Consider the following 226,435-nt stretch of genomic DNA (forward strand, 5'->3'; position numbering starts at 1 on the left):
GAGTCATTGAGCGGGAAAATACCAATGCTTGGGATCTGTCTCGGCCATCAATGCATCGGCGAGGTTTTCGGTGGCCAAGTCGTTCGCGCGAAAGAGCCCATGCATGGCCGCTCATCGGCCATTGATCACGACGGCAGCGGGGTCTTCAAAGGTCTGCCGAGCCCGTTTCGGGCCGGGCGATATCATTCTTTGATTGTTGAATCGATCGAAGATAACAGCGATTTGAGGATAACCGCGCGCTCCGAAATTGGTGAAGTCATGGGCCTGGTACATGCGAGCCATCCAACCTATGGCGTACAGTTCCATCCGGAATCCGTTCTGACGGAGTATGGTCATGCGATGCTGGGGAATTTCCTTCGCCTGTCCCGGCAGTTCAACAGCCGCTGAAGTGTAATCCGCCACACTCCACGCCGCTATTTTCGCCTCTTTGTTCGATATTCCTGTTGGTTGTGCCGGTCATGATCGGTTACACCAACTGGTGAAAATGTGCTGCGCCAGCCCGCGCTCAAATCAGATGACATCCGCAAATCAACAAGCAGGAGACTGACCATGCTTCGCAAAACCGATTTCTATATCAACGGCAAGTGGATAGCTCCTGCGGTGGCAAAAGAGCTCGAAGTGATCAATCCAGCCGACGAGCAGGCATTTGCCGTGATCTCGCTTGGTTCGGCGGCCGATGTGGACAAGGCCGTTTCGGCTGCACGCAAGGCTTTCATCTCGTGGAGCATTACGAGCCGCGAAGAGCGATTGGCCTGGCTCGAGCGTCTGCTGGCCGTTTACGAAACGCGCATCGCCGATATGGCCACGGCAATCTCGTCGGAGATGGGTGCTCCAATCAAGATGGCGCTGGATGAGCAGGCGGCGTCGGGGACTGCGCATATCAAAGCATTCATTCGGACCCTCAAGAATTTCAAGTTCGAGCGCCCGCTGGACGAGCGCAACAAAACGACACGTATTGCCTATGAGCCGATCGGTGTCTGCGGGCTGATCACGCCATGGAACTGGCCGATGAACCAGGTGGTTTTGAAAGTCGTTCCGGCGATTGCGGCGGGCTGCACTGTCATTCTAAAGCCGTCAGAAATTGCGCCGATCTCTTCCGTCATCTTTGCTGAAATGGTCGATGCGTCCGGTCTGCCCGCCGGCGTTTTCAATCTGGTCAATGGCGATGGTCCGTCGGTCGGCGAGGCAATGTCGCGCCACCCCGGTATCGACATGATGTCTTTCACAGGCTCGACACGTGCCGGTGTTGCTGTCACCAAGGCGGCTGCTGAAACGGTCAAGCGCGTTTCGCTCGAGCTTGGCGGCAAGTCACCGAACATCGTGTTTGCGGACGCTGATTTGGAGGCCGCGATCACACGCGGCGTCTCGCATGTTTTCAATAACACCGGTCAGTCCTGCAACGCTCCGACACGCATGCTCGTCGAACGCTCGGTATACGACAAGGCAACGGAAATTGCTGCTGCGGCGGCAAAGGCCACGAAGGTGGGCGATCCATCGCAGGATGGCGATCATATGGGGCCGCTCGTCTCGGAAATGCAGTTCAACAAGGTGCAGGGCCTGATCGAGCAGGGCATCAAGGAAGGCGCTCGGCTGATCGCCGGCGGGGCGGGACGCCCGGAAGGCTTCAACCGCGGCTATTACGTCCGTCCCACGGTCTTCGCAGATGTCAACAATGACATGACGATCGCACGCGAAGAGATTTTTGGACCCGTCCTCGCGATGATCCCGTTTGATACGGAAGAGGAAGCTGTCGAGATCGCCAATGACACGCCTTATGGCCTTGCAGCCTATATCCAGTCCGGTGACAGCGAGCGAATCAGGCGCGTGTCAAAACAGCTGCGCGCTGGCATGGTCCGGATCAATGGTGCGTCGCATGCGGCCGATGCTCCGTTTGGTGGCTACAAGCAATCTGGGATTGGCCGGGAGGGCGGTCATTGGGGGTTGGAGGACTTCCTTGAAGTGAAAGCCATCAGCGGTTGGGAAGACAGCGCTGCCTGAACTGCCTAAAAACGAAAGCAAAGGATGTCGCTGGTTCCATTTCGTCATCCTTTGCTCTAACTGACAATACGTAACGGTTTGTCAGGAAGGCGGGTGCGGACAGAATGGACGAGACAGAAAGGTTACAGGAATCCGCGTCTGACGAGCAGGATGCCGACATCTATGGTGAAGACGGGGCCGTCCGGACATCTTATCTAGCACGCGTCGGCGCTGCCATTGCGGATCGAGATGTTCTCTATCTGCGATCCCATGTCGGCAAGCTGCATCAGTCGGAGCTTGGTCACGTTCTTGAGGCGCTGCATTCCGACCAGCGCGCCGCACTCGTAGAACTCCTGGGCGACGAATTCGATTTTGCCTCGCTGACTGAGGTTGACGAGGCCGTTCGCCTCGAAATCGTTGACGCAATGCCCAACGAGCAAATCGCGGAGGCAGTGCAGGAACTCGATTCCGACGACGCGGTCTATATTCTTGAAGATCTCGACCAGGAAGACCGCGACGAAATCCTGGCGCAGCTACCCTTTACCGAACGCGTTCGGTTGCGTCGGTCCCTGGGCTACCCAGAAGAGACCGCCGGACGCCGCATGCAGACGGAATTCGTGGCGGTTCCGCCATTCTGGACTGTCGGGCAAACGATCGATTACATGCGTGACAACGACGATCTGCCGGAGTCGTTCTCTCAGATTTTTGTCATAGACCCGATGTTTCGGCTCCTGGGAGCTATCGATCTTGATCGCATCCTTCGCACAAGGCGGGATAAGAAGATCGAGGAGATCATGCATGAGACTCGTCATGCGATCCCAGCCACCATGGACCAGGAAGAAGCAGCGCAGATCTTTGAACAGTATGACCTGCTGTCGGCGGCCGTCGTCGACGAGAATGAACGTCTCGTTGGTGTCCTCACCATTGAAAACATCGTCGACGTCATCCAGGAAGAGGCCGAGGAAGACATCATGCGTCTCGGCGGTGTTGGTGATGAAGAACTCTCGGATTCAGTTCTGTCCACGTCGCGCTCGCGTACACCTTGGCTCGTCATAAACCTGTTCACGGCATTCCTGTCCGCGTCCGTGATCGGAATTTTCGACGGAACCATTCAGCAGATGGTCGCCTTGGCCGTGTTGATGCCCATCGTTGCTTCCATGGGTGGTAACGCGGGAACGCAAACGATGACGGTTACCGTGCGAGCGCTCGCCACGCGGGACATGGATATCTACAATGCGGGTCGCATCATCCGGCGCGAAGCATCGGTTGGCCTGATCAATGGCGTAATCTTTGCGATCATGATTGGCACGGTTGCTGGCCTATGGTTTGAGAACAGCAACATTGGCGGGATTATAGCCGCCGCCATGATCATCAACATGCTCGCGGCCGCACTGGGCGGAATACTGATTCCCTTATTGCTGCACCGTTTTGGTGCGGATCCTGCCATAGCGTCAGCGGTATTCGTAACAACAGTGACGGACGTTGTCGGATTTTCGTCGTTTCTGGGGCTCGCAACCTGGTGGTTTGGCTTTAAGTAACAACATCTTATTGAAGCGGTGAACTGAAGTTCACAACCCCATACAATCGTGCAATTGACTTTTACGTAATTGCGTGGGCAAAACATTCAATCGATATAATGTGGGATTTAAAGCAGTGTCTGTTATGCGCGAATATTATTCAATCACCGAACTGACGCGGGAGTTTGGCGTATCGACGCGCACATTGCGGTTCTACGAGGATGAGGGTCTGATCCACCCTGTGCGCCGGGGCCGCACGCGCCTGTTCCGGCCCTCTGACCGCCATTTGTTGAAGCAGATCCTGCGCGGCAAACGTCTCGGTTTCTCAATCGCCGAAATCCATGAAATCGTCCAGATGTACAACGAACCGCCGGGTGAAATGGGGCAACTGCATCTGCTGATGAAGCGCGTCGAAGAGAAGCGTGCGGATTTGCGCCAGAAACGCAGGGACATCGAAGAAACCTTGACAGAACTTGATCAGGTGGAGGAAGCCTGCATCGAACGTCTGGCTGAGCTCGGCGTCAACACATAGACCCTATTGCGGCATATTTTCCTGCGTGCAGATACCAGCGATTTCCTGCATTTGGGGATCATTCTGGTCGCGTTGTCCTGCGAAGACCTCGTCGAAAATGCCCAGAGCTTCGGTCTGACCGATCACGCAGTCGCAGAATTTTTGGCAAAACGCCCTGTCGTTGTCATTCTGGCAACTCTGGACGCAGGCCTGGCCAAAGACCTCACGGGGCGTTGCAACCGCGGGCGGAAAAAGCTGTGAAATCAGGAAGACACAGCTGATCAGAACCGGTTGGTGAACAAGGTAAAAGGCGAGGCTGTGTCGTCCGATAAATCGCAACGATCGATCGAGCCACGCGGGCACAATGTTACCGGCGAGCAGCCTCAGTATATCGTACTGCTGCATGATCTTGGCGATTGTCATGCCAGCCAGCACGGCACCAAACCATGGGAAGATGGGCACATAATCGTTTGATCGGACGATGATTTCCGACAGCCCGAGCGGCCAGAAGATTGGCGCGTCGAATGTCGACGAGATCAGGAAGTGCGGTGCGGCGATCACTGCAGCAGCGACAATGGCGGTAACCCATGCCGGCAGTCTCAGGAACAGCAAACCCAAGACGCTTGCCACGGCGATTTCGTGAAGAATGCCAAAAAAGACAAAGCTTTCTGGCGTGAAATACCAAGTTGCAAGGGTGATCGCGAGTGCCGCAGCCACGATCTGTGCAAGTCGAATGCCAAACGGTCGCCAGCGGATGTGGCGCCCGTGCGCCAAGACGAGGCTGAAGCCGACCAGGGCCAGAAAAGTCGACGCGATGATGCGAGCGTAGATTCTCCAGCCACCGTGCCCCGTGGTTCCCGATTCCAGATAGCCGAAGAACTCGAAATCCCAGCCCGTGTGATAGGTCGCCATCGCGATGAGCGCGATCCCACGCAGCACATCCAGTTTGCCAAGGCGGGTTTTTGGAGGAGGGTTCAAAATCTCGGCTTGGCTCATGGGCAGAATCTCGATCGCTGCGGGTGTGGCGGCAGGCTAGGAGAGTTGACCTCTAAAATCCATGCGCTGCGAGGAAGATTTCGTCCATGTTTCAAGGGTTTCTATGAAACAGACATATTATGTCGCTTGATTGACTGCTATCGATGACTCCGCGTCTGAAACTCTCCGTGACGCTCGAATCATGCCCCCGAAGTCAATCAAGTGATCAATCAGGTACGCCATCCTATCTGGATTACCACGGCCAAGCGTCCGACTGCTCGGGTGTTTGCAATCCTGTTTGGCATCGAATCGATGGCGCGTGCGATCATCACGAGTGTCGTGCCGATCCAGACCTATGATCTTCTGCAGAGCGAACGTAGTGTCAGTATTCTCTACACGTGCATGTCCATGCTCGGGTTGATCTCCACGCTGTCGATCCCGCTCCTGATCGTCCGCATCCCGCGCAGGTGGGTGTATACGGCGGGCGTCGCGTCGTTGATATTTGGTTGTTGCGCCTTTGCGCTGGATACACTTCCCGGCCAGGCCGCAGGGTTGTTCCTGCGGACTTTTGGTGCAGGGACGCTGTCGATTACGCTCAGCCTCTACATCATGGATCACATTAAGAAGGGTGAATTGGTCCGCGCTGAATCCGTACGGATGGCCACAGCCACCCTTGCATGGACAGGCGGGCCATTTCTTGGGGTTTTCCTTTATACGCGCGTCGGAATGATCGCGCCGTTTCTGCTGTCCATCGGCTTCTCACTCCTGCTGCTGACACTGTTCTGGTATTTTCGGCTCAGCGACAATCCAGCACTGCAGAAGGGACCGAGCCGGCCAGCCAACCCGATTGCCAATGTGCGTCGTTTCGTTGTGCAGCCCAGGCTTCGGTTGGCGTGGCTGATCGCGTTTTCGCGCTCCTGTTACTGGAGCACGTTCTTTGTGTACGGTCCGATCCTGATGGTGGCGACAGGGCAGGGAACTCTTGCAGGCGGCCTTCTGGTGTCACTCGGCAATCTGTTCCTCCTGGGCTCCATACTTTGGGGTAAAGTGGGCATGGCCAAGGGGTTGACGCGCACGATATCCGGCGTATTCGTGCTGCTTGCCGCGGCTCTGATCGGCGCAGGCCTCGCTGGTGAAGCATTTCCAATGCTTGCAGCGGTAATGCTGTTGTTTGGTGCTTTCTTCTGCGTCGCAATCGACACGCTCGGATCGGCAACATTCATACGTGCCGTTCACCCACACGAACGGGCACAAATGACCGCCGTATACAGAACTTACCTCGATTTCTCCGAAATATTGCCGGCCTTCTTCTATTCGATCATTCTGACGTTTTTCCAGCTCGGCGCGATCTTCATCGCACTCGCAAGCTTGATGGTCTTTACCGCGGTCGTCGTGTGGCGGTATTTGCCTCGCGGTCTATAGGTCGGCGTTCACGCTGTTCTGCATCAGCACATCGCGAGCCGTGGAGAAGAATTGCCGGCGCAACAGAACGATCGCAACCAGAGTGGTTGTAATCATGAACACTACCGGGTGCAGGAACCAGCCGAGATAACCAATGGAAAAGAAAATACCGCGCAGGCCGCTGTTGAAATGCTGGCCAGCCTGAATGTTGATGCCAGCCGCCCGATTGATGCTGGCCCTGACCAAGGGATCTTCCGGACCTCTGTCGCGCGCCATGGGCACGCCGCCAATGAGAATCGAGCAATAGTTGAACAGCCGGTACGACCACGCGAATTTGAAGAAGGCATAGGCAAAGAGCACGAGCAGTCCGAGGATTTTGGTTTCGAACAATTGTTGAGTAGTCTCACCGAGCAATGGCAGATCGTGAAAAAGCGTGAGAACGCGGCCAGACGAATTCAGCAGACCAAAGCATCCACCAATCGCCAGAATCGATGTCGACGCAAAAAAGCCGGTGCCCTGCTGTAGGCCGATCATGATGCTGGTGTCGATCATCCGAAGTTCGCGAGTAGACATCGTCGCCATCCACTGGCGCCGGGCCTCATTCATCTCGTAGGTGAGTGATTTTCTACCGGCAAAGCCGTTCGCTGTGGTGTGGGAATAGAGCATCCAGATGATGAAGAAATAAGCGAGAGCCAACGCGTCGAGCCAATAGGATGAGGTTGGGACAGGTTCCATTTCTTCTCTCAATCAGACGCCAATTTCGATTATGAATGTACGTGAATTCGTACGGTTCGCAAATCACGTCAACGGCCATTGAAACACGTTTTCTTTTGACTTTTGTTCTAGCAGTCCTATGTCGTAGAAACGCAAGGCTAAGTCGGTGTCGGGCTGCGGCGATTGCCAGCGACGGGCCATTATAGATGCAAATTCGCCCAATTGAGGTAATCGGATGTTCCTGTCGGTTTTCGATCTTTATAAAATCGGCATTGGTCCTTCGAGTTCTCACACGATGGGCCCAATGACCGCAGGCGGCCAGTTCCTTGATGAACTCAAGAACGGCCAGTGGCCACGGCCCAGCGGCGTGAAGGTCGACAGGCTGCGTGTGCATCTGCACGGCTCGCTTGCTTTCACGGGCATTGGCCATGCAACGGACCGCGCTGTTATCCTTGGCCTCTGTGGCCTACTACCGGCGACCGTCGATCCAAACGAGATGGATGCATTGCTGGAGGCTGTCACGAAGAACAAGCGTCTTTCGCCTGAAGGTCATCCTTCCTACCGCTTCGATCCTGCAACTGATCTCATTATGGATAGGAGAACACCATTGCCTGGCCATGCCAATGGCATGGCGTTCGAAGCCTATGATGTCGACGATCGGCTGCTGTTGCGGCGCATTTTCTATTCCATCGGTGGCGGCTTCGTCGTGACGGAGGAGGAGCTGGAATCTGCGAAGACCCGCACGGCACCCAAGGCAGAAGCACCTGTGCCGTTTCCCTTCACCAATGCCGCCCAAATGCTGAACATGGCCAAGGCGAGCGGCCTCTCGATCGCCGAGATGAAGCGGCGCAATGAAGAAATGTTCGTGAGCCGCGATGAACTGAACACCGGGCTTGATCGTATCTGGTCCGCGATGCGTTCGTGTATCGATCGCGGCCTGGAACAGGAAGGGATCATGCCGGGCGGGCTCAAGGTCAAACGCCGGGCTCGGTACCTGCATGATCGGCTTCAGGAAGAGTGGCGGCAGAACCGCATCAACCCGTTGCTCGCCAATGATTGGTTATCGGTCTATGCCATGGCGGTCAACGAGGAGAACGCCGCCGGCGGGCGAGTCGTAACTGCACCTACCAATGGCGCAGCGGGCGTCGTCCCGGCAGTGTTGCGCTACTATCTGCATTTCCATGACGATGCGGATCAGGATGGCATTCGTGATTTTCTGCTGACGTCTGCGGCGATTGGTGGCGTCATCAAGCACAACGCTTCGATTTCCGGCGCGGAAGTCGGGTGCCAGGGCGAAGTCGGCTCCGCGTCGGCGATGGCCGCCGCGGGTCTTGCGGCGGTTCTCGGCGGAACACCCGAGCAGATCGAAAATGCCGCCGAAATCGCGCTTGAACACCATCTCGGCATGACGTGCGATCCGGTTGCGGGCTTGGTGCAGGTACCTTGTATCGAACGCAATGCGCTTGGCGCCGTGAAGGCAGTGACGGCCGCATCGCTGGCGGTCAAAGGTGATGGCACGCATTTCGTACCGCTTGATGCATGTATTGAAACCATGCGGCAAACGGGTGTCGACATGAACGAGCGCTACAAGGAAACCAGTCTTGGTGGTTTGGCGGTCAACGTGGTCGAGTGCTGAAAGCATTCGATATTTCTGCGCAAATACCGGCACGTAGACGAAAACAGTTTCAAGAAATCAAATACAGTCAAAGCCAAAAAAGCTGCCATAGTTTCGGTCCTGCCTGATCAGCAAAATCTGGTTGGGCTGCATAAAGGTATTGGGAGGACACTACCTTGGCATCTAATTCAATTGGGAATTCATCACAGCCACGACCAGAAGACAAAAATCTAGGCCTTGGAGCCAACCTGGCCTACGGCCTGCAGCATGTTCTGACGATGTATGGCGGGATTATCGCTGTCCCGCTCATTCTTGGCCAAGCCGCAGGCCTGTCGTCCAATGACATCGGCCTGTTGATTACCGCATCTCTCTTTGCTGGCGGTCTGGCCACAATACTCCAGACCGTGGGCCTGCCTTTCTTTGGCTGTCGCCTGCCTCTGGTTCAGGGTGTATCATTTTCCGGCGTCGCGACAATGGTTGCGATCGTTGGCAATGGAGGGATGGAGGCCGTATTGGGCGCCGTTATGGCTGCTTCGCTAATCGGCCTTTTGATCACACCGCTTTTCTCCAGAATTACCAAATTCTTCCCGCCCCTGGTTACCGGCATCGTGATCACCACCATCGGGCTTACCCTGATGCCTGTTGCAGCGCGTTGGGCGATGGGCGGAAACAGCAATGCCCCGGAATTTGGTAGCATGGCCAACATTGAGCTTGCGGCTCTGACGCTTGTTATCGTTTTGTTGTTGAGCAAAGTCGGGAGTGCATCGATCTCAAGGCTTTCAATTCTGCTGGCGATGATCATCGGAACCGCTATCGCTTACTGTCTCGGAATGACCGATTTTTCCAAAGTTAGTGAAGGCCCGTTTCTGGCATTTCCGACTGTGTTCCATTTTGGCTATCCGACGTTTCAGATCGCAGCCATCATTTCGATGTTCATCGTCATAATGGTCACTCTGGTGGAAACGTCAGCTGACATTCTTGCCGTGGGCGAGATTATCGAGACCAAGGTTGATTCAAGACGCCTTGGCGACGGGCTTCGTGCCGACATGCTTTCAAGTCTGATCGCACCGGTATTTGGCTCATTCACGCAAAGTGCCTTTGCACAGAACGTTGGCCTGGTCGCAGTAACGGGTGTCAAAAGCCGTTATGTCGTCGCAACCGGCGGTCTGTTTCTGGTGACGCTCGGATTGCTGCCTGTCATGGGAAGGGTGGTCGCTGCGGTTCCTGCATCGGTCCTGGGTGGCGCTGGCATCGTTCTGTTCGGAACGGTTGCGGCAAGTGGCATCCGCACGCTGTCGAAGGTGGATTATCGCAACAACATGAACCTGATCATCGTTGCTACCTCTATCGGTTTCGGCATGATCCCGATTGCGTCTCCCACCTTTTACGACCACTTCCCTACCTGGTTTGCCACCATTTTCCACTCCGGCATCAGTTCGGCTGCGATCATGGCAATTGCACTGAACCTTGTGTTCAACCACCTGACAGCGGGCAACTCTGATCAACAATCTGTCTTCGTGGCAGGTACTGAACGTACGTTGCGCTATCAGGACATCGCCTTGCTGCACGATGGGGATTATTTCCTCAATGGCAAACTATACGACAAGAATGGCATCGAGGTGCCGGTCGTTGCACCGGAATTGCATACCTCCACGGCACCGGTTCAGTCGAGAGCATCCGGGATTGCGGTCGCCGCCAGCCATCCCGGCTGAGGGGCTTCAAGGGATAACGCCGACTGTGGAGAATTGGCGGGTTGTGGTTGACGCCACAACCCGAAGGCGTAAATGGTTAAGCCATGGCTCTCCATCTGATAAAATTGTGCGTTGGCTGTGCGGCGATCGAGGATCTTGCCGCATGGATCGATTTCCGGCTCGAAGAGCGCCGAAGCGCTGGATTATCTCCTGAACAGTTCCATACGACCCGAATGGTGCCGAAACGGATCGAGGAACTGCTTGATGGCGGATCTCTTTACTGGGTTATCAAGGGCAATATCCAGTGCCGCCAGCGACTTACGGACATCAGGACCTTTACCGACGATCAGGGTATTTCGCGCTGTCACCTGGTTTTGGAGCCACGGATCATTCCGACTGAATGGCAGCCACGGCGGGCATTTCAGGGCTGGCGCTATTTGACCAGCGACGACGCGCCGATCGACGAGGGGCAGGGCAAGGCTGGTCGAGCCAAACTGCCACCGGAGTTGCGCAACGAATTGGCTTCGTTGGGGTTGCTCTAGATCCTCAGGAGATCCGTAGCCTGATCGCTCTCACCCCATTGCGGCTGTCAGATCTGATCCGCAAGCGAACGGGTGGCATGGCTGCGCGGCGCGTTCTTGCGGCCTGGCAGAGCAGGACATTCACAAGATCCATCGTCTTGAACGCAGCATTTCCATGGCGGAGATCAGCAAGCCGCAACGCGGCCTGCTGCAAAGCCTGAATGCCTCCAAAGATTGTCCTGGTTTCCTTGCCGGTCAGGCCGACAGGGTGATGTATTTCCGTAGTGATCGACATTCGCAAAACCCTCTACACTATACAATCTGGGTCTTTCGGATCATGTGCATTACGATTGCGGTGCAATCGCAAAGCAGTTGAAGTTCTGACGCTTGAGCGCAACGCATGCGTTGTTTGCTGCCTTGGCGGAAGCGATGCCTGCGAAACGGGCGCGATGATAGGTGGTCGAACCTTTCTGGAATTTTTCCGTATAGGGTGACAGCGAAGTGATGGGCCCCCCAACCTGGGCAGCAGCTTTGGACAACATTGCCTTGGCTTCTTCGGGACTGCCGACAGAGGCAATTTGCACCATCCAGCCGCCGGGCGGCGCTGATGCAGTTGTCACAGGATCGACTTCGGCCTCAGCCGTATCACCCTCGGCGACGTCGAATTTTGGCGAGGGTGTAGGAACTGCCAGAACCTGCGCTGCCGGTGAAGGCGCCGGTGCGGGTTCAGCGTATGCAGTGACAACGTCAGCTGTTTGCGGCACCACAGCCTCGCGTTGAACTGGGATGGGTGCGTCGTTGTTGTCCGGTAGTTCAAGCGCCGCCACGCTGACCTTGCTGTTCTTTCGTGACGCAATCAGATTGCCACCGTCACGCCGTGAAGCGGCCGGAAGATATTGTTCAATGAGCCTGGCCATTTGAGCGTCGCGTGCACCGCCGCTCGATCCGCCCATGACGACAGCTACCAGCTTCTTGCCATCCACACTGACCGAGCTCACGAGATTGAAACCGGAAGCACGAGTGTAACCCGTCTTGATACCGTCAACGCCGCGCACCTTGCCCAGCAGGCGGTTGTGGCCGACGATGCGACGACCGCGATAGCTGAAGCTGCGTGTCGAGAAATAATCATAGTACTGGGGGAAATGTTCGCGAAGCGCGATGCCGAGCAGCGCCAGATCACGTGCGGAGGACCGCTGCTGCGGATCCGGCAAACCGTTTGCATTGCGGAATGTCGTGTTGCGCATCCCGAGCTGGCGCGCCTTGTTGGTCATCATTACGGCAAAACGCTGTTCCGAACCGCCAAGATATTCGCCAATGGCGGTGGCGGAATCGTTGGCCGATTTGGTGATCAAGGACAAGATCGCGGCTTCAGCGCTGATCGACTGTCCAGGACGAAACCCGACCTTCGTCGGAGGCTGGCTGGCCGCATAGGCGGAGACCGGAATGGGCGTGGATTTTGAAACCTTACCCGCGGCCATGGCATCGAACAGCATGTACAGCGTCATCATTTTCGTCAGGGATGCCGGGTAACGCTGAGCGTCCGCGTTCGACGAATAGAGCGTCTTGCCGGTATTGGCATCCACCACGATCGCAGCGGCTTTTACGTTCGCCACTGCCTCGCTCGTACCCGAGAGGCTTATCCCCGAAACGATTGCCAGCGCAATGAATGCATGAGCCAATTTTTGTACGAGTTTAGAACCTTGGCGGGCTTGGTAATGCACAATCAACACCTGCTCGAATATGCGCGTAGAGTTTTTTTCTGACGTTCGTGATGCATCAGGACGAATGCAGGAACATTAGCCGCAACAGCGTTACCAAACCCTTTATGGTAACCGGAGCGTTCATGATTTCCGGGGTGTTTTGTTTAATATTTATATAATTGCTGCATTGCACAAAAAGTTTGACATTTTGTGCAGTGCACACTAAATGACGTCAACCCAAGAATTCAACCCGTGGAAGGATCCATAATGGCAACTCCATTCGAAACTCTGAATGATTCCAGCAAGGAATTCGTCAACAGTGCAATCAAGAGCGTTTCAGCCCTTTCTCAGGGATTGCAAACCATTGCGAACGAGGCTGCCGACTATTCGAAGAAGTCGTTCGAAGAGGGGACAGCCCTGATTGAAAAGCTCGCTTCGACCAAGTCACCTGAACAGGCATTCGAGACTCACAATGCGTTCTCGAAGAAGGCTTACGAGACATTTGTTGCTCAGGCCACCAAGTTTGGCGAGCTCTACGCAGACCTGGCTAAAGAGGCATATAAGCCCTATGAAGCCGTGGTAGCGAAGGTTGCCAAGTAAGGGCAACGCTTCTCTGAGTGCTTTCAAAAGTCCGGTTGCCCCCGCAACCGGACTTTTTTTATTTCGCGGTGCCAATTGTGACTGTGCAACCGCAACTTGATATTGCAAGCTTCGGGAGAGGGCTTAAAATTGGGTTGTTGCGACCTACATAGAATGCAGCGAGCGACACATAACTATCAGGATGCGGGTATCGGATGAGATGAAGCGGTTGTCACCCATCATGCAAGACGAGGACAAGGGTAACGGCAACGGTCCCGGCCGGGGAACGGCTGTCATTACCCGGACGAAACCCAAACTCAAAAAACCCAGCCTTTATCGCGTGTTGCTTCTCAATGACGATTACACTCCCATGGAATTCGTCATTCATGTTCTGGAACGGTTTTTCCAGAAGAACAGAGAAGACGCTACACGCATAATGCTTCATGTGCATAATCATGGAGTAGGAGAATGTGGTGTCTTTACCTATGAGGTCGCGGAGTCCAAGATGACACAAGTCATGGACTATGCGCGGCAAAACCAACATCCGCTGCAATGCGTGATGGAGAAAAAGTGAGGTTTCATGCCATCTTTCTCACCTAGTCTGGAGCGGGCCCTCCATCAGGCGCTGACCATCGCGAACGAGCATCATCATGAGTATGCGACGCTGGAGCATTTGCTCCTCGCACTCATCGATGATCAGGACGCGAGCAGTGTCATGCGCGCCTGCAATGTCGATCTCGCTCAGCTGACGCGCACGGTGACCGACTATGTCGATCATGAATTGGACAACCTCGTAACTGGTTACGACGAGGATTCGAAGCCGACCGCTGCTTTTCAGCGTGTCATTCAGCGTGCAGTCATTCACGTTCAATCCTCCAATCGCGAAGAAGTAACCGGCGCAAATGTCCTCGTTGCCATTTTCGCCGAGCGGGAAAGCCACGCGGCGTTCTTCCTGCAGGAGCAGCAGATGACCCGCTATGACGCGGTCAATTATATTTCTCACGGCATTTCGAAGCGCCCGGGCGCTTCGGAACCGCGTACGCCGCTTGGGACCGAGAGCAATAGCGAAGACAATCATGTTTCCGAGTCTGACGAAGGCGCCAAGAAGAAGCAGGATGCGTTGACGGCCTATTGCAACAATCTCAACGATCGTGCGAAGGCCGGGAAGATCGATCCGCTGATCGGGCGCGATCAGGAGATCAACCGTACGATTCAGATCTTGTGCCGGCGTTCCAAGAACAATCCGCTTTATGTGGGTGATCCTGGCGTCGGCAAAACGGCCATCGCCGAAGGGCTCGCCAAGCGTATTGTCGAAGGCAAAGTTCCAAATGTCCTGCACGATGCGACCGTATTCTCCCTGGATATGGGAACATTGCTCGCCGGAACGCGCTATCGTGGTGACTTCGAGGAGCGTCTGAAGCAGGTTATCAAGGAACTCGAAGAGTATCCGGGTGCGATCCTGTTCATTGATGAAATCCACACAATCATCGGCGCCGGCGCCACTTCCGGTGGGGCAATGGATGCATCCAACCTGCTGAAACCTGCTCTGTCATCAGGGTCAATTCGTTGCATTGGTTCAACGACTTACAAGGAGTTCCGTCAGTTCTTCGAGAAGGACAGGGCACTTGTACGCCGGTTCCAGAAAATCGATGTCAACGAACCGTCGATCCCCGACGCGATCGAGATCATGAAGGGGTTGCGGCCGTATTTCGAGGACTTCCACAAGGTCAAATATACCGTTGAGGCAATCAAATCGGCCGTGGAACTGTCTGCGCGCTACATCAACGACCGCAAGCTGCCGGACAAGGCAATCGATGTGATTGACGAGACAGGCGCCAGTCAGATGTTGCTGCCCGAAGGCAAGCGCAAGAAGTCGATTGGTGTGAAGGAAATCGAGGCGACGATCGCCACGATGGCCAGAATTCCGCCGAAGACCGTTTCGAAGGATGATGAAGCTGTCCTGTCCAATCTTGAAGCGGAGCTGAAGCGCGTTGTTTACGGTCAGGACCTCGCAATTGAAGCGCTTTCGTCTTCGATCAAGCTGGCGCGTGCCGGATTGCGCGAACCAGAGAAGCCGATCGGCTCTTACCTGTTCTCCGGCCCGACCGGCGTCGGCAAGACCGAGGTTGCGAAGCAATTGGCGGCGTCGCTCGGCGTGGAGCTCCTGCGTTTCGACATGTCCGAATATATGGAGCGTCATACGGTCTCGCGACTGCTCGGCGCACCTCCCGGCTATGTTGGTTTCGACCAGGGCGGTCTCCTGACTGATGGCGTTGACCAGCATCCGCATTGCGTCCTGCTACTCGACGAAATCGAGAAGGCACATCCGGATCTGTTCAACATCCTTTTGCAGGTCATGGACCATGGCAAGCTGACGGATCACAATGGCAAGCAAATCGACTTCCGTAATGTCATCCTGATCATGACGACCAATGCCGGCGCCTCTGACATGGCGAGAGCGGCAATTGGTTTCGGCTCATCCCGGCGCGAAGGCGACGATATGGAAGCGATAAACCGGCTGTTCACGCCGGAATTCCGTAACCGTCTCGACGCGATCATTCCATTCGGTGCGCTGCCGGTTCCGGTGATCCATCAGGTCGTGCAGAAGTTTGTCATCCAGCTTGAGGCACAGCTTGCCGATCGTGGCGTGACATTCGATCTGCAGCAGGATGCGATCGCCTGGCTGGCGGAGAAGGGCTATGACGACCGGATGGGCGCTCGCCCGCTGGCGCGTGTCATTCAGGAATACATCAAGAAGCCGCTCGCCGACGAAGTTCTGTTCGGCAAGCTGAAGAAGGGCGGAACGGTTCGTGTTTCTGTTGCAACGAAACCTGATGGTTCTCAGGGGCTCGTTCTCGACTACGTCGCCGATGAAGTGGTGGTGAAGCCGAAGAAGGAAATCCCCGTCGAAAAGAAACCGGTTGCGAGGAAAAAGCCAGCGCCGAAGAAGCCTATACTCGAAAAGGCTGGTGCCGACTCCGTGGTTAGCGGCCAGGCCACTCCACTATCGCGCAAGGCCTCCGTGCCAAAGGTACCACGCAAGAAATAGACAAAAGGCCGCCCTCGGGCGGCCTTTTTCTTGCTGGCCAACGCCCTTCCGTTTATCGCTGGAATTATGGCTGATTCCGAATTTCCTTTCCCCCAATCGGATGCTGAAGACCTGAGAACCAAGTTCTCGTGGTTTCTGTCTGGCGCATCGATGATCTTCAGCATCCCAGCGTTGATACTCATGACCGCGCATGTTGGGTTCGCCGGGTTTGCAAGTGAAAACGGCGTGTCGCTCCTTCAGGCAACCTTCATGGTTGCAACAATCTGGGCTCTTCCCGCCAATATCGTACTGATCGGAGCGATTTCAGGCGGATATTCCCTATTCGGGGCGGCCATTGCTGTTGCATTGTCGTCCATTCGCCTCATGCCGATGGTCGCGGCCTTTGTGCCGGAAATGCGTGGGCCAAAGACGCGGAAATTCACATTGCTGTTCTTGTCGCACTTCATCGCCGTCACGGCGTGGGTTATCGGGATGGAGCGCCTGCAACACGTTCCGCGTAATATGCGAACCACCTATTTTGCCGGATTGGGTGTTACGTTGACATCCACCAATACGCTTGTTGTTGCGATCGTTTACTATCTGTCGACGGATTTTCCGCCGATTGTCTTCGCCGCATTGTTTTTCCTCACACCAATGTACTTTCTGGCCTCGCTATGGGGCTCGGCACGGGACCGTTCAATCCATGTGGCGATGATTTCGGGATTGCTGCTTTTCCCGCTGATTCACTATCTGGCACCGGCCTACGATCTTCTCTTGACCGGACTGGCAGGCGGATTGGTGACGCTGGCATACGTGCGCTGGCAGCAGGCAAGGCAGCACCCATGACCTGGCAAAGCATAACGGAATGGTGGTGGCCCTATCTTTTCATTTTGTTGGCGGGATGGTTGCCGACCGACATCTGGCGTTTCATTGGCGTGTTGATTGGCGGCCGGGTGCGGGAGGATTCGGAGGCGCTGATCATCGTACGGGCAGTAGCGACTGCGCTTGTGGCAGGTGTCATCGCCCAGCTCATCCTTTATCCAAGCGGATCGTTGGCCGAGTCATCTGTGATCCTGCGCATCGGCGCTGCTGTGGCCGGCTTTGCGGCCTATCTCTGCCTCGGCCAGCGCGTCATCGTGGGTGTCCTGGTTGCAGAGGTCATCCTGATCAGCGGGCTCAGTCTCAACTTTTAGCTAAAGATTAAGCCAATCGCTTAACGTGATTCACATTCATGCCCGATAGGTTTCCGCTAACATACTCGGGAGCGGTCGATGAGATCCGATGTTCAGACATTCTGCAAAGTGGCCATAATCATTGGAATATTGGCGATTGACGTAACCTGGATCGCTTTGACGGACTTTCGCTTCGAGGGTCAAAGCGTATTGAAGGTCATTGCGGCCTCCGCGTTTTGTGGTCTTGTGGCTTACACCTACAGGACTTGGCGACCGATGCGAGCCTTCGAGCTGGTGTGCACGGAAACGGCCGTCCTTCTCGCCTTTACTGCTGCCGCCGCACCCTTGAGCTATCTTGTCACGTCACTCGCTCGCCCCCTGATTGACGCACAGCTGATTGGGTTCGACGCCGCCCTCGGCTTTGATTGGTCTGCTTATGTCGGCTACTTCAGCGAACGGCCACTGTTAGGCATGATATGCTCGGTCATCTATCTTACGACGCTCGCACAAGTGGCCCTAGCAGTTATCGTTCTTGGTCTTATGGGCAAGACTGAACGCACGCAGCAGTTTGTGTCCGCTGTCATGCTCGGCGCACTGGTATGTATCGTGGTGTCAGGGATATGGCCGTCAGCAGGAGCACTGGCAACGACGAGACCGCCGGATTCTTTCTGGGGAAGCCATCATCCAGTCGTGGATCTAGCCTACAAGCAGACATTCTTCGATTTAAGATCTGGCGCCGAGCGGTTCATATCCTTGGATAAAATGAAGGGGATGATCGCGTTTCCATCTTATCATGGAACGCTTTCGGCCCTCCTGATCCTCGCTTTCTTCCGGGTCGGTCACTGGTTCTGGCCCGTGCTGGTGCTGAACGCGCTTATCCTCATGGCCACGCCAGTCGAAGGTGGACATCATCTGGTAGACGTCATCGGCGGCATCGCTGTTGCTGGTGGAAGCTGGTATTTTGCCGGTTTGTTCTACAGGCCACGCATTTCAAGATCGCGGCAGCTTATCGAGATTCCGGCCTAGCCGAGCTCCGACAGGGCCTGCCTGATCTTTTCGGCATTCGCGGCCAGCACAGCCTGATCTTCCATCTGGCCGGTATGCGGCTTGATGGCGATGCCCTCAAAGCGCGGAATGATGTGGAAGTGCAGATGGAACACTGTCTGCCCGGAGGCTGGCTCATTGAACTGCATGACCGTTACGCCATCTGCATCGTAGGCTCTCTTGACGGCCCGAGCCAACTTCTGTGTCGTGGCGATCACAGCTGCAAGGTTCTCTGGCTCGGCATCGAGGATATTTCGACATGAAGATTTGGTGATGACAAGGCAGTGGCCTTTGCCTTGGGGCATCACGTCCATGAAGGCGTAGGTATCGGCATCTTCATAAAGCTTGTGAGAGGGGATTTCTCCGCGCAGAATCTTTGCGAACACATTATTGTCGTCATAGGGCTGGGTCATGTTGCACCTGTCGATTCTGGAAACTGGAGCCGATGTTTGCCGTGGCTGGCAATGCAGTCAAGCTTGCGCACGTGAAGCATTCAATGTTCTGTTTTTTTGAAGGGAGCATGGTGGTTCAGGACCTCGCTCATCAAAGCCACGTCCGTACGCTCACGCTTCAGAAAATCATTGATCGCGCGGCGCAGACCTTCATGAGCGATGTAATGGACCGAATTGGTCGTCACCGGCATATAGCCCCGTGCGAGCTTGTGCTCGCCCTGGGCGCCGGCCTCAACAATCCGCAGCTTCCTCTCGATAGCGAAGTCGATGGCCTGATGATAGCAGACTTCGAAATGCAGAAAGCGGTGATCCTCGATGCAGCCCCAGTGCCTGCCAAAGAGGCGATCCGAACCAATAAAATTGATCGCACCTGCGATGTAGTGTCCGCCACGCCGCGCCATCACCAGCATGATGTCATCAGGCATGCGTTCCCCGATCAGGCCGTAAAACTCGCGATTGAGGTACGGCCGGCCCCATTTGCGACTGCCGGTGTCCATATAGAAAGCAAAAAATTCGTCCCAGATCTTTGTCGTGATCTGATCGCCCGTCAGGCGATCGATCGTGATGTCATTGCTCAGGGCTTCCCGTCGTTCACGTCTCAGCGCTTTGCGCTTGCGCGAAGCGAGTGTCTCAAGGAAATCATCGTAGCTTTCATAGCCCTCGTTGATGAAATGAAACTGCTGATCGATCCGATGCAAAAATCCGGCATCGATGAAGGCCGGGAGATCGTCATCGTTGACGAAGGTAGAGTGTGCCGATGAAATTCCGAGTTGATTAGTCAGCTGGCGCAGTCCATTGGCAAGAGCAATTCTGGCGACGCTGCCGTTCCAGGCGCGGTTGACCAAGAGCCGCGGGCCAGTCGCTGGAGTGAACGGAATGCTGGCCTGTAGTTTTGGGTAATAACGTCCGCCTGCGCGCTCGAATGCGTCGGCCCAGCCATGATCAAAGACGTATTCGCCCTGGCTGTGGCTTTTCAGATAGCATGGGATGGCTCCGATCAACGTGTCACTATCATCTTCCAGCCGCAAAAATTGCGGAAGCCAACCCGCCTTGCGAGCGACGCAGCCAGAATCTTCGAGCGATGACAGGAAGGCATGCGACAGGAACGGATTGTAATTGGGCGCATTGCGCGTCGTTCCGCAAAGCAGCGACCATTCTTCCTGCGTGAATGCACCAACGCCATCGCAAACACGCAAGGTGAAATCGCCTCGATCAGCATTCTGCATCGTTGAAATTGACTTCCTGACTGTGGCAGCCGGATGGAGGCCGGCCGCGCAACCTAACATGTAAGCTAGGCATTCCACCTTGCGTTACAAGAGGCAGTGTGGGCCGGCCGGAAATTCAGGTAGCTCCCGGATCAAATCCTTCGAAGGTGATCTGGTCGACATGTCTGTCACTGATCAACTTGTCGTCAAAATTTCGTACAGTCCAAGAGATGACGGGCAAGCCAAGCTTGCCACGAACGAATTCGACAAAGCGGTTCTCAAGATGATGAACGTTGTAGGATACAAAATCGATCCCGTAGGCCAACATGGCGAAATGCGCTTCCAGTTCCTCGTCGCGGAGGCCCTCGGCAGTTAAACCGGCAGGTATGCCGGGCGCATCCTTGCCGAATAGGCGGATCAGGTGGTGATCGAAGGACATAATTGCGGCCAAGCCATCATAGCCGGCGAGGTCATCGGCAACGGCCTTGACCAGTCCGTCATCCCGTCCAGGCATACCCTTCAGTTCAATGACGATCGGAACGCGGCCGCCAATTAATCTCAGGGTTTCCGTTAGGGTCGGCACATGATCGTTCGTGCCACCGACCCGCAAATTTGCCGCCTGGGCCGCAGTCAACTTATCGATGCTGCCGGCTTGGCCGGTCAGGCGGTCCAGTTGGCCGTCATGAAATACCACTGCCTTGCCGTCTGCAGAGAGATGCACGTCGCATTCGATGGCGAAGCCCGCATCCGCCGCTGCGTCAAAGGCGGATAGCGTGTTCTCCCAGCGTAGCCTGTTGAGATCGTGCAAACCGCGATGGGCAATCGGAACGCTCTTCAACCAGTCGATTGACGCCATAATCAGCGCACCTCGATGATTGCTTCGATTTCGACTGGCGCGTTCAAGGGCAGGGCGGCAGTGCCAACGGCCGCGCGTGCATGGCGGCCCGTATCACCCAACACCGCAACCAGGAGATCCGAGGCACCATTGGCGACAAGATGCTGCTCTGTAAAGTCCGGTGTCGAAGCGACGAACACCGTAATTTTCACGATGCGTGCAATTTTCTCGAGGTCTCCAAGCGCGGCCTTCGCCTGGGCCAGAATATTGATCGCGCATGCTTTCGCCGCTTCCTGGCCCTGTGCGACATTCAGCTCAGCGCCCAAAAGCCCGGTATGGACGAGTTTTCCGTCTGCCAAGGGCAATTGTCCTGACGTCAAAAGCAACGACCCGGTCTGGATGAATGGCACATAATTTGCTGCCGGAGCGGCGGCCACGGGAAGCGTTATGCCGAGCTCCTGAAGACGTGTTTCAATGGTGCTGCTCATGGGGTCTGTGTCCTTATGTTTTCGGAATCGTACGCGATTGTGAAAGAAGTTGCGATTTTTGCCTCGCTTCCGCCAAGAGTTTTTTTAATATGCGCATTCGAATGTTGGAGAATCTTGTCAATGCGCGTTTTACCTGTCCTCATTTTCACGCTCGGCACCTTGGGTTTTGCCGGTTCAACAATGGCGTACGCCGCCGGAACCGCAACCCTTGTTCCGCACCGCGCGATATACGATCTGAAACTGGACAGTGCGCAGGACAGTAGCGGAATTACAGGACTCACTGGCCGCATGGTCTATGAATTCAACGGCTCAGACTGTGAAGGCTATACGACGAATTTCCGTTTCGTTACCCGCGTGGACATGGAAGAGCAGCCGCAACGCGTAACTGATCAACAGACGACAACATTCGAATCGGGCGATGGCGGCAAGTTCCGTTTCGTCAACAAGACATTCGTTGACCAGAGCTTGACGAAGGAAGTGCGCGGGGATGCGGCCTTGTCCAAGGACAAGACGGAAATATCGCTGACGAAACCGGAAGCGACCAAGGAAAACCTCGAACTGTCACAGTTCCCGACGCGTCATATGCAGCAACTGATCGAGAAAGCGCTTGCCGGTGAGGTTTTCTACCAGACGAAACTGTTCGATGGTTCGGAAGATGCCGATAAGGTGATGGCAACGACCGTTGTCATAGGCAAATCGGCAGTCGCCGATGCAGACGAAGAAATCAAGAATATGGGCCCGCTTGCCAAGGAAAGCACGTGGCCGGTTTCGATCGCTTATTTCGATGAAAGTGAAAAGGCTGAAGGTCTGCCGAGCTACCGGATCAATTTCAAAATGTATCGCAATGGCGTCACACGCGACCTGAAAATGGATTACGGCGATTTCTCCATGACGGGCAAGCTTGTCAACCTGCAGCTCTTTGACATGCCAAAATGCAAGAAATGACCGCGTCGTCGTGTGATCGACGTTCAAATTGGCGTTTTGTTGCCGACACACTTGCGTTTGTCGTGATTATCCATTAACAGCCGCAGCATTCCACACACGGGCTTTGGGTTGATATCGGGAGAAATCCGATATGGCCTCCGGTGGCGGGTTCTCCCGCCTCATGTCCGTGGAGGTTAAACCGGAAAAGGAAAATAAGAGATGGCATTGCCTGATTTCAGCATGCGTCAGCTCCTTGAAGCTGGCGTTCACTTCGGCCACCAGACACATCGCTGGAACCCGAAAATGGCACCGTACATTTACGGTGACCGCAACAACATTCACATTCTTGACCTGGCCCAGACCTATCCGCTGCTCAACACGGCTCTGAAGAAGGTTTCGGACACCGTAGCCCGTGGCGGCCGCGTTCTGTTCGTTGGCACCAAACGTCAGGCTTCGGACATCATCGCCGATGCGGCAACGCGTTCGGCCCAGTACTACGTCAATGCACGCTGGCTCGGCGGCATGATGACCAACTGGAAGACGATTTCGAACTCCATTCAGCGTCTGCGCAAGCTCGACGAACTTCTTTCCGGCGAGGCACAGGGCTTCACCAAGAAGGAACGCCTGAACCTCGATCGTGAACGCGAGAAGCTCAACCGCGCTCTCGGTGGTATCAAGAACATGGGTTCGATCCCGGACCTCATCTTCATCATTGATACCAACAAGGAAGCGATCGCCATCCAGGAAGCCAAGCGTCTTGGTATTCCGGTTGTCGCGGTTATCGATTCGAACTGCGACCCTGACCAGATCGATTTCCCGATTCCGGGCAATGACGATGCGTCCCGCGCGATTTCGCTTTATTGCGATCTGGTTGCCAAGGCAGCTCTCGACGGTATTGCACGCCAGCAGGGTTCGCTGGGCATCGATCTCGGCGCCCAGGAGGACGCTCCTGCCGAGCCAGCTCTCGAGGCTCCGGCTGAAGCTCCTGTACAGGAAGGTGAAGCCTCCGCTTGAGGCTTCATACACCCGTCTTATCGGGTGATTAAAAACACAATGATTGGCGCATAACGCGCCGCAAAGTTGGCATGCTGGTTACTCCAGTATGCCTTCGCTTTGAGAAGAGGCGATACAATGAGCATTTCTGCATCACAGGTAAAAGAACTCCGCGACCTTACCGGCGCCGGCATGATGGACTGCAAGGCAGCCCTGGCTGAAACCAATGGCGACATGGAAGCTGCCGTTGACTGGTTGCGTAAGAAGGGCATCTCCAAGGCCGACAAGAAGGCCGGTCGCACGGCTGCTGAAGGCCTCGTTGGCGTTGCTTCCAACGGCACCAAGTCCGTCGTGGTTGAAGTCAACTCCGAGACAGACTTCGTTGCCCGCAACGACGCCTTCCAGGACATTGTTCGCAATGTTGCCAATGTGGCACTGACGACCGACGGCTCGACCGCTGCCGTTGCCGCAGCAACCTATCCGTCGACCGGCAAGTCCGTTGTCGACACGATCAAGGACGCCGTTGGCACGATCGGTGAAAACCTGTCGTTCCGCCGTTCGGCTGCACTGTCGGTCAATCAGGGTGTTGTTGCAACGTATATCCACAATGGTGTTTCCGATGGGCTTGGTAAACTCGGCGTGCTGGTTGCGATCGAGACAACGGGCAATGCTGACGCCGCGCAGGCGTTTGGCCGCCAGGTCGCAATGCACGTAGCTGCGACCAATCCGCTCGCTCTGACTTCGGGCGAAGTTGATCCGGCTGCAGTCGAGCGTGAGAAGGCGATCTTCGCTGATCAGGCCCGCCAGTCTGGCAAGCCAGAGAATATCATCGAGAAAATGGTCGATGGCCGTATGCGCAAATTCTACGAGGAAGTTGTGCTTCTCTCGCAGGCGTTCGTCATCAACCCTGATCTGAGCGTCGAAGCCGCGCTCAAGGATGCAGAGAAGACGATCGGTGCTCCGGCCAAGATCACAGCATTCGTGCGGTTCGCTCTGGGCGAGGGCATCGAGAAGGAAGAAAGCGACTTTGCAGCAGAAGTTGCTGCAGCTGTGAAGAAGTAATCTTACACGACTGAAATCAAAGGGCATCGCGTGACAACGTGATGCCCTTCGTGTATCCGGAATTTGCGACGAACTTGCAACGATGATGAGGGAGGTTCCATGGCTGGTACGGCTGTTTATAAACGCGTTCTGCTCAAGGCCTCCGGTGAAGCTCTCATGGGCGATCAGGGCTTCGGTATCGATGTTGCGGTCGCGGACCGCATTGCCGCTGATATCGCAGAGGCAAGAGCGCTTGGTGTAGAAGTTGGTGTCGTCATCGGCGGAGGTAATATCTTCCGCGGCGTTGCAGTAGCCTCGAAGGGGGGCGACCGGGTCACGGGTGACCATATGGGCATGCTCGCGACAGTCATCAATTCTCTTGCACTGCGCACGTCACTTGTGAAAATCGGTATCGACACAGTCGTCCTGTCGGCTGTTGCAATGCCGGAACTATGTGAGACATTCTCGCAGCGACAGGCAACTGCCTACATGGACATGGGCAAGGTCGTAATCTTTGCGGGTGGTACCGGCAATCCGTTCTTTACCACCGACTCGGCTGCGGCCCTGCGTGCGGCCGAAATCGGTGCGGACGCGCTCTTCAAGGGAACTCAAGTGGATGGCATTTACTCCGCTGATCCCAAAAAAGACCCGAATGCAGTGAGATTCGACCACTTGAGCCACAAAGATGTGCTTGATCGCGGGCTCGCCGTGATGGATACAACTGCTGTAGCTCTTGCACGTGAGAACAATATCCCAATAATTGTCTATTCAATCCACGAAAAAGGTGGGTTTGCGGAAGTTCTGCAGGGAAAGGGACGCGCGACGGTCGTTTCTGACAGTTGAACGATCCTTACCGGTGAACCCGCCCAGAATATAGGAGCATTGAGTATGAGTGATGCACTCGATTTCAACGATCTGAAGCGTCGCATGGATGGTGCCATACAGGCCCTAAGGCATGAGCTGAATGGTCTGCGCACGGGTCGCGCTTCGGCGAGCCTGCTGGAGCCTATCACCGTGGAGGCATATGGTTCACAGATGCCGCTCAACCAGGTTGCTAATATCACTGTGCCTGAATCTCGCATGCTTGCAGTGTCTGTTTGGGACAAATCCATGGTCGGCAAAGTCGAACGCGCAATTCGGGACTCTGGGCTTGGCCTCAATCCAATCACCGACGGCAATAATCTGCGCATTCCATTGCCGGAACTGAACGAACAGCGCCGCAAGGAGCTTGTGAAAATCGCCCATCAATATGTTGAACATGCCAAGGTCGCCGCGCGTCATGTGCGCCGTGATGGCATGGACGAGTTGAAGAAGCTCGAAAAGGATGGCCAAATCAGCCAGGACGATAACCGCGTTCTGTCGGAGAAGGTGCAGAAGCTGACTGACGACACCATCGCTGAGATGGACAAGGTGGTTGCGGTCAAAGAAGCGGAAATCATGCAGGTCTAAGGGCTGACGGTTAGCCCGATTCTTTCCACTGGAGGTCCAAGCCCATGTCCAATCCGCGCCACATTGCCATCATCATGGATGGAAATGGCCGTTGGGCAAAGGCGAGGGGGTTGCCCCGTACCGCAGGTCACAAGGCGGGCGTTGAAGCATTGCGCGAAACGATCCGTGCAGCCGGCAATTTGGGTATCCCGTTTCTGACGCTGTTTGCGTTTTCGTCGGAAAATTGGTCGCGGCCGCGTTCGGAAGTCTCGGATTTGATGGGATTGCTGAAGCTTTTCATCAGGCGCGATCTTGCCGATCTGCATCGCGAGAATGTCCGGGTGCGCATCATAGGTGAGCGTGACGGTCTGGCAAAAGACATCCGGGGGCTATTGATCGAAGCAGAAACGCTTACGATGGGGAACACCGGTCTCACACTGGTAATCGCCTTCAATTACGGCTCGCGCAATGAAATCACGCGCGCGGTACAGCGCCTGATGGCCGACGTCACGTCAGGCGCGCTCACACACGACGATATTACTCCTGAGGCTATCTCGGCGCGGCTCGATACGGCGGACATTCCTGACCCGGACCTGATCATCCGCACGAGTGGCGAGATGCGGCTTTCCAATTTCCTGCTATGGCAGGCCGCCTATTCGGAGTTCATGTTCCTGGCCTGTTACTGGCCGGATTTCCGCCCCTCCCATCTGGTGGAGGCGATTGAAACGTTCCAGATGCGCGAGCGCCGGTTCGGCGGGGTAACAGCGCAGGAAATCGCTCTGTGATCTTGATCGGAACTGGTCTAACCAATCTTCACAAACGCATTCTCAGCGCGATCGTTCTCATAGCCATAGCTGTCGTCCTGACCTGGATTGGTGGTTTCGCATTCGGTATCCTGGCCTGCGCCATAGGTGTCAGCATATTGTACGAATGGCAACTCATCACAGCCGACCGGTCGACGTTAGTGACGCGCGGCATAGCGTGGGCCTGTCTCATCATCGTGTTGGCCGTTCTTCTCCTGTCGCAACACATTTTGTTGATGATCGGCATTCTCTTCGCCGGTGCGGTGCTCGTGGCCGCGCTTGGAGGCAGGGAGTTCGGCTACTGGCCAGCCTTCGGCTTGATCTATGCCGGGTTTCCTTCAATCGCATTGACGTTGTTGCGCGGCGATACCGGTGATGGTTTCGCGGCAATCCTGTTCCTTTTTGCCGTTGTCTGGGCGACAGACATTTTTGCCTATTTCAATGGGCGTGCACTTGGTGGGCCGAAACTGGCGCCGCGCTTTTCTCCAAACAAAACCTGGGCTGGGGCCCTTGGTGGTGCTGCGGCTGGAGTGGCGGCCGGCGTGACCTTTGCAGCATTTGTTGCTCCGGCCGGCGGCGTTCCCATTCCGCTTATCGCACTCTTGCTGTCAATCATTGCGCAGATTGGCGACCTTGGTGAATCGTGGGTGAAGCGCAGATTCGGTGTAAAGGATTCGAGCCAGCTCATTCCCGGTCACGGTGGCGTGATGGACCGGGTTGATGGCCTTGTAGCTGCAGCGGCATTGCTATACGTCATCGGTGCAATTCTGGTGACACCGGAAGCGCCTTACGACATTCTTTTCTAGACGGCTGAACGCGATTGGGTCGTTCGATTGTGTTTCGGGCCGGGAGGATACTTTGACGGATATGCTGCAATCCCTCTTCGGTACTCAAAGCGTGCTGATCGGTACAATCCTGCCATTTCTGATTGTTCTGACCGTCGTGGTGTTCGTTCATGAGATGGGGCACTATCTCGTCGGTCGTTGGTGCGGAATAGGCGTCAAAGCGTTCTCTGTGGGCTTTGGCCCCGAACTCATCGGCTTCAATGATCGGCATGGTACGCGCTGGAAGCTTTCAGCCATACCGCTGGGCGGCTATGTCAAGTTCGCCGGCGACGAGGGCGTGACGAGTTCGACTGCATCGCCAGCCGAATCGATGAGCGCGGAAGAACGGGCCGTCGCATTTCACACACAACCTGTTTGGAAACGCGCAGCTACCGTTTTTGCCGGCCCTGCGTTCAATATACTGCTGACGATCGCCATCTTTTCTGTGTTTTTTGCTCTCTATGGCAAGATGGTTGCCGATCCGATGGTTGCCGAAGTTCGCCCCGGTGGACCGGCTGCCGCGGCCGGCTTTCAACCCGGTGACCGCTTTCTCCGCGTAGATGGCGACAAGGTTGAAACTTTCTCCGATGTCCAACGCATCGTATCGTCGCGGGGTGGGGATCCCCTGGATTTCGTCGTGGAGCGCAACGGACAAGAAGTCAGACTGACCGCGACGCCCGAACTTACTGAGCAGCAAGACCCGCTCGGAAATACGATCAAGATCGCTGTGATTGGTGTCGTCAACAACCAGGAGATCGGCAATTTCCGCCGGATCGAATACGGGCCCATCGAATCAGTTACCCAGGCAGTGCGCGAAAGTGGCTTCATCATCGCACGCACGGGGCAGTTCTTTGGCCGCTTTTTTGCTGGCCGCGAGGACAAATGCCAGCTTGGCGGTCCAGTCAAGATCGCCACCATGGCAGGTCAGGCGGCCAGCCAGGGTGTCGACTGGCTGATTCAGCTGACCGCTATGCTGTCGATTGGCATCGGATTGCTCAACCTCTTTCCATTGCCTCCGCTTGATGGTGGCCACCTCGTCTTTTATGCCGCAGAAGCCGTCATTGGCAGGCCGGTCAAACCGGCGGTGCAGGAGATTTTCTTTCGCGCCGGATTCTTGCTGGTGCTGGGATTCATGGGCTTTGTTGTGTTTAACGACCTTTTTGCCTGCCGGTAACAACAATTAAACATTGATGAAAATTCGAGGCTTGGGCTGGCATAACGATATGATCTGTTTACTATAAGCCCTGAATGGCGTGGCATGGATGCCACGCTTTTGTGTGAAGTAAACAGATTTTAACCGTAAGCCTTGCGTGTATGTAAAAACCGGCTATGACGGTGTGCGAGTAAGTGCGAAGTCCGGGATCTCGCCCGGGGACAACGAGAAACAAAGGTTCAGAAGGCCTATGGCGGCAAGTTCAAAATTCGTTGGTGCAGCGTCGGCGCTCGCCATATCAGCGGCTCTTGTGAGTTCGGGTGCGATTGTCACGACGGTGGCCGCGGTGTCGGCCGCGCAAGCAGCAACAGTAAGCCGCATTGAAGTACGCGGAAACACGCGTGTGGATTCGCAGACAGTTCGCGATAACCTCGGCATCACACCCGGCAAGCCTTTTACCAATGCTGACATCGATGCGGCAACAAAGCGTCTGTTCAATACCGGTCTGTTTGGCGATGTACGCATCAGCCAGTCGGGTGGCACGCTGATCGTGCAGGTTTCTGAGCATCAGGTTGTCAATCAGGTCATTTTCCAGGGCAACAAGAAGATCAAGGACCCGCAACTGCAGAATACGGTGCAGCTGAAGCCGCGCGCTGCATTTGACCAGACGACTCTGGAAGCCGATACCGAAGCCGTCCGCGCTGCCTATCGCAATATCGGCCGCAGTGATGCGACTGTCACTTCGCGCACCATGGATCTGGGTGAAGGAAGAGTGAATGTTGTCTTCGATATCAATGAAGGTGACCGCACCAAGATCGCCAATATCAATTTCGTCGGTAACCAGGCCTTTGGTGATCGCCGTCTGAAGGACGTGATCTCGACCAAGCGCTCCAACCCGCTATCCTGGCTGACACGCAATGACGTCTACAGCGAGGACCGGCTGCGCGCCGATGAAGAAACGTTGCGCCGGTTCTATTACAACCGCGGTTACGCCGATTTCCGCGTGGTGTCGTCCACGGCCGACCTGGACCCGGCGACCAACGACTACACCATCACCATTACGGTTGAAGAAGGTGAAAAGTACAAGTTCGGCGGTGTGACGATCGAAAGCTCGGTTGAGGGTGTGGATACCTCGCAGCTGAACGGTCTGGTCGAGACTCGCGAAGGCGATACCTATAGCGCCAAGGAAGTCGAAGACTCGATCATCAAGGTGTCCGAGAAGGTTGCAGGTCAGGGTTATGCTTTCGCCAAGGTTGAGCCGCGTGGCGACCGCAACTTCGAGAACCATACGATTTCGGTGGTTTATGCGATCGATCAGGGGCCACGCGCCTATGTCGAGCGCATTGAGATCCGCGGTAATGAAAAGACTCGTGATTTTGTCATCCGTCGTGAATTCGACGTCAGCGAGGGCGACGCCTTCAATCAGGTGCTGATCCAGCGCGCCAAGCGCCGCCTTGAAAATCTGAACTTCTTCCAGACTGTCAATATTTCGACAGCCCCGGGTTCTCAGCCTGACCAGGTGATCCTTGTCGTTGATGTGATCGAGAAGTCGACTGGTGAATTCTCCATCGGTGGTGGTTATACGACCGGTGGCGAAACTCCGGGACCAACGGTGGAAGGTTCGATTACCGAGCGTAACTTCCTTGGTCGTGGCCAGTATGTTCGCCTTGCTGCCGGTGGTGGCCTTGATAACAACCGTTCCTATTCACTTTCGTTCACCGAGCCCTACTTCCTCGGTCAGCGTATTTCGGCCGGCTTTGATATCTACAAGCGTCAGTCGGGTGTTAGCGACAAGTATGAAACTGATTTGACAGGTGGAACGATTCGTTTCGGACTGCCGATTACCGAAGCTTTGACTGCCAGCATTGCATACAACCTCACGCAGGAAGAGTATGACATTGATGACGAAGCAAAGCTTCCGAATGGCGAACCGGATCCGACCGAGATCTCTCAAGCATATATCGATGCTTCTGAGGAAAGCCCATGGATCAAGTCGTCCATCAGTTGGGGTCTTACCTACAACACGATCGACGACACAAAGAATCCGCATGACGGTCTCTTTGGCAAGTTCTTCCAGGAATACGCCGGTATCGGTGGCGATGCCAACTTCTTGAAGACGACGTTCAAGGGCCAGTACTACAAGACGCTGTCTGAAGAAATGGACATCGTTGGTTTGATTGGCGTTGGCGCTGGCCATATCAGTGGCTTCGGCGATGAAGACCTGCGCGTATTCGATTTGTTCAAGAACAATACCGAAATGATCCGCGGCTTCAAATATGCCGGTATCGGTCCTCGAGATCTAACTGTTGAAGATAGCAAGGGTAGCTTCCTCGGCGGCACGACCTATTTCAGTGCGTCGACCGAAGCACAGTTCCCGATGCCTGTCATTCCTGAAAGCCTTGGCATTCGTGGTGCATTTTTTGCAGACGCCGCCACGCTTTACGGGAACGATCTGCCGGAAGCATCAAACACAGATATGGAGTGGCGCGCGTCGGTCGGCGCAAGTATCATGTGGGCATCACCGTTCGGGCCCCTGCGCTTCGACTATGCTCAGCCGGTCGTGAAAGAAGAAGGTGATCAGGTCCAGAATTTCAACTTCGGTATATCGAGCAAATTCTGATAGATTGCTGACCTCCCGGGGGAGCAAGTTTCCCCGGGGGAGAAAGTTAGTCGATGGCCGATCCGATCTTTTATGAGCCACTGCTGAACGTGACTATTGGTCAGATCGCCGGTCTGACCAATGGCGTTCTTGTGGACAGTTCTCTGGCAAACCGGCCGGTGTCGCGGCTGTCGGCGCTCTCCGATGCAGGGCCCGATGCGCTTGTGTTCATCGAAGGCAAGAAACACGCGCAAGACATTGGAGGGTTGAAGGCCGCGGGCGTGCTTTGCACTGACGAGATTAAAGAAAACGTCCCCAAGAATGTCGCGATTATCGTGACCCGTCACCCGCAACAGGATTTTGCTGCGATCGGCCGAGCGCTCTATCCAAATGCTGTCAACGCGCATTTGTGGAGCGGACATAGCGGCATCTCCGACCACGCGATTGTTCATCCCACGGCCGAGATTGAAGAGGGCGTGACGATTGAACCCGGCGCAATCATCGGAAGCAATGTATCGATAGGATCGGGGACCGTGATTGCCGCCAATGTCGTTATCGGCAACGGCTGCAAGATTGGCCGCGACTGCTATGTCGCTCCCAATTCTTCCGTACAATACGCATTCTTGGGAAATCGCGTCCTGTTGCATCCTGGTGTCCGGATCGGACAGGATGGTTTCGGTTATGTTCCTGGCAGAGCTGGTCTGGATAAGATGCCTCAGCTTGGCCGCGTCATTATTCAGGACAACGTGGAAATTGGGGCCAATACGACAGTCGATCGTGGTGCCTTGGCTGACACGATCATCGGCGAAGGCACAAAAATCGATAATCTCGTACAAATTGCCCACAATGTACGGATCGGGCGCCATTGCGTTATTGCTGCGCAATGTGGCATTTCGGGCAGTGTAGTTCTTGGCGATATGACGATGCTCGGGGGAAGCGTCGGCATCAAAGATCATGTCAACATCGGATCACGCGTCGAAATCGCTGCAGCGAGCGGTGTTATGAACGATATTCCGGATGGCGAAAGGTGGGCTGGTGCGCCTGCGCAGCCATTCAAGCAATGGTTCCGTGAGATCGCCAGTGTTCGTGCGATGACCCGAACCAAGAAGGAGAGTAGTGCAGATGAGTGACAATGTGCAGCCGGACAGCCTCGGCGTCGCGGACATCCAGAAAATTCTGGCGAACCTGCCACATCGCTATCCCTTCCTCCTCATCGATCGTATCGTTGACATTGATCGTGATGTCTCGGCAACCGGCATCAAGAACGTCAGCATCAATGAGCCGCATTTTGCTGGGCATTTTCCTGAATTGCCGATCATGCCAGGTGTGCTGATCATCGAAGCCATGGCGCAGACTGCCGGAGCGATTGTTCTGTTCCACAATGGTAGCGGCAAGCCCGGCAAGGTCTTTTTCATGACCATTGACAATGCTAAATTCAGGAAGCCTGTCGTGCCAGGCGATCAATTGAAGCTGCGCGTGACAAAGCTGAAACAACGCGGCAACGTTCACAAGTATAGTTGCGTAGCCGAAGTTGACGGCGTCAAGGTTGCAGAGGCCGAAGTCGCTGCGATGGTCAGCTTTCCTGACGAAGATGAGACCGGGGCCTGATGTCCGATTCCAGAATTCACCCGACATCCATCATAGAACAGGGCGCACGTATCGGGGACAGAGTAAATATTGGCCCGTTCTGCCACATTGGATCTGAAGCCGTAATTGGCGATGATGTCGAACTCATAAGTCACGTCGTCGTGATGGGCCGGACAATAGTCGGCAATGGCTCTAAAGTCTATCCTAATGCTGTTCTTGGTGGCGATCCGCAAAACACCAAGCACAAGGGTGGCCATACGACCTTGGTGATTGGCAAGAATTGCGTGATCCGCGAAGGCGTGACCATGCATCGTGGAACCGATGGCAGCCTCGGTATAACAACGGTTGGCGATAATTGCATGTTCCTTGCATATGCCCACGTGGCTCATGACTGCGTTATCGGCGATAATGTCACGTTCTCCAACAATGTGATGATTGGCGGCCACGTGTCCATCGGCAACAATGTCATTATCGGTGGTGGCGCCGGCATTCATCAGTTCGTACGTGTCGGTCATCATGCCTTCATCGGTGGGCTCGCCGCCTTGGCGAGTGATCTTGTGCCTTATGGTATGGCGATTGGTAATCACGCCTATCTGGGTGGGCTCAATATCATTGGCATGAAACGTTCTGGCATGGCGCGTCCGGAAATTCATAATCTCCGCCATGCTGTTCGCATGTTGTTTGACCGGACAAAGTCGATCAAAAGTCGTGCAGATGATGTGCGCGCGGCATTTCCGGAGTCTGCCGCCGTGGCGGACCTGATCGATTTCATTACCACTGATACCAAGCGTGCCTATTGCACGCCGCCACTCGATTCCGCAATCGAGATCAGTGACAGTGACGACAACAGCTAAGACATCGCCGAATGTGACTGCGCCCGCGACGATCGCGGGCCGCACTGCGGTTGTCGCGGGAAATGGGCTGCTGCCAGTTGCTGTGGCTGAAAGCCTGCGCAAGCAGGGCGGCGATCCGCTGATCGTCGCGATCAAGGGTGAAGCGGAGCCAGCTCTCTATGAGGGTGGGCATGCCGAAATCTCCATTGTTGAGCTCGGCGGTCTTGTCAAGATCCTCAAAGCCGAAGGCATCTCCAACGTCGTCCTCGCCGGCGGTATTCGTCACAGGCCCGAGTTCCGCGCCGCGCTAAGGCCGGGTAATGGCAATCTCGTTGCGCTCTATCGCTTTCTGCGCGCTTTCAGGCTCGGTGACGATGGCCTCTTGCGCGCTGTGATTGCAACCATCGAATCCTATGGTTTTCGCGTCCTCGGTGCTCACGAGATCGTGCCAGACATCCTCGCTCCTTCTCCAGGGACACTGACCCGCAAACGAGCCGACAAGGAAAGCGTTGCGGATATGCATGCTGCACGCGAAGCCGCGATCACGATTGGGGCGCTTGACATCGGCCAGGCCGCGATTGCGGTCGGCAGGCGCGTTGTCGCACTTGAAGGTGTCGAAGGCACCGATGCGATGTTGCAACGTGTGGCAGAGCTTCGCGTGGCCAAACGTATCAATCGCAAGGGTGGCGTCCTCGTCAAGTGCGCGAAGCCACAGCAGGAAGTGCGCGCTGACCTGCCTGCCATTGGCGTCAGTACAGTCGAGAACGCGCTTAAGGCTGGACTCAGAGGCATCGCCATTGAGGCGGGGCGTACGTTGATCCTTGGCTACGAAGAGACTGTAGCTGCCGCTAACGCGGCGGGCCTGTTCATCGAGACGTTCGAGCAGAGAGGGTCTGATGGCGACTGAGAGACCATTGCGCCTCGCGATTGTCACTGGCGAAGAGTCTGGCGATCTTCTGGGCGCCGACCTGGTTCAAGCGCTGCGGTATCGGTACCCGGGTGACGTAACTTTGACCGGTGTTGGAGGGGAGCACCTTTCTGCGCTCGGGCTCAACAGTCTGTTTGACCAGCACGAAATTGCGCTTGTCGGATTGAGCGCAATCGTGCGCAAACTGCCGCAGCTTGTTCGCCGTATTTCGCAGCTCTCAAGTGCAATCATCGCCGATAAGCCCGACTGTCTCGTGATTATCGATAGTCCTGATTTCACGCATCGCGTGGCTCGCAAGGTGAGAGCGGCTGCTCCAACCATTCCCATCATCAACTATATCAGCCCGTCCGTTTGGGCGTGGCGGCCGGAACGCGCCAAGGCCATGCGAGCTTACGTCGACCACGTCTTGGCGATCTTGCCGTTTGAAGTGCAGACGCTGAAGGACCTCGATGGCCCGCCTGCAACCTATGTCGGACACAGGCTTGTTTCGCATGCACCGCTTCTCGAAGCAGCGAAACTCAATCGCGCACGCGATGCATCCTTGGGCGAGCGGGAAGAAAAACAGCTCGTGGTTCTGCCAGGATCCCGACGATCGGAAATCACAAGCCTTTCCGGTCCATTCGGCGAGACCATTGATCTTTTGGCGAGCCGCGGCAACCGGATCAAGGTGACCTTGCCCACATTACCAAAGGTCGAACCTCTCGTCAGGCAGTTGACGGCTGGCTGGCAAGTGCAACCGCGGATTGTCGTCGGCGAAACGGAGAGATTGCGAGCCTTTGCCAATGCCGATGCCGCGCTCGCCGCGTCAGGGACCGTATCGTTGGAGCTGGCGCTTGCCCGGATACCCACAGTCCTGTCTTACAAGCCGGATTGGCTGGCTCGTACCTTTCTGGCGCAGCGCATCAAAATCTGGAGTGCAGCGCTGCCGAACATCATCGCGGACGAACCTGTCGTACCGGAGTACTTCAACCAGTTTGTGCGTGCGGGTCCGCTAGCGCGTCAGCTCGAACAGCTGCTCGTTCCTGGCCTCAGGCGCAGCGCCCAGCTGGAAAGTTTCGACAAGATTGCAAGTGTCATGCAGACCGATCGGCCCGCTGGCGAAATTGCTGCTGAAAAGGTTTTGGAACTGGCCAAAAAATAACAGCTCTTCATCAAAGAAAAAGGCGCCTGGTTGGCGCCTTTTTCGTCATCCGAGGTCCAACACGCTATTTGCGGTTCTCGACACTCACGTAATCGCGTTGCGTTGCGCCGGTATAAAGCTGACGCGGGCGGCCGATCTTCTGGTGTGGATCCTCGATCATCTCCTTCCACTGGGCAATCCAGCCGACCGTGCGGGCGACAGCGAACAGCACTGTGAACATGGTGGTGGGGAAGCCAAGGGCCTTCAAGGTGATACCGGAATAGAAGTCTACGTTTGGATAGAGCTTCTTTTCGATGAAATATTCATCTGTTAGGGCAATACGCTCAAGTTCCATGGCAACATCCAGAAGTGGATCGTCCTTGATGCCGAGTTCAGCGAGGACTTCACGCGTTGTCTGCTGCATGATCTTGGCACGCGGGTCGTAGTTCTTGTAGACGCGATGACCAAACCCCATCAGGCGGAACGGATCGTTCTTGTCCTTGGCGCGGGCAATATATTCCGGAATGCGGTCCACAGTGCCGATCTCGCCAAGCATGGTCAGCGCTGCTTCGTTTGCACCGCCGTGAGCGGGGCCCCACAGACAGGCGATACCGGCTGCGATGCAGGCAAAGGGGTTTGCTCCGGAAGAGCCTGCAAGACGAACGGTCGACGTGGAGGCATTCTGCTCGTGATCCGCATGCAAGATGAAAATACGGTCCATTGCGCGGGCGAGCACTGGATTCGGAACGTAATCCTCGCAGGGTACCGCAAAGCACATATGCAGGAAGTTGGTCGCGAAATCGAGATTGTTCTTCGGGTAAACGAATGGTTGGCCAATGTGATATTTGTAGGCCATGGCGGCAAGAGTCGGGATCTTGGCAATCATGCGGATCGAAGCGACCATGCGCTGATGCGGATCCGAAATGTCCGTCGAGTCGTGATAGAATGCTGACAGGGCACCAACCACGCCGACCATGACGGCCATCGGATGCGCGTCGCGACGGAAACCACTGAAAAAGCGCGACATTTGCTCATGCACCATGGTGTGATGCGTCACGCGATAATCGAAATCCGCTTTCTGGCTCTTGGTAGGCAGTTCGCCGTAAAGGAGCAGGTAGCAGGCCTCCAGAAAATCGCCGTGTTCGGCGAGTTGTTCGATCGGATATCCGCGGTGCAGCAAAATTCCTTCGTCGCCGTCAATGTAGGTGATCTGCGACTCGCAGGATGCCGTGGAAGTAAAACCCGGATCGTATGTGAATGCGCCGGTGTTCTTGTAGAGAGTACCAATGTCCACGACATCTGGTCCGATGGTCCCCTTCTTGATGGGTAATGCGAACTCATGACCATTCAGATCGATGTTGACGCTGTTTTCAGACATTGCCGTTCCTTTCTTGCTTCAGCTTGCGCTGATCCAGCGCAAAAGCACTTGCCTCAAGCGAGGTCGTATTCATGAATTTCTCAGGCACGACACCGTACTCGAAAGGCACGATGTTGCAATGCAAAAATGCACTCAATTTTGCCCGAGACTATCCTTTTATCCGGTCCTCTATCCGGCCCAATGATTCCTCCCTTCCAAGGACTGCCAAGACGTCGAAAACACCCGGTGACGTTGCTCTTCCAGTCAAAGCGGCACGTAGAGGTTGTGCGATTTTACCAAGCTTCAAACCTGTTTGCTCGGCATGCACACGCACCGCAGCATCAAGCGCTTCGGCGGTCCAGTCATCGACTGCAGAGAGGGCAGGCAGGACACCGGAAAGCACGCTCAGACCCTCCTCATTCAGTAGACCGGCGGCTTTTTCATCAAGCGTGAGAGGACGCTGCGCAAAGAGGTATTTGGCGCTGTCAGCGAGTTCAACGAGTGTCTTCGCGCGCTCCTTCAAACCTGGCATTGCGGCAAGCAACTGGCCTTTCGTCGTGTCGTTCAACCGCGCCATGATCTCCGCGCCGCTTTCGATCTCCGGCAGGACATCGATCATCGCTTTCACCAGATCTGCGTCGTCGGAAAAACGCATGTAATGGCCGTTGATGGCCTCGAGCTTCTGGAAGTCGAAACGCGAGGCACCGCGATTGATGTCCGAGATTTCAAACCACTCGATCATCTGTTCGTCGGACATGATCTCATCATCGCCATGGCTCCAGCCCAGACGGACGAGGTAATTGCGCAGCGCTGCCGGCAGGTAGCCCATCGCACGGTATGCTTCGACACCAAGGGCACCATGGCGCTTGGAGAGCTTTGCGCCGTCAGCGCCGTGAATGAGTGGTATATGACCCATGACTGGAACATCCCAGCCCATGGCGTTGTAGATCACCGTCTGACGAGCAGCATTGGTCAGATGGTCATCGCCACGGATGATGTGTGTAACGCCCATTTCGTGATCATCGACGACGACAGCGTGCATATAGGTGGGGTTGCCGTCTGAGCGCAGGATGATGAAATCATCCAGATCCTTGTTGGGAAACCGCACGTCGCCCTGTACCTGGTCGCGCACCAGAGTTTCACCTTCTTGCGGCGCCTTGATGCGGATGACCGGTTTGATGCCAGCAGGAGCCTCTTTCGGGTCGCGATCGCGCCAGCGACCGTCATAACGCGGCGGACGACCTTCGGCCCGGGCCTTTTCACGCATTTCCTCGAGCTCGGCCGGGGAGGCATAGCAATAATAGGCCTTGCCCTTGGCGACGAGTTCTTCTGCGACTTCACGATGACGTGGCGCGCGCTCGAATTGCGAAACTGCATCACCGTCCCAATCCAAACCGAGCCATCTCAAACCATCGAGAATGGCTGCTACCGCCGCCTCCGAAGAGCGCTCGCGGTCCGTGTCCTCGATGCGAAGCAGCATCTTGCCGCCTGTATGCTTGGCATACAGCCAGTTGAAAAGCGCGGTGCGGGCTCCGCCAATGTGCAGGTAGCCGGTCGGGGATGGGGCAAAACGGGTAACGACTGAAGATGACATGGGTACTCCGGGGGAGGCGCGGCGTATTAGCCGAACGTCCAATCGAATTGATCTGGCGTTCATGTAGCATAGCAACGCTGTGGTGCAAGGGTATTGGGGAACCTGGAGGCAAATGGAAGGTCCTGTTGCCACGACGAAGACGAGCGAGCGGCTCTTCTTCCTCCACGGAAATGCCGCCTGTGGACTCGCTCCTCACGATGGTAGCGGCGGATGCTGCAGCAATCGACGACAATCGCTTTGCCATAACAGTACCCGAGCGCGAAGGGTTTGCACGCTCGCAAATCAGTTCCATACGTCGCGCGGTCCCAACGGTTCTCAACAGCGAAATGGAGCGCGGTAAACTGTTCTTGCTTGTGCCGGTTTTTACCGGCACCGGTGCCATTTTCTATTTTGCCGCTGCCACAGAGCCGAGGCTCAGCGCAATATTGTGTGGACTGACGGCCGTTGCAGGCCTGCATGCTCTGGCGCATGCGCGCGCCATGGCGCGCCTCCTCCTTCTGCTATGTATCGCGATCATTGCCGGTATGCTCTGCGCAAAGCTCGAAACCATACGATCCAGCACCAGAATGCTTGGCTCTGAAATTACGACCCGCATTACTGGCCGTATCGTGGCTATGGCGAAGGATGCCAAGGGCGGATGGCGGGTGACAATGGACGTTATCTCGACGACGCGGCCTGCGCTTCGCTACGGACCCGATCGCGTCGTCGTTTCCGCCAGAGCACTGCCGCGCAACGTCAAGATTGGTGACGGCCTGTCCGCTCTCGTCCATCTGCGACCCCAGTCGGGCCCGGTGCGCCCGGGCAATTATGACTTCGCCTTTACAATTACTATCGGGGTATTGGAGCCAACGGCTTCCTGTTGGGAAGGGCGGACATCGTCCCGGTGACTGCCACGACACGTCCCGCGATTTTGGTCGCGATCGCAAATATCAGGCAACAGCTGACCTTGCGTATCCTGCGTAACATTAAAGGAGAGCCAGGCGATATCGCCGCATCATTGATCACGGGCCAGCGCGACGGTATCAGTGATACCACCAACAACGCGATGCGGTTGAGCGGCCTTTCGCATATCCTATCGATTTCCGGCTTTCACATGGCCCTGGTTGCTGCAACGATAATCGGTTCGCTGCGTGCCATTCTGGCACTCTTACCGGGCTTCTCGGCTCGCTATCCGGTAAAAAAGTAGGGGACAGAATAGGGGGGTATCCCGAAGAAGCTTCCCGTTGTTAGCTACGCTCCCGATGAAAGCAGCAAGACATATCGGGGCCATCGCGATGACATCACTCGTTGCCGGTAGCGTGAGTTCGATTTTCGCTGCTTACCATTTCAACAATACCGCTCCATTTGGACTTATTGGCAATGCGCTTGCACTTCCGGTGATCTCGACGCTTGTCATGCCTTTTGCTGTGCTCGGTTTGCTCGCCATGCCATTCGATTTGGATTGGCTGCCATTTGCTGTCATGGGCTACGGGATTAAGGCCGTGATAGCAGTTGCCCACATGGTTGCTTCTCACTCCCCAAGCGGCAATCTCGGTTTGATGCCGCAGGGAACCCTGATCTGCATGAGCATCGGTCTCGTACTGTCATTCGCATTTTCAACTCGTTTGCGGCTATGCGGCATCCCCCTGATGCTGGGCGCGGCTATCTGGATGATGCGAGCGCAGGAACCGGACATCGGGCAAGCTTGTCGCACTTCGAACTGAAAGCAATAGCCTGGCGGTCAATAGGTCCCACAGTAGCGCTTTTACACTGAACAACTGGCAACAGGGATATGCAGCAAATGTCGTGATGGGGCCACTGAGGGGCGAAGCAAATCCTGAAGAAACGCAGTTTACCTGTACAGGCAAGCTTTGCACCGCGCGCGAGCAAGGCGGCCTGATCATTGCCTATACGGATGATGTGGCACAAAGGGCGTCGGCCTGTGCCGAGGGTGACATCGTTATTCTGGCCTTTGCGGGCCCGGAAGCATTCTGCAGCGAGAAGGCCACGTTGGTCATCACCAAACGCGACCTCGCGTTGCATGGAAGCGCCGAAATCAGGTTGCACGCGTCTCGCCGCCAACCGTTAAATCTCTTGGGCGAGGCGGGCACCATCACCTCTACGCAACAGCTCTTTCCGCAGGCATATACTGAGCACATTGAACGGCTGGTTTCGGCGACCGTTACCTACGCGGTAGGGCCGCCTGATCGCCCGTGGAACAGCTACCGAATCTATTCTCGGGCCGCCCGAAATCTCGCAAACTACGACTCCCGTCAGACCCGGGACGCGAATTCGGAGTAGAAGATTGCAAGATCAATGACTCGTTCTAGTAGCGGCGGATCAGACCAACCAGCTTTCCTTGCACCTGTACCCGATCCGGGCCGAAGATCCGGGTTTCATAGGCCGGATTCGCAGCCTCCAAGGCGATGGAAGCACCCTTGCGCCGGAAACGCTTTAGCGTTGCTTCCTCATCATCGATCAGAGCAACCACGATCTCGCCCGGATTGGCAGTGTCGCTGCGCTTGATGACCACCGTGTCGCCATCGAAGATCCCGGCTTCGATCATCGAGTCGCCCTTGACCTCGAGCGCATAGTGTTCGCCATTGCCGATCATGTCCGGCGGCAGGCCGATCATGTGGGTCTGGTTCTGAATTGCGGAAATCGGCACACCGGCAGCGATGCGGCCCATGACGGGAATGCTGACGATGGTGGAGGCCGAGTCATCTACGGAGCGCGTCTGTGGACGGGGAGGGGTGACATTCCGCCCAAGACTGCCTTCGATAACGCTTGGCGAAAATTTCTTCTGGGCGTTGAGCCCCGGCGCAATGGAGTCCGGGAGGCGCAGCACTTCCAGCGCTCTGGCCCTGTTTGCAAGCCGGCGAATAAAGCCCCGCTCTTCCAGGGCCGTGATAAGCCGGTGGATGCCGGACTTTGAGGCAAGATCCAGAGCATCCTTCATCTCGTCGAATGATGGCGGGATGCCCGTCTCCTTCAGGCGCTCATGAATGAAGAGCAGAAGTTCATGTTGTTTACGCGTGAGCATGGGCGATCCTTTTGAACGGAATCGAAAAAACAAAACCAGAACAAACACTATCTGTTCCAGTTGTGTTCCACAAGACTTAATATGTGGTGTACGCCGCGCAAGGAGGATGTGATTTTACCAATTTGTGTGTTTGGGAGCTCATTCGTCCGTTAGCCGAAATGTTGCAAAATGCCCTAGCGCTCGCCGGGACTTACAGGAGGCCCGCTTGATTGCCGCAGAATGAGTTCGACAGGCCAGACCTCGTGGATGTCTTCGACGGGCTCGCCGTCGAGAACCCGCACGAGCATCTCCGCAATACGCGTGCCCGCGGACCGGATGGACGAGCGCGTCGTTGTCATCGACGGCACCATGTTGCTGGCATTGAGATAGGGAAACACATCGTCATGGGCGATGATGGAGACTTCCTTGCCGAGCTCATAGCCCTTTGAACGAATGGCACGGAATACACCCAGCGCGGTCATCATGGAGCCCGCAATAATCGCCGTTGGGTGCGGGGAGTAGGATAGAAGTCGTTGTGCCTCGCGGAACCCGATTTCGTCGGAAAACCGTTCGTGCACGATGAAACGCGGGTCAACCGGCACTCCACGTCCCTGCAAGGCCTCGCGATACCCAAGTTCGCGATGTTCGGAGAATGTATGCCCTCTCAGACCATCGATCATGGCGATGTGCTTGTGACCAAGATCAAGGAGGTGGGAAGCGGCCTGACGGAAGGCACCGGCATTGTCGATGTCGAGCCATGCGTGCGGTGCTTCGATGTTCGTGCGTCCATGCAGCACAAACGGGAACTTTTCCTCGATCAGCATGGTAACCCGTTCATCCATAAGGGTGGGGCCGGTGACGATGATCGCATCCACGCGTTTGCTGGAAATAAGACGTCGGTAGGCCGATATCTCATCATTGTTGGTAACTGGGCTCATCAGGAGGTCCATTTCATCCTGAGACAGGCGTTCGGCCAGCCCGGAAAAAAACTCGCTGGTGTGTGGACCAAAGCGCTCGCTCCGGTCGTTCGGCATGAGAATGCCAATGGCACCCACGCGTCCGATGGCGAGGCGGCGGGCATTGACATTGGCGCTATAGCCGAATTGCGCCGCTGCCCGGCTAACGCGCTCGCGTGTGGCTTTGTTCACTTCTGGATACCCGTTCAGGGCGCGACTGACTGTCGTCTGCGATAAGCCCAGTTGTTCAGCCAATTCCTTGAGTTTCATAGCAAGCGATCCAATGGTCCCGGTGCATTTCATCGGCCCCGAAAACGGCGGCCGTATCAGATATGACTCGAAATTACGAACATAACTATAGCACAAATTCAAAGCGCTTTGAACTTTAGTATGAATCTTACTGCTGTCAACGTTCCTGATGCCATGTGGGCGTCACTAAAGTGTGCAACAAATGATGTTATGAAAGATCATTAACGTACTGCAAAATAAACACTTTGTGCGTTAGTGCGCTGTAGGCTATCTTGGCGGTGTTCGAGTTGGGAAAAATGCGGCTTGACAGGTCGCCATGCCTTTGTCATTTTTCATTCAAAGCGCTTTGAATTTTGTCAGATTGATGCGGTTTCCAAAGCGGTTTAGGAGGAAGTTGTACACGAGAGGGGCCATCGCCGCAGAGGGTGCGGGCGCCTGAGTCCATCAGATTTTTCGGGAGGAAATCATGATAGCAAAGTCATTTGTTACGACCCTTTTGGCCACCACTTTGCTGGCTTCCGGGGCATTCGCGGCCGATCTTTCTATCGTATCGGGTGATACCGGCAATGGTCGGGAATTCCTGCGCAAGCAGCTCGATCGTTTTGAAAAGGAAACCGGCAACAAGGTCTCCATCGTTGCCATGCCGGCCAACAGTTCGGACAATTTCGGGCAGTTCCGGCTCTGGCTCGCTGCCGGCAATACGGATATTGACGTCTATCGTACCGACGTGATCTGGGCGCCGCAGCTGGCCGATCAGTTTCTCGATCTGAAGGATGCCGCGAAGGATGTGATTGATCAGCACATTCCATCGATCATCGAAAGTCAGACGGTGAATGGCAAGCTTGTTGCGATGCCTGTGTTTACCGATGCTCCAGCGCTTTACTACCGCAAGGACCTTCTCGAAAAATACAAGAAGCCCGTTCCGAAGACCTGGGATGAGATGGCTGCGACTGCCAAGGAGATCCAGGATGGTGAACGAGCCGCCGGTAACAAGAGCATTTATGGCTATGTTTTTCAGGCCAATGCTTATGAAGGACTGACTTGCAATGCTCTTGAGTGGGTGAAGTCGTCTGGGGGAGGGCAAATTGTCGAGGCTGACGGCACGATCTCCATCAACAATCCCGACGCGGCGGTGGCTATTGATCGGGCCAAGGGTTGGATAGACACGATCTCGCCGAAGGGTGTGCTTGCATACACAGAAGAAGAAGCACGTGGTATCTGGCAGACAGGAAATTCCGTCTTCATGCGCAACTGGCCGTATGCTTATGCACTTGCAGGCAGCGACGACAGCACGATTAAAGGCAAGTTCGACGTTGCTCCATTGCCTAGCGGCAAAGAGGGGCAAAACTCGGCAGCAACGCTTGGTGGTTGGAATGTGGCTGTTTCCAAATACTCGAAATCACCAGAGGAAGCCATCAAGCTGGCCTTGTTTCTGAGCTCAGCAGACGAGCAAAAGGCCCGGGCGCTTTCCCAAGCCAGCATGCCAACGATCAAGTCGCTCTACGACGACAAGGATATTGCCGCCGCACAGCCGCTGATTCCTAATTGGAAGCCGGTTTTCGAGAATTCTGTGCCGCGCCCATCTGCTCCAACCAAAGTCAAATACAACGAAGTCTCCAACATGTTTTGGAGTGCCGTCCACGACACGTTGTCGGGCAACGGCACTGCAGCCGATAATCTTGAACTTCTGGAAGCGAAGCTGACGGAACTTCAGGGGGGTAGCTGGTAGCCCCTTGCCAGCGAAGGGCACGGTGCGGGTGATTCAGAACCTCCCGGATTTAACCCGCACCGCTTGCCTGCTTGAGTACTCCCGAAACTGGTTAGACGGGCAAAATAATGACGCCTCACGCCGCACGTTCAGAGCTATTACGGCAGCGCGCCCGGTCAGCGCGGCTGTTTCTCGTTCCAATGATCTTGGCACTCGCCATTGTGGCCGGCTGGCCATTGCTTAGGACGATCTATTTTTCCTTCACCGACGCATCGCTGACCAACATGAGCGCGGCGAAATGGGTAGGGTTCAAAAACTACCTTTCCTGGGTCCAGTTGAAGAGCGGCCGCACGATTTATTCGGGCCTGCTCGTCGACCCGGCCTGGTGGAATGCCGTCTGGAATACCGTGCGTTTCAGCGTCATCTCGGTAGCGCTTGAGGCGTTCTTCGGAATGATCGTTGCCCTCGTGCTCAATGCCGAATTCAAGGGCAGGGGCATTGTCCGCGCCGCCATCTTGATACCTTGGGCGATCCCGACCATCGTGTCCGCCCGCCTGTGGGGGTGGATGCTGAACGACCAGTTCGGTATTCTGAACGATCTCTTCATGCGGCTGGGCATTATCAGCCAGCCCATCGCCTGGACCGCCAGTGCCGACACAGCCATGACAGCCGTGTTGATCGTGGATGTCTGGAAGACCACACCCTTCATGGCACTGCTGATCCTTGCCGGCTTGCAGATGGTTCCAAAGGACATTTACGAGGCGGCGCATATCGACGGCGTTCACCCGGTCCGGCAGTTCTTTCGCATAACGCTGCCTTTGATCAAACCGGCGCTGATGGTCGCGATCATCTTCCGGTTGCTGGACGCCATGCGCATTTTCGATCTGATCTATGTGCTGACACCAAACAGCTCGCAAACAAAAACCATGTCCGTGCTGGCACGCGAAAACCTGATCGAGTTCGACAAATTTGCCTATGGCTCGGCCCAGTCAACCATGTTGTTCCTCGTCATTGCTTTGATGACTATCGTGGCGATCTGGCTCGGCCGCGTGCGTATGGATGGAGGAGACCGCTGATGTTCTGGAACCTCACCAAAAATATGGGTTTCTATGCACTCGTGGTTCTGATTGTCGTTCTGGCGGTGTTTCCATTCTACTATGCGATCATCACCAGTTTCAAATCTGGCAGCGCGCTGTTCACCGTCGAATACCTTCCGACGTCGTTCTCGCTGGACAATTACACGTCGGTTATCAGCGCCGGCAGCTTCAGCCGCAATCTGCTCAATTCGGTGATTGTATCTACTCTGGTCGTCCTGCTGGCATTGCTGATAGCCGTGACTGCATCCTTTGCTCTGGCCCGCGTACGGTTTCGCGGCCGATCAATGCTGCTGCTCACGATCCTGTCGGTCTCCATGTTTCCGCAAATCGCAGTCCTGGCCGGACTATTCGAAGTGGTCCGTTTCCTGGGTCTGTACAACACCCTGTGGAGCCTGGTGTTCTCCTACACGATTTTCACGCTGCCTTTCACTGTCTGGGTCCTGACCACGTTCATGCGGGATCTGCCAATTGAAATCGAGGAGGCGGCAATCGTGGATGGTGCAACGCCCTGGGTTATCATTACCAAGGTGTTCCTGCCGCTGATGTGGCCGGCGATGGTGACGACAGGACTGCTTGCTTTCATCGCGGCGTGGAATGAATTCCTGTTTGCGCTCACCTTTACCTCGTCGACTGAAACGCGAACGGTCCCCGTCACCATCGCGCTCCTGTCCGGTGCAAGCTCGCATGAGATTCCGTGGGGCACGATCATGGCTGCCTCAGTTATCGTCACCGTACCGCTCGTTGTTCTCGTCCTGATCTTCCAACGCAAGATTATCTCCGGTCTCACCGCCGGCGGCGTCAAGGGCTAAGGAGTCCTCACATGACAGCACTTCATCTCAATAATGTCCGCAAATCCTTCGGCACATTCGACGTCATCAAGGGGGTTGATCTCGAAATCAGCCCAAGTGAGTTCATGGTTTTCGTCGGTCCTTCCGGCTGCGGAAAGTCAACATTGCTGCGTCTGATAGCCGGACTCGAAGATATCACGTCGGGCACGCTCGCCTTTGACGACAAGGTTGTCAACAGCCTGACGCCGTCGCAACGCGGCATCGCGATGGTGTTTCAATCCTATGCGCTCTATCCGCATATGACGGTCTTCGACAACATGGCCTTCGGCCTGAAACTCGCCAAAGGCGATGCTGGAGAGATCAAGCGGCGGGTGCAAGAGGCGGCGGAAATGCTGCAGATAACAGCTTATCTTGACCGCCTTCCGAAGCAGCTTTCGGGTGGACAGCGACAACGCGTTGCCATTGGTCGCGCCATTGTTCGCGATCCCAAGGTGTTTCTGTTTGACGAACCCCTTTCCAATCTCGATGCTGCCTTGCGGGTGCAAACTCGGCTTGAGATTGCCAAGCTGCACGCCAAGATGCACGAAACGACGATGATCTATGTGACGCACGATCAGGTCGAGGCGATGACGCTGGCGGACCGCATCTGTGTGTTGCGCGATGGGATTGTCGAGCAGGTCGGCACGCCGCTGGAGCTTTATGAAAAGCCACAATCGATCTTCGTTGCGGGCTTCATAGGCTCGCCGAAGATGAACTTCCTGACCGAGAAGCACGCCGATACCTATAGGACCCATATCCTCGGAGTCAGGCCGGAACATCTGCAGATCAAAGAGAAAGACGGAACCTGGGACGGTAAGCTCATTCTGTCCGAGAACCTTGGTTCGGAGACCTATCTTTACATCGACATTGGGGCGAAGGACCCGCTCGTCGTCAGGCAGGACGGCACCGCGCGTCAGCAGCCAGGCGAACGGCTCTACATTTCGCCAATCAATGACAATGTCCATCGTTTTGACCAATCCGGCAGGCCGGCAGCTTCTCATTAGCAGAAGAAATTGGGCAACGAATGCGCCGGTAATCCGTTGCCCCTTTGAAATCCTCCCAACGGCACATGGTATGAATAGGAATACGAAAATGACCATCCGAACACTCGTCTGGGGCGAAAATGTTCATGAAAAGGTGAACAAGACCGTCGCTGAGATCTACCCCGAAGGCATGCACAACCAGATCGCCAAACTCCTGGCTTCAGATGGCAATATCGCCGTCAAGACCACGACCTTGCAGGAACCGGAGCATGGTTTGTCCGACAAAGTCCTTGACGAGACTGATGTCCTGATCTGGTGGGGGCACCGTGCCCATGGCGACGTCGCCGATGAAATTGTTGAGCGTGTTGCGAAACGCGTATGGGAGGGCATGGGCCTGATTGTCCTGCACTCCGGGCACTTCTCAAAAATCTTCAAGCGGTTGATGGGTTCACCCTGTGCGCTGCACTGGCGGGAAGCTGGCGAGCGCGAACGGCTCTGGGTGGTCAATCCCGGCCATCCCATTGCGAAGGGCTTGCCAGCCTATTTCGAGCTCGAGAATGAGGAAATGTATGGGGAGCCGTTTTCCGTACCCGAACCACTCGAAACAGTCTTTGTGTCGTGGTTCCAGGGCGGAGAAGTGTTCCGTTCGGGCCTTACGTATCGAAAGGGGGCCGGCAATGTGTTCTACTTCCGCCCCGGGCATGAGACATATCCGACCTATCATGATGAGACTGTCGGCCTCGTCCTGCGCAATGCGGTGAATTGGGCATACAATCCCAATCGCTACCCGGAGATCACAACCGCGCCGAACGTACCGGTTGAAAAAGCACTGGAGCCAATCGTTGCACGCGGCGGCAGCTTGCATGAGGCTGGCGAGGAAGGTTTCCGCTAGGTAGCGGCTTACAACGGGGCGGCCGCTTTGAACCGCCCCGTTTGACCTGACATTTCGATGCCGGCGCGTTGGTAGTCGCGCGGCACTGTTCAATTAAGGACTGGACCAATGCGTCTTTTGATCTTGGGAACCGGCCATATGGCCAACACGCACGCCCGACATTTCATTGAAATCGAAGGCGTGACGCTCGCAGGTGCAGTCGATGTCGACCCAGCCCGAGCGGAAGCTTTTCGCGAGAAATACAGTATCGAACGAGCGTTTACCTCGCTCGACGACGCGCTCACCTGGGGCGAGTTCGATTCGGTGGCCAATGTAACGCCGGATAGCGCGCATCATGCAACGACGCTGAAATGCCTGACTGCTGGCAAGCATGTCTTTTGCGAAAAACCATTGGCTACAAATTATCAGGATGCGCTCGAAATGGCAGAAAAGGCGGAAGCTGCCAATCTGGTCGGCATGGTGAACCTGACCTACCGCAACGTCGCGCAGCTGCAGGCCGCCCGGAAACTGGTGACAGGCGGGGAAGTTGGCAAGATCAGGCATGTCGAGGCGTCCTACCTGCAGAGTTGGCTCGTTTCGAAGCAATGGGGAGACTGGCGTACAGAAAGTCAGTGGCTGTGGCGTCTTTCGAAGAAGCACGGCTCCAATGGTACGCTGGGCGATGTTGGCGTGCACATTCTCGATTTCGTTGTCTATGGCACCGATACGGAAATTGACGAGGTCTTTTGCCGGCTCAAGGCATTTGACAAGGCGGATGGCAACCGTATTGGCGAATACGACCTTGATGCCAATGACAGCTTCACCATGACGGTGAGTTTCACCAACGGCGCGCTCGGTGTTGTCCATTCAAGCCGCTGGGCCACAGGTCACGTCAATGAGCTGCGTCTTCGGGTTTACGGCGACAAAGGCTCGTTCGAAGTGGTGCACCGCCATGATGGTTCAAAACTGCTAGCCTGCCTTGGTGATGACATCGAAACCGCAACTTGGAAAGAGATTGAGGTCGAGCCGGTTGCGACGAACTATCAGCGATTCGTCGAGGCAGTTGGACAGGGCAAGGTTCTGGAACCCTCATTTCTGCACGCGGCCAAGTTGCAGAAGGCTCTCGATCTCGCCAATGTCACCGAAAGCGACCGCAGAGAACACCGTCTGGAAAATTGACTATCGCAGCATCAACACGTCGCATGCCGAACCAGCCTTGCTGGCGGCGGCATGCGGCTTGCGGATGATCAGCCCATCGGCATCGGCCATGAATTTCAGCATCGATGAATCCTGTACTGCAAATGGAGTGGCCGTCAGCGTACCGTCGGCTGCCATCGTCACGCGAGCCCGGACGTAGTCCTGACGCTGGTCGTTGGTTCCCATATCGCTTCCCAGAATGGCGGTCCGTAAATTCGGGGCGTGTGGCAACCCCAGCATGGCGCGGATGAGCGGGGTGAGGAAAATGTGGGAGCAGATCAGGCTTGAGACGGGGTTTCCCGGAAGACCCAGGATTTGCATCCCATCGAGCCGCCCGAACATCAACGGCTTGCCGGGGCGAAGCGCGATTTTCCAGAAATCGAGTTCCATGCCGCGCGCGGCCAGAGCGGGTTGGACGAGGTCATGATCCCCGACCGAAGCGCCGCCAAGCGTAACGAGTATGTCTGCGCTGGCATCGATGGCCCGATCGAGGGCATCGCTCAATGCCTCAAGACGATCTTCGGCTATTCCAAGATCAATGGGGACGCCGCCCGCCTCGCGAACGATTTCCGCCAGGCCATAGCTGTTAGATGCAACGATCTGGTCCGGTCGAAGGGTTTCGCCCGGGCTGACCAATTCGTCGCCTGTTGCGAGGATGGCCACGCGAGGGCGTCGCACCAAGGGCACAACTGGATGATTGGCAGCAGCGGCAAGGGCGAGGGCGGCCGGATCGAGGACCCGCCCCGCATCGAGCAGCAGATCGCCTTCCTCAAAATCCAGTCCGGCCTTTCGGATGTTCTTCCCAAAGGTGATGGTTTCGACGATCGCGACCTGTTCGCCGCTCCGAACCGTGTTTTCCTGGATCACAACGCTGTCCGCGCCTTGCGGCAATGGTGCACCGGTAAAGATGCGCACAGCTTCACCTGCGCTGACGACACCGGAAAACGCATGCCCTGCAGCAGACTGGCCGATCAGTTTCAATGTGGCCGGTATCGTTGCCACGTCCGCTACCCTTACGGCGTAGCCGTCCATGGCCGAGGCCGCAAAGGGTGGCTGCTGCCGCTTGGCACGCAAATCCTCTACAAGAACTCGTCCGCCCGCTTCGCCGAGGGGAACCATTTCGGTGTCGAGCTTTCGGGCTCCGCCAAGAATTCGCGCTAGCGCCTCAGCAACCGGAAGAAGACCTGCCATGTTAGTTCTCGCTTGCGCCTACCGACCAGTCGCCTGATTTTCCGCCGCTCTTCTGCAAGAGGCGAATGTCTTGGATGGTCATGCCTTTATCGGCAGCTTTTGCCATATCGTAGATGGTAAGGCATGCTACCGAAACGGCCGTCAGAGCTTCCATTTCCACACCCGTCTTGCCGGTCAGCTTGACCGTGGCGACCACATGCAAACCCGGTAAGGCCTCATCGGCTTCAATGTCGACCGAGATTTTGCTCAAGAGCAGCGGATGGCAGAGCGGGATGAGATCATGGGTCTTCTTGGCGGCCATGATTCCTGCAATTCGTGCCGTGCCGATAACGTCACCCTTGGCAGCGTTACCCGATTTGATAAGCGTCAACGTGGCGGATTGCATCTTCACGGAGCCTTCCGCGACGGCGACACGTACTGTTTCGGCCTTGTCGCCAACATCCACCATCCGGGCCGCACCCGTCTCGTCGAGATGGGTAAGCCTGGTGCTCATGCTGCGTCCGTCTGCGTTTCCGCCGTGCTGTGCAATAGCGCCTTGGTCGCAGCAGTTACATCCTGCTGCCGCATCAGGCTCTCTCCGACGAGAAACGTCCCGATGCCGGACTTGGCAAGACGCTGGCAATCGGCATGCGTAAAGACGCCGCTCTCGCTGACCAGGAATTTCGCCGGCGGCACCATCATCGCCAAGCGCTCCGACACTGCCAGATTAACCTCAAAGGTCCGCAGATTCCGATTGTTGATGCCGAGCAATGGTGACGACAGGCGCAGCGCGCGTTCCGTCTCCGCCTCATCATGCACCTCGACAAGCACGTCCATGCCGAGTGACATCGCCGTCTCTTCGAGGGCTTTGGCGACGTCATCAGTAACGCTTGCCATGATGATGAGAATGCAATCGGCCCCCCAGCTCCGAGCCTCAAACACCTGATAGGTGTCGAACAGGAAATCCTTGCGCAAAGCCGGAAGGCTTGTCGCCCCACGTGCGGCCTGCAGAAATTCCGGTGCGCCCTGAAACGACGGTCCGTCGGTCAGAACCGAAAGACAAGCGGCGCCGCCCAGCTCATAGGCCTTGGCTAATTCTGGAGGGTTGAAATCCGGCCGGATCAGGCCTTTCGACGGACTGGCCTTCTTGATTTCGGCAATGAGGGCAAATTGTCCGGCGGTGCGCTTCGCTTGAAGTGCATCAAGAAAGCCGCGTGGTGCCTCCTGGTCCTGCACCCGCGCCTTTAACTCTTCGACAGTTACACTTGCCTTGGCCGCCGCGATCTCATCGCGTTTATAGATTTCGATCTTTCGCAGAATATCAGCCATGCTCAGCTGGCCTCGCTATTGGATACGTGGACGAGCTTTTTTAGCACATTTCGCGCCGCACTGCTGTCGATGGAATGGGCGGCCATTTCGATGCCGGTCTTGAGGTCTGACGCAACTCCGGCAATGACCAGACCTGCGCCTGCGTTGAACAGCGTGATGTCCCGGTAAGCGCCGTGCGCTCCATCGAGGACAGAAAGCAGGGAAACGGCGTTTTCGTCCGCTGTACCGCCCTTCAAATCCTTGGGATCAACAAGCCGCAAGCCAAAGGACTCCGGATCGATCTCGAACGTTCGGATCGTTCCATTCTCAAGGGCCGCAACTTTGGTCACACCTGCTGTTGTGATTTCATCCAGTCCATCGCCATGAACGACCCACACGGATTCGGATCCGAGATTCTTCAGAACATGGGCAACCGGTACCACCCATTCGGGGGCAAATACGCCAACGAGCTGGCGTTTGACGCCTGCGGGATTGGTAAGAGGACCAAGCAAGTTGAATATTGTCCGCGTACCGAGTTCGACACGGGCGGGCCCGACGTGTTTCATCGCCGGGTGATGCATTGGCGCGAACATGAAGCCGATGCCGGCCTCTTCGATACAAGTCGCAATCAGCTCCGGACCGATTTCGATATTGATGCCAAGCGCAGCAAGCGTGTCGGCGGCGCCAGAACGCGAAGAGAGGGCCCGGTTGCCATGCTTTGCAACCGGCACACCGGCGCCTGCCACCACGAAAGCTGCACAGGTCGAGACATTGTATGAGCCCGATTGATCGCCGCCGGTCCCAACAATGTCGACCGCATTACTGGGAGCGTTTACCTTCAACATCTTTGAGCGCATGGCGTAGACAGCACCTGCGATCTCATCAATGTTTTCGCCGCGCACTCGGAGTGCCATCAACAAAGCGCCGATCTGCGCCGGTGTTGCCTGTCCTGACATCATGATGTCGAAGGCCTCAACAGCTTCCTCGCGGGAAAGGGCTTTACCCGCCGCTGCAATGCCGATGAAACGTTTCAACTCTGCCATTGCTTCTCTTCCGGTTTAACGGGCAAGCGCCTGATTGATGACGGTCTGGTTGATGGTAACTGGATAGACAGTCTGCAATTGCGCTACCAACTGGTCGAGCAGATCATCGGCGAGCCGAGACGAGAATGCTTCCCGTTCGACAGTTGTTACCGATTCCGGTCCGACATTGGCCGGTTCGATCGACTCGGCGACCTTGAAAATGAGCTTCGATCCATCGGATGCCGACTCTGTCACTCCGACAAGTCCTTGCGGACCATCAAATACCGACGCTACGCCGCCTTCTCCGAGGTCGACATCCTTGCTTCCGCGGGTGATGCCGCGCTTCGTGTCTTTCGTGAACTTGAACTCGGCCGCGATGTCGTCAAGCGAGGTTCCGTCGGCGACGCGTTTGCGAACTTCCTCGGCCTTCTCATTGAGACGTTTTTCAAGTTCGGCGGTTTTCCAGTGCTCGATGACGCGGGGTTTTACCTCATCGAGTGGCCGTTCGCGCGCGGGGGTCACACTGTCGACATCGTACCACAGATAGCTGTTCGTCCCGAGATTGAACGGTTCGTTGTCAAAGCCGACATCGGCCTGGAAGATGGCCGCAAGCTGATTATCGTCAAACGGGAGATTTGCTACTTCCTTCTCATCGGGACCGCGGCCCGTCTGATCGATGGCTTCAATCGTTACCAGCTTGAGATTTTGCTTTGCTGCGGCTTCCGACATGCTCGCGCCCTCGGCACGGGCGTTTTCGTAAGCATCGTGAACATCAGCAATATCCGAAGCTGCCTGCGTCAAGGCGATGGTCTCGCGGATATCCTGTTCGACCTCCGCAAGCGGCTTGACCACTTCAGGGGTGATTGCAGAAACACGAACGATGACAGGGCCAAAACCACCTTTCAGGACGTCGCTGACACCATTGGCCTGGAGGCCAAAAATCGGATCGGCGATTGACTGATCGGGGAGGGCAGTCTTCGGGAATGTCCCGAGACGAACGTCATCCATGGTCTTGCCTTCAGCCTTGACGATGTCCTCGAAACTTGTCCCCGCGACGATCTTGTCGTGAGCGGCTTTCGCCGCATCATCATTGGCGAAGGTCAATTGTTCGACTGTACGGGTCTCGGGCGTCGAGTAGCGGGCAATGTTCTTGTCATATTCTGTCTTGATCTCTTCAGGCGTCACGCTTGCCGGATTTGCGATATCCTTTGGTTCGAGCTTGACATAGCTGACCTTGCGGTACTGAGGCGCGCTATAGGCTTCCTTGTTTGCCTCGAAGTAGGCCTTCAAGTCATTATCGCTGGGATCGGCAATATCGGAAACAAAGCTCTTTGGCATGGAAACGTAGTCGACTGTCCGCGACTCGCCCTTATAAATAGCAACGGCTTTGAGCAATGTGTCGGGCACCTTGATCCCATCGGCGACGGCTTCTACGATCTGTTGGCGGCGGGCTACCTGCGCACGGTTATCAAGATAGTTCTGGGCACTCATACCGGCGTTACGCAACACGGCGTCAAACTGGGCAGGGTTGAAACGGCCGTCGGCTCCCTGGAAAGCCGGATCCTCTGCAGCGAGTTGCGCCAGCCGATCCTTCGAGAGCCCCAGCGACATGGTCCGTGCCTGCTCGTCGAGAACAACGCCTGCAACCAGTTGGGCCTGCACCTGATGACCAATTCCGATGGCATCAGCCTGTTCACGCGTCAGCCGCTGCCCGAAACGCTGCGAAAGCGCGGCGAGCTGACGATCATACGCCAGGCGATAATCAACCGGCGAAACTTCGGAGTTGCCGGCACGAATTGCCGCGTTTCCTCCGATGGCGCCAAGTATGGTACTGGAGACACCCCATCCGGCAAAGCTGATCACGAGAAGGCCCATGAGTACCTTGACCACCCAGGTCTGTGCAACGTTGCGGAGAGAGTCGAGCATATAAAGTCACCGTGTCAGTCAAGAGGCTTAATTGAATCCAATGGGGAATAGCGTGATGCAAGGCTTGTGTCGATTGCTTTATCGAGTGAATTTGGTAGCTAGAGCAAGTTTTGCCTGTTGAACGATCGCAGAAAATCGCCAAAACCATTAACTAAGGAAGATCCAATGACCCCTGACGTCCGCCCGCTTGTTGCTGGTAACTGGAAAATGAATGGCACGGGGGAGTCGCTCGACGAATTGCGCATGATCGTCAACCGGCCCAATTCCGCCATTGGCGAGAAAATCGATGCATTGATCTGTGTCCCGGCAACGCTCGTGTTTCGAGCAGCGCAATCCGTCGAGGGCGAGGCCTTGAGCATCGGCGGCCAGGATTGTCATTTCAAGAAGTCCGGCGCCCATACTGGCGATATTTCTGCGGAGATGCTGAAGGATGCCGGCGCATCGCATGTCATCGTTGGCCATTCGGAGCGCCGGACTGATCATGGAGAAACGGATGCTGTGGTTAATGCCAAGGCCAAGGCTGGTTGGGATGCGGGTCTCGTCGCCATTATTTGTGTTGGTGAGACGGAAGCACAGCGGAAGGCGGGATCGACGCTGGACGTCATATCCACCCAGCTCGCCGGTTCGATTCCCGACAATGCCAATGCACGCAATACAATCATTGCCTATGAACCGGTGTGGGCAATCGGAACGGGCCTAACGCCCACTGCCGATGACGTACAGCAGGTGCATGCCTCAATCCGGGCGGCGTTAGAGAAGCGTTTTGCGGCTGATGGCGGTAAAATGCGCATCCTGTATGGCGGCTCTGTCAAACCTGCCAATGCGGTCGAGCTTCTGGGCGTGGCGAACGTTGATGGAGCGTTGGTTGGCGGGGCAAGCTTGAAAGCTGCCGACTTCCTCGCCATCTGTGAGGCCTATCATTCTCTTGAGTGACGGGAAAACCACGAAAAGCGCAAGAAAACTGTCGCCTGACGGGCTTGGTTTATTAACAGATACGGTGTAAAGAGCCGCGTCCGATACCTAGAAAGCAGAAAATCGTCCATGCAAACCGTCGTTATCGTCATTCACCTTCTGATTGTGCTTGCCCTCGTTGGCGTCGTGCTTATGCAGCGCTCTGAAGGCGGTGGTCTCGGAATTGGCGGCGGCTCCGGCTTCATGACGGCACGCGGCGCCGCGAACGTATTGACGCGCGCGACTGCCATTCTTGCCACAGGTTTTTTCATCACGTCGCTGGCGCTCGGCATTATGGCACGCTACGGCGAAAGCCCTACTGATATTCTTAATCGAATTCCAACAACGACAGGTAATCAGCCCGCTGGCCAGCAGCCACCAACAAGTGGTGGTGTCCTTAATCAGCTGGGCGGCCCATCGTCGAACAATGGTGCGCCAGCATCCGATACGCCGGCTGCACCGCCAGAATCGGGCTCAGCTGCGCCTGGAACGACCGTCCCGGCAGCTCCCGAATCAACACTGCCGGCGCCAACAGCTCCGGTTACACCTGCGCCAGCGCAGCCCGCGAATCCCGTTCCGAATTCACAGTAAGAACGTTCGCGTGTAGAATACATTCCGGCGGCGCAACAATGTGTTGCGCTTCCGCAACCGTTGCCGATGAAGAATCATTGAAGCTTATTCTTCACGGCGATTTGCATTGAGAAGAATCCGGTCTTCGGATATCGCGATATCAAGTTGGCCTTGGGGGCCGGGCAAAACGCCGCGAGGGCGTTGTGCAATCTATGCGGGAAATATTGAACTATGCTGTCACGTCGCACTCTGCTAGTAGGAATGTCAGTCTTGGCGCTATCTGGCCCGGCATCCGCAGAACCGATCCTCAAGAGAATACTGAACCCGTTTGGCGGCGAGCCCTCTCAGCCGGCGGTAGTTCCGGATGCGGAGGTCAAGCCGATCGAAGTGGCCGAGGTACGCAAGCCTGCGAACCAAACCAAGGCGGCCAAGGCAAAAACCAAATACGGTATTGACCCGAAGTATATGCCGCAGGATGTTGCCTTCTCGGGTTACAAGCAGGGCACCATTGTTATCGATCCAAAGGCGAAGTTCCTTTACCTGGTTGAATCGCCATTCTCCGCACGCCGCTATGGTATCGCTGTCGGCAAGGAAGGGCTGGAATTCAAGGGCACCGCAACCATCCAGACAAAGCGCGAATGGCCGCGCTGGATTCCGACCAAAGAAATGATCGAGCGCGAACCCGCGCACTATGCCAAGTATGAAAACGGCATGGATGGCGGTCCGGGCAATCCGCTTGGCGCGCGCGCCTTGTATCTGTCTCAGGGCAACAAGGATACGCATGTCCGCATCCATGGCACGATCCAGCCTTGGACCATTGGAAGCTCGGCGTCGAACGGTTGCTTCCGCATGGTCAACGATCATGTCATCGATTTGTATAACCGCGTCAGTGTAGGCACGGAAGTGATTGTTCTGTAAGAGCAATCTCTGAATATGTTGAAACGGCCAGACCTTGCGTCTGGCCGTTTTGTTTGAATGGAAAAACATTTGGGACGGGAAAAACGGCGTTAACGCCGATTTTTTTGTGGCCAAATCACTCACAAAGGACTAACGAGATAAGCCCATGGCCCGATATGTTTTCATCACTGGCGGCGTGGTTTCTTCCCTCGGAAAAGGCATCGCTGCTGCCGCTTTGGCGGCGCTCCTGCAGGCTCGTGGATACCGTGTTCGGATTCGCAAGCTCGATCCCTATCTCAACGTCGACCCCGGTACGATGTCACCGTATCAGCACGGCGAGGTCTTTGTGACCGATGACGGGGCCGAGACTGACCTTGATCTTGGTCACTATGAGCGCTTTACCGGGCGTCCCGCCAACAAGCAGGACAATATTACCACCGGGCGCATCTATCGAAACATCATCGAAAAGGAACGGCGGGGCGATTACCTCGGCGCGACGGTTCAGGTGATTCCGCACGTCACCGACGAGATCAAGAACTTCATCGTCGAAGGCAATGAGGACTATGATTTCGTGCTGTGCGAAATCGGCGGCACAGTGGGCGATATTGAAGCGATGCCCTTCCTCGAAGCGATCCGCCAGCTTGGCAATGATCTGCCGCGGGGCAGCGCCGTCTATATCCACTTGACACTGATGCCCTATATACCGGCGGCAGGGGAACTCAAGACCAAGCCAACGCAGCACTCCGTCAAGGAACTCCGCTCGATCGGCATTGCACCGGATATCCTGCTCATCCGCGCTGATCGCGAGATTCCGGAATCGGAACGTCGCAAACTGTCGCTGTTCTGCAATGTTCGCGCATCTGCTGTCATTCAGGCGCTCGACGTCGATACAATCTACGACGTGCCGATGGCTTACCATAAGGAAGGCCTTGATTCGGAAGTGTTGGCGGCCTTCGGCATCGATCCGGCGCCAAAGCCGCGCATGGAACTTTGGGACGAGGTCAGCCACCGCATCCATAATCCCGAGGGCGAGGTCACGATTGCCATCGTCGGCAAATATACCGGCCTCAAGGATGCTTACAAATCACTGATCGAAGCGCTTCATCATGGCGGCATGGCCAACAAGGTGAAGGTTAATCTCGACTGGATTGAATCGGAAATTTTCGAACAGGAAGATCCGGCACCTTACCTCCAGAAGGTCCATGGCATTCTGGTACCGGGAGGCTTTGGCGAGCGTGGGTCGGAAGGCAAGATCTTGGCTGCCAAGTTTGCACGTGAAAAGAAGGTTCCGTATTTCGGCATCTGCTTTGGCATGCAGATGGCGGTGCTGGAGGCGGCCCGTTCGCTTGCAGGCGTTGAGAAGGCGTCTTCATCCGAATTCGGCCCGACGAGCGAACCGGTTGTCGGCCTGATGACGGAATGGCTCAAGGGCAACATGCTGGAGAAGCGTGCTCAGTCAGGCGATCTTGGCGGCACAATGCGGCTTGGTGCCTACGAGGCATTGCTGAAATCCGGCACGCGCATCGCCGATATTTATGGTTCGACCGAAATCTCGGAACGCCATCGTCATCGCTATGAAGTGAACATCGATTACAAGGACCGTCTGGAAGAGTGCGGACTGGTGTTCTCAGGCATGTCGCCAGACGGCGTCCTGCCGGAAACGATCGAATACCCGGATCATCCCTGGTTCATCGGCGTTCAGTATCATCCGGAACTGAAGTCGCGTCCGTTCGAGCCCCATCCTTTGTTTGCCTCGTTTATCCACGCGGCAATGGCGCAAAACAGGTTGGTTTGATCGCGAATTCGGGGTGTGACTTGAATTGCACTACGCATTGAGGCACATCCTTACCTATGAGTACTTCGTCACCCCGTGAGCCCCGTCCAGTCGATCATTTGGTCCTGCCGACCGGGGATCTCGATGCCGCGCAATCACGCCTGGAGCGACTCGGCTTTGTAGTCGCGCCGGTTGGCAGACATCCATTTGGCACCGAGAATGTCTGTGTCTTCCTGGGCGATGACAGCTTTCTGGAGTTTCTTGCCATTGGGCAGCGGGAAACGTGCGAGGCAGAAGCTAGAAGTGGCAACGTTTTTGTTGCGCGCGATCAGGCGTACCGCTTCCGCAACGGTAATGAAGGATTTTCCGCCCTTGTCGTTGGAACACAGGATGCAATCGGGGATCACGACGCTTTCGTGAAGGCCGGCATATCTGCCGGTGCCATGCTGAATTTCTCGCGCCCGTTCCGAACACCGGATGGCAAGGAAGACACCGCCGGCTTCCGCCTCGCCTTTGCTGCAGATTTGCGCGCGCCCGACGCATTCTTTTTTACCTGTGAGCGTGTCAACACCCCAAAAGTCGATCGCACGGCACTTCAGACGCATGAAAACGGTGCTGTGGCTCTGCGTGAGATCGTCTTGTCTGAAGTCAATCCAACGGATTTTCAGTATCCGCTGCAGGACGTCATCAACCAGCGCGATGTGAACGCCCATTCCTTCGGTATAGATTTGCGTGCAGCCAATGCCAATGTCACAGTGTTGACGCCGCAAGGGTTGCGGTCATTCTTTGGTATTGAAGCGTCGACAACCGAACGTGGTTTGCGTCTGCAAGCCTTCGTGCTTGCGGTGCGTGATGTAGCAGCCGTTGAAACCTTGCTCTCGCAGAACAATATTCCCTTCGAAAATCGTGGCTCCCGCCTGATTGTGCATAAGGCACCAGGGCAGGGCGCTGCCATCGCATTTGAGGCCCTTTGATGTCCCTGAATTCCACTGTTTTCGCCGGTAACGTCGCATTCTCGAACGCTGCGCAATTGTCGCTGATTGCCGGTCCCTGCCAGATGGAAAGCCGCCAGCATGCGTTCGACATGGCGGGCGCGCTGAAGGAACTGACGGGCAAGCTCGGCATCGGACTCGTCTACAAGTCTAGTTTCGACAAGGCAAATCGCACATCTCTGATCGGCAAGCGTGGCTTTGGCCTCGAAAACTCGCTACCGGTATTTGCCGATATCCACAAGGAACTCGGGCTTCCGACACTGACCGATGTGCATACGGAAGAGCAGTGCGCCATTCTTGGCGAGGTCGTTGATGTGCTGCAGATACCAGCCTTTCTGTGCCGCCAGACCGACCTTTTGATCGCTGCGGCCAAGACAGGCAAGGTTGTCAACGTCAAGAAGGGTCAGTTCCTGGCCCCTTGGGATATGAAGAATGTCGTTGCGAAAGTGTCGGAAAGCGGAAATCCGAATGTGATGGTTACCGAGCGTGGCGCTTCGTTCGGCTACAATACGCTGGTCTCCGATATGCGTTCGCTGCCGATCATGGCAGGCATCGGCGCGCCGGTGATCTTTGACGCCACGCACTCGGTTCAGCAGCCGGGCGGGCAGGGCGGATCGTCGGGCGGCCAGCGAGAGTTTGTCGAGACCTTGGCGCGGGCTGCAGTCGCCGTCGGCGTCGCCGGCGTCTTCATTGAAACGCATCAGGACCCAGACAACGCACCCTCCGATGGCCCGAATATGGTGCCGATCGACCAGATGCCACGATTGCTTGAAACGCTTCTTGAATTTGATCTGATTGCAAAGAGGGCCAGCCTAAGGCCAGAAAAGTTCCAGCCGAAAAAATAAAGTTTATATGCAACCCTGCACAGCCGTTGGTCATTACCCTTTCATGCAAATCAGAAAGGAGCGAGCAATATGCCAACCAAATCAGGACATACTACAGCCATTCGCGCTTCCCGCGTTATTGGTACCAACGTTTACAACGGTACCGGCGACAAGGTCGGTGAAATCGAGGATGTCATGCTGGACAAGACAGCGGACAACATCATGTTCGCGGTCGTTGGTTTTGGCGGTTTTCTCGGCGTGGGCGAGAAGTATCACGCAATCCCATGGAAGTTGCTGGATTATGACGAGAATGCCGGTGGCTATGTTGTGCCGTTTACCAAGGAGCAGCTGGAACAGGCGCCTGCCCATGGTATCACCGAACTGACGGAGAATGACGGCCGCCGCGTGCGCGATATGTCGTTCTCATACTACAAGGTCGATGCGCCGGCTCAAAACCTCTACTAATCTCCTGCAAGGCCGTCACTTTGACGGCCTTTTTTCTTTTTTGAATCACAATTCGCCTTTGTGGGGATTTTCCTTGTCATCTTCATTCGCTATTCAGTGGCAGCCCAACGCTGCGCAATGCCAGCTGCACAATGCTAATTGAAAGGGAAAATACCCCATGACTGCTATTGTCGATATTATTGGCCGTGAAATTCTGGATAGTCGTGGGAATCCGACTGTTGAGGTCGATGTCATTCTCGAAGACGGTTCCATGGGCCGTGCGGCTGTGCCCTCCGGCGCTTCGACCGGCGCGCATGAAGCAGTCGAACTTCGTGATGGCGGTGCCCGCTATCTCGGTAAAGGCGTTCAGAAGGCTGTCGACGCAGTCAATGGCGAACTGTTCGATGCCATTGGTGGTCTGGAAGCCGAAAACCAGATCCACATTGACCAGACGATGATCGATCTGGACGGTACGCCCAACAAGAGCCGCCTTGGTGCTAATGCAATTCTCGGCGTCTCGCTCGCCGTGGCAAAAGCCGCTGCTGAAGCTTCCGGCCTGCCGCTCTATCGCTATCTTGGCGGTCCAAGTGCGCATGTTCTGCCGGTGCCGATGATGAACATCATCAATGGCGGTGCCCATGCCGACAATCCTATCGATTTTCAGGAGTTCATGATCCTGCCAGTCGGCGCGTCCTCGATAGCTGAAGCTGTCCGCTATGGTTCGGAAGTTTTCCATACGCTGAAGAAGCGTTTGAAGGATGCAGGTCATAACACCAATGTCGGTGACGAGGGCGGCTTTGCGCCAAATCTCAAGACGGCACAGGCTGCATTGGACTTTATCGTGGAGTCCATCGAACAGGCAGGTTTCAAGCCGGGCGAAGAAATCGCAATTGGTCTCGACTGCGCCTCGACCGAATTCTTCAAGGATGGCAATTACGTCTATGAGGGCGAGAAGAAGTCGCGTGATCCGAAGACCCAGGCAAAATACCTTGCCAAGCTGGTCGGTGACTATCCGATCATCACGATTGAAGATGGCATGGCCGAGGATGATTGGGATGGCTGGAAATACCTGACTGATCTCGTCGGCAACAAGTGCCAGCTCGTTGGCGATGATCTGTTCGTTACGAACTCGGCGCGTCTGCGCGATGGCATCAAGATGGGCGTTGCCAATTCGATCCTGGTCAAAGTCAACCAGATCGGCACCCTTTCGGAAACGTTTGACGCGGTGGATACGGCGCATCGCGCCGGCTACACTGCGGTAATGTCGCATCGTTCGGGTGAGACCGAAGATTCAACGATTGCCGATCTGGCTGTTGCCACCAACTGCGGGCAGATCAAGACGGGCTCGCTCGCCCGTTCTGACCGGGTCGCCAAATACAACCAGCTGATCCGCATCGAGGAAGAGCTGGGACCGCAGGCTCGCTACGCTGGCCGCGGAATTTTCCGCAACGCCTGATTTCAGTTGCTGTGGCAAACATTAAAATGGCGGACCCGAGTGTCCGCCATTTTGCATTTGGGACAACGGCGGTAATCCCCTCTTAACCAAAACATAGTCTTATTGACCAATGACAGATCAGGCCACCCTGACCTGATTCCGCAACGTTCCGGGTCATTGCAATGTGGACAAAACAAAGACGTAAGACCAATCGCGGGCGGCTCATCGTTCCGCTGATGGCAACGCTGTTCTTGGCCTATTTCGGCTTTCATGCTTACCATGGCGAGTACGGGCTCTATTCGGCTATCAAGCTGCAGGAACAGACGAAGTTGCTTCAGGCCCAACTCGATGCCGTTACCGCATCGCGTACAGAGCTTGAACGCCAGGTACAACTTATGCATGATGGTACGATCGAGAAGGACATGCTAGACGAACAAGCTCGTAAAGCATTGAATGTTTCGCGTCCGGACGAAGTCACGATTATGCGTGGCTCCGGTGATCTTGCTATTAACTGAAATCTGGTTAATCGTCGTTTTTCTCTGTATTTTGAACATCTTATTGCATAGCACTTATTCGATTCTGCATATTGTAAGTTCCGCCTCTGCTGCTATTCTCGTGCGACCAAATCACAGGGAGTGAGATATGGCCACGAGGGCGAAAAAAAGCCCTGCGCGTTCCGCGCAGACCTCTGCTGCTAAAGCACCAAAACCAATCCAGTTTACCAAGGAACAAGAGCTCGAAGCGTACCGCCAGATGCTGCTGATCCGCCGTTTCGAAGAAAAGGCCGGTCAGCTCTATGGCATGGGCTTCATCGGCGGTTTCTGCCACCTCTACATCGGTCAGGAGGCCGTTGTGACGGGAATGCAGATGGCGCTGCGTGAGGGCGACCAGGTGATCACCGGCTATCGCGATCACGGCCACATGCTGGCATGCGGTATGAGTGCGCGCGGTGTCATGGCTGAGCTCACCGGGCGTCGCGGCGGCCTTTCCAAGGGGAAGGGGGGCTCGATGCACATGTTCTCAAAGGAGAAGCATTTCTACGGCGGCCACGGCATCGTGGGTGCTCAGGTGTCGCTCGGAACAGGGTTGGCATTTGCAAACCGCTACCGCGACAACGGAAATGTATCGCTGGCTTATTTCGGCGATGGTGCTGCCAATCAGGGTCAGGTCTACGAAAGCTTCAACATGGCCTCGCTGTGGAAGCTGCCGGTGATCTACATCATTGAGAACAACCGCTACGCGATGGGCACCGCAGTTTCGCGCGCCTCGGCCGAGACCGATTTCTCCAAGCGCGGTATTTCCTTCAATATCCCCGGCATTCAGGTCGATGGCATGGATGTGCGGGCTGTCAACGCCGCTGGCGAGGAAGCCGCTGCCTGGGCGCGCTCGGGTAAGGGGCCGATGATCCTTGAAATGCAGACATATCGGTATCGCGGTCACTCCATGTCGGATCCGGCGAAGTACCGGTCCAAAGATGAAGTGCAGAAGATGCGCTCCGACCACGATCCCATTGAGCAGGTGAAGAACCGGTTGATCGAAAAGGGATGGTCCACTGAGGACGACCTGAAGAAGATCGACAAGGACGTACGCGACATCGTGGCTGACGCTGCCGATTTCGCCCAGTCCGATCCGGAGCCGGATGCATCCGAGCTTTACACCGACATTCTGCTCTAAGGGAGGCGTAACATGCCTGTAGATATTTTGATGCCAGCGCTCTCGCCAACCATGGAAGAGGGCAAACTGTCGAAATGGCTGAAGAAGGAAGGCGACAAGGTCACTTCCGGTGATGTCCTTGCGGAAATCGAAACCGACAAAGCGACGATGGAAGTGGAAGCCGTCGACGAAGGTACGATCGGCAAGATCCTCGTTCCGGAAGGCACCGACAACGTAAAAGTCAATGCGGTGATTGCCGTATTGCTGGGTGAGGGCGAAAGCGCCGATGCTGTAAGTGCGCCGAAAGCTGCCGAAGCGCCTGCCAACGCTGAGGAAGCGCCAAAGCAGGAGCCTGCATCCGAGCAATCTGCTGCTTCTGTTCCGGCAGCGCCGAAAACCGAAGTTGCTGCCGATCCGGACATCCCGGCCGGCACGGAGATGGTCTCGACCACAGTTCGCGAAGCATTGCGCGATGCCATGGCGGAGGAAATGCGCCGCGACCCTGATGTTTTCATCATGGGTGAGGAAGTCGCTGAATATCAGGGTGCCTACAAGATCACCCAGGGATTGCTCGACGAGTTTGGTCCGCGCCGTGTCGTTGACACGCCAATCACGGAACACGGCTTTGCCGGCGTCGGCGTCGGAGCGGCCATGACCGGTCTGCGCCCGATCGTTGAGTTCATGACGTTCAACTTCGCGATGCAGGCGATCGACCAGATCATCAATTCGGCTGCCAAGACACTTTATATGTCCGGTGGTCAGATGGGCGCCCCGATGGTATTCCGCGGCCCGAGTGGCGCTGCCGCCCGCGTCGCCGCCCAGCACTCGCAATGCTACGCAGCCTGGTACAGCCATATTCCGGGTCTGAAGGTCGTGATGCCTTATTCGGCTGCCGATGCGAAGGGCCTGCTCAAGGCTGCGATCCGCGATCCAAATCCGGTGATCTTCCTCGAAAACGAAATCCTTTACGGCCATTCGTTTGATGTTCCGAAACTGGACGATTTCGTTCTCCCGATCGGCAAGGCCCGCATTCACAAGAAGGGTACGGACGTTACGCTCGTTTCGTTCGGTATCGGCATGAACTACACGGTCAAGGCGGAAGTCGAGCTTGCGAAGATGGGCATCGACGCGGAAATCATCGATTTGCGGACGATCCGGCCGATGGACATTCCAACAGTCATTGAATCGGTGAAGAAGACGGGACGTTGCGTAACCATCGAGGAAGGCTATCCGCAATCCTCAGTCGGTACGGAAATCGCCACTCGCGTCATGCAGCAGGCTTTCGACTATCTCGATGCGCCTGTGCTGACGGTTGCCGGCAAGGACGTGCCGATGCCTTATGCGGCAAACCTTGAAAAGCTGGCTTTGCCAAATATTCAGGAAATCATCGACGCCGTCAAAGCTGTGACCTACACCGCCTAAGGGGAGGAACCCGATATGCCGATAAATATCACCATGCCGGCGCTTTCTCCTACGATGGAAGAAGGCAATCTTGCCAAATGGCTGGTCAAGGAAGGCGATAAGGTCACGTCCGGTGATGTCATCGCTGAAATCGAGACCGACAAGGCGACGATGGAAGTCGAAGCGGTTGACGAAGGCACTGTAGCCAAGATCGTTGTTCCTGCCGGTACTGAAGGCGTGAAGGTCAATGCTCTGATCGCCATTCTGGCTGGCGAGGGCGAAGATGCTGCCGCTGCTGCCAAGGGTGCCGATGCAGCCCCTGCCAAAGTCGAAGCGCCGAAGCAGGAGGCCAAGGCCGAGTCTGCTCCCGCTGCGCCAAAGGCTGCGGAAGCCGCGCCGACGCCAACACCGGCCGTCGCACCCTCGGCGGCTCCAGCGCAGGCGGGCAATCGTACGTTCTCTTCGCCTCTGGCCCGTCGTATCGCGAAGGATGCCGGTATTGACCTTGCGGCGGTCACGGGCTCCGGTCCCCATGGCCGTGTGGTCAAAAAGGACGTTGAGGCAGCGATTGCCGGTGGCGGTGCCAAGGCTGCTCCGGCCGGGGCAACGCCGGCAGCCGCGTCTGCCGCAGCGCCCAAACCCATGTCCGACGATGCCGTGCTCAAGCTGTTTGAGGAAGGCTCCTACGACCTCGTGCCGCACGATGGCATGCGCAAGACCATTGCCAAACGTCTGCTTGAAGCCAAGTCGACAGTTCCGCATTTCTATCTGACGCTTGATTGCGAACTCGACGCATTGCTCGCGTTGCGCGCGCAGATCAATGCCGCTTCGCCAATGCGCAAGACGGAAAAGGGCGATGTTCCAGCCTACAAGCTGTCCGTCAACGACATGATCATCAAGGCCATGGCTCTTGCCTTGCGTGACGTTCCGGAAGCAAACGTTTCCTGGACCGACGCCAATATGGTCAAGCACAAGCATTCAGATGTTGGTGTTGCCGTTTCGATACCAGGCGGGCTGATCACGCCGATCATTCGCAGGGCCGAAGAGAAGACGCTTTCAGCCATTTCGAATGAAATGAAGGATCTCGCCAAGCGGGCGCGCGACCGCAAATTGAAGCCCGAGGAGTATCAGGGCGGCACGACTGCTGTGTCAAACCTTGGCATGTTCGGCGTCAAGGATTTCGCGGCCATCATCAATCCGCCGCACGCAACCATCATTGCAATCGGCGCGGGTGAGGAGCGGGCGGTTGTCAAGAAGGGTGAGGTTACAGTTGCGACCGTTATGTCCGTGACGCTCTCGACAGATCACCGCGCGGTCGACGGCGCCCTCGGGGCCGAACTCGCGCAGGCCTTCAAACGGCACATAGAAAACCCGATGGGCATGCTGGTCTGAGACGCGCGTCATGAAGACCGTCCTTTGCTATGGCGACTCGCTGACCTGGGGATACATTCCCGACGGATCGGGTCGCCATGCGCTCAAGGACCGCTGGCCGCAGGTGCTTCAAGCTGAGCTTGGGACACACGTACATGTCATTGCCGACGGCCTGAACGGGCGCACCACCGCCTATGACGATCACCTGTCCGGGTTCGAGCGCAATGCTGCCAAAACGCTCACGACAGCGCTCGGCACGCATTTTCCACTCGACCTTGTGATCATCATGCTTGGCACCAACGACATGAAGCATGTGCTTTGCGGTAATGCTCTCGGTGCCAAGCGCGGAATGCAACGGTTGATCGAGATCGTTCGCACTGCGCCCTACCAATTCGAGATCGCGCCACCCGCGGTGTTGATCATGTCGCCTCCACCTCTTGGCGAGTCCGGGGGCGAGGAGTTCAGACTGATATTTGAAGAAGGCATTGGGCAGTCACGCTTATTAGCCGGCTTCTATCGGGATGCTGCGTTGCAGTCGGATTGCGCTTTTTTCGATGCTGGTTCCGTAGCGGCAACGTCGTCCGTGGATGGCGTCCATCTAGATGCAGAGAATACCAGGGCAATCGGTAAAGCCATTGCACCAATCGTTCGAGACATACTCGAGCTCTAATCAGGAGGACCAAGGTCTTGGCCAATAATTACGACGTGATCATCATTGGTTCGGGCCCCGGCGGCTACGTTACCGCTATTCGTTCCGCTCAACTCGGCTTCAAGACGGCGATTGTCGAGCGCGAACATCTCGGTGGCATTTGCCTCAACTGGGGCTGTATTCCGACCAAAGCGCTGCTGCGTTCCGCGGAAATCCTGCATTACGGCCAGCATGCCAAGGATTATGGCTTGACGATCGAGGGTAAGATTTCCGCCGATGTCAAAGCGGTTGTCCAGCGCTCACGCGGCGTTTCTGCCCGTCTCAATGGCGGCGTTGGCTTCCTGATGAAAAAGAACAAGGTCGACGTGATCTGGGGCGAAGCGAAATTGTCGAAGCCCGGCGAAATTGTCGTCTCCAAGACTTCGAAAAAGCCCATGGAGCCGCAAAATCCTATTCCCAAGAGCGCATTGGGAGAAGGTACTTATACGGCTAAGCATATCATCGTCGCGACAGGCGCCCGCCCGCGCGCCTTGCCGGGCATCGAGCCGGACGGCAAGCTGATCTGGACCTATTTCGAGGCAATGGTTCCGCCGGAAATGCCAAAGTCCCTGGTTGTCATGGGATCTGGCGCAATCGGCATCGAGTTCGCCTCGTTCTATCACACGATGGGCGCCGAGGTGACGGTCGTCGAGCTATTGCCAACTGTGATGCCCGTTGAGGATGCGGAAATTTCGGCTTTCGCCCGCAAACAGTTTGAAAAGCAGGGCATGAAGATCATCACCGATGCCAAGGTCACGAAGGTGGAGAAGGCTGCAAACAGCATTACCGCCCACGTTGAGACCAAGGACGGCAAGGTCGAAAAGATCACTGCCGAACGCCTGATTTCCGCTGTCGGCGTTCAGGGCAACATTGAAAATCTCGGACTTGAGGCCTTGGGCGTCAAGACTGATCGCGGCTGCATCGTCACGGACGGTTACAGCAAGACCAATGTGCCGGGCATTTATGCGATCGGCGACGTGGCGGGGCCTCCCATGCTCGCGCACAAGGCCGAGCACGAAGGTGTCATCTGCGTCGAGAAGATCGCCAATGTACCGGGTGTGCATGCCTTGGAAAAGGACAAGATCCCGGGCTGCACCTATTGCAATCCCCAGGTTGCATCGGTCGGCCTCACGGAGGCGAAAGCCAAGGAAAACGGGCGCGAGATTCGCGTCGGGCGGTTCCAATTTGCGGCGAATGGCAAGGCGATTGCCTTGGGAGAAGATCAGGGTCTGATCAAGACGATCTTCGACAAAAAGACCGGCCAGCTGATCGGAGCGCATATGGTTGGAGCGGAAGTCACGGAATTGATCCAGGGGTTCGTTGTTGCCATGAACCTCGAAACGACCGAAGAAGAATTGATGCATACGGTCTTCCCGCATCCAACTTTGTCGGAAATGATGAAGGAAAGCGTGCTGGATGCCTATGGCCGCGTACTAAATGCCTGATTGAGAAGGGGCTTCAAACCCATTGGTCACCATCAAGGATAGCAGACCCTGGATCAGTCTTTCCTGGCTGATCCTCAAATGGTCGACGCTCATCGGCCTCTTGCTTGGGTTTGTGCCTGCCGCCTTGAGTATGATTTCCGGCAACACCATATCAGTGAATGGCACTTAGATTGGCGGCTGGTCTGGTGTCTGGGTTGTAACCCTTGCCTGCGGGTTGGGTGGTTTTCTTTTCGGTGCTATATGGGCTCTGGTATTGCGCGCCATAGCAATCGCGTCAGGGCGCTAGAGCAACTGCGGGAAAAGTGTGAAGCGGTTTTCCGTCCGTAGTTGCGGTAGACAAAGGTTAGGGAGAGAACATGGATCAGCCGGTTGGTATCATGGGCATGCCCGGTGTCGGTTTCTTTGGGATGCTGGTAATTGGTTTCATTGCCGGTTATATCGCCGAAAAGGCAATGAATCGTGACCATGGCCTTTTCACCAATATTCTTGTCGGTATCGCCGGATCTTTCGTCGGTGGCACGCTGGCGGGACTGTTGAATTTCAACTTCTACGGATTTCTTGGAAATCTGATCGTTGCGACGGCTGGCGCAATCCTCATTCTTTGGGTTTTCGGCAAGTCCAGGGCCACGAACTAGGACATTCTGATGGTAACGGTACTCGACACGATCGATCAAAAGCGGCGTCTTCGGCATCCGGAAAAGGCGCACCGCCCGGATTCGGAAATTCTGAAGAAACCCGACTGGATCCGGGTGAAGGCCCCCGTGTCGAAAGGCTATTCGGAAACGCGCGACATCGTGCGGTCGCACAATCTCGTCACCGTTTGCGAAGAAGCCGGTTGCCCGAATATTGGCGAGTGCTGGGACAAGAAACACGCGACCTTCATGATCATGGGCGAGATTTGCACACGCGCCTGCGCCTTCTGCAACGTCGCGACCGGTCTGCCAACGGCGCTTGATCCAAATGAGCCGGAAAATGTCGGTAAGGCCGTTCTGAAGATGGGTCTGTCGCATGTGGTGATCACATCCGTTGACCGCGACGATCTTGCCGATGGTGGCGCACAGCACTTTGCCGATGTGATTCATGCGATCCGGCGGATATCGCCCGGAACCACGATCGAAATCCTGACGCCGGACTTCCTGCGCAAGGAAGGCGCCCTTGAGATCGTTGTTGCCGCCCGTCCGGACGTGTTCAACCACAATCTGGAAACCGTGCCTTCGAACTATCTGAAAGTGCGGCCGGGTGCCCGTTACTTCCACTCCATCCGCCTGTTGCAGCGCGTGAAGGAGATCGACCCAACTATCTTCACGAAATCCGGTATCATGGTCGGGCTTGGCGAAGAGCGAAACGAAGTGCTGCAGTTGATGGATGATTTGCGGTCTGCCGACGTCGACTTCATGACCATCGGCCAATATTTGCAACCAACGCGCAAGCATCATCCCGTGCTGAATTACGTTACTCCGGATGAGTTCAAATCCTATGCGACCATCGCCAAGACCAAAGGCTTCCTGGTTGTCGCGTCGAGCCCGCTGACGCGTTCATCGCACCATGCCGGCGACGACTTTGCCAAGTTGAGGGCTGCACGCGAGGCGCTGTACGCATCGCGTAGCTAACGCATGCCGAAATTTGAAACGTCCCGTCCTGTCGTCCATCCGGCCTTGCAGATGTTTGATCTGGTCGCCGACGTCGAAAGCTATCCGCAGTTCCTTCCAATGTGCGAGAGCTTAAAGGTTCGCTCGCGCAAGGAGAGCCACGGCAAGACGCTGCTGGTCGCGGACATGACCGTCGGCTACAAACTGATCCGCGAAACCTTTACCAGCCAGGTTTTGCTGAAGCCTGAGGAAAAAGTCATCCTCACGAAGTATATTGACGGTCCATTCCGCTATCTCGACAACCGCTGGCAGTTTGTTCCAGACGCCAATCCGGAGAAATCCACGGTCAAATTCTACATCGACTACGAATTCAAGAGCCGTACGCTTGGCTTTTTGATGGGGTCGATGTTTGATATTGCATTCCGTAAATTTACTGAAGCATTCGAAAAGCGCGCTGACGCGATCTATGGCAAGGGTGAGAAATCGCCTGTGGTGTGATGGATAATCAAGCATGATACACGAAGGTTCTGATTATCAGGTCCATATCGGCACGCCCTCGATTGAAGATTATCGGCGTTTGCGCGAAATCGCGGGCTTGAGCCCGAAGAGCAAGGAGGCCGCCGAGAAGGGGCTGCCCAATACGCTCTATGCGACGACCATTCGCTATCAGGCTGGTGAAACTGTCGCGATGGGCCGTGTTATCGGTGACAATGGCTGTTTTTATCAGATTGTCGATATTGCGGTTGATCCATCCCATCAGGGCAAGGGTTTGGGAAAGATCATTGTCTCCAGCCTGATTGATTATGTGAAGGCAGAGGCGCCTGACGGTGCCTATGTCAGCTTGATCGCCGATGGTCCTGCCAAGTACCTTTATGCAAAGTTCGGTTTCGAACCGGTCACGCCGGAGTCGATCGGCATGGCTTTCCGCGTTCAGCGTACTTGATCGGCTGACAAAGCCTCTAAAATCCAGTCGAGGGCGGTATTGGTAGCGGCGCGGCGGATCGATGCCCGGCCGTGATCGAGAAAAACCCGGCGCATCGCGACGGGTCGTTTTCCCTGGAGCGCCAATCCGAACCAGACAAGCCCGACAGGTTTCGCCGTCGAACCGCCGCCTGGTCCGGCAATCCCGGTGACGGCAACAGCAATGCCCGCTCGTGAGTGGGCGAGGGCGCCTGCAGCCATCGCCATCGCCACTTCTTCCGAAACGGCCCCGTGCGCAGCTATCAGTTCCATCGGAACGCCAAGCATCTCGTGCTTGGCCTCGTTCGAATAGGTGACGAAACCACGATCGACGACATCCGATGATCCACCAATGTCAGTCAGTGATGCAACGATGAGACCACCTGTACATGACTCAGCAGTCGCGAGAAGCAAGCCTTTCCTTCGGCATGTCTCAAGCACGGCAATCGCCTTGGCTTCTGCGATCAGATCGTTCATTCCGGGAGTCCTCCAGGATAGATGACCGATGCGGTGGCGATGGCCGCAATACCTTCTTCGCGGCCAATGAATCCGAGCTTTTCGTTCGTCGTGGCCTTGATGGAAATGCGGTCAGTTGTGATGCCCAGCATTTTCGACAGGGCGGCAGTCATTGCTTCGCGGTGCGGTCCAACCTTCGGCGATTCGCAGATCAACGTGATATCGGCATTAGCAATCCGTCCACCCGCTTGTTTTACGATTTTCATCGCATGCTCGACGAATATATGCGAGGCAACACCTTTCCATTGCGGATCGGACGGTGGAAAATGCGTGCCGATATCGCCGGCGCCACGGGTCGCCAGCAACGCGTCGGTCAGCGCATGCAGCGCCACGTCGGCATCGGAATGTCCGGAAAGCTTCCGATCATGCGCAATGAACACGCCCGCGAGCATCACGCCATTGCCGGGTTCGAAAGCGTGCACATCATAGCCGTTACCAGTCCGAACATCCGGATAAGCGGCAAGCTTTTGCGACAGACGGTCGTCGGCCATATCGATATCCTTTGCCCAGGTCAGTTTCGTGTTGTCCGCAGAGCCCTCGACGATCCGCACTGGCAGGCCGTGCCATTCAGCAATAGCCGAATCGTCAGTAAAATCGGACCTTCCGGCAGCGAAAGCCGCATCATGGGCGGCGAGAATGGGCTGGAAGGGAAAAGCCTGGGGTGTCTGCGCAGCATAGAGGCCGGCGCGCGGCACCGTAGCGCTTACCATCGCATCATGCCCTGCTGACTTTAACGTGTCCGAAACGGCGAGCACCGGCAATACACCGATATGCGGTGTCAGATTGAAAATCACCCGCTCCAGAAGGTCTGCCGAAATGAACGGGCGAACGCCATCGTGAATCAAAACATGGTCTGGTGCAGCTTTCTTGAGCGCCAGCAAACCGAGCCGGGTCGACTCCTGACGTGTCGGGCCCCCGGTTACCGAAACTACATTCGATCCAAAGCCATCCGTCGCTTGGACAAACAATGCCTCGTCTTCCTTGTGTATAACAACGACGATGTCATTGATGAGCGGGCAATCCAGAAATGCACGCAACGTGTGTGCCAGAACAGCTTCTCCGCCAATCTTGCGATATTGTTTTGGCCCTTCAACGCTTTGGCCTGCGCGTTCTCCGCGCCCCGCTGCCACAATGACAGCGGCGACCCGCATTTGTTTATCGTTCCTCTTGCCCGCCAACACTTCTCTCCGTCACGTCGGATTGCGTTACCCTGTGCCAAAGTGAAAGGCTAGAGGTTTAAGTTAGAACAAGTCGAAATCTGATCACGGTGCGGCGCTCTTTGCCTTGCGAAGAGGCACGATCCTGTCTAAAGGATAGGCTATTATGAAATTGCATACGAAACAGGCAGATTGAGTGTGATCGAACTGAACCAACCACTTGACATAGGCGGAGTGCAGCTACGCAACCGCGTGTTTCTGGCGCCGATGTCGGGGGTTTCCGACCTGCCGTTCCGCCAGTTGGCCTGGCAGGCAGGCGCCGGATTGGTGGTGTCGGAAATGGTGGCGAGTGCCGAGCTCTGTACTCGCGAGCGCGGCAATCTGCTTCGCTTGAAGGGCGACGGTCTGGGTACGCATGTGGTGCAGATTGCCGGTCGTGAAGCCCGATGGATGGCCGAGGCAGCGCGTATCACGGAAGGCGAGGGTGCGCACATCATCGATATTAATATGGGTTGCCCAGCCAAAAAGGTGACGGGTGGACTCTCGGGATCGGCGCTGATGCGCGATCTCGATCACGCCTTGGCGCTGATCGAGGCAACAATTGCCGCCGTGCGCGTTCCGGTGACGCTGAAAATGCGGCTAGGTTGGGACGACGAGACCATCAATGCGCCGGAGCTTGCCGCACGCGCGCAGCAAGCTGGTGTACAAATGGTCACGGTCCATGGCCGTACACGCTGTCAGTTCTATGAGGGCAAGGCGGATTGGCATGCCATTCGTGCTGTCAAAAATGCGATCACGATCCCGCTTGTTGCGAATGGTGATGTTCTCAGCCGTGATGACGCTGTTGCGATCCTCGAAGCATCCGGCGCCGATGCTGTGATGGTCGGACGAGGTGCTTACGGTCAGCCCTGGCTTCCAGGGGCGATCGTCCATGGCATGGGGCGTGATGCCAGCGAAATGATCGCTGACTATGCCGTGGCGCATTACGAAGCGATGCTCGCGCATTATGGCGAGCCGACAGGCATCCGCCATGCGCGCAAACATCTGGGCTGGTATCTGGAGACCCATGGTGTCGACGTTGGTTCGGCCGAGCGCGGTTCAATCATGACGGAAACCAATCCCCGCCAGGTTGCGCGGCGATTGCATGCAGCCCTTTCTCGGCCGTCCGCAGAAGATATGAAGAAAGTAGCGTAATGACAGCGTCAGATCCTGTGCTGGAAGACCGTTTGGCGGGGATTGTCCTCAACTCTATCCGACATCCGGTGATCATGCTCGATGACGCCGGCCACATTTCCTATGCGAATGCGGATGCCGAGGCTTTTTTTCGCTCCAGCGCCAGCATCCTGAGCCGTAATACTCTCGATATGCTGCTGCCATTCGGCAGCCCCTTGCTCGCCCTCGTTAAACAGGTGCGGGAAAATCCGTCGCCGGTGAACGAATATCGCGTCGATGTTTCGTCGCCCCGGCTTGGCCAGGACCGCATCGTCGATCTCTATGTGACGCCAGTCAGCGAGTCCCCTGGCTCGATTGTTATCCTGTTCAAGGAACGGTCAATGGCGGAAAAACTCGACCGCCAGATGACGCATCGCGGTGCTGCTCGTTCCGTTACCGGGCTTGCCTCCATGCTGGCGCACGAAATCAAGAATCCTTTGTCTGGTATTCGTGGTGCGGCGCAGTTGCTCGAAACAGGTCTGAACGATGACGACCGGGCATTGACCCGGCTGATCACCGATGAAACAGACCGGATCGTTTCGCTCGTCGATCGCATGGAGGTTTTTTCCGATGAGCGACCGATCGAGCGCGAGGCGGTGAACATTCACGTGGTGCTCGATCACGTCAAAGCCATCGCCAAGAACGGCTTTGCCAGCCACATCAAGTTCCATGAGGATTATGATCCGTCATTGCCTTATGTGTTCGCCAATCGCGACCAACTCGTTCAGATCTTTCTCAATCTGGTCAAGAACGCCGCCGAGTCGATCGGCCAGAATGAACCCGGTGAAATCACCCTTTCAACAGCGTTCCGGCCGGGCATTCGCCTGTCCGTTCCGGGCATGCGCACCCGCGTCTCGCTGCCTCTGGAATTTACTGTTCAGGATACTGGCCCAGGTGTGGCACCCGATATCATGCCGCATCTGTTCGATCCCTTCATTACGACAAAGCCCAACGGTTCAGGACTTGGTCTTGCCCTCGTTGCCAAAATCGTTGGCGACCACGGTGGTGTCATCGAATGTGATTCCGTGCCGCGTAAGACCACGTTCAGAATCTTGATGCCTGCCTGGCAGAGCGGACCGCTCGATGATGAACACGCAGACGAAAAACCATATTCCAAGAAAGCAGGATCCTGATCATGAGTTTGGGCAGCATTCTCGTCGCAGATGACGACGCGGCTATCAGAACGGTCCTCAACCAGGCGTTGTCTCGTGCGGGCTATGATGTTCGCATTACCTCCAATGCTGCCACGCTATGGCGCTGGATATCTGCCGGTGACGGCGATCTCGTGATCACCGACGTGGTCATGCCCGATGAGAACGCATTTGATCTGCTGCCCCGGATAAAGAAATCCCGGCCCGATCTTCCGGTAATCGTCATGAGTGCACAAAACACCTTCATGACCGCCATACGAGCATCGGAAGCAGGGGCTTATGAATATTTGCCAAAGCCATTCGATCTGACGGAGCTCGTCAGCATCGTTGGCCGGGCACTTGCCGAACCCAAGAAGAAGACGGAGAAATGGGCGGCGGACGAGCAGCCGGACACGATGCCGCTCGTTGGGCGCTCACCCGCGATGCAAGACATCTACCGCGTGCTTGCCCGCATGATGCAGACTGATCTGACGGTGATGATTTCCGGCGAATCCGGTACCGGCAAGGAGCTCGTCGCGCGGGCCCTGCACGAATATGGGCGCCGCCGCAAAGGCCCATTTGTTGCCATCAACATGGCTGCGATCCCACGCGATCTGATTGAATCGGAATTGTTCGGCCACGAGCGCGGTGCGTTCACCGGCGCGCAGAACCGGTCAAGCGGACGCTTTGAGCAGGCAGATGGCGGTACGCTGTTCTTAGATGAGATTGGCGATATGCCGATGGAGGCGCAGACGCGGCTCCTGCGTGTGCTGCAGCAGGGCGAGTACATGACAGTCGGCGGCCGGACACCGATCAAGACCGATGTGCGCATCGTCGCCGCGACAAACAAGGATTTGCGGACCCTGATCAATCAGGGGCTGTTTCGCGAAGACCTCTACTATCGCCTCAACGTGGTTCCGTTGCGTTTGCCGCCACTGCGAGAGCGCGGCGAGGACATTCCGGATCTGGTCAGGCACTTTTTCAAGATGGCGGCCAAGGACGGGTTGCCCGAGAAGCGCATAACAGCCGACGGACTTGATCTCATGCGGCGCTACCCGTGGGCGGGCAATGTGCGCGAACTCGAAAATCTCGTTCGTCGCCTGGCTGCCTTGTATCCGCAGGAAGAGATCAACGCCGAGGTCATTGAAGCGGAATTGAAAGCGGATCTGCGGCCAACGGAACCTGCTTCAAGTGCTATGGCCAATGAGGAGATCACCATTGCCCAGGCCGTGGAATTGAACATGCAGCGGTACTTCCTCTCCTATGGCGACGACCTGCCGCCAACAGGCCTCTATCAGCGCGTGCTCGAGGAGCTGGAATATCCCCTGATACTCTCTTGTTTGACGGCAACGCATGGCAATCAGATCAAGGCGGCCGAACTTCTCGGACTGAACCGCAACACGCTGCGCAAGAAAATTCGCGAACTCGGTGTGAATATCTACAAGAGTAGCAAGAGCGATCGTTAGTAGCGCTCGTCGCAGGGCATTAGCGAGTTGTTAAGCAACTCTCTTGACCTTTCCCAGTTCCAGCAATAATTACAAATGATAAAATTGTAATGAGTGCAATATAGGCTTCTTAACAGGAGTATGTGCAGAGTATTCACCAGCATTCCCGTGAATTATACGCAAACGGCGAGGTGTCGTACTGCGATCAGATCATACGGAGGTGAATCGTGCTTAGTTTTGCGGAACGTTTAGTATTGTTTAACCAATACGAAATCTTGAAGAAGCTTGATCCAGAAAAAACTTCCCTGTACGAACGGCACCAGGAAGTCGTGGAAAAGGGCCTGGAAAGCCTCTACGGGGATCTGGGAATCTCGAAAACCACCGTCAGCGAGGAGACGGCTGAGGAAGTGACTAACATTCTTGAGATGTTCCAGGCCATCAAGAAGTCCAGCAAAGGCACAAGCAACAATATTGCGGACAAGACGAAGTTCGTCGGCTTTGGGCCGAACCAGCCGAGCGAGCATTTCACCTACGCCGATTTTCTCAGCAGAGTGCTCAAGTTCCCGCAGGAAATCTCAAAGAGTGCGGATAATCGCCCAGAGCTTCAGCTTGAAAAATATCGCAGGATGTTGAAGCGCTGGGATGAAATTGGACGCAAGCGAACACTTTCTACCGATCAGATCGCGCATCTGGTTGCGTGATAACTGGTTGTTGATTGACCGTGGCCGGCATTCGCTGCGCCACGGTCAGACGCCGATTAAGCTCAACTCAACGGGCCAAGATAATCGAGCTTTCCAACCTGGACTCCATTGTGACGCAGGATGTTTTGAGCGGTGGTCACGTGGAAATAGAAATTCGGCAGAACAAACTTCAGAATATACTCCACGCCGTCCAAGGTCACCTTCAGTGGCCCAGCGCTCAGAGTGACTTCTTTCGTTTCGCTACCTTCGAGCGCGGACTGATCCACGGTTTCCAGAAATGCGACGGTCTTGGCAACACGTTCGCGCAACTCGCCAAGAGTCTGTTCCTCGTCGGGAAATTTCGGAATCTCAATCGTTGTTAGTCGGCCGATTGTGGCCTTTGCGGTGTCACTTGCACGCTGAATCTGACCGGCAAATGGCAACATGTCAGGGGCGAGCCGGGCATTAACCAGAACAGCTTGATCGATTTTCTTCTCAGCTGCAAACGCCTCTGCCTTGTCGATCAACGATGAAAGCACCGCGAAGCCACGGATGAACGCCGGGACCGAAATTTTGTGCATGGACAGTGACATGGGCGTGCTCCTTTGACGCTTTGGCGGACTGGCAACCGGTGGGACCGAATGGTGACGTCCAGAACGTATTGCAACATTCCAGGCTCACTCGCAGATACGCCGCGGTTTCGCCTTTTCAAGGGTAGCGTTGCAGTTTCGTGCGATATTTGTTGAACAAGAGTTATTTCGGAAACGTGCTGCGATGGTCGGGCGCGATCTCGGCCGGAACCTCACTCAGATCTTGCGTATTAGCGGGTCGTGCAAAATGGTCAGATTGCTTTCTGCATGAACGATCCGATTGCGTCCCTGGTTCTTTGCGGCGTAGAGGCATTTGTCCGCTGCAACGAGGGCCGCTTCGAGCGATTGCCCCGGTTCATGGATCGATATGCCGACACTCACCGTCACCTCGAGATCGGCGATCTGGAGTTTCTTCGATATATCGCGAACCCCATCAAGAATTTGGCGCGATAGCCAATCTGCATTTCCGAGATCGGCATCTGTCAGGAAAATAGCGAATTCCTCACCGCCAAAACGCGCGGCGAAATCCCACTCGCCAATTGTGGAGCGAAGGAGACTTCCGATTTCCTGGAGGACGCTGTCACCGACCGCATGTCCATAGCGATCATTGATGGACTTGAAATGGTCCGCGTCGATGTAGAGCAGCGCTCCGGCGCTCTTTGCCGGGTCGCATAATGTGATTTGCCGCTGCGCCTGCAGGTAGAACTCGCTTCGGTTGCCGAGACCGGTAAGACCATCCCTGCGGGCGGCGACATCAAGCTGTATCGCTGATTGCTTCAATCGGAAATTGAGTCCGACAAGGAAGGCGCCAAGTGGGACGCTCACAATAACCACGATGAACGTTGTCACAAACAGAACGGTTACGAGGTGATCGAGCCCGACGGTCAGGAAAAAGAGTACTGCCAGTGCGTCCGACGCAACGATCGCCATGCCGACCATGATCGCGATCTGTTTCATCGGCGTAAAATCGCCAAACTTGGCCATCCAGAAATCGTAGGTCGTCATTGCGTCCGCCGAACAGGTTGATCACCGGGTACCAATACATCGGAAAGCGATGAAGAAAGCTCTGTGCGAATATCGTAAATTTTAACGGTTGTTAAGTTCACATGACTTTGATTCGTTTATCGCAACAGCTGGCGTTTTCGGCGAGTTTCAGTTCCTTTCGAGACAATCAAAGCCAATATGACCGCAATTTTCATATTTTAGGCTGCCAGTTTCTATTAATTTCCCGCGCAGGCCGGCGCGCCTGTGCGGGAGTTTCAACATCTCTGTGCATTTAGCGTCATCAACGAGGACAAAGCGTTGCATTTCCGCCACAATGTGTTGCATGAGTGCCACGTCGTTGGGATGGCATAAACAATGCTCGTATCAAACTCGGTCAATCTGTTTGGAAGTTCGGTGTCCGGCGCTGCCAGCGGCGGTGGCCAGAGATTTTATTCCCGGATCGGCATTGTCACCGTAATCCTTGCGCTGCTGACGACAGGCATCACGTTCTTCATCCTGACTGGCATGACGCCCATTCATGCCGGCAGTCGGATGACGTTGCTGCTCACGAGCATCAATGCGATCCTCATCCTGGCTTTGATTGTCCTGATTGGGCGGGAGATATATCGCATTGTCCAGGCGAGAAGCCGCGGCAAGGCAGCGTCACGCCTTCATGTTCGGCTTGTGGTTCTATTTTCGCTGGTGGCTGCTGTTCCAGCGCTCATTGTCGCGATTGTTGCCTCGATAACCCTCGATCTTGGTCTTGATCGTTGGTTCGAAATGCGCACGACAACGATCGTGAATTCGTCAATCAGCCTTGCCAACTCCTATATTCAGGAAAGCGCTCGCAATTTGCAGGGCACTTCTCTGGAGATGGTCAACGATCTCGACAGTCAACGGACGCTGTACAATCTGGATCGCAGTGGTTTTGCGCGGCTGATGACGCAGCAGACGCTCGGTAGGGGGTTGCTCAGCGCCGCTTTGGTCCGACCGAACGGTGACATCGCCCTGCGCGCCGACATCAAGACCGACATCGTTATCCCCGCAGTTTCCAAGTCGGTGCTGGATACCGCCGCCGATGGCAAGCCGGTACTGATCCCGCCGGAACAGTCCAATCTGCTCAGCGCAGTCATCAAGATGCGCGAAATACCGGGGCTGTTCCTGTATGCAGTGCGTCCGGTCGATGCGGATATTCTGAGTTCCAGTCGGGTTATGGAGGAAAGGGCCGCCAAGGAGCAACAAACGGACGGCGGCGGAATCACAACACAGATTCTTTTCGCGTTGCTCTACTTTGGTCTCACGCTGACTCTGCTGCTATCAGCGATCTGGACCGGCATCGCCGTTGCTGACCGGCTGGTGCGCCCCATCCGGCTGTTGATAGGCGCCGCAGACAATGTGGCGACTGGCAATCTCGATGTCTCTGTTCCGGTGCATCGTTCCGACGGGGATGTTGGCTCCTTGTCTCAGACCTTCAACACGATGGTGCGGCAATTGGGGAGTCAGCGACGCGAACTCGTAGCCGCCAAGGACCAGATCGATGAGCGGAGGCGGTTTTCTGAAGCTGTCCTGTCCGGGGTGACCGCCGGCGTGATCAGCGTGAACGGAGATGGTGTCATCGGCATCATCAACCGCTCTGCCGAAGCGATGTTCTCGCTGGATCCCGCAATGGCTGCGGGCAAGAACCTGACGGCGCTCGTTCCGGAAATAGGATTGGTCTTCGAGGTCGCACACGCAACCGGCCGGTCCGTCTACCGCGACCAGGTAGCGATGTCGCGGCGCGGGAGCGCCCGGACGTTCAATGTGCAGATCACCATGGAAGATGCCGGGTCGTTGGAGCATTCTTATGTCGTAACTGTCGATGACATCACCGATCTGGTTGAAGCGCAGCGTTCCTCGGCCTGGGCCGATGTAGCACGGCGTATTGCTCACGAGATCAAGAACCCGCTGACGCCCATTCAACTCTCGGCTGAGAGGCTGCGCCGGCGCTACGGCAAGGTCATCACCGAAGATCGCGAAGTCTTTGAGCAATGTACCGAGACGATCATTCGTCAGGTCGGTGACATTGGCCGGATGGTTGACGAGTTTTCTTCATTTGCGCGGATGCCGAAGCCGGACATCAAGACAGTGGATTTGCGGGAAGCCCTGCGCGAAGCGTCGTTCCTGGTTGAGGTCAGCCGCAGCGATATACGCTTTGAACGGGACTTCGGCGATTTGCCACTCCTTGGCCAGTTCGATAGCCGCCTGATGGGGCAGGCCTTCGGAAACGTCATCAAGAATGCCGCGGAATCCGTTGATTCCATTGTCAAAGAGGGACTTAACGACGGGCATATCCTGATCCGCTCACGGCGCGTTGCCGACACGCTCGTGGTCGAGATTCTGGACAATGGCAAGGGGTTGCCACGCGAACACCGTCAGCGCCTGCTTGAACCCTACATGACAACCCGGGAAAAGGGCACCGGACTCGGCCTTGCTATCGTCAAGAAGATTGTGGAGGAGCATGGCGGACAGCTTGAGTTGCATGACGCGCCGGAGGACTTCTACACGGGCCGCGGTGCAATGATCCGAATGATCTTTCCAACGACACAGACCGTTATCCAGGTCGCTGAAAATACCGAAAAACAGGTGAAAAATGGCATCTGACATTCTTGTCGTCGACGATGAAGTCGACATTCGTGAGCTTGTCGCAGGAATATTGAGCGATGAAGGTTACGAGGCACGTGTCGCATCGGACGCGGACAGTGCACTGACGGCTATTGACGATCGAATTCCGCGGCTGATCTTCCTCGACATCTGGATGCAGGGCAGCCGACTCGACGGTCTGGCCTTGCTGGACGAGATCAAGAGCCGCCACCCGGATATTCCGGTCGTCATGATTTCCGGCCATGGCAATATCGAGACGGCGGTATCGGCAATCCGCCGAGGTGCCTACGACTTTATCGAGAAGCCCTTCAAGGCAGACCGGCTGATATTGATTGCCGAGCGCGCGCTTGAGACGTCGAAGTTGCGGCGGGAAGTCTCGGATTTGCGGAAACGATCCAGCGAGAGCTTCGAGCTTCTCGGAAGCTCACTGTCCATGAATCATCTTCGCCAGACCATTGAGCGTGTCGCACCGACCAACAGCCGCATCATGATCACCGGGCCATCCGGCGCGGGCAAGGAACTGACAGCCCGCGCCATTCATGCCTTGTCGGCACGTGCGAAGGGCCCGTTCGTGAATCTGAATGCCGCAACGATCACGCCGGAGCGCATGGAAGTTGAACTGTTCGGCACCGAATCCGATGGTGGCGAGCGCAAGGTTGGTGCCCTGGAGGAGGCCCATGGAGGCATCCTCTATCTCAACGAAATTGCCGATATGCCGCGCGAAACGCAGAACAAGATCCTGCGGGTGCTGGTCGATCAGCAGTTCGAACGGGTAGGGGGCACGAAGCGGATCAAGGTAGACGTCCGGATCATTTCCTCCACCGCGCAGAACCTCGAAGCCATGATCGCCGAAGGGCGTTTTCGCGAAGACCTGTTCCACAGGCTGGCCGTCGTTCCGGTCATCGTTCCGCCATTGGCCGATCGCCGCGATGACATTCCTGCGCTTGTCGAGTTCTTCATGGCGCAAATTGCAGATCAGGCTGGTATCAAGCCGCGCAAGATTGGGCTCGACGCCATGGCCGTACTGCAATCCCACTCGTGGCCTGGAAACATTCGCCAGTTGCGCAACAATATCGAGCGCCTGATCATTCTCGCACGCAGCGACGATCCGGAAGCTGTGATCACGGCCGATCTGCTGCCCGCCGAGATTGGCGATACATTGCCCAAGCCGCCGACGGAATCGGACCAGCACATCATGGCGCTTCCGTTGCGCGAGGCACGCGAGCGGTTCGAGAAGGAATATCTGATTGCCCAGATCAATCGGTTCGGCGGCAACATTTCACGCACGGCCGAGTTCGTTGGAATGGAACGATCGGCTTTGCACCGCAAGCTGAAATCCCTCGGGGTCTAGGATCGGGGTTGGCCGTATCCGGCCCCTGATTCCAACGTCATGTTCGTCACGAATTGTGGACTGCCGTATTAGCCAATAGCGAGACCGAGACCATGAAGCTGCAACTCTTGCGCAATGCAACGCTGAAACTCGATTATGCCGGATTGACCATTCTGATCGATCCCGACTTCGCACCAAAGCACAGCCGGCCTTCTTTCACCGGTCGTTCTCCCAATCCGATGACTGATCTGCCGGTATCCACCGATGAAATACTCCGCGGCGTTGAGCTCGTCCTGGTGTCGCATCTGCACGCCGATCATTTTGACAAGGTCGCGCAGGACCTCGTTCCCAAGCACCTGCCGCTCGTTTGCCAGCCGGGCGACGAGGCAAGGATCAGATCGTTCGGATTTAGCGATGTGACGCCTCTGACCGATGAACTGACGATCGATGGCATACAGTTGACCCGCCGTGAGGGCAATCACGGCTCGGGTCCGGTGCTGGAGAAAATGGGCCAGGTCATGGGCTTCAGCATCGAGGCCGATGGTGAGCCATCCATCTATTGGGCAGGCGATACGATCCTCTATCCTCCCGTGCGCGAGACGATTGCAACAACTCAGCCTGACATTATCATCACCCATTCATGCGGCGCCAAGTGGGATGGCATCCACATCGTCATGGATGCGGAACAGACTGTCGAAGTCTGCGGCATCGCTCCCGATCATTCCAAAGTCATCGCGACCCATATGGAAGCGCTGGACCATGCAACCGTCTCGCGTCACGATCTACAGGCCTATGCGAATGCTCACGACATCGCTAAGCATAGACTCATCATCCCCGACGATGGAGAAACACTCCATCTCACAGCTCCCAATTCATGAGATGACCCATGTCAAAAACATTCGCTTTTGTCGGCAATCAGAATCGCAACGCCGTGCCCGGAGAGGGGAAAGGCATCAGCGTTTTCCAGTTCGATGACCAGACCGGTGATCTGACCCTTGTCAGCGAATATCTCGCGATCGACAATCCAGGCTATCTGGCGATCGATGAGAATCGCAAGCGCCTCTATGCCGCTGTGGAAATTCCCGCCTGGAACGAGAATATGGCGGTTGCCTTCGATATCGATCCTGCGACGGGCGACCTCTCCTACATCAACATGCAGCCGACACTGGGAAACACCACATGTCATCTTGGTTTCGACCAGACCGGCGGGTTGATCTTTGCGTCCAATTACACGGTAGCAGAGCTGGGCGCTCATCCGGGGAATGCGGTTGCTGCATTCCGGATCCGCGGCGATGGCGGGTTGGATCCCGCGTTCGCCGCGGCGATCCACGAGGGCCCACATGCCGCTCTGCCGACGAACAGGCGCCAGCATGGCCATTGCGCTGTGGTTAGCCCGGACAACCGCTATGTATTCGTCTGCGATCTAGGTCTCGACCGTATCATGGCCTACAATCTGCCAAAACAGGGCGAAGGCCTTACGCTTGCAACTGTACCGTTCACGCAATTGCCAGACGGAGCAGGTCCACGGCACATGACGTTCGACAAAAATGGTAAGATCGCTTACGTTATCAATGAGTTGAACTGCACTGTTTCAGTTCTGCATTATCACTCGGACAATGCCGGGTTCACGATTGCACAGACTCTGCCCACCCTACCGGACCGATTCAGCGATTCCAACACCTGCGCTGAAATCGCCCTGAGTGCCGATGGGCGCTTTCTGTACGGCTCCAATCGCGGCCACAACAGCATCGTCAGCTACGCCGTTTCCGAGAACGGTGAGCTTTCTTTGCTGGGCTGGACACCATCGGAGGGCCTCGGCCCGCGCAACTTCACGATTGACCCGTCAGGCAAGTTCATGCTCGTCGCAAATCAGAAGGGCGGCGGCGTCGCTGTTTTCAAGCGCGATATCGAAACAGGCGGCCTTGAGGATACCGGTAAACGCGTGGCTCTGCAGTCTCCCATGCGTATCGTGTTCGGCACGTTCGGTTAAGGAGAAGCCAATTGTCCCGCATCGCCTATGTCAACGGCCGGTACGTGCCGCACTCCGAAGCAGGAATCCACATTGAGGATCGCGGCTATCAATTCGCCGACGGCGTCTATGAGGTCTGCGAAATCGCTCGTGGCAATATAATGGACATGACCCGCCATCTCGACCGGCTGGGCCGCTCGCTTGGCGAGCTCAAAATCCTGTGGCCGATGGACCGCAAGGCACTCATAGCGGTGATCAAGGAAGTTGTCCGCCGCAACAGGGTCCATAATGGTCTCGTGTACCTGCAAGTCACGCGCGGCGTTGCTAAACGCGATCACGTCTTTCCATCGGTGGACACGCCGCCATCGATCGTCATCACCGCCAAGCGCACCGATCCGCATGCCTCAGCCGCCAGGGCAGCCAAGGGTATCAAAGTCATCACAGTGCCCGAAAACCGCTGGGAGCGGGTCGATATCAAGTCGATCGGTCTGTTGCCGAATGTGCTCGCGCGCCAGGAGGCAAAGGAGCAGGGGGCACAGGAAGCATGGTTTGTCGATCCGGATGGTACAGTCAAGGAGGGCGCTGCCACGAACGCCTGGATCGTTACCAAAGACGGCGTTCTGGTGACCCGGCCAGCCGAGAGCGGTATCTTGCGCGGCATCACGCGCACCACCATCTTCGATGTGGCAAGAAAAATGGGCCTGAAGATCGAGGAACGGGGCTTTTCAGTGGACGAAGCCAGGAAAGCCAAGGAGGTTTTCATGACAGCGGCGACAACTGTTGTGATGCCAATCGTTGCGATTGACGGCGAATCGGTAGCAAATGGGCACCCTGGAGCGACTACACTTTCCTTGCGGGAAGCGTTTTTTGACATTGCGGAAAAAACGCCATCCTGTTAACCGGAGAGTGAGGGGACTAACAGAACGCTATTTTCACCTCCTGCTGGAGCAGAGAACATTTGCTTCAGCTGTAGAATTTTGTATGAGACACGTTTGCTGATCGCATAAAAGGACAAAAACAATGGCTGAACGATCGCAGAATCTTCAAGACCTATTTCTGAATTCAGTCAGAAAACAGAAGATTTCTCTGACAATTTTCCTCATTAATGGTGTGAAACTGACTGGAATTGTCACGTCGTTCGACAATTTTTGTGTGCTTTTACGCCGTGACGGCCATTCGCAGCTCGTCTATAAACATGCTATCTCGACCATCATGCCGAGCCAGCCCGTGCAGATGTTTGAAGTAGAAGAGACCGACTGAGATCACATTTGACCAGAGAATCGACGCGTAACGCACAAAACAATGGCGGAACTGCTGAGACCGGCAGTACCGCCAGGGAAGCCACGCGCGCAGTTGTGATTGTGCCGGTCTTGCCTCAGCGCTTTGCTGACGGCGGCAAGACCGACGAGAACAATCGTTCAAAGTACCAGCATGAATTCCAGCGTAGCGACGATGCCCGGCTCGAAGAAGCGGAGGGGCTAGCGCGAGCCGTCGACCTCGACATCGTCCATTCGGATATTGTGCAGGTTTCCGCACCGCGGCCGGCCACCTTGCTTGGCACCGGCAAGGTAGAAACCATCACCGAGATCATCGAAGCATCACATGCGGAACTCGTGATTGTCGACCACTCCTTGACGCCGGTCCAGCAGCGTAATCTCGAAAAGGAATGGAACGCCAAGGTTCTTGACCGGACCGGGCTTATTCTTGAAATCTTCGGCCGCCGCGCCCAGACGAAAGAGGGTGCGCTGCAGGTCGAACTGGCGCATCTGACCTATCAGAAGGGCCGCCTGGTCCGCAGCTGGACCCACTTGGAGCGTCAGCGCGGTGGTGGCGGCTTCCTCGGTGGTCCGGGTGAAACGCAGATCGAGGCCGACAGACGCGCCCTGCAGGAAAAGATTCTGCGCATCAAGCGGGAGCTTGAGACGGTCGTTCGCACGCGTACGCTGCATCGAGCCAAACGCAAGAAGGTGCCGCATCCGGTTGTTGCCCTGGTCGGCTATACCAACGCCGGCAAATCCACGCTGTTCAATCGCCTGACCGGAGCAGGGGTCGTTGCGGAAGACATGCTCTTCGCCACGCTGGACCCGACGCTGCGGCGCATCAAGCTTGCACATGGCGAAACGATCATTCTCTCGGACACGGTTGGTTTCATTTCCAACCTGCCGACCCATCTTGTCGCCGCGTTCCGCGCGACACTGGAAGAAGTGGTCGAGGCCGATCTTATCCTGCATGTGCGCGATATTTCCGATCCGGATACCGCAGCACAGGCGGAAGATGTGCACGCGATCATGACGAGCCTCGGCATCGAGCGCGGCGATACGAAGCGCATCATCGAGGTCTGGAACAAGATCGATCTGCTCGATGATGCCGGCCGCGAGGCAGCGCAGCGCTTGAGCGCCGCGGCGATTGGTAATGAGCATCCGATCCCGGTCTCGGCGATTACGGGTGAGGGGGTGGACGCCCTGCTCAAGGAAATCGAGGATCGCATCGCCGGCAAGCTCACCAAGGTCAAGGTCACGTTGCAGCACAACCAGATGCGGCTCATGGACTGGATTTATCAGCACTCCAGCAATGTGAAGCGCAAGGATCTCGATGACGGTTCGATCGCCTTGACGATGGATATGACAGCCAACTCGCAAACAATGCTTGATGAGAAGTTGCTGAGCAGGAACAACAGGTAAGGCGCGGTACTTCGTCCTGGTATCCTGCCACAGCGCGTCCATTTCCACAACAGGCGCTCATTTCACAGTCCGCGCAACGAGGGCAGCCAGTGCCCCCGTTGCGCGGACCGCTTATTTGATGAACTGGATGGTCTTGTCAGCCACCTTTGTCGTCGGCACCAAATTGCTCGCGACGACGACAGCATCGGCAGGCTGTACCATGTCCAGCTGCCAGACACTCACAAGGCCGGCATTCATTTTATCATGGATATTCGGGATATCCTTCGTATCCGCGCGGCTTCACCGCCGGTTCAACCGGTGGCGTGAATATGTCACCCGAAGGGCCGCTGCCGCCATTGTCGCCATCGCACCCGCCCAGCATCGCCAGAAGCGGCGCCGTGGGCAATAGGCGCAGGCCTTCAAAAGCGTCCGTCGCATCGGGGAGGGCTGATCGGTATATCGCGAGCCGACTGACGGCCCGTTTCAAAAACTTCTTTCATCTATGACTCCAGAGCAAATTTGCTGAAATATTCGTCGTAGCGTTTCGTGGTTTAATCGAACCACACGCTTTCCGAGCAAGTAGCGTGCCAAGTGAACAATACTGAGCCGGAATTTTGCTTTGATCGACCGATTAACTAATTCAAGCCAAGACGGGCCAACTGGGCGCGTTAAATTCACGCCAACTAGCCAAAATAACCAAGCAACAGTTGTGATGGGGTGTAGCGAATGCCCAATGTTTGTTCGGCATTTCAATAATGCCTAACAATGATGCATGAGAAGCGCGCATTACTTCGCCGTCTTGGCTTGTTGCCACAGTGCTTCCATTTCTTCGAGCGTGGCCGCGTCGAGAGACTGTTGCTGTTCGGCCAGTTTGCGTTCGATGTAATGAAAACGTTTGCGGAATTTCTCGTTCGTGCCGCGGAGGGCGCTTTCCGGCTCCAACTTCAAATGGCGGCCGAGATTGACGAGCGCAAAGAGCAGGTCGCCATATTCTTCTTCGGTATCCTGTCGATCGCCGCTGGCGATTGCTTCCTTCAATTCGCCGATTTCCTCCTCGATCTTGTCGAGGATTGGCGCAGCTTCTGACCAGTCGAAGCCGACTTTTGCCGCTTTCTGCTGCAGTTTTAAAGCCCGCATCAGCGCTGGGAAGCCATGGGGAATATCGTCGAGAAAACCACCGGCTTCGGCCAGCCCGAGGTTGAGCGCGGCACGGCGTTCGCGGCGTTCGGCTTTTTCCTCGGCCTTGATCTTGTCCCACATGCCTTTGGCCATACCGGCGCCACGGGCAGCTTCTTCGCCGAAAACGTGCGGATGACGGCGGATCATCTTATGGGTGATGGCCTGAACCACATCGCCAAAATCGAATGCCTTGAGCTCTTCGGCCATGCGAGCGTGGAAGACAACCTGCAGCAGCAGATCGCCCAGTTCCTCACGCAGATCGTCGATATCATTGCGCTCGATGGCATCGATGACTTCGAACGCTTCCTCGAGCGTGTAGGGTGCGATGGATTTGAAATCCTGTTCGAGATCCCATAGGCAACCGGTTACCGGCGTGCGCAAGGCAGCCATGATATCGAGAAGGCGCGCAATGTCGCGTGATGGTTTCATGAGCGTAGAATAGGCCAGCTCGTCGCTCGCGAACATGTATCCATGAGTGCAAGCTGCGATTTTCCACAACATCCGATAGACTGAAGTTCTACGTGATGACCAGCAGGCAAGTGCCTCGATCAGATCCGCCGTCTTTCCGCCATCAGAAACACCGCCAGTACACAGCACAGCAGGCCAAGGGTCGATGGCAGTCCCTGATGTCCGATCAGTTGCATCGCCAGTCCTGTCGCGGGGGAGCCCACGATGCCGCCGATGCCCCATACGAACGCGAAGGCCGCGTTACCGGCGATCAAGGCTTGACCGGTGAAACGCTCGCCGAGTTGGATCAGCGCCATGGTGTATAACCCGAACGAGACGCCGCCCCAGACGAAAACGAGCGGCCAGATGAGCCACGAGTTGAAGATCGACGGCAGCAGCAGGCAGCCCGCCAGCGAAGCCAGGGCACAGAATAACATGGTCCGCGTCGAGCCAAACTGTTCGGCCACCCGCCCGAGCAAAATCTGCAGCACAGCATTGCCTGCGATGAAACCGGTGAGGACGGCAGCGATTCGCTCCTCGGCGCTGCCGAGCGCGGCGCCATAGACCGCAAACAAGGAAAGCAGCGTCTGCTCGAAGGCGGCAGCAGTGAAAACCGCGAACAATAGAAGCGGGGCCAGTGCGAAGAAGCCGCCGACCGATGTTGCCTCGCCTTCGTGCGGCATCTTCGGCAGGCGCGGCACGACCGCAAGCACGATCAGGCCGCAGAGAAGGAAGGCCACGATGCCGATCATGAAGGGTGGCCAACCCTGCGTGCCGACCATGCCGAGCGACAGCGGGCCGATGGCGAAGCCACCCGAAACGACCGATGAATAGAGGCCCATGATACGGCCCCGGCGTGGCGCGGGCGTGATCGAGATCAGCCAGGTTTCGCTGATTACGTAAAGCGGATTGGCGAAGAAGCCGAGCAGGAAGCGTAGCGGCATCCAGGCCCAAACTTCCTGCGTCCAGGCAATCGCGATCAGGGTGAGGGCGGCCAGGATCGAACACAGGATCGCAAGCCGCGCCGCGCCCACGCGCCGCGCAAGCGCCGGAATGAAGGGCGCGGATACAATGAAACCCAGCGGCGTCATCGCCGCCGACAAGCCGATCAGGCCGGGCGTCGTCCCCCGCCGCTCCAGGATGAAGCTGAGCAGCGGATAGGTCAGCCCCTGTGCCACAGCGAACACCGTGACGGTCGCCATGATGCCCGCCATCGCGGCCCACGGGATCCGACCCTCTCGCGGTGATGTCGTGCTGTGCAGGGGCAGACGAACCACTGCGGCACGCGGAAACTGGCGATCCGGTGTCATTGCCGCATTCGCCTTACACTTGCCAGAAGGGCTTGGCGATCTCTGTCTCGACCTGCCATCTGGTCAGACCGATATCGTCGATCAAATGGGGATTGTCCTTCGACATTTGCTCAAGTTCCCAGCGAAAGTGTTTCCGCTCGTCCCAGGTCGTGAAAATGCTTCGCAGGGTCACCAGGCTGTAGTGCCGACGCGACACTTCCGCTGGCCCCACTGTGGGATTATCGTTCATGGCAACCTCCATTTGGTTTGAGAGTCTAGGGGCCCTCGACCTGTAAGAGGCTGAATTCTGCAGGATACGAAGAGCGTCGTACTTAAGCTCTTCCAAAAAGTTCTCAAAAACTTCCAAACGGGCTATAGATGCGCCGTATGCAGGGATCGCGTATTGCCTTTGGTCCGTTCGTGCTTGATCCGGGTGCTGGAACGCTCCTTCGGAACGATGTGCCCGTTGCCGTTGGCTACCGAGGGGTAAAGCTGCTTGCGGGGCTCGTCGGACGGCCCGGCGAAATCCTCAGCAAGGCCGAGTTGATGGACGCCGCGTGGCCGGGCAGGGCCGTCGAGGAAGGCAACCTCACCGTCCAGATCGCGCAACTCAGGAAGCTGCTCGGTCCGGCAACCGACGGCGGTGAGTGGATCGCCACGGTTCCGCGCGTCGGCTACCGCTTCACTGGGGCCATCGAACATCTCGCTGGCGTGAAGCGAAAACTTTTGCCGCTGCCCAGCAAACCATCGATAGCCGTGCTGCCCTTCGTGAATGTCAGCAACGATCCCGAGCAGGAATCCTTCGCGGATGGATTGACCGAAGACCTGATCACCGATCTGTCCAGGATCTCCGGCCTGTTCGTCATCGCACGCAACTCGGCCTTTGCCTACAAAGGAAAGGCGACGGACGTGCGCGGGATCGCTGAAGACCTTGGCGTTCGCTACCTGCTGGAGGGGAGCGCAAGACGCGCCGCGGGGCGCGTGCGCATCAACGCCCAACTGGTCGACGCGGTGAGTGGCGATCACTTGTGGGCGGAACGTTTTGATCGCAGCCTGGAAGATATCTTTGCCGTTCAGGACGAGGTCACCGGCAAGATCGTGGAGGCGTTACTCGGCCGGCTGCGCGCGCCGCCGCCGCGCAATCGGCCCAAAAATCTCGAGGCTTACGATCTCTGCGTGCGGGCGCGCAAGCTGATGGATGATACGCCGCAGACGGCACAGGAAGCGCACCTGATGCTCACGCGCGCGATTTCGCTCGATCCGGACTATGCCGAGGCCTATCGCTGGCTGGCCATGAACCACTGGATGGGATGGGTACATTCCGGCGGACCAACCGAATCTTCCCGTAGGATTGCTTTGGAACTGGCGCGCAAAGCCGTAGCGATCGATCCCAATGATGCCGGCTGCCATTGGGTCCTGGCTTACCTGCTTGCCTATGAGCGCAGCTTCGCTGAGGCGGATGCGGAATTCGCCAAGGCGATCGAGCTCGACCCGAACGAGGCCGACACCTGGGCGACATTGTCCGACATCGCGGTCCTGGCCGGGCGGGTCGAGGAGGGCCTTGAGCACATTCGCAAGGCGTTCCGGCTGAACCCGTTTCCGGCAAGTTGGTACTATCTCACGCTCGGCCAGGCGCAATATGCTGCCGGCGAATACGAAGCCGCTGTCGAGACACTGCGCAGGGACGAGACTTACCGGACAAGCTCCCGCCGTTTCCTGGCGGCAAGCCTTGCCCAACTCGGCCGGCTCGACGAGGCGCGCGCAGAGGCCGAACTGTTTCTTGTCGGCAACCCGCATTTCACAACCCGCCACTGGGCCGCGACGGAGCCGTTCCGCGACGCTGCAACGCTTGCGCATTTCGTTGATGGCTACCGCAAGGCCGGTCTCCCGGAGTGACGTGCCGGCGCAACGGGCGAGTTGCTTGGCAGGCTGCTGCTTGACCCGGATTACAGAGAAGACCGGATCACGGACAATCTGACTGGTTTGACGAGTGGAAGGCGAAGAGCCCGCAGCCGAGACGCCTTCGCACCGTCGTGCGACCTAATCCTCAAAGCGACCGATGGCGTCGCGATCGCGGTCGTACCGCCTCTTGAGCGGAAACGGCGGCAACCAAGGCTCGCGACGGACGATCCAGCTTTCGTAGGTTGGCATCAGTTGGCCAGGGGCATCCAAGGATCCCAGGCCCACTTCGATTTCGTCTGCGCTGCGTGCAAAAATGGAGGAGCCGCAGCGGGGACAGAAAAACCGCCCGGCGTAGTCGCGAGTTTCACCTTCGATCGTCACCGCATCCTGAGGGAACACCGCGGAAGCGTGAAAAATGGCCCCATGATGCTTGCGGCAGTCGAGACAGTGACAAAGACCGACCCGGTATGGGAGTCCAGACGCCACAATTCGGACGTTGCCGCACAGGCAACCGCCGGTGAATCGGTCCATGCTGCGTCTCCTTTAAAATCAAGCGGTCGGAATAATTACGACGAACAGCACGGTCATTGCAATTGCCCGCTGCGGAGGCGCGTCGGCGTTCATCCAAGTCAATCTGCGAGTAGGTGCGTTCCATCGGCAATTCCTTGCATGTGAGTCGCACGTCATCCTTGAACCCACCCGGCTACAAACAAAGATCGCATAAGATAGATTATGGAACTGAACGCTATGCCAGAATGATCGGATCAGCTGGTAATATCCGCAATCTGCGCCTTTGCAGCTTGCGCCAAAACCTTTGGTTCGCTTGGGAAAACAAAGTTGGTGCCGCCTGCCGCCGCCCAGACAACATCGAATTGCATCAGGCTCTCATCCGCATAAGCATCGATGTCGATGATATGTCCCAATGGTGAAACGCCGCCTATGGCAAATCCGGTTTCCATACGCACATGCTTTGGATCGGCGCGATGCAGTTTCTCGCCCGTCAGCTTTGCAGCTTTCTCCAGATCGAGCTTCCGTGGACCGGAAACCAGAAACAGATAGAGCTTGTTTGTATCAGCGCCTTGAAAAATCAGAGATTTGACGATCTGCGCTACGGTCACGCCGCACTGGATCGCCGCGTCCTCGGCCGTATGCGTTGAATCGGCCATCTGGCGAATTTCGATGTTAAGTCCCGCAGCATGGGCCGCTTGGCGAACACGTTCGACACTCTTGCTCATACTTCGACCTCGAATGACATTCCATCAAAGGCTGGTTCAACATTGTCAGGCGTCTCGCGCAGCACAGTTCCATAATCCAGAGGAACATGCATATGGGTCAAGATGGCTCGACGAGGCTTTAATTTTGCTACCCAACACATTGATTCTTCAAGAGAAAAATGACTTGGATGTGGTCGGTATTGCAGAGCATCGATGACAAGTGTGTCGAGCTCGAACAATTGCGCGGCCGTGGTATCCGGAAACGCGCTCACATCGGAACAATAGGCTACGTCGGCGATCCTGAACCCCAGGGACAGGATGTCGCCATGCACCTGCGGCAGCGGCAAAAAGCGTATCGCGCCGCCAGGTCCATCAATATCGAAGGCTTGGTGATGAACGATCTCGTGCGGTCGCAGGATCGGCGGATAGCTCGAGCCTTCAGGCGTTTCGAAACAATAGCGGAAACCTTCGTAGAGGCGCTTCTGCGTCACCGCGTCCGCATAGATGTTCACCAGATCGCGACGGTCGATGACAAACGTCCGCAGATCATCCAATCCATGAATGTGGTCCGCATGGGCATGCGTATAGATGACCGCATCGAGCCTGCCCGACCCGAAATCGATCATCTGCGAGCGAAAGTCTGGCCCGGTGTCGATGATAACGGTGGTGACGCCACCCTGTTCCGCAATGCGCTCCACGAGCATGGATGCGCGTCGTCTGCGATTTTTAGGATTGCTTGGATCGCACTTGCCCCAGTCACCATTGATGCGCGGCACGCCTGGAGACGAGCCGCAGCCAAGGATCGTAAAGCGCAGGCGATCAGGCATTTCCGGTTCCAGTGCCTGGTCTTGGCATTTTGGTGAAGAGGCGGAACACGTTGTCGGTGGTCAGTGTGGCTATTTCCTCCACGCTGACACCGATCGTCTCGGCCAGGACTGCTGCAGTGTGACGGACGAAACTTGGTTCGTTGCGCTTGCCGCGATGCGGTACCGGTGCAAGATATGGGGCATCGGTTTCAACCAGAAGTCGGTCCCGTGGCACGTTGCGGGCGATTTCCCGTATTTCGGGCGAGTTCTTGAAGGTCAGAATACCGGAGAACGAGACATAGCCTCCAAGTTCAACGCCCACGCGTGCAAGCTCGTCTCCCGAGGAAAAGCAGTGCAGGATGAAAGGGAAGGCCCCCTTCCCCGTTTCTTCCTGCAGTATTGAGATCATGTCTTCGTCGGCGCTGCGCGCGTGAATCACCAGCGGCAGGCCCGTTGCCCGCGACGCCGCAATATGTGTACGGAATCCCTGCTGCTGGGCCGCAGGCGGCGCGTAGTCGTAGTGATAATCAAGACCTGCCTCGCCGATCGCCACGACCTTGGGATGCTGAGCAAGCCGGATCAGGTCTTCAGCTGTGACATCAAGCTCTTCATGCGCGTTGTTGGGATGCGTTCCCACCGACGCGTAGACGCTGTCATACTGCTCGGCGAGCCTGATGATATCGGCGAAGCGCTTGACACGTGTACAGATGGTCACCTGCCGTGCAATGCCGTGATCGAGCGCCCGCTGAATGATGGCATCCCGTTCCTCGGCAAAGTCTGCAAAATCCAGATGGCAATGCGTATCAACGAGCAGAGGGGCGACAAGCATGGTAAATCAGGCTTCTTTGTCTGCTTCGACGTAGCGCGGGAAAACCGGCTGCGGTGCCGGCAGATCGGCGCCTGCCCTAAGTTCACTCCCACCTGCTAGGTCCACAAAATTGCGCCTATCGGCCGGTACGGCAAGGATATCGAGCAGTTTCGCCGCCGAGCCTGGAATGAATGGTTGGCAGAGAATGCCGATACGCCGGATGACTTCTGCCGTCACATAGAGAACGGTATCCATGCGTGCCGGATCGGTCTTTTTCAGTGCCCAGGGCTCCTGCGAAGCGAAATAGCGGTTGGCCTCGGCCACGACGCCGAATATGGAAGCCAGCGCCAGATGTAGCGCCTGCGTGCCGACGGCCTTGCGTGCTGTCTCCAGCGCCGCTGTTGCCTGGTCGAGGATCGCCTTGTCCGCATCGGTGAAAGCGCCGGGCTGTGGAACCTTGGCGTCGCAATTCTTCGCGATCATCGACAATGAACGCTGCGCCAGGTTGCCGAGGTCGTTGGCAAGGTCGGCATTCGTCCGGTTGACAATGGCCTCGTGGCTGTAATTGCCATCCTGGCCGAAGGGGATTTCACGCAGCAGGAAATAGCGCAGCTGATCGAGGCCGTAATGTTCGACCAGCGAAACTGGGTCGATAACGTTGCCAACCGATTTCGACATCTTCTCGCCGCGGTTGAACACGAAGCCATGGCCGTAGACGCGCTTCGGCAGTTCGATGCCCGCCGATAGCAGGAAGGCGGGCCAATAGACCGCGTGGAAGCGGATAATGTCCTTGCCGATGATGTGTACGTCAGCCGGCCAATAGCGCCAGCGCTCTGCCTTTTCATCCGGATAGCCAGCCGCTGTGATGTAGTTGGTCAAGGCGTCGACCCACACATACATGACATGCTTTTCGTCGCCGGGAACCGGGATGCCCCAGTCGAAGGTGGTGCGCGAGACGGACAGGTCTTTCAGGCCGGATTTGACGAAGGAAATGACCTCGTTGCGCCGCTCGTCGGGACCGATGAAACCGGGGTTATCCGCATAGAGCTTCAGCAGGCGGTCCTGATAGGCCGACAGGCGGAAGAAATAGCTTTCCTCCTCCAGCCATTCGACCGGTGTGCCTTGCGGACCGTAGCGCACATTGTCGGCGCGCAGCTCCGTCTCTTCTTCCTGGTAATAGGCCTCGTCACGCACGGAATACCAGCCGGCATAGCCGCCCTTATAGATATCACCGGCCTCAACCATTCTCAGCCAGATGGCCTGCGATGCCTTGTAATGCCGCTCTTCGGTCGTGCGGATGAAATCATCATATGATGCATTCAGAAGATGCCCCATGTCGCGGAAAAGCTTGGCATTTCGATCTGCGAGCTCACGCGGCGCAATGCCTTCCTTGCGCGCTGTCTGCAACATCTTGATGCCATGTTCGTCCGTACCGCTCAGGAAAAGAACGTCCTTGCCGTCGTGACGGTTGAAACGCGCAATCGCATCGGTCGCTATCAGCTCATAGGCATGGCCGATGTGCGGGCTTCCGTTCGGGTAGGAAATGGCAGTTGTGATGTAAAATGTTTCGCGGCTCATGCGTGACCTGATTTCGTCTTTGTATCTTTGGGAGAAAACGTCTGGCTGACATAACCCATGTCCAGCCTGATTGCCATACCGGAAGGCTCTATCCGCCGGATAGAGCGCGTTGCATTCGCTCGAGAAAGATCAGGACAGTCTGCTTGCGATCGAGATTGAAGGCCGCAGCTTCCCGCGCCTCGTTCTGCATATCGTTCCACAGACTGGACCAACGGCTGGCTCTGGCGACGTCGCCCTGCTCTGCAGCGAGCCGTGCCTGTCCCGCAATGCGCGCCAACAGGTCCTCAAGGAACAGCTCATACTGGATTTCTGCGTCACGTCCCGACAGGGCCGTCGCAAGCGCATGCGCCTGCGGAACGTCAAAGACCGGTTTGCCGAGGATGCCGTCGACCGTTTCGGAGATTTCAAGTCCGCCGAACGCCAATAGCAATGCCGCCTTGCGAACACTGCCCTCCGCATGGGTAATCAGCGAACTTGTATCCCCGGCGTCAAGGTTTATGGCCTTTAGCGCTGCAAGCAGATCTTGCGGCCCCAGCGGCTCGAACCGGATTGACTGACACCGGGAGCGGATGGTCGGCAGCAATCGTCCCGAAGAATGCGAGATCAAAATGAACAGCGTGCGTTGTGGTGGTTCTTCAAGAGTCTTGAGCAAGGCATTGGCAGCATTACGATTCATGTCATCTGCCGGGTCAACGATGACAATGCGCCAGGAACCATCATGCGAGGTACGATTGAGAAAGTGCGTCACGCGCCGTATTTCGTCGACCGTGATACCCGTCTTGAATTTCCCGGTCTTGGCGTCGACAGGCCGGGTGATATGCAGCATGGCAAGATGCGTGCCGGTGGCGATCTGCCGATAGGGTGTAACACCATAATTCGGCTGTGCGAGCGCCAGAGGAGCTTCGCGCTCTGCAGGGTATTTCAGCATGTGTCCGGCGAGGTGAAATGCCAGCGTCGCTTTGCCGACGCCCTGCGGCCCCTCCAGGAGCAATGCGTGGTGCATATGGCCCGACTGGTAGGCTTGCGCGAGGAATGACTTTACTCCCGCATGGCCAAACAATGCCGGATTGGCTGAAGGCGCAGGAATGCCATCTATGGCGTCATGGGTCGCCGGTACGTCGAGTACGGCATCGGTCATTTCGCTACCTCTGGCTGCTTCGTCTTCACACTGCGCTGCAGTTTCAGGTGGTCGACCACAGCGGCGATTTCCCGGGCGATCTCGCCAGCGGGCCGGTCGGCCGCGACGACTTGGCAACGTTCCGGTTCCGCTTTGGCAATGGCGAGATAGGCGTCGCGCCGCTTGTGGTGCATATCGATGGTTTCTTTCTCGAAGCGGTCGGCGGCTCCCGCCCCTCGCCGCGCATTGGCGCGTTGCAATCCGACCTCCGCGGCCAGGTCGAGGATTATCGTCAAGTCAGGCATGAGCCCGTTGATCGCGGCACGCTCGATGGCGCGCATCAGGTCGGGATCAAGATTGCCGGTCACGCCCTGGTAGACCCGGCTTGAATCGATATAGCGATCACACAGCACCATTTGCCCGGAACGGAGGGCAGGACGCATTACCTGCTCGACATGGTCGTTGCGCGCCGCGGCAAACAGCAGGGCTTCCATCGCCGGGCCGAAGGGCTCGGCGGCACCACTCAGGATGACGTGTCGGACTGCTTCGGCGCCTGGCGATCCGCCCGGTTCGCGCGTCACCAGCACATCGTCGCCCTGCGCGCGCAGATGCTCGGCAAGCCGCGCAATTTGCGTGGATTTGCCGGCGCCCTCGCCGCCTTCGAACGTGATGAATAATCCTTGCACGCGTCAGCCGTCTTTCAATGCAGAGTCACTATGCCTTTGAGATGGTTCTAACGCTCGAAAATGAAAAGGTCGAGGCAGCAAGGACTTAGAATTTGAGTTGGCGGGCCCAGCCTGTCGCCAGTTCGAAGACGGCGTCGAACGAGCGCTTCTTCAGGCCCCCGCTCTCGATTGCCTCCGCCGTATAGACGGGCGTCTCCTGCGCCAGCGCATCGCCGATCCAGATCCGCAGCGTTCCAACCTCCTGGTCCACCTTCAGCGGCGCCACCAGTGGTCCCTGATAGACCACGTGCGCCTTCAGGCGATCGCGGTTGGCCACGGGGACAAGCAGGCTGACCTTTTCATGCGCCTTGAGCGCAACGCCGGATTTCACCCCGCCGAAAACACTCGCCTCGCCAATCGTCTCGCCTTCGGCAAAGATGTCCATCTCCTCGAACGCCTGGTAGGCCCACTCGAATATCCGCTTGGCCTCTTCAGCACGCTCCTTGTCGCTGGCAAGGCCGCTCAGGGCCGCGACGTAGCGCCTGCCATTCCGTTCCGTTGCTCCGACAATGCCATAGCCGGATTGTTCTGTGTAACCCGTACCCATGCCATCCGCGCCGATATCAAGCCGCAAGAGCGGATTGCGGTTGCGCTGGAAGATGTTGTTCCAGGTGAAATTGTCCTGCGCATAGGTGCGGTAATAGTCCGGATATTCCGTCTTGATGTGGCGCGCCAAGGCAACGAGGTCGGTCAGCGAAATCCGCTGCTGCGGGTCGGGCAGTCCGGTCGAATTGACGAAGGTTGCGTTCTTGAGGCCGATTTCCTTTGCCCGCGCGTTCATCATCTCGGCGAATTTCGGCTCGGACCCGGCGATGCCTTCCGCCAGGATGATGCAGCCATCATTGGCAGACTGCACGATAACGCCCTGGATAAGATCGGCGACGCTGATCGAGGATTTCAGCTTGGCGAACATCGTGGAGCCGCCCGATGGCGCGCCACCGGTCCGCCAGGCGTTTTCGCTGACCGTATACTGCGTCTCTGGTGTGAGCTTGCCAGTCTTGAGCTGGTGAAAGACGACCTCCATGGTCATCAGCTTGGCGAGCGCTGCCGGCTCGATCAGCGTGTCAGGCGATTTCGCATAGAGGATCGTGCCGGTCTTGTCCTCAACCATCAATGCCTGCTTGGCCTTGGTGTCAAACAGCGCATCCTGCGCGTCAGCGACCGCGGCAGATACGAGTATCGTCGCCACGCCAAGGACGACGATACGGAATGGCGTGGTCACGGAGTGAATTCGGCGGCGAAGCTCAGTTGCCGTCATCGCGAACGACAAACGCATCGCCTGCCCCGGCATTCCACGCGGCCTGGAGCAGGTCGTCAGTGTTCTTATCCGAACTTGCCCGGGCAATCAGGCCGATGCGCGGCCCGTCAGGGCTCGCAACCTCGGAAAGCTCGACCCTACCCAGTGCCGAAATCGCCTTCTTCACGCGCGCGGCTTCCGCCTTGTCGGCAAAGAGGCCGACATCGACATATTCGGCCGTGGGCCGGACGCCATCCGGCAGCTTGTTCATGTCTTTCCACGACGTGGAAACAGCTTCTGGCGACAGGATGTCGTTTGCAGCCTCTAGCGTGCTGCTGGCATTCGCGACACGCTCGCTCGCATAGGAACTGATGAACGGCGACGGACGCGCCTTGGCAGGCTTGAGCGAGCCGATGAGGATCGTCGGCTTTTCGTCGACATAAGGTCCGATGAGCGGCAGAACCGGAACGATATCCAGATTGAATGACAGTCCGAGGCTTTCCATCGGTACGGCCGCCGGCTGCACCTGTTGCGGAACGGCGAGACGAGCCGCCTGGTCGTTCAACGAAACTGGCTGGTTGCCAAGACTCGCTACCTGGACCCCGACGGGCTGCGGCTGCGTCATGCCGGGAATCGCAACCGGCGCGCGCTGTGTCGGCGTCGTCCCGTTCATGGCGATCATGACGCCTGAAGCCGGCTGGCCCCACGGATCAGGTGCGCTGGGACCGCGATAGGATGCCATGAGGAACCGGTCGTCGCTGCCTTCCAGAGGCGCCCTGCCCACATATTCGACCTTCACATCGGCCGTGCCGGTGTGCTGATAGTCGAGCATTGTCGCAGCTTTTTGCGAAAGATCGATCAGACGGTTGCTGTGATAGGGCCCGCGATCATTGACGCGGACAATCACCGAACTGCCATTGGCTAGGTTGGTGATGCGCGCATAGCTCGGCAAAGGCATTGTTGGGTGTGCGGCGGTCAGGCGGGCCGTATCGTAGATCTCGCCATTGGCGGTCAAGCGGCCATGGAAGGCGGAGCCATACCAGGATGCCCTGCCCTTGCGGACATAACCCGGCTCTTCCTTGGGATAATACCATTTTCCGGCCACCTGATAAGGCCGGCCGACCTGGTTGCGTCCGCCGCCCCGCGGAATGTTGCGAAGATCGCTGACAACGCGCGGACTTGCCTTCACGCCGTATTTGGATTCAGCGAAATATTCCTTGCCGTGGGTGCGTTTGGCGACTTTCACGTTGGCTGAGCCGCAGGATGCCACCACGGCACCCATGGCAACCACCCCCACAACTCGAAAAGCGTTGGCTTTTGACAATGCAAACCACCGGCCACGCGTGGCCGTCCCCAGAATTTGACATTAGATGTATCGATAACAGATCAGAAGACCAGTGCAACCCCGACGCCCATCATTGGAACTGCACCGCCCCTATAAATGCCATGGATAGATTGATACCAGCTTAACAAGATATGGCGGCAGCAAAGCATTATCGGGCATGCCCAGGCCTACTGGCGGTAGCTTCTTCGCTCCGCATCACTTTTTATGTGCGCTCGTCGCAAAAACGGCAAAAAAGCGGCAAGTTTCGTCATAATTGCAAAAGGGCTTGAAATGAACAAAGCAATCACGCATAGAACGCTCCGCCGGAAGAGTGGCCGAGTGGTTTAAGGCAACGGTCTTGAAAACCGTTGCCGGAAATGGGAAAGACCTTGGAAACATTGGTCTTTTCCGCACAGAAGCGAGAAAGTGCCGCAAAAGTGCCGCAGGATCATTGAACTTGCGGCACATGGACTGGAAGGGTGGCCGAGTGGTTTAAGGCACTAGTCTTGAAAACTAGCGTGCGGGGAACCGTACCGTGGGTTCAAATCCCACCCCTTCCGCCAGTTTCTTTCTTTCCGTATCGTTCATTTCCGTTTGACAGGTTGCCGCATCAGGTTCAGTGTTTGTTCTGTGGCGTTCTGTGACAGAGAACATCCGCAACTCGCGGACAGCCAGATGAACCAGTGGCAAGTGGCCAGCGGTGAAATGCCCAGTGCCCAAAGGCCCAAGAGACGTTCCACGGCTTTGAGCCGTCGAGTTTAGCAAGGCATGGCACGTCCACCATTTTTGGTTGGGTGGTGCTGTAAATAAGGGCGGTCAGCGTCCAAAACTGGCCGCCTTTGCTTGTTCTAAGGCCCTGCCCCGCGTTCCTTGGCCCGCCTTAGAGCAACGTGACCCCACTCAAGGCTAAATTGCGCGCATGCCGAAAACTGTTGCCAGTGCGGAAGGGCTGCGTTCGCGGCGGTGTTGCTGGGAGCAGCGACGCAGGTCTGGGAGTATCCGAAGCCAAGAACAGATTTCGGAACACTGGGTGTGATTTTGGGCCTCATTGCCTTGGGTTATTGGATGGCCAGTGCAGCGTGGTCGGATATGGAGCGTGATCTGGCGCACGGGATCAAACCTTCTCGTCTGATTTTCGTGGTGGGGTAATATCGCGCTTGCCTCAAGCGTCCTTGCAATATTTTTCATGGGCTATTGGATTAGCACCCATAACATAGCGGATTGCCTTATCCTCGATTTGCCCGTTTGCACGCAAAAGGCAGCATCACCAAACTGGGGTTCACCCTGCCGCCAGTTCCTCTTTCAGCGCCGCGATGGCGAGATGCATTTCGGTCAAGGTTGCATGGTGTTGGCGATGGTGCAACCGGTGGGGAATTTTCCCCATTGCTGCGGCATTTGCCGTACTCATGCGTCATGTGGCGCAGCACGCGTCAAGGCCCAATTAAAACAAAGGCTGAAATTGACCCTATGCGTCATGTGGCGCAGTCCTGCGGGATTTCCCGCACTGTGGGGAAAATGCCCCAGTTCCCCGTTTATGGGGATCACAGCGCCTGCTGATCCCGAACAGATAGCCGAGCATGTATCCGAAAACCCAAACGCGTCCGCCCCAAGCCATGCAAAACATGCGTTAGTCGGCTCTCTGAAATGGGTGTATCCTTACTGGGCCGAACTGCGAACACGACCTGCATCCCCATGCCCGCCCGCTCGCGGTTCTGCCCCTCAAGGCGGAGTTCAGAGATGGCAAGCAGGTCCCCCACCCTAGCCATCCCCGCTCCGCCTCTTTTTTGCGGTATGTTTGGATCCCTAGGCGGGCTTGCGAAAGAAGGGCTGCATCAGCTGGTGCATGAAGGGGAGCTAACGGATGGCAGTCATCGTTCATTCCGATAATAAGCTGGAAGAATGGCGAACTGGGATACAAACGCGAATGCTTGTCTCAACTCGCAACGGCGCAAACCAACTCTGCATGTTCGAGCAGTGGGTGGAGCCTGGAACCGGTGCACCCACGCATCTTCATCCGGTAGAAGAAATCCTTACCGTTCTGTCCGGAGACGCCGATATCTGGCTGGACAAAGAGCATTTCATGGTCGCGGCTGGCCAATCGGTGATTATTCCATCCGGTATCAGGCACGGCTTTCGAAACGCAGGATCAGAGACCCTTCATATTCACGCGGTGCTGGCATCGGCAGATTTTCAAGCATGGTTCGATGATTCTATGTCCATGGTTCGACGTTGGACGGATTGAAAACATAAACTGCGACACTCCGCGAGATCGCGAGATCGGAAGCGCCGGATTATCGTCGCATGACCTATCAGCTTCAATGGCGACGCACCATCATTGGCGGTGAACCGCTGCACCACGATTTCTGTGACCATGGTCGACGGCAACGTCACCATTGCGGATAACGAAGGACCTCGCTGCCGGTTGGCGTCTTAACACATAAGATTGGCAGCTAAACGCAAGCGCGAAATTTTTCGAACTGCTAGGGAAAGCCCGCACGGTTGGAATGAAAAGGCCATTGAGCCCCACCGGCGTTCTTGAGAGGCACCCAAATGATCAAATACATCCTCGCGCTAGGACTGGCACTGGCTGGTTGTGCGACAGCAGCCCAAGCCAAAACTGGCGCTCTTCCAAGCGCAGACACTACCGCCCGCCAGCTCGGCGCTATCTTGGCCACTGTCCATATCTGGGGCCCACTTGTAATCTGTCGGATGCCGACTACCAAATGGTTGTTTACTCAGTCCAGCGCAACGCCGAAGTAAGCGACGTCAGCATGGAAGCTGTTTCCCATTATTCACGGGATATGGAGAATAAGTGGGCGAGCGTCTGGACTCGCCGCGTTGACTTTAAGTCTGAAGCCTGGCGCAGGGCTACCAACGAGCTCGGCTATTGTAGCAGGGTGGAAAACGCCCTCAGCATAGCCTACAAAACATTGAATCTCATAGAAGGCCGATGAATGTTGCATTCTCTCCATCCCGGGTGGTGGGGAGTGTGGAGCCTGCTGTGAGCGAAGCGCTGCAGACGGAAGCCGATGGTCGCGGCATCACCCTGAACCCACGGCACTGAGTCGAAACAGGGAGACATCCCTGTCATCTGCCTTGAGCATGGCGGGTCTGATGATGACGCTCAATCAAAGGGACATAAAAATGAAAAAATTAGCTGTTGCCGCTCTTATCGTCATTTCCGCAGCAACTGGGGCGCTCGCTCACGGTGGCGGTCTTAATCGTCAAGGGTGCCATAACGACAATGCAACTGGGGGATATCACTGCCATTAAACGTCGAAACGGACTTCGGTCCGTCGCTGGGATTGAGCAAACCCAGCCTGATGATGACGCTCAACAAGGAACCAAAACCAATGGAAATTTTTCTCGTCATCTGGATCATGTGCGGCATCACATCTGCCGTGATCGCTTCATCCAAGAACCGTAGCTTCATCGGTTGGCTGGTCCTTGGCTTCATCCTTGGCTTCTTCGGCCTGATCATGGTCTGCGCCATGCCGCGTATTGCGGAGGAATCGTGTTGAAAGCACTCATCGCAGCAGCCTGCATCACCATCGTCGCTGGCGGGGCCTATTTCGGCCTACAGGAACATCGGCGCTATGAATATCAGGCCGATGCCAAGTCCTATGAACAGGACCAGCAATGGCGAGCCAATTGCGCAGGGGTTTGGAAAACCCAAATGCCGACGCTGTGCAAGGTACTCACACGCAGGGACTCCGTCAAAAAGCCGGACCTGCCATAAGGAACCACGCGAATGGTTGAACCAACGCAACTGACAATGGATGAATACGCTATTTTGAAGCGGGCTATGAACAGTCCGTCGAAATGGCTCGTTTTTACAGACCAGTATATGGAAACGGTCAAATCGCTCGCCCATGTGGGTTTGCTTGAAATTACCCGCGAGAGTACCGGCCAAGTGAAGGACGGCTATGTGGTCTGGCAGATGAAATGTCGGCTTGGCTTGCCACGCTGGGCGCATGAAGCCGTCGAGCGCGCACAAAAGGAACAACCACAATGAAACTGACCTTCACCAACGCCAACCTGAAGCTGCTCTGGGCGAGCGCCGAAGCGCAATGGCCGAACGGCATCAGACCGAACTATGTGCAGCAGGGGGATAAAGACATCCCGCTCGGTTTCTGGATCGTCGGCGACGAGGGCGTCTATCTGATGCACAACGGCACAGCGCCAGAAGGCACCGAGAACACGGTCACCTGAAGCGTGCGACAGTCGCGCTATTGCTCGCGGTAATTCCTTGGACTGCATTGCTGGTGGCGGTATCTTTCAGCCACGGAAAATTTCCAACAATCTCCTAAGACGCAGCCATGGAGTGGCCAGACATTTACGACTGGCGGCAGCTTGTCGATCCCACCTAGCCATTCTCGCTCCGCCTCTTTTTGCGGTGCAAACTCCAAATAAGTACGATCAGATACTGAAGGTCATTTGCGAACGAAAACTGAGCGACCGTCGCCCCGTTCATGTATGGTCAGGCATCGCCGTATTGGGGGAATGGAGATGATCAGAACCGTAGAGAGATATTCCAGGCGTATCCGCTTCCTTTGTCAGCGCCTTGTCATTGCCGGCGTATCGATGGGCATTGCAACGCTTGCCGGTCACGCCCAATCGTCCTTCGAGCATGCGACGAAAGACAAGGTGCTGACCGCCCTGCCAATGCTCGAGGAAGTGGCGCAGCGGGTCATCGCCAATGATGGTGTGCCGGGTATTTCGATCGCCATCGTCTATCAGGATGAGGTGATCTACCTGAAAGGCTTCGGCGTTAGAGAAGAAGGCAAAAGTGATCTGGTCGACGCTGATACGGTGTTTCAGCTTGCCTCGTTCTCCAAGCCGATGGCCTCGACCGTCGCGGCGGCGATAGTAAGCGAGGGGGTGGTGAGTTGGGATACGCGGATTGCCGACATCGACCCATCCTTCCAGCTCTACGACGCCTATCCCACCGCGCAGGTGACCGTACGCGATCTCTTCGCTCACCGCAGCGGCCTTCCCGGAGGGGCCGGAAACGAGCTCGAGGAGATCGGCTATGACCGCGACACGATTCTTCAGCGACTCCGCCAGGTAAAGCCGGAGAGCAGCTTTCGATCGGGCTACTCCTACAGCAATTTCGGCCTTACCGCGGGCGCGGTCGCTGTGGCCAAGGCCGCAGGCATGAGCTGGGAGGATGCGGCAGAGGCGAAGCTGTACAAGCCGCTTGGAATGTCATCGACCAGCTCGCGCTACGCCGATTTCCTGACGCGCACAAACCACGCCACCCTCCACGCACAACTCAACGGCAAATGGCAAGCGCTGGCCAAGCGCGATCCCGACCCGCAGTCACCTGCAGGCGGCGTCAGCTCCAATGCGCGCGACCTGGCTCAATGGATGCGGCTTCAGCTCGGCAATGGCAATTATAATGGCAAGCCGCTCATCGACGGAGGCGCGATTGGCCAGACCCATCTGCCGCTGATGGCGCGCGGCAAGAACCCGGTGAGCGGCGGATGGTCGTTCTACGGACTTGGCTGGAATGTGGAGTATGGTCGTTACGGCGAATATTGGGGTCATGCCGGCGCGTTCAGCACGGGCGCACGGACATTGGTCAGTTTGCTTCCCGCCGAGGAACTCGGCATCGTCGTCCTTACCAACGCCTTCCCGACAGGTGTTCCTGAGGGCCTTGCAGACACTTTTTTCGAGCTCGTGATGACGGGAAAGACGACGCAGGACTGGGTCGTCGAATGGAACAACATCTATGGGCGGCTCTTCGGACCGGCAATCGAGGCGGCGGTCAAGCGTTACGGGACACCGCCCGCCTCCCCGCTGCCTGCACTGCCGCTTTCGGCCTATGCCGGCACCTATTTCAATCCTTATATTGGCCAGGTTGTGGTAGCCGAAAAAGGCGGGATACTGGAAATTCGCCTGGGGCCAAAAGGCAATGCGGTTTTCTCACTCAGCCACTTTGATCGCGATCTATACACCTACCGGCCATCTATGGAGATGCCGAATATGCCGGTTGCGGTCACGTTCGAAATCGGGCCAGATCAGAAGGCGACCCAGGTCACGATCGACGACCTGAACGAGCTTGGGCTTGGTGTGTTGACTCGCATCGGGATAGAACGCCCTACATCACCTTAGCTTTCGTACCGCGCTCTTTATCCACGTTGAAAGGTTATCCCGGATCTGCAGGAACGAAACGACTTGCAGCGCCTGGAGCTCCGCCGGAACAGGCTCATGATCTTTTATCAGGCGCTGAACGTATCTGCTCATGACCTCCGGTGCGAACCTGACAAGGTTTGTGTAGAACTTTGACCTAGAGAGGCTGATAACAATTGGTCTCCGGGCCGGGCTCGTGACAACAATTTTCACTTCGATCCGATCCTTTCTAAACAAAGTTCCGGAATTCTATGCTGGCTTCAACGAGGTCGAATTTCTCCGTGTAGGACTGCAACGCATGGCAGCCGGTCTCGGTGAGCACCGATCCGCTCAAATGGAGGGTTTCGCGGCTATAGGTTGTTGCTGCATAGACTGAACAAAAGAAGATCGATAGCACGACAGCTTGCGTTAAAAAGGGCAGCGCGCGTCTCTCATCCGGAAGAAGTGGATCACCCCTGAATTTGACCGTGCCCCAGAGTTTCAGGCTCAGCATTAGCGTCCAGAAACACGCAGCCGCCGAGAGAAGCAGGAAGCGGCTTGTGAAAATCCATGCACCGCGGGCCAGACAGGAATATCCGAGCCATTCACCTTGATCGAGGACAAGCAACGGTTCCACTGATACCTCACTGGTGCGAGCCGCACAAGTTCGCATTTCACATACAGATCAGGTGTATCAAATGGCGTTTACAACGCTGTTAAATTTTTAAGTACCAATTGAGAATGCGCCCCCGAAGCGCCTGATCAGAAAAGGACTTCCACGTTTCGAGTGCTCAGCACCGGCCAGCCACGCCGGACAATGAGTGAACAGGCTGTTCGGAAACCTGTCGATCATACACGCCTCACACATCAACCTGATCGAGAAAATCACTCTGAAATCTGCTATCCTATGGTCACTACCCAACATAAGGAGTGCCTACGATGACTATCGCAAGGAAACTTCAGGATTATATCGACGGCGAAGGTATCGCCTACGACACCGTCGCTCATCACCGCACAGCAACAACCAGCCAGTCGGCGCAAGCGGCGCATGTCCCGGGCAGCAAGCTGGCCAAATCCGTGGTTGTGCATCATGAAATGGGTTACGTTCTGGCCGTTGTTCCGAGCACGCACCGGATAGAGCTCTCCACATTGCAGGATGTGATTGACCGGCGGCTTGGTCTCGCCTCGGAGGAGGAGGTCAGCTCGCTTTTCGCTGATTGCGACATTGGCGCGGTGCCGCCCATTGGATCGGCCTATGATGTGCCGGTTGTTCTCGACGAAAGCCTCGGCGACACCAGCGACGTCTATTTCGAAGGTGGCGATCACAAAACACTCGTGCATGTCAGCGGCCCCAATTTTCGCAGCCTCATGAAGGATGCGCGGATCGCCCGCTTCAGCCACCGGGCGTAGATGTCACGACCCTGGATCGAGCCTGTCGCTGCCGGCAGCTGTTGTCGAAGCAACCGGTGCCTATTCGTGGAATGCGCGAAGCTATATGTGTTTATTCGAAAGCCGGCACCACGAATGAAGGGGCGTAGTTCTGGCGTTGCCGTATCAAGGCTCAGGCCAGGCGCCGCACCTTGGGTCTTTGGTCATCACTCCAATTATCGCAGCCACGATTTATTGTTACCTAGCAGAAATCGTTGCACATTCCTGATGTGCCGCTCGTCCGTTCGCGGCACAGGCTCGGCGTCGATAACAACCACCACGATGATCAACTCCGCCGAGCCTCTTTTTTGTTTGCCAGGCAGCGAAGTTGCGCAGATTTTTGTATTTCAACCCGTAGTTGAGCCAATCGGGAAAGGCGCGCGCGAATGTCGCGGCTTTAAAGGCCGTACTTCGCGCGCCGAGTAGCGGAAGTCGGTTGTGGACGTCTTGCACTCAACCGGAGATTGCTTATCATCCTTTGCACAACGGTGCGTGGAGCGGGATCATCAGTAGCAGTCGGAATGCCTTCATGGAGCGCCTGAAGAGGGTCATCCTCGAGTATGAGGAGACGATCGAGCGGCTTGAATCCGGGCAGGAAAAAGTTCACCGAACGGGCCGGTTCGGCGAGAAGGAGGATATTTCGGTCCAGACCGCCGACCACTACAGGCGCCTGCTCTCCCACTACATGGAAATCGTGGCGCGAAACGAGGCGAGCACGACCAAGCCGCGGAAGAAGAAGTGACCGCGCTCGCATAATGGCCAGGTGCAACTTCACCGGCTCTCAAGAACACAAGGCGTAAACGCCTGGACGACGGACTTTTCATCGCATCCAACAGTTTCGTTTTTGACGTGGATGTGTCAAAGTCCAGTCGAACGAAGGAACTGCGGATGACAGCTAAGATTAGGACTGTGACGTTCGTCGCCAAATCTGAAACTGAAGTTGACGGTATCTTACTGCCCCCTGGAAAGTATCAAGGTATAGAACGGCACACCTTGGATGGGGACGAGGCGTTACCTGCCCCTGAGTATCAAATGAACCTCACCGAAGCCGATCTGAAGGGCGTGCGCGGGTTGGATAACTTCCGCGGTGCTATTATCGATGCGACGTCGAGCGTCAAAGACGGATCTCTGAAGGTTACCTAGCCAGGTCGCTGTCCGCACGGCGCAAGACGCAATGTCTCGCCTATTTGTTGGTGGGTGGGAACTTTTATTCATCATAGCCGTTTGTTACGAAGCTGATATTTCCGTCATCAGCCATACGTGGCCTCATACTGGGCAAGTAGATCAGACCACGTGTCTTGAGGCTTGGTCTGTTACTCAATGACGGACCAAGTCTCTTTTTGAGCGCTGCGCGACCAATTTAGCGACAAAAGATTATCTCTCAATAATCGGCCTAAAGTTCTATAATAGCATCAGCATCCACGGAGGGTGCTGTCGATGAACGACCTCGTTGCGTTTTTGTCCCTGACAACCATGGGCTTGATAATCATAACAAACCTCCTGGCGATGATTTACGATTGAAGCTTTCGGGCAGGCATCTGCACGATTGCTCCCGTCCCACGCCGGTATGGCCTTTCCATAGCTCCTTTGTTGAGCCTGCTCAAAAAAGGTTGATCCAATATGGCCGAATCGGGTCAAGCTGCCGACGCAACAATGCGTCTGGAAGGGATGACCGAAGATGACCATGAGCTTCGAGGAATTTCTGGATTCGCGTGACTATTGTGACGATCTCGATGCGCTCGGACTGTGCGAAGGCGAAGGCTATGTCTACGCCGATGGACTTTGCTGCATCGAAAAGAGTGGCGCTGTCTTTCGGCTGCACCATCGCGATCGCATTCTGACCGATACTGACCTCGCCAGACTGGAACGCGAACTCTACCAACGGTTGTATCTCGCAGCTGCGGCCTAGCCGGCGCAACTGCCCGAGCTACGGTGCTCAGCGTTGTATCAGTAACCCTGTGTTAGGATTTCGGGATTAGGTGATGGTGCAAGACTAGGGACTTGCCCATGCGCCGCGCCATGACACTTGCTTTGCTGTTGCTCACCGGCTGCGCCAGTGCGCCGACGCAGACCAACAATGTCTGCGCCGTGTTCGACCAAAGGGACAGCTTGTTCACCAACTGGTATAAGGACGCCAAGAGCGTCGAAGCGGAATATGGCGTGCCGGTGCCTATCCTCATGGCAACGATCTATACCGAATCCGGCTTCCAGGCGCGTGTGAAACCGCCGCGGACCAAGCTGCTCGGCTTCATCCCGTGGAAACGCCCCTCCTCCGCCTATGGCTATTCGCAGGCGCTGGACGGCACCTGGGCCGACTATCAGCGCCAAACCGGCCGGTATGGCGCCGGACGGACGAATTTCAGCGACGCCGTGCATTTTGTCGGCTGGTATCATGCCCAGAGCCACCAGAAGAACGGTATTCCGCTCAACGATGCCTACAATCTTTATGTCGCCTATTACGCCGGTCAAAATGATTATGCTCGCGGCACGTGGCGGAATAAGCCGGCTATCGACAAGACAGCCCGCCGAACCGCTGCAATGGCAAACACTTACGCCAATCAGCTGAGCTCCTGCGGGATGTAAATCCGGCGTTTATGCAGGAATGATGACACGAACATCAACACATTTGCGTAAGTGACCAAGGTCCGGAAACGTGCTCAGCTTCCCGGGCTTTCTCAACCTTTGTTTATTGTTCGGTTGCGTCGTCATCAACTGTAATTTGCGTCTGTTTTTCGCTCGGGTCGTGCTTAATCCGTGCCTTCTTCGACATGTGTTCTCGAAGGGCGTCGACGTTTCAGTCGAGACAGAAAATGCATAGAGACCGCTATTATCTGCTGGACGCAATGCGCGGGGTTGCCGCCTTGCTGGTTGTGTTTTTTCATGCAGGATCGTTCATGCAGACCAATTACGCGGCCAGAGGCTATCTGGCGGTGGATTTCTTCTTTGCGCTCAGCGGGTTCGTTATCACGATGTCCTATGGCGGGCGGTTGCGCGCCGGCCTGTCGGTCTGGCGCTTCACAATGATCCGCCTGATCCGCTTCTATCCGCTCTTTCTGGTGGGCCTCGCGCTCGGTGCGACGAAGGCCCTCGGTGCGCTGTTCTTCGCTGACCCGCAAGCAATCAGCATGGCCCAGATAACCCTGTCGGCCCTCTGGGGCATCGTCATGCTGCCGACCCTCTTTGCCCCGCATGAACTGTATCCGCTCAATGGCCCGGCATGGTCATTGTTTTTGGAGGTTGCGATAAACGTCGCTTTCGCTGCCTGGTTCGTACGCTGGCGCGACAGCTCGCTCGTATTTCTCGCAGTCATCGCTGCGCTCATCATGACGATTTTCCTCGGACATACCGGTACACTGAATGGTGGATGGGCGTGGTCCACATTCGGTGTTGGTGTTACCAGGATCACCTTCGCTTTTACCGTTGGCGTTCTGCTGGCTCGTTACAGCATCCACATCGAGCGGCGTGTCAGCTAGTGGGCTCTCCTGCCGATCGTCGCTTTGGTCGTGACCTGTTCGGTCGCTGTCTATGACGCTTTTCCTGTCGACCTGCTCGTGGCCTTGATCGTCTGTCCGGCAATTCTCTATCTCGGCGTTGCCTACGAAGTGCCACCATCACTGTACGAAATATCGAGATTTCTCGGCCAGATCTCCTTCCCGATCTACGCTGTCCACTTTCCCCTGATGTTCATCTTCAACTTCGCGGTGCGGAAGTTCGGCGTCCCTGGCGAATTGACGATCTGGCTGTTTATTCCCTGCCTGTTTGTAGGTTGCAGTCTCCTGTTTCATCTGTTTGACGTGCCCGTTCGACGGTATTTGTCGGACGAGTTCATCAAACGACGGCCTCCGGAGATCCAGCACCAACCGACACTCTGATTTGGAGCTTATGATCTAGATGTGGAGCCGCCCAATGCCAACATATCGCTTTGAATTTCATGAAGCGCTCCGGACAAGTGCGGTCCGGGGCATCAAGCTGGACGATGATGAGACCGCGACCGCCGAAGCTGTGCAGACCGCCGAGGAAATGCTTCTCGACGGCGTTGTGGACGATCTCGAGCGCGTCGACTGGGCAATCAAGATCTTCAACCAGTCCGACGAAGCGCATGCCGTGGCCGTCATCCGCTTTTCGGACGTTCCGGTTGTGAAACACAAGGCTTGACCGGTTCCCGCTTGCCAGACACGAAGGTGCATCGTTTTCGTGGTGCACTGGTGCGGCCGCACTGCTATAGCTTGGAGGTATCTCCTCCACGGATTTCCCCATGAGTCGCATATCACCAATCGTCTACGATCAAGCGTCGCCGGAGAGCCAAGCCGAGCACGACCGGGAGCTGGCATTGCGCGGACGGATGACAAACATGAAGCGCATCATGCTTCATTCGCCCGCCGCCCACCGGATTTATGGCGAGTGGTTCACCTTGCGGGAGCTGTTGCGCCCATCGATACCTGACCGGGCATTCTGGTTGTTTTCGCTTGCCCTATCCGAAGCGAACAAGTCGGTCGTGCCGGCAACGTTCATGCGGCGTGCACTGATGGATTCAGGATTGCAGCCGGAAGCGATCGTTCCAGACGCGGACGAGGTGGTGCTGATGGATTTTGCCAAGGCGATCATTGCCGATTCCAATGCCGTCCCCGACAGTATCTGGAAGCAACTGGTAGCTCGCTACGATGAGCCTACCCTCGTCAACCTGGTTGCCTTTGCCGGTATCATGATTGCAACCACGATCTTTACCAATGTGGCCGAGGTCGATCTCGATCCGGAGCTCGCTGCCTACAGGAAAGACACATGAGCCGCGATCATCCTGCCAGGCTTGTGACGAACTCCGCATTGCCGCGCAATGTGTTGCTGACCGTACAGATGGCCTCGGCTGCCTCAACAATCTGATGCCGAGTTGACTCGTCCAGATCCCCGTCAATTTCAATGGCGATGTTGAACCGTGTCACCCGCGATGGTTCATCATGAGCCTTTTCGCCCGTTACATGCGCCCTCACCTCGAGGAGCTTGTCCGCGACCCCGAGACGGCTGGCCGCAATGCGGGCACTGAGGACAATACAGGCCGACAATGAGGCACAGAGCAGGTCAAGCGGGTTGAATCCCGGTTCCGAAACCGAGGTAACCACGTTGATTTTGCCGCCGGTTTCAGACGTGACAACGGGCAGTTCTTTCGGCTTGAGCACCGCTTTGGCGCCAACGGCCCGCGTTCTGATCTTCAGTTCGGACATTCTGTGGATCCTGGAAATGACGACGATCGAGATCGATCTCGTGCTGACATCTTGAACCTAATCAAGATAACCTCGGAATGCCATAGGTGGTTCGATGCGTGTCAGGCTGTTTCGGCCGCTGAACGCGCCGCGTCCAAGGCACGCATGGCAGCAAAGAGCACTTCACGGTCCCGCTGATGCGCTTCGAACAAGGCAACAAATGCAGGATTGGTGATCTCATGAGGTTTCGGCGCGGCCTTGGCCCGGTCGAGACTGTGATCGGCCGCGCGCTTGCCTTCCTCGACCCGCTGTTGCGCCGCGTCGATTGCCGACAAGCACTTGGCCCGCCGGTGGACCTTGCGGTCCGGCGACGAACTCACATCATGGCCCGCAAGCAATGATTGCAAGAGCGTTCCGCTGGCAATTTCGGCATCCATGGGTTCAACCGTTCTGCAGTTCATTCTGGTCAGACGTTTCGTAAGCGGAGTTGTTGATTTGACGCCAAATTTACATGGTTCCCGCTGTGGTCGGAACGCACGGACAATCAAAATCTGCCGGCAAATGAGTACGGGATTCCGGTTTTGAGCCAGGTTGCGGAATTCGTTTGCACCTCTGTCAGAATAACCGGCATCTCCTCGAATAAATTGCCGTCGACATGTGTTCTCTTTCCGTCAGTTTCCAACCTGCGGAGAAAGTGCCATGAGAAATGTAGTTCTATCGATACGCCGTCAGCTGCCACTGGTTCTGCTCGGCGCCGGCATTGCCGTGTCCACCCTCCCCAATCTGGCGTTTTCAGCCGGTGGCGAGGGGGGCTCGAATTCGATTCCTACCTGCACCAAGGGCAAGGTTTACGATACTAGGAGCAAGAAATGCGTCAGCAAGAACAGCAGCGCTGTTCCGGATAAGGACCGTACGGAGTATGCCTATGCCCTGACGCAAGCCGGGCGTTATGAAGAAGCCCTGGAAGTTCTCGATACCTTGAAGAACCCCAATACCAAGGAAGCCTGGAACTATCGTGGCTATGCCACCCGCAAGCTCGGCCGGACCGATGAAGGCATCTCGTACTACAAGAAGTCGGTAGCAATTGATCCGAAATACGCAATGGTTCGCGAGTATCTCGGCGAAGCCTATGTCATCAAGGGGCAGATCGACCTGGCCAAGAAACAGCTGATGGTGATCAAGTCGATCTGCGGCACCACCTGTGAAGAGTATGAGGATCTTCACGAAGCGATCGAAAACCCCTCGAACATCTGACGCGCGTCGTTCGCACGGCAGAACGGTGTCAGAAAATGACCGGATCAAATGTGTCTGTCGCTCAAATCGGACTTTATGCTTATAGTCGGGCGGAGCCATATTCATCGTCATCGCCGGCCGCCCCTTGCGGGCGGACCGGGCCGGAGGCAGTCATCGCGAGCGAACATGAAATCAGGGCGGGGCTAGCCCAGCACCTTACAAGGCTCTGGCGGTATGGCGTTGTGCTGTCCCGCCAGCGCGACGTTGCGGACGATCTCGTCCAGGCTACCTGTGTCCGTGCGTTGGAGCGCGCGAACCAGTTTGCCACCGGTACCAGACTGGATCGATGGCTGTTCGCCATCCTCCATTCAATCTGGCTCAACGAGGTTCGATCGCGCCGCATCCGCATGGGGCACGGTTTCGTTGATGCGGATGTAGCCCTTGTGTTCGACGGCGAGCGGGATACCGAGACCCACGTTCTCGCCAATCAGGTTCTGCGTCAGGTAAACGCCCTGCCGGAGGCGCAGAGAACAGCTGTTTTCCTCACTTATGTTGAAGGCCTCTCCTATCGTGAGGTTGCCGACGTTCTGAGCGTGCCAATTGGTACTGTGATGAGCCGGCTTGCAGCGGCCAGGGCTAAACTGGCCGAGAATGCCGCGGCCGCTCCCGCCACACAAGCAACGAAAGGAGGGGAATAATGGTCGATCTGAACAAGAACGAAATGCCCTCTGACGAACTGCTTGTCGCCTTTCTCGATGGTGAGCTCGAGGCTGGCGAGCGCGAGCGGATAGATAGTCTGATAAGGACCGACGAGGCCGTCGCAGAGAGGTTCGACTTTCTGTCGCGCAGTGAGCTGCCTTTTTATGATGCGTTCGAGACGCTGCTTGAAAATGCACCGGCAGCCCATCTTGAATCCATTCTGAATAATCTTCCAGCTCCGGGCACTGCCGAGCCGGTTGCGAGTGGCTGGAAGCGCCGTGGCTTTATCGCCGCGGCCATCGGTGCGGTTTTTGCCGGCGTCGCCGCCGATCGTGTTCTCCTGGGAATGCGGGCCCCCTCGCCTACGGAGACTGCGGATCTGGGATGGCGGGGTGTCGTGGCCGAATATCTCGCACTCTATACGCCGGATACGCTGGCCAATCTGCCCAGCGATGCACAGTTGTTGTCAGCACAGCTGAGCAGTGTGGGCTCCGAACTTGCCCTTTCCTTGCCTCTCGAAGCTGTCACGCTACCTGGAATTCCGCTCAAACGGGCACAGATACTGCAGTACGACAGAAAGCCACTCGGCCAGATTGCTTATCTCGATCCTGTCCACGGCCCGCTTGCCCTTTGCATCGTTCGATCTACAAAAGGGGCAAGGCCACCGCAAACGGAACAGCGGCGCGGGATGAACGTCGTGTTCTGGTCCGATGGCGCCCATGGCTTCATGCTGATTGGCCGCAATCCGGTCGAGCAGTTGAATGCTTTGACTGAAAAGGTCCGGACCGCGCTGACGGTATGAGCCTGCCTAAACGTCTCATACCAATGGCGAATTGACACCAACCAAGAGACCCTGGCTTTCTTGTGAAAACTTAGGGTATTAGCGATGTCGTCATGGCGAAGAATACACAGGGTTCTGGATGCAGCCGGGCGCGCTCTCTTCTTCCTCCCGATGATCGCAATCGCGGCGTTCGGTGTCTATTTCTTTATCGCGAATCCCTATTACTTCACCTCGCCATAGCGGCGCCTCGGCCACCTGGCCGCCCCAAATATCGGCATAACCGAGACCGCCATGAATGAGCAGCACCGGCGGGCCTTTGCCATATACCGCATAGTACATCTCAATGCCGTTGACCGGCGCGGCACCGCTTTTCTCGGCGGCTGGCGGTAGCATTGGGTCGGGAAGCTGCTCCCACCGTTCTGCCGCTTGAGCGGTCGAGCCGATCAAAGCGAAGAACAACGCGAACGAAAATGCAAAGGTCTTGAGGTTCATGATTTCTTCCCATCCGCAGAGATTTCACCATTCTCGAAGATCAGCATGTTTGGGGGATGCGTGCAACCGGAACGTGCAAGCAAAAAGGCGGCCCGCTGGAGCCGCCTCTTAGCATTAAATGAAGCGTCGTTACTTGGCCAGGTGCCAGACGCCACCTACGCCCTCGCCGGTCATATCGCCCGCCTTCTTGTCCTTTACGAACATGTATAGCGGCTTGCCTTCATAGGCCCACATATCCTTGCCATCGGCATCCTTGACGAGTGACCACTCGCCTTCCGCCTTGGCGCCGGTGTCAGCGTGGAATGGCGGCCAGTTCTGCATGCACTTGGCATCGCAGTTCGATTTGCCTGCCGTGTCCTTGTCGAAGGTGTAGAGCGTCATACCCTTTGGGGTCGTCATGACCTTGCCCATCTTCGTGTCCATCATTTTCACTGGTTCTGCCGCAAAGGCAGACAGGCCGCTGACAGCCAGTATTCCCATTGCAATCAGGATGGTTTTCATGTCGTTCACTCCCTCTTCCGGGATGGCCAGCGGGGCGCTGGCAGTGCCCGTTTATTTTTGCGAACCAAGCCGCTCGCCTGTAACGAGAGTGCGCCAGATTCTGATCCGAATTGAGGCATCACAAAAAGTTTAGCCTGTGGTTCCTACCACTTGACGCGCAGTCCGATATTGCCTTCGAGTATGTCCCGTTCGCCACCATCGACGTCGAACGTATAGTCTGCGACCGCGAAGGCGCTGACGTTTTTCGTGAAGTCATGCGTGACACCGGCGCCGAACTCCAGGGAGGTGGATTCGAGTTCCGTCGTAAGCGCGTCGCCGCCAAACAATACCGCGTCCGTGCCACTGAAATTGTGCCAGAGATTGGCCTTTACGTAAGGCTGGAGAAGGCCTGACGAGGTCTGATATTTGCCCTGCAGCCGGAAGCCAAGCCGCCCAGTGAAACCGTCATCGGAATCAAATCCGACGTCCGAAAACGCGTCCGATTCATCGTCCAGTGACAGATGGTTCCAGATCAGTTGCGCCTGCGGCTCCAGTGTCCAGCTTTGCGAAAGCGCAACCGGGTAACCGCCTTCGAGCGATGCGGTAAAGCCCGATCCGCCAAGATCGATCCCGACACCTCTCTCGGACGTTGCATCGCCGCCGAACCAGGAACCCATGAGGACGCCGTCCAGATACCAGCCGGATGGGCCGAAGTGAGTCCAGTAACCACCGAAGCTCGTCGTATCGAGATCCATCGAGCCGACTTGCACATTGTTCCAGCCGACGGCTTGACCTGTGACATCGGCATTGAAGTTCGAATAAGCGAAGAACAGGCCGGCTACGTCGCTATGTCCGCCTTCGCTTTCCCGGCCGAGCATGTCCAGCCCCATCTGGAAGCCGTAAAGGTTGCCATCGACGCTCGGGTCAACCGTACCGCTCCAGCTCTGCTCATGCGACTGTCCGAACACGCGGCCCCACGCTGCGGAGAAATTTTCCTCGGACTTCGTAATGCTCTGTTCGCCTCGCCGCTCATGAAACGTGCCGAGCGTCGCCAGCATTGCTTCGCGCGCAGCTGGCGGCACAACGGCGTAGGTAGCCGCTTCGACGCGATAGAGCGGTATAGCTTCGCCTGGCTCCCCCACAACCGGCGTGGCGCCGGGATTCGGCGGTTCAACGCCAGGTCCGGGCGGTTGGATGACATCATCATCGGCGTCCACCCCGGGCACAGCGGTAGTGCCCGGGAGGATCGATGATCGCAAATACCAGTTTTCCCCGGAACCGGCGGAAACGCCGCCCCTGAAGAGTGCGTATTCGAACGCGCCAGCCGCAACAGCATTGCTGAGCCCGAACGCCGACGCGGATGTGGTCGCGCCGTTGACTGCCTGGACAACGAGAATGCCGTCCTGAACAGTGGCGGCGCCCGCACCACCAAGGTTGGTAACCTCCAGGCCCGTTGTGCCGCTTGCTGTTCCGCCGGAAATGATAAACCTGTCCGAAGCAGACGAATCGTCGCCGAGCACGGTCTGCAGCCGAATTGCACCGCCACGGCCGGTATAATTGCCAAGGACGGTGAATGTATCTGTGGCGCCGCTCGAACCGTTGGTGAGGTCGATTGTCCCGCTATTGGTAACGTTGACGAGCTGGCCGCCTGTGAATGCCGCGATCGCAGCGTTGACGCCATTGCCCGCAAGCAGCGTGCTGCTTGCATCGATTGCAAAGCTGCCGGTTGCTGTTCCGCTGTCACCAAGGACAAAATTGCTGTCAAGCGTGAAGGAGGAGCCACTGGTTAGTGAGACGTTTTCCCAGTTCACGTACCGGCCGGCAGTGGTGGCGCTGGTGTTTGCAAAGGTCAGCGTGTCCGTGCCTGCCCCGCCATTGAGTGATGGCGTCGAGGAGAGCGTCGCCTCGGTGAGGTTTTGCAACGTACCCGTGTCGTTACCCGCTCCTAGATTGATCGCCCCGCCGATCGTGCCTGCTGTATCCCATGTGAACTGATCACTGCCGCCGGCGGTCGTCACCGTGCTGCCAATCGATCCGCCCGTGACGAAAATGCGGTCATCGCCACTGCCCAGATCAACAAATGTGCCGATTGAACCACCTGAAAGAATGAACAGATCCCTGCCCTGCGCCGCGATCACGAAACCGTCGATCGTCCCGCCCGACATGCGCATCTCATTGTTGGCCTGTTCGAGGTTGACTTCGCCGATGCGCCCGCCCGTCATCGTGAAGAAGTCGCCTGCGAAGAATTGCCCGACAATCCAGCCGCCGCTGACAGTCGCGGTATCGAGCTCGCTGCCCTGTTCCACCCTCTGAACGACACCTCCCGTCATGATGAACGTGTCCGTACCGCCATTCTGGAAAATCGTGCCGTTGACGGTGCCACCGTTCAACTCAAGCCGATCATTACCGGCACCCTCACTCAGATCGCCGTTGATGGTTCCGGAGTTGATAATGACCGTGTCTACGCCGCCGGCGAATGTAACTGGACCGGTAATCGTCCCAGTCCCGCCCGTCGGCATGGTCAACGAGTTGTTGCCGCCCGTATCTGTCAGCGGCCCCCCGGTGCCGCTGTCGCAAATATAGGTGTCGTTTCCTGCCGTCGGGACGAGTGTACAGGCTGCTACGGCAGATTGATTCGACATGATCAAGGGGATGAGAGAGACAGAAGAAAGCCAAGTAATTCGCGTACACAAGCGATAAGACTTCATGTATCCTCCCAATAACAGTTATAAGATGACATGAATTGCTTTATTTTGACTGCAATTACAGTGACACAACAACGAGTTTCGGTGGTGCAAAGTAGAGTCAGAATCGGAGTTGCGCAACCAAAGGATTTATGAACTTACAGTGAACATTCGAACTGTGGTAAATGCGCCTCACTTTGTTCGATCCAAAAGTACTACTATTGGCATGCAGAGCCGTGTATTTCGGATAATTTACATTACATTCAATAGTCATACTAATACTCAGAAATACGCAAGGAGCGACCGCCAGATGGCCGTTGTTGGTCACAACAAGCTTCATTGACTGCATCTGGATATTCCGTTGTAATCCGGCCCTGGCGCGGACCGGCGGGAGAGCAGACAATGGATCGTTACGAGACCTTCGCAACCTGGATCTTCATTGTATTCGGCGCGCTGATTGTTGGCGGTCTCATGGCGTTTGGGATCACGATGGATGACAAAGCCACTTTTCTGTTTGCGTTGGGTTCCGCCTGCGCCGCGTTCCTTCTCGGCTTTGCTGTTATTTTTGATCAGCCGCGGCTCTACGGCCTCATCCTGTTTGTGTCGATCGCACTGGTTGCCGGTTCGATCACCGCCTTAGTCACTTGACGGAGGAGCTTCATTTTCCTGCCGGCGCCGCAATACGGCGGTAAGCGCCATGCCAATAGATCAGCGGCTCTACCTGACGGCGTAGCGTAATAGCGCGCACCTTGCCAATGAGGATCGCGTGGGAGTGCCGCTCGATGGCATCATCGAGCTCGCAATCAAACACAGTAAGAGCGTCGGCGAGTGCCGGCGTCCCTGTCGCGAGTTCTTGCCACTGGGCATGCTGATAGCGCTCCACCCCCTTGAGACCGCCCCTTCCAGAAAAACTGTCAGCCAGATGCTGCTGGTCATGCGCCAGCACATTGACGCAGAAGCTGCCATGCCGCTGCAGTACCTGCCAGGACGAAGAGCCCCGATTGAGGCAGACGACCAGCGACGGCGGGTCAATCGCGAGTGAGGACACCGACGTGGCCGTGAAGCCAGTCCGGTCGCCGCCGCGGCCTACCGTGATGACACTCACGGCGCCAGCGAGATGCCGCATTGAATCCTTGAACAGATCTGCTTCCACGGTCAGTTCATTATGGGCTTCACGCGCCCCATTCTGGAAGACGGACATTCTTTCCTCATTCATTGGATTGGTCGCCCCTGGGGATGACATTGCAGCACACCTGCATGGCACCCAACCAGATTGCGCTTTGCTCAAGCCGGGCTCATTTCGCGATATGTTTTGCCATTCTGGCGATTTTCCCGGAATTCCAATCCAATAAAACGCACGTACTCCACTGGTTGCGGTAGAGATTGAGGCGGCCTGTCCGTTCCAGGGGATGCTCCCTCGGAGCATTTAATTCCACCAGTCGCTGTTCTGGCGCAAAACGTTACCCACTGGACGCTCACAATTACAATCTCTATCGTATTAATCGTGTATGGAATGTCCGAAAATCGGACCACGAACAAAGTGAGACGGTTTCCGATGGCCTCTATCGATTATGCAAGCACGCGCAACACAACCTATCTGGGTATCCGCGGCATTCTGAAAAGCAGGATGGACAAAGGGCTCGTCATCGTCGTGTTTGTAATGGCCTTTGCATTTCACCTGGCGGTTCTCTTCAATCTGTTGCCATCATAAGGGGTCGCCGCGCCATGCCTTGAGCAACCGTGATTCGGACGGTGAAAATTTTCTTGAAAGAGGCTGGAACCATTTCGCTGTAGAAGCATTTTTACAAAACTGGTTCCCCCAAACCAGCCTTGGCTAACCCCACAAGCCAAAAGCAGCCCAATCCTCATGCCCCTTGAGGATTGGGCTTTCCGCATGAACTATTCGGCACGGTCACGTGGAGGAAACAATGACAATTGAAAATGCCAGACATGCGATCGAAGCGGCAATCCATAGTGGCGATTTCAAGGATATGGGTGTTGCTGTCTTCAAGGCGATCAACGCTTTGGAAGAGCGAATCAAGCGGCTGGAAGAAGAGGTGGAACGCCTGAAGGTCAAGTAAAAAATGGTTCAGTTAGCCATCTTATCCTTGAATTTGGCGTCACTTGTGGTAGCATTCCGGCAGGTTGAGTGTAGCGGTACCTTGAGCCTGCGCCGCACTGAAACGATGCGTGATATTCTTATCCAGAATCCAGTTTGTTAGAGCCAAATCAAGCCTCAACTCGCGAAACCCCTACCCCGTCCGGCAGGGGTTTTGCATGTGTAAGATCAAGTATTTATCGAACTCTCCCTCAGCTCTCTTGAACGATGGCCTGAATATCGTTCGTCGAATGATTTGTCAGGGTTTTTGGTATTTCGCTGACGATCTTATCTGAGACTTCCTTATGGAACTCTTGGCGCAATTCGCCGAGCATGAGCGGCGGCGCAACGATAACGAGCCGCTCGAACTCTCCCTTGTGCGCATGACAGTAAAGGGCGTCGGCGATTTCCTTGGCAAAGCGTTTCTTGGAGATCTCGTGCCAGTCCGTATCATCCACGGCGCTGCGCCCAAGGCCAGGCCCGCTGGAAAAACGTCCGGGCCTGTCAGTGCCCTGATCTCTGGTGGCGGGGTTGGAGTGGTGCAACTGGTGGATAATGCCGAGCTGAACGTTACTCATGTCGTGTTTGTTGCGCAGGAAAAGTGCTTTTTCGCCGTCTGCGACCAAAACCCAAGTGTGACGGTTCAACATGACATTTACCATCTCAGACTCCGGCGTATACGTTGTCATTTGAAGTTCCTTTTTAATGGAGTTTCGCACCGTTGGAAATCGTGTCGCGCTCATGAATGCAGCGATCTTTTGATTTGAACATCGACAGACATTCGACGCTGCCAACAATGGGACAACGTCCGCCGGGTCGTACATGTTCCTTTTTTTGTTTTGATGCTGGCGGACAGCGTGCGAAACTCGTGCGGCATAGTGAACAACCATTGGAAAAGTAATGGCCATGAAACTAGTTTTATCGATTGTTGCCGTGCTTTTGGTCATCATGGGCGCCATCTGGTCCCTGCAGGGACTGAGCCTGATCGGCGGCAGTTTCATGGTCGGTCAGATGCGCTGGCTTTATATAGGATTGCTGACGATCGCAGTCGGCATCGGCCTTCTCTTCTTTGCCAGGAAGTATTGATGACTGCAAAGTCAATCCGCGGACCGCTTTCATTCCCGCTTTATCTGGATTTGTCGTTTGACGGCTGTTAGACACGTTTGGAGGAATGGGAGGCGAACTATTTATGACCGCATTGACGATTATTGTTGAGTTCGAAACACGCGAAGGCCGTGAAGACGAATTCATCACGCTTATTCGTGAGCATGCCAGAAAGACCTTGGAAGAAGAGCCCGGTTGTTTGCGCTTCGAGGTCATCAAGCCGATTGAACGCGACGGAACGCCGATACCGAACAAGGTCATGGTCAACGAGCTTTATGCCAACGAGGCCGCGGTCACAGCGCATGAAAACAATCCGCGCCTGGCGAAGGTTCGGGCCGCCAATGCTCCGCTGCTGATATCGAGCCGGCTGATTCTGGCGCAGTCTTTGAGCGCAAAAGCCGCGGAGGGCATGACACCGCAAGAACTGAACGCCAGCAATGACGATTGATGCGATGCGCTTTCACTCTCGACTAAAGTTCAGTGACATGATGCTGGGAAAATATGCGATGACTGTTCAGCATCAATATTACCATCGGACCATCAAATGTCGCCCCGAAAGAATGCCATGCTGAAAACAATGACCGTAGCGTTGCTCCTCCCCTGTGTTCTCGGAACATCAGGTTGCGGCGCTATGCGGTGGATGAGCGAGAAGCCGGCTCGTACGTCCAGCTGTGCCGGATGGAACAAAATTCGTATCAAGCCGGAGACCGCCGTATATCTGGTCAAGAACGACTTCTCCGCAGGCATCGACATCGACTCGCACAATCTCAATGGTCAGAACAACGGATGCTGGAAATAACCCAGTAGTCGACATTCGCGGGAACCAAACGCCATAAATGACGTTCCACCTTTCTCATGCAAATGGAAGGAATGTTGAAATGGCAATGGATGTATCGAAAGTGCGCGAGACGGTTGAGGATGGTCTGGAGAACCAGATCGCTAGCCTCCGCGCGGAGCTTTCTGCGATCAGCAAGTCCCTTTCCGATCAAGGGTTTGAACTGCCGGATCGGGCCAGATCAACGTACGTCAGCGCGAAGCGCCGTGGCCGTAAGGCGGCCCGCTTCGTTGGAGATGAGGCCCAGTTGGCCGCTGATAAGGCCAGGGAACACCCGCTTGCTACCGTCGCGATCATATCGGCGATTGCAGGAATTGGCTTGCTCGCTGGCATGGGTGCCTATCGGCGTTGAGCGCCCCTTGAAACGCGCCCTATCGTACACTATCTCTGGTTCAGAAATTCGCTTCCGCCTGTGACCACGGATGTACTGGCACTGGAGTCGAGGCGAATTCGGAAAGGTCGGGAGTTCCCGGCCTTTTTTGTTGCCCATTGCACACATCGCGAAACGCAAGTGTCGGCATCCGCCGTCTCAGGTTGCTTTCTTATGCTTGAACAGTTTAAGAAAGGTCCACTGTCGGCCTGATCGAACCCAGTCAGGTCAAGCGCGGGATTTGTCTGCACTGCAGAGCGCAGATGTTGAGAGTGAGTTGCCTGAATGGACAATTTTGAGAAGTACGCCCTGGCCCTGATGGTCGTCTTTGGGGCCCTTATCATCGGCGGCCTCATGGCTGTCCACATTGCCTGGGAACATAAGGCGGGTTTTCTCTATGCTTTGGGCGCGGCCGTTGTGGTCTGGGCTGCCGGGTTCGCTGTCCTCTTCGACAAGCCGCGTCTCTATGGTTTGCTGCTTCTGATCGCAACGTCACTGATCACGGCTTCTGTCGTCGTGCTAGTCCGATAATTCCGCTGCTCCATTCACTGGTGAGCGCTGGCATCAAAATATGAAGCCCGGCTTCATATTTTCCGTTTACTTTATCAAGAATAATTCTAAACTGCGCCCCACATTGAATGTGCATGCCCGGTATCGGGTTGAAAGAGATATTCCCATGCGACTGACAAGACAGACAAACTACGCCATCCGGATTCTCATGTATTGTGCCGCCAATGATGGCAATCTGAGCCGGATCGGCGAGATCGCGCAGGCCTATACCGTATCCGAACTGTTCCTGTTCAAGATCCTTCAGCCGCTCGTCGAAAACGGCTTCATTGAAACGGTGCGTGGCCGCAACGGTGGCGTGAAGCTGGGCAAGCCGGCCAAGGACATCACCCTGTTCGACGTTGTCCGTGTGACTGAAGAAAACTTCGCTATGGCTGAATGCTTCGAGAATGACGCGGCCGATTGCCCGCTGATCGACAGCTGTGGTTTGAATGCAGCGCTGCGCAAGGCACTCAATGCCTTCTTCGAAGTTCTCGCCGATTATACGATCGAGGATATCGTCGACAAGCGCGATGTGCGTTCCCTGCTCGGGATCGACGTCCTCGAAAAGCGCCTCGCGACGGCGAGCTGATCCAGCGTTCTTGGACGCGAGAGACCGGGTTGGCATTCGCCGTTCCCGGACTGATCAGCGCATCCGCAACACCCTTACCGCAGCCGTTTCATGAGCGTACACGCCGCTTCGATTCAGCACCGTGTTTCGAACAAGAACATACGGTTTTGGTACAGGTTCGGGTGAATCACGTCCTGGAAAGTTCGATTCCCGTACAAGGTTCTCCACGCTGCGTTGCAATTTGGTTTAGTTCGGTTGCAAATGTCGCGCCGCCCAGATCCCCTCGCCTAGCCGGTTACCCTCATGAGACGTTTTGACACAGGCTGTTCGGCGGGCGAATTTTGCGGGCAAAAAGCCAAACCTGATTGAATTGGTTATGTTATTCACCTAGTTTAGAATAATTCTAACTACTTGAAATCACGACATATTCTCACCATATGGATTTGACAGCGTTCTGACAAACCGGTTTTATGGCGTCAGCGTTATGGAACGCATGACCTTTAATGTTTGGGCCTTGAACCCTTGCGATTGGAGGAGCCATTGTTTGGTTCGAAAGTATCACCCGATCACGGGACAGTATCTCTTGGTCTATGCGTAGAAAACGCTTTCATATCAGTAGTTTATGCAAGATTTGATGTCTCTGCGGCATCGGACGGGTATTGTGTTTTTGCTCGTGAGTACGGCGTCGGCGCAAAATGCTAGTTTGTCATTGCAACATCATCACCCAGAAAGAAGTCGAGAATACTATTATTGAACTTCTCGACGCGGACCCTTGGCAACTCGTTGTTCCTGCAAAAGTTTACCATGCCATGAAGAAACGCGGCCGCTGCTGTGGCTGCTTCCCAAATGTCGTTGAAACCATCATAAAGGTGACGGAAGAATATCATCTCCGCCACGGTTCCGACGATTCTGATGCAGTTTCGTTCATCGACCGTGTCCGGTCACTGCGTCACGAATACGGGAGTTCACGACATGAAGGGCGACAAAAAGGTCATCGAGCGGCTTAACGAGGCACTGTTTCTCGAATTGGGGGCCGTCAACCAATATTGGCTGCACTATCGCCTTCTGGATGACTGGGGTTACACGAAGCTCGCCAAGAAGGAGCGTGAGGAATCCATCGAGGAGATGCACCACGCTGACAAGATCATTCAGCGCATCATCTTCCTGGAAGGTCATCCGAATTTGCAGTCGATTGGTGCACTTCGTATCGGTCAGAACATCAAGGAAGTCCTCGAGGCCGACCTCGCCGGCGAGTATGACGCCGTCAAATCCTACAAGAAGTCTCGTGAAATTTGCGATCAGCTCGGAGATTATGTCTCCAAGGAACTTTTTGACGAGTTGCTGAAGGACGAGGAAGGCCATGTCGACTTCCTTGAAACGCAGATCGACCTCCTGAATGCTATTGGTGTCGAGCGCTATGGCCAGCTCAATGCGGCTTCGGCCAACGAAGTAGAATGATCAGATCCATCGCTGCGACAATAAAAAAGGGCGCCACTGGCGCCCTTTCATTTTTTGGTCTGGCTGATTATTGCGGCAGCTTGTCGTCAACACCCGCGACATAGAAATTCATGCCGAGAATGGTCTTGTCGTCAGCGGTCTCACCGGCCTTCAGCCATTCGGAACCATCCTGCTTCTTGATCGGGCCGGTGAATGGCTTCAGCTCTCCGGAGGTGATCTTGGCCTGTGTCTCTTCAGCGAGCTTCTTCACGTCGTCCGGCATGTTCGTGTAGGGCGCCATGACCACCAGGCCTTCATGCATGCCGTGGAAGACATTGTGGGTTTTCCAGGTGCCGTCGAGCACCGCCTTGGCGCGTTCGATGTAGTATGGGCCCCAATTGTCCACGATCGAGGTCAGCTGCGTTTCAGGTCCAAATTTGATCATGTCGGACGCCTGTCCGAAAGCCTTGATCTTGCGTTCCGCCGCTACCTGCATCGGCGCTGTCGAGTCCGTATGCTGCGTGATGATATCGACGCCCTGGTCAACGAGCGCCTTGGCGGCATCTGCTTCCTTGGCCGGGTCGAACCAGGAGTTGGCCCAGATGATCTTGATCTTGAAGTTCGGATTAACCGATTGCGCTCCCAGCATGAACGAATTGATGCCTTGGACGACTTCCGGAATGGGGAACGAACCAATGTAACCGGCAACACCGGTCGTTGACATTTTTGCGGCGATCACGCCTTGGACATAACGGCCCTCGTAGAACCGCGAATTGTAGACGGCGACGTTTTCGGCGGTCTTGTAGCCCGTCGCATGCTCAAACTTCACGTCGGGGAATTTCTGCGCCACCTTGATGGTGGCGTCCATGTAGCCGAACGAGGTCGTAAAAATCAGCTTGTTTCCGGCTCGTGCGAGGCGTTCGATCGAACGTTCCGCGTCGGCACCTTCCGGCACGTTTTCGAGGAACGTGGTTTCGACCTTGTCGCCCAGCGCTTTCTCCAACTCCTTGCGGCCCTGGTCATGCTGGTATGTCCAACCGAAATCGCCGGGTGGTCCGATATAGATAAAGCCGACTTTCAGCTTTTCTTGAGCATTTGCTGCACCCGCGACAGCAAAGCTCGTCGCGATTGTCAGCGCCATCATCAGTTTTTTCATCTTGAAGTTCACCTCTCTGTTAAACCGATTGTGATGTCTTTTTGGTCTTGAGCCGCCTTAACGGTCTGGCACGAAGGGTTTGCCGAGCGATGTCGGCGTATTCATCAAGGTCAGCCGCTTGTTCCGGGAAATCAGCACAAGGACGACGATCGTCGCCAGATAAGGCAAGGACGACATGAATTGCGACGGTATGCCGATGCCTAGCGCCTGTGCATGCAGCTGGCCGATACTTACCGCGCCGAAGAGATAGGCGCCGGCAAGAATACGCCATGGCCGCCACGACGCAAAGACCACCAGCGCCAGCGCGATCCAGCCCCTGCCCGCAGTCATGTTTTCCACCCACTGCGGCACATAGACCAGCGAAAGCTGCCCACCGGCAAGTCCAGCACAGGCACCGCCGAACAACACAGCAAGGTAACGAATGCGGACAACGGGAACGCCCAGGGAATGGGCCGACGTGTGATTGTCGCCGACTGCACGCAGCGTGAGGCCTGCGCGGGTCTTGAACAGGAACCACACCACGCCAATCGTCAGCAGGATGGAGATGTAGAAGATTGGGTCCTGTCCGAACAGGAACTTGCCGACATATGGCGAATCGGAGAAACCCGGAATGTACAGCGACGCCATCTTCACACCCGGTAAGCCAACGAAGCTTTCGCCGATCATCGCGGATGCTCCGAGGCCAAGCAAAGTCAGTGCCAGACCAGTTGCCACCTGATTGGTGACCAGCGTCAGCGTGAGAAAGCCGAAAAGTAGCGAAAATGCTGCGCCCGCTAGGATTGCCGCAACCATGCCAAGCCAGGCCGAACCTGTGGTCTGGGCAACGGCAAACCCCGCGACAGCACCCATGACCATCATGCCTTCGACACCGAGATTGAGCACGCCGGAGCGCTCGACAACGAGTTCGCCGAGTGCTGCGATGAGAAGCGGCGTTGCCGCCGTTGCTATCGTCAGGAGTATGGCCTCGAACATCGTCATTTCATGCACCCTTTGCCACTGCATCGCCCGCACGGGATACAATCCGGATGCGATAATAAATCAGGGTGTCACTGGCGAGGACAAAAAACAGGATGATGCCTTGGAAGATGCGCGCTGATTTTTCGGAAATCCCCAATGAAATCTGAGCTGCTTCGCCCCCGAGATAGGAGAGTGCAAGCACGAGGCCCGCGGCAATTATCCCCAGCGGATTGAGCCTGCCGAGAAAGGCAACGATGATTGCGGTGAAGCCATATCCCGGCGAAATGCTGGTTCGCAACTGCCCTACTGCGCCCGAAACCTCGGCGATACCTGCAAGCCCCGCAAGCGCACCCGAGATCAGAAAGGCGAAGAATGTCAGCCGCCCGGCGCTGAAACCGGCAAAGCGCCCTGCCCTTGAACTGCGCCCGAGAACCTTGATCTCATAGCCGTTCAGCGTGCGCGACAGCATGAACCAGACCAGCACTGCTGCAACCAGCGCGAGGATAAATCCCCAATGCGCGCGGCCTGAAGCCATCCAGATTTCCGGCAGGATTGCGCTCGGATTGAACTGCACGGTTTCTGGAAAATTATATCCCTGCGGGTTGCGCCAGTGCCCGCGTACCAGCCAGTCGAGGAAGAGTTGCGCCACGTAAACCAGCATCAGACTGGTCAGGATTTCATTGGTATTGAATCGCACCTTCAGGAATGCCGGGATCGTCGCATAAGCCATGCCGCCGGCCATGCCGAGCAACAACATGATGGGCAGCACATACCAGCCTTGAAGATCCGGGAACATGACCGGCAGTATCGACCCGGCAATGCCCCCGGCGATCAATTGGCCCTCTGCCCCGATATTCCAGTTGTTCGACAGAAAACAGACCGAAAGCCCGACGGCAATCAGGATCAGCGGTGCAGCCTTCACCAGCAATTCATGGATTGACCAGACCTCGGTCAAAGGCTCGACGAAATAGGAATACAGCGCCGAAATCGGGTTCTTTCCGAGAATGGAAAAGAGGATGGCGCCTGCAATCAGCGTCAGGAATAGCGCAATGAACGGCGACAGGGCGCTGAACAGCGCTGAATGTTGCGGGCGCTTGACGATCTCGATCCGCATCATGCCGCCCCTGCATTTGCCAGCGCAGTCGAGTGATCCACTCCGCCCATCATTAGGCCGACGCGTTCTCTGGACATCGCTTCTATCGGAACGGATTCCGAAAGGCGGCCATGCACCATCGCAGCAATCCGGTCGGAAATCTCAAACAGTTCGTCCAGGTCCTGGCTGATCACGATCACCGCTGAACCGCTGCGCGCAAGATCAACCAAGGCCTGGCGTATGTGCGCCGCTGCACCGGCATCGACGCCCCACGTCGGCTGGTTCACGATCATCACCGACGGGTTGCGGTCGAGCTCTCGCCCGATGAGAAATTTCTGGAGGTTTCCGCCAGAAAGCGCTGAAGCATCGGGATTTTCGGCGCTCTTCCGAACATCCATCTGCGTCACGATACGCTTGGCCGCAGAGGCCAGACTCGCCTCCGCTACGAGTTTGAGCGTACCACCAGTCAGAAATACCTTGCGATCAGTGGAGTGGCGCGACAGCAGGAGATTGTTGGTCAGGGACATGTCGGGAACTGCGCCATGGCCAAGCCGTTCTTCAGGCACAAAGGCGGCACCAAGTTTCCGCCGTGCCGATATACCGATCCTTCCGGCATCCGTCCCGCGAATACGGATGATGTCTGGCCTTTCCTGGAGCACCTCGCCTGAAATCGCCTCGAATAATTCGCCCTGCCCATTGCCGGCAACGCCGGCAATTCCGAGAATTTCACCGGACCGGACGGCAAGATGAATATCGTGCAGGGAAACAGAGAATGGTCCGCGCGGTTTTTGCGACAGTCCCTTGACCTCAATGAGTGCCGCCTGAGCCGGTGCAGACGCTTCGACCGGATGCCGATCGATGATGTGAATGTCGCTACCGACCATCATGCGTGCGAGGGAAGCGGTCGTTTCAGCGCGCGGGTCGCATTGGCCGACAACCTTGCCATGCCGCAATACGGTCGCGCGATCGCAGAGCCGCCGGACTTCTTCCAGCCGGTGGCTGATGTAGAGGATGGATTTGCCTTCAGACCGCAGCCGCTCCAGTGTCACAAACAACAGATCGGCTTCCTGTGGGGTGAGCACCGATGTCGGCTCGTCCAGAATGATCAGATCCGGATTCTGCAAGAGGCAGCGGATGATCTCAATGCGCTGGCGTTCACCCACGGAAAGGTCCCCGACAAGCGCTTCCGGGTCGACTGGCAGCCCGTAGGTCTGACCGATTTCTTTGGCACGGGCTGCGATTGTGTCGAGTGGGGTCTTTTCGTCGAGTGACAGCGCGATGTTCTCAGCCGCTGTCAATGCATCAAACAAGGAAAAATGCTGAAAAACCATGCCGATACCGAGCGATCTTCCCATCGCGGGATTGCTAACGGTGACGCTCTGCCCCTTCCAGGCGATATCCCCGGACGTTGGCTGAAGGGCACCGAACAGCATTTTGACGAGCGTCGATTTGCCTGCACCATTCTCACCGAGCAGTGAGTGGATCTCGCCCGTTCCGATCGTCAGATTGATTTCGTCACAGGCTTTGAGAGTGCCGAAAATTTTGGTGAGCTTACTAGCTTCCAGAAGCGGTGTTTCAGAGCCGTTTATTCTTGTTGTGCCTGTCATAGTTCCCCGCGGCCAAGACCGTTGCCGATCCTATGTCAGGCGTACCAAATTTGGAAAGTACAAACGTACGGTTGCGGCCATTTGCGCACATTATTCGTGCATCTATTTCAGCGGCTTAAGGAATGAGCACGGTTGTGCCGGTGGTTCTCCGTGCTTCAAGATCGCGGTGAGCCGTCGCAACATCCTTCAGCGCGTAGGTTTGACCGATTTCGATGCGGATGGTGCCCTTCGCAACCAGATCGAAGAGTTCATTTGCCCCGTCCACCAGCGCCTCGCGTGCTGCGATGTAAACAAACAAAGTCGGCCGTGTCAGATAAAGCGAGCCTTTGCGCGACAGAATGCCAAGGTCGAACGGTGGAACCGGTCCGGAAGACTGACCGAAACATACCAGCATCCCGCGTGGACGCAGACAATCCAGTGAGCCATCAAACGTATCCTTGCCGACCGAGTCATAGACGACATCGACGCCTTTGCCGCCGGTAAGTTCTTTTACCCGTTCGACAAAATTCTCGGTGTTGTAGTTGATGACGTGATCGTAGCCGTGGTCCAGCGCCAGCTTGATTTTTTCGTCCGAGCCGGCCGTTCCGATGACTATTGCACCAAGATGCTTGGCCCACTGGCCGGCTATCAGGCCGACCCCGCCAGCAGAGGCGTGAAAGAGGATAGTATCGCCCTTTTTCACTGGATAAGTCTGGCGCAGCAGATATTGCGCCGTCAGGCCCTTCAGCATCATCGACGCCGCCTGTTTCAACGGAATGCTATCCGGCACCTTGACGAGACGATCGGCCGGGATCAGCCGTTCTTCCGCATACGCGCCGATAGGATTGGTATAGGCCACGCGGTCGCCAGCCTTCAAATCCTTGACATCAGACCCCACTGCCAGCACCACGCCGGCGCCCTCATGACCGGGGATCAGCGGCAAAGCGGTCGGCGATGGGTAGAGTCCGGTGCGATAGTAGACATCGAGGAAATTCAGCCCGATCGCCTCATTGCGGATGTGCGCTTCACCGGGTCCCGGCACGCCAACGGAAATGTCCTCATAGGTCAGCACTTCCGGCCCACCAATCTGATGAATACGAACAGCTTTGACCATCATACTTTCTCCGTACGTCCAAGGTTGGGAAATGCCTGCATCACGGCGCCAATGCAGAAAAGATAGATGCCGGTTACCGAAATGCCAATGCGCACCCAGAGTGGCGAATCGAGTTCCTGGAACAGCGAGATCGCGCCGAAACCGCACCACAGGAAGAATATAGCGAGATTGAGGGGGCGCAATCGCTGTACACGCACTGGATGCAGGAAATAGACCGGCAGAAAGGAAACGATAGCGGACGCAAGGACGATGACGAAGGCCACCCACTCTCCGGGCCGAACGATGAACAGCGTGAAGACAATCATGTTCCAGACGACAGGAAAACCCTTGAAGAAGTTTTCCTTGGTCTTCATCCCCGTGTCGGCATAGTAGATGGCACTGGAAACCACGATGATCGCTGCTGCCAGGAAGGACAGTCCCTCGCCCATGAAGCCGCGCTGATACAGTGCAAAGGCTGGAATGAGCACATAGGTCATGTAGTCAATGATGTTGTCGAGGAGCTCACCAGACCAGTTGGGCAGAACATATTTGACCTCGAGCTTGCGCGCGATGGGCCCATCGATACCATCGACGAAGAGCGCCAGACCCAACCACCAGAACATCGCCGTCCAGCTTTCTTCACTTGCCGCAACGACTGACAGAAAGGCCAAGAAGGAACCGGACGCCGTCAGCAGGTGGACTGAAAATGCTTTCGCCTGTGGTGCCGTCACTTTCTTGGGCATGACACCCTTGGGCAAGGTTGGTTTTTTCACGGTCCGCGCCAATCTGCTGCATGATAATTCGCCGTTCGCTGGTATATCCTACCAGCGACGAACGATTTGCGATCAGCTTTTGTTGAAAATAGCTCAAAGCGCAAGCAATCAGGTTGATATAAACTGTTGAAAGCTCGATCAGCTTGGAAACGGAGGCGAACATGACCAGCACCAGAACCGATCCAATTGTCATTGCGGGGGCTGGACATGTAGGATTGATCGCAGCGATCGCAATTGGCCAGACCTTCGATAATGTCATCAGCCTCGGGACGATACCGGAGGGCAATGACAAGCGGACGACCGCGCTGATGGTGCCTGCGATTACGTACCTCCAGAAGATTGGCCTGTGGGAGGCTATCGAGCCTCACGCCGCGCCAATCACCACCATGCGCATCATAGATGGCACAAACCGGCTGATCAGAAGTCCGACCGTGACGTTCGAAGCAGGCGAAATTGACGAAGCCGCGTTCGGTTATAATATACCGAATGTCACTTTGACTTCAGTCTTGAGTGACGCGTTGAAGCATTCGACGGTAAGGCATGTTGCCGCTTCAGCCAGCCATTACCATCCAACTGAAGGGGCGATTGCCGTCGAGGCCAGCGATGGTTCCATGTACACCGCCAATATCGTCATCGCAGCGGATGGCCGCTCATCGCTCGCGCGCGAGGCCGCCGGAATATCGGCGCGGACCTGGAGCTATAACCAGACAGCCATCGTGCTGAGTTTTAGCCATACGCGTGAACATCATGATATTTCGACAGAATTTCACACCGAACACGGACCGTTTACGCAAGTACCCTTAGCCGGCAAGCGCTCCAGCCTTGTCTGGGTCACGACACCGGCCCATGCCGTGGAACTGCTGGAACTTGACCGGAACCAACTCGCGACGAGGGTCGAGGAACGCATGCAGTCTATGCTCGGAGCGGTCACGATCGATGTCGATCCGCAGAGCTGGCCGCTCTCCGGATTGGTCCCGACGTCCTTTGCCCGCAACCGCGTCTTCCTTGCCGGCGAATCCGCCCACGTGTTCCCGCCGATCGGCGCCCAAGGTCTCAATCTCGGTGTGAGAGACGTCGAAACACTTCTGGAAACGCTGCCGAATGATGGCACGGATCTTGGGGCTTCGAGCGTCATCTCCACCTATAACCGCAAGCGTAGCCCGGACATCATTGCACGCACCGGCGCCGTCGATGCGCTGAACAGATCGCTGTTGTCCGATTTCCTGCCGGTTCAGATGGTGCGCAGCGGCGGACTTGAGCTGTTGCGTGCGTTCTCGCCGCTGCGTGGATTCGTCATGCGTGAGGGCTTGCGCCCCGGGAGCGGCTTTCGCTTTCCCCGCAAGGGCGCAGCGCATTAACTCAGGCGAACACGAAGTCGCTCAACAGTTTGACGTTCAACACGGCGATGACCACAGCAATGAACATTGCGAAGGCCGAGAGCCAGCGTGGTGAGACGAGCTCGCCCATCTTTGCCTTGCTTGCCGTGAACATGACCAGAGGAAACACCGCGAACGACAGCTGGAGGCTTAGGACAACCTGAGTCAACACGAGCAGCTTTGCCGTTCCACTTTCACCGTACCAGATGGTCACTATTGACGCTGGAATGATGGCAATGCCGCGCGTGATGAGCCGCCGCAACCATGGCGTCAGCCTGATGTGCAGGAAGCCTTCCATGACGATCTGCCCGGCTAGCGTGGCCGTTACCGTCGAGTTGATACCGCAGCAGAGCAAGGCAATGCCGAACAATGTCGGTGCGATTGCCAATCCGAGCAATGGCGCAAGCAATGAGTGAGCTTCACCCAGCTCCGCAATATCGGTCTGACCCGTTTTGTGAAATGTCGCGGCCGCAAGGATGAGGATCGAAGCATTGATCAGCAAGGCAAACATCAGGGCAACGGTCGAATCGATCGTCGCATATTTCAGTGCCTGACGCCGTTCGGGCAAACTTGGACCGTAGTCGCGCGTCTGGACAATGCCCGAATGCAGGTAAAGATTATGCGGCATGACGGTGGCGCCGAGAATACCCAGCGCCAGATAGAGCATCTCGGGATTGGTCACGATTTCTGTGGTCGGCGCGAAACCTTTGATGACGGCGCCCCACTCCGGATCGGCAAGGAAAATCTGGATCGCAAAGCAAACAGCGATCACGCCGAGCAGGGTGATGATCAAGGCTTCGACCCAGCGGAATCCGAGCTTCTGCAGATAAAGAATGAGGAAAACATCGAGGGCCGTGATGAGGACACCGAGCTCGAGTGGCACACCAAAGATCAGATTAAGACCGATGGCCGTACCAATGACTTCGGCAATGTCAGTGGCAATGATCGCGACTTCCGCAAGAAACCACAGCACATAGGCAACAGGCTTCGGAAAGGCGTCGCGGCAAGCCTGAGCAAGGTCCCTTCCCGATCCAATCGCGAGGCGGGCACATAGTGCCTGCAGGACAATCGCCATGATGTTGGAAACGAGCGCAACAACGAGCAGTGTGTAGCCGAATTTGGAGCCGCCGGCGAGCGAAGTCGCCCAGTTGCCGGGGTCCATATAGCCCACTGCGACGAGATAACCCGGGCCAACGAACGCCGCAGCTCTACGCCAGCCAGGCCCACTTGTCCTTACGGCAATCGAACGATGAACGTCAGACAGCGACGCCTCGCCCCGCGCGTGCCGCCAGCCTTCAGGCGTGTCGGCCGCCTGCCGTATTTGATCCATGGAACGCCCTTAACCGCAATTGCAAATCATTCGCATCTATATATAGAGAAAATGTGCCGCTGCAAGTGCCCAACTGCCACTAAATAATGAGAAACCCCGAATTTATTTCGGGTATCGAATGGAGTTTGGAGCCACGGCGTCGCGGCATCAGGGGACCCATCCATGGGTCATGATATAGAGCCAGAGCGTCAATGTTGCGATTGAGAACAGGGTCGTCGCCAGGATGCAGCTTGGGGCCCGTTCGACCCAGACGCCATATTGGTGCGCTATAACAAAGACATTTGTTGCTGTTGGCAAAGCCGCCATCAGCATGGCGGTATTGACCCAAATCGGCGGAAAATCGCCAGCAAGGCTGAGAATGCAATAGATCAACGCTGGCTGAACCAGCAGTTTCAGCGGAACAATGACGTAAAGCTCATTGGGAATCCGTTTCAGGGGGCGTAAGGCAAGTGTCGCACCCATGGCAAAAAGCGCACAGGGTGCGGCAGCCTTCGCAAGCAGGTCTATGAGCCGGTCGAGAGCGATGGGTGGCTCGAAGCCAATGATCGCTGCCGTCACCCCTAGGATTGTCGCAATGATGAAGGGGTGGAAGAATATCTTCCGCAAAACACCTATCGCCAAATCGCTTGCAGACCGTTTGTCATTGCCGGATATGGCCATCATTGTGGGTGCCATGACAAAGTGCAGCGTATTGTCAAAACAGAAGATCAACGCCACCGGCACCGCAGCAGGTGCGCCGAAAGCCAGAATTGCAAGCGCCGGCCCCATGTAGCCAATGTTTCCATAGGCTGCAGCAAGGCCCTGGATGGTGCTTTCATCAATCTTGCCGGTTCGTACGAAACCGACGAGGAACATCGCCAGAAAGATACAGAACGTTGACGCGGTGCATGCGACGATAAACGCCCACTGCGTTAACTCGGCGACGGGTGTCTTTGATAGGATCTGGAAAAACAGGGCCGGAAGCGCCACATAAACGATGAACGTATTCATCCATCCTAACGCTTCCAAAGGCTGGCGATTGATCCTGGCCACGAAAAAGCCGAGAAAAATCAGTCCAAAGAATGGAAGCACGAGGTTGAAGACACTGAGCATGATGGGCTTCGACGGTTGCTGCGGGCACGGCGGATGAGGAGGCGGTCTTTCACTCGCGGGATTTGACAGAAACAGCTATCTATATCGAATGGTGAGAATGACACAGATACGACATGCAAAATTCCAGATCGGTCAGGTGGTTAGCCACCGGATTTTCGCCTTTCGCGGCATAATCTTTGATGTCGATCCGGAATTCAACAATACGGAGGAATGGTATCAATCCATCCCCGAAGAGGTGAGACCGCGCCGCGACCAGCCTTTTTACCACCTCTTTGCCGAGAACGCCGACAGTGAGTATGTCGCTTACGTTTCTGAGCAGAATCTGGTCCCGGATACAACCGGTGTTCCGTTGCGGCATCCGCAGATCAAGAACGTGTTCGAGAAGCTGGAAAATGGCGTGTACCGGGTAAAGCGTCCGCACATCAACTAGCTCGTGAACACGGCCACCCCTTAAAAATGAAAAAGGGACGCTTGAGGCGTCCCCTTTTTATTCATCGGAGGCAATCAGTTGCCTGCTTTGGCTTTTGCCTGCTCAGCCTTCATCTTGTCTTCGAACTCCTTCTGACGCTTCTGGACTTCGTCCTGCAGCGTCTTCTGGCGCTGTTCGAGTTCGTTCTGCTGGATACCGGGGCCGTCATAGGCCTGGGTGAAGCCGGTCAGAGCTACATTGATCGGGTTGGGCTTGTTCTGGAAATTGACCGACGTCAATGTCAGCTGATTGCCCTTCTTGAAGGAGGCTAGCAGTTCATCGGACAAGGCGGTTTCGGAGATGCAGCGATCCGGGAAGCAGATCGCGTAATCGATCTTCTGCGTCTTGCCGCCATTGATCTGGAGGCCAACGCCTGGAGGAATCAAGCGGCCGGTCGGAACCGAAACCTGGAAGATCTTGCGATTGATCTTGCCTTTGATCTCGATAAGATTGACGGCCGTTAGCAGCTGCCCGCTATCGGCAGTCACGATGTTCTGCGTGTTGCAGATATCATTCTCTTCCTGCTTGGAACAAACCTTGAACCAACCTTGCGGCGCTCTCTGCTGCTGGGCTGTGGCTGGTACTGCCGCGGAGGCGAGTATTGCAATAGCACCCGCAATGGATGCGGTTGCAGCGAAAGTCTTTCGGGTGGACATGGTCAACTGGTTCCTTTCAGCGCACTTATCCGAAGTGTTTCTTGATCACCTTAATTTGCTTGTCTGGCTTTGGTTACCAAATGCGGCAACAGAGTGACCCTCGATGTCGAACGCCGTGTTACACTGCATGTTAATGCAAATCCAGACTACTGTTGGCTGTGTTATTAATTCGCAGACATGATTATGCGCCTTCCGCCGCAGAATCGTCGTCAAATGGTAGTCTGTGGCACGAATCAGGCTAAATCCCCGCTTTGAGAGCGCAAGGTTGAGACGATGTTGAAGAAAAGTTTCCAGATTCTGGCGCTTATGACCGCGGCATGCTTTAGTGCGAATGCCGCGATTGCCGAGCCCACATATGGAATCGCCATGCGCGGCGCACCCGCCCTGCCCGCAGATTACCAGTACTTTCCCTATGTGGATCCCAACGCGCCCAAAGGCGGTTCGATCACTTATGGTGTGGTTGGCACGTTCGACAGCCTCAACCCGTTTCTGGTGAAAAGCCTGCGGACAACAGCGCGCGGTATCTTCAACGACCCGCAATTTGGCAACCTTGTTTACGAAACGCTCATGCAGCGCAGCGCCGATGAGCCCTTCACAATGTACGGTCTGCTCGCGGAAAAGGTGGAGACCAATGATGACCGCACCTGGGTCGAGTTTACGCTCAACCCGAAGGCGAAATGGTCTGACGGGGAGCCGGTCACACCGGACGACATCATCTTCACTTTCGACATTCTGCCTGAAAAGGGCCTGCCGCAATACAAGCAGCGCAAGGACCGCATCGCCTCGATTGAAAAGGTTGGAGAGCGCGGAATTCGCTTCACGTTCAACGACAAGGCCGATCGCGAATTTCCGCTCATTCTGGCCCTGATGCCGATTTTGCCGAAGCATGCCATCAACCGCGACAAATTTGACGCCTCGCCATTGGCCGTTCCCGTGGGCAGCGGCCCCTATATTGTATCCCAGGTTCAACCCGGCCAACGCATCATCTACAAGCGAAATCCGGATTATTGGGCGGCAGACGTTCCCAGCCGGCGCGGATTCAACAATTTCGACACGATCACGGTCGAGTACTTCCGCACGGAGCAAGCCCAGTTCGAAGCCTTCAAGAAGGGTGTTTTTGACGTCTTCATGGAAGGTGACCCCAACAAATGGGCGTCTTCCTACAACTTTCCTGCCTTCAAGGATGGGCGGGTTGTACAGGAAACATTTGAAACCAAGTCACCAGCAAACATGTTCGGGTTCGCTTTCAACACGAGGCGCGAAAAATTTGCCGACAGGGACGTGCGTGGCGCACTCGCCATGATGTTCGATTTCGAATGGACCAACCGCAATCTCTATGCAGATCGCTATCAACGGATGGGCAGCTATTGGCAGGGGTCGGAAATTTCGGCCCTTGGTAAGCCGGCCGATGCCACGGAACGCGCTTTGTTGGCGCCCTACCCTGACGCTGTCTTGCCGGACGTGATGAATGGAACCTACGAACCGGCAAAGACGGATGGTTCCGGTCGCGACCGCAAAGAGATGAAGCGTGCGTATGATGTGCTGATGAGCAAAGGCTATTCGATCAAGGACGAGACCATGCTCGATCCCGAAGGAACACCTTTGACATTCGAAATCCTCACGCGCTCTGTCGCCGAAGAGCGGCTAGGGCTCGCGTACAAGCGCACGCTTGAGCGGTTGGGCATTGGTGTCACAATCCGGACCGTCGATGACGCACAGTATCAGAAACGTCTGGAGACCTTCGATTATGACATGATCCTGGGCGCGTATTCTGGAACGCTTTCGCCAGGTTTTGAGCAGTTCAGGCGTTGGAGCAGCCAATCCAGAGACTCGAACGGCAGTTTCAACTATGCTGGCGTTGCTGATCCGGTTGTGGATGCCTTGATCGGCAAAATGCTCAGCGTGCGCGAGCAGGATGAGTTCATAAGCACTGTGCGGGCCTTGGACAGGGTCTTGATCTCCGGCAACTACTTTGTGCCGATCTACTATCAGCCGGCGCAATGGGTTGCGCGATGGTCCCATATCAAGCACCCGGAGAAGACATCAATAAACGGCTACCAGTTCACGTCGTGGTGGTCAGACAAACGCTAGGGCAATTCCAGGAAAAGTGGGAACCGGTTTTCCGTCAGGAACTGCGACAAAACAGGAAGTTAGACAGGTTGAGATCATGACTGACAAGAAATTCACGATCGACGTGGTGTCGGATGTCGTTTGCCCGTGGTGTTTTCTCGGCCGCAAGCGGTTGGAAAAAGCGCTCGCCCTCAATCCGGATCTGGACGTGAGCGTGAATTGGCGGCCTTTCCAGCTCGATCCTACCATCCCGCGCCAGGGTAAGGACCGCAATCGCTACATGCAGGAGAAATTCGGCAGTTCCGATCGGATTTTTGAGATCCATCAGCAGCTCATCGAGCTTGGTAAGGAAGAGGACATCGAATTCGATTTCGAAGCCATTGAGGTCAGCCCAAACACGCTCGATGCGCATCGTCTGATCCGTTGGGCCTCTCAGGCAAACCCCAATGTTCAGGACGCCGTCGTCGGCATTCTTTTTTCCTACTATTTTGAACAGGGGAAGAACATTGGCGACCATCAGGTCCTGCTGGAAGCCGCGGATGCAGCCGGCATGGATGTCGCCATCGTCGCGAGCTTGCTGCCCACAGATGCAGATGCCGTTGGCGTCCAACAGGAGATCGACACAGCCAATCAGATCGGCGTGCGCGGCGTGCCCTGTTTCATCCTCGACCAGAAATACGCCGTCATGGGCGCACAATCGGCCGATGCGCTGGCCGACGCCATCCGTCAGACGGCCGATGGCTTTGAGCCGCGACCAGTCTAATCAGGCAGCTTCGGCAAGCTTGGTCAGTTGCGTCATGACGACGGCTGCGCCGTTCAGCCGTTTCTCGGCTGTTGGCCAATCGCGCACCAACACCACGCTCTGATCCGGCCGGATCTTGGCCATCGCCCCCTGCTCGCCGATCATTTTGACCAGCGCTGCCGGATTGTTGAACGTCTTGTTGCGGAACTGGACGACCACCCCTTTAGGTCCGGCATCGAGTTTTTCGACGTTGGCTCTGCGGCACAGCGCCTTGATGTAGACGATCTTTAAGAGATGCTGGACCTCTTCCGGCAGCGGACCGAAACGGTCGATCAGCTCGGCGCCAAAACCGTCGATGTCCTGCAATTCCTCCAGATCGGCCAGCCGGCGATAAAGGCCCAGGCGTAATTGCAGATCAGGAACATAAGTCTCGGGGATCATGACGGCAGTGCCGATCGAGATCTGAGGCGACCAGTTTCCGTCCTCGACTTCCCCGGTTCCCTTTATTTCTGCGACCGCCTCTTCGAGCATTTGCTGATAGAGCTCGAAACCCACTTCGCGAATATGGCCTGACTGTTCTTCGCCGAGCAAATTGCCGGCGCCGCGAATATCCATGTCATGGCTTGCCAACTGGAAACCGGCGCCGAGCGTATCGAGGGACTGCAGCACCTTCAGGCGGCGTTCGGCGGTTTGCGTCAGCAGCTTGTTGGCAGGCAGCGTGAACAGGGCGTAGGCGCGCTGCTTGGACCGGCCAACACGTCCTCGCAACTGATAGAGCTGCGACAGGCCGAACATATCTGCCCGGTGAATGATCATCGTGTTGGCCGTCGGAATATCGAGGCCAGACTCGACGATGGTCGTCGACAACAGCACATCATACTGCCCGTCATAGAAGGCGTTCATAATGTCATCGAGCTCACCCGGCGCCATTTGGCCGTGTGCTACAGCAACCTTCAATTCCGGCACCTGGGCGTCCAGGAACGCCTTGATATCATCAAGATCGGAAATGCGTGGGCAGACGTAGAAACTATGTCCACCCCGATACCGTTCGCGCAGCAGGGTTTCACGGATAACGAGGGGATCGAATGGCGACACAAAGGTACGGACCGCCATGCGATCCACTGGCGGCGTGGTGATGAGCGACAATTCGCGTACGCCGGTCAATGCCAGCTGCAATGTACGGGGAATGGGCGTCGCCGACAGGGTGAGCACATGCACATCCGATTTGAGTTCCTTCAGTCGCTCCTTGTGCTTGACGCCGAAATGCTGTTCCTCGTCTATGATAAGAAGCCCAAGATTCTTGAACTTGATCCCCTGCCCGAGCAAGGCGTGCGTGCCTACTGCAATATCGACATGACCTTCAGCAATGCCCTTCTTGTTCTCGGCAAGCTCCTTTGAACCGACGAGGCGTGACGCCTGTGCCACATTGACCGGCAGCCCTTGGAAGCGCGAGGAGAAGGTCTTGAAGTGTTGCCTGGACAACAGCGTCGTCGGGACCACGACTGCTACCTGCACGCCGTTCAGCGCTGCGACGAATGCCGCTCGCAAGGCTACCTCGGTCTTGCCAAAACCGACGTCGCCACAGACGAGCCGATCCATGGGTTTGCCCAGCGACAGGTCATCGATCACAGCATCGATGGCGCGATCCTGATCTTCCGTCTCGTCGTAAGGGAACCGCGCCGCAAATTCTCCGTAGAGCCCATCAGGAGGCGTCAGCACAGGCGCGCCACGCATCTGTCGTTCCGCCGCAAGACGGATGAGATGGCCCGCAATATCGAGGAGGCGCTTTTTGAGCTTTGCCTTGCGAGCCTGCCACGCTCCACCACCGAGCTTATCTAATACAGCAGTCGAAGTTTCAGAGCCAAATCGAGATAACAGCTCGATATTTTCCACCGGTAGGAACAACCTGTCATCGCCTGCATAGTGCAATTCAAGGCAGTCATGTGGCGCTCCGGCAGCTGTGATCGTGCGCAGGCCAATGAACCGGCCGATGCCGTGATCCACGTGCACGACGATGTCACCGGCATTGAGTGCCGCGACTTCACTGATGAAATCCCGGTCGCGCTTGCGCCGCTTCGAGTGACGGATCAGCCGGTCGCCGAGGATATCCTGTTCGGCAACGACCACGAGCTCACCTGCGTCAAAGCCGGATTCGAGTGACAGGATGCCGGCCGTAACCTTGTCGCGCGCGAAAGCCTTGACCGTGCGTAGGTCATCCACAAGCTCGATCTTCTCCAGGCCATGTTCATTCAGAACCTGTACCAGCCGGTCGCGGGTACCCTCGCTCCACGCCGCCACCAGTACTTTCTTGCCTGAGGCGCGTTCGTCGGCAATGTGCTTGACCACACTATCGAAGACGTTCGTTTCCTTCTGTGAACGTTCTTCGACGAAAGTACGCCCCCGATGGGCACCGGCGTGAATGACTGATCGCCCCGATACGAATGGCGCATCGAAAGGCGTGAAATCGACTCGCATGCCTGAGGAAGCTGCTGCAGCTTCGACTTGCTCCTGCGTCAGATAGAGTGCGCCCGGTTCCACAGGCTTATAGGGTACGGCATCCCCCGGTTCCTTGCCGTCGGATTGCCGCCTGCGCGCTTCGTAGTGATCGAGGACCAGCTTGTGGCGCTCGGCCATGGATTCGTGCGCCAAATGATCGAACACCACCGGCATGTTCCCGGCGTGATCGAACACAGTTTCGAGATTCTCGTAAAACAGCGGCAGCCAATGTTCCATTCCGGCAAAACGGCGACCCTCGGAAATCGATTGATAGAGCGCGTCATCACGCGATGGTGCCCCGAACTGCAAGACGTACTGCGTGCGGAAATGGCTGATTATCTCTGGCGAGAGCGTGATTTCGCTCATTGGCTGCATGGAGAATTCGGTTTTCTGGCTCGAAGTACGTTGCGAAGCCGGATCGAACGTGCGGATCGTTTCAAGCGTATCGCCGAAGAAGTCGAGACGCAGCGGCTCGTCAGCTCCCGGTGCGAAAAGATCGAGGATGCCGCCACGCACCGCATATTCGCCAATGTCACGAACAGTTGGTACGCGTTCAAAGCCATTGTTTTCAAGGCGTTGAACGAGCACATTCATGTCAATTCTATTACCTGGTCTGGCCATGAACAGCTGCTCGGCAAGAACCTTTCGCGGCGGCAATTTCTGCAACACGGCGTTAGCGGTCGCCAGGATGACGCCAGGATGTTTGTGATCCCGCAATGAAGCCAGCCCGGCCAGCGCTGCCAATCGACGCGCCGACGTATCGGCGCCTGGCGACACCCGGTCATAGGGCAAGCAATCCCAGGCGGGCAGCTGCAAAACCGGCAAATCCGGCTGCACGAAATTCAAGACCTGTTCAAGGTCAGCGACGCGCTGACCGTCACGGGCGATGAACAGCACAGGGCCGCCTGCCCCAGCTTCGGCCACGACCTTGGCCAAGGCAAAGGCTTCATAGCCGTCGACAACTCCATCGATGACCACATGGCCGTTCGTGTCAGATTTCAGTCCGAGTTTGGAGAAGGCAGTCATTTTTCAGAATTTCCCGGCCATGCTGGAGGCACGACCTCAAGAGCTTATGTTATTGCGGGACGCGACAACCTTGCGAAATATCGGCGTATCGAATTCGGCGGGAACATCAGCCTCTCCCGTAACCCATTTCAAAAGGTCCCGGTCAAGCGCTTCCATCAACGCTTCATATTGGTCAAGCTCATCGTCGGACAGGGTATCAATATGGGCATCGGCAAACTGCCCGAGAATCAAATCCATCTCGCGCATGCCACGATGCCAGGAACGATACAGGATTTTTCGCAGCCGTGGTTGCAGATCAGCGGTGGTGCGACTGCTTCCAGTCATGAGCAAGCTCCGTTTGCCTTGGATGTCGTTATGGTGAGCGCCGGTCGGTATAGCCTGCCTGACGGCATCTGTCAGCCTTGCAACGCACATCGAAGGCGTTAAACGTACCATATGCGTCCATCACTGCTTGATCCCCTCTTCGCGTCCGTTCGATCCCTTTCCGGCATTGGTCCGAAAGTGTCGGGTCTGCTTGCCACGCTGCTTGGCACACAGCCCCCTGGCACCGAGCCGCGCGTTGGCAATCTCGTCTACCTGCCGCCACACAGCGTGATCGATCGCCGAAATCGGCCTGGCATCGCCTATGCACCTGAGGGTGCAATTGTCACGCTGGAAGTGCGTATCGACCGCCACCAACCTTCTCCGAGCGGGCGCAGCAATGTTCCGTATCGCGTCTACGCCCATGACGATACCGGTGAAATCGGGCTGACTTTCTTTCATGCCAAGCAGGCATGGCTCGAAAAAATCATGCCGGTGGGTGAAACCGTTATCGTTTCAGGCAGGATGGAATGGTTCAATGGCCGCCCGACCATGGTCCATCCTGATCACGTCACCAGCATCGAAGACGCTGCAACGCTCCCATTGGTCGAGCCTGTCTATCCGCTAACTGCGGGGCTTTCCCCCAAAGTGCTGGCACGCGGCGTTCAGGAAGCGCTCGCCAAGACGCCGGAAATGCCCGAATGGATCGATCCGCCAATCCTCAAGGAGTTCAAGCTGCCGTCGCACGCCCAAGCGCTGCAGACGTTGCATAATCCGCAAGATCCGGGCGACATCGCTCTGGATCATCCAGCACGGCAGCGGCTTGCCTATGACGAATTTCTTGCTGGTCAACTGGCTCTTGCGCTTGTCCGGCAAAGAACAAAGCGGCTTTCCGGGCGGAAACTCGAGGGTGATGGCCATCTAAGGGCAAAAATCGTCGAGGCACTGCCATACACTTTGACGAACAGCCAGAGCCAGGCGATCAAGGAAATCATTGCGGATCTGCGCCAAGGCGAGCGCATGCTGCGATTACTTCAAGGCGATGTCGGCTCCGGTAAAACTGTCGTCGGCCTGATGGCGATGGCGCACGCCGCAGAAGCTGGCGGTCAATCGGCACTGATGGTGCCAACCGAGGTGCTGGCGCGGCAACACTTCGCAACGATAGCACCTTTGGCCGAGAAGGCAGGTTTGCGTGTCGCGCTGCTCACCGGCCGCGAAAAGGGCCGCGAGCGCGAAGAGATTCTGGAAGGACTGCGCTCAGGTGCCGTTCATATTATAGTCGGCACACACGCCCTGTTTCAGGAAAAGGTCAACTACCACGATCTGGTGCTCGTGATCGTCGATGAACAGCATCGTTTTGGCGTCCACCAGCGCCTGCTGCTGACCTCCAAGGGCACCGCGCCGGACATGCTGGTCATGACGGCCACGCCCATTCCCCGCACGCTGGTGCTGACTGCGTTCGGCGATATGGACGTTTCGAAACTCACGGAAAAGCCGGCCGGTCGCAGGCCGATCACCACCGCCATACTTCCAATGGAACGGCTCAGCGAGCTCGTTGACCGTATGCACACGGCTATTTCCGACGGGCAGAAGATCTACTGGATCTGTCCGCTCGTTGAGGAGTCGGAGCTCGTGGATCTCGTATCAGCCGAAGAACGCTTCGAATCGCTGAAACCGCTGCTCGGCGAACGGATAGGTCTGGTCCACGGCCGCATGACCGGTCCAGAAAAGGATGCGGCGATGCTCGCCTTCAAAAGTGGCGAGACGCGCCTGCTTGTAGCGACCACGGTCATTGAAGTCGGGGTCGACGTTCCTGACGCAACGATCATCGTCATCGAGCATGCCGAGCGCTTCGGTTTGGCCCAGCTGCACCAGCTGCGCGGGCGCGTCGGACGTGGTGACAAGCCCTCGACCTGCATTCTACTTTACAAGGGGCCGCTCGGCGAGGTCGCTCAGGCCCGGCTCAAGATTATGCGCGAGACCGAAGATGGATTCCGCATCGCGGAGGAAGACCTGAAGCTGCGCGGTGAAGGCGAGCTTCTCGGCACGCGGCAGTCGGGCACGCCCGGATTTCGCCTAGCAAGCATCGAAGCCCATCAGGAATTTCTGGAAATCGCCCGCAAGGATGCCCGCTATATTCTGACGCGCGACCCTGAATTGCAGAGTGCGCGCGGCGAAGCCCTGCGCATTCTGCTTTATTTGTTCGAACGCGACGAAGCCGTCCGGCTCTTGCGAGCCGGCTAAGCTTGTTTCAGCGCAATTCCGGACGGAAAACCGGTTCTCACTTTTCCTGGAATGGCCCTATTCCACCGTTACCGATTTGGCCAGGTTGCGCGGCTGATCCACATCGGTGCCCATGAACACGGCTGTGTAATAGGCCAGCATCTGGATCGGCAGCGCATAGATGATCGGCGCGATGATCTCGGGTGTGTTCGGTAAAACGATGGTGTGCATCGTCTTCAGCGTGCTGGCAGCCGCTCCCTTCTCATCGGTGATGAGAATGATCTTGCCGCCGCGCGCCGCTACTTCCTGCATGTTAGAAACGGTTTTCTCGAACCAGCGGTCATAGGGCGCGATGACGATCACCGGCATTGACTCATCGATCAGCGCAATCGGACCGTGTTTGAGCTCGCCTGCTGCATACCCTTCCGCGTGGATGTAGGAGATTTCCTTGAGCTTCAGGGCACCCTCAAGAGCCAGCGGGAAACTGGTGCCGCGACCGAGATAGAGCACATGTTTGACCTGGCTGAGATCGCGGCTGATCGTCTCGATCTGTTCTTCCAGCCGCAGCGCCTGATTTGCATAGCGCGGTATTTCGGAGAGCTCGCGCACAAGCTGGCGTTCTTCTTCCTCGTTGATGGTACCGCGCATCTTGCCAGCGGCGACGGCCAATGAAGCCAGCACCGACAATTGGCAGGTGAATGCCTTGGTTGAGGCAACGCCGACTTCTGGTCCGGCAAGGGTCGGGAAAACGGTGTTGGACTCGCGGGCCATTGTCGATTCCCTGACATTGACGATGGTCCCGATCGACAGTCCTTGCTGTTTGCAATAGCGCAGAGACGCCAGTGTATCGGCCGTTTCCCCCGACTGCGACACGAACAGCGCAAGGCTGTCCTTGGACAGTGGCATTTCGCGATATCGGAATTCTGACGCCACATCGATATCAACGGGCAGCCGGGCAATATGTTCGAACCAGTACTTGCCGACTAGGCCGGCATAATAGGCTGTGCCGCAGGCCGAAGCCGCGATCCGGTCGATCTTGGCGAAGTCGACGGGAGCGCTGCCTGCCCGGATCGTACCTTTGGAAAAATCCAGATAGTACGCCAGCGTGTGCGAAATAACTTCGGGCTGTTCATGGATTTCCTTTTCCATGAAATGCCGGTGATTGCCCTTGCTGACCAGAAATGCGGTCCCGGCCGATTTCTGAACGGGACGGTCGACGGTTACGCCTGTCTCATCGTAAATTGTCACGCCACTGCGGGTCAACACGGCCCAGTCACCGTCCTCCAGGTAGGATAGGCTGTCCGTGAATGGCGCGAGCGCAATGGCATCCGATCCCAGATACATCTCACCATCGCCGTAGCCAACGGCCAAAGGCGGACCGTTGCGGGCGGCGACAAGCAGGTCGTCCTCGCCCTTGAACATGATGGCGATGGCAAAAGCGCCCCGCAGCTGCGGCAATGTCTGGCGAACCGCCTCAATTGCATCAAGACCGCGATCCATGGCCCGCGTCACCAGATGTGCAACGGTTTCCGTATCTGTCTCGGTCTCGAAAACATAGCCATCTTTCTCGAGCATCGCGCGCAACTCGGCGAAATTCTCGATGATGCCGTTGTGAATGACGGCGAGGCGGGGCGTTGTGTGCGGATGGGCGTTGCGCACTGTCGGCGCGCCATGGGTCGCCCAGCGTGTATGGCCAAGACCGATCGTTCCGCCGAGCGGATTTTCCTTCAGCAGATTATCGAGATTTACCAGCTTTCCCTCGGCGCGCCGGCGGTCAAGCACACCGCTCTCGAGAGTGGCGACCCCGGCAGAATCATAGCCGCGATATTCCAGCCGCTTGAGCGCGTCCACAAGCAGTGGCGCAACCTGTTCCCGCCCGATAATTCCTACGATCCCGCACATGCAAAACTCCGATGCCCCAAGTTTTTATCTTGCTCCCGCCTATGGCAAATTGGCGCCCGCGGAAAGTCACATTCCATTGCGCAATCTTGCATGAACCGGGGAGACCGATCTAGTCCACCTTCTTGGCTAGTTTTTGCGCTGCATAACGCGCGCGCAACTGCACCGCCCGGCCTTCCTTGACCTCCTGCCGCGCACGGCCAAATGCCAGTGCATCCGCAGGCACATTTGCCGTGATCACGCTTCCGGAGGCGATATAAGAATTGTCGCCAATGGAAACGGGCGCAACCAGCGAACTATTAGACCCGACGAAGACATTGGCTCCGATCTCGGTCAGGGCCTTGTTGTACCCGTCATAGTTGCAGGTGATCGTACCTGCGCCGACATTTGCTTCCGCGCCCACAGTCGCGTCGCCGATGTAAGTCAAATGGCTGATCTTGGCGCCTATGCCGATCTTTGCGTTCTTTACTTCAACGAAATTGCCCACTTTTGCCTTGGCCGCGAGATCGGCGCCGGGGCGCAGACGACCGTAGGGGCCCACGGTAGCGTTTGGTCCGACTTTCGCGCCTTCCAGATGCGAGAAGGCGTGAATGATGGCGCCACTGGCAATCGAAACGCCGGGGCCGAACACAATGTTCGGCTCAAGGATCGCATCGGCTTCAATGAGGGTATCGTGAGCAAAGAACACGGTTTCTGGCGCCTGCATGGTCACACCCGCCAGCATCATGGCGCGGCGTTTGCGATTTTGCCAGATCGCTTCGGCTTCCGCGAGCTCGGCACGCGTATTGATGCCAATCACATTGTCCGGTGATATCTCGATCGCGATAACGGATTTGCCATCGGCATTGGCAATTTCGACGACGTCCGTGAGATAGTACTCGCCCTTGGCATTGTTATTCGTGATCTTGCCAAGCAGCGCCAGTGCACTGTCGCCGCGCAAAGCCATGAGCCCGCCATTGCAAAAGCCGATATTCTTTTCGGCGTCGCTCGTGTCTTTCTCCTCGCGAATCGCAATCAGCCGCCCGTCCTGCTCGATAAGCCGGCCATAACCGTGTGGATTGTCGGGCCGAAATCCCATCACCACGACGTCCGCTCCGGAGGCGAGCTTTGCCCTCGCCTGTTCTAGCGCTGCTGTTTCGACTAACGGCGTGTCGCCAAATACCACCAGCACATCATCATAACCGGCATCAATGGCATTGCGAGCGGCAAGCACCGCATGGCCCGTGCCAAGCCGTTCGGTCTGCTCATGAACGCTGACGTTGGAAACGACGGCGCGAACGGCGGCTTCGACCTTCTCAGCGCCGCGGCCGACCACGAGAGCGATGTCGCTGCCCCCTGCTCCATGCACCGCCTTGGCGACATGGGCGACAATCGGCAGCCCGGCTATCGGGTGCAGGACTTTAGGCAGCGCGGATTTCATGCGGGTACCCTCACCGGCAGCGAGAATAACCGTGAGGCAGGAACGTTGGGTCATCTTCAGACTTCCAGATCAGGTTCGTAGGGGCAATATTGCGCCGGACAATGGCACGAATTGGTTTCCAACAAGGTAACTTTCGCCTGTTTAGCCGAGTTGGCCAAGGATGGGAAATGTTTCGAGGAGCCAGAACGAGAATGTCTGCAAGCCGCCAGTGAGGAACAGGACGCCTGTCAGGACCAGCAATCCTCCCATGACTTTTTCTACCTTGCCGAGATGGGCACGGAACCTTGTGAGGAAGCGCATGAACATGCCGGAAAACAGGGCGGCAACGATGAAAGGAATACCAAGCCCAAGCGAATAGATCGCCAGCAGCAAGGCGCCGTCGGCAACCGTATCCCGCGCACCGGCAAGCGCCAGAATCGGTCCGAGCACCGGTCCGATACACGGTGTCCACCCGAATGCGAAGGCAAGGCCCATGACATAGGCGGCGAATGGATTGGCTGGAGTACCTTGTGCCTGGAATCTTGCCTCACGCGACAAGAATGCCAGCCTGAAGACACCAAGGAAATTCAGTCCCATCAGGATGATAACGACGCCTGCAACGATGGCGATTTCCTGCTGCCACATCCGCAGAAAGCTGCCAATCGTCGACGCTCCTGCTCCGAGCAGCACAAAAACGGTTGAAAAGCCGAGAACAAAGCAGAACGATGACAGCAGCAGCGCCTGCCGCACCGGTGAAACTCGTGCGGCAGTGCCATCCGAGCGGAAATCCTCCACCGTGACGCCAGCCATGTAGCACAGATAAGGCGGAACCAGCGGCAGGACGCAGGGCGAGAGAAACGACAATGCTCCGGCGCCGGCAGCGGTCAGATAGGAAACATCAAGCGCCATTTGCGCTCCTTCATGCTTTTCTGCGTTTGGCCGTGCAGTAAGCCGAATCCTGACGGAATTCCAATCACCTTTTCGCCAGTTCAACGGACAAAACGCCGGTCTCGTTGTTTGTTCCTCCGAGGCCACGGGCATGAATATCGGTTGTTTCGAACAAAAATTAGCGGAACGAGCCCAAACAAGCCTTTTTGTTGCGGAAACTCTACACAATAGCTGTTGACCGATTGGCAAGTCGCACCTATGTTCCGCCGCACTTCCCGAGGCCACCGAACTGGCTTCGCTTGGGAGCGCGTAGCTCAGCCGGTAGAGCAACTGACTTTTAATCAGTAGGTCCAGGGTTCGAATCCCTGCGCGCTCACCAAAATTTCCAAAGAAAACAATACAATAGCAGCGCCGTTGGCCCTCGGGCCAAAATAGCAATTCAAAAAACGGGTTCATATTTGGGTTCACGGGGGAAAATGCCCTGCCCTATGGCAAAAGCGTCAGGTAGGTCTGGCTGAGATTCGCAATGGCCGCCAGAACGCAGCCAATCCAGCCAATATGGTATTGCCGAAGCCCGATATACCGTTCAAGCGGCGACATTCCCTTGATTGTCTGTTCCTGCCATTTCACGCCAAAACTGCCCCAGTACAGGATTACCGCAGAAAGCAGCCCTGTCGCCTGACTGATCAAATTCACTATTGTTTCGTGCGTCACGTCGAATCTCCTTTGCTTCGAAGATTTCAGTGAACGCCGAACGCCATAGCGGACACAATGCCGCCAGACGTTCACCCCCGCCAATGCTTGCATGTGGAAAAGTCAGCAGATTTGCCGAGTTTCGGCACTTATCCGAAATTTCGGACAAGTCGGCACAGATATAAAAAATTTAGATGTCACGCCAGCGCAAGACCTGACGCTCGGCGCGAACTCGACCCGAAAAGGTTGGGATGCGCCACCCCGTCAGTTGACGATTTTAGGTTCTGGTCGCGGCCACGTTCCCTTGACGATGCCTTCCCCTGGGCCATACATCCGCATCATCATGAAGAAGGGACCATCTGGCGTCGGCAGCCAGTTCTTGCCCTTGCCGGGGTCTGTCTTGCTCAGCGTGATAATGACGCCGCCATTCTCGTCCTTGACCAGACCCTCGGTGCGGTCCCCGATGGAATATCGGTCGATGGCATTGTCGACCAGCAGGCGCTGCGGGAGATTGTACATCGTCAACGACCAGAATTGCGAAACTGGCGGTGCCTCTTTGAACGCCAGCTCATAGGATTTGGTACCATCGAGCGGCTTGCCGTCCTTGTCGGTCTGGTATGAGAAGTAGACGGCGTCCTGTTCGTTCTGGCCGTAGATGCCGATCATCGCTCCGATCGCCCGCGACTCGTAGTCGCCCTTGAGATACTCGCGCGATCCGAACAGCCCTATGTTGTCCTTGTTGGTCACGACACGATCATTGAGTTTCTTGAGCGCGGCATCGATGCCAGCCTGGATTGCCGCAGCGGTTTCTTTGCCCACCTTGGCAGCATCAAAAGGCTTGCCAACGCCGATACCAATGGCGGCAAACCGCTTCAGCGCATCCGTGTCGGCCGGATTTGGCTTCGCGTGACCAAGCAGGAAATTCAGATATCCAATAGGCAGGGCTCTTCGCCAGTTCCTCGTGCCAGACGGGGAAGTCCAGTTCTGGCGCAGGTGCGGGCGGCTTCTCGGCCATAAAGGCGCTTAACGGCGTGAAGCGGTAACCCCGCTGCACCTCCCGGACCTTCGGAATGTCCGCCGTGCCATTGATACCTGTGCGAGTTAGCGTGCCAACAAAGTCGGTTTCCGAACGGAATACTTGGTCGATACCTTCTGGAGGTTCACCCATCCAGTCGGGCCCCGCAAACAGGTACGTGCACCCTTCGTCCCGGTCAGCCGGGATCCTGGACTTCCGATAATAGAGTGTAGAGATCGACCCACTGGAAAACGTTGTAGCGCCCTTCATCAATGTCAGGCGTTTCAAAAACGATCGGCTCGCGACGCAAATCCAGCCAAGCCCATGAATAGGTCGTATCGTTGTTGGGCGTGACGATGTCCAGATCGGCAGGTGTTGCTGCGCGGGCATAGTGACGGTACTGGCCGAACCCGCCGATATATCCGGGGAAACGTCGCATCCTGTGTCTGGGTATAGAGCGTCTGGTAGCCATAGAGCATCGGGTAGGCGAAGACGTAGGCATCTTCCGCAATCTTCGTCACCTCCGGGCCCGAAAGGGACTGGGCGCTCGCAATCGTCGAAACGACGGGTGCCACGAGCAAGCTGGCCGTCATCAAGAATGCTAATGATATCTGTCGCATGGGGCCCCTCCGAACCTGCTGAACAACGAAGTCGGCTCGGGTGAGAGTCTGTCACAGTCCTCGATCTCTGGAAGTGCGTTACGGTAAATGCGACCCCGCATACCGATTGCATGAATCAAATCGGCCCAGTTTTGACGGACCGGAGACGACGGCTTTCCTATGAAACGGCATTGGCGCGGACATTACCGATCAAGCCGAAATCGCGATTCCCATTGCTTGGGGCGAAGACGCGGATCGCCTTTTCTCGGATGCGGAAATGGGCGGGAGTCCATGTTGTCAAATCGCCGTCGGTGTTCACCGCACGCGGCTTGCTCGTCTTGACGATGACCTCGGTGGTGCGAAAGGCCCGCACATCATCCCATTTGCCGTGGGTACCCTTGCGCAGGCTCGGCAGGAGCGCCAGAAGCCGCCACCAGTGGTCGACTTCGAGACTGTAAAAATCCAGGCGGCCATCGTCGGCCGTAGCTGTATGCTCGACAGTCATCCCGCCACCATAGTGCCGACCGTTGCCAACGGACACCTGCATCGTCCTGATCTCTTCCACCGACCCGTCATGCTCGACATAGGCGGTGAATACCCTCGAGCGCGCCAGCAGCCGGGCAGCTACGATGGCGTAGCCCAGCTTTCCCCAACGCTTTTTGGCTTTCTCGGTGAGTTCGCCGGCCAGTTCCGCACTGAAGCCGATGCTGGCAACGTTGAAGAACAGGTGATCGTTAACCTCGCCAAGATCGATGGGTTGCGGCTCGGTTGACAGGATCAATCTGGCTGCATCGTGCGGGTCGGCCGGAATGCCGATGGTGCGGGCGAAATCATTGGCTGTGCCGAGAGGAAGAACGCCGAGCGGAAGGCCGGTTTCGACGAGGCCCGCAGCTGCTGAGTTCAATGTACCGTCGCCGCCGCCAATGATCACCAGATCGCAGGCATCACGCATGCGGGAGATGACATCAGATAGGGTTTCGCCGTCCGTGGGTGCCGCATCGACAAGTGTTAGTCCACCAGACTCAAGCATTTCGCGGACAGGTGCTATCGGTCTCCTGCCGCTGCGGGCGTTTGGATTGACAATGAAGAGCGCGCGCTTCCGTAACGTACCTGCCATCAACCTACCTTTTCCGTTGCGTGCTGTGATTCTAGAGCCTCGCAGGTGGGTGTGCGATTGTGGCAATACAAGGAACGGCAGTCTCGCGTTGTCCCTCTTGCGCGGCGACGTATGGTCAGGGTTCATGACCATAAGCGCCGATTCTTGGCTAACGCCAAGCAATCGGAGGCATTTTCGTGTAAAATCAAAAGGGCGGAACGTTTGCTGGGAGGCGGATGTGAACGAAGCTCAAAAACAACAGCAAGGCGACGTTGCTACAGGATGGTCAGCACCGCCTTTTCCCGCCACATCAGCTGAATATATCACTGTACTGGCGCATTATCATCGCGCGGAAATGGGACGCATGGCAGGCTGGCGCGACAGGATCGATCGCACCACCAACTGGGCCATCACGGGCGTTGCCGCAATGCTTTCGCTGTCATTGTCGACGCCAACCTCCCATCACGGTGTGCTGCTCTTCGCCATGGTGCTGGTGCAGCTTCTCCTGCTCATCGAGGCACGCCGCTACCGGTTCTTCGACGTTTATCGTGGTAGGGTGCGCCGGCTGGAGAAGCACTATTTTGCACAGATACTGGCGCCATTGCCAAACCCGGACAGCGGCTGGGCGCGACTGCTTGGCCAGGATTTGCGCAGACCGCAATTCATGATTTCCATCAGGGCGGCAATGTCGCGGCGGCTGCGGCGCAACTATCTCTGGATGTTCCTTATCCTGCTTCTGGCTTGGGTGCTGAAAATTTCGACACCCAAGTTGCAGGATGGCGAGGTCGCGCCCGACGGGGCGCATTCACTCCAAGAGATCGTTGCCAACGCCGCATTCGGACCGATACCAGGCTGGACCATATTGCTCCTGGTGGTCGCCTTCTACTGCTGGCTCGCCTACGCTGCGCTGCTCATTGGTGACCCGGATGAGAAGGAGCACGGCGAGGTTCATGTTTGATGTGTCAAGTAACGGTTGTGCCCGTCAGACAGCCATCGCAATGAGCGCGGAGAGCTCGTCCACAAACGTCAAGCAAAGCAGACCCAGCGACGCCAACATCGCCTCGTTCCGCCCTGCCTTGGGCGGCGGGCGTAACATTGCGCCGTGGCCATTGCTGCCATTGGTTCCCTTCACGCCGGACCCGTATTGCTGCGAGAAGACCACTGCCTCGGTGCGGTTGGTGGCATTGAGTTTACGCATGATATGCGAAATGTGCACCTTGATCGTGTTCTCCGACAGGTCCAGCTCGCTCGCTATGATTTTGTTCGGAAGACCGCGCCGCAAGGTCGCAAGGACCTGCCTTTCGCGTTCCGTGAAGCCAATCATGGCCGTTTCACCGGTATCGAGCGCTTCCTCGCCCCTTGCACTGGCGGGTAGTGACAGTTGACCCGCATTCTCTGCTGACGCTGAATTTGAGCGGTCGCTATCGTCAATGATCACCGAACGCGGGTAATATGCACCACCGGCCAGGATGAGGCGAATGGCTGCAAGGACGACTTCGACTGGGGCCGAATTTGTTGTGTAGCCCTTTACGCCCAATCTGGAAATTTCCGAAACTGTCGCGTCGGTTATCGATGCTTCGTCCAACTGGGTCAGCAGCATGAGCGAGGTTTCGGGCCGCAATTGATGAATATAGGCAAGATTGACCGCCACCCATGCATCGGTCATGCAGCAGTTTTCAATATTGATGACTGCCAGATTGATATGTCTCTCGATTATTCCGACCAATTCGTCTGATGTTGCGATGTCGTGAATGGCGACTTCTGGCAGCTCCCCCCGGAGAATGCGGATCAGACAGCTTCGCGACAAGGTTTGGCAATCAATGACAACTATGGATATATGTTCGCTAGCAACGCTGTGTGTTTCATTGAAGCCGTGCACTTCTGCGGCAAATGATACTGACATTGTTTCCCCCTACGCTTTTTGACTACTCCTTACTGACTGCGAACTTTATGAATTTTGTTAGTATTATAGGCAATTCGGTGGCGATTAGCTACTTGCAGTTGTGCCATGCGTGAAAAAGACCCTGAGGATCGTGGGCGGCCCTAAACCAGCGTAAAATCGGCGTGCACAATCGTTTCCTGGTCGACATATGCGGTCTGCACAGCGTCGATATCGATGTCGGTTTCTCCGTCCCGTCCGGTAATCCCGACGACGGCGGTCTCGTCGGCATCGACCGACTGAACCACATCGACACTTGTTCTGATAATGTAGCGCTCCTCCAGGTCATCTTCGATATCTACCTGGACGTGGACATCCTGATCCAGCTCAATGTCCTGGTTGATCTCGACAGTTCCGCCCGGCGGGCCATCGCTGATCTCCACGTCAATCGTTGTGTCCTGATCGACCTCAATTGCGTCACGCAGGAAGACGTCCACATAGAGCACGCCGTCTTCGTCGTAGATGTTGATATCGACCCAGATATCCTGATCGATGCGCATATCCTGATCGAGCAGAACCGAGAAGTGTCCTTCACCGTCGATTGTGAAGGAAATGTCCACATCCTGGTCCATCATGAGGCTTTGATCGATATGGAGGCGAGCAACAACCTCGCCGACGTAGCCACTGACGAAGATGCTGGCATCCTGCTCGACCACTGCGAGCTGCGTGACATTGATGGTGTGACCATCCTCAGGTATCGTCGGAACTTCAGAAGCAGGACTGTGCGGCCCAATAACCTGACTTTCAGGACCGGGCTGATTTGCGTCCCCGGTCGGTTCAAGCTTACCGGTCGCACCCCCATTGTGTTCAAGCTCACCGGTTGCACCCCGAAAAGTGAAACTCACTGGATTCCCGGTAAGGTGATCAATCGGTATGGAGATCTCGTGAACTGTGCTGCCGTTTCCACCAGGCATTTCCTGAATGTGTATGGCCGGCGGAGCCTGTTCTTCGTTCGAAAACGCCTCGGTGTCGTCATCTCTCTGCTCTTCGACAGAAGGTAGATCTCCGGCTGGCTGCATTGCTTGCGGAACCGCATGATGGGGGACATTGGCCGCTGGCGTGGGATCGCCGTCGAACGCTGTCGTTGCAACAGGTATTTCATCCAGGTGGAGTTCGATGAGCGGCAGCAGATCGCGGGTACCCTTGTCAGAGAAGAACATGTGAATTCTCCCCCCGCGCCTGCATAGTCGTCACAAGCGATGCGTATTCCACGCCCTGATCGCAGGATTGTCGTAACTCGACCAGACGCACGTCCATGTTCTCAATCCTCTCGAAAGGCTCGGTTGAAACTGTCGAGAACGGGGCGAAGCATGTAATGGGCGACGGTGAATTCACCCGTCTTGATCATCACTTCGACCGGCATCCCAGGCATGATCTCCACTTCAGGCAGATTGTGCAGCGATTTTTCGTCTATCCGGACGCGGGCGGTGTAGTAGGCCCGCTCCGTTTCTTTGTCGACGAGACTGTCGGCAGAGACATAGGTGAGGACACCATCGACCGGCGGCACCCGGCGATGCTTGTAGGAAAGCAGGCGAACGTGCGCCTCGAGGCCAGGACGGACCAGATCAATATCCTCCGGCTTGACCAGAGCGCGAACGATGAGCCGGTCCTGCCGCGGTACGAGATCGAGCAACGGCTCGCCAGCAGCGACGACACCGCCGGGCGTATGAATGCGCAGATCGGTGATCGTGCCAGCTTCGGGGGCCCGAACAACTGTCCGGTCCAGAATGTCGGTTGCCGCCTGAATCTTCTCTCCCAATTGAGAAATCAGTGCTTGTGTTTCGCGGAGGCTTTGGGCGACCTCACTGTTTTGATCGCTCTCCAGTTTGAAGATCATCGCCTGCGATTCTCCGATGGACTGTCCTGCCCGCGATATCTGGGCTTGCAAGTCGCCCAATCGTCCGTCGATCTCGGCCCGCTCGCGCTTCAACCGCAGCAGGCGTACCTTCGTTTGCAGACCCTTGGCGACCAGCGGCTCCACGCCGGCGACTTCGTCCTTGATGATCAATACCCGCTCCCGCGCCGCGGCCGCTTGGAACTGCAGCCCGGCAATCTCCTGCTCCGTTTGAGCCTTGCGCTGCTCTATGACATTAATCTGCGAGTTCTGGAGGTTGCGGCGCGCATCGAAGATCTTGATCTGTCCCGCCATGATTTCAGCGAACTTCGGATCGTTCTCGGCAGCCGGTCCAGACTTTCTGGGAAAATGTATCGATGCGCGGCCATCACGCTCGGCGAGCAGACGCGCCTCCAATGCCTGTGCCTCCCACATCTGCATCTGGAGTGCCAGGACATTGGCCTGAGCCCGCATGTCGTCGAGGCGGATAAGCGGTTGTCCGACGGTGACGTCATCGCCGTCCTTCACCAGAATGCGCCCGATTATGCCACCCTCGAGGTGCTGGATGGTTTTGCGGCTTGTCTCCGCCTCGATGGCTCCACCGGCGATGGCCGCGCTCTCCAATGGGGCATAGCTTGCCCAGGTACCGAACCCGACAATGAATATCCCGACAATTGCGAACGCACTGATCGCAAGCAGACGCAAGGTTTCGAAAGGTGTTCCGCTCGGCTTCTGGATGGTCTTTGATCGCCTTGGTGTAGTGTTCTGGTTTGGACTATTGTTTATTGAACCAACAGCATAGAAGGCGTTCTTCGGAAAATGATTTAGGCGATTGCTCGCCGCGTCTGCTGGTGTCAGCGTCGCTAGAGCACGGTGGCGGCGATTCTTCGAAAATGCTCCCAGCCACAGTCGCAACTCAGTTATCATGATTGCCAGGCTGTGTTTGACGGCGATGCCGAAGCGCGCCGCAAATTTGCCAATGGCCGAAACGATCAGCGAGGCGCACCGGTCCACAGGATCTATCACCCTTGAACGCAGTGCCGTCAAAGCGGAGATTGTGCCGGTGCTGACGGCCCTTCCCGCGGCTTTAGCGGCTGAATCAATCGTGCTGAACGCGTGCGTGGCGATGCGGCTCAGACGATAGAAAGGTCTCATACGTGGTTTTGCCACAACTGTCGCAAGGTGATGCACCGTAGCGTGGTTGGAAGTGTTCATGGTGCATTCCCTCCAGATGTCTCCTTGGTGGCAATTGCCGCGGTGCCTTGGGATTCTGCGGTCTTGCTGCTCAGTCGACGGACGTTCCTTGTGGCAGCGGTGATCCGCGGTCGCCTGACTGGAATGCTGGTCCGCCCGTTCCTGATCTTCTCGGCGATTTCCCGGCGATCCCCAAAGGCATTGATAGTGCCATTGTCGAGGACAAGGACTTTGTCTGCCATGTTGAGAATGCCGAGGCGTTGCGCGATGACAATGACGGTGGATCCCCGCCCGCGCATTTCCTGAATCGACTGCCGCAACGCTTCTTCGCCCTCGGCATCCAGGCTGGCATTGGGTTCGTCCAGCACAATCAGGCGCGGATAACCGAAGAATGCCCGTGCAAGGCCGAGCCGTTGCCGCATGCCGCCGGATAACCGCACACCACCATCGCCGATATCAGTTTCGTAGGCCCTCGGAAGCCGCATGATCATGTCATGCATTCCCACCATCGAGGCAGCTGCAATCACGTCATCCGCATGGGCCTCCTGCAAGCGGGAGATGTTCTCGCGGACGCTGCCTCCGATAAGCTCGATGTCCTGCGGAAGATAGCCGAAGTGGCGATGACCACCTGAAGCGAGCCAAATTCCAACGTCGGCGCCGTCAAGGCGGACATGACCGGCCGTGGGGGCGATCGTTCCGGCGATGAGCCGCCCGAGTGTCGACTTTCCGGCCCCGGATGCGCCAACGACGCCCAAGACCTCGCCCGGATTGATGGCAAAGCTCAAACGGCGCAAGGCTGGCGCTTCGGCACCGGCCGGCATGAATGTCAGCCGTTCAATGGAAAGCTGTCCGTTGGGGCGCGGCAACTGCATTGTCTTTCGATGCTTCGGCGCCATTGCCAATATCTTTCTGAGGCGGTCGTAGCTCAGCCGTGCGCTGGTCACTGCCTTCCAGGTGTTAATGGCGCCTTCGACCGGTCCAAGCGACCTGCCAAGAAGGATGGAGGCCGCAAAGATCGCGCCCGGACTGATGTCATGGAGGATCACAAGCCAGGCGGCGAAGGCCATGACCGTCACTTGGGCAAGAAGCCGGACAAAACGCGCGATCGCCTGGATCACTGTGCCCCGCCCGGCGGCGGCGAGTTGCGCTTCCTTTGCGCGGGTTTGGTCGTCGTGCAACAGCCGGGCGACGCCGGGCAGCATGCCCATGGCGCTGATAACTTCGACATTGCGCAGCAACGATCCGAACCGGTGCTGGCTCTCGACCCACGCCGCACTCGAGCGGGCAAAAAGTTTGCGTGTGACCACTTCATTGAGCAGTGCCAACACGATCAGCACGATCGACGCCCCAAGGCCGATCATGCCAAGGAGCGGATGAACGAGAATCATTGCGAGGATAAAGATCGGTGTCCACGGAAGGTCGAACAAGGCAGCGCAGGCGGTGCCGGCGAAGAAGCTTCGTAGACTGCCGATATCTCGCCAGGCTTGAGCTGCCGCGGCGGAATCGGTGCGCAGGGCTGATTGGACGGCTGCGACGAGCACAGGCGCCTGAAGACGGTCATCGAGCCATGAGCCGATCCTGTTCAGCATGGAGCGCCGCAGCGCATCGAGGACTGCGTTCACTGCCAGCGCCAAAATGACGATCATGGTCAGCATCGTCAGAGTGTCGAGACTACGGCTCGCCAGCACATGGTCATAGATCTGCAACAGATAGAGCGGGACTGTAAGGGCCAGGAGGTTCACGAAAAAACTGATCACAAACACCAGCAGCAGCGAAGGTTTGCATAGATCAAACGCGCGTTCTATTTCGGTCGTCGCGCGGGTTTTCATCCAAGGAAGAGCCATGACCGGAAGTCCCCATTTGGGTTTGACATTGAGAGCGCCTGCCCCGGCTTAGCTCCATGTCACCCTAGTTCGTCGGCAAACAGTATATGGAGCAGCGCCCGGAGATGCCCGGGCGCTGCGATGCTGCGAGCAATCAAGCGATGTCGAAATCGAAATCGATGTCGATATCGGCGTTCTGTTCGCCGGATTGATCCTGATCGACGTCTACGTCGACAGTCTGATCCTGATCGACATCCACGTCATTGTCGTTGGCTTGGTCGACATCGTTGTCGGTGTCATTATCGTTGTCGGCGTCGCCATCGGCGTCAGCATCTGCATCGGCGTCAGCATCTGCGTCGCTGTCATCATCAGCATCGGCATCTGCATCTGCGTCGGCATCTGCGTCATTGTCCGTGTCTGCGTCCTGATCGGAATCGTTGTCGATATCCGAGTCATTGTCATTGTCGATACCGACGTCTGAGTCCTGGTCGGTATCGACGTCGACGTCCTGGTCCTGATCCTGATCAAGGTCCTGGTCGATGTCAGCATTGATGTCTATGTCAAAATCATTGTCTTCAAAATCGTCCATAAGTTTACACTCCCACGTTTGAGGAAAGCCGCTCCGTCGATCCCACATCAGGAGCGGACCAATGGTCATCACGCTGATCCATGCGGCCCCAGCACACCATCGATGCGATGAGCATGTCTGTTTGGAATGAGGGAAAATAGCTGCCAATTGGCATTCAACCGAACCGGCAATGCCCCGTGCTGCTTGGCTTATCTAAATGGGTAAGGCTAACCGGAACCGGTATACCTCTTTGGGTAATGCATAATTATGCCGTTCAGCCGGACAAAAGCGCATAAAGCAAGCTGCACTGCAGCTTGCTTGCTTTGCCGGGTCAATGTTCAGGCTATTATGTCGCTCAGATCAACGATCACGTCGACGTCGCTGTCGATGGTAGCAGCCTCGTCAAGATCAACACCGAGACGGGTGATGTCATCTGCATCCTCCAGATCGACAATCCCTGCAACCAGTGTCGCAACGAGAGAGGCAATATCGACATCCACTTCCGCATCGAGATCATCGCGGATTTCCACGTCGACATCGATATTGTCGTCGCTTTCCGTATCCTGATTGATCGAGGCGTCGACGCTGTCTTTGTCATCGTCGTTCACATCGACACTCAGGTCGCTTTCAATTTCGATGTCATCCTCCTCGTCGAGGCCGATCTCGACGAGAATGGTGCCGTCAGGCCCCCTACTGACCTCGATATCCACGTCCAACCTGTGGTCAACCTCCGGCCGTTGATCAGCATCGACGGCAATCTCCCGTCCACCTGAGCCACCCGTTTCGCTGTCAACATCGACGTCCTGGTCCAGTTCGTCATCCTGATCGACTTCCGTATCGAGCCTGACGTCCACGGGCTGCGAACCAATGATCACAATATCTGTGTCCAGATCGTCGACGATTGCGGAGTCCTGATCCAGATCAATCTCGAGATCCTCAAGATCAGCATCGTCGTCGGATTCCAATTGGTCTTCGTCGAGGTCGTCGTCGAAGTCTAATGACTCAACATCGGTATCTTCGTCCACGTCTTGATCGACTACCGCATCGTTCTCGTCATGCTCATCAGGTTCCATCGTGCATCTCCATTGCATAGCCGCCGGCTAGCCTCGGTCACCCAGAGTCCCACTTTTTGGAGAACAAGCATAGACGCCAACTCTGGCGATGCATTCCGGCCCGGAACCACGCGCTGGAGCCCTCGGAGTTAACTCAGCGGTAGATGAAATTGGATCATTCACACTGGAATGACCCGATAAGCCTAATCCCTATGTGTGCAGCCAGTACTCGTCAGGCACAGCGCCTCACTGCCCCGGACGTCATCGAAATTGATCACCGAATGGGAAAAATTTATTCACCAATGAAACCCTCACAAAGCTGTTACATTGGAATGGTACATGTCTGTTTTTTGTTATACGCAAATATTTCTATTGATTTATACTTGTATAATTTTCTACCTTATTGATATGTATGTGATTAATATGCAACATTCAGGTGCTTCTTCCAAAATTACCTCAAAAATCAAAATATGTTCTTTGACTTTACTATTTAAGTCGAGGTAAGCGACGCGTGTCACTACGACCACCTCATGGAGAGAAATAATAAACGTTAAGAGCCTTCTACTCGGCTCCGCTGCAGCCTTGGTTGCAGTATCCGGTGCACACGCCGCCGATGCCGTTGTTGTCGCTGAACCAGAGCCTGTCGAATATGTTCGCGTTTGCGACACATACGGCAAGGGGTTCTTCTATATCCCCGGAACTGAAACCTGCCTGAAGATCAGCGGCTACCTGCGTTACGACGCCCGCGCTGGCGACGACGTCTATAATGGCGGCGAACTCGAAACTTGGCAAAAGCGGACGCGTGCGACCCTGCGCTTCGATGCTCGTTCGGAAACCGAACTCGGCACATTGCGTTCTTATATCGAAACGCGTTTTGAGTTCACCAACGCCGTACAATGCGAAACGCTAGCTCATGGCTACATTGAACTCGGCGGCTTCCGTATTGGTGTATCTGACTCGCGCTTCGATACATGGACCGGTTCGGCCGGCAATGTCATCACCGACGACGTCATTGACTACACCGGCGGCCGTACCAACCAGATCAGCTACACCTTCGCTGGCGGCAATGGTTTCTCGGCGATGATCGGTGCAGAACAGGGCGACAGCTCGCACCTGATCGACGATTACATGCCGCACGTCGTTGCCGGTGTGAAGTTCGAGCAGGGCTGGGGCGCAGTCTCGGCAGTGGGTGGTTATGACGCGGTCAGTGACGAATTTGCTGGCAAGGTTCGTTTGGATGTGAAGTTCACCGACACAGTGACTGCCTTCGTCATGGGCGGCTATCAGTCTGATGCAGATGTGTCCAACTACTACGGCGCCTGGAATGGCGATTATGCGATCTGGGGTGGTCTTTCCGCCAAGGTTGCCGAAAACGCGACGATCAATGGTCAGCTCGCTTACGAAGAAGAAGGTACCTTCGCTGCTGCCCTGAACGTTGCTTACGAAATCGTTCCTGGTTTCGTGATCACGCCGGAACTCAACTACACTTCATTCGATGAAGCCCGTAGTGACTTCGACGACGCCTTTGGCGGTATCGTCCGTTTCCAGCGGAACTTCTGATCGGCATAGCCGACAAGGAATCGGGGCGAACACACCGGCTCCTAGTCTGAACATTCCACAGATTTGGTGCTGTAGAAGGACTGCAGCATCAATATGTGATGATGGGATCTCCAGTCACCTCATTCTCACAGAACGGTGGGCTGTAAAAGCTCACCGTTTTGACTAGGTGATGAGTGGAATTCTCAGTTCTGCTCGCAAACCGCCCTTAACATCATTCTCAAGCTTGATATCACCGCCGCAACGTCGCGCAATATTACGCGCGATCGTCAGTCCGAGACCGAATCCGCCCGTTTGCCGGTTACGCGAGTTCTCGACTCTCCGGAACGGCTGAAATACTTCGTCAACCTTGGGCCCCTCATCCCTGATGACCAGCAGGATATCATTGCCGCTTTGGGTGAGGCTGACATGTGCTTTGCCGCCATATGTCACTGCATTGTCAAGCAGATTGGTAATACACCGCCGCAAGGCAATGGGCCGGCCAATGCAAATCAGTCCACGGGATACTTGACCGGGTTTGTCGAACACAACTTGCGGATAATTGTCCGCAATGGAATCGACGAGCGACCAGAAATCGAGCTTTTCCTGTTCCTCGTCAATAATCTCATAGGTAGCAAAATCGATAACGGATCTGGAAATGGCTTCGATATCGTTCAAGTCATGCATGAGCGACTGGCGCAGTTGTGATTTGCGCAAGAGTTCAAGCCGCAGGCGAATGCGTGTCAACGGCGTTCGCAGGTCATGCGCGAGCGCCGCAGCGAGTTGTTCACGGTCAGCCACATATTCACGCAACTGCGTTTGCATGGCGTTGACCGCTCTCGCCGCCGATATGTACTCACTACTGCCAAATTCAGGTAGAGGTGGCGATTTGACGTCGTCCCCAATGCGTTTGACCGCCTGCTCCAGAGCCCGATAGGGCGCCGTTAGCCGGCGCATCGCCCAGATCGACATGGCGATGACAATTGCGGCGACGGAGCCGAAGAGCGGCAAGGTCTGTGCCGTGAAAATCGGGTTCACCGGCGCAAGTGGCGTCACCAGGTTCAGCCATTGACCGTCATTGAATTTGATCGACGCGGCAAGTCCGTCACTCTGGCTGAAGTCGTCGGCCAAATCGGACAACTGCCGTTCGATGATGCCGGCATCAGGGTCTGGCGCGCCCGCGCTGCTGGCAATGGCGTTTGAGGCGGAAACACGGCGAATGCGCGCGTCAGTGACGCCGAATTCTGACAAACGGGCAACAAGAACGTCCTCGAGTTCGGCGAGACTGTCGTCGGCGGCGATGGCCGATGTGACCGCAGGCTGGTCCGATAGAGAAATCGGGCTGGCGGTATTTGACAAGGCACTGGCGAGCCGCTTTCGTTCCGGCGCAGGTGTTCCGTAAAGCACCTTGGCGAGAGTATAAGCGCGTTCACTTAACCGGAAGAGTTCGAGCAGGTTGTTGTTCTCGGCCCGATCACGCGAAACAATGGAGAGCGTTGCGATCTGCATGGTCAAGAGACCAGCAATCAGGATGAGCAAAATCCAGCTCGGGAGCGATTGGGGCAGAAATCGCTTCATTCGGTGCTGACTTCGGGGACAAACTGGTAACCGCCGCCACGTATGGTGAGAATGAGCTTCGGCGAACGGGAATCATCTTCCATCTTGCGGCGAAGGCGGCTGATCAGAATATCGACACTGCGATCGTACCCGTAAGCCGCATTGCTCCCGGCCAGCTCCAGCAATTGATCACGACTCAGCATACGTTGCGCGCTCTTGACCAGAGTTTCCAGAAGATTGAACTCTGCCGTCGTAAACTCGACGCGAACGGCGTCGGGTGAAACGAGCCTTCGCCGCGCACAATCCATGGTCCAACCGGCAAACTTGTAGATTTGCGGCTCTAGCCGTCTGTCCGGTCCCGACGTATCGACACGGCGTAGCACTGCCCTCACCCGCGCCAGTAATTCCCTTGGATCAAACGGCTTGGAAACATAATCGTCGGCGCCCATCTCGAGCCCGACCACCCGGTCGGTTGTCTCCGTGATCGCTGTCAACATGATGATCGGGATGCGGGAATGCATCCGGATATCCCGGCAAATTTCCATGCCGCTCTTGCCCGGCAGCATGACGTCCAGGATAAGAAGGTCGATCGGCGTGCGGGACAGAACGTCCTGCATTTCCTCACTGTCCCGGGCCACGGAAACACGCATTCCCCGCTTCTTCAGAAACTCATGCAAGAGGTTCCGGATGGCTTCATCGTCGTCAACGATGAGAATATGGGCTTCGGATTTCATGCTTGTATCCCTGGCGGAGATCCTTGACGCTTGGTCCGCACGTTCAATTCAACTCTTTGTTTTTACGCATGATCCCAATTGGAAAGCCACGCAAATTTTCGGGAGCGCCCGCCAGAAACATTCCAGAAACAAAACACCACGAGCCAGAAAAGCTGACGCAACAGTCATGCCCGATAAAGGCGCTGTCAACGCGGGTTGACTGGTTGAAACAGGTTTTCTTCGTGGCTCAAAATGGCACTTCTACGAAACATATCCACCATTTCGACGATCGCCCTGACCGCTGCGGTGATCCTTACCGCATCGATTGACCAGTCAACAGCCGATGAAACACCGACGCGCACGGAACTGTGCGGCAAACTTCAGGTACAAACCCAACACGCGATCACCGAACACGCCGAGGCAAAACGGGCGGCCAAGGCGAAAGCACTTCAAAAGCAGGCAACGCGGTACTGCGCCGGCAACAAGCAGGCGCAGGGCATAAGAGCGTATGCCCAGGCACTGAAGCTGCTTGGTGTGCAGCCGATCACGGATTGATCGACTGCGTCCCCATGCCCACAGCAAAAGGAAACTTACCCATGAAAAAGTCCCTCTACACAGCTCTTGGCCTCGCCGTTGCCCTTGCTGTATCGGCCCCGGTACTCAGCTCAGTAGCAAGCGCTGCTCCGGCCACAACGACCACTGCTCCGACGACCCCTGTCAAGAAGGTGTCGCATAAGCATCATGTGAAGAAGGTTCACAATACGGCCGCAAAGAAGGATGTGAAGAAGTCTGCTGCTGAATAAGATTTGGCCTGACCGTATCTCTTACGTTCCAACTATACCGGTCCTGGGAAACCTCGGCCGGTGTAGTATTCTGGTGAAGTGCTTGCAGCTCCATTCCCCTCGTGACAAGTTTTGTTACCCAAACCGTACTTCCCGTCGTAAAATTGCACAGGTGATTCTCCTGCCAAGCATGGATTGAGGAATCCAGGGCCGGCGAAACATCGTAGCGAAACCGGTTTATGGAGGATCGACTATGGGCGTTGAAAGTCTTCTTGTTTTCCTGTTGGTGGGTTTGGTTGCGGGTTGGCTCGCGAGTCAGCTTGTTCGCGGTGGCGGGTTTGGCCTTGTCGGTGATCTGATTGTCGGCGTCATCGGCGCCTTGATTGCCGGATACCTCTTCCCAAGACTTGGTATATCACTGGGCAGCGGCATTCTCGGCGCTATCATCGCCGCAACGATTGGTGCAGTCATCCTCCTCTTTATCCTTCGCGCCGTTAAACGCGCCTGACTTCTTCTATCAGCTTATGACAAAGCCTCCGAACCGGTCTGGTTCGGAGGCTTTTCTTTGTTTCACAACGTCTCGGATCAGGTGCGTCCGAATTCTGGCTCTGCACCCGCATCGGGAACCGGTTGCCCGCGTTCCGCCAACACATCCTTTTTGGAGATGAAGGTATAGAACATGGGTACAACGAAGAGCGTGAAGATCGTACCGACGAGGATGCCGGAGAAAATCACCAGGCCGATCGAATAACGAGCAGCCGCACCGGCGCCTGTCGCCGTGATCAACGGAATAACGCCGAGCGCCATGGCGGCCGTCGTCATCAGGATTGGACGCAACCGGGTCTTCGCCGCAAGGATGATCGCGTCATGCCGCGAGATACCGTGCAACTCACGCTGCTGGTTGGCAAACTCTACCATCAGGATGCCGTGCTTGGTGATCAGCCCGACAAGCGTGATCAGCCCCACCTGTGTGTAGATATTGAGCGTACCAAGCCCGAGATTGAGCGGCACGATCGCACCGAAGATCGACAGCGGAACCGACATCATGATGATGAATGGATCGCGGAAGCTTTCGAACTGCGCCGCCAGCACCAGATAGATCACGACCACGGCCAGCAGGAAGGCGATGAGGATCGTGCTTCCCTGCTCGATTTCCAGGCGTGACTGACCCGAGTAGTCCATGAAGAAGCCATCCGGCATCAATGGCTTCGCCGTATCAATGATCGTCTGGAGCCCCTGACCGGTCGTAACACCCGGCAGCGGCAACGCCGAGATAGTTGCCGAGTTCAGCTGATTGAACTGCTCGATGGCAGCCGGCGATGCATTCTCGGTGATCTTGATGACCGCTGACAATGGCACCATCTCGCCAGACGCACTCTTGACGAAGTATTGGCCCAGTTTTTCCGGATTCGACCGGTAATCCTGCGGCACCTGAGGAATGATGTCGTAACTGTTGGAATCCCGATCGAATTTCGAGATCTTGCCACCGCCGACCAGCAGTCCGAGCGTCTGGCCGATATCGCTCACGGGCACGCCCAGTGCCGAGGCACGGTCGCGATCGATCGTGATCGTCACCTGAGGCGCGTTGAACGACAGTGAATTCTGCACGACGATGAACTGGCCGGAAGCCTGGGCCTTGTTCTTGATCTCCTCGGTTACTTCGAACACCTTGTCCGCTGGACCAGTCGACTGGATGACAACCGAAATCGGCAGACCACCACCGGTACCAGGCAAGTCAGGCGGCGCGAAAATGAAGGCTTCGGCGCCGGCAATCGGGCTGATCATGCCTTGCAATTCTTCCTTGAGCTGTGCCTGCGACTTCGTGCGCTCTGACCAGTCCTTGAACACCCAGATAGCGAACGCCGAGTTGGTTGTGCCAAATCCAAGGATGTTGAAGCGTGTTTTCAGCTCCGGCAAATCCTTGGTCAGGGCATCGATCTGGTCCGCGTAAAGTTTGGTATACTGCGATGTAGCATACTGCGGGCCATTGACGATGGCGAACAGCGCACCGGAATCTTCCTCAGGCGCAAGTTCCGAGGACGTCTTGGTAAACAGAAATCCGGTCAGCGCGACGAGCGCGACGACGATGAACAAGGTCACGAAGCGGAAGTTCAGTGAACCGGCTACCCGCCGCTCATAAGCCCCTTCGAGCCAGCCAAAACTCTTGTCCACAATCCGCTGGAATCGGCTATGACCGCCTGCACGTAGCAAAAGCGCGCACATCATCGGCGAGACGGTCAATGCCGCCACACCGGAAATGATGACCGCGCCGGCAAGCGTGAAGGCAAATTCACGGAACAGCGAGCCGGTCAGACCGCCGGTAAATCCGAGCGGCGCAAACACGGCTGCGAGCGTGATGGTCATCGCCACAATCGGCCCGGTAATTTCCCGCATGCCCTTCAAGGCGGCATCGACCGGTCTCAACCCCTCCTCGATATGGCGATGAATATTCTCGAGAACCACGATCGCGTCGTCGACGACGAGACCAATGGCTAGAACCATCGCCAGCAGCGAGAGCAGATTGATCGAATAGCCAAGCAGGAACAGGAAGAAGCACACGCCTACCAACGAAATCGGGATGGTGACGACGGGAATGATCACCGACCGGAAGGAACCCAGGAAGAGCAGGATAACCAGAACGACGATGAGAATGGCTTCGCCGATGGTCTTGAACACCTCCTCGATCGATGAACTGATCTGCTCGGTCGCGTCATAGACCATGTATAGTTTCATGTCCTCAGGCAGGCTCGCCTGAATCAACGGCAATTCCTTGCGGACAGCAGCTGTCATGTCGATCGGATTGGCGGCAGGTGTCGGGAAAATCCCGAGGAACGTTCCGCCGGCTCCATTGAAAGTAACAATCGTATCCTTGCTGACGGCACCCAATTCAACCCGCGCCACGTCACGCAGGCGGATGATATTGTCGCCATCGGACTTGATCGGCATTGCACCAAAAGCCTCAGGCGTCTGCAGCGTCGTTTTCAGCGTGATCGGCGAGGCGGTGTAAAGATTCTCAACCTTGCCCGGCGCAGACAGGAAGTTCGACTGGTTAATTGCCGTCAAGACCTCCGAGGCGGTGGTCTTGCGGGCGGCCAGTTTGATCGGATCGATCCACACGCGCATCGAAAAGACCTGTCCACCCAGAATCTGCGCGTCGGCGACACCCTGAATCGTCGACATGCGCGGCTGGATGACACGTTCCAGATATTCGGTGATCTGTTCGCTGGTCATGTGCGGATTTTGCACGGCGAGGTACATGGTCGCGAAGTCCTGGCCAGTGCCCTTCGTGATAACCGGATCATCCGCTTCTTCCGGCAGATCGCCGCGGACCTGATTGACCTTGGAGATCACTTCGGTCAAGGCGGCATCCGGATTGGCGCCGAGCTTCATCTGCACCGTCACGGTGCTGGATGACGGCGCGGAGGACGACGTTACATAGTCGATGTTTTCCGTGGTCGTCACGGCCTTGGCGATCGGCGCAGAAATGAAGCCCTGCATCAGATCGGCGCTGGCGCCCGCATAGTTGGTCTTGATGGTGATGACCGTTTCTTCCACCTTGGGATACTGGCGCACGGCAAGGTTCACCAACCCCTGTGCGCCCAGGAGAATGATCATCAAGGCAACTACGGTCGACAGGACCGGTCGGCGAATAAAAATGTCTGAAAAGTTCATTTCTTTGCCAGTCCTGCGTCTGTTTTTGCTGCTGGATTTACGTCATTGGTGACTTTGACTGCCGCGCCGGGGCTCAGGCGATTCTGGCCGGCGGTAACCACGATGTCGCCCTTCTTGATGCCTTTGGTAATCTCGACCAAGAGGCCCGACCGGCGTCCAGGAGTAACGAAAACCTGTGTCGCAACAAGCTTCTGCTCAGGGGCGGCATCTGCCGGCTTTTTCTCATCCGCAGGCGCTGTTGAATTCGCCGCGTTTGCTGTCCCGGCAGAGGAATCACCTGCCGGCTTCGGCGCGTCAGCCTTGTTCTCCGCAGGACGGACCACATAGATGTAGTCGCCATAAAGGCTCGAAACGAGCGCGGTTTGCGGCAGCGTATAAACATCATCTTCCCTCGGAAGCGTAACGCGAACCTGGGCGAACTGACCGGGCCGCAGTTTTCCGTCCGGATTGTCCACCTTCGCACGAACGGAGATCAAACGGGTCGACGGATCGATGCGGGGCTCAATGGCAATGATTGCACCCTTGAAGCTCAAATCACTGTCGGTCAGGCCAAGCTTGATCGGCTGGCCAATCTTGATTTCGCTTAAGGTCTGCTCGGGAATGGTGAAATCCACCCGCATCGTGTCGAGATCCTGCAGCGTAACCACGACGGTGCCCGGCGACAGGTACTGACCGAGTTCGATGCGTGGAATACCGACAGTGCCCTTGAATGGCGCCTTCAGCAGTTTCTGATCCATCACCGCCTGCAATTTGGCGATTTCGGCCTTCTTGGCCAGAGACGCCGCTTCCGCCTCGTCGACATTGGAAACGGCACCGACGCCACGGGTGCTCAGAGTACGTGCACGGGCCAGTGTCTGGTCCATCAGCACGTCTTGTGCCCGGGCAGCAACGATATCAGCCTTCTCGATTGCATCGTCGAGTTGCAGCAACGCAGCACCCTGTTCAACTTCCTGATTGGCCGCAAACGGAATCTCTTTGACGATACCCGCAACCTCGACGGCCAATTCTACGCCCTGAATGGCGCTGACCGTACCAATTGCCTCGATTTCAGGTGTCCAGGCGCTGGGCTCGACCGTATAGGTCGACACTGGCGCAGCCGGTTGCTGCATGTTCGCAAAGAAATCCTGGATTGCCTTATCCCGGAAAAGATTGAATCCAACCAATCCAACGCCGATGAGAATGACAAACAAGAGAGCGATAACGGGGACGAGATAGCGCTTTATCATCGGGAAACTGCTCCGGAACAAAACAATGGCCAGCAAACGTATGCCAGCCCTGTCTACGAGAAAAAGATTACGTGGACTTGATTGCCACGCGCAAACTACTGTACCGTCTGGACGGTAATGTCAATATGGGTTGACATCTCTCTTAGATCGAAAGTGCTAGAATGACAGCGGACATACTCTCTACAAAGGACAAGATTCTGCAGGCAGCGGCTGAAATTGCCAAAGAAGTCGGGCCTGTGCACCTTTCGCTCGATGCAGTGGCGCGGCGAGCGGGTCTTTCAAAGGGAGGATTGCTTTATTCGTTTCCGACCAAGGCCAAACTGCTCGAAGCTCTCGTAGAACAGCATGTTGGCGAATTCGACGAATCACTTCGCGAGGAAGAAGCCAAACGAAACCATGGTCCGGACAGCGTGGTGCAGGCCTGTATCGAAGTCTATCGTGCGGAGTTTGTTTGCAACGAGCCGGAACCATCCGGCATTCTCGCCGCAATTGCCAACGATCCCGGTTTCATCGAACCCATTCGTCGATATAACAGACAATTGTGGCAGCGCATGAAGGAGAATTCCGAGGATCCAACCCTTGCGCTCATTGCCTATCTGACGATCGAAGGTCTCCGCAGTCTGAAACTCTTTGAAATGGACGTGCCAAGCAGGGACGAGCAGATTGAAGCGATTGACCGGCTGAGAAACCTGTTCGAGCGGGTTGACTCCAATAGGGCCTCCCAACCGATCGATGCTTGATTACGCGAATACGGGGATATCCCCTCGCGTCCAGGTGTTCTGCGTTTCATCCATGAAGGCGCTGTATCGCTTGCCCTCAATCGCGTCGCGAATGCCTTGCATCAATTGCTGGTAGTAAGACAGATTGTTCCAGGTCAGCAGCATCCCGCCCAAGGCCTCACCTGACTTGACCAGATGATGCAGGTAGGCACGGCTGTAATCCCGCGCTGCGGGACACGGTGACTCCTCGTCCAACGGACGCGGGTCATCGGCATGACGGGCGTTGCGCAGGTTGATCTTGCCACGGCGGGTGAAAGCCAGACCGTGTCGCCCTGCCCGCGTCGGCATCACGCAATCGAACATGTCGATGCCGCGTGCTACCGACTTCAGAATGTCATCCGGCGTGCCGACACCCATCAAATAGCGCGGTTTTTCTTGCGGCAGTTCGGGGCAGGTAATGTCCAGCATTTCCAGCATGACATGCTGCGGTTCGCCGACTGCCAGCCCGCCAACGGCGTAACCTTTCAGATCCATGGCTTTCAAAGCCTGCGCAGAGCGGATGCGCAGATCGGCAACATCGCCGCCCTGCACGATACCGAACATTGCCTTGCCGGGTTGATTGCCGAAGGCCGCCTTGCAGCGTTCGGCCCAGCGCAGCGACAGTTCCATCGCCCGTTGAATGTCCTGCGGCGTTGACGGCAGAGCGACGCATTCATCCAGCTGCATCTGGATATCGGAATCCAGCAGTCCCTGAATTTCAATCGAACGCTCCGGGCTCATCTCATAGGCGCTGCCGTCGATGTGCGAGCGGAACGTTACGCTCTTTTCGGTTAGCTTTCGCAACTGTGCCAACGACATGACCTGAAAGCCGCCGGAATCGGTCAGGATCGGCCCTGGCCAACGCGCAAATTCATGCAGGCCACCCAGTTTCGCCACACGTTCGGCGCTCGGCCGCAACATCAGATGATAGGTGTTGCCAAGGATGATGTCTGCGCCAAGTTCCCGCACCTGGTCCATATACATCGCCTTGACCGTGCCGCCGGTCCCGACCGGCATGAAGGCAGGCGTCCGCACCGTACCGCGCGGCATGGTGATTTCGCCGCGACGCGCCTTGCCATCATTGGCAATAAGTTTGAATTCAAAGTTTTCGCTTGTCATGATGCGGAACGCCATAACAGGCTTGCATCGCCATAGGAATAGAAGCGGTAGTGGTTTTTGACCGCATAGTCGTAGGCCGCATGCATGCGCTCGAACCCGCTGAAGGCAGATACCAGCATGAACAACGTCGAGCGTGGCAGGTGAAAATTGGTCATCAACATGTCAACGGCGCGGAAATTGTACCCCGGTGTGATGAAAATATCCGTCGGTCCGGACCAGGGCTTGATCACCCCGTGTTCGTCCGTAGCGCTTTCGAGCAAGCGTAGTGAGGTGGTGCCAACACTGACAATGCGCCCGCCCCGCGCCCTTACGGCGTTGAGCGCTTCCGCTGTAGTCTGATCTACTGTACCGATCTCCGCATGCATCTTGTGATCGGCAGTATCTTCGGCTTTCACCGGCAAAAAAGTGCCGGCACCCACATGCAAGGTCACGAAGTGTTCTTCGATGCCGCGCCTCTTCAGGTTATCCAGCAGTTCAGGCGTAAAATGCAGTCCCGCCGTTGGAGCGGCGACGGCACCTTCTTCCCGTGCAAAGACGGTCTGGTAGTCCTCGCGGTCACGGATATCATCCGCCCGTTTTGAAGCGATGTAGGGTGGCAAAGGGATGTGCCCGACCGCGGCAATGGCCTGATCGAGATCAGCTCCGCTGAAATCAAATACCAGCAATGCCTCGCCCGCGTCGCCTTTCTCAGTGACTGTCGCCTGGAGCGACCCGAGCAGGCACGCATTGTTGCCATGGCCAAAGTCGATGCGCTCGCCCTGCTTGATACGTTTTGCCGGGCGCAGAAAGGCTTTCCAGCGATCGGGGCCCGCACGCATATGCAGCGTCGCACTGATCTGCGCATTTACGCCCTCGCGTTCGCGAAATCCTTCAAGCTGTGCCGGTATCACCTTGGTATCATTGAATACCAGCGCGTCCCCTGGTCGCAGAAAGTCAGCGAGGTTTCGGACAGTACTGTCTTCAAATCCGGACGCATCCGCCTTCACAAGCAAAAGCCGCGCTGAATCGCGCGGCTCTGCAGGTCTCAATGCGATGTTCTCTTCCGGCAGATCGAAATCGAAAAGATCAACACGCATAATGCATCAATACGTATCTATTCGACGTCTGCTGCAACACGCATGGAAACGATCGAATCCGGATCCTGCACCGGCTCGCCGCGCTTGATCTTGTCGACGTTGCTCATGCCTTCGATAACCTGGCCCCAGACCGTGTACTGACGATTGAGGAAACCGGCATCGTCAAAGCAGATGAAAAACTGCGAATTGGCAGAATTCGGGTTTTGCGAGCGGGCCATCGAGCAGGCGCCGCGAACATGATTGGCATTGGAGAATTCGGCCTTGAGGTCGGGCTTGTCCGAACCGCCCATGCCGGCGCGTGCCGGATTGAACGAGATACCGCCCTGCTTGCCGAACTTGACATCGCCTGTCTGAGCCATGAAGCCGTCGATCACGCGATGGAACACCACACCATCATAAGCGCCTTCGCGTGCGAGTTCCTTGATCCGGTTGACGTGTTCGGGTGCGAGGTCCGGATAAAGTTCGATGACGACATCGCCCTTTGTGGTCTCGAGAAGGATCGTGTTTTCTGGGTCTTTGTAAGCCATTTCCGGCAATCTCCTTGTCTAAATTGATTATTTTCCGACAGTTACCTTGATCATCTTGTCCGGATTCTCGACGGCGCCATTATCTGCCTCCGAACCCTTCTTGATCTTGTCGACAACATCCATGCCGCTCGTGACCTTGCCAACGACCGTGTACTCGCCGTTCAGCGAAGGGTACTCTTTGAACATGATGAAGAACTGGGAATTGGCAGAATTGGGGTTCTGTGCGCGGGCCATGCCGACGACGCCGCGTACGAAAGGCTCCTTCGAGAACTCGGCAGGCAGATCGGGACGCGTCGAACCGCCGGTGCCCGCAGCCTGCGGATTGTAGCTCTTTTCTGTATTTCCATACTGCACGTCGCCAGTCTGGGCCATGAAGCCTGGAATAACCCGGTGGAACACGACATTATCATAGGCGCCTTCCTTGGCCAGCGCCTTGATCTGCTCGACATGCTTGGGTGCAAGATCGGGAAGCAGCTCGATTTTGACATCGCCGTCCTTGAGCTTGATCGTCATGGTGTTTGCGTCATCGGCCCAACCTTGGTTCAACGTGGCAAATGACAGAGAAGAAACGGCAGCAACAACCAGCGCTGTGCGGAAAAAGGACATGAAAGTCTCCACGAAAATCAGGATTTGAATTTTGTCTCAAGCGCCTCGGCGACAAGAGCAGGAACAAAATGCCGAACGTCGCCGCCCATGGCGGCAATCTGGCGAACCAATGTGGCAGTAATGGTGCGAACCGAGGGATCAGCAGGGAGAAACACCGTTTGCAGTTCCGGCGCCATCTTGCCGTTCATGCCCGCCATCTGCATCTCGTAGTCGAGATCTGTGCCATCCCGAAGTCCACGCACCATCAGGGATGCGCCATATTTGCGTGCGGCATCAATCAGCAGGCCGTCAAAGGCAATCACCTCGAGGCGGCTGCTGTCCTTGCCGAAAACCTCGGCTGCGACGCGATTGATCAGATCTACGCGCTCTTCGAATGAAAACAGCGGAGCCTTGCCGGGATGGATGCCAATTGCGACGAATACCTTGTCCGCAAGCCGGAGCGAGCCTTGCAAGACGTCCATATGGCCATTGGTGATCGGATCGAATGATCCGGCATAGATCGCGTTTGTCATGCGGGTTACCTAGCCGTTTTGTTCGGCGCTTTCAATGGTTCGCTGGCAACCAGATGAACGGCAGATGAACAAACCAATCAGCAAGCGTTCAGTCGCGTTCAACTACACGTGAGACAATCGAATGAAACCATTTCGAGGTTAGCACGTTGCTAACCAAGAATGAGTGCAAGATCGAAGGGACACATTTATGTTTATTCTTCTGAGCATTGCCATGATGGTTGCGATGATCGTTTCCGCGATTGTCATGATTGTAGAAGAGAACAAAAAGCGGGAAGCTCCGTTAAGAACCTCCCGCTTTGGTGTGTATCATCATCGCCACGATCTCTGATCGCGTGATCTGACGCTCTTAGACCTCCCCGGTACCGTCCGTCGTATTTGGGGAGGAAGTCTCGCCTTGCACAGCCGTTTCCGCCTCGACATCATCGCTTTCGGTTTCCGAAATCCGCTCGACCGAGACTACTTTCTCGCCATCAGCCGTGTTGAAGATCGTGACGCCCTTGGTGGAGCGACCGGCAATGCGGATGCCGTTGACCGGCACGCGGATCAGCTGGCCGCCATCGGAAACAAGCAAAATCTGGTCTGAAGCTTCAACCGGGAACAATGAGACAAGCTTGCCGATTTCGTCGGTCTTTGACGTATCGGTTGCGCGAATGCCCTTGCCGCCACGTCCGGAAACGCGGAACTCATAGGACGAAGAACGCTTGCCATAACCATATTCGCTGACGGTAAGCACTGTCTGTTCGCGATCGCGCAGCTCTGCGTACCGTTCAGGCAAAAGATCAGCAACGTCCGTGGCTTCCTCGCCCACCAGAGCGATTTCCTCCACATCATCCGCACCCTGGGCTCGGCGCTCGGCGGCTGCCTGCTTGAGGTACGCTGAACGTTCCGCCGGACTGGCGTCCACATGGCCGAGAATGGACATGGAGATGATCTTGTCGCCGGGCGCTAGCGTAATGCCGCGCACGCCGATCGAATTGCGGCCGGCGAAGACGCGTACGTCCGTCACCGGGAAGCGGATGCACTGGCCGCCGGCAGCGGTTAGCAGGACATCGTCGAACTCATCGCACGTATCGACGCTGAGGATTTCATCGCCCTCTTCCTCCAGTTTCATCGCAATCTTGCCATTGCGATTGACCTGGACGAAGTCCGAAAGTTTGTTGCGGCGGACAGTGCCGCGCGTCGTGGCAAACATCACGTCGAGATTCGCCCAGCTTGCTTCGTCCTCCGGTAGCGGCATTATCGTGGTGATGCGTTCGCCCTGTTCAAGCGGCAGCATGTTGATCAGAGCCTTGCCGCGTGATTGGGGCGTACCGATTGGCAGACGCCAGACTTTTTCCTTATAGACGATGCCGCGTGACGAGAAGAACAGCACTGGCGTGTGCGTATTGGCCACAAACAGCCGTGTCACCGAATCCTCATCCTTCATCGTCACGCCGGAACGGCCCTTGCCGCCACGGCGCTGTGCACGATAAGTCGCCAGCGGTACGCGTTTGATATAGCCGGCATGGCTGACCGTCACGACCATGTCCTCGCGGGCGATGAGATCTTCATCGTCCATATCCGCGCCGCCGTCGGTAAGCTCGGTGCGGCGTGGTGTGCCGAATTCGTCACGGATAGCAACGAGCTCGTCCTTGACGATACCCATGATCCGCAGACGCGACGCTAGAATTTCGAGGTAGTCCTTGATCTCAACGCCAATCTTGTTGAGTTCGTCGGCGATTTCATCGCGTCCAAGGGCGGTAAGGCGTTGCAGACGCAGATCGAGAATGGCACGCGCCTGCTCTTCAGACAGATTGTAGGTATTGTCGTCATTAAGAGTATGGCGCGGATCGGCGATCAGCGTGATCAGCGGTGCCACATCATTGGCCGGCCAACGCCGTTCCATCAACTGATCGCGGGCTGTTGCCGGATCCGGTGCACGGCGGATCAAGGCGATGATCTCGTCGATATTGGCGACAGCAATGGCCAAACCAACCAAGACATGAGCGCGGTCACGCGCCTTGCGCAGCAGGAATTTGGTACGGCGGCTGACCACGTCCTCACGGAAACTGACGAAGGCGCGCAAAATATCAAGAAGATTGAGCAGACCCGGCTTGCCGCCATTCAACGCCACCATGTTTGCGCCGAAAGAAGACTGCAATGGAGTGAAACGGTAAAGCTGGTTGACGATGACGTCGGCCACCGCATCACGCTTGAGTTCGACGACGACGCGATAACCGTCGCGGTCCGATTCATCGCGAATGTCCGAAATGCCCTCGATGCGCTTCTCACGCACGAGATCGGCCATCTTCTCGATCATCGTTGCCTTGTTGACCTGATAGGGCACCTCGGTGATGATGATGGCTTCGCGGTCGCCGCGCATGCTCTCGATCGCAACCTTGCCGCGCATCAGGATCGAGCCGCGGCCGGTGCTGTAGGCGGAATAGATCCCAGAGCGGCCAAGGACGATGCCACCGGTCGGGAAATCCGGTCCGGGAATGATCTCCATCAGTTCCGGCAAGTCGATTGCCGGATTGTCGATCAGCGCGATACAACCATTGATGACTTCGGCAAGATTGTGCGGCGGCACGTTCGTAGCCATACCGACCGCGATCCCGCCGGAACCGTTGACAAGCAGATTGGGGAAGCGCGCCGGCAGAACCACCGGCTCCTGCTCGCGTCCATCATAATTATCCTGGAAATCGACTGTATCCTTGTCGATGTCCTCGAGCAGCGATTCCGTCACCTTCTCCAGGCGGCATTCGGTGTACCGCATCGCCGCAGGCGAGTCGCCGTCGATCGATCCGAAATTGCCCTGTCCGTCGACCAGCGGGTCACGCAGCGACCAATCCTGTGCCATACGGACAAGCGCGTCATAGATCGATGCGTCGCCGTGTGGATGGTATTTACCCATCACTTCACCGACGACACCCGCCGACTTGCGGTAGGACCTGTTCCACGACAGGCCCATTTCGTTCATCGCGTGCAGGATGCGTCTGTGCACTGGCTTCAGACCATCACGGACATCGGGCAGCGCACGACTGACGATCACGCTCATCGCATAATCGAGATAGGAGCGCTGCATTTCCTCAATGATGGAAATCGGCTCAATACCGGAATTTGGTCCGGATTTATCGTCTTCGGGGCCGGAAGGTGGGGTTAGGTCAGACACGAGGCACTCATCTTTCGTATAGAATCAATCTTTGATCTTATAGCGGCTTTCGAACTGAAAAGCCAACAAACGGGGACGTAATGCACAGCTGAAAACCCTTTAATATCAATTAGATAAAATAGATTTTCTAATGCACTGAAAAACTTGGGTGCAGATTTCCATGTTTCTCGACGTTGGATAGCGAATCCGGTAGGTTGGCTCAGCTTTAATCAGCAAAGAAAAGCAAAATCGTGGCGTTTTATGATACCCTCCTCAATGCGTTCGTGACCCTTATGGTGACGATCGATCCACCGGGTCTGGCGCCACTCTTTTTGGCGCTAACGCGCGGCATGAATCGCAAGGAACGCAGCCAGGTTGGCCTGCGCGCAAGCCTTATTGCTTTCATGGTCCTGACACTCTTTGCTGTCGCCGGTGCGCAGATCCTGGCACTTTTTGGCATAACGCTTGGCGCATTTCGTATCGCCGGTGGGCTGCTGCTGTTCTGGATCGCTTTCGAGATGATCTTCGAGCGGCGGAATGAACGAAAAGAGAAGAGCGCAGAGGTTGCGATCACCAAGGATCACATCCGCAACATCGCCGCCTTTCCGCTCGCCATTCCGCTTATCGCAGGCCCTGGTGCAATATCGGCCACCATTCTTCTTGCAGGCACGCTGTCTGATGCCACCTCACGTCTGGCACTGATCGCTATCATCCTGGTTTGTATCGCTGCGTCGTATGTCGTGTTCCTGCTTGCCGAACGCGTCGATCGCTTTCTCGGCGAAACCGGGCGCTCAATCCTGACCCGTCTGCTCGGTGTCATCCTTGCCGCCCTTGCCGTCCAGTTCGTAGCGGATGGCATCAAGACACTCGTTCTCAGCTGATCCCGGCTAATTACAATGAAGTGTCTGCCGTCGTGCTTTCGTCGGCTGTGCTGAAGAGCAGCGTGATCGGCCTCCCGGCAATGGCGCCGCCGAAATCATCGGTGATCGGCAGCGGCAGGTTTTGATACAGCGCCTCGAGCACCGAGGCCACAAATGCCCGCTTCAGCGGCATATCCTGACCAAGTTTAGCGTAACTCGCGCGCGGATTTCCGATCATGCTGCCATCACGGCGCAGGGCAAAACGGAGTGTAATTTCCAGGTTCTCCGTCCCGCGCGGTGGTTTCCAACAGGAATAGAGAGCCGGGCCAAGCTCGTACATTGTGGCAATCGGCTCGCGGCTTCCACAAGCCCGCTCTCCTGCCCCGGCGGATGCCGGATGCATCAGGATAAGCGCAATCGTGAAAGCGCCAAATCTGCCCAAAATCACCCCCGTCAGGGATCGATCCCTCCACTCCAGATTCGCTACCCAAATGCCTGAATAAGCAAGTTGCTCTTAAGGTGTATGACTCCTGACCCCAACTTCCTCGGCGGCATCTTTCTGGGTAATCAATCGTGCGCTGCGGGCGCCGGTTATCGAGATCCACAACCAGCTCAGGGCCACCGCCAACCGGTTGCGCAGCCCGATCAGGAAGTAGATGTGCGCGAGGCCCCAGAGCCACCAAGCCATATAGCCTTTGAGCTTGATCCAGCCGAAATCCGTGACTGCGGCCCGTTTGCCTATCGTCGCCAGATCGCCCGCGTGACGATATGTGAACGGTCTCGGCCTCTGATCCCCGGCAAGCCTCGCCTTGATTGTCTTGGCGATATGCACACCCTGCTGCTTCGCCGCCGGTGCGATGCCGGGCACCATGCCTTTGCCGCCATTGGCGACTGTCGCAGTATCGCCAATCACAAAAATTTCCGGGTGCCCGGGCGCCGTCAGATCCGCATTGACCATCACCCGCCCGGCGCGGTCCGCCGGTGCGTTCAGCCATTTGGCTGCGGGCGACGCCTGCACGCCCGCTGCCCAGATAATGGTCTTGGCGCGCAGCGATTGGCCGCCAAATTCAACGCCGTCGGCATGACATTCCGTGACGGGATTGCCGAGGTGGACGGTTACGCCAAGCTTTTCAAGAGCCTGCTTTGCATAGGCTGACATGTCTTCACTGAACGCCGACAACACCCGCGGCCCGCCCTCGATCAGGATGACCCGCGCTGTTGCCGGATCGATCACCCGGAAATCACCCTTAAGCGTATCGCGGGCCAGATCGGCGATCGTTCCGGCGACCTCAACGCCCGTTGGACCACCGCCAATGATGACGAACGTCAGATATTCTCCGCGTCGCCCTGGATCTGGTTCACGCTCTGCCGCTTCGAAAGCAGTGAGTATACGCCGGCGGATTGTCGTCGCATCTTCCAGCGTCTTCAGACCCGGCGCATAGGGCTCCCAGTCGTCATGGCCAAAGTAGGCATGGCGGGCGCCCGTTGCCAACACCAGCGTGTCATAGGGAATTGCCTCGCCATCCGCTGTTACCACGGTCCGGGCAGCCGTATCGACGCTTTCGACCGTACCCAGCAACGTTTTGACTTTCTTGTATTTGCGCAGAAGATGCCGGATCGGCCAGGCAATTTCCGATGTCGCCAGTGTCGATGTCGCCACCTGGTAGAGCAAGGGTTGGAAGAGATGGTGATTGCGCTGATCGATCAGGGTGATCGCGATGTCCGTGTTCCGAAGGTAGTTGACGGTCTCCAGTCCGCCAAAGCCCCCGCCAACGATGACCAAACGATGCTGCGGCGTTGCTGGCGTCTGGGTCGTCATGACATGGCTCCATTGCGCGAGGTGCGCCAATGTCTATCAGACCGTCTTTGCATCGACAATCGCACCCTCAACCTGCACTGGCACCCGTCAACCCTGCCCAGCGCCCCGGCGTTAGACCGAACGCTTTCTTGAATTGCCGGTTGAGATGGCTCTGGTCACTAAAGCCAGTCGCAGCAGCAATCTCGGCCAAGGGTTCGCGCGCTTTGATCATCTCGCGTGCGCGTTGCAGGCGGCGCATCAGCAGAAACCGGTGTGGACTTGTGGCATAGAGCGCCCTAAAATTTCGAGATAAAGCATAGCGATCAAGGCCACTTACGGCCTCAAGCTCATCTGATCTGACAAGGCGCAAGGCATGTTCTTCGAGATAATCGCGCGCCAACTCGGTCTGCCGTACTGCCAGGGCGCCCACTGACTTGACGTTCTGCCGTGCATGCCGGGCCAGTCCTTGCGTCAGCTGAGACACGACGTCGTCAACAAGCAGTTCATCCAGTTCCTCATCCAGATTGCCAAGGGCGGCCGACAAGGTGGCTGTCATTGATTGGTCGGCAAATACCGGATCGTTGACGAATGGCAGCGAACCGGCGCGGCTTCCGAGCGCGCGCAGTGCAAGCGCCGGCTCCAGATAAAGCATGCGGTAGCGCAAGCCGTCATCCGTTCCTGCGCCGCCATCATGGACCTCATCCGGATGAAGCACGATGATATTGCCCGGCAGACTGTAGCGCCGCTCACCGCGATACCAGAATGTCTGCACGCCGTGCAGGGTAATGCCGATCGCGTAAGTATCATGCCGGTGAAGATCATAGCCGTCGCCCGCGAAGCGTGCCTCAATCCTCTCCAATCCGGGATTGGAGGGCGCAGCCATAATCGCATCCTGCGCGGGCAACTCGCACAATCGTCCAAGACTGCGCGCGGACTCATCCCTTAGAACGTCTAGCATAAGGTCAACTCTTCATGAACTTCGGAGAAATATATCGATGTTCGATACTAAAATTGCAATCGTGTTGCGAGACGACCTCGCCTCCTGGCAGGCGCTGAATGTCACGGCTTTCCTGACCAGCGGCATTGTGGCCCAATCCCCAGAGGTAATCGGCGAGCCCTATCGCGATCGCGCCGGCAACGTCTACAATCCGCTTTCCATTCAACCGGTGATCGTATTGGCGGCAAATCAGCCAACGATTTCAACAATCCATCGCCGTTCGCTCGAGCGGGACATAAGAACGTGTGTCTATGTCGAGGAGATGTTTGCCACCGGCCATGACGCGGCAAACCGCGCCGTCTTTGCGGAATTCACTCCGGATGATGCAAAGGTCGTCGGTATCGCCATGCGGGCGGAGAAAAAGCTGGTCGACAAGGTCACCAAAGGCGCGAGAATGCATCCGTGACGGGTGCACTTCAAGTACAGGCGCTCAGCGCATCAATGTCAGCGGACACGATGTGCTGCAGGTTGCTGCTGATCTTTTCGACTGGCCAGTCCCACCAGGCCAACGCCTCGAGCTTACGTACGACATCCGGTTCGAAACGGCTTTTGATGTGCTTTGCAGGATTGCCGCCTACGATCGTATAGGGCAGGACATCGGCGGTGACGACGGCACGCGATGAAACGATGGCGCCATTGCCAATCCTGACGCCCGGCATGATCAACGCCTCATAGCCGATCCATACGTCATTGCCGATGATTGTGTCGCCCTTGTACGGCAGTTCGCCGGGTTTCGGCATTACCTTTTCCCAGCCATTGCCGAAGATCTGAAAGGGATAGGTGGATATTCCGGAGAGCTTGTGGTTTGCACCATTCATGATGAAGCGCGCACCCTTGGCCAGGGCGCAAAACTTGCCAATGATCAGTTTGTCGCCGATGAACGGGAAGTGATAGAGGACGTTACGTTCGAAATTCTCTGAATCCTCCGGGTCATCGTAATACGTATAGTCGCCGACAATGTTGGGGTTGGTGATCGTGTTCTTGATAAAGCACACCTGAGGAAACCCCTGCATGGGATGCTTGTTGTCGGGGCTGGGTCCGTTCATGGGAACTCCGGAATTGGTGTCGAGATGGGTGGGTCATCCTCGCGCAGTACATGGCGAAATCTTGACGCCGCTCTCGCCGCTCATATGAACTGCCAGCCTCGCGCCAGCATGAAGACCACGAGATATCGCATGGTCTTTGCGATTGTCACGAGGACGAGGAAGCTCGGCAAGGGTTCCCGGAGGACACCGGCAACCACCGTGAGTGGATCGCCGACGATCGGGGCCCAGCTCAACAGAAGCGTCCACCGGCCATAACGATGATACCAGGACGCAGCACGATCGAGTTGCGCATGGCTGGCGGGAAACCATTTGCGGTCGCGAAACCTGTCAATTGCCCGGCCGAGCAGCCAGTTGACCACGGAACCAAGCACGTTGCCGACACTGGCCACGGCGATCAGCGCTACCGGTGAATACGAATTGCTGAGAAGAAGTCCTGCAAGCGCCGCTTCGGATTGCATCGGAAATACGGTCGCCGCAGCGAAGGCGATTGCGAAAAGCCCTGCATAAACGCCCAGATCACTGATCATGACTGGGCGTTGATGGCGTTCATTTGATGTTTATTGCATCGATATCTCAGAACGGGATCTCATCGTCGAGATCGCGTGAGAAATTTCCGCCCGCACCGGACGAACTGCTAGACGATGCGCTGGAGCGACCGAAATCCGAACCGTAATCATTGTCGGATACCTGCCCGCGGCCGGAACTGTTGTCGAAGGAGCGGCCGCCGCCAGCATTTTCGCCGCGTGAATCGAGCATCTGCAATTCGCCGCGGAACTTCTGCAACACGACCTCCGTCGTATAGCGGTCATTGCCGGTCTGATCCTGCCACTTGCGGGTCTGCAGCGCACCTTCGAGATAGACCTTCATGCCTTTCTTCAGGTACTGCTCGGCGACCTTCGCAAGGTTGTCATTGAAAATGACGACGCTGTGCCACTCGGTCTTCTCCTTGCGCTCGCCGCTGTTCTTGTCACGCCAGCTTTCCGACGTGGCGATACGAAGGTTGACGACCGGGTCGCCTGAACCCAACCGCCGGATTTCCGGGTCAGCGCCAAGATTTCCTACCAAAATGACCTTGTTGACACTGCCTGCCATGACCTGAACTCCATAAATTCCGCTTTTAAAATTTGCGCCATCATACAGAAGCCGCATTCAAGGCGGGCAACTGATTACCGCTATCCACAATATACAGTCCCGGGTCACGCCCGCTTCGCTGGCCGTTGAATTCCTCCTGCCAGATTTGTCAGGAGACATTCAACACTTCCAATGCCGCCGGGAACCACAAGGCACCTGGTTTTTTACTGCCAACGCTCGAACAAGACTGCTTTCATACCCTGTCAGCGCTATGTCAGTAGAGCATCCACAATTTGTTCTTTTTTTGTTCTATCACTTGCTCTAACAATGTCAACATGGCTATGTTGATTCCAACAGGGTTTGACCTCGCAAATTGGAAGAGGCTTTCTAAATATAGATAAGCCTCTCGCCGAGGGCCATAACTCCTTCCAAATAGCGCGCCCTCTCAAAGGCAAACACACATGAGCGATCAGAAATACATTTCCATTCGCGGCGCCCGCGAACACAATTTGAAGAACATTGATCTCGATCTGCCGCGCGACAAGTTGATTGTCATGACCGGCCTTTCGGGTTCGGGTAAGTCGTCGCTCGCATTCGACACGATCTATGCCGAGGGGCAGAGGCGTTATGTCGAGAGCCTGTCCGCCTATGCGCGGCAATTTCTCGAGATGATGCAGAAGCCGGACGTCGACCAGATCGACGGCCTGTCGCCAGCAATTTCCATTGAGCAGAAGACAACCAGCCGCAATCCCCGGTCGACTGTCGGTACTGTCACGGAAATCTACGACTATCTGCGCCTGCTCTATGCGCGCGTCGGCATCCCCTATTCGCCGGCAACCGGTCTGCCGATCGAAAGCCAGACCGTCAGCCAGATGGTCGATCGTGTTCTAGCATTGGACGAAGGCACCCGCCTTTTCATTCTTGCGCCGATCGTGCGCGGCCGTAAGGGTGAGTACCGCAAGGAACTGGCCGACCTGCAGAAGCGCGGCTTCCAGCGCGTCAAGGTCGATGGCACATTCTATGAGATTGCCGACGTTCCAGCGCTCGACAAGAAATACAAGCACGACATTGACGTCGTGGTCGACCGCATCGTGGTCCGTTCTGATATAGCAGCGCGCCTGGCGGACAGTCTGGAAACTTCGCTGAAGCTCGCGGAGGGCATCGCTGTCGCAGAATTCGCCGACAAGCCGCTTCCGGCCGACGAAACGGCCAGCGAATCCGCCAACAAATCCAAGAATGACACTCATGAACGTGTGATGTTTTCGGAGAAGTTCGCCTGCCCTGTTTCCGGATTCACGATATCTGAAATCGAGCCGCGATTGTTCTCCTTCAACAATCCCTTCGGTGCCTGCCCGACCTGCGACGGCCTCGGCACCCAGAAGGCCATCGATCCGACAATGATCGTGCCCGACGAAAGCCTGACGCTGAAGAACGGTGCCATCGCGCCCTGGTCGAAGTCGAGTTCGCCATACTACCACCAGACGCTGGAAGCGCTCGGCTCCGCCTACGGCTTCAAGGTCGGCGACCGCTGGCGTGATTTGAGCGAGGATGCCCAGCAAGCGGTTCTCTACGGAACAGGTAGCCGTGAGATCCAATTCGCCTATGATGACGGCCTGCGTTCCTACCGCACGACCAAGCCGTTCGAGGGCGTCATCCCCAATCTCGAACGCCGCTGGAAGGAAACGGACTCCGCCTGGTCGCGTGAAGAGATTGAACGTTTCATGTCCGGCACGCCCTGCCCCGCCTGCAATGGCTACCGGTTAAAGCCAGAGGCGCTGGCGGTGAAGATCGGCGGCCTGCATATCGGCCAGATCACCGAAAAATCCATCCGTCATGCCGATGCCTGGTTCCGCGACATCGACAAGACATTTAACGAAAAGCAGAGCGAGATTGCCGCGCGGATTCTCAAGGAAATCCGCGAGCGCCTGCGCTTCCTCAACGATGTCGGCCTCGACTACCTGGCACTGTCGCGCAATTCCGGCACGCTGTCCGGCGGCGAAAGCCAGCGTATCCGCCTTGCCTCGCAGATCGGCTCAGGCCTGACCGGCGTGCTTTATGTGCTGGACGAGCCGTCCATCGGCCTGCATCAGCGCGACAATGAGCAATTGCTCAAGACACTTCGCCATCTGCGCGACCTTGGCAACACTGTCATCGTGGTTGAACATGATGAGGATGCAATCCTCACAGCGGATTACGTCGTGGATATCGGCCCGGCCGCCGGCATTCACGGCGGCGAGATCATAGCGCAAGGTTCACCCGCCGACATCATGGCCAGCCCGAACTCGCTCACGGGCCAATATCTGTCAGGACAGGTCGAAGTGGCCGTACCCTCCGAGCGGCGCAAGACAACGAAGAAGCGCATCAAGATCGTTGGTGCTCGCGGCAACAATCTGAAAAACGTCTCGGCCGAGATTCCGCTCGGCACGTTTACCGCTGTCACCGGTGTTTCCGGCGGCGGCAAGTCGACATTCCTGATCGAGACTTTGTTCAAGGCGGCATCGCGCCGTATCATGGGCTCGCGGGAACATCCGGCAGATCATGACCGCATTGAAGGGCTGGAGTTTCTCGACAAGGTCATCGATATCGACCAGTCGCCGATTGGACGCACGCCCCGCTCGAACCCCGCAACCTATACGGGAGCCTTCACGCCAATCCGCGATTGGTTTGCCGGGCTTCCGGAGGCAAAGGCCCGCGGCTATCAACCCGGCCGCTTCTCCTTCAATGTCAAAGGTGGACGCTGTGAAGCGTGCCAGGGCGATGGTGTGATCAAGATCGAGATGCACTTCCTGCCGGACGTCTACGTCACCTGCGATGTTTGCCATGGCAAGCGCTACAATCGCGAGACGCTGGAAGTGTTGTTCAAGGGCAAATCGATCGCTGATGTGCTCGACATGACTGTGGAGGAAGGTGCGGAGTTTTTCGCCGCGGTCCCGGCCGTGCGCGACAAGCTGCAGACGCTGGCCAAGGTTGGGCTCGGCTACATTCACGTCGGCCAGCAGGCCAATACCCTGTCGGGCGGCGAGGCACAGCGCATCAAGCTCGCCAAGGAATTGTCACGCAAGGCCACGGGCCGCACCCTCTACATCCTCGATGAACCGACGACGGGCCTACATTTCCACGATGTGGCAAAGCTGCTCGAAGTGCTGCATGAGCTTGTTGATCAGGGCAATACAGTCGTGGTTATCGAGCACAATCTCGAAGTCATCAAGACGGCTGACTGGGTCATTGATCTTGGACCGCATGGTGGTGATGGCGGCGGCGAGATCGTGGCAGTCGGCAGGCCGGAAGACATTGTCGAGGTCGACCGTTCCTACACGGGCCAGTTCCTCAAGGAATTGCTTCGCCGGCGTCCTGGACACAAGGCGCAGGCGGCGGCAGAATGACCTGAAAGCTCGCCTTCTGGCGGGCCTTTTCTATCTGGAGCAGTTCCAGGAAAAGTGGGAACCGGTTTTCCGCCCGGAATTGCGCTAGACGAGCGGAGGGAGGAATCCGAATGAATGGCAGCGGAACTATAAGGACCGGTATTGGCGGCTGGATTTTTGAACCCTGGCGCGGAACCTTCTACCCGGAGGGCCTGTCCAAGACCAGGGAGCTGGAATATGCCGGCCAGCATCTCCAGACGATTGAGATCAACAGTACCTACTATGGCACCCAGAAACCGGCGACCTTTGCCAAGTGGGCTTCCCAGGTTCCGAACGGCTTCATTTTTTCGGTCAAGGGCAACCGCTTCGTCACGAATCGCCGCGTTCTTGCCGAAGCCGCTGACTCGATCCAGTATTTCGTGAAGTCCGGAATTGTCGAACTCGGCGACCGCCTGGGGCCGGTGGTCTGGCAGTTCGCCCCGACCAAGAAATTCGACGCCGATGACTTCGGGGCCTTTCTCGACCTCCTGCCGAAGAAGGAGGCCGGCATTGGTTTGCGTCACGCCGTCGAGGTCCGTAATCCCTCGTTCATCGATCCGAACTTCATCGCATTAGCCAACAAGAACGGCGTCGCAGTCGTCTATGCCGAGCATTTCGAATATCCGGAAATCGCCGACGTCACTGCCGATTTTGTCTATGCGCGCCTGCAAAAGGGCGATGATGCCATCGAAACGGCCTATCCGGCAGAAGCGCTCGACAAATGGGCAGAGCGCACCAAAGTTTGGGCACAGGGCGGCATACCGGAAGATCTGCCGCTGGCGGATCCCGGTCAGCACCCGGAGAAACGCCCGCGCGACGTTTTCGTGTATTTTATCCATGAAGGCAAAGTGCGCGCGCCGCAGGCAGCTCAGGCGCTGAAAGAGCGTCTTACCACATAACGCGGGCGCTGGGCACATTGCGAATGCCTATTGTATGTGCATTTTGCCTATCTTTTGCGCATCGCGGTTAGGCATTCGTGCGCTTCTGCGATGAATTATGCGCCAGCATTCCAGGAAACTCCTTGTTGTCGGCAGGCAAAATCGATTCCCAGGAATTATTTGTTCCAGATCCGCTAGTTGGCATGCTTCCTGCTTTTCCTGTGACAAGCGGACAAGAGGTCCGTTTCTATGCTTAGGGAGATTGTTCTCTGATGAAGAAAATCGAAGCCATCATCAAACCATTCAAGCTAGATGAGGTGAAAGAGGCACTGCAGGAAGTGGGGCTTCAGGGCATCACTGTCACGGAAGCCAAAGGTTTCGGCCGGCAGAAGGGCCATACGGAATTGTATCGCGGTGCGGAATATGTCGTCGACTTTCTGCCGAAGGTCAAAGTGGAGATCGTATTGGGCGATGAATCCGTCGAGGCAGCCATCGAAGCGATCCGCAAGGCAGCGCAAACCGGCCGTATCGGCGACGGAAAGATCTTTGTCTCCAATATCGAAGAAGTTGTACGCATCCGGACCGGCGAGTCCGGCATCGACGCCATCTGATCCCCAATACCCACCCATCCGCTGGCACGTTCGAGCCGGCAGCACCAATCATCGTCGCTGAACAAGGAAAATTGACATGACGACCGCCAAAGACATTTTGAAACAGATCAAGGACAACGACGTGAAGTTCCTTGACCTCCGCTTCACCGATCCCAAAGGCAAACTGCAGCATGTGACGATGGATGTTGCCGAGGTGGACGAAGACATGTTCGCCGACGGCGTCATGTTCGACGGCTCCTCCATTGCCGGCTGGAAGGCCATCAACGAGTCCGACATGGTTCTCATGCCAGACACTGACACAGTGCACATGGACCCGTTCTTCGCCCAGTCGACCATGGTTATCCTTTGCGACATTCTCGATCCGATTTCCGGGGAAGCCTATAATCGCGATCCACGCGGCACTGCCAAGAAGGCCGAAGCCTACATGAAGGCGGAAGGCATCGGCGACACGATTTTCGTTGGTCCGGAAGCCGAGTTTTTCGTTTTCGACGACGTCAAGTACAAAGCCGATCCCTATAATACTGGCTTCAAGCTCGACTCCACCGAATTGCCCTCCAATGACGACACCGACTACGAAACCGGCAACCTTGGCCATCGTCCGCGCGTCAAGGGTGGCTATTTCCCGGTTCCGCCAGTCGATTCCGCCCAGGATATGCGTTCGGAAATGCTCACGGTCCTGACCGAAATGGGTGTGCGCGTTGAAAAGCATCACCACGAAGTGGCTGCCGCTCAACATGAACTTGGCATCAAGTTCGACGCCCTCACCCGCAACGCCGACAAGATGCTGATCTACAAGTATGTTGTGCATCAGGTCGCCAACGCCTATGGCAAGACGGCGACGTTCATGCCGAAGCCGATCTTCGGCGACAACGGCTCGGGTATGCACGTGCATATGTCGATCTGGAAAGAAGGCAAGCCGACCTTCGCCGGCAACGAATATGCTGGCCTTTCTGAAAACTGCCTGTTCTTCATCGGCGGCATCATCAAGCATGCCAAGGCGATCAATGCCTTCACCAACCCCTCGACCAACTCGTACAAGCGTCTGGTTCCGGGTTATGAAGCCCCGGTTCTGCTGGCCTATTCGGCACGTAACCGCTCGGCGTCCTGCCGTATTCCGTTCGGTTCCTCGCCGAAGTCCAAGCGCGTTGAAATTCGCTTCCCGGATCCGACAGCCAACCCGTATCTCGGCTTTGCCGCGATGCTGATGGCAGGCCTCGACGGCATCAAGAACAAGATCCATCCCGGCCAGCCGATGGACAAGGACCTTTACGATCTTCCTGCGAAGGAACTCAAGAAGATCCCGACCGTTTGCGGCTCGCTGCGCGAAGCTCTTCAGAGCCTCGACAAGGATCGCGGCTTCCTGAAGGCCGGCGGCGTATTCGATGACGATCAGATCGACAGCTTCATTGAATTGAAGATGGCCGAAGTGATGCGTTTCGAAATGACCCCGCATCCGGTCGAATACGACATGTACTATTCGGTCTGATCAGATCGGATGATTAAAAAAGAACCCCGGCTCGTGCCGGGGTTTTTGATTCCTGCCAAGAAAAATGGGCCGTCGACATGAGTCAGCCGCCGGTCACGGCTTCCAGCATCTTCACTGCGGCAATCATCTCGCGCTCGCGCATCGCCCGTCGGGCTGCCGCTTCTGCATCCTCGCCCCAATGTTCGATCGTCCAGTCCTCATCCACATGCGCCAGTTCCCAGGCCTCGGCGCCGGAAACCTCGCCCTTGGCGACAGCGAGTGCCAAGATCGCCGAACCGGTCAGCGTGGTGATTGTGTGAAGGGACGCAATCGCAAACGGATCGGTGAACGCGCCAAGATGCGCACTGAAAGCGCCGAGCGCTTCCCGCGGCTGTTCCACGTGCATGACGCCTTCCGCCAACGCGAAACGTGCGCCAAGGTGGGACGCTGCCCAGTTGATGACCGGGTCCCACAGTTCGGTCTGGCGATTAACCAGCCGTTCCGGCGAACCTGCGCGATAGCACAGCATATCTGATGAAGCGAAACGCAGAACGTCTTCCAATACGGCCTGCGGGTCGTTGACGATGCCGTCTATGGCTGTGTTCGCCAAGCGCGTCGCAGGCATGCGCGCAGGGTCGATCTCCTTGTCCTGCGCGGAGAACTCATCGGCGATCAGTTGGGCCGCCGCCCGTGTCGGCAAGGACAGGTTCTGGCGGGCGGGCGTCTTGACGACACGGCCATCAAGCTCGACGGCAAACGCCCCATCATGCTCGGCAACGGCCGCCTGCTTGTAGAAACGCTTCGGCAAGGGCAGCTTCGACTGGATTTGAGCGCGGCGAACCGGATCCGGATCGGAAAGGCCGTCTTTCGTATCCATATTGAACAAATCGTTACGCATCATCGTATTCCAATAATTGGCTATCTACGGCACGAGTTCCGTGCATCAATCCTTTTCGTCCGCATCGTTCTCATCGAAACCCAGCAGGTTCCATGATTGTACCATATGCGGCGGCAGCGGTGCGGTGACATCAATCACCCCTCCGGATGGATTGGGAACGCGGATCCGCCGCGCATGCAGGTGCAAGCGGTTCTGGATACCGCCCGGAAACGACCAGTTCGTGTCCGCCTCGAAATATTTCGGGTCGCCGATGATCGGGCAGCCGATATGCGCGGCATGCACGCGCAGCTGATGCGTCCGGCCGGTGTAGGGCTCCATTTCCATCCAGGTCAGGACCTGCCCGGCGGATTCGATGACGCGATAATAGGAGACTGCGTGATCGGAATCCGGTTCGCCGTGCTGGGCGATGCGCATGCGGTCGCCATCGGGCGTGGTTTCCTTGACCAGCCAGGTTGTGATCTTGTCCTCGCGCTTGCGCGGGATACCTTTGACGAGCGCCCAATAGGTCTTCTTGGTTTCGCGTTCACGAAAGGCCGCGGTCAACGCCTGTGCAGCGCCGCGCGTGCGGGCAACGACGAGGACGCCGGATGTGTCACGGTCGAGCCGATGGACAAGCCGGGGCTTTTCGCCCTTTTTGTTCCGCCAGGCCTCCAGCATGTCGTCGACATGACGATTGACGCCGGAGCCGCCCTGCACCGCGAGGCCAGCCGGCTTGTTGAACACGAAAACCTTCGGATCCTCGTAAAGCAGCATCTGCGACAGCACATCGCCATCCTCACGGCCGCGAATGCTCTTGCCGGTCAGATGGCCTTCGGCTTTGGAATCAACCGGCAACGGCGGGATGCGAACAGTCTGTCCGGCCTGCAGTCTTGTGTCGGATTTGGCGCGCGATCCATCAATGCGGATCTGGCCGGACCGCAGCAATTTCTGCAGGTGCCCGAAACCCAAACCGGGATAATGGACCTTGAACCACCGGTCGAGGCGCATCTCGGCCTCACCCGTATCGACTGTCTTTTGTTCTACCGCTGCCATAACTCTGCCTTTCAATCAGGCATGCGCTTAGCACTATGCGGCAATTCTTGCGAGCCATAATCCGAAAAACAGCGCGCCAATGCTCAAGATCACGCTCGCGAGCACATAAAAGAACGCCGCGGCAAGGTCGCCGCGCTCCCACAGCACCGCGAAATCCAGCGAAAACGAAGAGAATGTCGTAAATCCGCCTAACACGCCGATCGCCACGAACAGCCGCAGTTCCGGCGAGCCTTCGAAGCGCCGCGCCAGCAATTCAATGAAAAGCCCCATGAGCAGGCCGCCCACGATATTGACCGTCAGCGTCCCCCAAGGAAAAGCCACCCCCAGAATTCGTGCCATGAGAATACCGACAAGGTAGCGAGCGACAGAGCCGATCGCCCCGCCGGATGCCACAAGTAATATTGCGTTCATTTTGCATTCAGCTCGGTTGATTTAGTTTGTGAACTCAAATGGTTGAATCATCACGGGACGTTACGCGGCGTAGAAAAATGTTCCTTGTAGGAACAGGGAACAATCAAGACTTTAGAGCATTGAATATTGCGGTGCACAAGAGTCTGATGCAGAGTCAGTCTGCGGCGTGAGTAGCAGCCCAAGCAAGCGGAGTGGCACAGTGTCATTGTTAAACATCTATTGGAAATCGCTCCAATATCTCGGCGCTGAAAAGCGCGCGACCGTGTTTATCTGCGTGGTCAACATCGCCTTGGCTCTAACCATGCTTTTTGAGCCGTTACTTATGGGCCTCGTCATCCAGGCAATTGCCGACAAGGCCGACATATGGCTTCCCCTTACACAATTGGCCGCAGTTGGCTTGTTCCATATCGGCGCGAATGTCCTGGTTGCGAGGGAGGCCGATCGCCTCGCGCACCGGCGCAAACTTGCCGTCCTCACCGAGTCTTACAATCGCGTGATCAGCATGCCGCTTTCGTGGCATCACCAGCGTGGCACATCCAATGCGATGCATACGCTTTTGCGCGCGATCGAGACTTTGTTTGGCCTGTGGCTTGAATTCATGCGCACTCACCTCGCGACCACAGTCGCCCTCGTCGGCCTAATTCCGATGGCTTTGGTTCAGGACTGGCGTCTGGCTTCTGTACTGGCGGTTCTGGGTGTCGTTTATGTCCTGGTTAGCCGCTTTGTGACAGCGAAGACCAAGGACGGTCAGGCGCAGGTCGAGCGCCATCACATTACGGCGTTCAGCCACGTTACCGACTCTATGGGCAATATCTCCGTGTTGCAGAGCTATAACCGCATCGATGAAGAAACGCGCGCCCTGCAGTCCTACGCAAAGCAACTGCTTGCCGCGCAATACCCTGTATTGAACTGGTGGGCCCTGGCCGCCGGTATCAACCGCATGGCATCCACGATATCCATCCTCGTGGTTCTGGCCCTCGGCGCGCATTTCGTTATGCAAGGTCAAATGCAGGTTGGTCAGGTCGTGTCGTTCATCGGCTTTGCCGGTCTGCTCATTGGTCGCCTTGATCAGCTCAGTGCCTTCGTGAACCAGATTTTCGCGGCCCGCGCCAAGCTCGAAGACTTTTTCGACATGGAAGCCTCTGCAGCCTATGCGGTAGAACCGAAGACTGTCCACGACATCGACAACGTAAGCGGTGATGTCGAATTCGAAGATGTTTCCTTCGCGTTCGCCAATTCAACGCAGGGCCTGAAGAAGGTTTCGTTCAAGGCAAAGGCTGGCCAGACGGTTGCGATCGTTGGCCCGACCGGCGCCGGCAAGACGACGCTGATCAACCTCTTGCAGCGTGTGTACGATCCGAAGGAAGGCCGTATTCTGGTCGATGGTATCGACACCCGTACGATCAGCCGCCGCTCGTTGCGCAATGCCATCGCTACGGTGTTCCAGGATGCCGGCATGTTTAACCGTTCGATCGAGGACAACATCCGCATTGGGCGCCCGAAAGCCAGTGCCGAGGATGTGCTTGCGGCCGCTGAAGCTGCAGATGCGAGCGACTTCATCCTCCAGAAGTCCGGCGGCTATGGCACTGTTGTTGGCGAGCGCGGCTCGCAGCTCTCGGGCGGTGAACGCCAGCGTGTCGCCATTGCCCGCGCGATCCTCAAGGATGCACCCATCCTCGTCCTCGATGAGGCGACGAGTGCCCTCGACGTTGAAACAGAAGCACGCGTCAAGGTTGCGGTCGACAAGCTGTGCCAGAACCGCACGACCTTCATCATCGCACACCGTCTTTCCACGGTTCGCGATGCCGATATCGTGCTCTTCATGGACCAAGGTGAGGTCGTCGAGTCCGGCAGCTTCGACGAACTGGCCCGCCAGAACGGCCGCTTCACGTCACTGCTGAAGGCCGGCGGTCTGAAGCTCGACGACGATACCGCCAACGTTACGCCCTTCCCGCGCAAGCCGGAAGCTGCCTGATCGGACGGAAATCATATAAAACAGGAAGGCCGCTGTTCAGCGGCCTTTTTCATTTTTCTCCGCGCTCCTGGCGAAGCTTTTTCCAGTAGTCGATGCGCTTGCGGATCTCGCGCTCGAAACCACGCTCCGGCGGATCGTAGAATGTCTGGCGGCCCAGTGCTTCGGGAAAATAGTTCTGGCCTGAAAAGGCATCGGGCTGATCGTGGTCATAGGCATATCCCTTGCCATAGCCCTCGCCCTTCATCATTTTGGTCGGCGCATTGAGAATATGCTTCGGCGGCACGAGCGAACCGTTTGCCTTGGCTGTCTGCATGGCTGCCTTGTAGGCGGTGTAGACCGCGTTGGATTTGGGCGCTGTCGCGAGATAGACACAAGCCTGAGCCAGCGCGAGTTCCCCCTCGGGTGAACCCAGATAATCATAGGCGTCCTTCGCGGCGTTGCAGATCACCAGTGCCTGCGGATCGGCAAGGCCAATATCCTCACTCGCCATGCGCACCATGCGCCGGCCGATATAGAGCGGATCTTCGCCTGCATCGAACATCCGGCAGAGATAATAGAGTGCCGCGTCTGGATCCGAGCCACGCACCGACTTATGCAGCGCCGAAATCAGGTTGTAATGTCCGTCCTGACCCTTGTCATAGACCGGCGCGCGCCGCTGCACGATCTGCTGTACCCTTTCGGCATCAAACACCTCGCCGTCGCGCGCTGCGCGCCACACTTCTTCAGCCAGCGTGAGGATTGCGCGGCCGTCGCCGTCAGCCATGCGCACAAGGCTGGCGCGCGCCTCTTCGTTCAGGGGCAAGGTTTTTTCCTCGTGGCTCTCCGCGCGCTCCATCAAGGCTTTGAGGCTGGTCTCATCGTGCGGATGGAAGACCAGCACGCGGGCACGCGACAGAAGAGCGGCATTGAGCTCAAAAGACGGATTTTCGGTGGTGGCACCGACGAGTACGATCGTGCCATCCTCCATCACCGGAAGAAACGAATCCTGCTGTGCCCGATTGAAGCGATGTATTTCGTCGACGAACAACAGGGTTTGACGGCCGGACATCTTGCGCGCCCGCGCCATGTCGAAGACTTTCTTGAGGTCTGCGACACCGGAGAAGATCGCTGAAATCTGCTCGAAAGCCAGATTGGTCTCATTGGCAAGCAGCCGCGCCACGGTCGTCTTGCCCGTCCCTGGCGGCCCCCAGAAGATCATCGAGCCGATCGAGCCGGCGTCGATCATGCGCGTCAATGCACCTTCCGTCCCGGTCAGGTGCTCCTGACCGGTGACGTCCTTCAGCGTTCTTGGCCGCAAACGGTCCGCCAGCGGCCGGCTTCTGTCCGAGGCCGGATCGTCGTTGACCGAAAACAGATCCGCCATGATCTTTATCCAATGTTTTCTAGCGAATAATCTGCCGGATTATGTCACCACCGCGCTCAAAATCGAAGCGCCAAAGCACTGGCTTGCTCGACATCGCCTTGGTCAGGTCAGCCATGGTCTCGATCTCCGCGCCGTTTATCCCGCGCACGATGTCACCGGGCTGCAGGCCAATGCGCGCAGCAGGCGTATTCGGGAAAACCTTGTCGACGGCCACACCTTCCGTATCGGATGGCAGATTCAAACGTGCGGCGCTGCTCGGGGTAAGCATCAGCACGTGTGCGCCGGATAGCGGATTTCTGCCCTGAATCAGCATCTGATTATCCAGCGAGTCCGGTCCCGGCTTTTCCAGAACAACCGTAATGGCCTTTTCCTTTGAGCGACTCAGCACCTGCAGCTGCACGGTCTTGCCTATGCCAGCTGTGCTCAGGCGATATCCCAGCCCGTCCGGATTTTCGATCCGCACCCCATCCACCGAAAGGACGACGTCACCAACAAGCAACCCACCTTTCTCCGCCGGGCCGCCCTTGCCGATATTCGTCACAAGTGCACCATAGGGCTGTTTCATGCCCAGGCCTTCAGCGACATCCGGGGTCACATTCTGGAATGTGGCACCAATATAGGGCCGTTCAAATGTGTCGCCGCCGCCTTTGGCTGTCTCAACAACTGCCCGTACCATATTGGAAGGAATAGCAAATCCGATGCCGATCGATCCGCCGGAACGGGAGAAAATTGCTGTATTGATGCCAATAAGCTTGCCGCTCAAATCGATCAAAGCTCCACCGGAATTACCGGGATTGATGGCGGCGTCAGTCTGGATGAAGAAATCGAAATCCGAAATGCCGACGCGCGTGCGCGCCTGCGCCGACACGATGCCGCTCGTCACCGTTTGGCCGACACCGAACGGATTGCCGATGGCAAGCACGAGATCGCCCACTTCAACCTTGTCAGAATCGGCCAATTGCAGGGCAGGAAGCGGTTCGCCTGCGTCGATCTTCAGGATGGCGAGGTCGGTCGACTCATCCTTTAGCAGCACCTTTGATTCAAACTCCCGCCCATCCGAAAGAGCAACCTTCACACTGTCGGCGTTGCGAATAACGTGATTGTTGGTGACGATGATGCCTGACGCATCCGCTATCACGCCGGAACCGAGCGATGATTGGACACGTGGCGGCCCATTGAACTGACCGCCGAAGAATTGCTCGAAGAACGGATCACCGGCGAAGGGCGAGCGTGTCCGAACCGCCTGTGCTGCGTAGACATTGACCACGGCGCCTGCCGTCTGCTTCACGAGCGGCGCGAAGGAAAGCTGCATTTGCTCATGCGTTTCCGGTAGTTGTTTTGTTGTATCGGTTGCCGTTTGCGCGTGAAGCGGCGCCACCATGCCGGAAAGCAAGGCGGTGCATAAAAAAAGTGCCCGCGCCGATGGTGCGACTTTGAAGTTCATTTCTATCTCCGATACATGATGAATCAGTCAAACTGTCTCGACCAATGTGGTGATTTCCTAAGGAGATACCAGCCAAGAAACAAAGCAAATTTGAGACATTTGGTTCCATGCCGCCTGTGCACGCTTCTTGGATTCCAGAATTTGGGGTATGAGTATGGCGGCGCGGAGGGCCACCATGGCAGTAACGGGATGACATCGGGCCGTTTCAAAATCTTCCCCTGCGAAATTGCCGGTATCGAAATTGTCGAGGCGGCCACGGACCACGTGTTTCCGCGCCATTGGCATGAGCAATATGGCATTGGCGTCATTCACCAAGGCGCGCAGAAGTCCCTGAGCGGCCGCGGCGCGGTGGTGGCCGGACCTGGTCAGGTCATCACGGTCAACCCCGGCGAAGTGCATGATGGCGTGCCGATAGGCGATGCTGGCCGTTCGTGGCGAATGCTGTATTTCGATCCGGCGATTGTGGGCAAAATCGGCGCCGAGGATGGGCAAACTACCTGCGAGTTTTCCTTGCCTGTATTGGCGGACGCAAGGGTCGCAGCATTGTTCCAAAGCCTGTTTCGTGCCCTGACGTCGCCGGGCAGGCCGTCGTCCAGCCTCCAGTACGACGAACTCCTGTTGCAACTGCTCGGCAGCGTTATCCTGGTACAGAAGGAAAGCAGAGCGGCTGACCCGGCATCGATGGCCATCCGCGAGGCACAGGCCTTGATCGACGATGAGCCAACGGCTCCGGTCACACTCACCGACCTTGCAGGCAAAAGTGGCATGAGCCGGTTCCAGATCGTACGGGGGTTTGCCAAGGCGACAGGCTTCACGCCCCACGCTTATCTCATGCAGAGGCGAATAGACCTTGCCCGCCGCCTGATTGCCGGCGGCGCTGCACTCGCCGATGCAGCCGCCGCAAGCGGGTTCGCCGATCAGAGCCACATGACGCGCCTATTCGTTCGCAAATATGGCGTCTCCCCCGGCGCTTATGCAGCTGCAGTCGCCTGATTTTCATACCGCTGCAATCCTGTTCAAGACGAACAATCCCTTCATAGGATTTCATATCGCTCACTAAAACTCGCAATGGAGCATTGCCGTGGGCATCGAATTCCTGATTACCTCATTCATTATAGTGATCTCGCCCGGCACGGGCGTGGTCTATACGCTGGCGACCGGGCTTTCGCGCGGTGGCCGCGCGAGCGTTGCCGCAGCATTCGGCTGCACCATCGGTATTATCCCCCATATCGCGGCTGCCATCGGCGGCTTGGCGGCGATCCTCCACACGAGCGCCCTCGCCTTTCATACCTTCAAATACATCGGTGTTGCCTATCTGCTTTACATGGCCTGGGATGCGCTGCGCGAGAAAGGTTCGCTCAATATCGAAAACAAGGCTGTCGAGCGGTCAACGGCGCAGATCACCGTCACCGCCATCCTGATCAATATCCTCAATCCGAAACTCTCGATTTTCTTTCTGGCATTCCTGCCCCAGTTCGTCAGCGCCAATGAACAGCATCCGATCTCACGCATGCTCATGCTGAGCAGCGTGTTCATGCTGATGACCTTCGTCGTGTTCGTCGGCTATGGGCTCTTCGCCGCCTCCGTACGTGATAAGGTCATCTCGCGGCCGCGGATATTGATTTGGATGCGGAGGACGTTTGCCGGTGCATTCATGGCGCTTGGCGTCAAGCTGGCGCTCGCCGACCGCTGACTGGCGAGCCGCGCCGGCACTTGCATTCCCTCAACCCAATTACCTGGCCGCCGACAGCACCTTTTGACATGCGGGCGAGAGGCGGCTCATGTTCTGGCGAAGGCAAGCAATGCCCCGACCCGCACCAAGCGGGACCGTTCCACAGAGCGCCCGGAAATCGGGGCCGCACTCTTCTCGGGCAATGGCCATTTCTTCTCGCGGAGTCATAGAAGGCGCTGGCGCGGCCGGTGCTGCGGTGGCTGGAGCCGTGGTCGTTGCAGCCGGTGCCGACTTGCCCGAACCGAGCGCACTAAGCGCCTGCTGGCACCCGGACGATAGCGACGAGCTATGCTGCTGAAGACAGGAGAGCGCCGCCTGACCACCAGGCTGTACGCCCGAGCATTGCGCCATGAAATCGGAACGGCAGGCTGATTTGATTGCGTTTTGCTGCGCTGGTGTCGGCTGTTGCGCCAGAGCCGCGCCGGCGAAAAGGCCAACCATGCAGAGCGCTGGCAATGCGATGCCTGCCAGCGACCTTCTCAGCCGCCCTGAAAATGCATTGCTGGTAATAGCTTCCCTATATGGATCAATATTAGTCATCGGACCCTCCCTGGAATGTGATCCCAGACAGAGGCTGACAACCTATTTGGATAATTCAAGTACGTTACGGTTACGCCCGGTGTGGCATTCCACGCGAGGCCGTTGAACAACAACACGAAAAGGGGGCGCAAGCCCCCTTCTCAAATCTCACGTCAGTGTTGAAGCGTTGCTTACGCTGCTTCGGCTTCGTTCGCCTGCTCGGCAGCAACGCGAGCCAGGTCCTTGGAACCCTTGGCGCTAGTGTCGCGATCGACGAATTCGACAACTGCGAGCGGTGCATTGTCACCGGTGCGGAAGCCTGCCTTCATGATGCGGATGTAACCGCCATTGCGCTGGCCATAGCGCGGAGCAAGTGTGTCGAACAGCTTTGCTACAAGCTTGGCGTCGCGAATAGCCGAAATGGCCTGACGACGGGCGTGCAGATCGCCGCGCTTGCCGAGCGTGACTAGCTTTTCTACGATTGGACGAATTTCCTTGGCCTTGGGCAGCGTTGTCACGATCTGCTCATGCTCAATCAATGATGCAGCCATATTGGCAAACATCGCCTTACGATGGCTGGCAGTCCGGTTAAGCTTGCGGCCTGAATTACCGTGGCGCATGAGCCTTCTCCTTCAGTTTCTCTTTTTCGGGCTCACGGCCCGGGCTTTTGTTTCGGGCAAGAGCCCGGGTTCTTAATACTGGTCTTCGTAACGCTTCGCGAGATCTTCGATGTTCTCCGGCGGCCATGAAGGAACTTCCATACCGAGATGGAGACCCATGGAAGCCAGAACTTCCTTGATTTCGTTCAGCGACTTACGGCCGAAGTTCGGTGTACGCAGCATCTCTGCTTCTGTCTTCTGAATGAGATCGCCAATGTAGACGATGTTATCATTCTTCAGGCAATTTGCCGAACGTACCGAGAGTTCGAGTTCATCGACCTTCTTGAGCAGAGCCGGGTTGAACGCAAGTTCAGTGACCTGTTCCTGCTGAACTTCCTTCTGCGGCTCGTCGAAGTTGACGAAGATTGCCAGCTGGTCCTGAAGAATACGTGCTGCGTAAGCAACCGCATCTTCACCCGAGATCGAACCATCGGTCTCGATCTGCAGGATCAGCTTGTCATAATCGAGAACCTGACCTTCGCGGGTGTTCTCGATCTTGTAGGATACCTTGCGAACCGGTGAGTAGAGGCTGTCGACCGGGATCAAGCCGATCGGAGCGTCTTCTGCACGGTTGCGGTCAGCCGGAACGTAGCCCTTGCCGGTGTTGACGGTGAATTCCATGCGGATTTCAGCGCCTTCGTCCAGCGTGCAGATCACGTGTTCCGGATTGAGGATTTCGATATCGCCAACCGTCTGAATGTCACCAGCCGTTACAACGCCTGGGCCTTCCTTGCGGACGACCATGCGCTTCGGACCATCGCTTTCCATGTGGATCGCGATTTCCTTGATGTTGAGGACAATGTCCGTCACATCTTCACGCACGCCGGGGATCGACGAGAATTCATGCAGAACGCCGTCGATCTGTACAGCTGTCACGGCAGCGCCGCGCAGCGAAGACAAGAGCACACGGCGCAAGGCATTGCCGAGCGTCAAGCCGTAGCCGCGTTCAAGCGGCTCGGCGACGACCGTTGCCTTTGTCTTCGAGCCGGAGGTCTGGAACTCGACCTTGTTCGGCTTGATCAATTCTTGCCAGTTCTTCTGGATCATTTAATTTTTCCCTATCCTTGCCTTTACCACCATCCAATCGTGGCATTGAGGCGTGGAAACCGCAGAGGAGCTGAAAATCAGCTCATGCGGCCAAATCCTGTCGCAAAAAGATTAGACGCGGCGACGCTTGCGCGGGCGGCAGCCATTGTGCGGGATCGGCGTTACATCGCGGATCGATGTAATCGTGAAACCAGCAGCCTGGAGTGCGCGCAGAGCCGATTCACGGCCGGAGCCCGGTCCGCAGACTTCAACTTCGAGCGAACGCATGCCATGTTCCTGTGCCTTCTTGGCGCAGTCTTCAGCAGCCATCTGTGCAGCGAAAGGCGTGGATTTACGCGAACCCTTGAAGCCCTGCGCACCAGCGGAAGACCAGGCAATCGCGTTGCCCTGTGCGTCCGTGATGGTGATCATCGTATTGTTGAATGTCGAATTTACGTGAGCAACGCCCGACGAAATATTCTTGCGCTCGCGACGGCGAACGCGCGTGGCTTCCTTGGCCATGGTAGTCCTTTCAATTGATCTCGACGCCTCCGTATTTCCAGAGGCTCCACCGTGGTTTCAGTTAAAGTGCGAAACCAGCACTCTATTCTGCAAAAGCAGAACCGGCGCAGCGGACCGCGCCGGAATAAACTTACTTCTTCTTGCCGGCGATTGCCTTGGCAGGGCCCTTGCGGGTGCGCGCATTGGTATGCGTGCGCTGACCGCGAACCGGTAGCGAGCGGCGATGACGCAGACCGCGATAGCAGCCTAGATCCATCAGACGCTTGATGTTCATCGAAACTTCACGGCGCAGATCACCTTCAACCTGGTAATCGCGATCGATCGTTTCACGAATCTGCAATACTTCCGCATCGGTCAACTGATTGACGCGACGCTCTGCAGGAATGCCGACTTTCTCGACGATTTCCTGAGCAAACTTTTGACCGATCCCGTGAATGTACTGAAGCGCGATGATAACGCGCTTGTTCGTCGGGATGTTGACGCCAGCGATACGAGCCACGTCTGTTCTCCTTGTTAACCGGCAGAGCTGGAGTGCCAACGCGGCAGCCAGATGACGGGATGAAAATTATATCCGGGACAAACACAAACGATCAGCCCCGAACCTGCTTTACCGGATCGGCGCCGACCGCTTCATAATCCAAGCGAATTTGCGCCGTACTTGAAGGAATCGCTGCGAAAAGTCAACTCCTTCGATGAAATTATGTCAGACTTATAAATCCGACAGAATTTTTTCGATCGAGGCCGTGACATCTTCCATGTCCGCGATACCATCGACCTTTTTGAGTTTGCCCTTGGCGTAGTAGTAGCCAATCAATGGCGAAGTCTGCTTGTAATACGCTTCAAGCCGCGTGCGGACCGTTTCCGCATTGTCATCCGGACGGCGCTTGAATTCCGTCGAACCGCACTTGTCGCATACACCCGCAACAAGCGGCTTCTTGTTCGTGTCGTGATAGCCGGTACCGCATTTCGCACATGAATAGCGGCCGGATATACGCTCAACCAGAACATTGTCGTCGACTTCGAGTTCGATCACGCAATCGAGATCGAGCCCCTTATCCGCCAGCATCGCCTCGACCGCATCAGCCTGAACCAATGTGCGCGGATAGCCGTCCAGGATGAAGCCCTTTGCTGCATCCGGCTGGTCGATGCGTTCCGAAACGATCGCATTGACGATCTCGTCAGAAACCAGATTGCCGGCATCCATCACAGCCTTGGCCTTCAGACCAACCTCTGTTCCGGCTTTCACGGCCTCACGCAACATGTCTCCCGTGGAGAGTTGCGGTATGCCAAGTTTGTCTACCAAGCGCTGAGACTGAGTTCCCTTACCTGCCCCCGGTGGTCCGAGAAGTATTAATCTCATCTGTTGCGTTTCCCCCCACGGAGCTTCGACTTCTTGATCAGCCCTTCATACTGATGCGCAATCAGGTGACCCTGAATCTGTGCAACAGTATCGAGCGTCACGCTCACGACAATCAACAGCGATGTACCGCCGAGATAGAAAGGAACACCAGCCCACGAGATGAGGAATTCAGGCAGCAAGCAGATGATAACGAGGTAAATCGCGCCAAGAACCGTCACACGTGTCAGGACGTAGTCGATGTATTCAGCCGTGCGTTCGCCGGGACGAATGCCAGGAATGAATCCGGAGTGCTTCTTGAGCTGATCAGCAGTGTCCTTCGGATTGAAGACAAGCGCCGTATAGAAGAACGCGAAGAAAACGATCATCGCGGCATAGAGAGCCATGTAGAGCGGCTGGCCGTGGCCGAGCGACGCCAGCACCGTCGTAGCCCAGGAAGGCATGTTATGGCTCTGTGCAAAACCGGCGATTGTTGCGGGCAGAAGCAGCAGCGACGAAGCAAAGATCGGCGGGATAACGCCCGCTGTGTTGAGCTTCAACGGCAGATGCGAAGTATCGCCCTGGAACATGCGGTTTCCGACTTGGCGCTTCGGATACTGGATCAGAAGGCGGCGCTGTGCACGTTCGACGAAGACGATGATGCCGATGACTGCAATCGTCAGAACGATGACCGCCAGGATGATGGGTGTCGACAAGGCACCGGTACGGCCAAGTTCCAGCGTGCCGGAAATGGCCTGCGGCAGGTTGGCGACGATGCCGGAGAAAATGATCAGCGAAATGCCGTTGCCAATGCCGCGCGCCGTAATCTGCTCGCCGAGCCACATCAGGAACATGGTACCGCCAACTAGCGTGATGACCGTCGAGAACAGGAAGAACGGGCCGGGATCGGTCACGATGCCCTGGCTGCCCTGAAGACCCACAGCGATCGCATAGGCCTGTACCGTTGCCAGAAGCACGGTGCCGTAGCGGGTATATTGATTGATGACCTTGCGGCCCTGCTCGCCATCCTTTTTCAGCTGCTCCAGCGCTGGAACGACGGAAGTCATCAGCTGCACGATAATCGAAGCAGAAATGTAAGGCATGATGCCGAGGGCAAAGATCGCCATGCGCTCGACTGCACCGCCAGCGAACATGTTGAACATGCCGAGGATGCCCTGCGCCTGGTTGTTGAAGGCTTGGGCGAAAGCGTCGAGATTAATGCCAGGCAGCGGGATATAGGTACCGAGCCGATAGACCAGCAATGCGCCAAGCGTAAACCAAATGCGCTTTTTAAGCTCTTCGGCTTTCGAGAAAGCAGAGAAATTGAGATTTGACGCGAGCTGTTCTGCGGCTGAAGCCATTATAGTCTCCGGTCTGTGCCCGTCAGGGCCCCGCCACCCGAAACGGGAATCGGCGGCTCTACCCAGATATGTGCCCTTGATAAAAGGTACAAGCGGCGATCATGGAGATCGCCGCTTGTATGATCAGAATTATTCTGCAGCTGCGGGAGCAGCTGGAAGCTTGACGGTACCACCGGCCTTTTCGATCTTTTCGATCGCCGCCTTGGACGCACCGGAAACTTCGATCGTTACCGCTGTCTTGATGTCACCATCGGCTAGCAGACGAACGCCATCCTTGGGGCGACGGATCACACCGGCAGCCTTCAGGGTCTCGATCGTTACCGAGGCCTTTGCATCGAGCTTCTTTGCATCGATAGCGGCCTGGATACGGCCAACCGACACAACGTTGAAGCTCTTGGAGAAGATGTTCGTGAAACCGCGCTTTGGCAAGCGGCGGTAAAGCGGCATCTGACCGCCTTCGAAACCGTTGATAGCAACGCCCGAACGCGACTTCTGACCCTTGACACCACGACCGGCAGTCTTGCCGGAGCCCGAACCAATACCACGGCCAACGCGCTTGCGTGCTTTGGTCGCGCCTGGATTTTCACTCAGATCATTGAGTTTCATTTGTTAAATCTCCGGTATCAAGCCTCGTCCACAACGCGGACGAGATGTTGAACCTTTGCAATCATGCCACGTACGGAAGGCGTATCTTCCAATGTACGGGTGCGATGCATCTTATTGAGGCCCAGGCCGATCAGCGTTGCGCGCTGTTCTGCCGGACGGCGGATAGGGCTACCGATCTGCTCGACAGTAACCGTCTTACCCTTCTTCTTCTCAACCATGACTTTGTCCTTTAGTCTACAGTCAGCGGAACCGAAGTCCCTGCCCTACTGCGCCAGCTCCTGGCCTATTCTTCCGAACCGACCACGTCGCGGCGGCGAGCCTGCAGTGTCGAATACTTGATACCGCGCTGAGCAGCGATGTCCTTCGGATGCATCTGATGCTTCAGGGCATCAAATGTCGCGCGAACCATGTTGTATGGGTTCGACGAACCGAGCGACTTGGCAACAACGTCCTGCACACCAAGCGTCTCGAAGACGGCGCGCATTGGACCACCCGCGATGATACCGGTACCAGCTGTGGCTGCACGAAGCAGAACCTTGCCGGCGCCATGACGGCCTTCAACATCGTGATGAAGGGTACGGCCCGAACGCAGCGGTACGAAGATCATTTCGCGCTTGGCGGATTCAGTTGCCTTACGGATAGCTTCCGGCACTTCGCGTGCCTTGCCATGACCAAAACCTACGCGGCCCTTCTGATCGCCGACAACGACGAGTGCAGCAAAGCCAAAACGCCGGCCGCCCTTGACGACCTTGGCGACACGGTTGATGTGAACGAGCTTGTCAACGAATTCGCTGTCACGTTCTTCACTGCGGCCGCGATCCTCGCGGCTTCTCTTTTCCTGTGCCATGCTCCTAATTCCTTTTTCTTTTCCGGTAGCACGAATGATGTTTTAAAGCGTTACCTTAGAAGCTGAGACCAGCTTCGCGGGCAGCCTCGGCAAGTGCCTTTACACGGCCGTGGTAAATGTAGGCGCCACGATCGAAGACGACTTCCTTGATGCCAGCCTTGACGGCGCGCTCTGCAACGAGCTTGCCGATGAGGGCTGCTGCATCCGAATCTGCACCGGTCTTCAGCTTGCCCTTGAGGTCAGCTTCGAGAGTGGATGCGGATGCAATCGTGTGTCCACGCGCATCATCGATGATCTGCGCGTAGATATTCTTTGAAGAACGGTGGACGCTGAGCCGCGGACGGTCACCGGCAACCGCCTTGAGCTGGCGGCGAACACGCGCAGCGCGACGCTGAATGATTTCTTTCGGCGATGCCATGACACGAATTCCTTACTTCTTCTTACCTTCTTTGCGAACGATCTTCTCGCCCGCATATTTCACGCCCTTGCCCTTGTAGGGTTCCGGACCACGATATTCGCGGATCTCAGCAGCGACCTGACCGACCTGCTGCTTGTCGATGCCGGTGACGACGATTTCCGTCGGCTTCGGGACAGCAACCGTGATGCCTTCCGGCACCTGGTAGATCACTTCATGGCTGAAGCCGAGCGACAGCTGCAGGTTCTTGCCCTGCATGGCTGCACGATAGCCGACGCCGCTGATTTCAAGACGCTTCTCGAAGCCGTCTTTTACACCCGTGAAGATGTTGACGACCATCGTGCGGCTCATGCCCCACTTCGAACGAGCGAGCTTGGAGTTGTCACGCGGATTAACGCTGACAGCGCCGTCTTCAAACTTGACCACAACGTCGTCATTGGCGACGAAGGAGAGTTCACCCTTCGGGCCTTTGGCCTTGATGGTCTGACCTTCCACGCTGGCTGTTACGCCCTGCGGGACCGCCACTGGTTTTTTACCGATACGAGACATTTTTCAAACCTTTCCAAGCCGGTACTTAGAATATACGGCAGAGCAATTCGCCGCCGACATTCTGTTCACGTGCCTCGTGGTCTGCCATCACGCCCTTCGGCGTCGACAGGATGGAAATACCAAGACCGTTCGCGACCTGCGGGATCGACTTGACCGATACGTAAACGCGGCGGCCGGGCTTCGAAATACGGGTAATCTCGCGAATTACCGGTACGTTTTCAAAATACTTCAGTTCAATTTCGATCTCGGACTTGCCGTTTTCGAAATCAACCTGGCTGTATCCGCGGATATAGCCTTCAGCCTGAAGAACATCCAGAACGCGAGCGCGAAGTTTGGAGGCTGGGGTCGAAACCTTGCCCTTCTTGCGCATCGTTGCGTTACGGATACGTGTCAGCATATCGCCGAGAGGATCTGTCATAGACATCTGTCTTCTCCCTTACCAGCTCGACTTCACGACGCCGGGCACCTGGCCGAGCGAACCCAGCTGGCGCAATGCGATACGCGACATTTTAAGCTTGCGGTAGAAACCGCGCGGACGGCCCGAGACTTCGCAACGGTTGCGAATACGAACCTTGGTGGAATTGCGTGGCAGCTCTGCCAGCTGGATGGTGGCGCGGAAGCGCTCGTCCAGCGGCAGCGACTGATTCATCACGATAGCCTTCAGGCGCGCGCGCTTTGCAGCGAAACGCTTCACCAGGAGACCACGGCGCTTGTTCTTTTCGACTGCGCTCGTCTTAGCCATTTCATATACCTCGCTACGCTTGCCGTTACTGGCGGAAGGGGAAGTTGAAGGCGCGCAGCAATGCGCGTGCTTCATCATCCGTCTTTGCAGTCGTACAAACGATGATGTCCATGCCCCAGATCTGATCAACCTTGTCGTAGTTGATTTCCGGAAACACAATGTGTTCCTTGATACCCATGGCGAAGTTGCCACGACCGTCAAAGCTCTTTGGGTTCAGACCGCGGAAATCTCGAACCCGCGGCAGCGCGATCGTGATCAGACGGTCAATGAATTCATACATGCGCTCTTTACGAAGGGTGACCTTCGTACCGATCGGCATATTCTCACGAACCTTGAAGGTAGCGATCGAATTGCGCGCACGCGTAATAACCGGCTTCTGTCCGGCAATCAATGCCAGATCTTCAGCTGCGACAGTTGGCTTCTTGGAGTCAGCAGTTGCTTCACCAACGCCCATGTTGAGAACAACTTTGGTGATGCGCGGGATCTGCATCTCGTTGTCATATTTGAACTGCTCGAGAAGAGCCTTACGTACCACTTCCTGGTACTGCTTCTTCAAGCGTGGTTCGATCTTTGCATCAGCCATCGATCAGATCTCCTGAACGCTTTGCTACACGTACCTTCTTGCCGTCTTCGAGGACCTTGAAGCCAACACGGGTCGGCTTGCCATCCTTGGGGTCGGCGATCGCGAGGTTCGACAGATGGAGCGGCGCTTCTTTCGAAATGATGCCGGCTTCCTGATTCTGTGTCTGCTTCTGGTGACGCTTGACAACATTAACGCCGCGAACGAGCGCCTGCTCGTCCTTCGGCAAAACTTTGATTACTTCGCCGGTACGGCCCTTGTCCTTACCAGCCAGAACGACAACGCGGTCGCCTTTACGGATCTTCTGCATCGTCAGCTCCTTACAAAACTTCTGGAGCCAGCGAGATGATCTTCATGTGGCTCTTTGCGCGGAGTTCGCGCGGAACCGGTCCGAAGATACGTGTGCCGATAGGCTCTTTCTTATTGTCGATCAAAACGGCGGCGTTCTTGTCGAAACGAATAACGCTCCCGTCCGCGCGACGGATGTCCTTGGCAGTGCGAACAACCACTGCCTTCATCACGTCACCTTTTTTCACACGGCCGCGCGGAATTGCTTCCTTGATCGAAACGACAATGATGTCGCCGACCGAAGCATATTTCCGCTTCGAACCGCCCAGCACCTTGATGCACATGACACGACGTGCGCCGGAATTATCCGCCACGTCGAGGTTTGTTTGCATCTGAATCATGACTAGCCGCCTTCTTCTTGTTCAACCGGACTGGGCTTTCCTTGCCCCTCGCGATTGCTGCGTACTTACCTACAGATTATTAACTCGCCGGGGCGTCTATAACGACAACCCAACGCTTGTCTTTCGAAATCGGCTTCGATTCCTGGATGGAAACGGCGTCGCCGACCTTGAACTGGTTATTCTCATCATGCGCCTTGTACTTCTTGGACTGGCGCACAGTCTTCTGGAGGAGCGGATGCGAATAGCGCCGCTCGACCTTGACCACAACGGTCTTGTCGTTTTTGTCGCTCACGACAACGCCCTGCAGAATGCGTTTAGGCATGGTTTTCTTCCTTAAGCCTTGCTCTCGACCGCTTTTTGGCGGGCGACAGTCTTGATGCGCGCAATATCACGGCGGATCTGCCGGACGCGAGCGGTTTTTTCCAACTGGCCGGTTGCCTTCTGGAAGCGCAGGTTGAACTGCTCTTTCTTCAGGGAACCCAATTCTTCATTCAACTGATCGAGGCTCATCGCCCGGACTTCTGCGGATTTCATAACATCCACCCCTTATTCTGCGATGCGCTGAATAAAGCGCGTCCTGACCGAAAGTTTCGCAGCTCCAAGGCGAAGCGCCTCACGAGCGATTTCTTCCGAAACGCCGTCGAGCTCGAACATGATGCGGCCTGGCGCGACGCGGGAAGCCCAGTAATCAACCGAACCCTTACCTTTACCCATACGGACTTCGGTAGGCTTCGATGTTACCGGCACATCCGGGAAAATCCGGATCCACACACGACCGGCACGTTTCATGTGACGGGTAATTGCACGGCGAGCGGCTTCGATCTCACGCGCCGTAACGCGGTTCGGCTCGAGGGCCTTCAGGCCGAAAGCACCAAAATTAAGATCCGTACCGCCCTTCGACGCGCCGCTGATACGGCCCTTGAACTGCTTGCGGAACTTTGTGCGCTTAGGCTGCAGCATTGTTCTCTACTCCAAAATTCACGATCCGGAAAGACGCTTTTTAAGCGTTTTCGCGGCGACGGTTCGAACCCTGATGGCTATCGCCTTCAACAGCACGACGCTCGGAAGCCATTGGATCATGCTCAAGGATTTCGCCCTTGAAGACCCAGACCTTGACGCCGCAAATGCCGTAAGCGGTTTGTGCTTCAGCAGTTCCGTAATCGATATCGGCACGAAGGGTATGCAGAGGCACGCGGCCTTCACGGTACCATTCCATACGCGCAATTTCCGCACCGCCGAGACGGCCCGAGCAATTGATACGAATGCCTTCTGCACCAAGACGCATGGCCGACTGAACGGCGCGCTTCATGGCACGGCGGAATGCAACACGGCGTTCCAGCTGCTGAGCAATCGACTGAGCAACCAGGGTCGCGTCCGTTTCCGGCTTGCGGACTTCAACGATATTGAGTGCAGCATCGGCATTCGTCATTTCTGACAGCTTGCGACGCAGCTTCTCGATATCGGCGCCCTTCTTGCCGATGATCAGACCCGGACGAGCAGCATGGATCGTTACGCGGCACTTCTTGTGCGGACGCTCGATCACCACCTTGGAGATGGCGGCCTGCTTCAGTTCGTCCATCAGATACTTGCGGATCTTCAGGTCTTCATGCAGCAGCTTGCCGTATTCACCTGTGTTCGCGTACCAACGCGAGTCCCAGGTCCGATTGATGCCGAGGCGGAAGCCAATCGGATTAATCTTCTGGCCCATTATGCGGCCTCCCCTTTTTCCTGACCTTCGCGAACAACGATCGTCAGATGCGAGAATGGCTTCTCGATCCGGCTTGCACGACCGCGGCCACGAACATGGAAACGCTTCATCACGACTGACTTGCCTACGTAGGCTTCAGCAACAACCAGAGCATCAACATCCAGGTCGTGGTTGTTTTCTGCGTTGGCGATAGCTGATTCGAGAGTCTTTTTCACCGTGCCTGCAATCCGCTTGCGCGAAAATTCCAGGTCGGCAAGAGCGGCGTTGACCTTCTTGCCACGGATCATCGCAGCCACCAGATTTAGCTTCTGAGGGCTGATGCGGAGCGTGCGGGCAACGGCTTTCGCCTCGTTGTCCTTAAGCTGGCGCGGAGCCTTAGCCTTGCCCATCGTTATTTCCTCTTCGCCTTCTTGTCCGCGCCGTGCCCGTAATAGGTACGCGTCGGAGCGAATTCACCAAACTTGTGTCCGATCATCTCTTCGTTGACCGAAACAGGAACGTGCTTGTTACCGTTGTACACCCCGAAGGTCAGACCGACGAACTGCGGCAGGATCGTGGAGCGGCGGCTCCAGATCTTGATAACTTCACTGCGACCGCCCTCACGTACCTTCTCAGCCTTCTTGAGAAGATAGCCATCGATGAACGGGCCTTTCCAAACTGAACGAGCCATTTCAGACTACCTCTCTTACTTCTTGCGCTGATGACGCGAACGAGCGATGAACTTGTCCGTCGACTTGTTGGAGCGCGTCTTCTTGCCCTTCGTGGGCTTGCCCCACGGAGAAACCGGATGACGTCCACCTGACGTACGGCCTTCACCACCACCATGGGGGTGATCAACCGGGTTCATGGCAACGCCGCGAACATGCGGGCGCTTGCCGAGCCAGCGGCTGCGACCTGCCTTGCCAAGGCTGATATTGCCATGGTCAGGGTTGGATACTGCACCGACCGTGGCAAAGCACGAACCGTGGACGAGGCGCTGTTCACCTGAATTCAGGCGAAGGATTGCCATGCCCTGGTCGCGGCCGACGAGCTGCGCATAGGTACCGGCGGAGCGAGCGATCTGACCGCCCTTGCCCGGCTTCATCTCCACATTGTGGATGATGGTGCCGACCGGGATCGAAGCCAATGGCATCGCATTGCCCGGCTTCACGTCTGTCTGCGCGCCAGCAATGACGCTGTCGCCAACGGCCAGACGCTGCGGAGCCAGGATGTAGCTCAGTTCGCCATCTTCGTAGCGGATGAGCGCAATGAATGCGGTCCGGTTCGGATCGTATTCAAGGCGTTCAACCTTGGCAGCAACATCGTGCTTGCGACGCTTGAAGTCGACGAAGCGGTATGTGCGCTTGTGTCCGCCACCCTGGTAGCGTGCAGTCACGCGACCGGAGTTGTTGCGACCACCCTTCGATGTCAGACCTTCGGTCAGAGCCTTGACAGGCTTGCCCTTGTAAAGCTCCGAACGGTCCACAATCACCAGCTGACGCTGGCTTGGTGTGGTTGGATTATAACTTTTGAGTGCCATTGTCTTTACTCCACGGCCCCTCAGAGACCAGTCGAAACATCGATCGACTGCCCTTCGGCGAGCGTCACGACTGCTTTCTTGACATCACTCTGGCGCCCGACGATGCCGCGGAACCGCTTCACCTTGCCTTTGCGCACAGCTGTATTGACTGCCGTAACCTTCACGCGGAACAGCGCTTCGACTGCGGCCTTGATTTCCGGTTTCGTTGCCTTCTTGGCTACGTTGAAGACAACCTGGTTGTTTTCAGAAACCAGAGTCGACTTTTCCGTAATGACCGGGCTGACGATCACGTCGTAGTGGCGAAGATCAGTCATTTGAAACGCTCCTCGAGAGCTTCAACTGCTGCCTTGGAAAGCACAAGCTTGCCACGACGCAGAATGTCGTAAACATTGATGCCCTGGATCGGCAGAACATCGATGTTCGGGATGTTCGAAGCAGCGCGACGGAAATTCGCATCGATCTCGGCACCGCCGATGAGAAGCGCATTTTCGAGGCCAAGCTTGGCGAACTGCGAAACAAGAATCTTCGTCTTCGCTTCGGCAGCGGCCAGATCATCGATGATGATTAGGTCGGAAGCCTTGACCTTTGCCGACAGGGCATGACGAAGCGCAAGGGCACGAACCTTCTTCGGAAGGTCATGCTCGTGGCTGTGAACAACCGGACCATGAGCCTTGCCGCCGCCGCGGAACTGCGGTGCACGTGCCGAATGGTGACGGGCGCGGCCCGTACCCTTCTGCTTGTACATCTTGGCGCCGGTGCGTGCGATTTCCGAACGGCCCTTTGCCTTGTGCGTTCCCTGCTGCTTGCGGGCAAGCTGGTAACGGACCATGCGCTGAAGGATATCGTCGCGCGGCTCAAGACCGAAAATCTCCTCGGAGAGTTTCACCTTGCCGGCGTCCTTGCCTTCAAGTGTTGTAATCGAAAGGTCCATTATTCGGCTCCCTCAGTTGTCTGCGCCACTTCTGCATCAGACACAGCGGCTGTACCGTTAGCTGCCTGGCGGAGACCGGCTGGCTTGGGAGCATGGTCCGGCAGCGCTACCTTGACGGCATCGCGTACGAGGATCCATGCACCCTTGGAACCAGGAACTGCACCACGAACCAGAATGAGGCCACGATCGAGGTCAGTCGAAACGACTTCGATGTTCTGTGTCGTCACACGGGTCTGACCCATGTGACCGGCCATCTTCTTGCCCTTGAACACCTTACCCGGATCCTGACGCTGACCGGTCGAACCGTGAGCGCGGTGGGTAACCGAGTTACCGTGCGAAGCGCGGTGACCGCCGAAGTTGTGGCGCTTCATCGAACCGGCAAAACCCTTACCGATTGAAGTACCAGTCACATCGACCTTCTGGCCGGCAACGTAATGTTCGGCAGTGATCTCAACACCGACATCAAGAAGATTGTCGGCAGAGACGCGGAATTCCGCCACTTTCGCCTTTGGCTCAACGGAAGCCGTCGCGAAATGACCGCGCAAGCCCTTCGTTGTATTCTTTACCTTGGCCAGACCAACACCGAGCTGAACGGCAGTGTAGCCATTCTTCTCGACTGTACGCTGAGCCACAACCTGACAATTCTCCATCCGGAGTACTGTCACCGGCACATGCTCACCTGCGTCGTTGTAGACGCGAGTCATGCCCAGCTTCTGTGCAATTACACCTGAACGCATCGGTTCGTCCTTCCGTCCTCAAGCCTTACAGCTTGATCTCGACATCAACACCAGCGGAAAGATCGAGCTTCATCAGCGCGTCTACAGTCTGCGGAGTTGGGTCTACGATATCGAGAAGACGCTTATGTGTGCGCATCTCGAACTGTTCGCGGCTCTTCTTGTCGATGTGCGGCGACCGGTTGACAGTGAACTTCTCGATCCGTGTAGGAAGCGGGATCGGTCCGCGCACGTTGGCACCGGTACGCTTGGCAGTCGACACGATTTCCCGCGTCGAATCGTCAAGGATCCGATGATCAAACGCCTTGAGGCGAATGCGGATGTTTTGACCGTTCATTTCATCTTTTCCTTGTTTAGCGGAGACGCCGTATAACAGGCGCCTCTGCATAAAACCTTAATTTTACTCAATGATCGACGATACGATGCCGGCACCGACGGTGCGGCCACCTTCACGGATAGCGAAGCGCAGCTTCTCTTCCATCGCGATCGGCACGATCAGCGTCACATCAACTGCGATGTTGTCGCCGGGCATGACCATTTCCGTGCCTTCCGGCAGCGTCACAACACCCGTCACGTCGGTCGTGCGGAAGTAGAACTGCGGACGGTAGTTGGAGAAGAATGGCGTGTGACGGCCACCTTCATCCTTCGTCAGGATATAGGCTTCTGCCTTGAACTTGGTGTGCGGCTTGACCGAACCGGGCTTGGCAAGGATCTGGCCGCGCTCGACGTCTTCACGGCCAACGCCGCGGATCAGCGCACCGATGTTGTCGCCAGCCTGGCCCTGGTCCAAGAGCTTGCGGAACATTTCAACGCCGGTCACCGTCGTCTTCGTCGTCGGCTTGATGCCGATGATCTCGACTTCTTCACCAACCTTGACGATCCCGCGCTCAACGCGGCCCGTCACAACCGTACCACGGCCGGAGATCGAGAATACGTCTTCGATCGGCATCAGGAACGGCTGGTCGATCGGACGCTCTGGCGTCGGAATGTACTTGTCGACTTCCGCCATCAGCGCACGAACAGCGTCTTCGCCGATTTCCTTGTTGGAATCTTCCAGCGCAGCCAAAGCCGAACCCTTGACGATCGGAATGTCGTCGCCCGGGAAATCGTACTTCGACAGAAGCTCGCGCACTTCCAATTCAACCAGCTCGAGAAGCTCGGCATCGTCAACCTGGTCAACCTTATTCAGGAACACGACGATCGCCGGAACGCCAACCTGACGGGCAAGCAGGATGTGCTCGCGGGTCTGCGGCATCGGGCCGTCGGCAGCCGAGACAACCAGGATCGCGCCGTCCATCTGCGCTGCACCGGTGATCATGTTCTTCACATAGTCGGCGTGGCCGGGGCAATCGACGTGCGCATAGTGACGCGCTGGCGTCTCATACTCAACGTGTGCCGTCGAGATCGTGATGCCGCGCGCCTTTTCTTCCGGTGCCGCGTCGATCTGGTCGTACGCCTTGTACTCGCCAAAATACTTCGTAATCGCTGCCGTCAACGACGTCTTGCCATGGTCAACGTGACCAATCGTGCCAATGTTGACGTGCGGCTTGTTACGTTCAAACTTGCTCTTAGCCATCTGAGCTCTCCGTTATTATGTTCGCCTGCTCAGGCTCAACTCAACTGTCACGCGCAACCTTATGGTTACGCAAACTTCTTCTGAATTTCCTGTGCGACTGCTGTCGGAACAGGTTCGTAGTGATCGAACTGCATGGTGTACTGTGCACGACCCTGGCTCATCGAACGCAGGTTGCTCACATAGCCAAACATGTTGGCCAGCGGCACGTTTGCATTGACGACAGTCGCAATACCACGAGCTTCCGTGCCCGAAATCTGACCACGACGTGAGTTCAGATCGCCGATCACGTCACCGACGTAATCTTCAGGGGTTACAACCTCGACCTTCATGATCGGCTCGAGCAGCTGGGCACCGGCCTTCTGCGCACCTTCGCGGAATGCAGCGCGAGCCGCGATTTCGAAGGCGAGAACCGAGGAGTCGACATCGTGGTAGGCACCGTCGATCAGCGTGGCTTTCACGCCGAGCATCGGGAAGCCAGCGAGCGGACCCGCACCCATGACGCTCAAGATACCCTTTTCAACGCCAGGGATGTATTCCTTCGGAATGGCACCGCCAACAATCTTCGATTCGAAGATGAACTCGTCGCCGTCATGCGGCTCGAAGATGACCTTGATGCGGGCGAACTGACCCGAACCACCGGACTGCTTCTTGTGCGTGTAGTCGATTTCAGCCTTGCGGGTGATCGATTCACGATAGGCAACCTGCGGGTTACCGACATTCGCCTCGACCTTGAACTCGCGGCGCATACGGTCAACCAGAATGTCGAGATGGAGCTCGCCCATGCCGGAAATGATCGTCTGGCCGGATTCTTCATCCGACTTGACGCGGAAAGAAGGATCTTCAGCAGCAAGGCGATTAAGCGCGAGGCCCATCTTTTCCTGGTCAGCCTTGGTCTTCGGCTCGATCGCAATCGAGATAACTGGCTCCGGGAACACCATGCGTTCCAGGATAACCGGCTTCAACGGATCGCAGAGCGTGTCACCCGTTGTGGTTTCCTTGAGGCCTGCCAGGGCAACGATGTCACCGGCAAATGCTTCTTCGATGTCTTCACGTGAGTTGGAATGCATCTGCAGCATGCGGCCGATACGTTCGCGCTTCAGCTTGACCGTGTTGTCGAGCGAGATGCCCTTGGTCAGCTTGCCCGAATAGATGCGGCAGAATGTCAGCGAACCAACAAACGGATCGTTCATGATCTTGAATGCAAGCATTGACAAAGGTTCTTCGTCAGAAGACTTGCGAACTGTTTCCGCATCGGTCTTGGGATCAATACCCTTGATCGCAGGAACATCGACCGGCGAAGGCAGGTATTCAACAACACCGTCGAGAAGCGGCTGCACGCCCTTGTTCTTGAAGGCCGAGCCGCAGAACACTGGGTGGAATTCCACGCGGCAGGTGCCGATACGGATCAACTGGCGCAGCTTCTCATTGTCGGGCATGTTGCCTTCGAGATAGGCTTCCATGGCAGCTTCCTCGACCTCAACAGCGGTCTCGATCAGCTTTTCACGGAACTCTTCGGCACGGTCCTTCAGGTCAGCGGGGATCTCAACGACATCCCACTGGGCGCCGAGCTGTTCGTCGCGCCAGACCAAGGCCTTCATCTCGATCAGGTCGATAACGCCCTTGAATTCGTTCTCAGCACCGATCGGCAGCTGCATGACGAGCGCCTTGGCACCGAGACGGGACTTGACCATGTCGACGCAGCGATAGAAATCAGCGCCGGTCTTGTCCATCTTGTTGACGAAGATCATGCGCGGGACATGATACTTCTCAGCCTGACGCCAGACGGTTTCAGTCTGCGGCTCAACACCGGCATTGGCATCGAGCAGTGCAATTGCACCGTCGAGAACGCGCAGCGAACGCTCTACTTCAATCGTGAAGTCGACGTGGCCAGGCGTATCGATGATGTTGAAACGGCGCATCTTGCCGTCACGGCCCTTCCAGAACGTGGTGGTCGCAGCGGAAGTGATCGTGATGCCACGCTCCTGCTCCTGCTCCATCCAGTCCATGGTAGCGGCGCCGTCGTGGACTTCACCGATCTTGTGCGACTTACCGGTGTAGTAAAGGATACGCTCGGTGGTCGTGGTCTTGCCGGCGTCGATGTGCGCCATGATACCGAAATTACGGTAGTCTTCGATTTTATATTCGCGGGCCATGATAGGATGCCTTCAAGAATAGGGTTTCGACGATTACCAGCGGTAATGCGAGAATGCGCGGTTGGCTTCTGCCATGCGATGCGTGTCTTCACGCTTCTTCACAGCCGAGCCACGGTTGTTCGCTGCATCTAGGAGTTCACCGGACAGGCGATCGATCATTGTCGTCTCGTTGCGGCCACGGGCTGCATTGATGAGCCAACGGATGGCAAGAGCCTGACGGCGCTCCGGACGAACGTCGACTGGAACCTGGTACGTTGCACCACCAACGCGGCGCGAACGCACTTCGACGTGCGGTGCTACGTTGTCGAGAGCCTGGTGGAACAGGGCAACCGGCTCCTGCTTGCTCTTGGCTTCAACGGACTCAAGCGCACCGTACACGATACGCTCAGCAATCGACTTCTTGCCATGATGCATGACTGCATTCATGAACTTGGTCAGAACAAGATCACCGAATTTCGGATCCGGGTTGATCTCACGCTTTTCTGCACTATGGCGTCTGGACATATTCTCTGTCTCTTCGCTTCGTCGGGCTGGCCATTCAATGACTCAGCACCGGATAAATCTTACTTCGGACGCTTCGCACCGTACTTCGAACGGCGCTGCTTGCGGTTCTTGACGCCCTGGGTATCCAGAACACCACGGATGATGTGGTAACGAACACCCGGCAAATCCTTTACACGGCCGCCGCGGATCATCACGACAGAGTGCTCCTGAAGGTTATGCCCCTCACCCGGAATATATCCGATGACTTCAAATCCGTTCGTCAGACGCACCTTGGCGACCTTACGCAGAGCCGAGTTCGGCTTCTTCGGGGTCGTCGTATAGACGCGAGTGCAAACGCCGCGCTTCTGCGGGTTTTCCTGCAGAGCAGGTACTTTATTGCGCTTTACCGGCGCAGTGCGCGGCTTGCGGATCAGCTGGTTTACGGTAGGCATTCAACCTTCCCTCTTTCAACAATGCGGTCGAAGCGCAAGCGCTTCAGCACAAATCTCGTATCTTCGCCCGTCAGGGCCGTTTCAGCGCCATGCTCATGCACGAATTCGGGCAAAAAAACCACCGCGAGGTGGCTTGCCCGAATAAAAGCAGAGGAAGCCCTATTGGCTTCATGCGAGCGGCAAATTGCATTTCGATCGTAAAACGAACCCTGTTTGAGATGAACTCCAGAGCGCGTCGCTCCGAAAGGGCCAATCTCACATCGGCTCAGATGGGCTGCTGATACTGTGTCGCCGGGCTCTCGTCAAGCCTGAACCCTAAATATTATTAAGGATTGCAGCGTTTAAAGGCGCATTGCGGCCTGAATGAAAGATAGTTTCGCGGGGAAGGCACGAATTCAAGCAAAATTTCAAATCTTGCACAGGGATTTACCGCACCATCGACTCGAAAGTCGCAGTGAGTCGACTCGGCTACCAATTAAACGGAAGCACTACCCCTACATAGCATCAGCTGAACGGCATTGCGGTCAAACGCAAAGGCCGCCCCAACAATCGAGCGCATCAACCATGGACGTGCTCTGGAATCGTGTTACGCCAGACGGCGTGCCTATGAATGGCATATTATCATCGTCGCCAATAACTCTGGCGAAAGGCTGGATATTGAATTGCATTGATAGCCTCGCCCAACGGCATCCATTCGTTTCATTTCAAGATTGAAATGGCGGACAAAAAAGCAAGGCGGTGCACCCAGTTGTATGCACCGCAGGCAGCAGTTTTTGTTTCTCCTGTTGCTCATTGCAACAATCACCATAGTCAGTGCGGCGATGTCCGCTACGCCAATTCTGTTCGCATTGGCGATTGATCGATTGGCTGCTGGGGGATCGCCCGAGACCGGCGTCACCCTCGTCCTGGCGCTCATTGCGCCGGACAATCTCGTTCTCCATATATTCGGTCCATCCAGCGTACTTTTCGGCACCCATGCTGATCTGTTGAAATCGCCCGAGTATTCCGCTTTCGTGAGTGGCGTCGCTGGACTGGACACTGCATAAGGTCGTAATGCCGGAACAACTCGCCTCGGCAACGCCCCGCGACACTTCGGATCTTCACATCGGGAATCAGTCCATGTCATCAGCACCACTTGAGCCAAAGCCAGTTCATCTGATTGTCGCCGACGTCTGGAAGGACAAGGACGACGAGCCGCGCCAGGTTCACCTGCTGCTGATGAGCGACGATACCGACAATCTCGTCAACATCGCTTTGCAGATCCTCGCCAATGAAGGCTACGACGAAGCGGAGCTTCTCGAGATCGGGACCCTGACCGAAGAGCCGGAAGAAGAGCCGCATCTCTCTGCCTACAAGAACGCCCTCACCGGCCAGGCTGCGCTCATCGAGTTCAACGAATAGTCATCCGTCAACGCAGCGGACACCATTCCGGCAAATCCGCGTGCGTTTCGTACGCCTTCATACAATATTGATACAAGAACCGGCGAATACCACACACGAATTGGCGAATTCGGTACAGGATTCTCCATCTGGAATGGCAATTTAGGTGCCCCGGGTTGAACCATGAAACGAAAAGGCCGCCCCTGATTGCTCGGGGGCGGCCCTTTGGTTTGGTCCTGGCGACCGGCTTATTCGGCCGGCTGACCTGTCATGTCCGTCAGCATCGGCCCAGCCTTTGCGGCTGTAGCACCCGACTCCTTGCGGCGCTCGTCGATGATCAGCTCGTCGCGAGCTCCGGCAATGCGGCGGATCTGCTTGACCGTGCCGCCGGTACCTGCCGGGATCAGACGTCCAACGATGACGTTCTCCTTCAGACCCTGCAGAGCATCCATCTTGCCGGCAACAGCGGCTTCCGTAAGGACGCGCGTTGTTTCCTGGAACGATGCAGCCGAGATGAACGACGGCGTCTGCAGCGAGGCCTTGGTGATGCCGAGCAGCACGGGTGTGCCGTAGCCTGGCTTCTTGCCATCCTCTTCGAGACGCTCGTTAATTTCGTCCAGCTCGATCCGGTCGACATGATCGCCAGGGATGAACCCGGTGTCACCGGACTCGGTGATCTCGACCTTCTGCAGCATCTGGCGGACAATCACTTCAATGTGCTTGTCGTTGATCAGAACGCCCTGCAGACGATAGACTTCCTGGATCTCGTTCACGAGGTAGGAAGCGAGAGCCTCCACGCCCTTGATCGCCAGGATGTCGTGCGGTGCCGGGTTGCCATCGAGGATGTAATCGCCCTTTTCGATGGCGTCGCCGTCCTGAAGATGGAAAGGCTTGCCCTTGGGGATCAGATACTCAACAGGCTCGACCGTGTCGTCGTTCGGTTCGATGACGATGCGGCGCTTGTTCTTGTAATCGCGGCCGAAACGAACGGTACCATCGATTTCAGCGATGATAGCGTGGTCTTTCGGACGACGAGCTTCGAACAGTTCCGCAACGCGCGGCAGACCACCGGTGATGTCCTTGGTCTTGGCGCTTTCCATCGGAATACGGGCAAGAACGTCACCCGCCTTCACATGTGAACCAGGCTCGACCGACAAGATCGATTCCACCGACAGCTGGAAGCGAGCATCGCCGCCCTTTGCCAGTTTCAGAACCTTGCCGTTCTTGTCCTTGACGACGATCGCCGGCTTCAGATCCGAACCGCGAGGGGTTGAACGCCAATCGATGACCACGCGTTTGGTGATACCGGTGGATTCGTCCGTCGTTTCCGTGACCGAAAGACCATCGACCATGTCTTCGAATTCGACATGACCTTCGACTTCCGTCATGACCGGGCGGGTATATGGGTCCCACTCGGCAATGCGCTGGCCGCGTTTAACATTGTCGCCATCATCGACATAGATGCGCGAGCCGTAGGTGACGCGGTGTGTCGCGCGTTCCTTGCCGGTTGCATCGAGGATGACAACGGCCATGTTGCGGCCCATGACGACCAGATGGCCGTCAGAGTTGCGCACCACGTTGCGGTTGCGGATCTGCACCGTGCCTTCATAGCTGGCTTCGAGGAACGACTGGTCGACCACCTGCGCCGTACCACCAAGGTGGAACGTACGCATCGTCAGCTGCGTGCCCGGCTCACCGATCGACTGAGCAGCGATAACGCCGACAGCTTCACCCTGGTTGACCGGGGTACCACGGGCCAGATCGCGGCCGTAGCACTTGGCGCAGATGCCGCCGCGGGTCTCACAGGTGAGAGCCGAACGGATGCGAATCGACTGAACGCCAGCCTTTTCAATGGCATCGACATCGAACTCGTCGATGATGTGGCCACCGGTGACAATGACGTCACCCGAAACCGGATGCAGGATGTCTTCGAGAGCCGTACGGCCGAGAACACGCTGGCCGAGGGTCGCAACGACCTGACCGGCATCAACGATCGGCTGCATGGTGAGGCCCGTTGTCGTGCCGCAATCCACCGAGATGACAATGCAATCCTGTGCGACGTCGACGAGACGACGCGTCAGATAACCGGAGTTAGCGGTCTTCAAGGCGGTGTCGGCGAGACCCTTACGGGCACCGTGGGTCGAGTTGAAGTACTCGTTCACGGTCAGACCTTCCTTGAAATTCGAAATGATCGGCGTTTCGATGATTTCGCCCGAAGGCTTGGCCATCAGACCGCGCATACCGCCCAGCTGACGCATCTGGTTCGGCGAACCACGAGCACCCGAGTGCGACATCATGTAGATCGAGTTCATCTGCTTCTGGCGGCCAGTAACAGGATCGAACTCGACGGCCTTAATGCGCGCCATCATCTCGTCAGCGACCTTCTCGGTGCACTTGCCCCAAGCGTCGACAACCTTGTTGTACTTTTCGCCCTGAGTGATCAGGCCGTCATTGTACTGCTGCTCGTATTCGGTCGCCAAAGCTTCCGTTTCCGCAACGAGCTTCGCCTTGGTCTCCGGAATGACCATGTCGTCCTTGCCGAAGGAAATACCGGCGCGGCAGGCATGGCTGAAGCCGAGCTGCATGATGCGATCGCAGAAAATGACTGTCTCTTTCTGTCCGCAATGGCGATAGACCGTGTCGATCATCTTGGAGATGTTCTTCTTGGTCATTTCCTGATTGCAGATGTCGAAAGGCACATTGTGATGCTTCGGCAGAAGCTCACCGATGATCATGCGACCAGGCGTCGTCTCGAAGATCTTCGACGTCGGCTTGCCGTCGGCATCGATGCTCTTGAAGCGGCCCTTGATCTTTGTATGCAGGGTAACCGCACCGCTGCCGATGGCGTGGTGCAATTCACCCATGTCGGCAAAGGCCATGCCCTCGCCCGGCTCCTTGGCAGCAACGATCGACAGATAGTAAAGGCCGAGAACCATATCCTGCGACGGAACGATAACCGGCAGACCGTTTGCGGGATGCAGGATATTGTTCGTCGACATCATCAGAACGCGGGCTTCAAGCTGCGCTTCCAGGGAAAGCGGAACGTGAACAGCCATCTGGTCGCCGTCAAAGTCCGCATTGAAAGCGGTAC

Annotated in this window: 241 protein-coding genes, 3 tRNA genes and 3 pseudogenes (2 of these 247 only partly in view); 123 read left to right on the forward strand and 124 right to left on the reverse strand. The window is 56.4% G+C overall.

Annotation, left to right across the window (positions count from 1 at the left end; all coding sequences use genetic code 11):
* The 4 genes from CU102_RS07865 to CU102_RS07880 form a co-directional block, all read left to right on the forward strand.
* Positions 1-387: the 3' portion of an anthranilate synthase component II gene (locus CU102_RS07865; RefSeq protein WP_106710563.1), read on the forward strand. It extends 198 nt beyond the left edge of the window; 387 of the gene's 585 nt are visible here — the last part of the coding sequence; its start codon lies beyond the left edge, outside the window; its stop codon occupies positions 385-387.
* 162 nt (positions 388-549) lie between these two features.
* Positions 550-1,998, forward strand: coding sequence for an aldehyde dehydrogenase family protein (locus CU102_RS07870; protein WP_106710564.1), 1,449 nt, complete (start codon positions 550-552; stop codon positions 1,996-1,998).
* 104 nt (positions 1,999-2,102) lie between these two features.
* Complete coding sequence (mgtE, locus tag CU102_RS07875) at positions 2,103-3,515, forward strand: magnesium transporter (RefSeq protein WP_106710565.1); 1,413 nt, start codon at positions 2,103-2,105, stop codon at positions 3,513-3,515.
* Positions 3,516-3,639: 124 nt separating this feature from the next.
* Positions 3,640-4,026: a MerR family transcriptional regulator gene (locus CU102_RS07880; RefSeq protein ID WP_099998926.1), complete on the forward strand. Its 387-nt coding sequence runs from the start codon at positions 3,640-3,642 to the stop codon at positions 4,024-4,026.
* A gap of 3 nt (positions 4,027-4,029) precedes the next feature.
* Here CU102_RS07880 and CU102_RS07885 read toward each other — a convergent pair whose 3' ends face one another.
* Entirely contained in the window at positions 4,030-5,001 is a 972-nt protein-coding gene (locus tag CU102_RS07885; protein ID WP_106710566.1) for an acetyltransferase domain-containing protein, read from the reverse strand.
* A 201-nt stretch (positions 5,002-5,202) separates the two neighbouring features.
* Between CU102_RS07885 and CU102_RS07890 the strand changes: the two genes are divergently transcribed.
* A complete protein-coding gene (locus tag CU102_RS07890; protein WP_106710567.1) occupies positions 5,203-6,402 on the forward strand; it encodes an MFS transporter in 1,200 nt (399 codons plus the stop codon).
* On the opposite strand, the gene CU102_RS07895 is transcribed toward CU102_RS07890, so the two are convergent.
* The gene (locus CU102_RS07895; RefSeq protein ID WP_106710568.1) at positions 6,397-7,116 is read right to left on the reverse strand and encodes a DUF599 domain-containing protein; all 720 of its coding nucleotides are present in this window, start codon (positions 7,114-7,116) and stop codon (positions 6,397-6,399) included. The genes CU102_RS07890 and CU102_RS07895 overlap by 6 nt on opposite strands.
* 214 nt (positions 7,117-7,330) lie before the next feature.
* Here CU102_RS07895 and CU102_RS07900 point away from each other — a divergent pair, with 214 nt between their 5' ends.
* From CU102_RS07900 to CU102_RS07910, 3 genes and pseudogenes are all read left to right on the forward strand, one after another.
* Positions 7,331-8,731 carry an L-serine ammonia-lyase gene (locus tag CU102_RS07900; protein ID WP_106710569.1) on the forward strand — a complete coding sequence of 467 codons (1,401 nt, stop codon included), beginning with the start codon at positions 7,331-7,333 and terminating at the stop codon, positions 8,729-8,731.
* A gap of 155 nt (positions 8,732-8,886) precedes the next feature.
* A pseudogene (locus CU102_RS07905) lies at positions 8,887-10,356 on the forward strand (nucleobase:cation symporter-2 family protein); the annotation flags it as partial.
* Positions 10,357-10,505: 149 nt separating this feature from the next.
* Positions 10,506-10,943: a DUF1489 family protein gene (locus CU102_RS07910; protein ID WP_106710571.1), complete on the forward strand. Its 438-nt coding sequence runs from the start codon at positions 10,506-10,508 to the stop codon at positions 10,941-10,943.
* Between the two features lie 4 nt (positions 10,944-10,947).
* Here CU102_RS07910 and CU102_RS07915 read toward each other — a convergent pair whose 3' ends face one another.
* Entirely contained in the window at positions 10,948-11,217 is a 270-nt protein-coding gene (locus CU102_RS07915; RefSeq protein ID WP_106710572.1) for a hypothetical protein, read from the reverse strand.
* Between the two features lie 49 nt (positions 11,218-11,266).
* A complete protein-coding gene (locus CU102_RS07920) occupies positions 11,267-12,643 on the reverse strand; it encodes a D-alanyl-D-alanine carboxypeptidase (protein ID WP_106710780.1) in 1,377 nt (458 codons plus the stop codon).
* Positions 12,644-12,889: 246 nt separating this feature from the next.
* Here CU102_RS07920 and CU102_RS07925 point away from each other — a divergent pair, with 246 nt between their 5' ends.
* From CU102_RS07925 to CU102_RS07950, 6 genes are all read left to right on the forward strand, one after another.
* On the forward strand, positions 12,890-13,222 hold the full coding sequence (locus tag CU102_RS07925; RefSeq protein WP_106710573.1) for a phasin family protein: 333 nt from the start codon (positions 12,890-12,892) through the stop codon (positions 13,220-13,222).
* A 199-nt stretch (positions 13,223-13,421) separates the two neighbouring features.
* Positions 13,422-13,775: an ATP-dependent Clp protease adapter ClpS gene (gene clpS / locus CU102_RS07930; protein WP_106710781.1), complete on the forward strand. Its 354-nt coding sequence runs from the start codon at positions 13,422-13,424 to the stop codon at positions 13,773-13,775.
* Between the two features lie 6 nt (positions 13,776-13,781).
* Positions 13,782-16,250, forward strand: a complete 2,469-nt coding sequence (clpA, locus tag CU102_RS07935) for an ATP-dependent Clp protease ATP-binding subunit ClpA (protein ID WP_106710574.1) — start codon at positions 13,782-13,784, stop codon at positions 16,248-16,250.
* Between the two features lie 66 nt (positions 16,251-16,316).
* Positions 16,317-17,075 (forward strand): AzlC family ABC transporter permease, encoded by a 759-nt coding sequence (locus CU102_RS07940; protein ID WP_106710575.1) that lies wholly within the window; start codon positions 16,317-16,319, stop codon positions 17,073-17,075.
* On the forward strand, positions 17,072-17,422 hold the full coding sequence (locus tag CU102_RS07945; RefSeq protein WP_106710576.1) for an AzlD domain-containing protein: 351 nt from the start codon (positions 17,072-17,074) through the stop codon (positions 17,420-17,422). The genes CU102_RS07940 and CU102_RS07945 overlap by 4 nt, the downstream gene beginning before the upstream one ends.
* Before the next feature lie 78 nt (positions 17,423-17,500).
* A complete protein-coding gene (locus CU102_RS07950; protein ID WP_106710577.1) occupies positions 17,501-18,427 on the forward strand; it encodes a phosphatase PAP2 family protein in 927 nt (308 codons plus the stop codon).
* Here CU102_RS07950 and CU102_RS07955 read toward each other — a convergent pair.
* From CU102_RS07955 to CU102_RS07970, 4 genes are all read right to left on the reverse strand, one after another.
* A complete protein-coding gene (locus CU102_RS07955; RefSeq protein ID WP_106710578.1) occupies positions 18,424-18,858 on the reverse strand; it encodes an HIT family protein in 435 nt (144 codons plus the stop codon). The genes CU102_RS07950 and CU102_RS07955 overlap by 4 nt on opposite strands.
* 80 nt (positions 18,859-18,938) lie before the next feature.
* Positions 18,939-20,132, reverse strand: coding sequence for a GNAT family N-acetyltransferase (locus CU102_RS07960; RefSeq protein WP_425351534.1), 1,194 nt, complete (start codon positions 20,130-20,132; stop codon positions 18,939-18,941).
* 106 nt (positions 20,133-20,238) lie between these two features.
* On the reverse strand, positions 20,239-20,958 hold the full coding sequence (locus CU102_RS07965) for a glycerophosphodiester phosphodiesterase family protein (protein WP_106710580.1): 720 nt from the start codon (positions 20,956-20,958) through the stop codon (positions 20,239-20,241).
* 2 nt (positions 20,959-20,960) lie between these two features.
* The gene (locus CU102_RS07970) at positions 20,961-21,425 is read right to left on the reverse strand and encodes a RidA family protein (protein ID WP_106710581.1); all 465 of its coding nucleotides are present in this window, start codon (positions 21,423-21,425) and stop codon (positions 20,961-20,963) included.
* Positions 21,426-21,545: 120 nt separating this feature from the next.
* Between CU102_RS07970 and CU102_RS07975 the strand changes: the two genes are divergently transcribed.
* From CU102_RS07975 to lpxB, 14 genes are all read left to right on the forward strand, one after another.
* On the forward strand, positions 21,546-22,370 hold the full coding sequence (locus tag CU102_RS07975; protein ID WP_106710782.1) for a cell envelope integrity EipB family protein: 825 nt from the start codon (positions 21,546-21,548) through the stop codon (positions 22,368-22,370).
* A 198-nt stretch (positions 22,371-22,568) separates the two neighbouring features.
* Positions 22,569-23,363, forward strand: a complete 795-nt coding sequence (gene rpsB / locus CU102_RS07980) for a 30S ribosomal protein S2 (RefSeq protein WP_106710582.1) — start codon at positions 22,569-22,571, stop codon at positions 23,361-23,363.
* 117 nt (positions 23,364-23,480) lie between these two features.
* The gene (tsf, locus tag CU102_RS07985; protein ID WP_106710583.1) at positions 23,481-24,404 is read left to right on the forward strand and encodes a translation elongation factor Ts; all 924 of its coding nucleotides are present in this window, start codon (positions 23,481-23,483) and stop codon (positions 24,402-24,404) included.
* Between the two features lie 99 nt (positions 24,405-24,503).
* Positions 24,504-25,226, forward strand: a complete 723-nt coding sequence (pyrH, locus tag CU102_RS07990) for a UMP kinase (RefSeq protein WP_106710584.1) — start codon at positions 24,504-24,506, stop codon at positions 25,224-25,226.
* A 45-nt stretch (positions 25,227-25,271) separates the two neighbouring features.
* Complete coding sequence (gene frr, locus CU102_RS07995) at positions 25,272-25,832, forward strand: ribosome recycling factor (protein ID WP_106710585.1); 561 nt, start codon at positions 25,272-25,274, stop codon at positions 25,830-25,832.
* A gap of 44 nt (positions 25,833-25,876) precedes the next feature.
* Complete coding sequence (locus CU102_RS08000; RefSeq protein WP_106710586.1) at positions 25,877-26,596, forward strand: isoprenyl transferase; 720 nt, start codon at positions 25,877-25,879, stop codon at positions 26,594-26,596.
* Positions 26,593-27,420, forward strand: coding sequence for a phosphatidate cytidylyltransferase (locus CU102_RS08005; RefSeq protein ID WP_106710587.1), 828 nt, complete (start codon positions 26,593-26,595; stop codon positions 27,418-27,420). The genes CU102_RS08000 and CU102_RS08005 overlap by 4 nt, the downstream gene beginning before the upstream one ends.
* 52 nt (positions 27,421-27,472) lie before the next feature.
* Positions 27,473-28,612, forward strand: a complete 1,140-nt coding sequence (rseP, locus tag CU102_RS08010; protein ID WP_106710588.1) for an RIP metalloprotease RseP — start codon at positions 27,473-27,475, stop codon at positions 28,610-28,612.
* 229 nt (positions 28,613-28,841) lie between these two features.
* Positions 28,842-31,211 (forward strand): outer membrane protein assembly factor BamA, encoded by a 2,370-nt coding sequence (gene bamA, locus CU102_RS08015; protein ID WP_106710589.1) that lies wholly within the window; start codon positions 28,842-28,844, stop codon positions 31,209-31,211.
* A 53-nt stretch (positions 31,212-31,264) separates the two neighbouring features.
* On the forward strand, positions 31,265-32,320 hold the full coding sequence (gene lpxD / locus CU102_RS08020) for a UDP-3-O-(3-hydroxymyristoyl)glucosamine N-acyltransferase (protein ID WP_106710590.1): 1,056 nt from the start codon (positions 31,265-31,267) through the stop codon (positions 32,318-32,320).
* Positions 32,313-32,798, forward strand: a complete 486-nt coding sequence (fabZ, locus tag CU102_RS08025) for a 3-hydroxyacyl-ACP dehydratase FabZ (RefSeq protein WP_106710591.1) — start codon at positions 32,313-32,315, stop codon at positions 32,796-32,798. The genes lpxD and fabZ overlap by 8 nt, the downstream gene beginning before the upstream one ends.
* Positions 32,798-33,631 carry an acyl-ACP--UDP-N-acetylglucosamine O-acyltransferase gene (gene lpxA, locus CU102_RS08030; protein WP_106710592.1) on the forward strand — a complete coding sequence of 278 codons (834 nt, stop codon included), beginning with the start codon at positions 32,798-32,800 and terminating at the stop codon, positions 33,629-33,631. The genes fabZ and lpxA overlap by 1 nt, the downstream gene beginning before the upstream one ends.
* Entirely contained in the window at positions 33,615-34,517 is a 903-nt protein-coding gene (locus CU102_RS08035; protein WP_106710783.1) for an LpxI family protein, read from the forward strand. Before lpxA ends, CU102_RS08035 begins: the two co-directional genes overlap by 17 nt.
* Entirely contained in the window at positions 34,504-35,679 is a 1,176-nt protein-coding gene (gene lpxB / locus CU102_RS08040; RefSeq protein WP_106710593.1) for a lipid-A-disaccharide synthase, read from the forward strand. The genes CU102_RS08035 and lpxB overlap by 14 nt, the downstream gene beginning before the upstream one ends.
* Before the next feature lie 64 nt (positions 35,680-35,743).
* Here the strand turns inward: lpxB and gltA are convergent, their stop codons facing one another.
* Genes gltA through gltX form a run of 3 tightly spaced genes read right to left on the reverse strand, consistent with a single transcriptional unit; the run spans position 35,744 to position 38,609 of the window.
* On the reverse strand, positions 35,744-37,036 hold the full coding sequence (gltA, locus tag CU102_RS08045; RefSeq protein ID WP_106710594.1) for a citrate synthase: 1,293 nt from the start codon (positions 37,034-37,036) through the stop codon (positions 35,744-35,746).
* Entirely contained in the window at positions 37,029-37,172 is a 144-nt protein-coding gene (locus tag CU102_RS29735; RefSeq protein ID WP_166648343.1) for a hypothetical protein, read from the reverse strand. Before CU102_RS29735 ends, gltA begins: the two co-directional genes overlap by 8 nt.
* Positions 37,173-37,184: 12 nt before the next feature.
* Complete coding sequence (gene gltX / locus CU102_RS08050; protein ID WP_106710595.1) at positions 37,185-38,609, reverse strand: glutamate--tRNA ligase; 1,425 nt, start codon at positions 38,607-38,609, stop codon at positions 37,185-37,187.
* Between the two features lie 179 nt (positions 38,610-38,788).
* Here gltX and CU102_RS08055 point away from each other — a divergent pair, with 179 nt between their 5' ends.
* The 4 genes from CU102_RS08055 (at position 38,789) to CU102_RS08070 (ending at position 40,889) form a co-directional block, all read left to right on the forward strand.
* Positions 38,789-39,496 (forward strand): DUF4131 domain-containing protein, encoded by a 708-nt coding sequence (locus CU102_RS08055; protein ID WP_133624440.1) that lies wholly within the window; start codon positions 38,789-38,791, stop codon positions 39,494-39,496.
* Positions 39,493-39,795: a ComEC/Rec2 family competence protein gene (locus CU102_RS08060; protein ID WP_166648342.1), complete on the forward strand. Its 303-nt coding sequence runs from the start codon at positions 39,493-39,495 to the stop codon at positions 39,793-39,795. Before CU102_RS08055 ends, CU102_RS08060 begins: the two co-directional genes overlap by 4 nt.
* A gap of 55 nt (positions 39,796-39,850) precedes the next feature.
* Positions 39,851-40,312 (forward strand): ComEC/Rec2 family competence protein, encoded by a 462-nt coding sequence (locus CU102_RS08065; RefSeq protein ID WP_106710598.1) that lies wholly within the window; start codon positions 39,851-39,853, stop codon positions 40,310-40,312.
* A gap of 85 nt (positions 40,313-40,397) precedes the next feature.
* The gene (locus CU102_RS08070) at positions 40,398-40,889 is read left to right on the forward strand and encodes a hypothetical protein (RefSeq protein WP_106710599.1); all 492 of its coding nucleotides are present in this window, start codon (positions 40,398-40,400) and stop codon (positions 40,887-40,889) included.
* Between the two features lie 25 nt (positions 40,890-40,914).
* On the opposite strand, the gene lexA is transcribed toward CU102_RS08070, so the two are convergent.
* Together lexA and CU102_RS08080 are read right to left on the reverse strand one after the other, a co-directional pair.
* Positions 40,915-41,631, reverse strand: coding sequence for a transcriptional repressor LexA (gene lexA, locus CU102_RS08075; RefSeq protein ID WP_106710600.1), 717 nt, complete (start codon positions 41,629-41,631; stop codon positions 40,915-40,917).
* A 173-nt stretch (positions 41,632-41,804) separates the two neighbouring features.
* On the reverse strand, positions 41,805-42,836 hold the full coding sequence (locus CU102_RS08080; RefSeq protein ID WP_106710784.1) for a substrate-binding domain-containing protein: 1,032 nt from the start codon (positions 42,834-42,836) through the stop codon (positions 41,805-41,807).
* Between the two features lie 445 nt (positions 42,837-43,281).
* Between CU102_RS08080 and CU102_RS08085 the strand changes: the two genes are divergently transcribed.
* From CU102_RS08085 to CU102_RS08110, 6 genes are all read left to right on the forward strand, one after another.
* Positions 43,282-44,544, forward strand: a complete 1,263-nt coding sequence (locus CU102_RS08085) for an ABC transporter substrate-binding protein (RefSeq protein ID WP_106710601.1) — start codon at positions 43,282-43,284, stop codon at positions 44,542-44,544.
* A gap of 107 nt (positions 44,545-44,651) precedes the next feature.
* A complete protein-coding gene (locus CU102_RS08090) occupies positions 44,652-45,599 on the forward strand; it encodes a carbohydrate ABC transporter permease (protein WP_106710602.1) in 948 nt (315 codons plus the stop codon).
* Entirely contained in the window at positions 45,599-46,429 is an 831-nt protein-coding gene (locus tag CU102_RS08095; protein WP_106710603.1) for a carbohydrate ABC transporter permease, read from the forward strand. Before CU102_RS08090 ends, CU102_RS08095 begins: the two co-directional genes overlap by 1 nt.
* An 11-nt stretch (positions 46,430-46,440) precedes the next feature.
* Complete coding sequence (locus CU102_RS08100) at positions 46,441-47,451, forward strand: ABC transporter ATP-binding protein (RefSeq protein ID WP_106710604.1); 1,011 nt, start codon at positions 46,441-46,443, stop codon at positions 47,449-47,451.
* Between the two features lie 88 nt (positions 47,452-47,539).
* Positions 47,540-48,322 (forward strand): ThuA domain-containing protein, encoded by a 783-nt coding sequence (locus CU102_RS08105; RefSeq protein ID WP_106710785.1) that lies wholly within the window; start codon positions 47,540-47,542, stop codon positions 48,320-48,322.
* A 108-nt stretch (positions 48,323-48,430) separates the two neighbouring features.
* Positions 48,431-49,480: a Gfo/Idh/MocA family protein gene (locus tag CU102_RS08110; protein WP_106710605.1), complete on the forward strand. Its 1,050-nt coding sequence runs from the start codon at positions 48,431-48,433 to the stop codon at positions 49,478-49,480.
* Here CU102_RS08110 and CU102_RS08115 read toward each other — a convergent pair whose 3' ends face one another.
* The 5 genes from CU102_RS08115 to CU102_RS08135 are packed head-to-tail and all read right to left on the reverse strand — an operon-like array spanning position 49,481 to position 54,924.
* Positions 49,481-50,689, reverse strand: coding sequence for a molybdopterin molybdotransferase MoeA (locus tag CU102_RS08115; RefSeq protein ID WP_106710606.1), 1,209 nt, complete (start codon positions 50,687-50,689; stop codon positions 49,481-49,483).
* A gap of 1 nt (position 50,690) precedes the next feature.
* Positions 50,691-51,182, reverse strand: a complete 492-nt coding sequence (gene moaC, locus CU102_RS08120; protein ID WP_106710607.1) for a cyclic pyranopterin monophosphate synthase MoaC — start codon at positions 51,180-51,182, stop codon at positions 50,691-50,693.
* A complete protein-coding gene (trpC, locus tag CU102_RS08125) occupies positions 51,179-51,997 on the reverse strand; it encodes an indole-3-glycerol phosphate synthase TrpC (RefSeq protein WP_106710608.1) in 819 nt (272 codons plus the stop codon). The genes moaC and trpC overlap by 4 nt, the downstream gene beginning before the upstream one ends.
* A gap of 2 nt (positions 51,998-51,999) precedes the next feature.
* A complete protein-coding gene (gene trpD, locus CU102_RS08130) occupies positions 52,000-53,019 on the reverse strand; it encodes an anthranilate phosphoribosyltransferase (RefSeq protein WP_106710609.1) in 1,020 nt (339 codons plus the stop codon).
* 15 nt (positions 53,020-53,034) lie between these two features.
* Positions 53,035-54,924, reverse strand: a complete 1,890-nt coding sequence (locus tag CU102_RS08135; protein WP_106710610.1) for a SurA N-terminal domain-containing protein — start codon at positions 54,922-54,924, stop codon at positions 53,035-53,037.
* A 165-nt stretch (positions 54,925-55,089) separates the two neighbouring features.
* On the opposite strand from CU102_RS08135, the gene tpiA reads away from it, so the two are divergent.
* From tpiA to CU102_RS08225, 18 genes are all read left to right on the forward strand, one after another.
* On the forward strand, positions 55,090-55,857 hold the full coding sequence (tpiA, locus tag CU102_RS08140) for a triose-phosphate isomerase (RefSeq protein ID WP_106710611.1): 768 nt from the start codon (positions 55,090-55,092) through the stop codon (positions 55,855-55,857).
* 108 nt (positions 55,858-55,965) lie between these two features.
* Positions 55,966-56,466 (forward strand): preprotein translocase subunit SecG, encoded by a 501-nt coding sequence (gene secG / locus CU102_RS08145; protein WP_106710612.1) that lies wholly within the window; start codon positions 55,966-55,968, stop codon positions 56,464-56,466.
* 210 nt (positions 56,467-56,676) lie between these two features.
* Positions 56,677-57,363, forward strand: a complete 687-nt coding sequence (locus tag CU102_RS08150; protein ID WP_106710613.1) for a L,D-transpeptidase — start codon at positions 56,677-56,679, stop codon at positions 57,361-57,363.
* A gap of 145 nt (positions 57,364-57,508) precedes the next feature.
* On the forward strand, positions 57,509-59,137 hold the full coding sequence (locus tag CU102_RS08155) for a CTP synthase (RefSeq protein ID WP_106710614.1): 1,629 nt from the start codon (positions 57,509-57,511) through the stop codon (positions 59,135-59,137).
* A 56-nt stretch (positions 59,138-59,193) separates the two neighbouring features.
* Complete coding sequence (locus CU102_RS08160) at positions 59,194-60,090, forward strand: VOC family protein (protein WP_106710615.1); 897 nt, start codon at positions 59,194-59,196, stop codon at positions 60,088-60,090.
* Positions 60,087-60,953, forward strand: coding sequence for a 3-deoxy-8-phosphooctulonate synthase (kdsA, locus tag CU102_RS08165; RefSeq protein WP_208113801.1), 867 nt, complete (start codon positions 60,087-60,089; stop codon positions 60,951-60,953). Before CU102_RS08160 ends, kdsA begins: the two co-directional genes overlap by 4 nt.
* 69 nt (positions 60,954-61,022) lie before the next feature.
* Complete coding sequence (locus CU102_RS08170) at positions 61,023-61,397, forward strand: PRC-barrel domain-containing protein (protein ID WP_106710617.1); 375 nt, start codon at positions 61,023-61,025, stop codon at positions 61,395-61,397.
* Positions 61,398-61,554: 157 nt separating this feature from the next.
* Positions 61,555-62,832, forward strand: coding sequence for a phosphopyruvate hydratase (gene eno, locus CU102_RS08175; protein ID WP_106710618.1), 1,278 nt, complete (start codon positions 61,555-61,557; stop codon positions 62,830-62,832).
* A 161-nt stretch (positions 62,833-62,993) separates the two neighbouring features.
* Positions 62,994-63,326, forward strand: coding sequence for an FtsB family cell division protein (locus CU102_RS08180; RefSeq protein WP_106710619.1), 333 nt, complete (start codon positions 62,994-62,996; stop codon positions 63,324-63,326).
* A gap of 127 nt (positions 63,327-63,453) precedes the next feature.
* Positions 63,454-64,485 carry a pyruvate dehydrogenase (acetyl-transferring) E1 component subunit alpha gene (gene pdhA, locus CU102_RS08185; RefSeq protein ID WP_106710620.1) on the forward strand — a complete coding sequence of 344 codons (1,032 nt, stop codon included), beginning with the start codon at positions 63,454-63,456 and terminating at the stop codon, positions 64,483-64,485.
* Positions 64,486-64,497: 12 nt separating this feature from the next.
* Positions 64,498-65,886: a pyruvate dehydrogenase complex E1 component subunit beta gene (locus CU102_RS08190; RefSeq protein ID WP_106710621.1), complete on the forward strand. Its 1,389-nt coding sequence runs from the start codon at positions 64,498-64,500 to the stop codon at positions 65,884-65,886.
* Positions 65,887-65,901: 15 nt separating this feature from the next.
* A complete protein-coding gene (locus CU102_RS08195; RefSeq protein WP_106710622.1) occupies positions 65,902-67,257 on the forward strand; it encodes a pyruvate dehydrogenase complex dihydrolipoamide acetyltransferase in 1,356 nt (451 codons plus the stop codon).
* A gap of 10 nt (positions 67,258-67,267) precedes the next feature.
* On the forward strand, positions 67,268-67,906 hold the full coding sequence (locus tag CU102_RS08200; RefSeq protein ID WP_106710623.1) for an SGNH/GDSL hydrolase family protein: 639 nt from the start codon (positions 67,268-67,270) through the stop codon (positions 67,904-67,906).
* A gap of 17 nt (positions 67,907-67,923) precedes the next feature.
* Positions 67,924-69,369: a dihydrolipoyl dehydrogenase gene (gene lpdA / locus CU102_RS08205; protein WP_106710624.1), complete on the forward strand. Its 1,446-nt coding sequence runs from the start codon at positions 67,924-67,926 to the stop codon at positions 69,367-69,369.
* A 356-nt stretch (positions 69,370-69,725) separates the two neighbouring features.
* Positions 69,726-70,004 (forward strand): GlsB/YeaQ/YmgE family stress response membrane protein, encoded by a 279-nt coding sequence (locus tag CU102_RS08210; protein WP_106710625.1) that lies wholly within the window; start codon positions 69,726-69,728, stop codon positions 70,002-70,004.
* A gap of 9 nt (positions 70,005-70,013) precedes the next feature.
* On the forward strand, positions 70,014-70,979 hold the full coding sequence (gene lipA, locus CU102_RS08215) for a lipoyl synthase (RefSeq protein ID WP_106710626.1): 966 nt from the start codon (positions 70,014-70,016) through the stop codon (positions 70,977-70,979).
* A gap of 3 nt (positions 70,980-70,982) precedes the next feature.
* The gene (locus CU102_RS08220; protein WP_106710627.1) at positions 70,983-71,456 is read left to right on the forward strand and encodes a type II toxin-antitoxin system RatA family toxin; all 474 of its coding nucleotides are present in this window, start codon (positions 70,983-70,985) and stop codon (positions 71,454-71,456) included.
* A gap of 13 nt (positions 71,457-71,469) precedes the next feature.
* Entirely contained in the window at positions 71,470-71,901 is a 432-nt protein-coding gene (locus tag CU102_RS08225) for a GNAT family N-acetyltransferase (protein ID WP_106710628.1), read from the forward strand.
* Here CU102_RS08225 and CU102_RS08230 read toward each other — a convergent pair.
* On the reverse strand, positions 71,889-72,395 hold the full coding sequence (locus CU102_RS08230; protein WP_106710629.1) for a CinA family protein: 507 nt from the start codon (positions 72,393-72,395) through the stop codon (positions 71,889-71,891). The two genes, CU102_RS08225 and CU102_RS08230, sit on opposite strands and share 13 nt — an antisense overlap.
* A complete protein-coding gene (locus tag CU102_RS08235; RefSeq protein WP_106710630.1) occupies positions 72,392-73,585 on the reverse strand; it encodes a bifunctional 2-C-methyl-D-erythritol 4-phosphate cytidylyltransferase/2-C-methyl-D-erythritol 2,4-cyclodiphosphate synthase in 1,194 nt (397 codons plus the stop codon). Before CU102_RS08235 ends, CU102_RS08230 begins: the two co-directional genes overlap by 4 nt.
* 204 nt (positions 73,586-73,789) lie before the next feature.
* Here CU102_RS08235 and dusB point away from each other — a divergent pair, with 204 nt between their 5' ends.
* The 4 genes from dusB (at position 73,790) to CU102_RS08255 (ending at position 78,079) form a co-directional block, all read left to right on the forward strand.
* Positions 73,790-74,785, forward strand: coding sequence for a tRNA dihydrouridine synthase DusB (dusB, locus tag CU102_RS08240; protein ID WP_106710631.1), 996 nt, complete (start codon positions 73,790-73,792; stop codon positions 74,783-74,785).
* Entirely contained in the window at positions 74,785-75,936 is a 1,152-nt protein-coding gene (locus CU102_RS08245) for a two-component system sensor histidine kinase NtrB (protein WP_106710632.1), read from the forward strand. The genes dusB and CU102_RS08245 overlap by 1 nt, the downstream gene beginning before the upstream one ends.
* A gap of 2 nt (positions 75,937-75,938) precedes the next feature.
* A complete protein-coding gene (gene ntrC / locus CU102_RS08250; RefSeq protein WP_106710633.1) occupies positions 75,939-77,399 on the forward strand; it encodes a nitrogen regulation protein NR(I) in 1,461 nt (486 codons plus the stop codon).
* Positions 77,400-77,605: 206 nt separating this feature from the next.
* Complete coding sequence (locus CU102_RS08255; protein WP_166648340.1) at positions 77,606-78,079, forward strand: YfbU family protein; 474 nt, start codon at positions 77,606-77,608, stop codon at positions 78,077-78,079.
* Positions 78,080-78,141: 62 nt separating this feature from the next.
* On the opposite strand, the gene CU102_RS08260 is transcribed toward CU102_RS08255, so the two are convergent.
* Positions 78,142-78,651, reverse strand: coding sequence for a DUF1993 domain-containing protein (locus tag CU102_RS08260; RefSeq protein WP_106710635.1), 510 nt, complete (start codon positions 78,649-78,651; stop codon positions 78,142-78,144).
* Positions 78,652-78,864: 213 nt separating this feature from the next.
* Positions 78,865-79,653, reverse strand: a complete 789-nt coding sequence (locus CU102_RS08265) for a GGDEF domain-containing protein (protein ID WP_106710636.1) — start codon at positions 79,651-79,653, stop codon at positions 78,865-78,867.
* A gap of 354 nt (positions 79,654-80,007) precedes the next feature.
* Between CU102_RS08265 and CU102_RS08270 the strand changes: the two genes are divergently transcribed.
* The 7 genes from CU102_RS08270 to hflX all read left to right on the forward strand — a co-directional run bounded on the left by CU102_RS08270 (position 80,008) and on the right by hflX (position 88,252).
* Positions 80,008-82,272 carry a sensor histidine kinase NtrY-like gene (locus tag CU102_RS08270; protein ID WP_106710637.1) on the forward strand — a complete coding sequence of 755 codons (2,265 nt, stop codon included), beginning with the start codon at positions 80,008-80,010 and terminating at the stop codon, positions 82,270-82,272.
* Positions 82,262-83,623: a nitrogen assimilation response regulator NtrX gene (gene ntrX, locus CU102_RS08275; RefSeq protein WP_106710638.1), complete on the forward strand. Its 1,362-nt coding sequence runs from the start codon at positions 82,262-82,264 to the stop codon at positions 83,621-83,623. The genes CU102_RS08270 and ntrX overlap by 11 nt, the downstream gene beginning before the upstream one ends.
* Before the next feature lie 92 nt (positions 83,624-83,715).
* Positions 83,716-84,480, forward strand: coding sequence for an MBL fold metallo-hydrolase (locus CU102_RS08280; RefSeq protein WP_106710639.1), 765 nt, complete (start codon positions 83,716-83,718; stop codon positions 84,478-84,480).
* An 8-nt stretch (positions 84,481-84,488) separates the two neighbouring features.
* The gene (locus CU102_RS08285; RefSeq protein WP_106710640.1) at positions 84,489-85,592 is read left to right on the forward strand and encodes a lactonase family protein; all 1,104 of its coding nucleotides are present in this window, start codon (positions 84,489-84,491) and stop codon (positions 85,590-85,592) included.
* Between the two features lie 11 nt (positions 85,593-85,603).
* On the forward strand, positions 85,604-86,470 hold the full coding sequence (locus CU102_RS08290) for a D-amino-acid transaminase (protein WP_106710641.1): 867 nt from the start codon (positions 85,604-85,606) through the stop codon (positions 86,468-86,470).
* Positions 86,471-86,591: 121 nt separating this feature from the next.
* Positions 86,592-86,831 (forward strand): RNA chaperone Hfq, encoded by a 240-nt coding sequence (hfq, locus tag CU102_RS08295; RefSeq protein WP_106710642.1) that lies wholly within the window; start codon positions 86,592-86,594, stop codon positions 86,829-86,831.
* An 8-nt stretch (positions 86,832-86,839) separates the two neighbouring features.
* On the forward strand, positions 86,840-88,252 hold the full coding sequence (gene hflX, locus CU102_RS08300) for a GTPase HflX (protein ID WP_106710643.1): 1,413 nt from the start codon (positions 86,840-86,842) through the stop codon (positions 88,250-88,252).
* Positions 88,253-88,363: 111 nt separating this feature from the next.
* Here the strand turns inward: hflX and CU102_RS30785 are convergent, their stop codons facing one another.
* The 5 genes from CU102_RS30785 to CU102_RS08320 form a co-directional block, all read right to left on the reverse strand.
* A complete protein-coding gene (locus CU102_RS30785; RefSeq protein WP_280951888.1) occupies positions 88,364-88,489 on the reverse strand; it encodes a hypothetical protein in 126 nt (41 codons plus the stop codon).
* Between the two features lie 4 nt (positions 88,490-88,493).
* Positions 88,494-88,718 carry a hypothetical protein gene (locus CU102_RS08305; RefSeq protein ID WP_106710644.1) on the reverse strand — a complete coding sequence of 75 codons (225 nt, stop codon included), beginning with the start codon at positions 88,716-88,718 and terminating at the stop codon, positions 88,494-88,496.
* A gap of 299 nt (positions 88,719-89,017) precedes the next feature.
* Positions 89,018-89,839 (reverse strand): nucleoside triphosphate pyrophosphohydrolase, encoded by an 822-nt coding sequence (mazG, locus tag CU102_RS08310; RefSeq protein ID WP_106710786.1) that lies wholly within the window; start codon positions 89,837-89,839, stop codon positions 89,018-89,020.
* A gap of 119 nt (positions 89,840-89,958) precedes the next feature.
* Positions 89,959-91,125, reverse strand: coding sequence for an MFS transporter (locus CU102_RS08315; RefSeq protein ID WP_166648346.1), 1,167 nt, complete (start codon positions 91,123-91,125; stop codon positions 89,959-89,961).
* A gap of 55 nt (positions 91,126-91,180) precedes the next feature.
* Positions 91,181-91,396: a DUF1127 domain-containing protein gene (locus tag CU102_RS08320; protein ID WP_106710787.1), complete on the reverse strand. Its 216-nt coding sequence runs from the start codon at positions 91,394-91,396 to the stop codon at positions 91,181-91,183.
* A 137-nt stretch (positions 91,397-91,533) separates the two neighbouring features.
* Between CU102_RS08320 and CU102_RS08325 the strand changes: the two genes are divergently transcribed.
* Entirely contained in the window at positions 91,534-93,042 is a 1,509-nt protein-coding gene (locus CU102_RS08325) for a winged helix-turn-helix domain-containing tetratricopeptide repeat protein (RefSeq protein WP_106710788.1), read from the forward strand.
* 144 nt (positions 93,043-93,186) lie between these two features.
* Here the strand turns inward: CU102_RS08325 and CU102_RS08330 are convergent, their stop codons facing one another.
* From CU102_RS08330 to CU102_RS30790, 9 genes and pseudogenes are all read right to left on the reverse strand, one after another.
* Positions 93,187-93,579 (reverse strand): GFA family protein, encoded by a 393-nt coding sequence (locus CU102_RS08330; RefSeq protein WP_106710646.1) that lies wholly within the window; start codon positions 93,577-93,579, stop codon positions 93,187-93,189.
* 233 nt (positions 93,580-93,812) lie between these two features.
* The gene (locus CU102_RS08335; RefSeq protein ID WP_106710647.1) at positions 93,813-94,283 is read right to left on the reverse strand and encodes a YbaK/EbsC family protein; all 471 of its coding nucleotides are present in this window, start codon (positions 94,281-94,283) and stop codon (positions 93,813-93,815) included.
* Positions 94,280-95,089, reverse strand: coding sequence for an MBL fold metallo-hydrolase (locus tag CU102_RS08340; protein WP_106710648.1), 810 nt, complete (start codon positions 95,087-95,089; stop codon positions 94,280-94,282). Before CU102_RS08340 ends, CU102_RS08335 begins: the two co-directional genes overlap by 4 nt.
* On the reverse strand, positions 95,082-95,882 hold the full coding sequence (locus CU102_RS08345) for a TatD family hydrolase (RefSeq protein ID WP_106710789.1): 801 nt from the start codon (positions 95,880-95,882) through the stop codon (positions 95,082-95,084). The genes CU102_RS08340 and CU102_RS08345 overlap by 8 nt, the downstream gene beginning before the upstream one ends.
* A 21-nt stretch (positions 95,883-95,903) precedes the next feature.
* Positions 95,904-97,469, reverse strand: a pseudogene (gene metG, locus CU102_RS08350) (methionine--tRNA ligase); the annotation flags it as partial.
* A gap of 73 nt (positions 97,470-97,542) precedes the next feature.
* A complete protein-coding gene (locus CU102_RS08355; protein ID WP_106710650.1) occupies positions 97,543-98,592 on the reverse strand; it encodes a DNA polymerase III subunit delta' in 1,050 nt (349 codons plus the stop codon).
* On the reverse strand, positions 98,589-99,257 hold the full coding sequence (gene tmk / locus CU102_RS08360) for a dTMP kinase (protein ID WP_106710651.1): 669 nt from the start codon (positions 99,255-99,257) through the stop codon (positions 98,589-98,591). Before tmk ends, CU102_RS08355 begins: the two co-directional genes overlap by 4 nt.
* Before the next feature lie 85 nt (positions 99,258-99,342).
* A complete protein-coding gene (locus CU102_RS08365) occupies positions 99,343-100,554 on the reverse strand; it encodes a D-alanyl-D-alanine carboxypeptidase family protein (protein ID WP_106710790.1) in 1,212 nt (403 codons plus the stop codon).
* Positions 100,541-101,815 carry a septal ring lytic transglycosylase RlpA family protein gene (locus tag CU102_RS30790; protein WP_106710652.1) on the reverse strand — a complete coding sequence of 425 codons (1,275 nt, stop codon included), beginning with the start codon at positions 101,813-101,815 and terminating at the stop codon, positions 100,541-100,543. Before CU102_RS30790 ends, CU102_RS08365 begins: the two co-directional genes overlap by 14 nt.
* A 367-nt stretch (positions 101,816-102,182) precedes the next feature.
* Between CU102_RS30790 and CU102_RS29740 the strand changes: the two genes are divergently transcribed.
* From CU102_RS29740 to CU102_RS08420, 9 genes are all read left to right on the forward strand, one after another.
* A tRNA-Ser gene (locus CU102_RS29740) sits at positions 102,183-102,268 on the forward strand.
* Between the two features lie 62 nt (positions 102,269-102,330).
* Positions 102,331-102,420: transfer RNA gene (locus tag CU102_RS08375), tRNA-Ser, on the forward strand.
* Positions 102,421-103,718: 1,298 nt separating this feature from the next.
* Entirely contained in the window at positions 103,719-104,099 is a 381-nt protein-coding gene (locus tag CU102_RS08385) for a cupin domain-containing protein (RefSeq protein WP_166648339.1), read from the forward strand.
* An 872-nt stretch (positions 104,100-104,971) separates the two neighbouring features.
* Positions 104,972-105,130: a YHYH domain-containing protein gene (locus CU102_RS08395; RefSeq protein ID WP_208113800.1), complete on the forward strand. Its 159-nt coding sequence runs from the start codon at positions 104,972-104,974 to the stop codon at positions 105,128-105,130.
* Between the two features lie 80 nt (positions 105,131-105,210).
* Complete coding sequence (locus CU102_RS29745; RefSeq protein ID WP_166648338.1) at positions 105,211-105,378, forward strand: hypothetical protein; 168 nt, start codon at positions 105,211-105,213, stop codon at positions 105,376-105,378.
* Entirely contained in the window at positions 105,372-105,596 is a 225-nt protein-coding gene (locus tag CU102_RS08405) for a hypothetical protein (protein WP_133624436.1), read from the forward strand. Before CU102_RS29745 ends, CU102_RS08405 begins: the two co-directional genes overlap by 7 nt.
* 12 nt (positions 105,597-105,608) lie before the next feature.
* Positions 105,609-105,872 (forward strand): hypothetical protein, encoded by a 264-nt coding sequence (locus CU102_RS08410; RefSeq protein WP_133624434.1) that lies wholly within the window; start codon positions 105,609-105,611, stop codon positions 105,870-105,872.
* Entirely contained in the window at positions 105,869-106,069 is a 201-nt protein-coding gene (locus CU102_RS08415) for a hypothetical protein (RefSeq protein ID WP_106710658.1), read from the forward strand. Before CU102_RS08410 ends, CU102_RS08415 begins: the two co-directional genes overlap by 4 nt.
* Positions 106,070-106,366: 297 nt before the next feature.
* Complete coding sequence (locus CU102_RS08420; protein ID WP_106710793.1) at positions 106,367-107,974, forward strand: serine hydrolase; 1,608 nt, start codon at positions 106,367-106,369, stop codon at positions 107,972-107,974.
* A 247-nt stretch (positions 107,975-108,221) separates the two neighbouring features.
* Here the strand turns inward: CU102_RS08420 and CU102_RS08430 are convergent, their stop codons facing one another.
* Positions 108,222-108,608, reverse strand: coding sequence for a hypothetical protein (locus tag CU102_RS08430; protein WP_106710660.1), 387 nt, complete (start codon positions 108,606-108,608; stop codon positions 108,222-108,224).
* 302 nt (positions 108,609-108,910) lie between these two features.
* Between CU102_RS08430 and CU102_RS08435 the strand changes: the two genes are divergently transcribed.
* The 9 genes from CU102_RS08435 to CU102_RS08475 all read left to right on the forward strand — a co-directional run bounded on the left by CU102_RS08435 (position 108,911) and on the right by CU102_RS08475 (position 114,182).
* Positions 108,911-109,381 (forward strand): aminoacyl-tRNA deacylase, encoded by a 471-nt coding sequence (locus CU102_RS08435; RefSeq protein WP_106710661.1) that lies wholly within the window; start codon positions 108,911-108,913, stop codon positions 109,379-109,381.
* 547 nt (positions 109,382-109,928) lie between these two features.
* Positions 109,929-110,141 (forward strand): hypothetical protein, encoded by a 213-nt coding sequence (locus CU102_RS08440; RefSeq protein ID WP_133624432.1) that lies wholly within the window; start codon positions 109,929-109,931, stop codon positions 110,139-110,141.
* Positions 110,142-110,287: 146 nt separating this feature from the next.
* Positions 110,288-110,542 carry a hypothetical protein gene (locus tag CU102_RS08445; protein ID WP_133624430.1) on the forward strand — a complete coding sequence of 85 codons (255 nt, stop codon included), beginning with the start codon at positions 110,288-110,290 and terminating at the stop codon, positions 110,540-110,542.
* 535 nt (positions 110,543-111,077) lie between these two features.
* A complete protein-coding gene (locus tag CU102_RS08450; protein ID WP_106710664.1) occupies positions 111,078-111,308 on the forward strand; it encodes a hypothetical protein in 231 nt (76 codons plus the stop codon).
* Positions 111,309-111,406: 98 nt separating this feature from the next.
* The gene (locus CU102_RS08455) at positions 111,407-111,982 is read left to right on the forward strand and encodes a transglycosylase SLT domain-containing protein (RefSeq protein WP_106710665.1); all 576 of its coding nucleotides are present in this window, start codon (positions 111,407-111,409) and stop codon (positions 111,980-111,982) included.
* 227 nt (positions 111,983-112,209) lie between these two features.
* The gene (locus CU102_RS30965; protein ID WP_166648337.1) at positions 112,210-112,872 is read left to right on the forward strand and encodes an acyltransferase family protein; all 663 of its coding nucleotides are present in this window, start codon (positions 112,210-112,212) and stop codon (positions 112,870-112,872) included.
* Between the two features lie 30 nt (positions 112,873-112,902).
* Positions 112,903-113,271 (forward strand): acyltransferase family protein, encoded by a 369-nt coding sequence (locus tag CU102_RS30970; RefSeq protein WP_106710667.1) that lies wholly within the window; start codon positions 112,903-112,905, stop codon positions 113,269-113,271.
* A gap of 34 nt (positions 113,272-113,305) precedes the next feature.
* On the forward strand, positions 113,306-113,554 hold the full coding sequence (locus CU102_RS08470; RefSeq protein ID WP_106710668.1) for a DUF6894 family protein: 249 nt from the start codon (positions 113,306-113,308) through the stop codon (positions 113,552-113,554).
* Positions 113,555-113,654: 100 nt separating this feature from the next.
* Positions 113,655-114,182 carry a carboxymuconolactone decarboxylase family protein gene (locus tag CU102_RS08475; protein ID WP_106710669.1) on the forward strand — a complete coding sequence of 176 codons (528 nt, stop codon included), beginning with the start codon at positions 113,655-113,657 and terminating at the stop codon, positions 114,180-114,182.
* A 7-nt stretch (positions 114,183-114,189) separates the two neighbouring features.
* On the opposite strand, the gene CU102_RS08480 is transcribed toward CU102_RS08475, so the two are convergent.
* Both CU102_RS08480 and CU102_RS08485 read right to left on the reverse strand, forming a co-directional pair.
* Positions 114,190-114,615 carry an OsmC family protein gene (locus CU102_RS08480; protein WP_106710670.1) on the reverse strand — a complete coding sequence of 142 codons (426 nt, stop codon included), beginning with the start codon at positions 114,613-114,615 and terminating at the stop codon, positions 114,190-114,192.
* Between the two features lie 101 nt (positions 114,616-114,716).
* Positions 114,717-115,031, reverse strand: a complete 315-nt coding sequence (locus tag CU102_RS08485) for a hypothetical protein (protein ID WP_106710671.1) — start codon at positions 115,029-115,031, stop codon at positions 114,717-114,719.
* Between the two features lie 262 nt (positions 115,032-115,293).
* Between CU102_RS08485 and CU102_RS08490 the strand changes: the two genes are divergently transcribed.
* Genes CU102_RS08490 through CU102_RS08500 form a run of 3 tightly spaced genes read left to right on the forward strand, consistent with a single transcriptional unit; the run spans position 115,294 to position 117,328 of the window.
* A complete protein-coding gene (locus CU102_RS08490) occupies positions 115,294-115,848 on the forward strand; it encodes a tetratricopeptide repeat protein (RefSeq protein ID WP_106710672.1) in 555 nt (184 codons plus the stop codon).
* A gap of 50 nt (positions 115,849-115,898) precedes the next feature.
* Complete coding sequence (locus CU102_RS08495) at positions 115,899-116,525, forward strand: RNA polymerase sigma factor (RefSeq protein WP_106710794.1); 627 nt, start codon at positions 115,899-115,901, stop codon at positions 116,523-116,525.
* Positions 116,525-117,328, forward strand: a complete 804-nt coding sequence (locus tag CU102_RS08500; protein WP_245425269.1) for an anti-sigma factor family protein — start codon at positions 116,525-116,527, stop codon at positions 117,326-117,328. The genes CU102_RS08495 and CU102_RS08500 overlap by 1 nt, the downstream gene beginning before the upstream one ends.
* 90 nt (positions 117,329-117,418) lie before the next feature.
* On the opposite strand, the gene CU102_RS30975 is transcribed toward CU102_RS08500, so the two are convergent.
* The 3 genes from CU102_RS30975 to CU102_RS08515 form a co-directional block, all read right to left on the reverse strand.
* Positions 117,419-117,799 carry an alpha/beta fold hydrolase gene (locus CU102_RS30975; RefSeq protein ID WP_106710673.1) on the reverse strand — a complete coding sequence of 127 codons (381 nt, stop codon included), beginning with the start codon at positions 117,797-117,799 and terminating at the stop codon, positions 117,419-117,421.
* Between the two features lie 129 nt (positions 117,800-117,928).
* Entirely contained in the window at positions 117,929-118,300 is a 372-nt protein-coding gene (locus tag CU102_RS08510) for a COG4315 family predicted lipoprotein (RefSeq protein ID WP_106710674.1), read from the reverse strand.
* A 143-nt stretch (positions 118,301-118,443) separates the two neighbouring features.
* Positions 118,444-120,921 carry an autotransporter family protein gene (locus CU102_RS08515; protein WP_245425270.1) on the reverse strand — a complete coding sequence of 826 codons (2,478 nt, stop codon included), beginning with the start codon at positions 120,919-120,921 and terminating at the stop codon, positions 118,444-118,446.
* A gap of 444 nt (positions 120,922-121,365) precedes the next feature.
* Here CU102_RS08515 and CU102_RS08520 point away from each other — a divergent pair, with 444 nt between their 5' ends.
* The gene (locus CU102_RS08520; RefSeq protein WP_106710676.1) at positions 121,366-121,611 is read left to right on the forward strand and encodes a hypothetical protein; all 246 of its coding nucleotides are present in this window, start codon (positions 121,366-121,368) and stop codon (positions 121,609-121,611) included.
* Between the two features lie 10 nt (positions 121,612-121,621).
* Here the strand turns inward: CU102_RS08520 and CU102_RS08525 are convergent, their stop codons facing one another.
* Positions 121,622-122,164: a flavin reductase family protein gene (locus CU102_RS08525; protein WP_106710677.1), complete on the reverse strand. Its 543-nt coding sequence runs from the start codon at positions 122,162-122,164 to the stop codon at positions 121,622-121,624.
* 354 nt (positions 122,165-122,518) lie between these two features.
* Here CU102_RS08525 and CU102_RS29750 point away from each other — a divergent pair, with 354 nt between their 5' ends.
* Both CU102_RS29750 and CU102_RS29755 read left to right on the forward strand, forming a co-directional pair.
* Entirely contained in the window at positions 122,519-122,674 is a 156-nt protein-coding gene (locus CU102_RS29750) for a hypothetical protein (RefSeq protein WP_166648336.1), read from the forward strand.
* A 217-nt stretch (positions 122,675-122,891) separates the two neighbouring features.
* Complete coding sequence (locus CU102_RS29755) at positions 122,892-123,044, forward strand: hypothetical protein (RefSeq protein WP_166648335.1); 153 nt, start codon at positions 122,892-122,894, stop codon at positions 123,042-123,044.
* Positions 123,045-123,273: 229 nt separating this feature from the next.
* Here the strand turns inward: CU102_RS29755 and CU102_RS30980 are convergent, their stop codons facing one another.
* Complete coding sequence (locus tag CU102_RS30980) at positions 123,274-123,969, reverse strand: host attachment family protein (RefSeq protein WP_342588745.1); 696 nt, start codon at positions 123,967-123,969, stop codon at positions 123,274-123,276.
* Here CU102_RS30980 and CU102_RS08535 point away from each other — a divergent pair.
* From CU102_RS08535 to bfr, 7 genes are all read left to right on the forward strand, one after another.
* Positions 123,968-124,147 (forward strand): hypothetical protein, encoded by a 180-nt coding sequence (locus CU102_RS08535; RefSeq protein ID WP_106710797.1) that lies wholly within the window; start codon positions 123,968-123,970, stop codon positions 124,145-124,147. The two genes, CU102_RS30980 and CU102_RS08535, sit on opposite strands and share 2 nt — an antisense overlap.
* Before the next feature lie 103 nt (positions 124,148-124,250).
* Entirely contained in the window at positions 124,251-124,613 is a 363-nt protein-coding gene (locus CU102_RS08540) for a putative quinol monooxygenase (protein ID WP_106710798.1), read from the forward strand.
* A 430-nt stretch (positions 124,614-125,043) separates the two neighbouring features.
* Entirely contained in the window at positions 125,044-125,352 is a 309-nt protein-coding gene (locus tag CU102_RS08545; RefSeq protein ID WP_106710678.1) for a hypothetical protein, read from the forward strand.
* Positions 125,353-125,655: 303 nt separating this feature from the next.
* Positions 125,656-125,901 (forward strand): hypothetical protein, encoded by a 246-nt coding sequence (locus CU102_RS08550; protein ID WP_106710679.1) that lies wholly within the window; start codon positions 125,656-125,658, stop codon positions 125,899-125,901.
* Positions 125,902-126,046: 145 nt separating this feature from the next.
* Positions 126,047-126,508: an iron-responsive transcriptional regulator RirA gene (rirA, locus tag CU102_RS08555; protein ID WP_106710799.1), complete on the forward strand. Its 462-nt coding sequence runs from the start codon at positions 126,047-126,049 to the stop codon at positions 126,506-126,508.
* 674 nt (positions 126,509-127,182) lie between these two features.
* On the forward strand, positions 127,183-127,494 hold the full coding sequence (locus CU102_RS08560; protein WP_106710680.1) for a (2Fe-2S)-binding protein: 312 nt from the start codon (positions 127,183-127,185) through the stop codon (positions 127,492-127,494).
* Complete coding sequence (gene bfr, locus CU102_RS08565; RefSeq protein ID WP_106710681.1) at positions 127,460-127,945, forward strand: bacterioferritin; 486 nt, start codon at positions 127,460-127,462, stop codon at positions 127,943-127,945. Before CU102_RS08560 ends, bfr begins: the two co-directional genes overlap by 35 nt.
* Positions 127,946-128,012: 67 nt before the next feature.
* Here bfr and CU102_RS08570 read toward each other — a convergent pair whose 3' ends face one another.
* From CU102_RS08570 to CU102_RS29760, 7 genes are all read right to left on the reverse strand, one after another.
* Entirely contained in the window at positions 128,013-129,080 is a 1,068-nt protein-coding gene (locus CU102_RS08570; protein ID WP_106710682.1) for a BMP family ABC transporter substrate-binding protein, read from the reverse strand.
* Positions 129,081-129,137: 57 nt separating this feature from the next.
* Positions 129,138-130,058: an ABC transporter permease gene (locus CU102_RS08575; RefSeq protein WP_208113799.1), complete on the reverse strand. Its 921-nt coding sequence runs from the start codon at positions 130,056-130,058 to the stop codon at positions 129,138-129,140.
* A 1-nt stretch (position 130,059) separates the two neighbouring features.
* Complete coding sequence (locus CU102_RS08580; protein ID WP_106710801.1) at positions 130,060-131,151, reverse strand: ABC transporter permease; 1,092 nt, start codon at positions 131,149-131,151, stop codon at positions 130,060-130,062.
* Positions 131,151-132,737, reverse strand: coding sequence for an ABC transporter ATP-binding protein (locus CU102_RS08585; RefSeq protein ID WP_106710683.1), 1,587 nt, complete (start codon positions 132,735-132,737; stop codon positions 131,151-131,153). The genes CU102_RS08580 and CU102_RS08585 overlap by 1 nt, the downstream gene beginning before the upstream one ends.
* Positions 132,738-132,852: 115 nt before the next feature.
* Entirely contained in the window at positions 132,853-133,830 is a 978-nt protein-coding gene (locus CU102_RS08590) for a quinone oxidoreductase family protein (protein ID WP_106710684.1), read from the reverse strand.
* The gene (gene pcsA, locus CU102_RS08595; RefSeq protein WP_106710685.1) at positions 133,830-134,552 is read right to left on the reverse strand and encodes a phosphatidylcholine synthase; all 723 of its coding nucleotides are present in this window, start codon (positions 134,550-134,552) and stop codon (positions 133,830-133,832) included. Before pcsA ends, CU102_RS08590 begins: the two co-directional genes overlap by 1 nt.
* On the reverse strand, positions 134,449-134,745 hold the full coding sequence (locus CU102_RS29760) for a hypothetical protein (RefSeq protein ID WP_166648330.1): 297 nt from the start codon (positions 134,743-134,745) through the stop codon (positions 134,449-134,451). The genes pcsA and CU102_RS29760 overlap by 104 nt, the downstream gene beginning before the upstream one ends.
* On the opposite strand from CU102_RS29760, the gene CU102_RS08600 reads away from it, so the two are divergent.
* Positions 134,744-135,940, forward strand: coding sequence for a UbiH/UbiF family hydroxylase (locus tag CU102_RS08600; RefSeq protein ID WP_106710686.1), 1,197 nt, complete (start codon positions 134,744-134,746; stop codon positions 135,938-135,940). The genes CU102_RS29760 and CU102_RS08600 overlap by 2 nt on opposite strands.
* Before the next feature lies 1 nt (position 135,941).
* Here CU102_RS08600 and CU102_RS08605 read toward each other — a convergent pair whose 3' ends face one another.
* Positions 135,942-137,288 carry an Nramp family divalent metal transporter gene (locus CU102_RS08605; RefSeq protein WP_106710687.1) on the reverse strand — a complete coding sequence of 449 codons (1,347 nt, stop codon included), beginning with the start codon at positions 137,286-137,288 and terminating at the stop codon, positions 135,942-135,944.
* Positions 137,289-137,435: 147 nt separating this feature from the next.
* A complete protein-coding gene (locus CU102_RS08610) occupies positions 137,436-138,380 on the reverse strand; it encodes an AEC family transporter (protein ID WP_106710688.1) in 945 nt (314 codons plus the stop codon).
* A 91-nt stretch (positions 138,381-138,471) separates the two neighbouring features.
* Here CU102_RS08610 and hspQ point away from each other — a divergent pair, with 91 nt between their 5' ends.
* Complete coding sequence (gene hspQ / locus CU102_RS08615) at positions 138,472-138,810, forward strand: heat shock protein HspQ (protein WP_208113803.1); 339 nt, start codon at positions 138,472-138,474, stop codon at positions 138,808-138,810.
* A gap of 74 nt (positions 138,811-138,884) precedes the next feature.
* Here the strand turns inward: hspQ and CU102_RS08620 are convergent, their stop codons facing one another.
* Positions 138,885-139,505 (reverse strand): invasion associated locus B family protein, encoded by a 621-nt coding sequence (locus CU102_RS08620; protein ID WP_106710690.1) that lies wholly within the window; start codon positions 139,503-139,505, stop codon positions 138,885-138,887.
* 273 nt (positions 139,506-139,778) lie between these two features.
* Between CU102_RS08620 and CU102_RS08625 the strand changes: the two genes are divergently transcribed.
* Positions 139,779-141,596 (forward strand): extracellular solute-binding protein, encoded by a 1,818-nt coding sequence (locus CU102_RS08625; protein ID WP_106710691.1) that lies wholly within the window; start codon positions 139,779-139,781, stop codon positions 141,594-141,596.
* 76 nt (positions 141,597-141,672) lie between these two features.
* Complete coding sequence (locus tag CU102_RS08630) at positions 141,673-142,338, forward strand: DsbA family oxidoreductase (protein ID WP_106710692.1); 666 nt, start codon at positions 141,673-141,675, stop codon at positions 142,336-142,338.
* Here the strand turns inward: CU102_RS08630 and mfd are convergent, their stop codons facing one another.
* Positions 142,339-145,839, reverse strand: a complete 3,501-nt coding sequence (gene mfd / locus CU102_RS08635) for a transcription-repair coupling factor (RefSeq protein WP_106710693.1) — start codon at positions 145,837-145,839, stop codon at positions 142,339-142,341. It abuts the gene before it with no gap.
* A gap of 36 nt (positions 145,840-145,875) precedes the next feature.
* Positions 145,876-146,163 carry an FAD assembly factor SdhE gene (locus tag CU102_RS08640; protein ID WP_106710802.1) on the reverse strand — a complete coding sequence of 96 codons (288 nt, stop codon included), beginning with the start codon at positions 146,161-146,163 and terminating at the stop codon, positions 145,876-145,878.
* 111 nt (positions 146,164-146,274) lie between these two features.
* Between CU102_RS08640 and recG the strand changes: the two genes are divergently transcribed.
* Entirely contained in the window at positions 146,275-148,383 is a 2,109-nt protein-coding gene (gene recG, locus CU102_RS08645; protein ID WP_106710694.1) for an ATP-dependent DNA helicase RecG, read from the forward strand.
* Between the two features lie 57 nt (positions 148,384-148,440).
* Here the strand turns inward: recG and glmS are convergent, their stop codons facing one another.
* The 3 genes from glmS to CU102_RS08660 form a co-directional block, all read right to left on the reverse strand.
* Complete coding sequence (gene glmS / locus CU102_RS08650; RefSeq protein ID WP_106710695.1) at positions 148,441-150,264, reverse strand: glutamine--fructose-6-phosphate transaminase (isomerizing); 1,824 nt, start codon at positions 150,262-150,264, stop codon at positions 148,441-148,443.
* Between the two features lie 109 nt (positions 150,265-150,373).
* Positions 150,374-151,735 carry a bifunctional UDP-N-acetylglucosamine diphosphorylase/glucosamine-1-phosphate N-acetyltransferase GlmU gene (glmU, locus tag CU102_RS08655; RefSeq protein ID WP_106710696.1) on the reverse strand — a complete coding sequence of 454 codons (1,362 nt, stop codon included), beginning with the start codon at positions 151,733-151,735 and terminating at the stop codon, positions 150,374-150,376.
* 87 nt (positions 151,736-151,822) lie between these two features.
* Entirely contained in the window at positions 151,823-152,569 is a 747-nt protein-coding gene (locus tag CU102_RS08660; protein ID WP_166648334.1) for a cytochrome c biogenesis CcdA family protein, read from the reverse strand.
* A gap of 282 nt (positions 152,570-152,851) precedes the next feature.
* On the opposite strand from CU102_RS08660, the gene CU102_RS08665 reads away from it, so the two are divergent.
* Positions 152,852-152,927, forward strand: a tRNA-Lys gene (locus tag CU102_RS08665).
* A 107-nt stretch (positions 152,928-153,034) separates the two neighbouring features.
* Here CU102_RS08665 and CU102_RS08670 read toward each other — a convergent pair.
* The 5 genes from CU102_RS08670 to CU102_RS08690 all read right to left on the reverse strand — a co-directional run bounded on the left by CU102_RS08670 (position 153,035) and on the right by CU102_RS08690 (position 155,972).
* A complete protein-coding gene (locus CU102_RS08670; RefSeq protein ID WP_133624423.1) occupies positions 153,035-153,262 on the reverse strand; it encodes a hypothetical protein in 228 nt (75 codons plus the stop codon).
* A gap of 243 nt (positions 153,263-153,505) precedes the next feature.
* A complete protein-coding gene (locus tag CU102_RS08675) occupies positions 153,506-154,060 on the reverse strand; it encodes a DUF1214 domain-containing protein (RefSeq protein ID WP_106710699.1) in 555 nt (184 codons plus the stop codon).
* Positions 154,061-154,070: 10 nt separating this feature from the next.
* Positions 154,071-154,409, reverse strand: coding sequence for a DUF1254 domain-containing protein (locus tag CU102_RS30795; protein ID WP_280951889.1), 339 nt, complete (start codon positions 154,407-154,409; stop codon positions 154,071-154,073).
* Between the two features lie 43 nt (positions 154,410-154,452).
* A complete protein-coding gene (locus tag CU102_RS30800; RefSeq protein ID WP_166648333.1) occupies positions 154,453-154,695 on the reverse strand; it encodes a DUF1254 domain-containing protein in 243 nt (80 codons plus the stop codon).
* A gap of 338 nt (positions 154,696-155,033) precedes the next feature.
* Positions 155,034-155,972, reverse strand: a complete 939-nt coding sequence (locus CU102_RS08690) for a lipid kinase (RefSeq protein WP_106710702.1) — start codon at positions 155,970-155,972, stop codon at positions 155,034-155,036.
* Between the two features lie 217 nt (positions 155,973-156,189).
* Between CU102_RS08690 and CU102_RS08695 the strand changes: the two genes are divergently transcribed.
* Positions 156,190-156,909 (forward strand): DUF2270 domain-containing protein, encoded by a 720-nt coding sequence (locus CU102_RS08695; protein ID WP_425351532.1) that lies wholly within the window; start codon positions 156,190-156,192, stop codon positions 156,907-156,909.
* A gap of 24 nt (positions 156,910-156,933) precedes the next feature.
* Here the strand turns inward: CU102_RS08695 and CU102_RS08700 are convergent, their stop codons facing one another.
* The 6 genes from CU102_RS08700 to CU102_RS08725 form a co-directional block, all read right to left on the reverse strand.
* Positions 156,934-157,617 carry a helix-turn-helix transcriptional regulator gene (locus tag CU102_RS08700; protein ID WP_166648332.1) on the reverse strand — a complete coding sequence of 228 codons (684 nt, stop codon included), beginning with the start codon at positions 157,615-157,617 and terminating at the stop codon, positions 156,934-156,936.
* A gap of 377 nt (positions 157,618-157,994) precedes the next feature.
* On the reverse strand, positions 157,995-159,050 hold the full coding sequence (locus CU102_RS08705) for a hypothetical protein (protein ID WP_106710705.1): 1,056 nt from the start codon (positions 159,048-159,050) through the stop codon (positions 157,995-157,997).
* A 101-nt stretch (positions 159,051-159,151) separates the two neighbouring features.
* Complete coding sequence (locus CU102_RS08710) at positions 159,152-160,939, reverse strand: HlyD family type I secretion periplasmic adaptor subunit (RefSeq protein WP_245425271.1); 1,788 nt, start codon at positions 160,937-160,939, stop codon at positions 159,152-159,154.
* Positions 160,936-162,762 (reverse strand): type I secretion system permease/ATPase, encoded by a 1,827-nt coding sequence (locus tag CU102_RS08715; protein ID WP_245425272.1) that lies wholly within the window; start codon positions 162,760-162,762, stop codon positions 160,936-160,938. The genes CU102_RS08710 and CU102_RS08715 overlap by 4 nt, the downstream gene beginning before the upstream one ends.
* A gap of 133 nt (positions 162,763-162,895) precedes the next feature.
* A complete protein-coding gene (locus tag CU102_RS08720) occupies positions 162,896-163,330 on the reverse strand; it encodes a hypothetical protein (RefSeq protein ID WP_106710707.1) in 435 nt (144 codons plus the stop codon).
* Between the two features lie 317 nt (positions 163,331-163,647).
* Positions 163,648-164,382, reverse strand: coding sequence for a hypothetical protein (locus tag CU102_RS08725; protein WP_106710708.1), 735 nt, complete (start codon positions 164,380-164,382; stop codon positions 163,648-163,650).
* A gap of 522 nt (positions 164,383-164,904) precedes the next feature.
* On the opposite strand from CU102_RS08725, the gene CU102_RS08730 reads away from it, so the two are divergent.
* Positions 164,905-165,921, forward strand: a complete 1,017-nt coding sequence (locus CU102_RS08730; protein WP_106710709.1) for a porin — start codon at positions 164,905-164,907, stop codon at positions 165,919-165,921.
* Between the two features lie 162 nt (positions 165,922-166,083).
* Here CU102_RS08730 and CU102_RS08735 read toward each other — a convergent pair whose 3' ends face one another.
* Both CU102_RS08735 and CU102_RS08740 read right to left on the reverse strand, forming a co-directional pair.
* The gene (locus tag CU102_RS08735) at positions 166,084-167,475 is read right to left on the reverse strand and encodes an ATP-binding protein (protein ID WP_106710710.1); all 1,392 of its coding nucleotides are present in this window, start codon (positions 167,473-167,475) and stop codon (positions 166,084-166,086) included.
* Positions 167,472-168,188: a response regulator gene (locus CU102_RS08740; protein WP_106710711.1), complete on the reverse strand. Its 717-nt coding sequence runs from the start codon at positions 168,186-168,188 to the stop codon at positions 167,472-167,474. The genes CU102_RS08735 and CU102_RS08740 overlap by 4 nt, the downstream gene beginning before the upstream one ends.
* A 231-nt stretch (positions 168,189-168,419) precedes the next feature.
* On the opposite strand from CU102_RS08740, the gene CU102_RS08745 reads away from it, so the two are divergent.
* The 3 genes from CU102_RS08745 to CU102_RS08755 all read left to right on the forward strand — a co-directional run bounded on the left by CU102_RS08745 (position 168,420) and on the right by CU102_RS08755 (position 169,457).
* Positions 168,420-168,722: a hypothetical protein gene (locus CU102_RS08745; RefSeq protein WP_106710712.1), complete on the forward strand. Its 303-nt coding sequence runs from the start codon at positions 168,420-168,422 to the stop codon at positions 168,720-168,722.
* Positions 168,723-168,763: 41 nt separating this feature from the next.
* Entirely contained in the window at positions 168,764-168,970 is a 207-nt protein-coding gene (locus tag CU102_RS08750) for a hypothetical protein (protein ID WP_106710713.1), read from the forward strand.
* A 232-nt stretch (positions 168,971-169,202) separates the two neighbouring features.
* On the forward strand, positions 169,203-169,457 hold the full coding sequence (locus tag CU102_RS08755; protein WP_106710714.1) for a GlsB/YeaQ/YmgE family stress response membrane protein: 255 nt from the start codon (positions 169,203-169,205) through the stop codon (positions 169,455-169,457).
* A gap of 77 nt (positions 169,458-169,534) precedes the next feature.
* Here the strand turns inward: CU102_RS08755 and CU102_RS08760 are convergent, their stop codons facing one another.
* The gene (locus CU102_RS08760) at positions 169,535-172,621 is read right to left on the reverse strand and encodes an efflux RND transporter permease subunit (protein ID WP_106710715.1); all 3,087 of its coding nucleotides are present in this window, start codon (positions 172,619-172,621) and stop codon (positions 169,535-169,537) included.
* Complete coding sequence (locus CU102_RS08765; RefSeq protein WP_106710716.1) at positions 172,618-173,847, reverse strand: efflux RND transporter periplasmic adaptor subunit; 1,230 nt, start codon at positions 173,845-173,847, stop codon at positions 172,618-172,620. The genes CU102_RS08760 and CU102_RS08765 overlap by 4 nt, the downstream gene beginning before the upstream one ends.
* Before the next feature lie 161 nt (positions 173,848-174,008).
* Here CU102_RS08765 and CU102_RS08770 point away from each other — a divergent pair, with 161 nt between their 5' ends.
* Entirely contained in the window at positions 174,009-174,587 is a 579-nt protein-coding gene (locus tag CU102_RS08770; RefSeq protein ID WP_106710717.1) for a TetR/AcrR family transcriptional regulator, read from the forward strand.
* Here the strand turns inward: CU102_RS08770 and tgt are convergent, their stop codons facing one another.
* The 5 genes from tgt to coaD are packed head-to-tail and all read right to left on the reverse strand — an operon-like array spanning position 174,588 to position 178,445.
* On the reverse strand, positions 174,588-175,724 hold the full coding sequence (gene tgt, locus CU102_RS08775; protein ID WP_106710804.1) for a tRNA guanosine(34) transglycosylase Tgt: 1,137 nt from the start codon (positions 175,722-175,724) through the stop codon (positions 174,588-174,590).
* A complete protein-coding gene (gene queA, locus CU102_RS08780) occupies positions 175,721-176,800 on the reverse strand; it encodes a tRNA preQ1(34) S-adenosylmethionine ribosyltransferase-isomerase QueA (protein ID WP_106710718.1) in 1,080 nt (359 codons plus the stop codon). The genes tgt and queA overlap by 4 nt, the downstream gene beginning before the upstream one ends.
* Positions 176,801-176,817: 17 nt before the next feature.
* Positions 176,818-177,327, reverse strand: coding sequence for a peptidylprolyl isomerase (locus tag CU102_RS08785; RefSeq protein ID WP_106710719.1), 510 nt, complete (start codon positions 177,325-177,327; stop codon positions 176,818-176,820).
* A 27-nt stretch (positions 177,328-177,354) separates the two neighbouring features.
* On the reverse strand, positions 177,355-177,933 hold the full coding sequence (locus tag CU102_RS08790; protein WP_106710720.1) for a peptidylprolyl isomerase: 579 nt from the start codon (positions 177,931-177,933) through the stop codon (positions 177,355-177,357).
* A 17-nt stretch (positions 177,934-177,950) separates the two neighbouring features.
* The gene (coaD, locus tag CU102_RS08795; protein ID WP_106710721.1) at positions 177,951-178,445 is read right to left on the reverse strand and encodes a pantetheine-phosphate adenylyltransferase; all 495 of its coding nucleotides are present in this window, start codon (positions 178,443-178,445) and stop codon (positions 177,951-177,953) included.
* 187 nt (positions 178,446-178,632) lie between these two features.
* Between coaD and CU102_RS29765 the strand changes: the two genes are divergently transcribed.
* Positions 178,633-178,773 carry a hypothetical protein gene (locus tag CU102_RS29765; protein WP_166648331.1) on the forward strand — a complete coding sequence of 47 codons (141 nt, stop codon included), beginning with the start codon at positions 178,633-178,635 and terminating at the stop codon, positions 178,771-178,773.
* A gap of 18 nt (positions 178,774-178,791) precedes the next feature.
* Here CU102_RS29765 and gyrA read toward each other — a convergent pair whose 3' ends face one another.
* Positions 178,792-181,509 (reverse strand): DNA gyrase subunit A, encoded by a 2,718-nt coding sequence (gene gyrA / locus CU102_RS08800; RefSeq protein ID WP_106710722.1) that lies wholly within the window; start codon positions 181,507-181,509, stop codon positions 178,792-178,794.
* Between the two features lie 317 nt (positions 181,510-181,826).
* Here gyrA and CU102_RS08805 point away from each other — a divergent pair, with 317 nt between their 5' ends.
* On the forward strand, positions 181,827-182,456 hold the full coding sequence (locus CU102_RS08805; RefSeq protein WP_106710723.1) for a MarC family protein: 630 nt from the start codon (positions 181,827-181,829) through the stop codon (positions 182,454-182,456).
* Positions 182,457-182,466: 10 nt separating this feature from the next.
* On the opposite strand, the gene CU102_RS08810 is transcribed toward CU102_RS08805, so the two are convergent.
* From CU102_RS08810 to CU102_RS08820, 3 genes are all read right to left on the reverse strand, one after another.
* Positions 182,467-182,883, reverse strand: a complete 417-nt coding sequence (locus CU102_RS08810) for a hypothetical protein (RefSeq protein WP_425351533.1) — start codon at positions 182,881-182,883, stop codon at positions 182,467-182,469.
* Between the two features lie 66 nt (positions 182,884-182,949).
* Complete coding sequence (locus CU102_RS08815; RefSeq protein ID WP_106710724.1) at positions 182,950-184,254, reverse strand: NAD(P)/FAD-dependent oxidoreductase; 1,305 nt, start codon at positions 184,252-184,254, stop codon at positions 182,950-182,952.
* Between the two features lie 67 nt (positions 184,255-184,321).
* Positions 184,322-185,191 (reverse strand): AraC family transcriptional regulator, encoded by an 870-nt coding sequence (locus CU102_RS08820; protein ID WP_106710725.1) that lies wholly within the window; start codon positions 185,189-185,191, stop codon positions 184,322-184,324.
* A gap of 37 nt (positions 185,192-185,228) precedes the next feature.
* Between CU102_RS08820 and CU102_RS08825 the strand changes: the two genes are divergently transcribed.
* Entirely contained in the window at positions 185,229-185,636 is a 408-nt protein-coding gene (locus CU102_RS08825) for a DUF2000 family protein (protein ID WP_106710726.1), read from the forward strand.
* Positions 185,637-185,646: 10 nt separating this feature from the next.
* Here the strand turns inward: CU102_RS08825 and CU102_RS08830 are convergent, their stop codons facing one another.
* The 3 genes from CU102_RS08830 to CU102_RS08840 form a co-directional block, all read right to left on the reverse strand.
* Entirely contained in the window at positions 185,647-186,276 is a 630-nt protein-coding gene (locus CU102_RS08830) for a Vat family streptogramin A O-acetyltransferase (RefSeq protein ID WP_106710727.1), read from the reverse strand.
* An 80-nt stretch (positions 186,277-186,356) separates the two neighbouring features.
* Positions 186,357-186,800 carry a YqaA family protein gene (locus CU102_RS08835; protein WP_106710806.1) on the reverse strand — a complete coding sequence of 148 codons (444 nt, stop codon included), beginning with the start codon at positions 186,798-186,800 and terminating at the stop codon, positions 186,357-186,359.
* A 49-nt stretch (positions 186,801-186,849) separates the two neighbouring features.
* Positions 186,850-187,368, reverse strand: a complete 519-nt coding sequence (locus CU102_RS08840) for a single-stranded DNA-binding protein (protein ID WP_106710807.1) — start codon at positions 187,366-187,368, stop codon at positions 186,850-186,852.
* Positions 187,369-187,808: 440 nt separating this feature from the next.
* Here CU102_RS08840 and uvrA point away from each other — a divergent pair, with 440 nt between their 5' ends.
* The 4 genes from uvrA to glnA all read left to right on the forward strand — a co-directional run bounded on the left by uvrA (position 187,809) and on the right by glnA (position 193,723).
* On the forward strand, positions 187,809-190,730 hold the full coding sequence (uvrA, locus tag CU102_RS08845) for an excinuclease ABC subunit UvrA (protein ID WP_106710728.1): 2,922 nt from the start codon (positions 187,809-187,811) through the stop codon (positions 190,728-190,730).
* A gap of 110 nt (positions 190,731-190,840) precedes the next feature.
* Positions 190,841-191,647: a DUF72 domain-containing protein gene (locus CU102_RS08850; protein WP_106710729.1), complete on the forward strand. Its 807-nt coding sequence runs from the start codon at positions 190,841-190,843 to the stop codon at positions 191,645-191,647.
* A gap of 251 nt (positions 191,648-191,898) precedes the next feature.
* On the forward strand, positions 191,899-192,237 hold the full coding sequence (locus tag CU102_RS08855; protein ID WP_008123000.1) for a P-II family nitrogen regulator: 339 nt from the start codon (positions 191,899-191,901) through the stop codon (positions 192,235-192,237).
* Between the two features lie 76 nt (positions 192,238-192,313).
* A complete protein-coding gene (gene glnA, locus CU102_RS08860) occupies positions 192,314-193,723 on the forward strand; it encodes a type I glutamate--ammonia ligase (RefSeq protein WP_106710730.1) in 1,410 nt (469 codons plus the stop codon).
* 82 nt (positions 193,724-193,805) lie between these two features.
* Here glnA and CU102_RS08865 read toward each other — a convergent pair whose 3' ends face one another.
* The 3 genes from CU102_RS08865 to crcB are packed head-to-tail and all read right to left on the reverse strand — an operon-like array spanning position 193,806 to position 196,043.
* A complete protein-coding gene (locus CU102_RS08865) occupies positions 193,806-194,600 on the reverse strand; it encodes an ATP12 family chaperone protein (RefSeq protein ID WP_106710808.1) in 795 nt (264 codons plus the stop codon).
* 45 nt (positions 194,601-194,645) lie between these two features.
* The gene (locus CU102_RS08870) at positions 194,646-195,632 is read right to left on the reverse strand and encodes an RluA family pseudouridine synthase (RefSeq protein WP_106710731.1); all 987 of its coding nucleotides are present in this window, start codon (positions 195,630-195,632) and stop codon (positions 194,646-194,648) included.
* A gap of 33 nt (positions 195,633-195,665) precedes the next feature.
* Entirely contained in the window at positions 195,666-196,043 is a 378-nt protein-coding gene (crcB, locus tag CU102_RS08875; RefSeq protein WP_106710732.1) for a fluoride efflux transporter CrcB, read from the reverse strand.
* Between the two features lie 199 nt (positions 196,044-196,242).
* Between crcB and CU102_RS08880 the strand changes: the two genes are divergently transcribed.
* Entirely contained in the window at positions 196,243-198,018 is a 1,776-nt protein-coding gene (locus tag CU102_RS08880; protein ID WP_106710733.1) for a glucan ABC transporter ATP-binding protein/ permease, read from the forward strand.
* A gap of 49 nt (positions 198,019-198,067) precedes the next feature.
* Here the strand turns inward: CU102_RS08880 and CU102_RS08885 are convergent, their stop codons facing one another.
* The gene (locus tag CU102_RS08885; RefSeq protein ID WP_106710734.1) at positions 198,068-199,381 is read right to left on the reverse strand and encodes a replication-associated recombination protein A; all 1,314 of its coding nucleotides are present in this window, start codon (positions 199,379-199,381) and stop codon (positions 198,068-198,070) included.
* A gap of 19 nt (positions 199,382-199,400) precedes the next feature.
* Entirely contained in the window at positions 199,401-200,825 is a 1,425-nt protein-coding gene (locus CU102_RS08890) for a DegQ family serine endoprotease (RefSeq protein WP_208113798.1), read from the reverse strand.
* Positions 200,826-201,014: 189 nt separating this feature from the next.
* On the opposite strand from CU102_RS08890, the gene CU102_RS08895 reads away from it, so the two are divergent.
* A complete protein-coding gene (locus tag CU102_RS08895; protein ID WP_106710735.1) occupies positions 201,015-201,818 on the forward strand; it encodes an AraC family transcriptional regulator in 804 nt (267 codons plus the stop codon).
* 88 nt (positions 201,819-201,906) lie between these two features.
* Entirely contained in the window at positions 201,907-202,518 is a 612-nt protein-coding gene (locus tag CU102_RS08900) for a LysE family translocator (RefSeq protein WP_106710736.1), read from the forward strand.
* 39 nt (positions 202,519-202,557) lie between these two features.
* On the opposite strand, the pseudogene CU102_RS08905 reads toward CU102_RS08900, so the two are convergent.
* The 32 genes and pseudogenes from CU102_RS08905 to rpsL form a co-directional block, all read right to left on the reverse strand.
* Positions 202,558-202,968, reverse strand: a pseudogene (locus tag CU102_RS08905) (hypothetical protein); the annotation flags it as partial.
* A 299-nt stretch (positions 202,969-203,267) separates the two neighbouring features.
* Positions 203,268-203,696: a 50S ribosomal protein L17 gene (gene rplQ, locus CU102_RS08910; RefSeq protein ID WP_027233184.1), complete on the reverse strand. Its 429-nt coding sequence runs from the start codon at positions 203,694-203,696 to the stop codon at positions 203,268-203,270.
* Between the two features lie 72 nt (positions 203,697-203,768).
* Positions 203,769-204,782 carry a DNA-directed RNA polymerase subunit alpha gene (locus tag CU102_RS08915; RefSeq protein ID WP_099999147.1) on the reverse strand — a complete coding sequence of 338 codons (1,014 nt, stop codon included), beginning with the start codon at positions 204,780-204,782 and terminating at the stop codon, positions 203,769-203,771.
* Positions 204,783-204,893: 111 nt separating this feature from the next.
* Entirely contained in the window at positions 204,894-205,283 is a 390-nt protein-coding gene (gene rpsK, locus CU102_RS08920) for a 30S ribosomal protein S11 (protein WP_008124952.1), read from the reverse strand.
* Between the two features lie 130 nt (positions 205,284-205,413).
* The gene (rpsM, locus tag CU102_RS08925; RefSeq protein ID WP_106710737.1) at positions 205,414-205,782 is read right to left on the reverse strand and encodes a 30S ribosomal protein S13; all 369 of its coding nucleotides are present in this window, start codon (positions 205,780-205,782) and stop codon (positions 205,414-205,416) included.
* Positions 205,783-205,992: 210 nt separating this feature from the next.
* A complete protein-coding gene (locus tag CU102_RS08930) occupies positions 205,993-206,643 on the reverse strand; it encodes an adenylate kinase (protein ID WP_106710738.1) in 651 nt (216 codons plus the stop codon).
* Positions 206,640-207,980: a preprotein translocase subunit SecY gene (gene secY / locus CU102_RS08935; RefSeq protein ID WP_106710739.1), complete on the reverse strand. Its 1,341-nt coding sequence runs from the start codon at positions 207,978-207,980 to the stop codon at positions 206,640-206,642. The genes CU102_RS08930 and secY overlap by 4 nt, the downstream gene beginning before the upstream one ends.
* 129 nt (positions 207,981-208,109) lie before the next feature.
* Positions 208,110-208,586 carry a 50S ribosomal protein L15 gene (gene rplO / locus CU102_RS08940; protein ID WP_106710740.1) on the reverse strand — a complete coding sequence of 159 codons (477 nt, stop codon included), beginning with the start codon at positions 208,584-208,586 and terminating at the stop codon, positions 208,110-208,112.
* Between the two features lie 17 nt (positions 208,587-208,603).
* Entirely contained in the window at positions 208,604-208,804 is a 201-nt protein-coding gene (gene rpmD / locus CU102_RS08945) for a 50S ribosomal protein L30 (protein WP_106710741.1), read from the reverse strand.
* 65 nt (positions 208,805-208,869) lie between these two features.
* Positions 208,870-209,433 (reverse strand): 30S ribosomal protein S5, encoded by a 564-nt coding sequence (gene rpsE, locus CU102_RS08950; RefSeq protein ID WP_106710742.1) that lies wholly within the window; start codon positions 209,431-209,433, stop codon positions 208,870-208,872.
* A gap of 55 nt (positions 209,434-209,488) precedes the next feature.
* The gene (gene rplR / locus CU102_RS08955) at positions 209,489-209,851 is read right to left on the reverse strand and encodes a 50S ribosomal protein L18 (RefSeq protein WP_106710743.1); all 363 of its coding nucleotides are present in this window, start codon (positions 209,849-209,851) and stop codon (positions 209,489-209,491) included.
* A 12-nt stretch (positions 209,852-209,863) separates the two neighbouring features.
* Positions 209,864-210,397 carry a 50S ribosomal protein L6 gene (gene rplF, locus CU102_RS08960; RefSeq protein ID WP_106710744.1) on the reverse strand — a complete coding sequence of 178 codons (534 nt, stop codon included), beginning with the start codon at positions 210,395-210,397 and terminating at the stop codon, positions 209,864-209,866.
* Positions 210,398-210,422: 25 nt separating this feature from the next.
* Positions 210,423-210,821: a 30S ribosomal protein S8 gene (rpsH, locus tag CU102_RS08965; RefSeq protein WP_099999154.1), complete on the reverse strand. Its 399-nt coding sequence runs from the start codon at positions 210,819-210,821 to the stop codon at positions 210,423-210,425.
* 12 nt (positions 210,822-210,833) lie between these two features.
* Positions 210,834-211,139: a 30S ribosomal protein S14 gene (gene rpsN / locus CU102_RS08970; protein WP_106710745.1), complete on the reverse strand. Its 306-nt coding sequence runs from the start codon at positions 211,137-211,139 to the stop codon at positions 210,834-210,836.
* Between the two features lie 25 nt (positions 211,140-211,164).
* Entirely contained in the window at positions 211,165-211,722 is a 558-nt protein-coding gene (gene rplE, locus CU102_RS08975) for a 50S ribosomal protein L5 (protein ID WP_106710746.1), read from the reverse strand.
* Complete coding sequence (gene rplX, locus CU102_RS08980) at positions 211,715-212,029, reverse strand: 50S ribosomal protein L24 (protein ID WP_027233171.1); 315 nt, start codon at positions 212,027-212,029, stop codon at positions 211,715-211,717. Before rplX ends, rplE begins: the two co-directional genes overlap by 8 nt.
* Positions 212,030-212,039: 10 nt before the next feature.
* A complete protein-coding gene (gene rplN, locus CU102_RS08985) occupies positions 212,040-212,408 on the reverse strand; it encodes a 50S ribosomal protein L14 (RefSeq protein WP_008124924.1) in 369 nt (122 codons plus the stop codon).
* A 79-nt stretch (positions 212,409-212,487) separates the two neighbouring features.
* On the reverse strand, positions 212,488-212,730 hold the full coding sequence (gene rpsQ, locus CU102_RS08990) for a 30S ribosomal protein S17 (protein ID WP_106710747.1): 243 nt from the start codon (positions 212,728-212,730) through the stop codon (positions 212,488-212,490).
* Positions 212,731-212,741: 11 nt separating this feature from the next.
* Complete coding sequence (rpmC, locus tag CU102_RS08995; RefSeq protein ID WP_027233168.1) at positions 212,742-212,942, reverse strand: 50S ribosomal protein L29; 201 nt, start codon at positions 212,940-212,942, stop codon at positions 212,742-212,744.
* 12 nt (positions 212,943-212,954) lie between these two features.
* Positions 212,955-213,368 carry a 50S ribosomal protein L16 gene (rplP, locus tag CU102_RS09000; protein WP_106710748.1) on the reverse strand — a complete coding sequence of 138 codons (414 nt, stop codon included), beginning with the start codon at positions 213,366-213,368 and terminating at the stop codon, positions 212,955-212,957.
* Between the two features lie 40 nt (positions 213,369-213,408).
* On the reverse strand, positions 213,409-214,116 hold the full coding sequence (gene rpsC / locus CU102_RS09005) for a 30S ribosomal protein S3 (RefSeq protein WP_106710749.1): 708 nt from the start codon (positions 214,114-214,116) through the stop codon (positions 213,409-213,411).
* The gene (rplV, locus tag CU102_RS09010; protein WP_106710750.1) at positions 214,116-214,505 is read right to left on the reverse strand and encodes a 50S ribosomal protein L22; all 390 of its coding nucleotides are present in this window, start codon (positions 214,503-214,505) and stop codon (positions 214,116-214,118) included. The genes rpsC and rplV overlap by 1 nt, the downstream gene beginning before the upstream one ends.
* Positions 214,506-214,507: 2 nt before the next feature.
* Positions 214,508-214,786 (reverse strand): 30S ribosomal protein S19, encoded by a 279-nt coding sequence (gene rpsS, locus CU102_RS09015; protein ID WP_008124912.1) that lies wholly within the window; start codon positions 214,784-214,786, stop codon positions 214,508-214,510.
* Positions 214,787-214,801: 15 nt separating this feature from the next.
* Positions 214,802-215,635, reverse strand: a complete 834-nt coding sequence (gene rplB / locus CU102_RS09020) for a 50S ribosomal protein L2 (RefSeq protein ID WP_106710751.1) — start codon at positions 215,633-215,635, stop codon at positions 214,802-214,804.
* A 20-nt stretch (positions 215,636-215,655) separates the two neighbouring features.
* Positions 215,656-215,949 carry a 50S ribosomal protein L23 gene (locus tag CU102_RS09025; RefSeq protein WP_106710752.1) on the reverse strand — a complete coding sequence of 98 codons (294 nt, stop codon included), beginning with the start codon at positions 215,947-215,949 and terminating at the stop codon, positions 215,656-215,658.
* Entirely contained in the window at positions 215,946-216,566 is a 621-nt protein-coding gene (gene rplD, locus CU102_RS09030; protein WP_106710753.1) for a 50S ribosomal protein L4, read from the reverse strand. Before rplD ends, CU102_RS09025 begins: the two co-directional genes overlap by 4 nt.
* Positions 216,566-217,303: a 50S ribosomal protein L3 gene (gene rplC / locus CU102_RS09035; protein ID WP_106710754.1), complete on the reverse strand. Its 738-nt coding sequence runs from the start codon at positions 217,301-217,303 to the stop codon at positions 216,566-216,568. The genes rplD and rplC overlap by 1 nt, the downstream gene beginning before the upstream one ends.
* A gap of 25 nt (positions 217,304-217,328) precedes the next feature.
* On the reverse strand, positions 217,329-217,637 hold the full coding sequence (gene rpsJ / locus CU102_RS09040) for a 30S ribosomal protein S10 (protein ID WP_008124902.1): 309 nt from the start codon (positions 217,635-217,637) through the stop codon (positions 217,329-217,331).
* A gap of 63 nt (positions 217,638-217,700) precedes the next feature.
* Entirely contained in the window at positions 217,701-218,876 is a 1,176-nt protein-coding gene (gene tuf, locus CU102_RS09045) for an elongation factor Tu (RefSeq protein ID WP_106710755.1), read from the reverse strand.
* Between the two features lie 65 nt (positions 218,877-218,941).
* The gene (gene fusA, locus CU102_RS09050; protein WP_106710756.1) at positions 218,942-221,029 is read right to left on the reverse strand and encodes an elongation factor G; all 2,088 of its coding nucleotides are present in this window, start codon (positions 221,027-221,029) and stop codon (positions 218,942-218,944) included.
* 33 nt (positions 221,030-221,062) lie between these two features.
* Positions 221,063-221,533 (reverse strand): 30S ribosomal protein S7, encoded by a 471-nt coding sequence (rpsG, locus tag CU102_RS09055; RefSeq protein WP_105732683.1) that lies wholly within the window; start codon positions 221,531-221,533, stop codon positions 221,063-221,065.
* A 59-nt stretch (positions 221,534-221,592) separates the two neighbouring features.
* Positions 221,593-221,964 (reverse strand): 30S ribosomal protein S12, encoded by a 372-nt coding sequence (gene rpsL / locus CU102_RS09060; protein ID WP_008121760.1) that lies wholly within the window; start codon positions 221,962-221,964, stop codon positions 221,593-221,595.
* Between the two features lie 773 nt (positions 221,965-222,737).
* Between rpsL and CU102_RS09070 the strand changes: the two genes are divergently transcribed.
* Together CU102_RS09070 and CU102_RS09075 are read left to right on the forward strand one after the other, a co-directional pair.
* Positions 222,738-223,010 (forward strand): hypothetical protein, encoded by a 273-nt coding sequence (locus CU102_RS09070; protein WP_133624421.1) that lies wholly within the window; start codon positions 222,738-222,740, stop codon positions 223,008-223,010.
* Between the two features lie 73 nt (positions 223,011-223,083).
* Positions 223,084-223,365, forward strand: coding sequence for a hypothetical protein (locus tag CU102_RS09075; protein ID WP_106710810.1), 282 nt, complete (start codon positions 223,084-223,086; stop codon positions 223,363-223,365).
* A gap of 227 nt (positions 223,366-223,592) precedes the next feature.
* On the opposite strand, the gene rpoC is transcribed toward CU102_RS09075, so the two are convergent.
* Positions 223,593-226,435, reverse strand: the 3' portion of a protein-coding gene (gene rpoC, locus CU102_RS09080) for a DNA-directed RNA polymerase subunit beta' (protein WP_106710759.1). It continues 1,366 nt past the right edge of the window; 2,843 of the gene's 4,209 nt are visible here — the last part of the coding sequence; its start codon lies beyond the right edge, outside the window; its stop codon occupies positions 223,593-223,595.

Origin of the sequence: Phyllobacterium brassicacearum (genome assembly GCF_003010955.1) — a bacterium.
Lineage (GTDB): Bacteria > Pseudomonadota > Alphaproteobacteria > Rhizobiales > Rhizobiaceae > Phyllobacterium > Phyllobacterium brassicacearum.

Excerpts from the sequence above, each read along its gene's own strand:
- CU102_RS07870 (WP_106710564.1), top strand. The coding sequence starts at position 550 with ATGCTTCGCAAAACCGATTTCTATATCAACGGCAAGTGGATAGCTCCT.
- mgtE (WP_106710565.1), top strand. The coding sequence starts at position 2,103 with ATGGACGAGACAGAAAGGTTACAGGAATCCGCGTCTGACGAGCAGGAT.
- CU102_RS07880 (WP_099998926.1), top strand. The coding sequence starts at position 3,640 with ATGCGCGAATATTATTCAATCACCGAACTGACGCGGGAGTTTGGCGTA.
- CU102_RS07885 (WP_106710566.1), bottom strand. The coding sequence starts at position 5,001 with ATGAGCCAAGCCGAGATTTTGAACCCTCCTCCAAAAACCCGCCTTGGC.
- CU102_RS07895 (WP_106710568.1), bottom strand. The coding sequence starts at position 7,116 with ATGGAACCTGTCCCAACCTCATCCTATTGGCTCGACGCGTTGGCTCTC.
- CU102_RS07900 (WP_106710569.1), top strand. The coding sequence starts at position 7,331 with ATGTTCCTGTCGGTTTTCGATCTTTATAAAATCGGCATTGGTCCTTCG.
- CU102_RS07910 (WP_106710571.1), top strand. The coding sequence starts at position 10,506 with ATGGCTCTCCATCTGATAAAATTGTGCGTTGGCTGTGCGGCGATCGAG.
- CU102_RS07915 (WP_106710572.1), bottom strand. The coding sequence starts at position 11,217 with ATGTCGATCACTACGGAAATACATCACCCTGTCGGCCTGACCGGCAAG.
- CU102_RS07925 (WP_106710573.1), top strand. The coding sequence starts at position 12,890 with ATGGCAACTCCATTCGAAACTCTGAATGATTCCAGCAAGGAATTCGTC.
- clpS (WP_106710781.1), top strand. The coding sequence starts at position 13,422 with ATGAAGCGGTTGTCACCCATCATGCAAGACGAGGACAAGGGTAACGGC.
- clpA (WP_106710574.1), top strand. The coding sequence starts at position 13,782 with ATGCCATCTTTCTCACCTAGTCTGGAGCGGGCCCTCCATCAGGCGCTG.
- CU102_RS07940 (WP_106710575.1), top strand. The coding sequence starts at position 16,317 with ATGGCTGATTCCGAATTTCCTTTCCCCCAATCGGATGCTGAAGACCTG.
- CU102_RS07945 (WP_106710576.1), top strand. The coding sequence starts at position 17,072 with ATGACCTGGCAAAGCATAACGGAATGGTGGTGGCCCTATCTTTTCATT.
- CU102_RS07950 (WP_106710577.1), top strand. The coding sequence starts at position 17,501 with ATGAGATCCGATGTTCAGACATTCTGCAAAGTGGCCATAATCATTGGA.
- CU102_RS07955 (WP_106710578.1), bottom strand. The coding sequence starts at position 18,858 with ATGACCCAGCCCTATGACGACAATAATGTGTTCGCAAAGATTCTGCGC.
- CU102_RS07965 (WP_106710580.1), bottom strand. The coding sequence starts at position 20,958 with ATGGCGTCAATCGACTGGTTGAAGAGCGTTCCGATTGCCCATCGCGGT.
- CU102_RS07970 (WP_106710581.1), bottom strand. The coding sequence starts at position 21,425 with ATGAGCAGCACCATTGAAACACGTCTTCAGGAGCTCGGCATAACGCTT.
- CU102_RS07975 (WP_106710782.1), top strand. The coding sequence starts at position 21,546 with ATGCGCGTTTTACCTGTCCTCATTTTCACGCTCGGCACCTTGGGTTTT.
- rpsB (WP_106710582.1), top strand. The coding sequence starts at position 22,569 with ATGGCATTGCCTGATTTCAGCATGCGTCAGCTCCTTGAAGCTGGCGTT.
- tsf (WP_106710583.1), top strand. The coding sequence starts at position 23,481 with ATGAGCATTTCTGCATCACAGGTAAAAGAACTCCGCGACCTTACCGGC.
- pyrH (WP_106710584.1), top strand. The coding sequence starts at position 24,504 with ATGGCTGGTACGGCTGTTTATAAACGCGTTCTGCTCAAGGCCTCCGGT.
- frr (WP_106710585.1), top strand. The coding sequence starts at position 25,272 with ATGAGTGATGCACTCGATTTCAACGATCTGAAGCGTCGCATGGATGGT.
- CU102_RS08000 (WP_106710586.1), top strand. The coding sequence starts at position 25,877 with ATGTCCAATCCGCGCCACATTGCCATCATCATGGATGGAAATGGCCGT.
- bamA (WP_106710589.1), top strand. The coding sequence starts at position 28,842 with ATGGCGGCAAGTTCAAAATTCGTTGGTGCAGCGTCGGCGCTCGCCATA.
- lpxD (WP_106710590.1), top strand. The coding sequence starts at position 31,265 with ATGGCCGATCCGATCTTTTATGAGCCACTGCTGAACGTGACTATTGGT.
- fabZ (WP_106710591.1), top strand. The coding sequence starts at position 32,313 with ATGAGTGACAATGTGCAGCCGGACAGCCTCGGCGTCGCGGACATCCAG.
- lpxA (WP_106710592.1), top strand. The coding sequence starts at position 32,798 with ATGTCCGATTCCAGAATTCACCCGACATCCATCATAGAACAGGGCGCA.
- gltA (WP_106710594.1), bottom strand. The coding sequence starts at position 37,036 with ATGTCTGAAAACAGCGTCAACATCGATCTGAATGGTCATGAGTTCGCA.
- gltX (WP_106710595.1), bottom strand. The coding sequence starts at position 38,609 with ATGTCATCTTCAGTCGTTACCCGTTTTGCCCCATCCCCGACCGGCTAC.
- CU102_RS08065 (WP_106710598.1), top strand. The coding sequence starts at position 39,851 with ATGAAAGCAGCAAGACATATCGGGGCCATCGCGATGACATCACTCGTT.
- CU102_RS08070 (WP_106710599.1), top strand. The coding sequence starts at position 40,398 with ATGGGGCCACTGAGGGGCGAAGCAAATCCTGAAGAAACGCAGTTTACC.
- lexA (WP_106710600.1), bottom strand. The coding sequence starts at position 41,631 with ATGCTCACGCGTAAACAACATGAACTTCTGCTCTTCATTCATGAGCGC.
- CU102_RS08080 (WP_106710784.1), bottom strand. The coding sequence starts at position 42,836 with ATGAAACTCAAGGAATTGGCTGAACAACTGGGCTTATCGCAGACGACA.
- CU102_RS08085 (WP_106710601.1), top strand. The coding sequence starts at position 43,282 with ATGATAGCAAAGTCATTTGTTACGACCCTTTTGGCCACCACTTTGCTG.
- CU102_RS08090 (WP_106710602.1), top strand. The coding sequence starts at position 44,652 with ATGACGCCTCACGCCGCACGTTCAGAGCTATTACGGCAGCGCGCCCGG.
- CU102_RS08095 (WP_106710603.1), top strand. The coding sequence starts at position 45,599 with ATGTTCTGGAACCTCACCAAAAATATGGGTTTCTATGCACTCGTGGTT.
- CU102_RS08100 (WP_106710604.1), top strand. The coding sequence starts at position 46,441 with ATGACAGCACTTCATCTCAATAATGTCCGCAAATCCTTCGGCACATTC.
- CU102_RS08105 (WP_106710785.1), top strand. The coding sequence starts at position 47,540 with ATGACCATCCGAACACTCGTCTGGGGCGAAAATGTTCATGAAAAGGTG.
- CU102_RS08110 (WP_106710605.1), top strand. The coding sequence starts at position 48,431 with ATGCGTCTTTTGATCTTGGGAACCGGCCATATGGCCAACACGCACGCC.
- CU102_RS08115 (WP_106710606.1), bottom strand. The coding sequence starts at position 50,689 with ATGGCAGGTCTTCTTCCGGTTGCTGAGGCGCTAGCGCGAATTCTTGGC.
- moaC (WP_106710607.1), bottom strand. The coding sequence starts at position 51,182 with ATGAGCACCAGGCTTACCCATCTCGACGAGACGGGTGCGGCCCGGATG.
- trpC (WP_106710608.1), bottom strand. The coding sequence starts at position 51,997 with ATGGCTGATATTCTGCGAAAGATCGAAATCTATAAACGCGATGAGATC.
- trpD (WP_106710609.1), bottom strand. The coding sequence starts at position 53,019 with ATGGCAGAGTTGAAACGTTTCATCGGCATTGCAGCGGCGGGTAAAGCC.
- CU102_RS08135 (WP_106710610.1), bottom strand. The coding sequence starts at position 54,924 with ATGCTCGACTCTCTCCGCAACGTTGCACAGACCTGGGTGGTCAAGGTA.
- tpiA (WP_106710611.1), top strand. The coding sequence starts at position 55,090 with ATGACCCCTGACGTCCGCCCGCTTGTTGCTGGTAACTGGAAAATGAAT.
- secG (WP_106710612.1), top strand. The coding sequence starts at position 55,966 with ATGCAAACCGTCGTTATCGTCATTCACCTTCTGATTGTGCTTGCCCTC.
- CU102_RS08150 (WP_106710613.1), top strand. The coding sequence starts at position 56,677 with ATGCTGTCACGTCGCACTCTGCTAGTAGGAATGTCAGTCTTGGCGCTA.
- CU102_RS08155 (WP_106710614.1), top strand. The coding sequence starts at position 57,509 with ATGGCCCGATATGTTTTCATCACTGGCGGCGTGGTTTCTTCCCTCGGA.
- CU102_RS08160 (WP_106710615.1), top strand. The coding sequence starts at position 59,194 with ATGAGTACTTCGTCACCCCGTGAGCCCCGTCCAGTCGATCATTTGGTC.
- CU102_RS08170 (WP_106710617.1), top strand. The coding sequence starts at position 61,023 with ATGCCAACCAAATCAGGACATACTACAGCCATTCGCGCTTCCCGCGTT.
- eno (WP_106710618.1), top strand. The coding sequence starts at position 61,555 with ATGACTGCTATTGTCGATATTATTGGCCGTGAAATTCTGGATAGTCGT.
- CU102_RS08180 (WP_106710619.1), top strand. The coding sequence starts at position 62,994 with ATGTGGACAAAACAAAGACGTAAGACCAATCGCGGGCGGCTCATCGTT.
- pdhA (WP_106710620.1), top strand. The coding sequence starts at position 63,454 with ATGGCCACGAGGGCGAAAAAAAGCCCTGCGCGTTCCGCGCAGACCTCT.
- CU102_RS08190 (WP_106710621.1), top strand. The coding sequence starts at position 64,498 with ATGCCTGTAGATATTTTGATGCCAGCGCTCTCGCCAACCATGGAAGAG.
- CU102_RS08195 (WP_106710622.1), top strand. The coding sequence starts at position 65,902 with ATGCCGATAAATATCACCATGCCGGCGCTTTCTCCTACGATGGAAGAA.
- CU102_RS08200 (WP_106710623.1), top strand. The coding sequence starts at position 67,268 with ATGAAGACCGTCCTTTGCTATGGCGACTCGCTGACCTGGGGATACATT.
- CU102_RS08210 (WP_106710625.1), top strand. The coding sequence starts at position 69,726 with ATGGATCAGCCGGTTGGTATCATGGGCATGCCCGGTGTCGGTTTCTTT.
- lipA (WP_106710626.1), top strand. The coding sequence starts at position 70,014 with ATGGTAACGGTACTCGACACGATCGATCAAAAGCGGCGTCTTCGGCAT.
- CU102_RS08220 (WP_106710627.1), top strand. The coding sequence starts at position 70,983 with ATGCCGAAATTTGAAACGTCCCGTCCTGTCGTCCATCCGGCCTTGCAG.
- CU102_RS08225 (WP_106710628.1), top strand. The coding sequence starts at position 71,470 with ATGATACACGAAGGTTCTGATTATCAGGTCCATATCGGCACGCCCTCG.
- CU102_RS08230 (WP_106710629.1), bottom strand. The coding sequence starts at position 72,395 with ATGAACGATCTGATCGCAGAAGCCAAGGCGATTGCCGTGCTTGAGACA.
- CU102_RS08235 (WP_106710630.1), bottom strand. The coding sequence starts at position 73,585 with ATGCGGGTCGCCGCTGTCATTGTGGCAGCGGGGCGCGGAGAACGCGCA.
- CU102_RS08245 (WP_106710632.1), top strand. The coding sequence starts at position 74,785 with ATGACAGCGTCAGATCCTGTGCTGGAAGACCGTTTGGCGGGGATTGTC.
- ntrC (WP_106710633.1), top strand. The coding sequence starts at position 75,939 with ATGAGTTTGGGCAGCATTCTCGTCGCAGATGACGACGCGGCTATCAGA.
- CU102_RS08260 (WP_106710635.1), bottom strand. The coding sequence starts at position 78,651 with ATGTCACTGTCCATGCACAAAATTTCGGTCCCGGCGTTCATCCGTGGC.
- CU102_RS08265 (WP_106710636.1), bottom strand. The coding sequence starts at position 79,653 with ATGACGACCTACGATTTCTGGATGGCCAAGTTTGGCGATTTTACGCCG.
- CU102_RS08270 (WP_106710637.1), top strand. The coding sequence starts at position 80,008 with ATGCTCGTATCAAACTCGGTCAATCTGTTTGGAAGTTCGGTGTCCGGC.
- ntrX (WP_106710638.1), top strand. The coding sequence starts at position 82,262 with ATGGCATCTGACATTCTTGTCGTCGACGATGAAGTCGACATTCGTGAG.
- CU102_RS08280 (WP_106710639.1), top strand. The coding sequence starts at position 83,716 with ATGAAGCTGCAACTCTTGCGCAATGCAACGCTGAAACTCGATTATGCC.
- CU102_RS08285 (WP_106710640.1), top strand. The coding sequence starts at position 84,489 with ATGTCAAAAACATTCGCTTTTGTCGGCAATCAGAATCGCAACGCCGTG.
- hfq (WP_106710642.1), top strand. The coding sequence starts at position 86,592 with ATGGCTGAACGATCGCAGAATCTTCAAGACCTATTTCTGAATTCAGTC.
- CU102_RS30785 (WP_280951888.1), bottom strand. The coding sequence starts at position 88,489 with ATGAATGCCGGCCTTGTGAGTGTCTGGCAGCTGGACATGGTACAGCCT.
- mazG (WP_106710786.1), bottom strand. The coding sequence starts at position 89,839 with ATGAAACCATCACGCGACATTGCGCGCCTTCTCGATATCATGGCTGCC.
- CU102_RS08320 (WP_106710787.1), bottom strand. The coding sequence starts at position 91,396 with ATGAACGATAATCCCACAGTGGGGCCAGCGGAAGTGTCGCGTCGGCAC.
- CU102_RS08325 (WP_106710788.1), top strand. The coding sequence starts at position 91,534 with ATGCAGGGATCGCGTATTGCCTTTGGTCCGTTCGTGCTTGATCCGGGT.
- CU102_RS08330 (WP_106710646.1), bottom strand. The coding sequence starts at position 93,579 with ATGGACCGATTCACCGGCGGTTGCCTGTGCGGCAACGTCCGAATTGTG.
- CU102_RS08335 (WP_106710647.1), bottom strand. The coding sequence starts at position 94,283 with ATGAGCAAGAGTGTCGAACGTGTTCGCCAAGCGGCCCATGCTGCGGGA.
- CU102_RS08340 (WP_106710648.1), bottom strand. The coding sequence starts at position 95,089 with ATGCCTGATCGCCTGCGCTTTACGATCCTTGGCTGCGGCTCGTCTCCA.
- CU102_RS08355 (WP_106710650.1), bottom strand. The coding sequence starts at position 98,592 with ATGACCGATGCCGTACTCGACGTACCGGCGACCCATGACGCCATAGAT.
- CU102_RS08365 (WP_106710790.1), bottom strand. The coding sequence starts at position 100,554 with ATGACGGCAACTGAGCTTCGCCGCCGAATTCACTCCGTGACCACGCCA.
- CU102_RS30790 (WP_106710652.1), bottom strand. The coding sequence starts at position 101,815 with ATGGGTGCCGTGGTGGCATCCTGCGGCTCAGCCAACGTGAAAGTCGCC.
- CU102_RS08385 (WP_166648339.1), top strand. The coding sequence starts at position 103,719 with ATGGCAGTCATCGTTCATTCCGATAATAAGCTGGAAGAATGGCGAACT.
- CU102_RS08395 (WP_208113800.1), top strand. The coding sequence starts at position 104,972 with ATGATGACGCTCAATCAAAGGGACATAAAAATGAAAAAATTAGCTGTT.
- CU102_RS29745 (WP_166648338.1), top strand. The coding sequence starts at position 105,211 with ATGGAAATTTTTCTCGTCATCTGGATCATGTGCGGCATCACATCTGCC.
- CU102_RS08410 (WP_133624434.1), top strand. The coding sequence starts at position 105,609 with ATGGTTGAACCAACGCAACTGACAATGGATGAATACGCTATTTTGAAG.
- CU102_RS08415 (WP_106710658.1), top strand. The coding sequence starts at position 105,869 with ATGAAACTGACCTTCACCAACGCCAACCTGAAGCTGCTCTGGGCGAGC.
- CU102_RS08420 (WP_106710793.1), top strand. The coding sequence starts at position 106,367 with ATGATCAGAACCGTAGAGAGATATTCCAGGCGTATCCGCTTCCTTTGT.
- CU102_RS08435 (WP_106710661.1), top strand. The coding sequence starts at position 108,911 with ATGACTATCGCAAGGAAACTTCAGGATTATATCGACGGCGAAGGTATC.
- CU102_RS08440 (WP_133624432.1), top strand. The coding sequence starts at position 109,929 with ATGGAGCGCCTGAAGAGGGTCATCCTCGAGTATGAGGAGACGATCGAG.
- CU102_RS08445 (WP_133624430.1), top strand. The coding sequence starts at position 110,288 with ATGACAGCTAAGATTAGGACTGTGACGTTCGTCGCCAAATCTGAAACT.
- CU102_RS08450 (WP_106710664.1), top strand. The coding sequence starts at position 111,078 with ATGACCATGAGCTTCGAGGAATTTCTGGATTCGCGTGACTATTGTGAC.
- CU102_RS08455 (WP_106710665.1), top strand. The coding sequence starts at position 111,407 with ATGCGCCGCGCCATGACACTTGCTTTGCTGTTGCTCACCGGCTGCGCC.
- CU102_RS30965 (WP_166648337.1), top strand. The coding sequence starts at position 112,210 with ATGCATAGAGACCGCTATTATCTGCTGGACGCAATGCGCGGGGTTGCC.
- CU102_RS08470 (WP_106710668.1), top strand. The coding sequence starts at position 113,306 with ATGCCAACATATCGCTTTGAATTTCATGAAGCGCTCCGGACAAGTGCG.
- CU102_RS08475 (WP_106710669.1), top strand. The coding sequence starts at position 113,655 with ATGAGTCGCATATCACCAATCGTCTACGATCAAGCGTCGCCGGAGAGC.
- CU102_RS08480 (WP_106710670.1), bottom strand. The coding sequence starts at position 114,615 with ATGTCCGAACTGAAGATCAGAACGCGGGCCGTTGGCGCCAAAGCGGTG.
- CU102_RS08485 (WP_106710671.1), bottom strand. The coding sequence starts at position 115,031 with ATGGATGCCGAAATTGCCAGCGGAACGCTCTTGCAATCATTGCTTGCG.
- CU102_RS08490 (WP_106710672.1), top strand. The coding sequence starts at position 115,294 with ATGAGAAATGTAGTTCTATCGATACGCCGTCAGCTGCCACTGGTTCTG.
- CU102_RS08500 (WP_245425269.1), top strand. The coding sequence starts at position 116,525 with ATGGTCGATCTGAACAAGAACGAAATGCCCTCTGACGAACTGCTTGTC.
- CU102_RS30975 (WP_106710673.1), bottom strand. The coding sequence starts at position 117,799 with ATGAACCTCAAGACCTTTGCATTTTCGTTCGCGTTGTTCTTCGCTTTG.
- CU102_RS08510 (WP_106710674.1), bottom strand. The coding sequence starts at position 118,300 with ATGAAAACCATCCTGATTGCAATGGGAATACTGGCTGTCAGCGGCCTG.
- CU102_RS08515 (WP_245425270.1), bottom strand. The coding sequence starts at position 120,921 with ATGTCGAATCAATCTGCCGTAGCAGCCTGTACACTCGTCCCGACGGCA.
- CU102_RS08520 (WP_106710676.1), top strand. The coding sequence starts at position 121,366 with ATGGATCGTTACGAGACCTTCGCAACCTGGATCTTCATTGTATTCGGC.
- CU102_RS08525 (WP_106710677.1), bottom strand. The coding sequence starts at position 122,164 with ATGTCCGTCTTCCAGAATGGGGCGCGTGAAGCCCATAATGAACTGACC.
- CU102_RS29750 (WP_166648336.1), top strand. The coding sequence starts at position 122,519 with ATGGCCTCTATCGATTATGCAAGCACGCGCAACACAACCTATCTGGGT.
- CU102_RS29755 (WP_166648335.1), top strand. The coding sequence starts at position 122,892 with ATGACAATTGAAAATGCCAGACATGCGATCGAAGCGGCAATCCATAGT.
- CU102_RS08535 (WP_106710797.1), top strand. The coding sequence starts at position 123,968 with ATGAAACTAGTTTTATCGATTGTTGCCGTGCTTTTGGTCATCATGGGC.
- CU102_RS30980 (WP_342588745.1), bottom strand. The coding sequence starts at position 123,969 with ATGGCCATTACTTTTCCAATGGTTGTTCACTATGCCGCACGAGTTTCG.
- CU102_RS08540 (WP_106710798.1), top strand. The coding sequence starts at position 124,251 with ATGACCGCATTGACGATTATTGTTGAGTTCGAAACACGCGAAGGCCGT.
- CU102_RS08545 (WP_106710678.1), top strand. The coding sequence starts at position 125,044 with ATGGCAATGGATGTATCGAAAGTGCGCGAGACGGTTGAGGATGGTCTG.
- CU102_RS08550 (WP_106710679.1), top strand. The coding sequence starts at position 125,656 with ATGGACAATTTTGAGAAGTACGCCCTGGCCCTGATGGTCGTCTTTGGG.
- rirA (WP_106710799.1), top strand. The coding sequence starts at position 126,047 with ATGCGACTGACAAGACAGACAAACTACGCCATCCGGATTCTCATGTAT.
- CU102_RS08560 (WP_106710680.1), top strand. The coding sequence starts at position 127,183 with ATGCTAGTTTGTCATTGCAACATCATCACCCAGAAAGAAGTCGAGAAT.
- bfr (WP_106710681.1), top strand. The coding sequence starts at position 127,460 with ATGAAGGGCGACAAAAAGGTCATCGAGCGGCTTAACGAGGCACTGTTT.
- CU102_RS08570 (WP_106710682.1), bottom strand. The coding sequence starts at position 129,080 with ATGAAAAAACTGATGATGGCGCTGACAATCGCGACGAGCTTTGCTGTC.
- CU102_RS08575 (WP_208113799.1), bottom strand. The coding sequence starts at position 130,058 with ATGACGATGTTCGAGGCCATACTCCTGACGATAGCAACGGCGGCAACG.
- CU102_RS08580 (WP_106710801.1), bottom strand. The coding sequence starts at position 131,151 with ATGCGGATCGAGATCGTCAAGCGCCCGCAACATTCAGCGCTGTTCAGC.
- CU102_RS08585 (WP_106710683.1), bottom strand. The coding sequence starts at position 132,737 with ATGACAGGCACAACAAGAATAAACGGCTCTGAAACACCGCTTCTGGAA.
- CU102_RS08590 (WP_106710684.1), bottom strand. The coding sequence starts at position 133,830 with ATGGTCAAAGCTGTTCGTATTCATCAGATTGGTGGGCCGGAAGTGCTG.
- pcsA (WP_106710685.1), bottom strand. The coding sequence starts at position 134,552 with ATGCCCAAGAAAGTGACGGCACCACAGGCGAAAGCATTTTCAGTCCAC.
- CU102_RS08600 (WP_106710686.1), top strand. The coding sequence starts at position 134,744 with ATGACCAGCACCAGAACCGATCCAATTGTCATTGCGGGGGCTGGACAT.
- CU102_RS29760 (WP_166648330.1), bottom strand. The coding sequence starts at position 134,745 with ATGTTCGCCTCCGTTTCCAAGCTGATCGAGCTTTCAACAGTTTATATC.
- CU102_RS08605 (WP_106710687.1), bottom strand. The coding sequence starts at position 137,288 with ATGGATCAAATACGGCAGGCGGCCGACACGCCTGAAGGCTGGCGGCAC.
- CU102_RS08610 (WP_106710688.1), bottom strand. The coding sequence starts at position 138,380 with ATGCTCAGTGTCTTCAACCTCGTGCTTCCATTCTTTGGACTGATTTTT.
- CU102_RS08620 (WP_106710690.1), bottom strand. The coding sequence starts at position 139,505 with ATGTCCACCCGAAAGACTTTCGCTGCAACCGCATCCATTGCGGGTGCT.
- CU102_RS08625 (WP_106710691.1), top strand. The coding sequence starts at position 139,779 with ATGTTGAAGAAAAGTTTCCAGATTCTGGCGCTTATGACCGCGGCATGC.
- CU102_RS08630 (WP_106710692.1), top strand. The coding sequence starts at position 141,673 with ATGACTGACAAGAAATTCACGATCGACGTGGTGTCGGATGTCGTTTGC.
- mfd (WP_106710693.1), bottom strand. The coding sequence starts at position 145,839 with ATGACTGCCTTCTCCAAACTCGGACTGAAATCTGACACGAACGGCCAT.
- CU102_RS08640 (WP_106710802.1), bottom strand. The coding sequence starts at position 146,163 with ATGACTGGAAGCAGTCGCACCACCGCTGATCTGCAACCACGGCTGCGA.
- recG (WP_106710694.1), top strand. The coding sequence starts at position 146,275 with ATGCGTCCATCACTGCTTGATCCCCTCTTCGCGTCCGTTCGATCCCTT.
- glmS (WP_106710695.1), bottom strand. The coding sequence starts at position 150,264 with ATGTGCGGGATCGTAGGAATTATCGGGCGGGAACAGGTTGCGCCACTG.
- glmU (WP_106710696.1), bottom strand. The coding sequence starts at position 151,735 with ATGACCCAACGTTCCTGCCTCACGGTTATTCTCGCTGCCGGTGAGGGT.
- CU102_RS08660 (WP_166648334.1), bottom strand. The coding sequence starts at position 152,569 with ATGGCGCTTGATGTTTCCTATCTGACCGCTGCCGGCGCCGGAGCATTG.
- CU102_RS30795 (WP_280951889.1), bottom strand. The coding sequence starts at position 154,409 with ATGGGTGAACCTCCAGAAGGTATCGACCAAGTATTCCGTTCGGAAACC.
- CU102_RS30800 (WP_166648333.1), bottom strand. The coding sequence starts at position 154,695 with ATGCGACGTTTCCCCGGATATATCGGCGGGTTCGGCCAGTACCGTCAC.
- CU102_RS08690 (WP_106710702.1), bottom strand. The coding sequence starts at position 155,972 with ATGGCAGGTACGTTACGGAAGCGCGCGCTCTTCATTGTCAATCCAAAC.
- CU102_RS08700 (WP_166648332.1), bottom strand. The coding sequence starts at position 157,617 with ATGACCGATGCATGGGTGGCGGTCAATCTTGCCTATATTCATCAATTG.
- CU102_RS08705 (WP_106710705.1), bottom strand. The coding sequence starts at position 159,050 with ATGTTCTTCTCTGACAAGGGTACCCGCGATCTGCTGCCGCTCATCGAA.
- CU102_RS08710 (WP_245425271.1), bottom strand. The coding sequence starts at position 160,939 with ATGAACACTTCCAACCACGCTACGGTGCATCACCTTGCGACAGTTGTG.
- CU102_RS08715 (WP_245425272.1), bottom strand. The coding sequence starts at position 162,762 with ATGGCTCTTCCTTGGATGAAAACCCGCGCGACGACCGAAATAGAACGC.
- CU102_RS08720 (WP_106710707.1), bottom strand. The coding sequence starts at position 163,330 with ATGGACGATTTTGAAGACAATGATTTTGACATAGACATCAATGCTGAC.
- CU102_RS08725 (WP_106710708.1), bottom strand. The coding sequence starts at position 164,382 with ATGGAACCTGATGAGCATGACGAGAACGATGCGGTAGTCGATCAAGAC.
- CU102_RS08735 (WP_106710710.1), bottom strand. The coding sequence starts at position 167,475 with ATGAAGCGATTTCTGCCCCAATCGCTCCCGAGCTGGATTTTGCTCATC.
- CU102_RS08740 (WP_106710711.1), bottom strand. The coding sequence starts at position 168,188 with ATGAAATCCGAAGCCCATATTCTCATCGTTGACGACGATGAAGCCATC.
- CU102_RS08745 (WP_106710712.1), top strand. The coding sequence starts at position 168,420 with ATGGCACTTCTACGAAACATATCCACCATTTCGACGATCGCCCTGACC.
- CU102_RS08750 (WP_106710713.1), top strand. The coding sequence starts at position 168,764 with ATGAAAAAGTCCCTCTACACAGCTCTTGGCCTCGCCGTTGCCCTTGCT.
- CU102_RS08755 (WP_106710714.1), top strand. The coding sequence starts at position 169,203 with ATGGGCGTTGAAAGTCTTCTTGTTTTCCTGTTGGTGGGTTTGGTTGCG.
- CU102_RS08760 (WP_106710715.1), bottom strand. The coding sequence starts at position 172,621 with ATGAACTTTTCAGACATTTTTATTCGCCGACCGGTCCTGTCGACCGTA.
- CU102_RS08765 (WP_106710716.1), bottom strand. The coding sequence starts at position 173,847 with ATGATAAAGCGCTATCTCGTCCCCGTTATCGCTCTCTTGTTTGTCATT.
- CU102_RS08770 (WP_106710717.1), top strand. The coding sequence starts at position 174,009 with ATGACAGCGGACATACTCTCTACAAAGGACAAGATTCTGCAGGCAGCG.
- tgt (WP_106710804.1), bottom strand. The coding sequence starts at position 175,724 with ATGACAAGCGAAAACTTTGAATTCAAACTTATTGCCAATGATGGCAAG.
- queA (WP_106710718.1), bottom strand. The coding sequence starts at position 176,800 with ATGCGTGTTGATCTTTTCGATTTCGATCTGCCGGAAGAGAACATCGCA.
- CU102_RS08785 (WP_106710719.1), bottom strand. The coding sequence starts at position 177,327 with ATGGCTTACAAAGACCCAGAAAACACGATCCTTCTCGAGACCACAAAG.
- CU102_RS08790 (WP_106710720.1), bottom strand. The coding sequence starts at position 177,933 with ATGTCCTTTTTCCGCACAGCGCTGGTTGTTGCTGCCGTTTCTTCTCTG.
- coaD (WP_106710721.1), bottom strand. The coding sequence starts at position 178,445 with ATGACAAACGCGATCTATGCCGGATCATTCGATCCGATCACCAATGGC.
- CU102_RS29765 (WP_166648331.1), top strand. The coding sequence starts at position 178,633 with ATGTTTATTCTTCTGAGCATTGCCATGATGGTTGCGATGATCGTTTCC.
- gyrA (WP_106710722.1), bottom strand. The coding sequence starts at position 181,509 with ATGCAGCGCTCCTATCTCGATTATGCGATGAGCGTGATCGTCAGTCGT.
- CU102_RS08815 (WP_106710724.1), bottom strand. The coding sequence starts at position 184,254 with ATGACGACCCAGACGCCAGCAACGCCGCAGCATCGTTTGGTCATCGTT.
- CU102_RS08820 (WP_106710725.1), bottom strand. The coding sequence starts at position 185,191 with ATGCTAGACGTTCTAAGGGATGAGTCCGCGCGCAGTCTTGGACGATTG.
- CU102_RS08825 (WP_106710726.1), top strand. The coding sequence starts at position 185,229 with ATGTTCGATACTAAAATTGCAATCGTGTTGCGAGACGACCTCGCCTCC.
- CU102_RS08830 (WP_106710727.1), bottom strand. The coding sequence starts at position 186,276 with ATGAACGGACCCAGCCCCGACAACAAGCATCCCATGCAGGGGTTTCCT.
- CU102_RS08840 (WP_106710807.1), bottom strand. The coding sequence starts at position 187,368 with ATGGCAGGCAGTGTCAACAAGGTCATTTTGGTAGGAAATCTTGGCGCT.
- uvrA (WP_106710728.1), top strand. The coding sequence starts at position 187,809 with ATGAGCGATCAGAAATACATTTCCATTCGCGGCGCCCGCGAACACAAT.
- CU102_RS08850 (WP_106710729.1), top strand. The coding sequence starts at position 190,841 with ATGAATGGCAGCGGAACTATAAGGACCGGTATTGGCGGCTGGATTTTT.
- CU102_RS08855 (WP_008123000.1), top strand. The coding sequence starts at position 191,899 with ATGAAGAAAATCGAAGCCATCATCAAACCATTCAAGCTAGATGAGGTG.
- glnA (WP_106710730.1), top strand. The coding sequence starts at position 192,314 with ATGACGACCGCCAAAGACATTTTGAAACAGATCAAGGACAACGACGTG.
- CU102_RS08865 (WP_106710808.1), bottom strand. The coding sequence starts at position 194,600 with ATGCGTAACGATTTGTTCAATATGGATACGAAAGACGGCCTTTCCGAT.
- CU102_RS08870 (WP_106710731.1), bottom strand. The coding sequence starts at position 195,632 with ATGGCAGCGGTAGAACAAAAGACAGTCGATACGGGTGAGGCCGAGATG.
- crcB (WP_106710732.1), bottom strand. The coding sequence starts at position 196,043 with ATGAACGCAATATTACTTGTGGCATCCGGCGGGGCGATCGGCTCTGTC.
- CU102_RS08885 (WP_106710734.1), bottom strand. The coding sequence starts at position 199,381 with ATGGCGGATCTGTTTTCGGTCAACGACGATCCGGCCTCGGACAGAAGC.
- CU102_RS08890 (WP_208113798.1), bottom strand. The coding sequence starts at position 200,825 with ATGAACTTCAAAGTCGCACCATCGGCGCGGGCACTTTTTTTATGCACC.
- CU102_RS08895 (WP_106710735.1), top strand. The coding sequence starts at position 201,015 with ATGACATCGGGCCGTTTCAAAATCTTCCCCTGCGAAATTGCCGGTATC.
- rplQ (WP_027233184.1), bottom strand. The coding sequence starts at position 203,696 with ATGCGCCACGGTAATTCAGGCCGCAAGCTTAACCGGACTGCCAGCCAT.
- CU102_RS08915 (WP_099999147.1), bottom strand. The coding sequence starts at position 204,782 with ATGATCCAGAAGAACTGGCAAGAATTGATCAAGCCGAACAAGGTCGAG.
- rpsK (WP_008124952.1), bottom strand. The coding sequence starts at position 205,283 with ATGGCCAAGGAAGCCACGCGCGTTCGCCGTCGCGAGCGCAAGAATATT.
- CU102_RS08930 (WP_106710738.1), bottom strand. The coding sequence starts at position 206,643 with ATGAGATTAATACTTCTCGGACCACCGGGGGCAGGTAAGGGAACTCAG.
- secY (WP_106710739.1), bottom strand. The coding sequence starts at position 207,980 with ATGGCTTCAGCCGCAGAACAGCTCGCGTCAAATCTCAATTTCTCTGCT.
- rplO (WP_106710740.1), bottom strand. The coding sequence starts at position 208,586 with ATGAAACTCAATGATCTGAGTGAAAATCCAGGCGCGACCAAAGCACGC.
- rpmD (WP_106710741.1), bottom strand. The coding sequence starts at position 208,804 with ATGGTTGAGAAGAAGAAGGGTAAGACGGTTACTGTCGAGCAGATCGGT.
- rpsE (WP_106710742.1), bottom strand. The coding sequence starts at position 209,433 with ATGGCACAGGAAAAGAGAAGCCGCGAGGATCGCGGCCGCAGTGAAGAA.
- rplR (WP_106710743.1), bottom strand. The coding sequence starts at position 209,851 with ATGGCATCGCCGAAAGAAATCATTCAGCGTCGCGCTGCGCGTGTTCGC.
- rplF (WP_106710744.1), bottom strand. The coding sequence starts at position 210,397 with ATGTCTCGTATCGGTAAAAAACCAGTGGCGGTCCCGCAGGGCGTAACA.
- rpsH (WP_099999154.1), bottom strand. The coding sequence starts at position 210,821 with ATGTCTATGACAGATCCTCTCGGCGATATGCTGACACGTATCCGTAAC.
- rpsN (WP_106710745.1), bottom strand. The coding sequence starts at position 211,139 with ATGGCTAAGACGAGCGCAGTCGAAAAGAACAAGCGCCGTGGTCTCCTG.
- rplE (WP_106710746.1), bottom strand. The coding sequence starts at position 211,722 with ATGGCTGATGCAAAGATCGAACCACGCTTGAAGAAGCAGTACCAGGAA.
- rplX (WP_027233171.1), bottom strand. The coding sequence starts at position 212,029 with ATGCAGAAGATCCGTAAAGGCGACCGCGTTGTCGTTCTGGCTGGTAAG.
- rplN (WP_008124924.1), bottom strand. The coding sequence starts at position 212,408 with ATGATTCAGATGCAAACAAACCTCGACGTGGCGGATAATTCCGGCGCA.
- rpsQ (WP_106710747.1), bottom strand. The coding sequence starts at position 212,730 with ATGCCTAAACGCATTCTGCAGGGCGTTGTCGTGAGCGACAAAAACGAC.
- rpmC (WP_027233168.1), bottom strand. The coding sequence starts at position 212,942 with ATGAAATCCGCAGAAGTCCGGGCGATGAGCCTCGATCAGTTGAATGAA.
- rplP (WP_106710748.1), bottom strand. The coding sequence starts at position 213,368 with ATGCTGCAGCCTAAGCGCACAAAGTTCCGCAAGCAGTTCAAGGGCCGT.
- rpsC (WP_106710749.1), bottom strand. The coding sequence starts at position 214,116 with ATGGGCCAGAAGATTAATCCGATTGGCTTCCGCCTCGGCATCAATCGG.
- rplV (WP_106710750.1), bottom strand. The coding sequence starts at position 214,505 with ATGGGCAAGGCTAAGGCTCCGCGCCAGCTTAAGGACAACGAGGCGAAA.
- rpsS (WP_008124912.1), bottom strand. The coding sequence starts at position 214,786 with ATGGCTCGTTCAGTTTGGAAAGGCCCGTTCATCGATGGCTATCTTCTC.
- rplB (WP_106710751.1), bottom strand. The coding sequence starts at position 215,635 with ATGGCACTCAAAAGTTATAATCCAACCACACCAAGCCAGCGTCAGCTG.
- CU102_RS09025 (WP_106710752.1), bottom strand. The coding sequence starts at position 215,949 with ATGACTGATCTTCGCCACTACGACGTGATCGTCAGCCCGGTCATTACG.
- rplD (WP_106710753.1), bottom strand. The coding sequence starts at position 216,566 with ATGGACCTTTCGATTACAACACTTGAAGGCAAGGACGCCGGCAAGGTG.
- rplC (WP_106710754.1), bottom strand. The coding sequence starts at position 217,303 with ATGCGTTCAGGTGTAATTGCACAGAAGCTGGGCATGACTCGCGTCTAC.
- rpsJ (WP_008124902.1), bottom strand. The coding sequence starts at position 217,637 with ATGAACGGTCAAAACATCCGCATTCGCCTCAAGGCGTTTGATCATCGG.
- tuf (WP_106710755.1), bottom strand. The coding sequence starts at position 218,876 with ATGGCTAAGAGCAAGTTTGAACGTAACAAGCCGCACGTCAACATTGGC.
- fusA (WP_106710756.1), bottom strand. The coding sequence starts at position 221,029 with ATGGCCCGCGAATATAAAATCGAAGACTACCGTAATTTCGGTATCATG.
- rpsG (WP_105732683.1), bottom strand. The coding sequence starts at position 221,533 with ATGTCCAGACGCCATAGTGCAGAAAAGCGTGAGATCAACCCGGATCCG.
- rpsL (WP_008121760.1), bottom strand. The coding sequence starts at position 221,964 with ATGCCTACCGTAAACCAGCTGATCCGCAAGCCGCGCACTGCGCCGGTA.
- CU102_RS09075 (WP_106710810.1), top strand. The coding sequence starts at position 223,084 with ATGTCATCAGCACCACTTGAGCCAAAGCCAGTTCATCTGATTGTCGCC.